The following is a 230,686-nucleotide window of genomic DNA, read 5'->3' on the forward strand; positions in this document are numbered from 1 at the left end:
AGAAATTGAGCTTTTACAAGATGCTTCGGATATATTGGTAAAACAAATAAAACCAAATTTTAAAACGCTTGGACCACGTTTTGGCAAGGATATGAAGTTGATAGCCAATACTATACGTGGATTTTTAGCGGAGGATATTAAAAATATCGAGCAAAACGGAAGTTTAGACATTGAAATTAACGGAAAAAACATTACTTTAGAACTTGATGATGTAGAAATTACATCTCAAGATATCGAAGGATGGCTTGTTGCAAATGAAGGTGCGCTAACTGTAGCTTTAGATGTTACAATCACAGAAGAACTGCGTAGAGAAGGTATTGCACGTGAGCTCGTAAACCGTATTCAAAATTTACGTAAAGATTCTGGTTTTGAGGTGACTGATCGTATAGATGTACAACTGCAAAATGATACCCATATCGCAGCAGCAATCGCTTCAAACAAAGATTATATTAAGTCAGAGACATTAACCGAAGAATTACAATTAATGGATAATTTAAACAATGGTATAGACATTGTTTTTGATGAGGTAAAGACCAAATTATTCATTCAAAAACATTAAAAACTATGGCAACAGATACAAAAAACAGATATTCAGATAAAGATTTAGAAGAATTCAGAGTTTTAATTCAAGATAAAATCGATAAGGCAGAGCACGATTTAGAATTGATTAAAAGTGCCTATATGAACGATCATAATAATGGTACGGATGATACCTCCCCAACATTTAAGGCATTTGAAGAAGGTAGTGAAACGATGAGTAAAGAAGCTAATTCAGCTTTGGCAATACGTCAAGAAAAGTTTATACGAGATTTAAAGAACGCCATCATTAGAATTGAAAATAAAACGTATGGTGTTTGCCGTGTAACGGGTAAGCTAATTAACAAAGAGCGTTTAAAATTAGTACCTCATGCAACGCTTAGTATCGAAGCTAAAAACATGCAGAAATAAGTAAAAGCTCAATTTTAGAGTATTGTATGTATAAAACCAAAAGCTTTGGATTGTATTCGAAGCTTTTTTTATTATGTCGTTAAAGAAAGCCTCAATAATTATTGTCTTTATTTTACTAGTTGATCAGATTAGTAAAATTTACATTAAAACACATTTTACCCTAAATGAGGATATTACCGTGTTTTCGTGGTTTAAAATTGCTTTTGTTGAGAATGACGGTATGGCTTGGGGCACTAAATTGAGTGATTGGTTTACATTTATCTCTGATAAAACAGCGAAACTTGCTCTAACGCTTTTTAGAATTGCAGCCGTTACAGGCATTGGATTCTGGTTAGTAGATGTCGCAAAAAAGCACAAGCCTAAAATTTTAGTTTTTGCTATTTCCATAATTTTTGCAGGTGCTTTAGGTAATATCTTAGATTCTGTGTTTTACGGTGTTTTATTTAGTGATAGTCATATGCAGGTTGCTGAGTTTCTCCCTAAAGCGGGAGGTTATGCAGGCGTTTTTTATGGCAAGGTTGTAGATATGCTACATTTTCCAATTTGGAGCGGTGTTTTACCAGAATGGTTACCAATAATTGGCGGGAAATATTTCTCTTTTTTTGATCCTGTTTTTAATGTGGCAGACATAGCTATAAGCACAGGCATTGGCATCTTAATTGTGTTTAATAAGAAAGCATTTAAAGACGACTCTAAAATTGATAGACCTTTTGTGGAGTCACGCAATAGTTTAAATTAATACCTATTTCAAACGGTTTTAAAGTTTTTTTGGTTCGTTTTAAGTATTAGTTTTAATATAAAGGGTATAATATCAGTGAAAATTTATATCATAACAGTGAAAATTCTTATTTATTTAAAGATAATAAATTTTGTAAAAAAAGCAACGGAATTTCTTGAATGTTAATGTTTTAACATATATTTTTAACTTTATAAAAAGATATTGTTTTGAGAAATTTCCTATTCTTTGTTTGCTTATGTTTTTCAGTGCAACCTTCCTTTTGTCAAAGTAAAAAAGCAGATAGCTTAGCAAACTTATTATCTAGTACAGATGATTTAAAAACAAAACTCCAAATACATAAAGAAATATGTATAGCTACTTACGTTAATTACCCTAAAAGAGGATTAGAGTCTGCAAATATATTATTGAAAATTGCTAAAGAAAATGAAGACAAAAGTTACAGATTCTTTGCTAACAGGTACATAGGTGTTTTTTATATGAACCAAGCAAATTTCGATTCTGCCATATACTATTTTGATAAAAATCTAAAACTATACAATTTAAAAATTGATTACAGAGAGGCTTATACTGACTTAACCAACAAAGGAAATACATACAGATATAAAAAAGAAAGAGATAGTGCGCTTTTCTACTTAAAAAAAGCCTTACAAGTGGCTGAGGAGCATAAAATAAAAGATAAGTATACTAATATTTATAACGGAATAGCTGGCTTTTACTACTACGATAATTTACCTGAAAAGGCTATTAAGTATTATGTAAAAGCTATTGATAGTTCTATTTATGTAAATTCAAAAGCTAGATTAATTTCAGTATATAATAACATTGGTAATGTGTTTAAAGATTTAGACAATTATACCAAAGCTATAGAATATTTAGACGAAGGCTATAACCTAGCCAAACGTTTAAATCATAAACAAGGTGTAGCCGATGCTTCTTTAAATTTGGCAAACTGTTATAATTATCTCAATATAAATAATGATAGTATTCCAATATTTTTTGAAAGAAGTATTAACCTTTACAAGGCGCTAAGCGATAACATTTTTTTAATTGAAGCTTATGAAAACTATGGTAACTATCTATCCGATCAAAAACAATTTAAAAAAGCCGTAGATTTAAAGAAAAGCGCATTAGACCTGGCAAAAACTGCGGGAATGGAGGACAAGGTTTTTGGTACCTATGTAAGCTTATCTAATAGTTATAAAGATTTAGGTGATATTGAGAAAGCTCTTAAGTATACAAATTTGGCTTTAAAAGATACACTTAATCCAAAGGCTAATTTTTTTGAAAATCTATTAGACCTTTATAAAAACAAGGCCTTTTTAGAAAAGAAACGAGGAAATATAAAAACGGCTTTAAGATTTCAAGAGAAGTATTCTGAACAATTACAGAACTATAACAATACCATTAACAAGACCTCAGTAAATGAGATAGAAGCCAAATACCAAACAGAGAAGAAAGAAAAAGAACTAGCGGAGCAAAAATTAGCTACACAAAGGCAAGAGTTACTTACCCAAAAAGCTAATAGTCGTAATTGGTCATTAGGTTCAGGTATATTAGCAGCCATGGCATTTATAGTTTTAATCTATAGACGCTATAAGTCTGAACTTAGAGCAAAGCAAACAATCACCAAGCAAAAAGATGAAATTGAGAAACAAAAAATTAAAGTAGAGCGCTTGCAGAAAGAACTCCACCATCGTATGAAAAACAACCTCTCTTTCATTGACTTATTTATAAATCTGGCTAAAGGGCGATTTGAAGACCAAGCCTATCAAACTAAACTCAACGAGCTACAAAACAGAATGCGAAGTATGTTTGAAGTCCATAAACAGTTGTTCAAAAAAGACGATGTTACTTCGGTAAAGGCTAAAAGCTATATTGATACTCTGGTGAGAAATATACAAGAGGCCTATGCAAAAAGTAATATTAGTATTTCTAACCAAACTAGTGTCCATGAAACTATTTTAGCCGACACCTCCTTTCCCGTAGGTCTTATTATCAATGAGTTCGTAACTAACTCATATAAATATGCTTTTAACGATGATGACATAGGTGTGATAAATATTGCCATTAAATCTGAGGGTGAAGCCTATCATCTTCTTCTAAAAGACAATGGCAAAGGACTGCCTAAAGATTTCGATATAAATAATTTAGATTCTTTCGGAATGGATACTATCCAATTATTAACTAAGGAGTATGGAGGAGCAATAGAAATTGATGGGTCTAATGGAGTTACGATGAACATTACTTTACCCAAAACTGCTGCATAAATGAAAACTAAAGCGCATATACTTGTTGTTGAGGATAAATCACTAATTTATAAGCGCCTTAAAATGATACTTACTGCTAATTATTATTCTGTAGATGATTATGCTCCAAGTGTTAAAAAGGCCATTGGCTTAATTAATAAAAAAAGACCAGATCTAGTGCTATTAGATATTGATTTACAAGGTGACCATAATGGTATATATCTTGGTAATCTACTAAAAACTCAATACAATATTCCATTTATATACGTTACGGATTTTGACGATGACCAAACATTTTATAAAAGCTTAGAAACCAATCACAGCGATTTTATTTCAAAAAAACAGCTTCAGCTTCATGATACAGAAATTATACAAACCAAACCTCACTTGGACGAAAAACGACTTATACGGTCTATTCAGACTGCACTCAATAGTATCATTACTAATATAGATTTCACCAAAGAAGGAATTATGGGTTTAGTTAGTTATCTTGACAAAATAAGAGAAATGGACAAAAGTAGAGTTACAAGAGTACCTGTGAGTTACAAGGATATCTTGTTTTTTACCGTAAAGCCATTTATTAATGAAAATGAAGAACAAGAAACCCTACGCGCAAACTACCTATGGTTTCAAACATTGCAGAATGATTATTTTTTCTTAAAAACATCATTAAAAGATTTACAAAAAAAACTGCCTTATAATTTTATTCGTGTAAACGAGAGCTATATCGTAAATATAGAACCTAAAACCTTTACAGGGCGCATTAATGGTTCTAAACTATCTATAGGTAATAAAGAGATTATTATCAAAAATACTTATAAAGCTGAGGTAGAAAAACGATTGAAGCTATTTTATAATTAACTATGTTTAGAAGGTTTTCATTGAATTTTAAAGGATTTTCACTATAATTTTTTTGCTCTAGAAAAAGAGTTCATCTTAGAGCAATTGTTAACCTTTAAAATATGAAAATCCGAGTATTTATAATCGCTCTTGCGAGCCTTACCTATTCATTTAGTCAGACGGATCTTTTATTTCTTTCAAAAGAATCTATTTATACCTACAATGGAGACACCACTGAGGTTCTTTTTGAAGGTTATAATAGAGGAAGTAATCCTAGCGAAATGCTAACCATTGACAACCAGATTTATGGTTTAGTAGAAAACACATCGATTTCAGATGGTAATGCCATATGGAGGTTTAACCCAGCAGATTTAATTTATGAATTTGTTCTTGGTTTAGATGATACTTCTGGAACAAATAGGCCCATATCAAACATTATAAGAGGTGAAAACGGAAATTTTATTTTTGGTATTATGGAGCCAAATCTTTTCTCTGGTGGTCAATTTGCAGTAAGCATTAATCTTCAGACCTTAGAAATAATACATTTATTTAATTTAGAAAGCCATGATGTTGATGAAAATACAAAAATGCTTCATTACAATGGTAAACTCTACGGAACATCATTACTCGGCGGCGCCAATAATTTAGGGTTTTTATATGAGTTTGATTTATCTAACGGTATATTTACGGTACTCTACAGCCTCTCTGGTAACGAATTAAGATTAAACGAACTAGTCACTGGTGCCAATGGCGAACTTTATGCAGTAACTCAAATAGGGAGTTTTACATTGCCTGGTCAGGTGTTAGAAATTGATACGGAAAACTCAACCATCACTCCAGTTTTTGACTTAAGTTTTCCTGTAGAACAGGTCTACTCTAATAATGACGGATTTATTTATGGCATTTTTGAAGGAGCATCAGGATATTTTATAGATAGAATAGATCCCGTTAATAATACCCAAATAAATGTTTTTCAAAGTACAAATGGCAATAATGATAATGTATTATTACCGAAAAGGTGGGCTGTTATAGATGATTTTTCAATCCATGCATATATGCCCAATACAAATACATCAGTCCGTTTGGTTTCATTAAACTTAAACACACTGACTTCTAATGTAACCACTTTGCCAATACCAGCGTCAAAGCCAGCTTTACTAAACTCAGAACTATATACACTGGATACAGAAAATATTTTTGGCAGGATAACTAAGTTAGAACAAAGTAATACAAATACTAACGAAGTATTTGCTTTTGGAAATTATGGATTGGGCGGATCGGATATCATTATGTCATCCTCGGGTGTTTTTTACGGTGTTACAAGATTTGCAGAAAATTTTTTGATACCAGATGGTCATACGTTATTTAGCTTTGATCCTACAGCCCAAACATTTAATGTAATTGAACGGGCTAGGACCAATTTTAACAACACAAGCAATTTAGAACCAGGTCCTTTTCAAATTATAGAGCTAAATGGTGCTATCTACATATTTTGTTCCAGCTTATCACCAGGAAATTCTCTTTCTGGCGCTATTTCCAAATATAACCCTTCAAATGATCAATTGTCTTTACTACACGTCTTTCAGGGTAATAATCCCAGTTATTTTGGTTTTGGTTGGGACAATTTTGCACATGGTAATAGCATCTACGGTCTTAAATATTTTAATGGTGGAGGTAATAATACAGACAATTCTTCAATTTTTAAGTTAGATACTACCAATGATGCTATAACCGTTCTGTATGAAGGGTCTGCTCCTGCATCTATAAGAGGTGGTAAAACAACTAACTCAGGTCTGTTTTTTGAAGAAGTTTTATCAGATAACTCACGGGTAATTAAGCTTCTCGATTATACAACAAACAACATAACAACATGCTACCAGCTCAACACATCGCCTAGTACAATAATTGATAGTCAAGATATTTTTACTAACCTAAAAAATCGTATTGTAGAGCTGTCTAATGGAGATATTTATATGATTGCTACTGTTACGGATAATAATGGGCAAGGAGGTATCTTAAAGTACGATGCGGCCAACAATAGTTTTAATCTAGTTTACCAATTTAATCATGATGTAGAAGGGTTTGGCCAAACACCTTATATAATTAAGCAATATAATAATGATGATTTACAAATTTTTACGGCCAATCAAAATCCTAGCTTTGTTTCAACCAGAATACTGAGGTTTGATAGTTCTAATCTATCCAGCCCTCAACTTGTTTATGAGCGCAACGCTAATCCAAAGTTAAATACTAGTTCTTTACTAACATCAACTAATGATATAACCCTTATTAATTCATCCACAGGTTTTGATAAGGTTAATACTTTAGGCGGTTCTCTTGAAGATGCTTTTGACTTTAATGGGGCAATTCGCCTTCCTGAAGCAATACTAGATCTTACCGAATTAGATGTTGATAATCCTCAAATATCTGAAATTTATTTTTCAGAGTACGTTGAAGGAAGTGGAAACAACAAAGCCCTTGAGATTATAAATAATACAGGTGCTCCAGTTAACTTGTCTAATTATTCCATACGACTGGCATTTAATGGTAGTTCATTTGGTTCGCCACTAAGTTTTCCTGTTGGCGATATTATTTCAGATGGTAGTGCTTATGTCATTGCTAATTCTGGCTTGTCTGTTGGCTGCCAAGGAGTAGAAAATTTAGTAAATAATCCAATGACAAGTTTCAACGGAAATGACGCAATAGGTTTATTTAAAAATGGTGTATTAATAGATATTATCGGTTCGGAAGGTAATGCAAGTAATTATGCTCAAAACATAACCCTAATCAGAAATTCATCCGTTACGGGTCCAAGTACAACGTTTGATATTAATCAATGGACAAGTCTTTCCCAAGATGATTGCTCGGATTTAGGAGATCATACACTGAATGTAGATAGCTCTATTGTCGATAAAGTACTGCTTTATCCTAATCCAACTTCTGGCATGTTGCAGATTAGCACGGCTCAAAGTATTAAAAGCTTACATCTATTCGATGCCTTAGGCAAAACGCAACAAATTAAACTTTCTGATAGAAACATAGTAGATCTAAGTGCATTGGCCAAAGGCGTCTACGTTTTAGCCATTGAGACCAACACAGGTACAATCAACAAAAAAATAATAAAGCAGTAAATTTTAAATAAATGAAAAAAAGCATAAGCTCACTAGTTATAATATTCTTAGCAACTACTATCTCGATTGCACAAGACTGTAAACCAAAAGGTAGCACAAAAGATAAAGAGACCGGAGAAAAAATATCCTACTACGGAGGTAATTTGTCTGGTCAACTAAAGATAAAGGGTATTGAGTTTATCCCTTCGGTCTACCTGATAAATGACAAGAATGAAGAAATTAATTACATTCAAACACTAGTAAACTTTGGTCATATCCCTCAGAATGATTACAGTAAAAATGATGATGAATGGTTTGAGGTTGGTTCTATGTTTGAATTTACATTAGAAAATGGTGAACGATTAGTTTTTAGATCTACCATAGCGCAATTTAGGCATAATTACAAATATTCTTATACCGCTATACAAGCAGCTCCTTTAGCAGACGAAGATCTAAGGAAATTGCTAAAAAATAAAATAGCAAGCTTTACCATCTATCCATTTTTGAGCAATGAGGTATTACCACTAAGCTACGATTTACGTGGAAAAAAGGCTGAAAAACTTGCTGAGCAGTTTAATTGTTTTAATAAACAAGGCTATAAGAATACAGGGAAGCCAGCCAATTCAAGAAAAGCAGAAACCTATTTAAAATTGGCAGACAAATATGTAAAGGCAAAAAAGTATAATAAAGCGTTAGAAAACTATCAAAAATCGGATGAGGAATATGCCAACCCTTTTTCAAAGGCTAAAATCGCAATAATGAATATTTTTTTAGATCATCACAGACCTGAAAATTTTAAGGCTCTTAATGGGTATTTAGACAATGTAAAACGCTTAGAGGGCTCTCAAGAAAATTTAAAATCAATTGAAGAACTTGTTTTAATACTCATTGAGGCTAATCCAGAGATATTAGAGCTGGAGGAAGTGCTTCTTCTCGTGGCAGAATAATGAGATTTAAATAAAGACACAAATTAATTCTCAATTACTAGAAAGCTTAGTGTTTTTAATTTTTAAAATTGATAAATCTTTTGTGGAGTCACGCAATAGTCCAATTTAATATCATCTTTAGAGGCAGTAAAATCACCTCTTTCAGCCTCAAAAAATGATAAGCCAATTTTAATGGTTTCTGGTTTGCAGTTGCTTAAAAAACGGTCGTAAAACCCTTTTCCGTAGCCTATACGATTTCCAGTTTTGTCAAAAGCTAAGAGCGGAACAAAAACAACGTCTATTTGTGATGACTTAATATCAATACCATCATCTGGCTCGGGAATGTTATAATCGTTTTTTCTTATCGTGGTATTATCTGTTAAAAGAAAATGCGCCATTGAGCAATCTTCAAAATTACTTTTAGATACTACTATGTTTTTATCTTTTCCTGCCAGAATATTTAAGATGTATTCTGAGTTTACTTCTTTTTGTTCTTCAATACTCAAAAAAATATGATAAAATGATGAATCCCAAATATCGAGTTGTAATAATTGATTTGCAATAGCAAGACTGAGTTCTTCCACTTGTACAAAACTCAGTGATTTTCGCAACACTTTGTATTTTTTACGAATCTCGTGTTTTGTCATTGTTTTATCTTTGTAGAAATATGAAAAATAGCATCTCCTTGATATATAATTGGAGACTCATTTACATTAAAAATGTAACCGTTATTAGGTGCTTTTACAAAGTAGTTAAAACTGCCATAGGGATCTGTAATGTGCCCTAAAACATCTCCTTTTTTTACTTGTGTATTTACGCTTACAGTTGCCTTAAATATGCCAGAGTAATTAGCTCTTATCCATTTACTGTCTGTGATTTTGATACAGTTTTTTTTAGGTTTAGAGGCCTTAAACTTGGTGCTTAACATACCTAAGTGGTGCAATACTCGTTTAACACCATTTACACCAGTGTTTGTAACCGTATTGTCTATATGAAATGACTTACCTCCCTCAAATAATAGCATTGGAATACCAAGTTTAAAACAAGAGTTTCTGAAAGATTTTTTCAGATTTTTTGAATAGTAAATAATCGGTGCTCCAAAAACTTGTGCAAGTTCATCAAGGACAATTTCATTTTTAATAATTCTGATTTGAGCTGCATTAAAACGGTCTGCGCCACCTGTATGAAAGTCTAAAATTAAATCTGCGTGTGGCACAATCTCCGACATTAGTTTGTGTGCAACTCTACTTGCCAATGAGCCACTTTTTGCTCCAGGAAAAACACGATTTAAATCTCGACCGTCTGGGAATTCCCGATCCATATGTATAAAACCAAAAACGTTAATAACAGGAATACAAATAATAGTTCCTTTTTTGGGTTTGTTGATGCCTTTAGAAATGATTTGACGTACCACTTCAACACCATTGACTTCATCTCCGTGAATGCCAGCAGTGATTAAAACGGTTGGTCCTGTTTTTTTTGAGCGTTCAATAATAACGGGTACTTCTATGGTGTTTTGGGTATGCAGTTTTGCAACACTAAAACTAACCTTAGCGCTTTCTCCTAGTCCAACTTTTTTGCCTAAAATATGTAATACTTCCTTTTCGCTCATAAGCCCATCCTAACCTTCCTAAAGGGAAGGAACTTTTATTTCTTCTGTCCTCAAACCGTTTGCAATATTGTTCTTATTAGATTCTAAGTCAACCATTATCATTCACTAAATCTTCATATCAAAAAAATGTTTACTGTATTAAAAACATCAAAATTAATGCTATTTGTTTGCCATAAGACCTATTTGTTCAGAAATTCCCCCTTTTGGGGCAAGGGGGCTTTTATTTTCTATTCCTTTCAATAAAAGTAATAATGGCTCTTGCTATATTTTTTTGAGTGGCACCCTCAATACCCTCTAATCCAGGTGTAGAATTAACTTCCATAATTAAAGGTCCGCGAGCAGATTGTAACATGTCTACACCACAAACAGGAAGTTTTAATGCACGTGCTGCTTTAATGGCTAATTTTAATTCCTCTTCTGTTAGTCTAATTAAGTTTGCTTTACCACCTCTATGTAAATTAGATCTAAATTCGCCTTCTTTTCCTTGGCGTTTCATAGCTCCTACAACTTGCCCATCTACTATGAGAGCTCTTAAGTCAGCTCCTTTAGCTTCAGCAATAAACTCTTGCACTAATGCTCTGGCTTGCAGTCCATTAAAGGCTTCTAGTACAGACTCGGCAGCATTTTTAGTTTCGGCCAAAACAACACCAAGCCCTTGAGTACCTTCAAGCAACTTTATAATTACAGGCGGTCCACCAACATGTTCTAAAACTTCTTCAACGTCTCTAGAGTAGTTTGTAAACACTGTTTTTGGCATACCAATTCCTGCTTTAGAAAGGCGTTGAAAACTACGTAGCTTATCTCTGCTCCTTATAATGGCATCAGAGGTTACCGTTGTAAAGACATTCATCATTTCAAATTGTCTCACTACAGCACAACCATAAAACGTTACCGAGGCGCCAATGCGAGGTATTACAGCGTCTACATAATCTAGATAACGATCTTTATAGTAAATCGTAGGCTTTTCTTTTTCAATTATTATGTCGCACTTAAGCGGGTCGATTACTTCAATCTCGTGGCCTCTTTTTTCACCTTCTTCAATGAGGCGACGTGTAGAGTATAATTGCGAATTACGCGATAGAATGACAATGTTCATTAGCAGTGTGTTTAAACGATTGATTTTCTAAGTCAACATCAACTAAGAATTTTTGCTTTAGAAATTGACGACCAATTAAGACCGGAAATTTCATATCGTCTCTAGTGCTTAAAGTTAAGTTAATCTTGTAGCTTTTTCCAAAGAATATGGCGGTAGTTTTAATTTTGTAACGATTTTCTTTGTGCCCATTACTGCTTTTAACATCCGTAAAGGAGTAGTTTTCAAATATAACTTCTTTACCATTAAAGTTGGGATGTCCCTTACTTTCAAAAGTGCAATAAAGTTTACCATCCTCTTCTTTTATTTGAGAGCAATGTATGGCAGAGGTGTAAGCGCCAGTATCTATTTTTACATCAATATTGTTGAGGTGTAATTCAGGGAAATCAATTTTATCAACACGTCCCAAAATTTTTTTCATAGCTTATTTTGTTTTAAAAAAAGTGGAGCAAGATAGTCATAAAGTTCATTCAAAAAACATAAAAAAATTATCTAATTGTTACCTTTGGGTAAATGCTAAAAACAAGTCTAGATATACAGATAAAAACACTTCCTCATCAACCTGGTGTTTATCAGTATTTTGATGCTGACGAAACGTTGATTTATGTTGGTAAAGCTAAAGATTTAAAAAAGCGTGTTAGCAGCTATTTTACTAAGCATCACGATTATGGCAAAACCAGAGTCCTGGTAAAGAACATAGCATCTATAAAGCATATTGTTGTTGAGACCGAGAATGATGCCTTACTGCTCGAGAATAACCTTATAAAAAAATATCAGCCTAAGTATAATGTAATGCTTAAGGATGACAAGTCTTACCCGTGGATTTGTGTAAAGAATGAACGTTTCCCTAGGGTTTTTCCAACCCGAAGAGTGATTAAAGATGGATCAGAGTATTTTGGGCCATACACAAGTATGAAAACTGTAAAAACGCTTCTCGGTTTAATAAAAGGACTATATCAGTTAAGAACCTGTAACTACGATTTGTCTGAAGCAAAGATTGAAGCAGAAAAGTACAAAGTATGTTTAGAATATCATCTTGGCAACTGTAAGGGAGCTTGCGAGGGCAAAGAGACAGAAGAAGAGTACCACTCTAATATCACAGCAATTAGGGAGATCCTTAAAGGGAATTTTAAAGATTCTTTGCAGCAATTTAGGGTACAGATGAAACAGTATGCTAAGGCTATGCAGTTTGAAGATGCTCAAAAAATAAAAGAAAAGCTCGAAATACTAGAAAACTATCAAGCAAAATCTACCATTGTAAACCCTAAAATTAGTAACGTAGACGTATTTTCTATAGTAAGTGATGAAACCTATGCCTATATAAATTTCTTGCAGTTAAGTTACGGATCTATAATTAGGTCTCATACCTTAGAGTTAAAGAAAAAACTCCAAGAAACCGATAAAGAGCTTTTAGAGATAGCCATTACAGAAATACGGCAACGCTTCAATTCAAATTCTAAAGAAATTTTTGTGCCTTTTAAAGTCGATTTAGGTGAAGAGATTAAAGTTTCAGTCCCTAAGCTTGGTGATAAAAAGAGCCTTGTAGACTTATCGCAGCGTAATGCCAAGTATTACAGAATGGACAAATTGAAGCAAATTAAAATTGTAGATCCAGATCGCCATGCCAATAGAATTATGGCACAAATGAAAGCCGATTTACGATTATCTAAAGAGCCAAGACACATAGAATGCTTCGATAACTCAAACATACAAGGAACAAATCCGGTAGCAGCATGCGTAGTTTTTAAAAATGGAAAACCAAGTAAAAAAGACTATCGTCATTTTAATATAAAAACGGTTGAAGGTCCAGATGACTTTGCGTCCATGGAGGAGGTGGTGTATAGACGTTACAAACGTCTATTAGATGAAGATGAACCATTGCCGCAACTCATAATTATAGATGGAGGTAAAGGGCAATTATCATCGGCTTTAAAGAGTCTCGATATCTTAGGTTTAAGAGGAAAGATAGCTATTATCGGAATTGCAAAACGTTTAGAAGAATTATTTTATCCAGATGACCCAATTCCATTATATTTAGATAAAAAAAGTGAAACACTAAAAATCATTCAGCAATTACGTAACGAAGCCCACCGTTTTGGTATAGAGCATCATAGAAACAGACGTAGTAAAGGAGCCTTAAAAACAGAGCTAGAAAATATTTCTGGCGTTGGTGAGCAAACCATTGTAGATTTAATGAAGCAATTTAAAACAGTAAAACGAATTGCCAACGCCAAGCTAGATGAGTTAGAAGCTGTGGTTGGTGTGTCTCGAGCAAGCAAAGTATATAATTATTACCACAAAGAATAAGTTGAAAAATCCCCTAACATATCATTTTATTAAGTGTATTGTTGTATTCTTACTTTTATATCATTGTATTGGTCGGCTACATGCGCAAGAAACTAAAGAGCCAAAAGTAGGTTTGGTACTAAGTGGTGGAGGTGCAAAGGGGTTTGCACACATAGGAGCTCTAAAGGTTATAGATAGTTTAGGAATTAAAATAGACTACATAGCAGGTACAAGCATGGGCGCTATAATTGGAGGGCTCTACGCTACAGGTTACTCAGGGGAGCAGTTAGAGCACTTATTTAAGTCTGCAGATTTTGATAAACTAATAAACGATGAATTTCTAAGAGAAGCCAAATCTTTTTATGAACGTGAGAGTGAAGAGAAGTATGCAGTAAGTTTTCCGTTTGACCGTTTTAAGATTACGCTTCCCTCTGCCTTATCTAGAGGTCAAAATGTTTATAACCTGTTATATCAATTAATGCTTCCGGTTAACGACATAGAAGATTTCCAAGATTTGCCTATACCTTTTTTTTGTATGGCAACCGATATCGAAACTGGAGAATCATTAGTGTTAGATAGTGGTAGGTTAGCTGAAGCTGTAACAGCAAGTGGTGCACTACCTTCTATATTTCAGCCAGTTGTTATAGGTGATAAAATTCTAATAGATGGAGGTGTAACCAATAATTTTCCGGTTGAAGAATTGCGAGCAAAAGGGATGGATATTATTATAGGAGTAGATGTGCAAGATGATCTCAGAGCTAGGCAAGACTTAAAAACAGCTCCAGAAATATTACTACAGATCAATAATTTTAGAACTATAAATGCCATGAAAAGTAAAGCTTCAATGGTAGACGTGTATATAAAACCAGATATTGCTAATTTTTCGGTTCTATCTTTTGATGAAGGCGAAGATATCATTGCTAATGGCGAAGCAGCAGCACTAGAAAGTGTAGAAGTTTTAAATAAAATAAAAAAAAATCAAAATCATAGAGTAAAGCGTCCTTATTTGAAAATTGCAGATAGCATAAAAATACAATCAATAACTATAGATGGTAACGACCGCTACACAAGGTCGTACCTTTTAGGTAAATTAAAAATAAGAGGGAATGAAACGTTAAGCTATGATGCCTTTAAAAAGCGCATAAATAATCTTATTGCTACAAATAATTTTGAAACGTTTAGATATCAATTACAACCAACGGACAGCGTTAATCAATTTAAACTAGTTGGTAAAATCCAAGAGTCTGAGACAACCACATTTTTAAAATTAGGCATACACTACGATGCATTATATAAAAGTGCCATCTTAGCTAACTTAACAAAAAAAAGACTATTATTTAATAATGATATAGCTTCATTAGATATAATCCTTGGCGATAACTCAAGATTCAATTTCGATTATTTTATAGATAAAGGTTTTTACATAAGCCTTGGTGTAAAGTCTCGTTACAACCAATTTAACAAAAATATAAATCCGCAATTAGCTTTAGAAGAAGGGTCTCCGCTCTTACAAAATTTAAATAAAATCGATGTAAAACTACAAGACTTTACTACTCAAATCTATTTGCAGACACTTTTTAGAAAAGATTTTTCTCTCAGAGTTGGAGGGGAGCACAAGCGCTTAAAGATTTCTTCAGAAACGTTGTTTTCAGAAAACCAAGAAGATGATTTCATTTTCGACAACACAGATTACATAAGTCTTTTTGGAAGGTTAAAATACGATAGCTACAGTCATCCCTATTTTCCAAAAAGCGGTGCGTATTTTAACGGCGATTTTCATTGGTATGTTAATGCCTCTGATTTTAACACCGACTTTAGACCATTCTCTATAGCCAAGGCAGATCTAGGTTATGCGTTTAGCATCACCAAAAACCTTGCTTTAAGAACAGAAACAAGTGGTGGATTTAAAATAGGTGACAACTCTACAACAACTTTAGGCTTTGCACTTGGTGGGTACGCTAATAATCTTATTAATAATTTTTACAGTTTTTACGGTTACGATTACATTGATATTACTGGAGATAGTTTTGTAAAAGCTTGTTTTACTTTTGATTACGAATGGTTAAAAAACCATCATATTTTAGTTGCAGCAAATTATGCAAATGTGGAAGATCGCTTGTTTGATACTGGTAACTGGTTAACCTCACCAGATTATACGGGCTATGCACTGGGTTACTCTCTAGAAACATTTATAGGGCCTTTAGAGGCTAAGTACACCTATTCGCCAGAAACAGGTGAAGATTACTGGTTTTTTAATCTTGGTTTTTGGTTTTAATCCAATTCCTGCGAAAGCAGGATTCTCATATCTAAAATATATTTTTACAACTTATGACTAACCTTAAACATCACTATCCTTGGTAGAATAAACGTTCTACTATCACTCACCACAAAGGCATTAAACGAATTTTGTTGTTTAAAACGCACATCAAAAATATTGTTTGCTGATATTTCAAAACCCCAAGGACTGTCTTCTTTTTGATAAAACAGTGAAGCATTTGCAGTATCAAAAGTATTGGTAATACCTTGGTTTTTGTTATTATAATTATCAAAGGTATAATCGGCTTTAAAGATAAAGTCTTTTAAAAAGTCATATTCTAAAAGGGCTTCAAAACGATCGTTTTCAAATCTATTTTCAATGCTATTGGCATTATAATTGCTAAAATCTTTGGTATAGTTAAGTTCTATATTTGGTAAGTTTTTAAAGAATGTTTCAAATCCTATAGTAGACGATAAGGATTTTGAGATATTGAGATTTGTGCTATTGTTCAATATTTGAAAGAAATCATTGTAGCTAAAGTTAGAACTTAAATTATAACGAATCTTATTGATCTTTTTAGAAATACGACCATTCACATTCCAATTATGCTCTGGCTGATCAAACATGATTGCCGTATTGAACGATTCTATGCCATTTAGCTCAGTAACGTTTTTAATCGTTGTTATTCGTTTATTGAAACTGGTATTGAGGTTAAAATTAAGGTTACGGAAAAGACTAAACTTGTAATAGCTCAATGTAGCTGTATGGTAGAGTTGGTTTTCCAACTGATTATTACCTCTGAATACGTTATTAAAACTAGACAATATAAAATTGTTAGCCAGTTGGTTAACACTTGCAAAACGTGCATTGAGCCTGTATTTAAAATTTAATTTTTCGCTATTATTAAACTCTATTTTTGACGTAAACTGTGGCAGTAATAAGGTTTTTGAAAAGGATTCAGTATTACCAAACTGCTCAGTGCGCCACAAGTACCCATGATAAAAAAGAGCAGGTTTAAAGGTGGCAATGCCAATCATAAATTTATACTCTAAGCCTAAAAACGTATCTATAAAATTGTACCCAAAATTATTGCCAAAACCAGCGGAACTAAAATTGTTAATATTGCCGTCTTCCAATACCTGAACATCTCTATTAAAAAATGAATTGAACGACACATTAATACCAACACTCGTATATAAGTGGTTAAAATTATTAAGCACCCAATAATCTTTTAAGATGGCATTAAAATTATGAGATTTAGACCTTTTAGTTTGTAAAATGTTATAGGTGTCTTCATCTTCTAACGGAATCAACCCTTGTAAAATCTGTTGGTTGGTCAGCCATTCGGTAATAGGTTTGTCATTTTTAAAGTTATAGGTTGCTTCGAGTGTTGCTGTATGTGCTTTAGAGAGCTTACGACTATAGCTGATGTTTTGCTTTAGGTTTAGTGCTGTAACATCTGTTAACGTGTTTATTGTGTTGTTTTGGTTAGGGTTAATAGTGTTTATCAGTCCATTTGCATCGTTATTGGTCACTTTTACAAAAGCGTTATAAGCAAAATCTTCTGTATAATCTGGGTCGTAATCTACCGTAAACTTACCTATGGTGAAAAAATTGTTGAGGTTATTGGTTACTGTTCTATCTTCTGTAAAAGGCTCTGTGATGTTTTGGTAACTATTAAGAGTATTGCTCAGCGTTTGGGTTTTGGAGTTAGAGCTAATGACATAACCACTAAGGTCTGTACTATTGTTAACCGATTGCCTTACGTTAAATGCACCAAATTGGTTAATATTATCCGTAAAATCTTTGTTGTTGAGGTACTGCGCAAAATCGCTATTAAAGAGGCTAAAATAACTGCCAGCATCATCCAAAAGTTTACCAAAACCACCTTCAAATTCTAGGTAATCGCTAAAGCTAAAACTTTTAATGCCTTGGTTGTTAAGGTCACCAATAAAATTTACATTGGTCTTTGGGCTGTAATAAAAGAGGTTGGGATGCAATAGATACCTGTCCTCAATGCCAGCACCAGCTTCTACATCGCCAAATACAAATTTCTTTTTGTCCTCTTTTAGCAAGATATTTAGCGCCATATCCTCTGAGTCTTGCAGACCTTTTAGCATGGCAACTTCGTTGTAATTATCTAATACTTCTACCTTATCTACGGCATCTGCTGGTATGTTGTTTACAGCGAGTTTGCTGTTGCCTGTAAAGAAGGTCTTGTTTTCTACCAATACCTTGGTTACTTTTTTGCCTTGTACTTTTACGTTACCTTCTCTATCAACTTCTACACCTGGTAATTTTTTTAGGGCATCGCGCAGTTTGCGTTCCTCACCAGTAGTAAAACGGCTAACGTCGTAGGTAATGGTGTCTGTCTTTACAATTATTGGTGGTGTGTATTTTATATGTACCTCGTCGAGTTGGTCTGGGTTTTCTTCTAAAACAAAGTCTTTAATAAAATCTTGGTTCGTGGTGGTTATGCTTAGCTTTTGTGGTTTATAGCCTAGGTAACTTACTGTAAGCTCGTAAGTTTGGTATTTTACAAGCCCAAGTTTATAACTGCCATCTTGCTCTGTAATGGCAAATTTGACCTCCAAATCTTCTGCATTCGGTATGGCCAAAATATTAGCATAAGGCAATGGGTTTTGTAAGCTATCGGTTACTTTGCCTTGGACTTGGATTTGTTGAGAATAAGAAAAGAAAAAACAAAATATATTTAAAGTACAAAGGAAAAATTTTTGCATTAAGTTAAATAAAAGCTTATTGTTTAGAATAAATTTCTTTAATTTTTTTTAGATGTTCTTCTTCTGAAATTATATTCTTTGACTCTAAATGTTTAATAGTAATCGTAGAATCATTTAAAATTTTCACATTTTCTACATAAAAAGTGTGGTGAGTGTCTTTTAACTCCAGTATTAATCCAGGTAGACCATTAAATTCTTTTGGTCCATAACTAACGGGTATTTCAGGACAATACCAAGCTTCAATGATAAACTTATGTTCTTCTTTTATTCCTTGCTTTGTTTTCTCTCTAGTTGCTTTATAACAAGTGTAATCTCCAATTTTTTTTGACTCATTGATTAATTTCCAGTTGTTTACTTTTGAGGAAATAATTTTTACTAATGTATTATTACCGTATAAATCTTCTTGCCTTAAGATTATGTCTTTAGATTTTATGTAATAATATTTTCCTCTGGCTACAACATTTTTTATATAAGACATTGCCATAGGATTTAAATCTAAGTCCATAATTTCATTAATACTAAAAAGAGATTCATCATCATTAAACTCCAAGGTAAATTCTACATTCTGAGCTAGGCTATTTACTTTTTCTAAAAAATCATATAATTCTTTACTTTCTTCTCTATCATGGTCTGAAACTTTATTTGGGATATATTTATAAGTTATAACACCTGATGTTTCTTTAACAGGGTGGTATAAATCTTTTTTTGTACTATAAAGTAACGTAATAAAGATAATTATTAAATAAGAGTAATATTTCATATCGAGTGTAATATGTGTTATAAGAGATTTGGTCAGTTCAAAAACTGACCAAATTTTTTAATAGTTATTTGCCCAAATATCATCCCATGAGTAACCATAACAATGTACTGCTTCAGCAGCATTAGATAACCATGTTAATTCTGTGGCGCTCCAACCAGCACGATCGGCTTGAGTAATCATCAATTCTACTTTATCAAAACAATCAGTTTCTTCTAATTCTTTTGTGGAAGCAATACTCATTAAACTTCCAGCAAATAAAACAACAGCCAAAAGGCTAAAAATTCTTTTTTTCATTTTTCTTAATTTTAAGACCAAAGTATGGTCAGTTAACAAACATTTTTTAACGAGTATTAACGAGTTTAAAATTAACGAGAGTTGTAACGAGTAACGAGAAATAAAAACCTACGCAGGTTTTGGCTAACCATTGCTATTAACAAAACATTTCGCCTCGTTAAAACGTTATGTTAAGCTTAATAGCGTTTCAAATCTAAAAAAAAAAATAGTTAAAACATCAAAAAAATATGTAAGATTTTTCAATATTTTTTAATTACGGTTTTTCCGTAATTGTTTGGTAGATAATAGTTTAGTTTTTAACATTTTTTGATTTGTTTGTTAAGTTAGTTTTATTTAAAATTCCTAACTTTGTAACATTATGAAACCATTCTGGGAAAACTTAAAACTTCATTTACACTTCCTTATCAAAAGGAACCCAGAATGACATTTATGTCATGCTGAACTTGTTTCAGTATCTTTTCGCTTATAACTTTCAATTTTTGTAACTTTAAAACATTGTTCGTTTACATCGAATAAACGAATAAACAAATCAACAATTAAATAAAAACAAAATGCCTTTTTATCATAAATTAGGGAAAATCCCACCAAAGCGCCATACGCAGTTTAAAAAGCCAGATGGTAGTTTTTATTACGAGCAATTATTTGGTACAATTGGTTTTGATGGTATGAGCACCAACAGCTACCATGAGCAAAGACCAACGCAAGTAAAAGAAATTAGAAAACAATACAGCGTAGCACCTAAAGTTGCTAAAGCTAATAATATGCAATCGTACCGCTTTCATGGTTTTAAAGTACAACCAGAAAGTGACTACTTAGACAGTAGAAAAATAGTGTTGACCAATAGCGATTGTAACATTATATTAGCTGCACCAAAAGCATCTACACGAGACTATTTTTATAAAAACACAGATGCAGATGAACTGATATTTGTCCATAAAGGCACAGGTAAGTTGCGTACCATGTTGGGTAATTTAGACTTTAAATACGGAGATTATTTATTAGTACCAAGAGGTGTCATTTATAAACTTGACTTTGATACCGAAGATAATCGTTTGTTTATTGTAGAATCTTACAGACCAATTTACACACCAAAACGTTACCGAAACTGGTTTGGGCAATTATTAGAGCATTCGCCATTTTGTGAGCGTGATTTACGTCAGCCTCAAGAGCTAGAAACTTACAATGAGTCTGGAGATTTTCTAATAAAAATAAAAAAGCAAGACGAAATTATAGAAATGGTATACGCATCACATCCTTTTGATGTGGTAGGTTACGATGGCTATAACTATCCATATGCTTTTTCAATTCACGATTTTGAGCCTATAACTGGTCGTGTACATCAACCACCACCAGTGCATCAAACGTTTGAAACTGATGCTTTTGTGGTATGTAGTTTCGTACCACGTTTGTACGATTATCATCCGCTTGCAGTACCAGCACCATATAATCATAGCAATATAGATAGTGATGAGGTATTGTACTACGTTGATGGCGACTTTATGAGTAGAAACGATATTGCAGCAGGTCATATTTCGTTACATCCAGCAGGTATACCTCATGGTCCACATCCTGGAGCTATGGAGCGTAGTATTGGTAAGGTAAAAACAGATGAATTAGCAGTAATGGTAGACACTTTTAAACCGTTAAAGGTTACAGAAGATGCCTTAAAAATTGCCGACGAGGATTATTATAAGTCTTGGTTGGAGTAAAAGCCTATCCTTACCTTCCAAGAGGGAAGCAACTGATAATGAAAAGTAAAGCAAAGCAAGAATAATTTTTAACAAACTCTTCAGCCCAACAGAGAGAGTTCTTCCCCTTTGGGGAAGTTAGAAGGGGCTTCTTAAATTATGTCAAAAGAAATAAAAACAGTCAACTACGGATTAGAAAAAATATTTGAAGGAGCACAAGATTTCCTTCCGTTATTAGGAACAGACTATGTAGAATTCTATGTAGGTAATGCTAAACAAGCAGCGCATTTTTATAAAACTGCATTTGGCTTTCAGTCATATGCTTACAAGGGTTTAGAAACAGGAAGTAAAGACACTGTATCTTACGTTTTAAAACAAGACAAAATTAGATTGGTGCTAACTACTCCGTTAAATTCAAAACACCCAATTAACGATCATATCGTAAAACATGGAGATGGAGTAAAGGTTATAGCGCTCTGGGTAGAAGATGCCCGTAAATCTTACGAAGAAACCACAAAACGTGGTGCAAAATCTTACATGGAGCCAACAGTAGAAACTGATGAGTTCGGAGAGGTCGTAAGAGCGGGAATTTACACCTACGGAGAAACAGTACATATGTTTGTAGAGCGCAAAAACTATAACGGAGTTTTTATGCCTAAGTTCGAAAAATGGGAATCCGATTACAATCCCAAGCCTGTAGGTCTTAAATATGTGGATCATATGGTAGGCAATGTAGGTTGGGGAGAAATGAATACTTGGGTAAAATGGTACGAGGATGTTATGGGTTTTGTCAACTTTTTATCCTTTGATGATAAGCAAATTCATACCGAATACTCAGCATTAATGAGTAAAGTGATGAGTAATGGCAATGGCAGAATAAAATTCCCTATTAACGAGCCAGCTGAAGGCAAAAAACGTTCTCAGATAGAAGAATACTTAGACTTTTATGAAGGTCCAGGAGTACAACACATAGCTGTTGCCACGGACGATATCATTACAACAGTATCAGAAATGCGCAAAAGGGGAGTAGAGTTTTTGTCAATTCCACCAGAAGCGTATTATAGAGCTGTACCAGGCAGATTAGAAGAGTTTAGCCACGAATTACGAGAAGATATTGAAATTTTAAAATCTCTCGGAATTATGATAGATGCTGATGAGGAAGGCTATTTACTTCAAATTTTTACTAAACCAGTTGAAGACAGACCAACCTTGTTCTTCGAAATCATTCAACGTATGGGAGCTCGTGGTTTTGGTGCAGGTAACTTTAAGGCCTTATTTGAATCTATAGAAAGAGAACAGGCAAAAAGGGGAACACTATAAAAAAACAAAGCGCGTTTAGATCACTACTTCTAAACGCGCTAATAAAAAACCAACTCTTAAATTCATAACACAAAAAATAAATACTTCTAAATTTAATGTGTTGTGGTTTGCTCTGTCTTAGTATCGGTAATCATTAAAAATGTGAGCATCAAATCGAAGAAATAATAAATTAACCTTAGGGTTTTGCTTGTATTACAGGGTTTTAATAGATTTGGAACAGTAATTGTAATTAAGATAATTGTAACATAAAAATTACGTTACATTATTTAAATTTACAAACTAATACAGTCTATGAAGTACATACTTGCAATTTTAGTTTTTTTGGTTGGTCTTAAAGCACCCAGTACAGAACGAGATCCTGCATTTCAGTCAGGAGAATGGTTTAAGTTTAGGATGAGCTATAGCGGTTGGTTTAAGGCTGGTGAAGCAACTTTAAAAGTTGATGAAAAAAAACTTAACGGCAAAGCTGTCTATCACGTCGTTGGCAAAGGTAAAACTACAGGAGCTGTTAACCTATTTTTTAAAGTGAGAGACCGCTACGAAAGTTACTTCGATAAAGAAACTGGTGTGCCTTACAAGTTCATTAGAAAGATTGATGAGGGCGGACATACAAAAGATATAGAAATTGAGTTTAATCATGAAGAGCAAAAAGCGATTGTCAACAATAAAAAGCACAAAAAAATTAAGACTATTGCCACTGAGAAAGATGTCCAAGACATGGTGTCTATGTATTACCACCTAAGAAATAGTATAAATATAGACGACCTAGAAGTTGGCGATGAAATAAAAACCAATATGTTTTTTGATGAAGAAAACTATGGTTTTAAACTAAAATATTTAGGCAGAGAAACCATTGAAGTAGATATTAATAACTCTGATGTAAAAGTAAAGTCCTTAAAGTTTAGACCATATGTTATGGCAGGACGTGTGTTTAAAGAAGAAGAAAGTTTAACATTGTGGGTAAGTGCAGATAAGAATAAAATCCCACTAAAAATAAAGGCAGATTTAGCAGTAGGTTCGCTACGTGCCGATTTAGAAGAATTTAGAGGGTTAAAACATTCCTTCCCGATAGTTTTTGATAATTAATTTATGTCAGACCAACCAAATTACAATGAAATTTTAAAACAACTTCAAGAGAAGTATGTTAAAATAGACCAAGATACAGATGACCATTTATACGGCTTGTTATACAGCAAGCCCATTACATATTGGGATTATATACAAACAGATGCGTTGTTAAACCTTCAGATACAGCGCACCACCCTTCCAGATGAAATGGTGTTTATTGCCTATCATCAAATAAACGAGCTTATTTTTAAAATGATACTTTGGGAAATTTCTCAAGTAGCTGAAAAAGAGAATCTCGATGTCGTGTTTTTTGAAAACAAAATAATGCGTATCAGTCGTTATTTCGATATGCTTACCACGTCTTTCAATATTATGAGAGAGGGTATGGAAGTAGAGCAATACATGAAGTTTAGGTATACACTAACACCAGCTAGTGGTTTTCAAAGTGCTCAATATCGACTTATTGAGTTTGCGTCTACTGAACTGATAAATTTAATAGACTATAGATTTAGAGCAAATATCGATAGAAACACACCTTACACCCATGCCTTTGAGCATTTGTACTGGCAAGCCGCAGGAAAAGATCATAATACAGGTAAAAAATCTACACTTTTAGTTAATTTTGAAAAGCGTTATAAAGACGAGTTTCTAAGATTTATGGAACAGTATAACACCAAAAATCTTTGGACGCGCTTTAAAGAATTACCAGAAGAAGATCAAAAAGACGAAGACTTAGTAAAAGCTATGCGTCATTATGACTATACGGTTAATGTAACTTGGGTAATGGCACATTACAATGCAGCAAGACACTATATAGAAAGTGGCATAGGTGACGGTGAAGCAACTGGAGGAAGTGACTGGAAAAAATACATGCACCCTAGATATCAAAGGCGTATTTTCTTTCCAGATTTGTGGTCAGATGAAGAATTAGAAAATTGGGGAAATAATATATAATTAGCAATTAATGCGTTTAAAGGGATTAATAGTATTTACCGTCTTTACGGTATTTTTTACTACATGTAAAGATGATAACTCAGCAGAAAATTATGAAAAAGAAATCGCTGAAAAGAAACAAGAAGAAAAAATCTTTGAATTTGGTTTCGATTTAAAAAAGTTTGAATTTAAAAGAGATACCGTAAGAAAAGGCGATACTTTTGGTGTTATTTTAGAACGAAATAATATCGGTTATCCAGAGATTTTTCAAATAGCTGAAAAAGCAAAAGATACTTTTGATATTGCTACAAAACTTCAGGTTGGCAAACCCTACACTTTATTATACGATAAGGATAATGTTAATGATAGTATTCAAAAGCCTACCACCTTTATCTATCAACAGAATTTAGAAGACTATGTTGTTATAGATTTTAAAGATTCCATTCAAGCCTATACACGTACAAAACCTATTACCTATGTAGAAAAGACTGCTACAGGTGTTATAGAAAACAATATTTCAGAAACATTAGAGCATAAAGGTTTAAGCCAAGTACTAGCCTATAAAATGGCAGATGATATCTATGCTTGGACTATAGATTTTAGACGCCTCCAGCCAGGTGACAGATTTAAAGTAATCTATACAGACAAGTATATAAATGATACCATTTATGCAGGTGTGCATAACGTTAAGGCTGCGTATTTTGAGCACAATGGAGACTCTTTGTATGCGTTTCAGTTTAAAACAGATTCCATTAAAAACATTGTAGATTATTTTAATGAAGATGCAAAAAACTTAAGACGTGCCTTTTTAAAAATGCCAGTAAAGTTTGGAAGGCTTTCGTCTCGTTATAATCTAAAAAGAAGAATTGCTTATTATGGTTACAAAGTAAGACCACACAAAGGTACAGATTTTGCAGCACCTGTAGGTACACCTATTATGGCAACCGCTAATGGTACTGTTGTAGAGTCTACAAGACGTGGCGGAAATGGTAAATATGTAAAAATTAGACATAATGCCACGTATTCTACACAATATTTACACATGAAAGCCCAAAAGGTAAAAAAGGGACAATATGTTAAACAAGGCGATATTATTGGTTGGGTTGGAATGACTGGTAACACTGGTGGTCCGCATGTTTGCTACCGTTTTTGGAAAAACGGAAAACAAGTAGACCCGTTTAAAGAAAAATTACCAGAAGCAGAACCAATTTCAGATAGTTTAAAAACGAAATATCTGCAATACATTGCACCTCTAAAAGAAAGGTTAGACAATATTTTCTTTTTGGAAACAGCACCTAATAATACTGAAAGCACAATAACTGAAGATAATATTACAGACATACAATAATGGCACTCAAATCTATAAACCCAACAACTACGACATCTTGGAAGACATTACAAACGCATTTTGAAAGTATTAAGTCTACACATCTAAAAGAGCTTTTCAGGTCCAATCCTAATAGAGCTGATGAGTTTACTATAAATTGGGATGATTTTTATGTAGATTTTTCAAAAAATAGAATCACTAAAGAAACGCTTGATATTCTGGTTGACTTAGCTAATGAATTAGACTTAAAAGATGCTATTTCAAGATATTTTGAAGGAGATGTTATAAATGCTACAGAAGAAAGAGCAGTGCTACATACAGCATTAAGGGCTAAAGAAAACGCAGAAGTTTTTGTTGATGGAAAAAACGTTATACCAGAAGTTTATGAGGTTAAACGAAAGGTTAAAACGTTTACAGAAGCCGTGGTAAACGGAATTCATAAAGGATACACCGATAAAAACATCACAGATATTGTTAACATAGGTATTGGTGGTTCTGATCTTGGGCCAGCAATGGTTGTAGATTCACTTCAATATTATAAAAATCACTTAAATACACATTTCGTAAGCAATGTAGATGGAGATCATCATAAGGAAGTGATAAAAAATTTAAATCCAGAAACCACACTTTTTGTTATTGTGTCTAAAACCTTTACAACACAAGAAACCTTGTCTAATGCTGAGTCTATTAGAGCTTGGTTTTTAGAATCTTTACCAGTAGAGGCCATTTCAAAACATTTTGTAGCTGTTTCTACCAATATAGATAGTGTTAAGGCTTTTGGTATAGATCAAAACAATATCTTCCCTATGAAAGATTGGGTTGGTGGTCGTTTTTCACTATGGAGCGCTGTAGGTCTATCCATAAGTCTTGCACTTGGATATAATAATTTTGAAAGTCTCTTAAAAGGTGCTCAAAAGATGGATGAGCATTTTAAAACTACCGAATTTCATAAAAACATTCCTGTAGTATCTGCATTATTAACGGTATGGTATAACAACTTTTTTAACGCAGAAAGTGAAGCAATCATTCCTTATACACAGTATCTTAATCAGTTTGCAACCTATCTACAGCAAGGTATTATGGAGAGTAACGGAAAGTATGTAGATAGAGCAGGCGATATTGTAAATTATCAAACAGGCACTATAATTTGGGGAGAACCTGGTACAAATTCACAACACGCCTTTTTTCAATTAATACATCAAGGAACAAAGCTGATACCAGCAGATTTTATTGGTTTTATAGAATCTCTCCACGAAAATAAAGACCATCACAATAAGTTAATGTCTAATTACTTTGCCCAAACAGAAGCCTTAATGAACGGAAAATCTAGAGCAGAAGTGTTAGCAGAATTGAATGGATTAAACCTATCTGAAGAAAAAAAGCAAAAACTATTACCATTCAAAATTTTTGAAGGGAATAGACCAACAACTTCAATATTAATTAAAAAATTAACACCAGAAAGTTTAGGTAAGCTCATTGCCATGTATGAGCATAAAATCTTTGTACAAGGTATTATTTGGAATATCTATAGCTATGACCAATTTGGTGTTGAACTAGGAAAACAACTAGCCAAAACTATCCTTAAAGAATTAACGGTTAGTGCTAACGCTTCACATCACGACTCCTCGACTCAAAATTTGATTGAATTTTATAAAAAGAACCGCAAATAATTGTTAAAAAAATTACAATAAATTAATTATGCATGCATATAAATTGAAGCATGCATAATTAACGATAAGGTGTTAAATTTCTTAACATTTAGGTAATATTATAACCATTGATATATGTAATTTTGCGCCACAATTAGAAACCAATTAACTTAAATTTACATGAAAAAATTTAATCAATTTTTATTTGCAACTGTAATAATGCTCTTCACTACAGCGGCATTTGCACAAGTTACTATTACTGGTATGGTAGTAGATGGCGAGACGAGTTCACCATTACCTGGCGCCAACGTATTGGTAAAAGGCACAACAAATGGTGCAACAACAGATTTTGATGGTAATTTCTCTCTTACTGCACAATCTAATTCTGGAGAGATAGTAATTTCTTACGTAGGCTTTGGTTCAAAGACTATTAAATTTAGTGGAGACACCAATGTAGGTACAGTATCTTTATACCCTGATAACTCACTAGACGAAGTTATTGTTGTGGGATCTGGTGTTATCGATTTAGCAGAAGACAGAAAAACTCCTGTAGCTGTATCTACTATAAGAAAAACAGAAATACAAGAAAGAGCGGTTGGTAATGTTGAAGTGCCAGAGATTCTTAAAAATACACCATCTGCGTATGTTTCTAACCAAACAGGTTTTGGTGACGGAGAAATCTTTTTACGTGGTTTTGATCAAACTAATACCGCTGTACTTTTAAACGGTCAGCCTGTAAACGGTATGGAAGATGGACGTGTATATTGGTCTAACTGGGCAGGTATAGCAGATGTTGCAAATGGCGTTCAAGTACAGAGAGGTCTAGGTGCTTCAAAATTAGCTATTTCATCAGTTGGTGGTACAATTAACCTTATTATGAAGTCTTCTGAAAAATCTCAAGGAGGTTTTGTGAGATTTTTAGGAGGTAATGATAGTTACGTTAAAACAACAGCAGGCTATGACTCTGGTATCAATGATAAAGGATGGTCTTTTTCTGTATTATTAGACCACTGGCAAGCACACAGAAAGTGGGCTAGAGGAACGTATGGACAGGGTCAGACGTATTTCTTTTCAGTAGGTTATAAGCCTAATGAACAACACAATCTAAATCTATTACTAACAGGTGCTCCTCAATTACATGGACAAAGATGGTCACAGAGTCAAGAAATTATCGATGCTGACCCAAAATTTAACCAACATTGGGGTTACACAGAAGATGGTATAGAATCTGAAAGACAAAACTATTACCACAAGCCAGTATTAAACCTTAACTGGGACTGGAATATATCTGAAAAATCAGATTTATCAACTGTATTGTACGCATCATGGGGACGAGGTGGCGGAACAGGCCCTAGAGGTAACGGAAGAATCCGTACCGCTGATCCAGATGGTGACGGACCATTGTACGGCCAAATAGACTATGATGCAATCACTGCTCAAAACCAACAAATAGGTATAGGTGGCGATTATGGTGGACCTTTAGGTGCTGGTTACATTAGAAGATCTTCTGTAAACAATCACCAGTGGTACGGGTTAGTATCTAACTTCTCTACCGATCTTACTGAGCAAATTAATTTTAATGCTGGTGTTGACTTTAGATTTTACAGAGGTGATCATTTTAGACAAGTAGCAGATTTTTATGGTTTAACAGGTTGGTCTAACGATAGACCTGATGGCGCCATAGTAACAGAATCTTTTGATCCTACACCGTGGGCTGCACTTTTTGATTTTGCAGACGAAGGACAAAGAATTGACTATGATTATTCTGAGAATATAAATTATCAAGGTGTTTTTTCTCAGATAGAATATGCTAATGAAAAATTCTCAGCATTCTTTCAAGGTGCATTATCTAACCAATCTTATGTTAGAGAAGGGCGTTTCGAAGATCCAGGTGAGTCTGATAAACTAAATAAAATTGGATATAACTTAAAAGCTGGCCTTAGTTATAATATTGGTGAACAAAGCACTATTTTTGGAAATTTTGGTTTTTACTCTAGACAACCGTTCTTAGATAATATCTTTGAGAACATAAGAAGATCTAACGCAATTGTAGATAATCCTGAAGTTGATAACGAAGAAATTACTGGTATAGAATTAGGTTATGTTTTTGAAGTTGAAAACTTTAAAGCCATATTTAACTTCTACTACACAGACTGGGATAATAGAACCATATTAGGTTCAGATCAACTAGATAACGGAACACCAGATGACGATTCTGATGATATTTTTCTTAATATTTTTGATAGAGGTGTAAGACAAGTACATAAGGGTGTTGAGCTAGACTTACAGTACAGGTTAACGGACAAAATTAATCTAACAGGTTATGTGTCTTCTGGCAGTTGGGAGTTTGAAGGTGAGTCTAATGTGTCAATTTATAACTCAGATACGGGTGAATTACTAGGCACTGCAGATGGTGTTAATAGAGAAGGTGTAAAAATTTCTACGGCACCTCAGTTTACCGCAGGGTTTGGTGTTAGAGCTGAAATTATCAATGACTTAGATTTTTACGGCAATATTAACTACTATGACAGGCATTGGTTAAATGATGGAAACTCAGTTCAGACTGAAAATGTAGGAAGAATAGATCCTTTTTCTTTAACTGATATTGGTTTAACCTATAATTTTATGTTAGGTGCAAATAGATTAACTCTAACAGGTAACGTATTTAATTTATTCGACAATATCACCATTCAGAACTCTGATCGATTCGGATTGATCAATACCAATGGAAGAACATTTAATGCCAGCGTGCGTTATAGCTTCTAATAAGATAGTCTTATAATAAAAAAAGCAGCCAGTTGGCTGCTTTTTTTATTACTAAAATCTTCAGTTTAATTTTCTTTCCACTTTATGGACTCCATTAAACGTTTAATATCTTTTTTAAGATATTCTGATGCTGGATAAATAGAATCGTAATTAGGTTTGGCATAAAAGTATAGAGAACCACTAAGAAAGTGTTTTGTGCTATCTGTAACGTAAAATTGAGATTGCGAAGCAGCATCACCACCAACTTCATAAATCATACCGTAGACGCTATTTTCGGGCTTTAAAAATTCTTGTTGATATATTTCATCAGCTTTCATGGTGTGCTTTTGTGTAAGATTTTGAGCATCCCGTAGTAGGCTGTCTAGATTAACGTTGTTTACCTGTTTATAGCTTAGGTAGATAGTGGCTTTTAGAGAAGGATATTTGACATCTAACCCTTTTGCGTTTCCCGAATTTTTCTCATTAGAAGTAGTTGCTAGCAAAGCGTTTTTCTCAAAGGTAAATGGTAGGGATGAAGTTACTTTTTTGTATTTAGCATCAGGATATTCTAATCGTAAATATCCTTTGGGCTTTGGTAATGGATCGTGACCACAACCTAGCATAAAAACACTTAGTATAGGTAATATTATACGTTTCATCTATTGGTGTTAAGCAGGGTGAGTTTTATCTGTTTTATACGTTTACGTTCTAGTGCTTCTATAGTAAAAACGTAATTTTTGAAGTTTATTTTATTTCCAACTCTAGGAAAGCCACCAGATATTTCTAATACAAAACCTGCGAGGGTCTCAGCTTCACCCTTTCTACTATCAAAAACCGCTATTTCGGTTTCATCTAAAGCAATGATTTTATAAACATCCTTAAGAGGTGTCTTGCCTTCAAAACTATAGTTGTTGTCGTCTAATTTTGTATACACCAAATCTTCATCATCATATTCATCGCTAATATCGCCAACAATTTCTTCAATAATATCTTCTAGAGACACCAAACCAGATGTACCACCATATTCATCTACTACAACGGCAAGGTGTACTTTTTTAGTTTGAAACTCTACCATTAAATCATCTAGTTTTTTATTCTCTGGGACAAAGAAAGGTGCTCTTAGTAATGTCGTCCAATCAAATTTTTTCTTATTAAGGTGCGGCAATAGATCTTTTACATATAGCACACCTTTAACATGGTCTATACTTTCTTCATAAACAGGAATCCTAGAGTAGCCATTATCTACAATATCTTTTATAATGGTTTCAAAAGGCGTACTAATATTTAGTGCAAACAAGTCCATACGAGGACGCATTACTTGTTTGGTGTCTGTGTTGCCAAAAGAAACAATACCTTGCAGTAGTTTTTGCTCCTCTTGTGTGGTATCTTGGTCATTGGTGAGTTCTAAGGCTTGTGATAATTGGTCTACACTAAGATTAGAGCGTTGTTTACCAAAGCGCTCCTGTATTTTGAGTGTAGTGTACCGCATAGGAAGACTAATTGGTGAAAAAACAACATCGAGCACCTTTAAAGGTCTTGCCATAAAGGAGGCAAACTTAACACTGTTTCTGCTTGCGTATATTTTAGGAATAATTTCACCAAATAACAAAATAAGAAACGTGGCAGTTACAACTTCTAATAAAAACCTTAAGATCTGGTTAGCAATATTTTTAAAGAGTGCTTCTCCTATGTATGCAAATAATAACACAATGGCTATGTTAATAAAGTTATTGGCCACCAAAATAGTAGCAAGTAACTTTTTGGGTCGCTCTAGTAAAGAGGCAATAATTTGTATTGCCGAAGAGTTTTCTTCGATACCTTTATCTATATTAGACTTGGTTAAAGAAAAAAGCGCAACTTCGGCTCCCGAAATGAGGGCAGAACATGCTAATAATATAAAAAGTAAAATAATACTAGTTATAAATGTTGTGTTGGTAACTAATAAATTTGAAAGTAAAACCGAGGGTTCTGGGTCCAAAATAAAATTAATTTAATTAAAACGGTAAATCGTCATCCTCTTCTGTTGCAGCATTATTTTGGGCAGATTGTTGAGGTTGAGACGGTTGCTTATCGGCAGGTGATTGTCCTTGTTGCTGTTCACTTTTATTTGTTAAGAAAGTAAAATCTGTACATTGTATTTCTGTAGAGTAGCGCTCCATACCCTTATCATCAGTCCATTTTCTAGTTTTAATACGTCCTTCAATATACACTTTGTCTCCTTTTGTAAGGTACTTTTCACAAATTTCAGCAGCCTTATTTCTAACTACAATATTATGCCACTCGGTATTTGTTACGCGCTCGTTAGTTGTTTTGTTCGTATAAGTTTCGTTAGTGGCTAAAGGAAAACGGCCAACGCAGTTTTTATCATCGAAATAATGCATTTTTACCTCATCTCCTAAATGCCCAATTAGCATTACCTTGTTCAATGTTCCCGACATAATAATAGTGATTTAGCTTACAAAGTTACTTAATTTGTAGTCGCTTACTTAAAAATAAGAAAAAAATGTAATTCTTACATCTCCTCAAAATTAAAAGTATCAATAAAATCTCCAATTAGTACAGGTACAGGATAACGTTTTATATCCTTAATTGAAATAGCATTTTTTAATAACTCTTCTGTTTCAATAATCCAGAATTTTGTGTAAAGATGTTGGTGCGATAATTTATGAACTTTATCCTCTAAACTATATAGGGTGTAATCAAACTTTAGATTGTGTAAAAAAGAATCCTTTATGTTGAGCAAATGAAATTCATCAGACGATAAACTCTTGTTAGATTCTATCAGTGGAAATTGATATAAATTCTGCCATATACCTTTTGAAATTCTTTTCTCTAAAAGTGTGTTTTTACCTTTATCAATACATACAAGGAAGTTAAAAAATCTATTTTTTACTTTGGTTTTCTTCAATTTAACCGGTAAAGAATCAATTATGTTTTTCTGAAGAGCTACGCAGCTATCATTTAGAGGGCAAACCATACAATATGGATTTTTGGGTTTACATTGTGTGGCGCCAAACTCCATAATGGCTTGGTTAAACGTAGCTGGTTGTTCTTTATCAATAAGAGAAGAGGCTAGCGCTTTAAATTCTTTAATACCGTTGGTTGAGTTTATAGGAGTTTCAACTCCAAAGTAGCGCGATAAAACTCTGTAGACATTGCCGTCTACAACGGCAGCAATTTCATTAAAGGCTATAGAGGCTATGGCACTAGCCGTGTAATCACCAACACCTTTAAGTTTTAGTAAGTCTTTGTAATTATCAGGGAATTTGCCATGAAGCTTAAAGGCCACATATTTGGCTGTTGTATGGAGGTTTCTTGCCCTAGAATAATAACCTAGGCCTTGCCATAATTTTAAAACCTCTTCTTCAGAGGCATTTGCCAGATCAAAAACAGTAGGATATTGCTTAATAAAAGCATTATAATATGGTAATCCTTGCTTAACCTGCGTTTGCTGTAAAATAATTTCAGATAGCCAAATGTAATAAGGGTTTTTGGTGTTTCTCCAAGGTAAATCTCTTTTATTGTTTGAATACCAATTAGTTAATGTGTTTTTAAAATCCATAGAAATTTTAAATTCTAAAGCAAAATTAAATCTTTATTGCGTTAAATTTTAATTAATTACGTTTGAAATATTGAAATTAAATTACCTATATTTGCATCCCTTAAGATTTATAGTAACCCTAAAACTAATAACAATGACAAAAGCCGATTTAGTAGCTAAAATATCTGATAAGTTAGGCATGGAGAAAGGCGATGTGCAAGCTACGGTAGAAACTTTTATGGAAGAAGTAAAATCATCTCTAGAGAGTGGTGATAACGTATATTTAAGAGGTTTCGGAAGTTTTATAATTAAAACAAGAGCTGAAAAAACAGGTCGTAACATTTCAAAAAATACGACTATTAAAATACCAGCGCACAACATACCAGCTTTTAAGCCAGCTAAAGTATTTTTAGAAGGTGTAAAATCTAATGTTGAAGTTAACTAAAAACATTAAAAAAAATATTAATTTAAAAAAGCATTATTCATTATGCCAAGTGGTAAAAAAAGAAAAAGACACAAGGTAGCGACGCATAAGCGTAAAAAACGTAGACGCGCTAATCGTCACAAAAAGAAATAAGCTGAAAAAAGTAGTTTTTAACTACTTTTTTCAGTTTTAACAAGCGTTCTTTGATATAAAATTTAGATGCATATAATAGAGTGCATCTTCATTTGTTTGGATTATCCGATAAGTTTTATCGGAGTCCTGTGTCAAATAATTTAGTAAAATCCATCTACCTCAATGAAGAGATAGATATAAATTAACATTATGAACAAAGAATTAATCGTAAGATCGAGTTCAGATATTGTTGATTTTGCCTTATTAAAAGATGGAAAACTTATTGAATTACATAAAGACGAAGAGGATAATAATTTTGCAGTTGGTGATATTTTTATTGCCAAAATCCGTAAAGTTATGCCAGGATTAAATGCCGCATTTGTTAATGTAGGCTACGAAAAAGATGGGTTTTTACACTATCACGATCTTGGTCCAAAATTACCTTCGCTTTTAAAATTCATTAAACGTGTAAGCACAGGAAAATTAAGAGATTACAGTCTTAAAAACTTTCCGTTTGAAAAAGATTTAGACAAAAATGGCAGTATAGCCAATGCGCTTAAATCTAACCAATCCATTTTAGTACAAGTAGTAAAAGAACCAATTTCTACCAAAGGCCCTCGCATTAGTTCAGAATTGTCCATTGCTGGCAGGTATATTGTTTTGGTCCCTTTTTCTAACCGTATTTCAATTTCTCAAAAAATTGAATCACAGGAAGAAAAAGACCGATTAAAACGATTGGTAAAAAGTATTACACCTAAGGGATTTGGGGTTATTATTCGTACTGTAGCAGAAGGTAAAAAAGTTGCCGAGCTAGATAATGATTTACAGAATTTGTTGACAAGATGGACAGCAATGTGTAAAAAATTGTACAAAGCACATCATCCTACAAAAGTTTTGGGAGAAATGAACAAAGCATCCTCAATTCTTAGGGATATTTTTAATGATTCATTCTCAGGTATCGTTGTAGATGATGAAGAATTGTACATACAAGTAAAAGATTATGTGCAACAAATTGCACCAAAAAAAGAGTCAATTGTAAAGTTTCATAAAAATGGTATTCCGGTTTTTGAAAAATATGGCATAGAACGCCAGATAAAAACATCGTTTGGAAAAACCGTATCTATGGCAAAAGGGGCTTATTTAGTAATAGAACATACGGAGGCTATGCACGTCATTGATGTAAATAGCGGTAATCGTTCTAACAAAGAAAAAAGCCAAGAAGATACAGCCTTAGAAGTAAACTTGATTTCTGCAACCGAAATTGCCCGTCAATTACGCCTCCGAGATATGGGAGGAATTATTGTTATAGATTTTATAGACATGGGTAGAGCAGAAAATCGCAAAAAACTTTACAACCATCTCCGCGATGAGATGAAAGACGATAAAGCAAAACACAAAATATTGCCGCCGAGTAAGTTTGGTTTAGTGCAAATTACCAGACAGCGCGTTAGGCCAGAGCGCAATATAAAAACAAAAGAAGAAAATCCTAATCTCATAGGTGGAGACGAAATAGAAGCGCCAATTAAGGTGGTAGAACGTATAAAGCAAGACCTAGAGCGGATTATTAAGAAAGACTATAAAAAGGTAACTTTAAATGCACATCCTTTTATAGCAGCCTTTTTAACCAAAGGGTATCCATCTGTACGTACAAAGTGGTTCTTTGAACACAAAAAATGGGTAAAGATTATACCCAGAGATGCTTACACATATCTTGAATACCATTTTTTTGATAAAGATGGTAACAAAATCAAATAATATCTATTAGAAAAGCCCTTCCAGAACTTGGAAGGGCTTTTGTTTTTATAAGATTACAACGAGATATTAAAAGTAAATTTAAAAGCAATATTATCTTCAAAATTAGGAAGATGATATGCGCCATAGCGATAGGCAAAACTCAATCCAAAGCCCAGTAAGAGCCTATTAATTTCAAAACCAGATTCTGAGTATAAATGATTAAGCCTATTAAAACTTATACCTTGATGTCTATTAATACTTTTCATATCTCCTAAGGCATATCTAGATATTAGTACTAATTGTGGTTTAAAACGCTCTGAAATGTTAAAAGGTCTAAAGAAATGTTTTACCTGTAACGTTGAGAATTTGTCACTAAAAAATTCATTAAAATACATAGTTTCAAAACTATTAAGACCAGCCACAGAAAAACGCTGCAAAATAGTTTCTTTGGTAATATTGTTTGGGTACGCATGGTATAAATGCGTTAGTGGCGCTTCGCCACCTGCAATGCCTGCTACAAGTGTAATATTTGTTTTAGACTCATTACGATGGTTAAATTGTTGAATGGTTCTAAAGTCTAACTTTGTAAAATTAAAGTCACTACCAAGTACAGATTTAAAACTCTGTGTAACTTGTAATGTAAACTTTGGGTATGCATCTTCTTTTAATGTTACTTGACCAGCCTCTGACATAAACCTACTAAAGGGACTCCATTGCAAGCTAAAGGCCGCTGTACTTATATCGAAAGTATTGTAGATGTCATTATCTAAAACAAAATTATAGTTGTATGTAGGGTTTATTTTGCTTGCGGAAAACTGTGCCTCAGATAATAAATGGTGAGATATTTTGTGCTGTATTCCTATGGATTTTGTAATGTGCCTATGAAATAAATCAATGTTTAGGAGCCTGGGTTCAAAAAAAGTAAAAAACCGTTTGTCTGTTAAAAATGTAGAACTTCCGGTTTCTTTAAGGTCGTCGGTATAAGATAGATTTATCCAAGTATCAGATGCTTCGTTCACCCTAAAACCACCACCCAAACTATATTTGTAACGTTTATCCTTAAAACCATAAACGGCATAACCATTAATGCGGTAACGATCTGAAAAGTCTTTGTTTGTAATGCCTCCTAAGCCTGTCCTAAAACCTTCGTATTGATTGAATTTTATAAGATATCTTAAATCGAGATTAAAGAAGTTTACTGGTAAAAAACCATTACCTATATTTTTAAGAAATTCAGCTTTTTTTATAGAATCTCGAGCTATTTTAGTAGAATCTCCCGCCCTAGAAATAGGATTTTGAGCCGTGCTGATGGTTGCAAGACAAATAAATAAAATAGCAAGGGATTGCTTAACCATGCAAACGGATTAATATTAAAAGCTTAATAATCGATTATGCTTTTAACCTGAAAAAGATTTATTTTTCAGGCCTTTGTCTTACCAAAAACTCAATTTAACTGCGGTAATTTTTAAACGGTCATAATCTCGTTTTCTTTTACGTCAAGAATTTTGTCTATTTTTTTAACGTAAGAATCTGTAAGTTCTTGCACATCTATTTCAGCATTTTTTTGTAAATCTTCAGAAACATCAGCTTTTTTAATGTCGTTCATGGCATCTTTACGAGCATTTCTAACTCCAACTTTAGCATCTTCTGCCTCTGCTTTGGCTTGCTTAGCTAAGTCTCTACGTCTTTCTTCGGTTAATGGTGGTACGTTGATGATAATCATCTCTCCATTATTCATTGGGTTAAAGCCCAGATTGGCGAGCATAATACCACGTTCAATCTCTTGTAGCATACTTTTTTCCCATGGCTGTACTGAGATTGTTCTGCCATCTGGAGTATTTACGTTTGCTACTTGATTTAATGGTGTTTGAGAACCATAGTAATCTACCATAACACTTCCTAGCATTGCAGGACTAGCCTTGCCGGCTCTAATATTTACTAATTGTTTTTCAAGGTGCTTTATAGCGCTATCCATTGCTTCTTTTGCAGAATCTAGTATAAATTGAATGTCTTCGTTCATGATGTTAAAATTTTAGTTGTGAGTTATCAAACGCTAAGCCAAGTATTTATAGGTTCACTTCAGTTCCTATTGTCTCACCAGAAACTACTTTCAATAAGTTTCCTTTTTTATTCATATCAAACACTATTATCGGTAATTTATTTTCTTGACTGAGTGTAAAAGCCGTAGTGTCCATAACCTTTAGGCCTTTTCTAAGAACATCATCAAAGGTTATCTGGTCAAATTTAACAGCAGAACTGTCTTTTTCTGGGTCTGCAGTGTAAATGCCATCTACACGGGTTCCTTTTAAAATAACATCTGCTTCAATCTCAATGGCGCGTAAAACTGCGGCTGAGTCTGTTGTAAAATATGGGTTACCTGTGCCACCACCAAAAATAACGACTCGCCCTTTTTCTAAATGACGCATTGCTTTGCGTCTAATAAATGGCTCGGCAACTTCATTTATTTTAATAGCTGTTTGAAGTCTGGTTGGAATGCCAGTATCTTCTAATGCACTTTGCAATGCCAATCCATTAATTACTGTTGCCAACATACCCATATGGTCTCCTTGTACTCTGTCCATGCCATTGCTTGCACCTGCAACGCCTCTAAAAATATTACCACCACCAATAACAATAGCTACTTGAACACCTAAGTCGGTAATGGCTTTAATATCTTGTGCATATTCTGCTAAACGTTGAGGGTCTATTCCATATTGACGGTCTCCCATTAAGGCTTCGCCAGATAATTTGAGTAGTATTCTATTGTATTTCATTAGATGGTCTCTATTACTTTTTTTGGTCTAATGTAATGTGCCAAGTTATTAATTATTTAAAATTTAAAACAGATTTGTGGCTCATTTCATAATTATTCTGAAAGTTGAGCAAAGCTACATAATTATTAGCATCTGTAAAAGAGAAAAAAATGCCAAAAAAAAGCCCTTCTAACAATGAAAGGCTTTCTTCTACTTATAAAATTTTGAATAACTAATTATCCAACTGAAGCACGTTTAAAGCCAGTGACTTCTACGTCTCCAAATGTTTTTACGTATTCTGCAACAGTTTTCTTTTCGTCTTTAATAAACTTCTGATCTAGCAAACACTGCTCTTGGTCTAGAGTTGTGTTATCAGAAATGAAACGCTCCATTTTACCTGGTAAGATTCTGTCCCAGATTTGTTCTGGCTTACCTTCAGCTTTTAATTCCGCTTTAGCATCTTCTTCTGCTTGTGCTAAAACCTCTGGAGTTAATTGTGCCATAGAGATATACTTAGGGACATTTTTTAATGTTTTACCTAAACGTGCTAATTCTTCATTGTCTTTTTCGATAACTGCGATACGAGCCTCGGTCTCAGAAGCCACGTAAGCAGGATCAAAGTCTTTATAAGATAAAGTAGTTGCTCCCATAGAAGCTACTTGCATTGCTAAGTCTTTAACTAAAGTTTCAGCGTTATCAACTTTTGCCGATAAACCTACTAAAGCAGCAATCTTATTAATGTGAACGTACTGTCCAACAAAAGGTGCATCTAGTTTTTCAAAAGCAGTGATGTCTAACTTCTCACCGATGACACCAGTTTGCTCAACTAATTTTTCAGCAACAGTCATACCACCAAAATCAGAGGCTAAGAAATCTTCTTTAGAGTCATAGTTTAAAGCAGCATCAGCTAAATCGTTGGCTAATTTCACAAAGTTTTCGTTTTTACCTACGAAATCAGTTTCACAACCTAAAACGATGGCAACCCCAGATGTATTGTCTGCATTTATTTTGGCAACAGCAGCACCTTCAGAAGAATCTCTGTCAGCTCTTTTTTCTGCAACTTTTTGTCCTTTTTTACGTAAAACTTCAATGGCTTTATCAAAATCACCACCAGCTTCAACTAAAGCTTTTTTACAATCCATCATACCAGCACCAGTTGCTTGTCTTAGCTTGTTTACTTCTGCTGCTGTAATTTTTACAGTATTTTCCATAGTGTTTAATTTAAAAAAGTCGAGTAATTAATTTTCAACGAAGAAACGAATTAAACGACTTTTATATATTTTCTTAATGTTATTTTATTCTTCTTCTTGCGATACTGCTTTCTTGGCTTTTTTGCCTTCAGCCTTACCTTCTTTATCTGCTTTTCTATCGTTTAAACCATCTTGTATTGCAGAAGTTACAATAGATAAAACTTTATTAATAGATTTTGAAGCATCGTCGTTTGCCGGGATAACATAATCTACCTGACGTGGGTCTGAGTTAGTATCTACCATTGCAAAGATTGGGATGTTTAATTTTTGTGCTTCTTTAATAGCGATATGCTCTCTTAAGATATCTACAACAAATAATGCACCTGGTAGACGCGTCATATCAGATATAGAACCTAAGTTCTTTTCTAACTTTGCGCGTTGACGGTCTATTTGTAGTTTTTCTCTTTTTGACAATGACTCAAAGGTACCGTCTTTTTTCATACGATCTATCGAAGACATTTTCTTAACAGCTTTACGAATGGTTACAAAGTTAGTAAGCATTCCGCCTGGCCAACGCTCAGTAATGTATGGCTGGTTAACGGCACCTGCTTTTTCAGCAACGATGTCTTTAGCTTGTTTTTTAGTTGCTACAAATAAAATTTTCTTACCTGATGCAGCAATTTTACTTAATGCAGCACAAGTTTCTTCGATTTTAGCTGCTGTTTTGTAAAGGTTGATGATGTGAATCCCATTACGCTCCATATAGATATAAGGAGCCATATTTGGGTTCCATTTACGCGTTAAGTGACCGAAATGTACACCTGCGTCGAGTAGTTCTTTTACTTCTACGTTTTCCATTTTTTGTAATAGTTTACGTTCTGTTGAATTAGCAATGATTAAGTGGTTGTTTTTACTTACCTTAACCATTTAGATGCTAAACTAAATCCTGACTGTTGGGTCATGGACAACAATAACTGGTTTATAAATTGCTGCACTATACAGCGGTTTTAATAAAATTGCCAACTCGTGGCTGATTGAAGATGATTTATCTTCTCTGTCATTTCGAGCGTAGTCGAGAAATCTTTATGAGACCTATCGACTGCGCTCAAGGTGACAGCTTGGAACTTGAAAAACAAATTCCAAAAATTGTGTTGGATATTAACGTTTAGAGAACTGGAATTTCTTACGCGCTTTCTTCTGTCCGAATTTCTTACGCTCTACCATTCTTGGATCTCTTGTTAATAGACCTTCTGGCTTTAATATTGCTCTGTTTTCAGGATCTAACTCGCACATTGCACGAGATAACCCTAAACGTATAGCTTCCGCCTGGCCGGTGATACCACCTCCATATACGTTAACAGTAATATCAAAGTTGCCATCATTGTTAGTCATGGTTATAGGTTGGTTTACTTTATACTGTAAGGTAGCAGTAGTAAAGTATTCCGCCATGTCTTTTTTGTTCACCGTAATGTTACCTTTTCCTTTGGCAACGTATACACGGGCAACAGCCGTCTTTCTACGGCCAATTTTGTGAATTACTTCCATTAGTTAAATTCGTTTAAATTAATTGTTTTTGGCTTTTGAGCGTCGTGAGCGTGCTCAGCACCAGCAACAACAGTTAAGTTTCTAAAAAGAGTAGCACCTAATTTGTTTTTAGGTAACATCCCCTTTACTGACTTCTCTACCAATCTGGTTGGGTCTTTCTCAAACATTTCAGTAGCAGTCAAAGTTCTTTGACCACCTGGATAACCTGTGTGGCGGATATAACTTTTATCTGTCCACTTGTTACCAGTTAAGTTGATTTTTTCAGCGTTTACAACAATGACGTTGTCACCGCAATCAACGTGTGGCGTAAAGTTAGGCTTATGCTTACCTCTTAAAAGTTTTGCTACTTTTGAAGCTAAGCGGCCTAAAGTTTGTCCTTCAGCATCAACTAAAACCCACTCCTTATTAACGGTAGCTTTGTTAGCAGAAACTGTTTTGTAGCTTAATGTATCCACACTAATTTGATTTATTATTGTGCGCAAGGCACAAAAAGATTAAACAATGCTCTTCCAAAAAAGAGTTTGCAAATTTAGGATAAACAATTGGATTAGCAAATTCTTATTAAATGTTTTTTTGTGTTGAAAATCAGGTGTTTCAAGACGGTTGAAGAAAAACTCATTTTGCAGCGCGTTGTAACCTATCGTTTATAGATTTTCCTAAGCCATAATCTGGCAGTTGTTCTGCAATAATAATATCTAGTTGTTGTTGGTCTAATTGATGTAAAGCATCATATAATTTTGAAGCCGCTTCTTCTAGGTTTTTACCTTCGGATAGCACAATTTTAAAATGAATAGCATCATCATTCAAAGTGTCATTATAAGCTAGAAGACCAATTTTTAAACCTTTATAAGTCTTAATAGCTTCTGCTATGTTAGTAGTAAGAATGGTTTTGGTTTTTGGTGCGTAGTGACGCTCTAACATTCCTGGTGCATTAGGCGCAACTTCTTTTTGACTTCGACTACGCTCAGCCCAACTGTTTTTAACTTCAATAGTTCCTACTACAGCTTCAATAGCTTCAATAGGAGTCGAGCCCAGCCTGTATATAATAGGTTCTCCATTTTCAAAACCAATAATAGTAGATTCAATACCGCTTTTACAAGGCCCACCATCTAAAACCATTTTTATTTTATGCTTAAAATAGCTTTCTACGTGCTCAGCTTTTGTTGGGCTTACTCTATTGAAAGGATTTGCGCTGGGTGCAGCAAGTGGAAAATCTAATTTGCTTAAAAGGTCTAAAGTAAGAGGATGATTTGGAATTCTAACAGCAACTGTGTCTTTACCACTAGTAATTAAATCAGGAATTATAGATTTCTTTTTTAAAACCAAAGTTATAGGGCCAGGCCAAAAAGCTTCAGCTAATAGTTTTGCTTTTTCAGGAATCGCTTCAACAATTGTTTCCAGATAATCGATATTAGGAATGTGAACAATTAATGGATTAAAATGAGGTCGCTTTTTAGTTTCAAAAATGGCCTTTATAGCTTTTTTAGAAAAAATATTACCTGCCAAGCCATAAACCGTTTCCGTTGGTATGGCAACAAGCTCCTCATTGTTAAGAAGATCTACGGCTTTTGATATATCTGTTGATATGATGCTCATAATGTTTTTCTAAATGCAAAATTACTTCAAAAAAGAGAATCTACCGTAAGGTGTCAATCGAATTCTACACACTTATTAACTATATTTAAAACGAACGAATACATTTTCTATTTACCTTTGTGCCGTTATGCATGAAGAATTAAGACTTTCTAGTTGGTTGCCTACCACAAATAAAGAGGTGAAAATTCGCGGATGGGAATACCTAGATGTTATCCTGTTTAGCGGAGATGCCTATGTAGACCATCCAACGTTTGGTCCTGCTGTAATAGGACGCTTGTTAGAAAGTATGGGTTTACGAGTGGCTATTGTACCACAACCTAATGTTAACGACAATCTTCAGGATTTTGTTAAGTTGGGTAAGCCGCGTCTGTTTTTTGGAGTTACTGGTGGTTGTATGGATCCTATGGTTAGCAACTACAACGCCAATAAAAAACGTCGCGATAAAGATGCTTATACGCCAAATGGCGACATTGGATTTAGACCAGATTATGCCTCTACCGTTTATAGTAAGATTTTAAAAGAAAAATGGCCAGATACACCAGTTTTAATTGGTGGTATTGAAGGTTCATTACGTCGTGTAACACATTACGACTACTGGAGCGACCAATTAATGCCAACCATTTTAGAAACCTCTAAAGCAGATATGTTGGTGTATGGAATGGGAGAACAACCACTTCGTGAAATTGTACGCTTGCTAGAGCGCGGTGTACCATTTCAAAGTATTAATACTGTAAACCAAACAGCCGTTCTTATTAATGATGAAAACGACATCCCTAAGAATAAAAATTGGGAAGATGTTGAAATCGCTTCACACGAAACCTGTTTAAAAGATAAAAAAGCTTACGCATCTAACTTTAAGATTATAGAACAAGAATCAAATAAGTTAGCTGCAAGACGAATTTTCCAAAAAGTAGGTGAAAAGATGCTGATGATAAATCCGCCGTATCCTACAATGACAGAAGCTGAGATTGACGCCTCTTTCGATTTGCCTTACACGCGTTTACCACACCCAAAATACAATAAGCGTGGACCAATTCCTGCTTACGAGATGATAAAAACGTCTATAAATATTCATCGTGGATGTTTTGGTGGATGTAGTTTTTGTACCATTTCGGCGCATCAAGGCAAATTTATAGCGAGTCGTAGTAAAGAGTCCATATTAAGAGAAGTTGATAAAGTGGCTAATATGCCAGATTTTAAAGGCTATTTATCTGATATTGGTGGGCCAAGTGCGAATATGTACAAAATGAAAGGTAAAGTACAATCTATTTGCGATAAATGTGTTGCGCCAAGTTGTATTTCGCCAGTAATTTGTAGTAATTTAGATACGTCTCATAAACCGTTAACCGAATTATATAAAGCGGTTGATAGTCATCCGAAGGTTAAAAAATCATTTATCGGTTCTGGAATTAGACACGATATGTTGGTGCCAGAATTCAATAGAAACGCCGATCCAAAAGAGTTAGACGATTATACCGAAGAAGTGATGACTAAGCATGTTTCTGGTCGACTAAAAGTTGCGCCAGAACATACTAGCGATCCAGTATTGAAGTTAATGCGAAAACCATCGTTTAGTTACTTCCATAAGTTTAAAGAACGTTTTGATAAAATCAATATTAAGAATAAACTTAACTTACAATTAATTCCCTATTTTATCTCAAATCATCCAGCTTGCGAAGTTGAAGATATGGCAAATCTTGCTGCCGAAACTAAAGATATGGGCTTTCAACTAGAGCAAGTACAAGGCTTTACGCCAACACCAATGACGGTTGCGACGGTGATTTATTACAGTGGTTACCATCCGTACACACTTAAAAAAGTAAATACGCCAAAAACCAGAAAGGAAAAGGACGAACAACATCGTTTTTTCTTTTGGTATAAAGATGAAAATAAAGGTTGGATTAAAAACACGCTTAATAAATTAGGAAGACAAGATCTACTTGACGTTCTATTGCCTAAAAAAGACGAAAAATGGCGTAAAAATAAGCCAGGTAAAACTAAAAACACCTTTAACGATGCTGTGCCTTTTAACCAGCGAAAGAATAAGGCTAAATTCCGAAGTAAAAAGAATAAACGCTAACTCATAAATTTAAGATTACTTAACAATCGCTGTTAAGTCTAGGTTAATCCAAGCTCTCTTTTTGGTTTTGGTTGATAGATCTGTTAGTTTAATTGGACAATTATTAACCCAAAAAAACACAAATGATAATGGAAAATTTAGAAAAAAAGACCGTTGCAATTTTAGCAACCGATGGCTTTGAAGAAAGTGAATTAAAAGAACCTAAAAAAGCGTTGGAAGAGGCAGGATCAGATGTGCATATTGTATCTTTAAAAACTGGCGAAATCAAAGGTTGGGATAACGGAAATTGGAGTAATGCTTACAAAGTAGATAAAACTCTAGACGAAGTATCGCAGAGTAATTATAATGCTTTAATGCTGCCAGGAGGCGTCATTAATCCTGATATTTTAAGACGAAATGATAAGGCTGTAGGCTTTGTAAAATCGTTTTTTGAAAATAAGAAACCTGTTGCAGCAATTTGTCATGCACCATGGTTGTTAGCTGAAGCAGATGTTTTAAAAGGACGAAAAGTGACATCGTACAATTCTATCAAAACCGATATTGAAAATGCAGGAGCGCACTGGTTAGATGAAGAAGTTGTTGTAGACGAAGGTTTAATAACAAGTCGTTCACCTGAAGATTTACCAGCATTTAATGCTAAGTTAGTAGAAGAAGTCTATGAAGGTAAGCACGAAATGCAAACCGCATAATAGATATAATATCTTAAAATGAAAAAGCAGGATTAAATCCTGCTTTTTTTATGTCTAATGCGCTTCTAACCAGTTGTCGCCAAGACCAATTTCAACATCTAAAGGCACTGAAAGCTTAAACGCATTTTCCATTTCTGTTTTAATCAATTTTGAAACCTCATCTAGTTCTGGTTTGTAAACATCAAATACCAATTCATCATGTACTTGTAGTAGCATTTTGGTTTTGTAATCACCAGCTTCTAACTTCTCGTAAATGTTTATCATCGCCAGTTTAATGATGTCGGCAGCGCTACCTTGAATAGGTGCATTTACTGCATTTCGTTCTGCTGCGCCACGAACAACTGCGTTTCTAGAATTAATATCTTTTAAATATCTGCGTCTACCTAAAACCGTTTGTACATAACCATGATCGCGAGCAAAATCTACTTGTTTGCTGATGTAGTTTTTCAGTTTTGGATAGGTTTCATAATACGTATCGATTAGTTCTTTAGCTTCGCTACGTGATAAATCGGTTTGATTGCTTAAACCGAATGCAGAAACACCATAAATTATCCCGAAATTCACCGTTTTTGCATTGCTACGCTGCTCTCTGGTAACGTCTTCAATTTTTACATTAAACACTTTTGAAGCAGTTGATGCGTGAATGTCTTCACCATGTTTAAAGGCTTCAATCATGGTTTCTTCTTCGCTTAACGCAGCGATAATACGCAATTCAATTTGAGAATAATCGGCAGCTAATAAGGTGTAGTCTTCATTACGAGGCACGAATGCTTTTCGTACTTGACGACCACGTTCTGTACGAATAGGAATGTTCTGTAAATTAGGATTATTACTACTTAAACGACCAGTTGCAGCAACGGTTTGCATATAGTCTGTATGTACGCGACCAGTAGTTTCTTCAACTTGAAGTGGTAAGGCATCTACATACGTGCTTTTTAGTTTTGATAAACCTCTAAATTCTAGAATGTTTCTGATGATTTCATGGTCTTTTGCTAAGTAACTCAACACGTCTTCTGCGGTAGAGTATTGCCCAGTTTTGGTCTTTTTTGGCTTGTCTACCAATTTCATTTTTTCAAATAAAATAACACCTAATTGCTTTGGTGATGCAATGTTGAATTCTTCGCCAGCAGCTTCGTAAATGCTCTTTTCTAAGTTGGCAATGTCTGTATTTAATTGCTCTGATAAGCTATTTAAAAAGTCTTTGTCTAGGTTGATACCTTCCAATTCCATAGCAGCTAAAACACGTAGTAAAGGAATTTCAATCTCATCAAACAATTTTTGTGTATTGGCTTCACCTAACTCTTTTTCAAAATGTTCTTTAAGTTGAAGTGTGATATCGGCATCTTCTACAGCATATTCGGTTTGCTTGTCTAAAGGTACATCGCGCATAGATAGCTGATTTTTACCTTTTTTACCAATCAAGGTTTCAATGGAAATAGGCGAGTAGTTTAAATACGTTTCTGATAGTACATCCATGTTGTGACGCATGTCTGGATTAATTAAATAGTGCGCTAACATGGTGTCGAATAAAGGTCCTTTGACTTCAATGTTATATTTGGCTAAAACCTTGATGTCGTATTTTAAATTCTGACCAATTTTCTGAATGTTATCAGCTTCAAAAAACGGACGTAATTCTTCGATTAATTCTTGTGCTTCATCTTTATTTTCTGGAAATGGTAAATAGAAACCTTTACCAGTTTCCCAAGAAAATGCAATACCAACCAATTCTGCGGTTAACGGATTCAAACCAGTCGTTTCGGTATCAAAACACACTGAAGTTTGATTGAGCAGGTTTTTTACAAACAGTTTTGTTGCCATTCCGCTTGCAACACTTTGGTAAAAGTGGCGTGTGTTTTCGGCTGTATTCCTAACAAATTGATTGTTTTGGGAATTATCATCTTGGTTACTGAGCGAAGTCGAAGTACCAAATAATGAGAATTGTCCTGCGCCAGCAGATGCTTTTTCTTTAGTTGTTTGAGACTTCTCGACAGAGCCTGTACTGAGCGTAGTCGAAGTGCTTGAAGAGACATTTTGATTAGTCGTTGTAGTTGAATTATCGCTTTCTGAGGTAAACGTTTTAAGGAAATTATCAGTAAGACGTCTAAACTCTAATTCTTGAAAAATTTCTTTTACTTTTTCAACATCTGGATGATCTAACTCGAAATCTTTAGCGTTAAATTCCACCGGAACATCAAGCATAATTCGCGCTAGTTCTTTTGAAAGTCGACCTAGTTCGGCATTAGCTTCGACCTTTTCTTTCATTTTACCTTTTAGCTGGTCTGTGTTGGCTAAAAGTCCTTCCATACTACCAAATTGCTTAATGAATTTTTTAGCGGTTTTTTCACCAACGCCAGGTAGACCAGGAATGTTATCACTAGAGTCGCCCATCATTCCTAAAAAGTCAATCACTTGTTCTGGTCTTTCGACTTCAAATTTTTTCTGAACTTCTGGAATTCCCCAAGTTTCGTATCCACCACCAAACGATTTTGGACGATACATAAAAATATTTTCGGTCACTAATTGCGCAAAATCTTTATCTGGTGTGACCATAAAGGTTTTGTAACCTTCTTTTTCCGCTTGACGGGAAAGTGTTCCAATAACATCATCGGCTTCAAAACCTTCCTTTACCATAATTGGAATATGCATAGCTTCCAGAATGTTACAAATATGAGGAATCGCAGTGCGAATACCTTCTGGCGTCTCGTCACGGTTGGCTTTGTAAGCTTCGTACATTTCTACACGATCTACACTTCCGCCTTTATCAAAACATACCGCTAAATGGTCTGGTCTTTCGCGTTTGATAACATCTAAAAGCGAGTTCATAAAGCCCATAATGGCTGAAGTATCTTCGCCTTTAGAGTTTATTCTTGGGTTTTTTATAAAAGCATAATACCCACGAAAAATAAGCGCGTAAGCATCGACTAAAAAGAGACGTTTTTGATCTGACATTTTGAAATATGATTTGAAATATAATGTCAGCTTGAGCGCAGTCGAAAGCCTTTTGAAAACAAATTTTAGCTAATGAAAATTGGTCTCGCTGACAATTTGCAAATTACAAAACTTAAATCTTGAAATAAAAGAATGCTAAATGAAATTGAGAATAGATTTTAAAGATTCCTGCTTTCGCAGGAATGAAAAAAGAAAGCCGATCCCTACTTCGGCTTTCTTTGCTCAAAAAAATATAATTGAAGACAATCCAATTATGCTTTATATTTTATCTAATACGTTCTACCTCAAAATATGTTTTTGAAGAATTTTGGTCTATGAGTATACCACTTATTGTGCTGTACATGTATATTTCTATATATTCTAAGGCATCTAGTTGTACTATGCAATTAATTGATCTGTGTAGTATGCCATCTGGCGCATCGTACACATGTGTAAAGGTGTTTTCTTTTATTAAAGTTCCATTTTTATATACAGCAATACCATAGTTTCCTGTAAAATAGTTTGAAGTGGTAGTGTAGGTTGCATTAATACGATAATAACCGTTATTTGTGGCTCTAAACCTGTTATTTGTTGTTATATATTCACCTTGTGTATCTACAACAATAGTGCTGAATGCCATTTTTTCATAACCCGTTCCTCCATGAATGTATAAACCAGACAAGGTAGATACTGCTAATGAGAAATTATTAACATTAAAGCTAAGGTTATCAAGATTAACTGTTTGAATAGGTACACCATCATCTTCTAAGGAAATTCCTAAGTTATTACCGACTAATCCGAAAGTATCTACTTGCTGATTGTCTGTATTAACGGCAGCATCTTGAAAAGTTAGATTACCAGCACCATCTGTAGTCATCACTTGGCCGTTAGTGCCATCTATTGTTGGTAATGCATAACCTATTGTAGAAGGGTTTCCTATTTGGAGCTCACTATCAATACGTGTATTACCGCCAATGTGTAAAAGAGTTTGAGGATTACTTAAGCCAATTCCTATTCTGTCTAAACTTGCATCTACAAATAACATGTATGGTTCTGTGTCACTTTCAACACGCAAATCAGATGTAGGGAATCCATAATCATTAAAAACGACATTCCGCTCAGCTCTAAAACCATCATTGGCGAATAACTCTCCGCCATGAAAATATCCAGATAATCCTGTACCGTAGGCCCAGCCTTCTATGGCTGTTCCTGATCCTTGACTTTGCCCAACAAGGGCTTCTCCATTATCGTATGAGCTAAAAAATCCACCAATAGCGTCGGTTCCGTAGGCCGTTCCGTGTACAGCGACATTATTGGAAAGATACCCACTGAAGTAAGTATTTCCTGTTTGAAATCGAGCGGCACGACCTGCCGAGTTAATTACACTTAAAGTATAATTACTATTTAAACCTGATCCAGTGAGATAAGTACCTAGATTACTTCCTGAGTCAACATAAAGTTTATAACCATAAGAATTAATCCCACCAATAGCTATATTGCCTAGAGTGTACATGTTTTCATTAATTGAGTTTGGTAACGCACTTGTTATTTGAGTGAGCCAATCTGAATCTTTAGCAGTAATAGAAATCCACGATGTTGTGCTATTGTCCCAATAATAAAAGCCCTTTCCTGATAATGATGTGCCAGTATAAAATACCATCATCCCGTCTTGGTCTACTGTCGGGTTTACTGTTGGGAAATTATCTATCCTTGGTATTAAAATACCGTCTTCATTACTTGGTGTTGCCGTACTTGAAGCAGAAATATCTAGTCTGGCTTGAGGATCTGTATTACCTACACCAACTTGGGAAAAGATAAAGCTTGAAAAGCATAACAAAGCTAAAGTTGTAATTGTCTTCATAACAGTAGGGTGTTATAATTGTGTGATTAGAGTTTAACCTCTACATCAAAAGTGTTTCGTACATCTTTAATTATTTTATTTACATAGTATAGAATACCAAGCAAAATTTCGCAGCCTCCTAAGATAAAAGGGTTAATACTTCCAAATAATTGAATGGAGATGTGCCCAGCCAAAAAACTAGAATTGATAATTAAAAGTGACACAAGAAATGTAGAGGTTTTCATCTCACAACGATTTAATGATTAATAGCTTTCCAAAACTAGTATTGAACCCTAAAAATCGTCTTGATTATTCTTTCAAAAGCATGGAGTATTTTGTCAAAAGGAAGAAAAATGAGAAGAATCAATAATTTTATTCCTTATTAAATAACTGAAGATAAATTAGTTACGATATTCGGTTGGGCTTTGTCCAAATTCTTCTTTAAATGTCTTACTAAACCAGTTTGGATCGTTAAATCCAACTGCATAGGCAATTTCCGAAACCGATAAATCATTGTTTTTGAGCATGTTTTTGCCTTTCTTTAAACGCACCTTCCTTATAAAAACAGCTGTACTGGTATTAGAAATCGCTTTTAGTTTTCTGTAGAGTTGTGAATCACTCATTGCTAAGAAACTAGCTAGTTCGGTTGCGCCAAAATTTGAATCTTCAATATGTTGGTGAATAGCATCGACCACTGTATTTAAAAAGACCAGTTTTTTATCCAAAGGTTCTGGTTGCTCTTCTTTTTGTTCTACAATGGAGTTTACTGTATATCGTTCTTGTAACTGTTTTCGTTTAGAAATAAGCATTTGCATACGCAGTTGTAATTCCTTTTTTTGGAACGGCTTTGTTAAATAAGCATCTGCACCACTGGTTATGCCTTCCAACCGATCTTCTTGCATCGCTTTAGAGGTAAGCATAATGATTGGAATATGATTGGTATTATCGTCTGCTTGTAGTTTTTGCGTTAACTCAAAACCATCCATAACAGGCATCATTACGTCAGTAACTACAATATCTGGGATATTTTGTTTAGCAAGTTTTAAACCCTCTTTTCCATTTTTGGCAAAGGTGACCTTATAGTTTGGTTTTAAACATGACGCAACATATCTCGCCATATCAGCATTATCTTCTACGATGAGTACAGCGTTAGCGTCTTCATCTGAAATAACATCATCAATCTGAGGAACCACAGTACCAATATTGATTTGACGTTCGTCTTGGTCTACAGATCTTGCTACAGCAGTATTTGTTATTGGCAAAGTAATGGTAAAGCTGGTGCCTTTATTAACTATTGAAGCTACTTTAATTTTACCGTTAAATAATTCTACCAATTCTTTGGTAAGAGCTAATCCAATACCTGTTCCTTGAGAGACTTTATGTACAGTATTTTCAGCTTGGTAAAAGCGATCAAAGATAAAAGGCAATTGAGATTCTTCAATGCCATAACCTTGGTCAGTAACCTCGATTTGTAAGATTGTAGCTTCTTTTTTGGTAAGTCTAATATTCAATTCAGAATGTTGAGGCGAAAACTTAATACCATTAGAAATGAGGTTTGTCATTATTTGCCGAATTTTTTCAGCATCAAAATCCATTATGATTTGATTTGGCTCAGACGAAAATTTTATAGAAATGCCCTTGTCAGCAGCTATACTTTTAAAGCTATAAACTATATGAGATACAAATGCAACAATATCATTCTGAATAAGATTAACGTTAAGTTGCCCTTTTTCAAGCTTAGCTAAGTCGAGCATTTGGTTTACCAAATCTAACAGGCTGTTACTATTTTGCTCTATGGTTTCAAGTGATGTACTTACCTCATCTTTTGTGTTGAAACGCTCTTTTAAGTTGCTTAGATATCCTAAAATAATGGTAAGCGGTGTTCTAAACTCGTGAGTGATATTGGTGATGAAGCGCGATTTTAAGTCATCTAAATCTTGTAAACGTTTAGATTCTTGCCCGGCAATTTGTCGTTGCAGACTAATTTTATAAAATGCATAAACAATACCTAAAAATAAAAGCAAATAGGATAAATATGCTAAATTACTTTTGTACCAAGGTGGCGCTACGCTTATTTTTAATTCTAAGGGCGGTTTTTTCCAAAGGTCATTACGCGATTTTCCTTGAATTTGAAGGGTATAGGATTTAGAAGATAGGTTTAATAACTGAATGTTGTTTTTGCTTCCCAGATTGTTCCAGTCAGTATCATCAGGAAGCAATTTGTAAACATAATTAATGTTACTGTTGGGTCTAAAGTCTAGAGCGGCAAAGTTTAAGTTGACAGGGAAATCATCATAATTCAGATTAACTTCTTTAGCATTACTTATGGAGGTAGATAGAATTTCGGAGGTATTTGGAAGAACATACTCATCTTTGATCTTAAGACTGGTAAATTTAAGAGTTCCTTCTTTATCTAACTCTGAAATTCGATTGGGATCAAAAATATTTAGTCCGTTAATTCCACCAAAATATAGTTGTCCTGTGGTTTTAGTTTTAAATGTCGCGCCAAGATTAAATTCGGTACTCTGTACGCCGTCTTTTGGGTTATAATTGGTGAACTCTTCCGTGGTTTTATTAAATCGGAATAGCCCACCATTGGTTGATAACCACAAATTCCCAGAGTTATCTTCGTTAATGTTATAAACGAAGGTGTTGGTTAGGCCTTCACGCTTGCCATAACTTTTAAAACTATCTGATGCTTCATCGTATTTATTTAAGCCTTTTCTACTTGCAACCCAAAGCGTATTTTCAGAATCTACAAACGCACTCAGTACACCTCTTGTCGCTAAACCAGACGTTTCGTCATAGTTTTTTACCGAAATTAATTCATCGTTTTTAAAATTGAGTTTGCTTAACCCTTTCTGTGTGCTCATCCAATAATTCTCATCTTCATCTTCTACCATAGACAAGGTGAAAACTGATGCTAATTGATCAGCACTATAATTTTTGAATCGCAAATCACCTTGAGAGATGTTGCCAACAAATTTGGAAAACCCAGCATTAAATATGGTAATCCATATATTTCCCGCATGGTCTTTATAAACATTACGCATATTTTCGGCAGGAAGTTTTGAGCTGTCGTTGGCATCAATAGGACATGAAATGATGGTAGGATTTTTAATATCTAAATTCTCTAAAGGAATAATAAAAACTCCTTTATTGGTCACAAACCAAATATTATTGTCATTGTCTCTTGTTATGCCTCTAACCCTATTATGCTCTGATAAAACATTATATTTTGAAATATTCTTGTTGCTAGAAATTACTAATCCACTTGATGAACCGGTAAATAGGTAATCTTTTGTATCATAAACTGCAAAAACAGAAGGGTTGTCTAAATCAAAATTTTCGGTGGGTTGAATAAATACGTCTTGTGTTTTTACTGTGGTAATATCGAGATTGATGTTTCCAATAAATAGTAAATCATCTGATATAAAGAGCTCATTAATACCATCGGAATTTATCGTAGATGCGTCATATTTTTTATCAGCAATAAAGTGTTGACTGACTGAAAATTTATTACCATCAAAATTGGCTAGTAATAAACCGTTTGAGGTTGTGCCAAGGTAGAAAGTTTCATTATAAAATGCCAATGTATTAGTATTGTAATTTACAGTTTGATTATTTTTATGAATAGGGATTGCCTCAAAGCTGTTTATGGTATCAGAATATTTGTATATGCCTTTGTTTGTGCTAACCCAAAGTTGCCCATTAAGGGTTTGCAGGTTATTAATTTGAGCGTTTAAATCAGCGACTTTTTTATAATAGAAACCGTATTCGGAGTCGTTTTTATCGTCTAGTTTAACCTTATAAATAAAGCCTTCGTCCGTGCCTACAAAAATCATCTCATTGTAAACCGAAATACCAGTAATTTTTTTAGGAAACGCTTTCAGAGAACTATCAGAATGAAAGTTTTGAAACTCATCAATAAGAGCTAATCCATTATTATAAAAGGCAGCGACGACTTTGTCTTTATAATGAATTAAACGCGTACAATTGGTATTAGTTTCTCCCAGTTGTGAAATTGTTTCCTCATGGGTGTTATATTTAATAAGTCCATTTTGACCAGTTCCTATATAAATGCAGTCGTTCTTTGCGATAATGTCTCCAATTCTATAACCTGCAATATCAAGATTAGAATTTGTGTCTGGTTGAGGGACAAAAAAGTCCTCACCATCAAAACGAACTATACCATCAGAGGTTCCTAACCAAATAAAGCCATTGGTGTCTTTTTCTATGCAATGAATTGTTTCTTGAGGCAAACCTTCGTTTAGCCCATAATGCGAAAACCTTAGATTTTGAGCACTAGCAATTAAGCTGACTAAACATAAAAGTAGGGAGAGGTTAGTGTTACTTAATCTATGAGAATAAAAATTGGTATAATTCTTCATACAAGATTAATAGTCTCGTACAAAATAATAAATCTTTGATTTAAAAAAAAGACTTTTATTATGAGGTGAGTAGTGCAAACAAAAAAGCCGAAACATATGTCTCGGCTTTTTCAATGGTTAATAGCATATTAATTAGCAAAGCTTTACAGTTTTAACTTTGATTTGAAGACTTTTTCTATAAGCTTTAATACTTATTATTTCGTTACTTTTCTTGTGATTTAATCTTAAAACTTTTGCCTTTACTTTAGCAGATATTGTCGCTCTTGCAACTTCAGGTTTTTCAGGCTTAATAGTTTTAACAAATTCAGTCTCAACATTACTTACAACATCTTGCTGAGCAAATCCTGCTAGAGACATTGTTAAGAATGCTAATATGACTAAACCTTTTTTCATTGTTATTAAATCGTTTTGTTTTAATTTCGAAACAAAGTAACATAGGTTTGTTTGATTGTAATGAAACTTTTGGACGAAACAAGGCGATAATTAGATAACTGACATTTGTACGTTAAAAATATCGACGAAATACACAAAGTGAGCGCTTAGCCCTTTAAAAGCGTTGTTTTATGAGGTTAAAATCATTGATTTTCAGGTTAAAAAAGATACCTTACAGATATCATCGACAAACTACACTAATAGTAATTAAGTGAGTTAACACCATAAATATGAATAGCACAACGTATAACGACAATCCTTACTGCCAATTGTTTTTAAAGCAGCAAGTCCGACAACTCAAGGTAGGAACGGTACCTTACCATTACAGAATAGGGCAGTTAAAAAGACTTAAAAAAGCTATTGAGCTTACATTTAGAGACCAAATTATTGAAGCTCTACGTAAGGATTTAAACAAACCTAAATTAGAGACTGAGCTTACAGAGATTTATCCGATTATATCCGAAATTAAATTTGCTAAGTCTAATCTTGCCCATTGGATGCAAAAGCAAAAGGTAGATTCACCTTTATCAATGCTTGGTTCTAGCTCTTATTATATATATGAACCAAAAGGTGTATGTTTAATTATCTCGCCATGGAATTTTCCTTTCAACTTAACTTTTGGACCATTAGTTTCGGCCATAGCAGCAGGTAATTCTGTAATTATTAAACCGTCAGAGATGACGTCAAATTCTTCTGCTTTAATGGCAGAGATTGTGAAAATTGTCTTCCCAGAAGACGAAGTTGCGTTGGTTGAAGGGGAAGTAGAAACCTCTAATAAACTGTTGCAATTACCGTTTAACCATATCTTTTTTACAGGCTCACCAAACGTTGGTAAAATTGTGATGTCGGCTGCCGCAAAACACTTAGCTTCAGTAACACTTGAGTTGGGTGGTAAATCTCCAACCGTAATAGATAATACAGCTAATATAGACAAAGCTGCAAAACGCATTGTTTGGGGAAAGTTCTTAAATGCAGGTCAAATATGTGTGTCACCAGACTATGTATTGATAGAAGAAAGCATTAAAACAAAGTTTGTAAATGCATGTAAAAAATGGATAGAACATTATTATACCACAAACCCGACTGAATCAGATTCTTACGCTAGGATTGTAACCAAAAAACACTTTGAACGTTTACAATCGTATTTAGAAAACGCAAAAAGTTTGGACGCCAATATTGAGGTTGGTGGCGATTTTGAAGCTGATTCAAGGTATATCTCCCCAACGATAGTTTCAAATTTAAAAGAAGAGACTACTCTGCTTAAAGAAGAAATATTTGGGCCAATTTTACCTATTGTTACCTATAACAGTTTGGATGAAGCCATTGCCTATGTCAATTCCAAAGAACGACCATTGGCCTTATATATCTACAGTAAAAATAAAAGAAATATAAAGAAGATTGTTAAAAACACAAGAGCTGGTGGTACATGTATTAATCATAACGTGATTCATTATGCCAATCATAACTTGCCCTTTGGTGGTGTAAATAATAGCGGCATCGGCAAGAGTCATGGTTTTTTTGGTTTTAAAGCTTTTAGCAATCAGCGTGCGGTAGTGAAACAACATACCTTTGGAATTAATGAATTGTTGTTTCCTCCATATACCAATTTAAAGGAAAAAATAGCAAGACTTACTGTAAAGTGGTTTTAAAAAACAAAAGTCGCTCCCTACTGCGACTTTTGCTTCAATATTTTTAATCTAGTATAGATTAATAGCTCTATAAAGTTATTTAAAATGTACAACTACAATATCTTTTTTTAGTGAATGAACGCTTTTTTCTAGTCAATGCCAATAACAAAACTTAGCTAAAAAAGAAAAAGTCGCTCCCTACAGCGACTTTTTCTATTATCCGACATGGTTATAAAGTATAACCGGTCTCAAAACATAATTGTTTAATTTTTATTTCTCACTTGTTTGGCCTTTTTGAACAGAAGTACTATTAGTTTCTGTTGCATTTTCTAATGCAAGGATACGAGCTTCTAATGATTCATATTTTTTTAATTGCTGTTTTAATATTATGTTCTCAGCTTCAAGAGTTTCAATTTTCGAGTTTAGTTCTTTTATGGCCTGAACAAAAACCGCATCATAGTCACCATAAGCGGTTTGGTAAAAACCAAGATTATCCTTTGTCACCTTTCCTGGAAAAACCTGCATGAGTTCTTGAGCAATGAAGCCGTATTGTATATTCTTAGGACGGTCAATACCTGTTTGGTCATCATTCCACTCATAGGTTACTCCTCTTAGCGCTAAAAGTTTGTTTAGTGCATTTTCACCATCAATAGTTTTAATGTTCTTTTTTAAGCGTCGATCTGAATTAGCTAACCATGCACCAGCTACGTTTTTTGAAGCATTTCCATTCACTTCAAAATTATTCGTTGTAGGTGTTCTTCTTATACCGACTCTACCTTCTCCTGTCATTTCAATAAGGTTACTACCAGTACCAGTGCCGGAAATGTTATTATAAAAAATTGTAAACCTAGAATCAGGATGTGTGTTATCTGTTCTGCTATAGATTGTCCAGTAATTATTGGTTTCTACACTGTTTCTAAATTTTATTCTCGAACCATCATTTACCTCAGTTTCAAAAAAATTGAGATGGGCTATTCCAGCTAGTGGCTGACTGTTTTGCTGTATTTGAAATTCGCCATTGGCGCGCAAAATATTACTGTTGAAGTCACCATAAATTAAAGCATTGTTTTGATCTCCTGAAGAATTATCAATGAATAGCTTATTGCTAGCAGTGTTATTGGAGCCTGCTTGGTAACCAATATATACATTGCCAGAGCCTGTACTGTTCTCACCTGCATCGGTCCCAATAAAGGTGTTATTGCCACCTGTAATATTATTCAAGCCTGCATGTTTTCCTATGGCCACATTATTGTCACCACTGGTATTGTTTTGTAAGGCATAATACCCAAATGCCGAATTATCAAATCCTTGACTGGTTTGATACCTTAAGGTTTGGTTTCCAAAAGCAACATTTCTGTCTGCCGTAGTATTATTCTCTAAAGACTGATACCCAAAGGCGGAATTTCCAAAACCATTTGTGTTAGAGGCTAAGGCTCTGTACCCCAACGCATTGTTGCCAACTGTGTTGGTTGCTGTCGCCAATGTTTGATAACCCACAGCCACATTGCCTTCTCCAGAAGTTAGATTGGCAAGTGCACTACTTCCAAGGGCTACATTCCAATCACCAGACACGTTGGCAGAAAATGCACCAGCGCCCACACCAGTATTGTAAGAGCCAGTAGCAGAAGCATCTAAAACTGCATACCCAACGGCTGTATTATTTTGACCGTTTGAGAGATTTCTCATGGCAAAAGCACCAACACCTGTATTGCGTTCACCCGTAGCGGTTTGATTAAGTCCTACTTCTTGCCCTAAGAACACAGACTCATTAGTGTCTAAAAATTCCAAGGTATTGTTGTTGAGTCTCATGGTTTCAGTACCGCTAACTTCTACAAGTAAGGGAATTGTGCCACCATTAACATGTAGCCTTGCGCTAGGTGTGGTTTCACCTATACCCACATTACCTTGTGTATATATATTATCATTAATATCGTTTGGTATTGTTGTGCCGCCGACCTCGTACCAGTCAGAATCCTCATTAAATAAGGAGGATAGATTTACACTATTTCCATCAGTTATACTCAGAAAATTACCAGATAGTGTAAGTGTTTGGTCGTCTGTATCAGTAAATATTGAGGTAGGGTCTGTCCAAGTAGCATTACCACTATTGTCCGAAATTAAGATGTTACCTGTTGATTCATTACCATCACGATATTGAAAATCACCTACAATGTCGAGAGTAGCTGAAGGATTATCGTGTCCTATACTTAATTGTCCATCCTCATTAAGTACAAATACTTCATCAGTTGTACTTATAAATCGATTTATGTTTATCCTAATAGCCAGATCTCCACTTGTTGGAGCAGTACCACTTGCATTGCCATTGTTATAGGTGTTGCCAGTAGAGTAGTACCCATATATTTCGGGTGTTGCCCAACCATAACTCTCATCTTCAAATTCTACAGAATAGGTAAAGCTCGTTGTAATTGTAATCCCAGCTGGAAAGTTGATTCTCCTTGGAACAGGTGCTGTTGAATAGGAAACAGAAAATACGTTATTATAAATTATGGTTCCATTTCGTCGAATGATTATTCTGGTATCTTGGTTACCATTACTCGAGCCTCTGGCGAAAAAGTCAATGTAATTTAATTCGCCATCTTGGGGCGTGGTGAAAGTTTGGATCATGCCATTTTCAATTTCATTGCTGTTACCCGAAGTAGCACCTGAGATATTTGATACAATAGTAGTAGGAGCTAAAATTGTTGAATTACCTCTGGCTTCAATGACATTTTTACCGTTGGTAAAACCAATATCTAGTGTGGCATTAGGATTGGTTTGGTTTAGCCCTAAATCTCCATCTTGGTCTAATACCATTTGTTCAATGTTGTTGGTTCTAAACCTTATTGGTAGATTATTGGTTGTTCCAAAGAAATTTGTTCCGTTTATAGCATTGCCATTAAGAGACCAATCGTTTGCTGTTCCACTAACTATTTTAACCCAATTGTTAGCTGGTTCATCCCAGTAATAAAATCCTTTGCCATCTTCTCCTGTGCCTGTGTAAAATACCATCATACCATCTTGGTTAGCTGTCATGCTGAAAACTGAAGGTAGATTTGATACCCTTGGTATTAAAATACCATCTGTATTTGTTGGTGAAGTTGCATTAGACGCACTAATATCTAATTGTGCCTGAGGGTTGGTATTGCCAACACCTACTTGAGCCAACAGGCTGTGACCAATTAAAAACATGAAAATTATAAGAAATCCTATAGAAAAATTTTTAACAGGATGCTTTCTAAAGATATTATTTGAATCATTTTGGTTAGTTGTATTCATAACGTAGAGATTAATAGCCTAATAAAACTATTTTAAAATCAATACTTTATAGTGCTGTTTTTAGTAAAATGGTATTTTTTTTTAGTAAGTGCAGAAAAACCCTGAAGATGTGTTTTTGAAGGACTGTATTTAACCGGTAACTATATGCTTTTTAGCTTGCTTACTACCAAACTTTTCTGCGAAGCACTTACTGGAACGCTGTCATTTTTTAGTGTAATGGTATTTTTATCTATACTCATTATATGGTTTAGATTAACAACAAATGAGCGATGCGCTTTTACAAAATTTTCACCTTGCAACTGCTTTGAGACATGTTTTAAGGTATATGGTACTAAAAAGGTATCTGTTTGAGTTACAACATAGCAATAATTATCGTAAGCTTTGAGATAGCTTATAGTGTTTTCGTTTATGCGGTGTAATCTACCATCGTGCTTAATGGTTAAGAAGTGCTGTTGCATATCTTTATAATTATGCCAAGCTAATTCTATATTGGTTCTAAGACCAGTCTCAGTAAATGGCTTAACGATATAACCCAGAGGGTTGGTATGCTTAACACGTTCAATAGTATTTGGATCCGTTTGTGAAGATAAATAAAGGTAAGGCTTGTGCCGTTTATCGAGTTCCGTGGCTAAATCTACACCATCCTTTTCGCCTGAAAGTTGAATATCGATGAGTGTTAAGTCTGGTTTTAAACGCTCTATGTCTTTTAATGCCGTATTAAAATCTTCAGCATCACCAACGGCATAAAAACCTTGTTTGCGTAGAGCTACCTCAATGGTTGAAACTATAAGCGGCTCATCTTCAACGATGTAAATATTAAGAGATTTCAAGGTTATTTATATTTTAGAATATTAAACTAGACAAACACTAATTTACAATTATCTTTTTTTAGTGAATGCCTAGTTTTTTTTAGTGAGTGAAATGCGGATTTATAGCAAATTATATTTTTTTATGATAAGTTGAGCTTCTGTACCTTCATTAATTTTAGACATATAATTGAGCGATGCATTTAACTTTTTTGAAAGGGCTTTCATCAATGTAATACCAAATGATGTGTTTTTTACTTCGCCTTCAAATCCGTTCCCATTATCAATTACTTTTAGTTCTAGGTGGTCTTCGACTTTGTTAAAATAGATATCGATTTTACTTTTTGACGTCACTTCATCAAAAGCATGCTTTAATGTATTAACGATGAGCTCGTTTAAAATAAGACCAACAGGAGTAATAGTCTCGATGTCCAACACTAAGGGCTCAATATCTAGATTGTAAGTTATAGGCTCTGATTTAAACTGATGGCTTTCAAAAATGTCTCTTACCAAATCGTTAAAATAGTCCTTGGTATTTATACCAACAAGTTCGTCTTTGTTATAAAGTTTTTGGTGAATCAAGACCATAGAACGCACACGGTTTTCGGCTTCTTTAATGGCTATTTTAGCTTCTTTGTCTTCAACACTTTCAGACTGCAGATAAAGTAAACTCGATACAATTTGAAAACTATTTTTTACGCGATGATGGGTTTCTTTAAGCAACACATTTTTTTCATCTATAGTGGCTTCGAGGAGTTGCTTTTGTCTAGCTAGTTGTAATTTTTTCTTTCTGTTATTGTATAATAAAAAAGCTAAGGCTGAAGCGATAATAACACCTATAACTAAAAGTGTTATATACAATTGCTCTTCTTTTTCTTTTTTTTCGAGGGCTTCTTTTGTTTTTTCAGTCTGATATTTAGTTTCTAACTCATAGACGGTTTGATCACGTTGTTTTTCTTTGATTGACTCGTACATCTTTAAGTAATCATCTCTGTAGGATAAAGCAGTTTCAAAATCACCAATACTTCTGTAATAGTTAGATAGCGACATCGTCATTATACTATTGTTTCTTAAAGCTGTAGTGCTTTCTAACGATGCTTTTGCACGTTTTATAATAGGTTGCATTCCCAAAGTATCTTTTAGTGCAATTTTTGCATTGATGAGATACGTGAGGTTTTCTTCAGAATTATAGTTATCAGGATGTTGTATAGTAGCTTTCTCTAAAAAAGGTAATGCGTCTCTAAACTTTTCTTGCCTAATGTATAAATTACCCAAATTTGCATAGGTATCAAAATTTAATTCTTCTCTCGTATTTATATCAAGACTTTTTAAAAGAAGTTCTTCTGCTTCTAAGAAGTTGTTTAGAGAGGAATTAATAGTACCTAGATTGATAAGACATTTTTTTTGAAGTTCTAAATCATCCACTTCTTTTGCCTTCTCGTAAGAAATTGTATAATATTCTAATGCTTTTTCATAATTATCTGATGTGTGAAACATCACTCCAAGTGAATGATAAATTGAACTGTCATAGTCTAGATTATTTTCTTCACAGATTGCTATACCATCAAAATAAAGACTACTCGCTCTATCGTAATTACCATCTACAATTTCGTAATAGAGTCCACTTGTTTCTTTAGCAATAGCCTGACCAAGTGGGTAGTTGCTCAGTTTAGAAAAATCATAGGCTTTATTAGAATATATGAGAGCACTATCATTTTCTTCCATAATGTATTCCCAAGCCAGATCAACATGAAACTGTACCTTTTTTTCGATATTAGATGTACTCTCTATTGCGTCTCTGAGTTGGTCTTTTAGGTCGTTATTTTGAGAAATTGAAAGAAAAGGGATGAAAAGAAAAATCCAGAAAAATTTCAATTGAATAAATTTAAGAGTTAATAGCTCTTTAATTTAAGAATTTTCTGCCTCATAATAAAAATCGGATTGAATTTGCTCATTAATTCCATCTTGAAACTTGGTCATACTAAACCATTGATGTATGGAATAGCTACCAGTTTCTCCTTTTTTGTTTACTGCGATATAACCTACCTGAAAATCTTTGTAGTTACTGTTGGGTTTATTAACAATTCTACTAATGGCTTCCTCACAAGCTTCTTGAGGTGACTTACCTTGACGCATTAGTTCTACCACTAAAAAGCTACCAACAGTTTTAACCACTTCTTCACCTAAACCTGTAGCAACACAACCTCCGATGTCATTATCGATAAATAATCCCGAACCAATAATTGGCGAATCGCCAACACGACCTTGCATTTTGTAAGCCAATCCACTTGTGGTACAAGCGCCAGCAATATCTCCATTTTTGTCAATGGCTAGCATGCCTATAGTGTCGTGATTTTCAATATTAATTATCGGTTTGTATTCGCTTTTTATTTTCCAGTCTTCCCAAGCTTTTTTTGAGGTTTCCGTCAATAAATCTTCTTCTTTAAAACCTTGTGAAATGGCAAATTGTTTAGCTCCTTCGCCAGCTAACATAACATGAGGTGTGTCTTCCATTACTTTTCTGGCAACGGATACTGCGTGTGTTATACTTTGAAGATAAATGACCGAGCCACAATTTCCGTGCTTGTCCATAATACAGGCATCTAGCGTCACATTACCATCTCTGTCTGGTAAGCCGCCTTTGCCCACTGAGCTATTTTTAATGTCAGCTTCCTCAACCATACAACCTTGCTCAACGGCATCTAGAGATGTTCCTCCAGATTGTAATATTTCCATGGCTCTTGCTGTAGCATTTTTTACGTGCCAAGTGGCAATTACTAACGGTAATTTTTCTTCATCTGTTGAAACGATAGTCTCATTATTTTCTTCTTTAGATTCAGAATTATTGCAACTGGTTAATGAATTTCCAATGACTAATCCTGCACTTGTTAAAGCGGCGTTTTTTATAAAGTTTCTTCGTTTCAAAATCTAAGATTTAATATTCAACACCTTGTTTGTCTAAAACAGTCTTTGTTCTAAATGCATAAAATAATAAATACATAAAACAGACAACAGCTATCCAGTACGATGATTGAATGGTAAATACATCTGCTAGCTTCCCTTGTACAGGTGGAATTATAGCACCACCTAAAATCATCATTATTAAAAACGCTGAACCTTGTGAGGTATATTTCCCTAAACCTGCAATACTCAATGTGAAAATACAAGGCCACATTATAGAGCAAAATAACCCACCAGAAATAAAAGCGAATAAAGCCACATTACCAGAAGCAAATAAACCGATGAGCATTGCAATAATACCTAATAAACTGAAAATTTTTAAAGTTTGAACAGGTTTGTCCTTAGCTAAGAAGAAACCACCGATTTGAACGGCAATACAAATGGCAAAGAACAAAATTTCATCAGTACTAAAGCTATATTTTATGGAATTTACTAGGATGATAACACCAAAAGCAATGTAAGGTACAATGATAAGCAAGGCTTTTTTAAGACCTTTACTTGGATTAAAAACCGTAATAGCACCAACCCAACGACCAATCATTAATCCGCCCCAATATAACGAGATGTATGAACCTAGTTGAGAGTCATTCAAAACAGGCAAGCCTAAGGCATTAAGACCTGAATTTTCAAATTCTTGCTTTAAAAGTTCGCCAAGATTACTACCCACAGTAACTTCTACACCTACATAGGTGAATATAGCTAGCATACCCAAAACGAGTTGCGGATATTTCATTGCTCCCCAACCTTCAGGCTTTTTAGTTGCACTAGAATTAGCAACAATAACTGCTGCGATAACAGCTAAAAGCGCAATGAATAAAATCATTAATCTTATATGTTCAAGGTCTTCTGTAGCTTCAACATTACCAGAATAGGTGCTAAAAATATAACCGAAACATCCAACAATAACTAAGGTTAAAACAATGAGTAGGTTTCTAGCTTTATTAGCAGGCTCAAAAGCGGTTTCAGATTTTAAGGCTGGTAGTTTTTTAGAGAAATAAAATAATGCGGCAGCAGCTAAAAATAATCCTCCAACACCAAGATAAAGTTGTTGTACGGTCATTAGCGTAATTTCATTATTGGCAATCATAGATGCTAATTCGTCAGTGCTCCAACTTGCAGAACCAAAAATGACTAAACTTACCACAACAGGACCTATGGTTGTTCCGAAGGAATTAATACCACCAGCTAAATTCAAGCGATGCGAACCCGTTTCTGGGTCACCAAGTGCAATAGCAAATGGGTTGGCAGCGGTTTGTTGCAGCGAGAACCCTAAAGCCACAATAAAATACGCGATGAGCACCAAATAGAATACACCTGTTTGACCTTGTTCAGCACCTGCAGTTACAGGATACATTACAAAAGCACCAACTGCTGAAAGTAACAACCCATAAATAATACCGTTTTTGTAGCCCCAACTATTCATAATATCTTTTTTGATAGAACCAGAAAGAATAAATAATAACAAAGCACCGGTGTAATACGCACCATAAAAGGCAAAATCTACCAATTGCGACTGAAACTGGTCAATATTAAAATACGTTTTACAAAAAGGAATAAATACACTGTTGGATGCAGCAATAAATCCCCAAAAAAAGAAAACGGTGACTAAGGTTGCTAAAGCCGATTTGTTGTTTTGATTGCTCATATAATTGTTAGTTAGTTTTTTTAATTCTATTTTTCTGTCACATCGAGCATTGGTTGAAGTAAAAATATATTTTTACTGAATGCACCTTGCAGAGCAAGTCGAGATGCTAAAGATAATTAAGTATCAAAGATTTCTCGACTACACTAAAAATGACAGTTTTATTTTATTGAAATCTCATCAGCAAAAATCCAGCTTCTACCATCCATTGGGTAGCCTAAATGCCATTCTGGTAGTTCGCCTAATTTCTTTGCGATGATTTTTATGTATCTATATTTTTTTGGAACTTGTTTGAAATAAACTTCTTTAATTTCAATGTCATTTGATCTTTTAGCTGCATCAATTTTTCTTGCTTGTTTTTCAATTGGGAAAAATTGCTCTCCATCTACTGAACCCAAACAGTTCACTTCTGTTGGGTAAAAAATCCAAGCACCTTGGTCTTGCAAAAAGTTAATGGTCACAAGATTTACAGATTTTTCTTCACCCAAATCTACGGTAGCCACTAAATCTCTATTGTGGTAACCTTGCCAGCTGCCTGTTCTGTAGTTTTTAGTACTTCTAATACCATCTATAAGTGCATCATTTCCACCTGCTGAATACTGATTGGCAAATTCACTTTCAAGTGTTATACTTAGGTTTGGATCAATCTTATAAAATGGTGTGGTTAGTACAGGACTTTTCAGGGTTCCTTTTTCAGAATATAACTTCACCTTTGTGTCTTCTGTTATTGTAAAAGGCGTTTCGTAAAGTTGAAAATTTTCATCATCTATAGCATAAAATATCTTAGCATCTTTTTCCGAAGTATTTAAAATAACTTCCGTAGAATCTCTAAAAGTGATATCGCCTTTTTCAATAAATGGAGACGGTAAAATAATATGATCTGTTATTTCGGTTTTTGGCTCCTCACCATTTCGACTTCCCCAAACGGCTGGATTATCGGTCATATGAAATTCCAAATTACCACCATCCATAATGTCTTGATGAGTGATGTAGGTGTTGTTCAGTTTTTCGCCATTTAAATACACATATTCTACATACTTATTGGTATCACTTAGTTTATGCGCTGTAATGTTGAATTGTTTTCCGTTTTCCAGATTAATGGTGGCTTTGTCAAAAAGTGGTGTGCCAATAATGTATTGATTAGAACCTGGTGTTACAGAATAAAAGCCCATAGAACTCAATACGTACCACGCACTCATTTGTCCACAATCTTCATTTCCCGAAACACCATCTGGATCGTTTTTATAGAGTTCGGTTAAAATTTGATGAACTTTCTCTTGCGTTTTATGCGGCTTATTTACAAAATTATAAAGGTAAGCCATATGATGGCTCGGCTCGTTGCCGTGCGCATACTGACCAATTAAACCTGTAATATCGGACTGATGACGTCCAGAAGTTTCGCTTTTTGCCGAAAATAATTCCTCAAGTTGGGCTTCTAAAGCGTCTTTTCCGCCCAATAAATTTATGAAGCCAGAAATATCTTGTGGTACATAAAAACTGTATTGCCAAGCATTGGCTTCGGTATAATTGAAGTTAACTTCATAAGGATCGAAAGGCGAAAACCATGTATTTCTGAAACGTCCACGCATAAATTTACTACTTGGATCAAACACATTTTTGTAATACTGTGCTCGTTGAATGTAGGTTTTATAATCGTCGTCCTCGTTCATCGCTTTTGCCATCTGTGCAATCGTCCAATCGTCATAAGCATATTCTAAGGTTTTTGAAACCGATTCGCTTTCTTCATCAACAGGTATAAAACCGTATTTTTTATAGGCTTCTAACCCAAATTTATCTCGCGTTGCCGAATGTTTCATTGCTTCAAACGCTTTTTCGGTATCGTAGTCTCTAATACCTTTTAAATAGGCATCGGCAATAACAGGTACAGCGTGGTAGCCAATCATACAGTCAGTATAATTGCCTGATAAATCCCACATTGGCATTATGCCACCTTCATCATATTTTGCCAAAAATGTATTGATGAAATCATTGGTTTTGTCCTGTTCTATGATGGTGTAGAGCGGGTGAGCAGCTCTGTATGTATCCCAAAGTGAAAACACAGTGTAATAATCGAAATCTTTGGTTTGATGAACTTCTAAATCCATACCTCTATAACGGCCATCAACATCTTGATAGATATTTGGTGCAACCATCGTATGGTAAATCGCTGTGTAGAAATTGGTTTTCTTGTCAATATCATTAGATTCAACCACAATTTTTTCAAGTTGAGATTCCCAGGCTTGTTGTGCTTCTTGCTTTACGGTTTCAAAATCTTTGTTTAAAACTTCGGCTTCCAAATTTTTATAAGCACCAGCTTCATCAACAGCTGAAATTCCTGTTTTAATGAATATTGGTTCGTTGTTTGGGTTTTTAAATTGAATGATGGCTTTTTTACTTTCAAACTTATAGTTTTTAGTTACAGCTACACCTTCGCCATCATCATAAACAATGGCTTTTATTGGGTGTGAAAATTTGATATGATAGAACAAACGCTGGTCTTTTGCCCAAGCTGAAGAATGTCTGTAGCCATTAATTTCTGTGTCGTTTAGCTTGTTAATTTTATAACCCAAAAGTTTGTCTCTGTGTTCTAAATCTAAAACCACATACTGATTTTCAGCCGATGGAAACTGATATTTATGAATACCACTGCGTTTAGAAACTGTTAATTCAACATCAATATTTGTTGAGTCTAAATACACTTTATAATAACCAGGTTCAGCACTTTCATTCTCATGCGAAAAGTGAGCGCGATAACCAGATTTTCCATCAGATCCATTATTAAAATTTACTTTATTGGTTGGCATTAAAAGCACATCGCCATAATCGCTAATGCCTGTGCCGCTAAGATGCGTGTGTGAAAATCCGTAGATGTATTTGTCAGTATAATGATAACCCGAGCAGCCGTCCCAACCCTCTAAGCGCGTATCTGGACTCAGTTGCATCATGCCAAAAGGCAACGTTGCACCAGGATAGGTGTGACCGTGACCACCAGTGCCTATAAATGTGTTGACGTAGTTGGTTAACGCCTGATCTTTTTTTGCAGATTTGAGAGTATTGTTTTTATTACATCCAAAAAATAAGATTATAACAATTAAAACAGAGGTTAATTTAAACGTCATCAAAAAGATTGCTAAAATTAGAGCATCTAATATACTAAAATGCCAGACAAGATTGTCCTTTCTATTTTCAAAATGGGTTAGAGGAATTTCAATTTAAAATTTTAGATTGAAATAATGGTACTCTGTTAAATAGACCAGTGATTAAAATTCTGAAAAAAACCATTGGTCTTTACTAACCTTTTGTTAGTCGACTTAAAAATTCATTCTAGCGATTTTCATCAGATCTGTTCTTTTAAGTAGCCGAAATTTGTCCTAATTAAATCGTAGCCATGAGAAACATAATATTTATATCCTTGCTTACTTTTGTTATCTTTTTTGCCTGTAGCAAAGACATAGAAAGTGCAAAAGAGAACCACTCCGAAATAGTTGATGGTGATATTACTTCATTTAATATTCCTACAGATTTTAACTTTGATACGACTAAAGAAATAGAAATTGATGTTGAAGTTAACAGTCTAACAGATCAACCTTTGTCTGGTGTGAAGGTTAGCTTTTTTACGGAACATCCAGATTCTGGTGGAACATACTTATCTTCTGGGTTTACCAGTTCAATTGGTGTATTAAGCACTAAAATCCAAGTACCAACATATTTAGAGGATTTATTTGTTCAAGTGCATAGTGTGGGTTTTGCAAATCAAAAAAAAGAACTTATATCTCAACATATGAGTATAACTTTTGGTGGCTTGCCAGACGAAAGGTCTAATGACTATGGTAATAGAGTCTCTAATAACCCAATTTTAATCTCAGATAATTATTATTACATGGGAAGTTACAATATTGGAGGAACAAAAGGACTACCTCATTATCTTGAGTCTGAAAGTGATAATTTAAGTCAGGAGTTTTTAGACGGTGTAAAAGCGTCTCTTCCAGAAAATAAACCAGTTCCAGATTATAATCCGGAGTATCTCACATCAGGGAACGAGCTTGATGTTGTGGTAACAGACTTAAGTGATGTTTGGGTTACTTTTGTTACCGAAGGCGCAGGATACAAAAATGCCTTAGGGTACTATGTTTTTGATACAGATAATCCACCTACCAGCGCTAGTGACATAGATTCTATTTACGTTGTATTGCCAAATGCATCGTTAGCTAATTCTGGTGGTGAACTCTATGCTGGCGATAAAGTAAAACTAGGAACTTTTCAGGCAGGAAAAAGTATTTCTTGGGTGCTGTTTCAAAATGCGTGGACAGGTTCAGGCACAAACGTAAACACAACTAAATTTTACTCGCGTTCAGATTTTAATACAATAGAAAGTGATCCAACTAAACGTCAACACACAGTTCAGTTAGCAGATTTTGGAAACCAACGATTATTAAATGGTTTTGAAGACCAAACACGATCTCTAAGTAGCGATAATGATTTTAACGACTTGGTTTTTTATGTATCTGCAAATCCTTGGGAGGCTATTGAGATTGGTGGGATACCACAAGTTACACCAAGTACCGATGACGATGGTGATGGTGTTTCTAATGAAAGTGATGATTTTCCTAATGATCCACTGAGAGCTATCCAAAATACATACACAGGATCTTTGGCTTTTGAGGATCTATGGCCAGCGCAAGGAGATTATGATTTTAACGATATGGTCATTGACTATGAGATAGACCATATACTTAACGGAAATAATCTTTTGGTTAATATTGAAGCCGATTGGAATGTTAAAGCAGTTTTTGCCAGTTTTAATAATGGTTTTGGGATACAACTAAAAGAACTAATGCCCAATGATGTGGCCAGTGTTACAGGGTCTTATCTCACGAACAATAGTATTAATGTTAATGGAAATGGAACAGAGGCAAATCAAAATAAAGCAACTGTCATTTTTTTTGATAGTGTATTTGATGCTACTCAAACATCAAACAACAATATCATAAGTTCTACAATTAGTTTTACTAATCCAGTGTCACAAAACCTAACGGGTTATCCTCCTTACAACCCATTTATTTTTGTAAACGGTGATAGAAGCAAAGAAATTCACCTACCAGGCCACAAACCAACAGATCTTTTTGATGACGAATGGTTTGGGACATCGTCTGATGCTAGTGAACCAGAAAGCGATTATTACTACAAAACTTCTAACGGTTTGCCTTGGGTAATCAATATACCCGAATCATTCGACTTTCCTGATGAAGGATATCCTATAAATGAAGCCTATTATTTCTTTTCAAATTGGGCAATAAGTGGTGGTAGTTTGAATAAAGATTGGTACAAAGATCTTCCGTCTTACAGAGACACAAGCAAAATTCATTAAAAATTTAAAATTACGCTAAGTGAAGTCTCGTGTGTTTATAAAATGCTCGAGACTTCTTTATTTATAGCAGAATGCGTAAATTATATCATCGGTTTAGTGATTGCTAATTCGCTTTCTCTTTTTCTTTGCATTATGTTTACTGTTTATATGTAATTCATTTTTATTTTTCTCAAATGAACTAAAAATCATCTGGTATGAGAGCGATTAGAAAAGTCTATATAACCTATAAACAAAAACCTTTAACACTTTAATAAGATAAGTAGGTGTGGCTTATATGTAAATTTGCAACATGACACGTTGGATTATTTTTATTATTATTTATGTTTTGCTTACAGCCTACGGTTTTCAGGCTATTAAGACTGTGACAAAGCAGAGTTGGATCCATTATTTATTTTTAGGTCTTGCTTTGTTAGTGGTGGGTAATTTTATAATTCAATTTACTATTTATAGCGAAGGACGTGTGCTAAGCCCATCTAAAAGTTATGCCTTAGGGTTTCTCTTGGCTTACATGTCTATAAACTTAGTCTTAGTACCAATTCTTTTAGGTGAGGATATTATTAGAGGGTTTTATGGACTTTACGATAAGTTTATAGCAAAGCGCGAAGCTTTGTATATTCCAAGTCGTCGAAGATTTATAAGTCAAATAGGTTTAGGGTTAGCTGCAATACCATTTGCCTCGCTCTTATATGGTATGTTTAAGGGAAAGTACAACTTTAGAGTACTAAACTACACCTTGCATTTTGAAGACTTACCAGATGCATTTGATGGCTATCGATTAACCCAAATTAGTGATATACACTCAGGAAGTTTTGATAATAAAGAGAAAATTGAATATGCCATCGATTTAATTAATGAGCAACAATCTGACATTATTTTGTTTACTGGTGATATGGTAAATAATAAGGCCAGTGAAATGCTGCCATGGATAGATACCTTTAGTCGTTTAAAGGCTAAAGACGGAAAGTTTTCTGTATTAGGTAATCATGATTATGGCGATTATGTCGATTGGAAATCAAAAGCAGAAAAAATAAAAAATCTTGAAGATTTAAAAACTATACAAAAAGAAATTGGCTTTGATTTGTTGTTAAACGAACATCGTTATCTTGAAAAAAATGGAGACAAAATTGCCCTTGTAGGTGTTGAAAATTGGGGGAAAGGAGGTTTTAAAAAAGCCGGTGACTTAAAAAAGGCCTCAGCAGCAATTGATAAAGATGATTTTAAAATTTTAATGACCCACGATCCCAGTCATTGGGATATTGAAGTTGTCAACGATGCTTACCATTACCATTTAACCTTAAGCGGTCATACCCACGGTATGCAATTCGGAATTGAAATACCAGGTTGGATAAAATGGAGTCCTGCAAAGTGGCGTTACAAACAATGGGCTGGGATCTATGAAACTTTGGGGCAATACATTAATGTTAATAGAGGTTTTGGCTTTTTGGCTTATCCTGGAAGGGTTGGTATATGGCCCGAGATTACTGTTATAGAGTTTAAAAAAGGAACAAAAGAGACATAATTGCTAACAATTGTTTATTTTTATATAGTTCATAATGAACTTACTACATTTTGAATAAAAATTTTATGTAGGTTTGTATAACTCGTTTGACTAAAACAATAACATATGTCAAAATTTGGGGAATTAATAGATGTCGATATTCCGGTTCTATTAGACTTCTATACAGAAGGAAATAACCTATCTGGTGCAATGCATCCTATTCTGAGGGATGTTGCAGCGGCATTAGGCGACAAAGCCAAAGTCATTAAGATTGATGTGGATAAAAATCAAGAGCTAGCGGAGGCACTGCGAGTAAAAGGACTACCTACATTAATAATTTACAAGAATGGAGAAATGAAATGGCGCCACAGTGGTGAGCAAGATGCCAATACTCTGATTGAAATTATTCAAGAATATCTTTAGTTATTGCCTTAAATAAATAGCCTCTTTTACTATAAAATTCTAAAACTTTAGGTAAGGCATATTTTAAGTTTCTAGAGGCCTTTATGCTGTCATGAAATACAACAATACTTCCTTCTTTCGCTTTAGAGATTATGTTTTCTAAACAGGCTTCTTCACTTACAGATGCATCCCAATCGTAAGAGAGTACGTCCCATAACACAATTTTGTAGCCTAATTTTTGTAATGCCTTTGATTGCTTGCTTTTAAATTTACCGTATGGAGGCCGGAAAATATCTTCGAATGAAAATCGATGATTTTTAATTTTTGAATTGATTAAATTCTGAGTGCGTTTAACATCATCTATATAATCTTTAGTGTTTGTTTTCCAGCCTTTTAAGTGATTATATGTATGATTGCCAACACAATGACCTTGCTTTAAAATAGAGTGAAAAATATCTGGATGAGATTCAATATTCTTACCTATGCAAAAAAAAGTAGCTTTAGCATCATATTCTTGTAATGTTTGAAGTACCCAATCTGTTATTTCGGGTGTTGGGCCATCATCAAAAGTGAGATAGAGCTCTTTTTTTGTGGTATTGATATTCCAGACAAACTTTGGAAATAAGGTTTTTACAAATCCAGGTGTCTTGGCAGGAATAATCTTCATTTTAGTTATTCTTCAGGAACTATTGAATCTTTAATAGTATCGTTTATTAATGCATTAATATCAATGTCATCAATAGGTTCTTCATCTTCGCCAGAGTCCATTAATTTATTTAACAAGCTTAGATAACTGTTAAATTTTTTGGTTTCTTCTAACGCAAATTCTTTATCATTATAAATTACCAGAAGATCTACCAAGGCTCTGTAGCGTTGTACATCTAAATAAATATCATCAATAAGCCGTATTTGGTCATATTCATCTAAACCGCTGTAATACACTAAGTTTTCTTGGTAGATTTTAGCCACATCTTTATATAATGCTCTACCTTTTTCTAAGCTACCTACTTCATAATAAGCACTAATGTAAGGTTCTAATAGAGAGTGATATCCAAATTTATCTACTGGCATTTTTTCCATGGCTATATCTGCAATTTCTTCAGCTTCTTTTAACTTATCTTCGTTAATAAGTGCTTCAATTAATCTTGCTAAATTACCTCTGTAAGTAATACCATTTCTTCTTGTCTCAATATCATGATAGATATCTTCTCCGCTTCCGCCCCAATTCCATTTTTTTACCATGTTATACATAAGGTCAGGATCTACGCGACCCATATCATATGGGTTGGCTCTATCTACCGGTGTTTTTATTGGTACTAGCTTATAGCACATACCATCTAATTGTAGATAATCTTTTAGCCAAACATAGTCATCGGCTCCAAAGGCGCCACCAGTAAAATAAATCGGGCGCTCCCAGTTATTATTAGCAATAATATCTAGCATTAATAATCTATTTTTATAGATGTAGCTCCCCTCAATTTCAGCATATAGAGTATCCTCTATTTTGTTTGCATCTTTAGGTGTTACAATACCGTTTTTAAGGACTTGTTCCTTATTAACAGGTATGCTAATATGTTTTGTCGGGAAATAGTTTGAGTTTAGAAGATGTTTAGGATATGCTCTTGGATCCTCACCTTGGGCCTGTACTACATAACCAAATTTTGTTTTCGGGTCTTCATTAGATACAAAGTCCATAAAGTCTTTTATTGGAAGAGTGTCTCTAGTAATTTCTCTCTTAATAATGACATCTCTTGTACTACCTCTATATTGGTTGTGTGTTAATTGTGACGGAATAGGTTCACTTTCGTACGCTTGGCGTTTCATTTGGTCTATGTACCAGTCTGTTTGAAATAAACTCGTATTTACCACTCGTACATCTGTTCTTACACCTTCAATTTCTTGTAAGTACCATAACGGGAAAGAGTCATTATCTCCAATGGTAAATAGTATAGCATTTGGTGCGCAAGATTCTAAATACTTACGCGCCATGGCATTGGCTGTATACTTACCAGAACGGTCATGGTCGTCCCAATTATTAGCAGCTAAAACACCAGGAACAATAATTAAGCAAACCAAAGTTACAGCAGGAGCTAATAGTTTTGTTTTTACGCTAGATTTTAATAGGTCATATATGGCATAGACACCAAATCCAATCCAAATGGCAAATACATAGAAAGAACCAACTACGGAATAATCGCGTTCACGAGGCTCAAAAGGTCTAATGTTTGTGTAGAACTGTATTGCTAAACCAGTCATTAGAAAGAAAACTAAAAGCACCCAAAAGCGCTTAGCATCATTATACATTAAAAACAAAAAGCCTAATAATCCTAAAATAAGAGGTAAGAAGTAATACGTGTTTCTTGCTTTATTCTCTAAAACTTCTGTTGGTAAATTATCTTGCGATATGCCTAAATGTAGCTCATCAATAAATTTAATACCAGAAATCCAATTGCCATTAAAATCATCATATTTACCTTGAATGTCGTTTTGTCTTCCTGTGAAATTCCACATAAAATAGCGCCAGTACATGTAGCCAAACTGATATTGAAACATGTAAGCCAAATTATCACCAAATGAGGGTTTTTCCACCACTAGATATTGTTGACCATAACGTCTTAAAAACTTATCGTAGTCTTCATAGTCAACCTCACCTTTTCTTATACGCATTCTAAAATCATTAACAATTTTGTCAAAACGACGTTTTTCTTGCAATGCATAAGAACTCGCTTGTTCAGTAGCAATCTGGTCTGCTTCTGCCTCACTCAAACCTTGTCGCATAGCATCATTCATAAACACACTATACGCTTCATCAAAAGCATTTTTTTGAAGGTTTGGGTTTACCTTAAAGTCAATAAACCCAGTAAACATCATGTAGTTATCAGCATGTTCGCTACTCCACATCCTTGGTAAGATGGAAGCGTGCTCATGGTTGTAGTTTTGTTTTGTGCCTTCCCAATCATTAATAATTACGTATTTACCTGTTTTTTCATCGCGTTCGTAGTTCTTTTTGTCATCTACAAAAGGTTTGTCTTTATCAGCTCCAGAATAAATTTCAGTAAATTGCGGACCGTAGAAAAGGTGCGTCTCAGGGTATTGTTCAAGGTTGTAATACGCTAATAACTCTCTTGCATCAGACGGATCATTCTCGTTAATGATAACATTGGCATTAGCACGTATTGGTAACATCATCCACGATGAAAACCCAATAAAAATAAACATTAAACATAGTACCAAAGTATTAATATGAATCATGCCTTTTTTACGAGTGTAATTCAATCCAAAATAGAAAAGAGTAATAACCAATAAGCCTGTTATTATTGTTCCTGAATTAAACGGTAGTCCCATTGAGTTTACAAAAAACACTTCGAGATAACCAAAAAGTTTTAAAGTTGAAGGCAATAATAATTTGAAAATGAACAACAGTATAGCCGCAGAAACAACATTGGCAATTATAAAGTTTTTAATTGTAATGGTTTTATAATTCTTAAAGTAGTAAATAAGACCAATAGCAGGTATAGTTAGTAATCCCATAAAGTGAACTCCAAACGATAACCCAATTACAAATGCAATAAGAATTAACCAACGATTACCTCTTGGTTTGTGCATGTCTTGTTCCCAGCGTAATGCTAAGTAGAATAGTATGGACATAATTAAAGTTGCCATAGCATATACCTCTGTTTCAACAGCGTTGAACCAAAACGAATCCGTAAAGGTAAATGCTAAACTTCCTACAAAAGCACTGCCCAAAATAGCCATGCCTTTACCTTGATTAGAGTCTTTGTTATACTTTACAAGTTTAACCAACAACAGACTTATAGTCCAGAACATGAATAAAATGGTGAACGCGCTTGCTACAGCACTCATTAAATTCATAATCATACCAATTTGAGAAGGCTCTAGCGCAAAGATGGAAAAAAATGCACCCATCATCTGAAATAATGGTGCTCCTGGTGGATGTCCAACCTGTAATTTAGAAGATGTTAAGATGTACTCTCCTGCATCCCAAAAACTTACTGTTGGTTCTACAGTTAGCGCATAGACTGTACAGGATATTGCAAATACTAGCCATGCTAATATGTTATTCCACTTTTTAAAGTTAAAATCTGTCATTGAAAACCTTGGTTAATGATGCTGGCGAATTTACTAATTATTATAGTAATGCCTACATTTTTAAGTTAACGTTAAGTAATTTGAATTATTTTTTTACTTTTTTTTTGTCCAAGACAACTTTTGTATTAAATTTGCACCCTCAATTTAAAAGATTGGCCTATGGTGTAACTGGCAACACGTCTGGTTTTGGTCCAGAAGAGTCTAGGTTCGAGCCCTAGTAGGCCAACAAAAAATTTAATCCTTGTTCTAGTTGAATGAGGATTTTTCTTTTTGGTAACATTTATAAGGGCGAGAAGTTTATACTGAGCGTAGTCGAAGTGAGCCCTAGTAGGCCAACAGAAAAAGAGTCCTAATTACAGTAAGTGGTTAGGGCTTTTCTTTTGATAGTAAGACTATTGTAAAGCGAGAAGCCTGTGTCAAGGGCAGTCGAGGTAAGCCCTAGCGATGTACTGGGCTTGTTGAAGTAAGAGCCAACAAAAAAACTAAATCATTTCGATTAGGTTTTTTTTATTTTCAGAATATTTATTATCAATTATATCTTAAAAGTAATCACTGGTCGCTTTGCATGGTTTACTAAATCTTCACTTATGCTGCCGTTAAAAAAGTGTGCAATACCTTGCCTACCATGTGTGCTAATGCCAATAAGATCAGCATCAATCTCTGCAGAGAAATTTAAAATACCTTCTTCCACACTAGTGTCATTGTGTACATTAATGGTGTAATTTTCAAAGCTTTGTCCAGAAATAAAATCATTGATTCGAGTCCTAGATTCGTACGTTGTTATAAAATTGTTAGCCGTATTTACTAAAAGTAGATGAATTTTAGCATCAAATAACTCAGCAAACTTTATGGCTTGCTTGTAAGTTTCTCTATTATCGTTTTTAAAGTCAGAAGCAAAGACAAAATTCTTAATATCGAAACTCTGATGTTTATTTTTAATAACTAAAACAGGAACATCCGAAGAACGCACCACTTTCTCTGCATTAGAGCCAATAAACATTTCTTTCAGGCCAGATGCACCATGAGAACCCATAACAATTAAATCAATACTAAATTCTTTACAAGCATTTTTTATTTCGTTAAATGTAATATCTGCCTTAACAGTTTCGTGTACGGTTACGCCCTCTAAAAAATCACTATCCATAAGATCTTCAAATTTTTTGTGCGCTAATCGCATAAAAAACAAGGTTTCTGGTATGTCGCTTTTTACAGCACCAGGATCTATATGTTGCATAGGGATTTCCATCATGTGCAAGAGATAAATATCAGCATCGTATTTTTTAGCTAACATAGCAGCGACTTTTAAAGCATTAGTTGCTTGTTCAGAAAAATCGGTAGGGACTAGTATTCTGTTCATTATCTTCAATGATTTTGAGTTACTCTTATAAATTTACGAAAATAAATCCACTTTGTAAGGCTTTGAAAAGTTCATATAATATTATATATTTGCACCATTGTTAACGGAAAGAAAACGAGAGAGGACGAAAAGTCCTCTCTTTTTATATCAACAGATGTTTAAGGATACAGTAAAGGACTTATTAGACCAAGCACTAAATCAGCGTAAGGATTTGTTTCTTATAGATTTCGAAATTCTATCGGACAACACAATTAGAGTTGTATTAGATGGTGATAATGGCGTGTTAGTAGAAGACTGCATCTTTGTTAGTAGAGCCATAGAGCACAATCTCGATAGAGAAGAACAAGATTTTTCACTAGAGGTAACATCTAGCGGAGCAACATCGCCTTTGCAATTGCCAAGACAATACAATAAACATATTGGTAGACATCTAGAAGTAAAGACTGCTGAAGGAGTTAAACTAGAAGGTCAGCTAGCCGCTGTTAACGAAGATGGAGTAACGTTAAAGTGGAAAACAAGAGAGCCAAAGCCAGTTGGTAAGGGCAAGGTAACTGTAACAAAAGAAGTTAATATTGCTTTTGAAAACATTAAAGAAGCAAAAGTTAAAATAAAATTTTAATTCATTTCAATTATGGAAAATGTAGCGTTAATAGAGTCATTTTCAGAATTTAAGGACGATAAGTTAATTGATAGAGTGACGCTCATGGCGATTCTAGAAGATGTGTTACGTAATGCTCTAAAAAAGAAATACGGTGACGACGATAACTTTGATATTATTATAAATCCAGATAAAGGGGATTTAGAAATCTGGAGAAACCGTATCGTTGTTGCAGATGGCGAAGTAGAGGATCCAAATCAAGAAATTGCATTATCAGAAGCTCAGAAAATAGAGCCAGATTTTGAAGTTGGTGAAGACGTTGCAGAAGAAGTAAAATTGGTTGATTTAGGAAGACGTTCAATCTTAGCATTAAGACAAAATCTTATTTCTAAAATTCATGAGCACGATAATACAAATATCTACAAGCAGTTTAAAGAATTAGAAGGTGAAATTTATACCGCTGAGGTACATCACATTCGTCATAGAGCAATAATTTTGTTAGACGATGATGGTAATGAAATTATCTTACCAAAAGACAGGCAAATACCTTCAGATTTCTTCAGAAAAGGTGAGAATGTAAGAGGGATAATTGAAAGTGTTGAATTGAAAGGAAGTAAGCCAGCAATAATCATGTCTAGAACATCACCATTATTTTTAGAGAAGTTGTTTGAACAAGAAATACCTGAAGTATTCGATGGTTTAATTACGGTTAAAAAAGTAGTTCGTATACCAGGTGAAAAAGCTAAAGTAGCTGTAGATTCTTATGATGATAGAATAGATCCTGTTGGTGCTTGTGTAGGTATGAAAGGATCACGTATTCATGGTATTGTGCGTGAGCTTGGTAATGAAAACATAGATGTTATCAATTACACAAACAATATCCAGCTTTTTGTAACCAGAGCATTAAGTCCGGCAAGAGTAACATCTTTAAAACTAGACGAAGAAAACATGCGCGCAGAGGTGTTGTTAAAGCCAGAAGAAGTATCAAAAGCTATTGGTAGAGGTGGTCATAATATTCGTTTAGCTGGTCAATTAACAGGTTACGAGATAGACGTATTTAGAGAAGGTGCAGAAGAAGATGTAGAATTAAAAGAATTCTCAGATGAAATCGACGGATGGATTATTGATGAATTCAGTAAAGCTGGTTTAGATACAGCAAAAAGCATTCTAGAGCAAGACGTTGACGATTTAGTAAAGCGTACTGATTTAGAAGAAGAAACAATATTAGAAGTTATAAGAATTCTGAAGGAAGAATTTGAAGACTAATAGCAGTTTAACTTTAAAAACAATAGAAGTTAGATTGATATAAAACAGATTTAAGTATATTACAGCAATTTATGGCTCAAATTAGAATTAATAAAGTATTAAGAGAACTAAATATCTCATTAGACCGAGCAGTAGACTTTTTAGAGTCTAAAGGCATCGAAATTGAGAAAAGTCCTAATACAAAAATTTCGCAAGAGGTTTACGACACGTTGTCTGATGAATTTCAAACAGATGCATCTAAACGTGAGAAAGCTCAAGAAGTAAGTGAAGCAAAACTCAAGGAGAAAGAGAAGCTCCGTGAGCAACGCGAACGCGAAATTGAAGAAAAAGAAAAGAAAGAAGCCGCTAAAGAAACTGTAGTCAAAGCTAAAGCTGAGCTTAGTGGGCCAAAGCAAATTGGTAAAATCGATTTAGATAAGAAACCAAAAGCTAAAGAAGAGAAAAAAGAAGCGCCTAAGAAAGAAGAGCCAGTTAAGGTTGAAAAACCAAAGGTGGAAGTAGAAAAACCGAAAAAGGAAGAACCTAAAAAAGAAGAGCCAAAAAAGGTTGAGCCTAAAGTTGAGAAGAAGGAAGAAACTACAGAGCCTAGAACGGATGAAAAGTTAAAAACGCAATATCAAAAATTATCTGGTCCAACTACGACTGGTAAAAAAATAGACCTTTCTCAATTTAACAAGCCAAAAAAGAAGAAAGAAGAAAAGAAATCAGAATCTTCTAATGATGGTAATAAGCGTAAAAGACGTAGAATTAGCAAAGGCGGAAACGATAGTGGTGGAAGACCAAACTTTGATAATAGAAGAGGAGGTAAAGGAAGAGGTTCTAGACCAAAAGTAGTTAAGGAAGAGCCTAGCGAAGAAGAAGTACAAAAACAAGTTAGAGAAACTTTAGAGAAACTTCAAGGTAAGTCAAGCAAAGGTAGAGGAGCTAAAAACCGTCGTGAGAAAAGAGATCGACATAGAGAGCAATCTGAAAAAGAACTTCAGGCAGAAGCAGCAGAAAGCAAAATACTAAAGGTTACTGAGTTTGTAACCGTAAGTGAAGTTGCTACAATGATGGATGTTGGAGTAACCCAAGTTATCTCTGCGTGTATGTCTTTAGGAATGATGGTAACCATGAACCAACGTTTAGATGCCGAAACTTTATCTATTGTTGCTGAAGAGTTTGGTTACGAAGTTGAATTTGTTACCGCAGATATCGAAGAGTCTATTGAGACTCTAGAAGATGATCCAAAAGATCTAAAACCACGTGCTCCAATTGTAACAGTTATGGGGCACGTAGATCATGGTAAAACGTCCTTGTTAGATTATATACGTCAAGAAAATGTAATAGCCGGAGAGTCAGGCGGAATTACCCAGCACATTGGTGCTTACGGTGTGGAATTAGAAAACGGTCAAAAGATTGCATTCTTAGATACACCTGGTCACGAGGCCTTTACAGCAATGCGTGCTCGTGGTGCTCAGGTTACAGATATCGCTATTATCGTTGTAGCTGCAGATGATGCTATAATGCCACAAACCAAGGAAGCGATTTCTCATGCTCAAGCTGCAGGAGTACCAATTGTATTTGCGATTAACAAAATTGATAAGCCTGATGCCAACCCTGATAAAGTAAAAGAAGGATTAGCTAATATGAATTTATTGGTAGAAGATTGGGGTGGAAAAATACAATCGCACGATATCTCTGCCAAGTTTGGTACAGGTGTAAAAGAACTTTTAGAAAAAGTACTTCTTGAAGCCGAACTTTTAGAGCTACAAGCCAATCCGAACAAACCAGCCAACGGAACAGTAGTTGAAGCTTACCTAGATAAAGGTAGAGGATATGTCTCTACAATACTTGTTCAAGCGGGTACTTTAAAAGTAGGTGATTATGTCTTAGCTGGAAAGAACAGTGGTAAGGTTAAGGCTATGCACGATGAGCGTGGTAATGATATAGAAGCTGCTGGTCCATCAACACCAGTATCTATTCTCGGTTTAGATGGTGCACCTCAAGCAGGCGATAAATTTAATGTCTTTGAAGATGAGCGTGAGGCTAAACAGATTGCGGCTAAACGTACACAATTACAACGTGAACAATCCGTGAGAACCCAGCGTCATATTACACTAGATGAAATCGGAAGACGTATTGCGCTTGGTGATTTCCAAGAGTTAAATATTATTCTCAAAGGTGATGTGGATGGTTCTGTTGAAGCATTAACGGATTCTTTCCAGAAATTATCGACTGAAGAAATTCAGGTTAATATCATACACAAAGGAGTAGGTGCAATAACAGAAAGTGACGTGCTGCTCGCATCTGCTTCAGACGCGATAATCGTCGGATTTAATGTGCGTCCAGTGGGTAATGCAAGAACAATTGCGGACAAAGAAGAAATAGATATCAGAACATATTCTATCATCTATGACGCTATCAATGATCTCAAGGATGCAATGGAGGGTATGTTGTCACCAGAACTTAAAGAAGAAGTTACTGGTACAGCAGAAATAAGAGAAACTTTCAAGATTTCTAAGATTGGTACTATTGCTGGTTGTATGGTTATAAACGGTAAGATTTACAGAAATTCTGGCATTAGACTTATTAGAGATGGAGTCGTAGTTTACACAGGTGAATTAGCATCTTTAAAACGATTTAAAGACGATGTTAAAGAAGTGTCTAAAGGATACGATTGTGGTATTCAGATTAAAGGATATAATGATATTAACGAAGGTGATATCATTGAAGCATTCCAGGAGGTTGAGGTTAAGAAAAAGTTGAAATAACTCCCAACACATATTTAAACTAAAAAAGCGACTTGAAAAAGTCGCTTTTTTAATGTCTCTGTATTTTAAATATTATTATTGTTTTTCCAGCTTAGGCTGAAAAATTAAAGCATACATATATTTCTTTTTAATTGTTGCTAATGCTCTGTCAGCCTCTAGTCTGGTGGCAAAATTTCCAACCCAAACTTTGTAATTTGGTGTATTCCAAACAATCTCCACCGGCCACTCATTGTAGGAATTTAGAAAGTTGGATTTTTCGCGTTCAGCTTTATCAGGATCAACACTTTGATATACCTGAATTCTATAAATCTTACTTGTTTTTATATCTTTCTTATATTCAATGAGTTTGTCAATGTCGCTATCTTGCTCTACATTGACATCACCTTGTTGTGCACTTAGCGTAAACGACAACAATAATGTTAAAATTAAAGTGCTGTTATATTTAATATTTTTAATCATAATTAATGGTTTAAATGCAAAGTTATATTATTCAACGATATAGCCGTAAAAATGTTATTTAGAATTGGTATAAATTAGTTATTAACACTTCTCTAAGATTTCTAAAATCGACTTTATATCTTACTTTTGCCAGAGTTTCAGAAACATGACTTTTATCGTGTTTATTTGAAAAAATCGTACCAAAGTTTAGAAGATAATTCAACTAACAATATGAAATGAGCGAAAGAAGGAATTTAACTGCAAGTGAAACAAATTGTTAGCGAATTCCATCTGACCTTAAAAAAAAAATAATAATCAACAGATGAAACAGGTGATTTACCGTAATTTAACCTCTAAGATATTTAGTCTCGGTTTTATTTTATTACTTACGTTTTCAACTTCAGTGACTGCTCAAGAGGGCGACCCAGCAAACGGAAAATCTTTATTTAATGCAAACTGTGCTGCTTGTCACAAACTAGATAAGCCAATGACGGGTCCTGCACTTCGTAATGTTGAGGCTAGGTTGGCTGAAGAAGAGGGCTTAGATAGAGAATGGCTTAATGCTTGGATTCGTAATAGCTCGGCTCTAATAAAATCTGGTGATGCTTATGCTAACAAGATTTATAACGAGTGGAACAAAGTTGCAATGACGGCTTTCCCTACATTGTCAGATCAAGATATTTCTGATATTTTAGCTTACACGGCTGAGCCTCCACCTCCGCCTCCAGCACCCGTTGAAGGTGCAATTTCAGGACAGCCTGTTGAGACAGGAATTTCAAATAACTTAATTCTTGGTGCATTAGCAGTTTTATTTGCTTTGTTGGCGATGGCTCTTGTTTTGGTAAAGCGTACTCTAAATCGTTTTGCTGATGCAAAGGGAATTCAAATTCCTGTAGAGGAACAAAGAAAACCATTGTGGAAAGCGTTTATTGAAAACCAATTCTTAGTATTAGTAACAGCTGTCTTCTTCTTGCTAGCAAGTGGTTATTTTGTTTACGGATATTTAATGCAGATTGGTGTTGATCAAGGCTATGAGCCTGTGCAACCAATCCATTATTCACATAGAATACATGCTGGCGATAATGGCATTGATTGTAAATACTGTCACTCTTCGGCAAGAGTGAGTAAGCATTCAGGAATTCCATCATTGAATATTTGTATGAATTGCCATAAGGCTATTGCTGAAGTTGCGCCTGAGACGCTAGCGGAAGGAAAAGAATACGGTGTGGATTATAATGCAGAAATTCAAAAATTATACGACGCTGTTGGTTGGGATGGTACTGGTTATACAGGTGAGTCTAAACCAGTAAAATGGATTCGTATACATAATTTGCCAGACTTTGCTTATTTTAATCACTCACAGCACGTTTCTGTGGCAGGAGTAGAGTGTCAGACCTGTCATGGTCCTGTAGAAGAGATGGAGGTGATGTACCAACACTCGCCTTTAACAATGGGATGGTGTATTAATTGTCATAGAGAAACAAATGTAAAAATTAAAGACAACGGTTACTATACTAAAATTCATGAAGAATTATCGAAAAAGTATGGTGTTGATCAGTTAACTGCGGCACAAATGGGTGGATTAGAATGTGGTAAGTGTCATTATTAAATTTAATAAGAAGTAATTCAGAATTATATGTCATCAAACAAGAAATACTGGAAAAGTGTTGAAGAGCTAAACGAAAACAGCTCTATTGTTGAGACGCTACAACAAAATGAATTTGTGGAAGAGATTCCAACAGATGAGTTTTTGGGTGATAAAGAAGCGCTACAATCTTCTACAACATCGCGTCGTGATTTCTTAAAATATGTTGGGTTTAGTACGGCAGCAGCTTCATTGGCTGCGTGCGAAGGCCCTGTAATTAAATCTATTCCTTATGTAGTGCAACCAACGGAGATTATTCCAGGTGTTGCTAACTATTATGCAACAACCATAGCAGATGGATTTGATTTTACAAGTGTTTTAGTAAAAACAAGAGAAGGGCGACCAATAAAAATCGAAAACAATACGGATGCATTAACAAACGGCATGGCAAACGCCAGAGTAAATGCATCAGTCTTAGGACTGTATGATAATCTTAGAGTGAAATCTCCAATGAAAGGTGACGCCGAGATTTCATGGGATACTTTTGTTTCTGAAACAACTTCAAAGTTAAATGCATTAAGCGACGACAAGCAGATCGTACTGTTAACCGCTACCATGCCAAGTCCATCGACTAAGAAATTAGTGTCTGAGTTCGCTGAAAAGTATGGGAATGTTAAGCATGTTGTTTACGATGCTGTTTCTGAATCAGCAACTTTAGATGCCTACCAAGCTAAATATGGTAAAAGAGGGATGGCTAATTACGATTTCTCTAAAGCAAAAACCATAGTTTCTGTAGGTGCTGATTTTATTGGTGATTGGCAAGGCGGTGGCTTTGAGTCAGGCTATGCTAAAAAGCGTATTCCAGAAAATGGAAAAATGTCAAGACACATACAGTTTGAGTCTAATATGACGCTTTCTGGAGCTAATGCAGATAAACGTGTGCCTTTAACACCAAGTCAGCAAAAATTAGCTTTAGCTAAACTATATAGTTTGGTTGTTGGTGGTGCTGTGTCAGTAGATCTGCCTAAAAACATAGCAAAAGCAGTTCAATCTGCAGCAAACGAAATTTCAAAAGCAGGAAGTAATGCTGTTGTTGTTACAGGTATTCAGGATGTAAATGCACAAACAGTTGCATTAGAAATCAATGAATATTTAAACAGTAAGGCGTTTGATCCTAAAACAATAATACATACAAGACAAGGAAGTAATAAGGCAGTAATGCAATTGGTAGCTGATATGAAAGCTGGTAATGTTGGTGCTGTTATAATGAATGGTGTTAACCCAATGTATACACTTCCTAATTCTAATGATTTTGAAGAAGGATTGAAGAAAACGGAATTATCGATTTCGTTTTCGATGAAGCAAGATGAAACCGCTTCAAAGTGTAATTATATTGCGGCTTTACCTCATAACTTAGAATCTTGGGGTGATTTCGAATTAAAGTCTGGTCATTATTCAATGATGCAACCTACAATTCGTCCTTTATTTGATACAAAACAATTTCAAGAAGTGCTTTTGGCATGGAATGGAAATAGCTCATCATATAGAGATTACTTAAAATCAGTTTGGACTGCTGATATATTAAATGGATCTTCGTTTAATAAAGCTGTTCAAGATGGTTTCTTTGTGTCAACTACTTCAATAGCTACAGAGGATACTGTTGAAGCTTCAACAGAAGACACTGCTGAAGAAGTAGAAGCACTTAGTGGTAACGCAGCAAGAGCATTAGCACGTTCTGCCAAGACAAGTGGTATGGAATTATCGCTCTACACCAAAACAGGTATGGGTGATGGACAACAGGCTAACAATCCTTGGCTACAAGAATTTCCTGATCCTATTACAAGAACATCATGGGATAATTATCTAACCATTTCTAGAGCAGATGCTGAGAAACTAGGATTGGTAAATGAAAATGTTGCTAACGGTGGTTTAAATGGTAGTTATGCGAAAGTTACCGTTAACGGCGTTACTGTAGAAAATGTACCCGTATTAATTCAACCTGGTCAGGCTAAAGGCTCAGTTGGTCTTGCATTTGGTTATGGTAGAACGTCTTCAGCACTCAAAGAAGAAATGAAGACTGGTGTAAATGCCTATCCCTTATATCAAAACTTTAATACGGTACAAGAGGTAACTGTGGAGAAAGCCTCTGGTATGCATGAGTTTGCTTGTGTGCAGTTACATAATACATTGATGGGTCGTGGAGATATCATCAAGGAAACATCATTAGAAATTTTCAATACTAAAGACAAACACTATTGGAACGCTGTTCCTGAGGTGTCTTTAAACCATGTTGAAACTCCAGTAACGTCACCAGACGTAGATTTATGGGATGAATTTGACCGTTCTATTGGTCACCATTTCAACCTATCAATCGATTTAAATGCGTGTACAGGTTGTGGTGCATGTGTTATTGCATGTCATGCAGAAAATAACGTACCAGTAGTTGGTAAGTCTGAAATGAGACGTAGTAGAGATATGCACTGGTTGCGTATTGACAGATACTATTCTTCTCAAGAAACTTTTGAAGGTGATAACGATAAAAAAGATAATATTTCTGGTTTAGGTAGTTCATTAAGTGAATTTGGTGAAATGGAGAGTCCAGCAGATAATCCACAAGTAGCCTTCCAACCAGTAATGTGTCAGCATTGTAATCATGCTCCTTGTGAAACAGTTTGTCCTGTTGCAGCAACAGCGCACGGTCGCCAAGGTCAAAACCATATGGCTTATAACCGTTGTGTAGGTACAAGATATTGTGCAAATAACTGTCCTTACAAAGTACGTCGCTTTAATTGGTTCTTATACAACCAAAATGATGAGTTTGATTACTACATGAATGATGACTTAGGTCGTATGGTATTAAACCCAGACGTTACTGTTCGTTCTCGTGGTGTTATGGAAAAATGTTCTTTCTGTATACAAAAGACACAAAAAACTATTCTTGATGCTAAGAGAGAAGGACGTCCTGTTAAGGATGGCGAATTCCAAACAGCATGTTCAGCAGCTTGTGGTAATGGAGCTATGGTGTTTGGTGACATTAATGACAAAGAAAGTAAGATTTCAGAATTAAAAGAAGATAAAAGAGCGTACCATTTGTTGGAGCATGTAGGTGTAAAACCAAATGTAGTGTATCAGACCAAGGTGCGTAATACATCAGAAGCATAAATTTAAATTAAAGAATCAATTATATAATTATGGCGTCTCATTACGAAGCACCTATTAGAAGACCTTTAGTTACCGGAGAAAAATCGTATCACGATGTTACTGTAGATGTAGCAAGACCGGTAGAAGGCAAAGCAAACAAAGCTTGGTGGATAGTTTTCGGCATTTCTTTGGTTGCATTCCTTTGGGGAATAGGTTGTATTATTTATACCGTAGCAACTGGTATTGGAGTTTGGGGTCTTAACAAGACTGTAAACTGGGCTTGGGATATTACTAACTTTGTTTGGTGGGTAGGTATTGGTCACGCAGGAACTCTAATTTCTGCTGTACTGTTACTTTTCCGTCAAAAATGGAGAATGGCAATTAACCGTTCTGCAGAAGCAATGACGATCTTTTCGGTTGTTCAAGCAGGTTTGTTTCCAATTATTCATATGGGTCGTCCATGGTTGGCGTACTGGGTATTACCTATACCAAACCAATTTGGTTCATTATGGGTAAATTTTAACTCACCATTACTTTGGGATGTATTCGCAATTTCTACATATTTATCTGTTTCGTTGGTATTCTGGTGGACAGGTTTATTACCAGATTTTGCTATGATTAGAGATAGAGCTGTTAGGCCTTTCCAAAAGAAAATATATTCATTAATCAGTTTTGGTTGGTCTGGTAGAGCAAAAGATTGGCAACGTTTTGAGGAAGTATCTTTAGTGCTTGCCGGTTTGGCTACGCCATTAGTACTTTCTGTACACACTATTGTATCGTTTGACTTCGCGACTTCCGTAATTCCAGGTTGGCATACTACTATATTTCCACCCTATTTCGTTGCAGGTGCAATTTTCTCAGGATTCGCTATGGTAAATACGCTTCTTATTATTATGAGAAAAGTTTGTAATCTAGAAGATTATATCACGGTTCAGCATATTGAATTAATGAACATAGTCATTATGATTACAGGTTCTATTGTTGGTGTAGCATATATTACAGAGTTGTTTATTGCGTGGTACTCTGGTGTAGAGTATGAGCAATATGCGTTCTTAAACAGAGCAACTGGTCCTTACTGGTGGGCATATTGGGCTATGATGACGTGTAACGTTTTCTCCCCACAGTTTATGTGGTTCAAAAAATTAAGAACAAGTATTATGTTCTCATTCTTCATTTCTATTGTTGTAAATATTGGTATGTGGTTTGAGCGCTTTGTAATTATCGTTACATCATTACATAGAGATTATTTACCATCATCATGGACAATGTTCTCTCCAACATTTGTAGATATAGGAATTTTTATTGGAACAATTGGTTTTTTCTTTGTTCTATTCTTATTGTATTCACGTACATTTCCAGTAATAGCTCAAGCAGAAGTAAAAACCATTTTGAAATCCTCTGGTGAGCGTTACAAAAACATAAGAGAAAGAGGTGAAAGCTTGGTTGGAACAGGTGCTGATCCAAGAACATCTAGACCTGTTCAAGTTGTATCAGTATCATCAGAAGATCCTATTCCCGCAATAGAAAATGCAGAAATGGTAAACAATCTTCTTGGATCAATTGGTTCTTTTGATGCCACAAAAGATACAGCAGATGACCTAAAGAAAATCAACGGCGTGGGTCCTAAAATGGAAGAAGTGCTCAATAGCATAGGTATTTATACCTTCTTACAGGTAGGTAAGATGACAAAAACAGAATACGACTTGTTAGACTCAATCACAGGTTCTTTCCCAGGAAGAGCTGAGCGCGACGACTGGGCAGGGCAAGCCAAAAATTTATTAAATAACTAATATAGTATATGGAAGCTTCAAAAGTAATTCATGCTATTTATACAGATGATGATGTATTAATGTCTGCCGTAAAAAAGGTAAAGGCACAGAAACATCACATCGAAGAAATATATACACCTTTTCCGGTTCATGGACTAGATAAGGCAATGGGATTAGCCCCAACACGTATTGCTATAACATCATTTTTATATGGATGTGTTGGTTTAACAGTCGCCATTGTAATGATGAATTTTATAATGATTAAAGATTGGCCACAAGACATTGGTGGTAAACCAAGTTTTAGTTATTTAGAAAATATGCCAGCATTTGTGCCAATTATGTTTGAGCTAACCGTATTTTTTGCAGCTCACTTAATGGTAATTACGTTCTATTTAAGAAGTAGAATGTGGCCATTTAAAAAAGCTGAAAACCCTGATCCGAGAACCACAGACGATCATTTCTTAATGGAGGTTGCTATACACAATAATGAAAGCGAATTAACCTCATTATTAAAAGATACTGGCGCTGTTGAAATTAATATTGTAGATAAAGACGAAGATGCACATTAATATGAAGACATCATTTAAATATATTATAGTAATTGTTATATTGGTAAGTTTTGTGTCTTGCCAAAAGAATTCCAGACCAAACTATCAATACATGCCTAACATGTATGAGTCGGTTGGCTACGAAGCTTATCAGGAGTCCGATGCATTCGCAAACGGAATAGAAGCGCAGTTACCTGCAAATGGAACCATACCTAGAGGCGATTTTATGCCTTATGAAATTGAAGATACAAACGAAGGTTATGAAAAAGCTAAGGCAACTTTAAGAAACCCATTGGCTGATCCTATCCCTCTTGATATGGCAGATTCTATTAAGGTAGATCCAAACGTGCCTAGAGTAGATTATGCAGTGGGTGGCCCTTTATACACTATCTATTGTGTAATTTGCCACGGTGTTAAAGGTGATGGAAAGGGAAAATTGGTTGAACGCGAAAAGATATTAGGTGTTCCGAGTTATGACGATGTAGGAAGAGCTATTACCACTGGTAGTATTTATCATGTAATTTACTATGGAAAAAACACTATGGGCTCGTATGCTAACCAACTAAACGAAGAAGAGCGTTGGCAAGTTGTTGCATACGTTGAAAAACTTAAGGCAGATTTAGAAAAATAAGATTTAGATAAAGATTATATAAATGGAATATAAAATTTCAAATCGATTAAGAATGGGTGCTATTATTATGATGGTACTTGGTTTGATAGGAGTTGTATACGGTTTTATCGATTCACACAGTGTAACAGAAGCCAATATTTCCGAAATCCTAGCATCTGAACACCATGATCATGGTGATGCTCATGCAACTGATATGCACACAAGTGGACATACAAATGAAGAACATGGTGAAACTGTTGCTCATACAGATGAGCACCACAATGATGAGGCTCATGGTGGTTTAACACATCATGAGGAGCATGCTCTTCATCAAATCCATAACAGACCTTACGCGGCACTTTATGTAGGGGCGTTCTTTTTCTTTATGATTGCTTTAGGCGTACTTGCCTTCTACGCCATTCAATATGCAGCGCAAGCAGGCTGGTCACCAGTGTTATTTAGAGTAATGGAAGGTATTACGTCTTATGTTTTACCAGGTGGTTTAATTGTTTTAGCAATTGCGTTTGCAGCAGATAGTCATTTATTTGTTTGGTTGAAAGAAGGCGTTACCGAAGTTGGCCATGAGAACTACGATAAATTAGTGGCAGGTAAATCTGGTTGGTTAAATAAAACAGGTTTCTTTATCAGAGGATTAATTTTCTTAGGCGGATGGTCGCTTTATAGACATTTTTCGAGAAAATTCTCTATCGCTCAAGACAGTGCAAGTGATAACAGAAACTTTAAAAAGAATTTCAGAATCTCAGCTGCGTTCTTGGTATTCTATATTTATACAGAGTCTATGATGGCTTGGGACTGGGTAATGAGCGTAGATCCTCATTGGTTTAGTACTTTGTTCGGATGGTATGTTTTTGCTAGTATGTTTGTAAGTGGTATCACCGTAATAGCTATGATAACAATTTACTTAAAATCCAAAGGGTTATTAGAGTTTGTAAATGATAGTCATATCCATGACTTAGCCAAGTTTATGTTTGGTATCAGCATTTTCTGGACATATTTATGGTTCTCTCAATTCATGCTAATATGGTATTCTAATATTCCTGAAGAGGTAACCTATTTTGTTACCAGAATAGAACATTATAAATTACCATTTTTCGGTATGCTGGCCATGAATTTTGTGTTCCCACTATTACTGTTAATGAACAGTGATTACAAACGTATAAATTGGTTTGTAATTATGACTGGTATTGTGATATTATGTGGACATTATCTAGATGTTTTCAACTGGATTATGCCCGCAACAGTAGTAGGCAGATGGTTTATTGGTATGCCAGAAATTGGCGCTATATTATTATTTGGTGGCTTATTCTTATTGATTGTATTTACAGCTTTAGGTAAGGCATCATTATTTGCAAAAGGAAACCCATTTATGAAGGAAAGTGAACATTTCCATTATTAATATTTAAAAAAGAACAGAAATAATAATGACTGGTTTATTAACGATTATAATTGTACTCTTTGTAGCTGTTGCAATATGGCAATTGATAAAGATTTTTGACTTGGCTCAAGTAGGCGCAAGCAATACTCAAGTAGCTGATGATAAAGACAACAAATTGAATGGTTACTTAATGATGGGCTTTTTGGCCTTTATATATATCATTACTATTCTATGTTTTTGGTATTTAGGTGATTTACCATTAATGTCCAACTCAGCGTCAGAGCATGGCCCTGGTATCGATAATCTTATGGCAATCTCTATGGTGGTTATTTTTATTGTTCAAACTGTAACGCAGTTTTTACTACACTATTTCGCTTTTAAATATAAAGGTGAAAAAGGTAAAAAAGCCCTGTTTTATGCAGATAACAATACTTTAGAAGCTATATGGACGGGTATTCCTGTAATTGTTCTAGCAGGTCTAATCATCTATGGATTATTTACATGGAACGATATTATGAATGTAGACGACCAAGAGGATCCGTTAATTGTAGAACTTTATGCACAACAGTTCAACTGGAAAGCAAGATATGGTGGCGAAGACAATGTGTTGGGCAAAGCAAATGTAAGATTAATCGATTTAGACAGAGCTAACATTTTGGGTGTAGACGAAGATGATCCGAATGCTCAAGACGATGTTATTGTTACAGAACTGCATTTACCTGTAAATAGACCTGTATTATTCAAAATGCGTTCTCAAGACGTACTACATTCAGCCTATATGCCTCATTTTAGAGCGCAAATGAATTGTGTACCTGGAATGGTAACTCAATTTGGTTTCACTCCGACTGTAACAACAGCCGAAATGCGTGAAACCGAAGATATGAAAGAAAAAGTTCTAAACATTAATAAAATAAGAACTGAAAAAAGTAAGGAATTAACTGCAAACGGCGAAGAAGCCCTAGACCCTTATGAGTTTGATTACCTTTTAATTTGTAATAAAATCTGTGGTAAATCTCACTACAATATGCAGATGAAGATCATTGTAGAAACAGAAGAAGAGTATAACGCTTGGATGGCCGAGCAGACGACCTTCGCAAAATCATTGAATTAAAAAAAATTAGAAAAAGAAAATAGATTATGTCAGCAACAGTAGATACACACAATCACGACGATCACGACGTACATCATCATAAAGAAACTTTCGTGACGAAATACATTTTCAGTCAGGATCACAAAATGATTGCCAAGCAATATTTAATTACTGGAGTTATTGTTATGGGTATCATAGGTATTTTAATGTCACTAATGATACGCATGCAAATTGCATGGCCAGAGCAACCAAATGCTGTTTTTGAGGCATTATTAGGTAAGTGGGCACCTGAAGGCGTAATGGATGCAGATATTTATTTAGCATTGGTAACCATACACGGTACTTTAATGGTATTCTTTGTTTTAACAGCTGGTTTGAGTGGTACCTTTAGTAACCTTTTAATCCCCCTTCAGATTGGTGCAAGAGACATGGCATCAGGATTTTTAAATATGGTATCTTATTGGTTATTCTTCATTTCCTGTGTTGTTATGATTTTGTCCTTTTTTGTTGAAATGGGACCTGCAGCAGCTGGTTGGACAATTTATCCACCACTGAGTGCTTTACCTATGGCACAGCCAGGATCTGGTACTGGTATGACAATGTGGTTAGTGTCAATGGCCATATTTATTGCCTCATCTTTACTAGGATCGTTAAATTATATAGTTACCGTTCTTAACCTAAGAACAAAAGGTATGTCAATGACAAGACTACCGTTAACAATTTGGGCGTTTTTCATTACAGCAGTAATTGGTGTAATTTCATTTCCAGTTCTTTTGTCTGCAGCTTTACTTTTAATAATGGACAGAAGTTTTGGTACATCATTTTTCTTATCAGATATTTTCATTCAAGGTGAAGTGTTACATTACCAAGGTGGTTCACCAGTTTTATATGAGCACCTATTTTGGTTTCTAGGTCACCCAGAGGTATATATTGTCTTACTACCAGCATTAGGTATTACATCAGAGATAATTGCTACAAACTCAAGAAAACCCATTTTTGGATATAGAGCTATGATTCTCTCTATATTAGCTATAGCATTTTTATCTACAATAGTTTGGGGTCATCATATGTTTGTATCTGGTATGAATCCTTTCTTAGGTTCTGTATTTACATTCACCACGCTATTAATCGCTATACCATCTGCGGTAAAAGCGTTCAATTACATCACTACGCTCTGGAAAGGTAATCTACAAATGAATCCTGCTATGCTGTTTTCAATAGGGTTAGTATCTACATTTATAACAGGTGGTTTAACAGGTATAATTTTAGGTGATAGTGCTTTAGATATAAACGTGCACGACACCTATTTTGTTGTAGCACACTTCCACTTAGTAATGGGTATTTCAGCACTATATGGAGTATTTGCTGGTGTTTATCACTGGTTTCCCAAAATGTTTGGTCGTATGATGAATAAGAACCTTGGTTATATTCATTTCTGGATTACGGCGGTTTGTGCATACGGTGTGTTTTTCCCAATGCATTTTATTGGGATGGCCGGTTTACCAAGACGTTACTACACAAACTCTAACTTCCCATTGTTTGATGACACGGCTGATACACAAGTGGTAATTACCGTATTTGCACTAATTGCAGGTCTTGCACAGATCGTATTCTTATATAATTTTATAAGCAGTATTTTCTACGGAAAAAAAGCAGAGCAAAACCCATGGAGGTCAACAACATTAGAATGGACAACTCCTGTAGAACATATGCACGGCAACTGGCCAGGTGAAATACCGCATGTACACCGTTGGCCTTACGATTACAGTAAGCCAGGTCACGATGAAGACTTTGTGCCTCAAACAGTACCAATGAAAGAAGGTGAAGAAGAATTGCATCACTAACGTTTAGTATATTTAATATTTAAAGCCTTTCTAATTAAGAAAGGCTTTTTATTTATATTTGTTTAATATGAACGAGAATTTAAATCCATCTAGTGATAATTATTCACCAGAAGAACTCGACTTAGAAAAAAAGTTGAGACCTCTAACATTTGAGGATTTCACTGGCCAAGATCAGGTATTGGAAAATTTATTAGTTTTTGTTCAGGCTGCTAATCTAAGAGAAGAAGCACTAGATCATACACTTTTTCATGGGCCTCCCGGCTTAGGAAAAACAACCTTAGCACACATACTAGCAAATGAGCTAGGTGTAAATATAAAAGTAACCTCAGGTCCTGTTTTAGATAAACCAGGTGACCTAGCAGGTCTTCTTACAAACTTAGAGGAAAGAGATGTCTTGTTTATTGATGAAATACATCGATTAAGCCCAATTGTAGAAGAGTATTTATACTCTGCCATGGAGGATTACAAAATAGACATCATGATAGAATCTGGTCCTAACGCTAGGACAGTTCAAATTAATTTAAGCCCTTTTACTTTAGTAGGTGCTACAACACGTTCAGGGCTATTAACAGCTCCAATGAGAGCTCGTTTTGGTATCAGCAGTCGCTTACAATATTATAAAACGGACCTGCTAACCACAATAGTACAGCGAAGCTCATTTATTTTAAATGTACCAATTTCCATGGAAGCAGCTATTGAAATTGCTGGGCGAAGCCGCGGAACACCACGTATTGCCAATGCCTTATTACGTCGCGTAAGAGATTTTGCACAGATAAAGGGAAATGGCAAAATAGATATCGAAATTGCAAAGTTTGCATTAGAAGCTTTAAATGTTGATGCGCACGGTTTAGATGAAATGGATAACAAAATATTAACTACAATTATAGATAAATTTAGAGGTGGTCCTGTAGGCATTACAACCTTAGCTACCGCGGTAAGCGAAAGTGCAGAGACCATTGAAGAGGTATACGAACCCTTTTTAATACAGCAAGGTTTTATAATGCGCACACCACGTGGCCGTGAGGTAACTGAGCAAGCCTACAAACATCTTGGCAAGATTAAAGGCTCAATACAGGGAGGATTATTTTGACTTTGGCGTATTAAACTCCCTTCAGCATAACAGCATCATGCTAAACAACAAATCTAAATATACTCAACTCATAAAGACCGAAGCAAAACGCCTCGGTTTTTTGTCTTGCGGAATTAGTAGAGCTGAGTTTTTAGAGGAAGAAGCACCAAGGTTAGAATCTTGGTTAAATAAAAATATGCACGGTGAAATGCGTTATATGGAGAACCATTTCGATAAACGCTTAGACCCAACGCTACTTGTTGAAGGCTCAAAAAGTGTAGTGTCTTTACTGTTAAATTATTATCCAAACCAAGAGCAAACAGCTAATAGCTATAAGCTATCAAAATATGCCTATGGCAAAGATTATCATTTCGTCATTAAGGATAAACTCAAGTTGTTGCTGACTTTTATTCAAGAAGAAATAGGTGAAGTTTATGGACGAGCATTTGTGGATTCTGCACCAGTTTTAGATAAAGCTTGGGCTGCAAAATCTGGTTTAGGATGGATAGGAAAACATTCAAATTTATTAACCCAAAAAGTGGGTTCGTTTTATTTTATTGCTGAACTTATTATAGACCTAGAATTAGATTACGATACGCCTGTTACAGATCATTGTGGTACTTGTACAGCATGCATAGACGCCTGCCCAACCGAGGCTATAACAGAACCCTATGTTGTGGACGGAAGTAAATGCATCTCATATTTTACAATTGAATTAAAGGACAACTTACCAACAGAAATGAAAGGTAAGTTTAATGACTGGATGTTTGGCTGCGATATTTGTCAAGATGTTTGCCCATGGAATAGGTTTTCAAAATCTCACAATGAGCCCTTATTTAATGCACACCCAGATATATTGTCAATGACAAAAAAAGACTGGGATGAAATAACCGAAGATACGTTTAAAAAAGTGTTTAAGGCTTCAGCCGTAAAACGAACAAAATATTCAGGATTAAAGCGGAACATTGAATTTTTAAAAGATTAAACTTTTATGAAGGCATAGTTGTTTTAGTCAAGTATCCATTTGTGTATCTTTGTGTCTTAATTAAGATTGATTATGAGCAAACAGAGCAAGCGAATAGAAGCCTTGGTATATCATGCCAAGCCAACTCCAGGAAAGATTAAAGTTGTACCTTCAAAGAAATATGCGTCTCAACGCGATTTATCTTTAGCATATTCTCCAGGTGTTGCAGAGCCTTGCTTAGAAATAGAAAAGGACGTCAACAATGTTTACAAATACACTGCAAAAGGAAATTTAGTAGCCGTAATATCTAACGGAACAGCAGTGTTAGGCCTCGGTAATATAGGTCCAGAGGCGTCCAAGCCTGTTATGGAAGGTAAAGGATTGCTTTTTAAGATTTTTGCTGATATCGATGTTTTTGATATTGAGGTCAATACCGAAAATGTTGATGAGTTCATTGAAACGGTTAAAAATATTGCACCGACTTTTGGCGGTATAAATCTCGAAGACATTAAGGCACCTGAAGCCTTTGAAATTGAGCGCCGATTGAAGGAAGAGTTAGATATCCCTGTTATGCACGACGACCAGCATGGTACTGCAATAATTTCTGCAGCAGCACTTTTAAATGCCTTAGAACTCGCCAATAAAAATATTCAAGATGTAAAAATTGTAGTTAGTGGCGCAGGCGCTGCAGCCATTTCGTGTACGCGGTTATATAAAGCTTTCGGAGCTAAGAGCGAAAACATCGTAATGCTAGATAGTAAAGGCGTTATTAGAAAAGATAGAGGTAATCTTACATCTCAAAAAGCTGAGTTTGCAACAGATAGAAAAATAAACACTCTAGATGAGGCCATGAATAACGCAGATGTTTTTATTGGTTTATCAATGGCAGATATAGTAACTCCAGAGATGTTAAAAACAATGTCTACAAACCCAATTGTTTTTGCAATGGCAAATCCCAATCCCGAAATTAATTACGATTTAGCCATAGCAACAAGAGACGATATTATTATGGCTACTGGACGGAGTGACCATCCAAATCAAGTAAATAACGTACTAGGTTTTCCCTTTATCTTTAGAGGAGCTCTAGATGTTAGAGCGACTAAGATTAATGAAGAAATGAAGATGGCTGCCGTAAAGGCACTATCAAGATTAGCTAAAGAACCAGTACCAGAACAAGTTAACTTAGCTTACAACGAAACAAGACTAACTTTTGGTAGAGATTATATTATACCAAAACCATTTGATCCGAGATTAATTGCAGAAGTTCCGCCAGCAGTCGCCAAAGCTGCAATAGATAGCGGTGTAGCCAAAGAAACTATAGAGGATTGGGATCGTTATAAAAACACATTGTTAGAGCGACTAGGATCAGATAATAAACTAGTTCGCCAACTCTTGGGAAGAGCTCGCACTAATCCTAAACGCATTGTATTTGCAGAAGCAGATCAACTCGATGTGTTAAAAGCAGCTCAGATTGTCTACGAGGAAGGTGTTGCAGAGCCAGTACTTTTAGGGAGAAAAGATACAATTGTAGCGTTAATGTCTGAAATAGATTTTGATGCGGATATTGAAATTATCGATCCAAAATCTGATGAAGAAACCGAGCGCAAAAATCAATATGCAAAAGTCTACTGGGAAAAACGTAAGCGACAAGGTGTAACCATATATTCAGCCCAAAAAGTAATGCGCGAACGTAACTATTACGCCGCTATGATGGTTAATGTGGGTGATGCAGATGCGCTTGTAACGGGCTACTCTCGTAGTTATCCTTCTGTTGTTAAGCCAATGCTAGAACTGATTGGTATGGCAGAAGGTGTCAATAGAATTGCTACAACAAATGTTATGATGACTCAGCGTGGCCCTATGTTTTTGAGCGATACCGCTATTAATATAGATCCAGATGCCAAAGATTTGGCCAGGATTGCAAGAATGACATCTCGAGTTGCTAGAATGTTTGGCATAGAACCTGTAACGGCTATGATTTCATATTCTAACTTCGGGTCATCAGAAAATCCTAAAGCCAAAAAAGTTCAGGATGCTGTTACGTTTTTACATAAAACCTATCCAGATATGGTTGTTGATGGCGAATTACAAACAGACTTTGCGTTAAACGCAAAAATGCTTCAAGATATTTTTCCATTTTCTAAATTAGCAGGAAGAAAAGTTAATACCCTCATATTCCCTAGCTTAGATGCCGCCAACATTACTTATAAATTGCTTAAAGAACTCAATAAATCTGAATCTATCGGTCCAATTATGATGGGAATGGCAAAACCTGTTCACATACTTCAATTAGGCGCAAGTGTAGATGAAATTGTTAATATGGCAGCTATTGCCGTTATTGATGCTCAAGAGCGCGAAAAGAGACAACAAAAGCCTAACTAGTCTTACAGAGGTTTCAACCCTTGTATTGTAAATAATTTTATTACATTTGGGACTTTAACCTTTGGTAATAAATGATTACACACTTAGAGGGAAAACTAGTAGAAAAAAATCCTACCGATGTTGTAATAGATTGCAACGGAGTAGGATATTTTATTAATATATCACTTCATACATTTTCTCAAATTCCAGATAGAGAACATCTTAAGTTATATACTTATTTACAGGTTAGGGAAGACTCGCATAGCTTATATGGTTTTTTATCTAAAACAGAGCGCGAAATCTTTAAACTTTTAATTTCTGTTAGCGGTATAGGAGCTAATACAGCACGTACAATGTTGTCTTCACTAACACCAGAGCAAGTTAAAGAAGGGATAGCAAGTGGCGATGTTAGCTTAATTCAGAGCGTAAAAGGCATTGGAGCTAAAACCGCACAACGTGTTATTATAGACTTAAAAGATAAAGTGTTAAAAGTGTATGGTATAGACGAACTTTCTTTAATACCAAACAATACTAATAAAGATGAAGCGTTATCTGCTTTAGATGTTTTAGGGTTTAACAAAAAACAATCCGAAAAAGTAGTTGATAAAATCCTGAAAGCCCAACCAGAAGCCCTTGTAGAGCAAATCATTAAAGAAGCTCTTAAAAACTTATAATACAATTGAATAGAACTAACTACAATCAATTAAAATCAATCAGTTTTTATGCCTCATTAGTGTTTACGATGCTGGTGAGTATGTCTGGTTTTTCTCAAGAGCCCGAAGCGCAAGACTCTACAAAAACATCATTTGCATTTGGAAAGTTAAAAATGCCTAATCCAAATAGCATTATTTCTAAATATACCTACGATCCTATTTTAGATAGGTATGTGTACACCGAGACAATAGGAGATTTCAATATTAACTATCCATTAATACTAACACCAGAAGAATTTCAACGCCTAGTGCTCGAAGAAAAGCTTAAGGAGTATTACAAGCGCATGGCAGATGCTGCTGCAGGGCAAAAAGAAGGAAGCGAAGAAGATCAAAAAAATTTATTACCAGAGTTTTACGTTAATTCAGGTCTTTTTGAAACCATTTTTGGAGGTAACACCATAAATGTAATTCCAAGTGGTTACGCGGAGGTAGACCTAGGAGTTTTATTTTCTAGGCAAGATAATCCTGCCTTTTCACCAAGAAACCGAACCAACTTCACTTTTGATTTTGATCAAAGAATAGGATTGAGCTTACTCGGTAAAGTAGGAACAAGGCTTCAGGTAACAGCCAATTACGATACAGAAGCTACGTTCGATTTTCAACAACTCGTAAAGTTAGAGTACACACCAACCGAGGACGATATTATTAGAAAAATTGAAGTTGGTAACGTAAACATGCCTTTAAATAGTTCTTTAATAAGAGGCGCGCAAAGTCTATTTGGTGTTAAAACTGAATTGCAGTTTGGCAAAACAAGAGTTACAGCAGTTTTCTCTGAACAGCAGTCACAATCTAGATCGGTAACTGCACAAGGTGGTGGAACTTTAGAAGAGTTTGAGTTTTTTGTAAGAGATTATGACGAAAACAGACACTATTTCTTATCCCATTACTTTAGAGATAATTACGACAAAGCTTTATTACAGTACCCTTTTATAGATAATCAGGGTCTGCAAATTACCAGAGTTGAGGTATGGGTTACGAATAGAAACAATCAAACCGACAACGTAAGAAATGTTGTTGCCTTTCAGGATTTAGGAGAATCAGAACCCGAAAATATTGGTTTACAACCATTACCTGGTGGTTTTATTAATAACCCAGGTGCACTGCCAGACAATAGCAATAACGACTTTGACCCTACCAATATTGGTGGTGCAGGTTCCTTATTAACAGAGGCTGTTAGAGACATTACCAATGTAGAAGCAGGTGTTTTAGTTAACATTAACGAAGGCTTCGACTACGGTAAGCTTGAGGCAGCTCGAAAGCTTCAAGAAGGTCAAGATTATTTTCTAAATACAGAATTAGGATACATATCATTAAATCAACGTTTGTTAAATGATGAAGTTTTAGCAGTTGCATTTCAATATACAAGAGGTGGTGAAGTATTTCAGGTAGGTGAGTTTGCAAACGATGGTGTAGACGCTACACAAGTTAGTGAAGGTACAACAGGAAATCAAGTTGTAAACAACCAAAGTTTAGTTCTAAAGATGCTAAAGAGCGCTGTAACATCAGTAGAGCAGCCAATTTGGGATCTAATGATGAAAAATATCTATGATACAGGAGCCTTTCAACTGAGTCAAGAAGATTTTAGATTAAACATTTTTTATACTGAAGCCTCACCTGTAAACTACATAAGACCAGTAGAAGGTACAACATTTCCACTCTATGATAATAACACACCACTAGATCCTAATGACGATACTGAAATACAAGAAACACCATTAATAAGACTTTTCCATGTAGATCGATTAAATAGCAATAACGATCCTCAACAAGGAGGTGATGGGTTCTTTGACTACGTACCTGGTTTAACAGTTTTAACGCAAAACGGAAAAATTATTTTTACCAAGACAGAGCCATTTGGGCGTTATTTATTCGATGTTTTAGACGATGATAATAACCCAAATAATAATGCTACAGATTACGAACAAGATGTTTACACCAACCAAAATCAGGAAAAATACGTTTATGACCTGCTTTATAAATCTACAAAGACACAGGCATTAGACGAATCCGAAAAAAACAAGTTTCAAATAAAAGGACGCTTTAAGAGTAGTGGTGGAGATGGTGGTATTCCTATTGGTGCATTTAACGTGCCGAGAGGTTCCGTAAGAGTTACTGCAGGTGGTAGAGTATTAGTAGAAGGCATTGATTATACCGTAAACTATCAATTAGGTCGCGTAGAAATTTTAGATGAAGCACTAAAAGCATCAAACACTCCAATAGATGTTTCTGTAGAGAATAATGCCGTATTTGGTCAGCAAACAAGACGGTTTACAGGTGTAAACGTGGAACATCAGTTCAATGAAAATTTTGTACTAGGTGCCACGCTTTTAAACCTTAACGAAAGGCCAATCACTCAAAAGGCTAATTTTAATTCAGAGCCCATAAATAATACCATATTTGGTTTTAACGGAAACTACTCAACTGAAGTACCATTTTTAACGAGGTTGGTAAATAAACTGCCAAATATAGATACAGATGTACCATCTAATTTATCAGTTAGAGGTGAGTTTGCCTATCTTTTACCAGGTGCACCAAATGGAACAGATTTTGATGGTGAAGCTACAGCCTACATCGATGATTTTGAAGGCACCCAAGGTGCCATAGATTTGTTAAGTCCATTATCTTGGTTTTTGTCCAGTAGGCCAAAGGAATTACCAGCTAATATTAGAGGAAACGATGATAATGGAGTTGAAAATGGCTATGGTAGAGGATTCTTAAACTGGTATACTGTAGATCCTATTTTCTACAGTACACAACGTCCTGGTGGTATTACCGATGACGATGTATCTAATCTATATACAAGACGTGTTTTTATTGAAGAAATATTTCCTGAAGTAGATATTGTACAAGGGCAGACTTCTGTAATAAATACGCTAGATTTGGCGTACTACCCAAATGAAAGAGGACCTTATAATTTTGACCCCTTAGAAGCACAAGGTGCTGTTACACCAAATCAACGCTGGGCAGGTATATCTAGACAAATAACATCTACAGATTTTGAACAAGCAAATGTTGAATACATTGAGTTTTGGGTACAAGATCCATTTTTAGATAACCCTAGTAGTCAAGGAGGTAAACTTTTTATTAACCTCGGAAATATTTCTGAAGATGTTTTAAAAGATGGAAAAAAACAATACGAAAATGGACTGCCAGAAGATGGAAACATTTCAATATTAGAGCCTACAGATTATAACAGTGTAGTGCCTCAGAACCAATCCTTAATCTACACATTTGCAACAACAGGTCAAGAACGAGCCAATCAAGATGTCGGCTTAGATGGTTACGATGATGCCGAAGAGGTATCTGTATACGGTACACAGTTTGGTGAAGATCCTGCAAAAGATAATTATACTTACTATTTAAATACAGATGGTAGCATTTTTGAGCGCTACAAGCAGTATAATGGACAAGAAGGTAATACACCAGATGTGTTTACAGATACCAACAGAGGTTCTACAACACAACCAGATGTAGAGGATATTAACCGTGATAACACCATGAATACTATTGATAGTTATTACGAATATGAGATAGATATTAATCCTAACAATCTTAATATAAACAACCCTAATATATACGATACAAAAGAAAATATACCAGTAACACTTCCAAATGGGGACACACGCAGTGTTAATTGGTATCAGTTTAGAATTCCTATTAATGAGCCAACCAACGCTATTGGTGGTATATCAGATATTAGATCTGTACGTTTTGCACGTATGTATTTAAGAGATTTTACTGAAGATGTCGTATTACGTTTTGCCACTTTAGATTTGGTGAGAAGTGATTGGAGGAGATTTACTCTAGATTTAGATAACGACCCTACAAACAATAGTGCAAATGCAGAGTTTAATGTTGGTATTATCGGTGTTCAGGAAAATGATGGTAATTATGTAATTCCGCCAGGAGTAAGACGAGAAGAGCTTAATAATAACAATAATATTATTAGACAGAACGAGCAATCTTTAGTGTTAGAAGCTTGTGAATTAGAACCAGAGGATTCTAGAGGAGTGTTTAAGAATATTAATGTAGACATGCGTCAGTATAAAAAACTACGTATGTTTTTACATGCAGAAGCTCAAGACGGTCAATCACTTCAGGAAGGTGAACTCACTGCTTTTATTAGAATGGGTAACGATTTTAATCAAAATTTTTATCAAATAGAGATACCATTATTACCTTCAGATTTGGCAGATGGAAATTTATCCATAGAAGAACGCATTTGGCCAGCAGTTAACGAAATTAACATCTCGTTAGATATTCTTCAAGATATAAAATCTCAAGGAATTTTTAACCAAACACTGTCTAATGAAGATCCAACTTTTTATGATGTTATAGATGGCGTTTTAAATGAGACACCTGTAGCAGAATTTTCGCCTTTAGCTACAGGGCAACAGCGCGTGGCTATTAAGGGAAATCCAAATTTTGGCGACATAAGAGTGTTAATGGTAGGTCTTAAAAACTCTGGTATAACAGGTACACCTGCTTGTGGTGAGGTTTGGTTTAACGAGTTACGTATGTCTGATTTAGAAAACGAAGGAGGTTGGGCTGCAGTGGTAAGTATGGATTCTAATATTGCAGACTTTGCAGATGTGAGTGCTACAGGTAGACGCAGTACCATAGGATTTGGTGGTATAGAACAATCGCCTAACGAACGTAGTAGAGAAGATGTAAAACAATACGACGTTGTTACCAATGTGCAGATTGGACAATTATTACCTAAGAAATGGGGAATTCAAATTCCGTTTAATTATTCTCAAAGTGAAGAAATAATTACACCGCAGTTTGATGAGTATTATAGAGATATAGAATTACAAACGCAATTAGATAATACAACAGATCAAGATTCTATACTTAAGGTAAATGAAAATTATACCAAACGTAAGAGTATTAACTTTATTGGAGTTAGAAAACAGCGCACAGGCGAAAAGAAAGCGCGTTTTTATGATGTAGAAAACCTAACCTTTAACTATTCATACAACAAAGTAGAACATCGCGATTTTGAAATCGAAAATTCACTCGACCAAAATGTAAGAGCAGGTGTCAACTACAACTATGCCTTTGAGCCTGCAAAGATTGAGCCTTTTAAAAAGAACGACTCATTGTTTACAGGTAAATATTGGAAGATTCTCAAAGACTTTAATCTTAATTTACTGCCATCAAATATTTCGGTCAATACAGACATAAATAGACAGTTTAGCAAACAGAAGTTTAGAGAAGTAGAACTCGGAGGTGATAACATAGGTATTGAAGAATTATTTAGAAGAAACTATACGTTCGATTTTCAGTATGTTATAAATTATAACTTAACAGATGCCTTAAGTCTCAACTTTTCGGCAGCCAATACAAATATTGTAAGAAATTATTTTGTTGATAATGGACTAGAAAACACACCAAACTATGTTAATGGTCGCCAAGATCCTACGCTGAATGTATGGGACGGTTTTTTCGATTTTGGTGATCCAAATTTTCAGACACAACAACTTCAAGTCAATTATGAGTTGCCATTATATAAAATTCCTGCGTTAAGTTTTTTAAGAACAACTTATACCTACAATGGTGCTTTTCAATGGCAAAAGGGCTCTGATCTAAATGAAGGTATAGAAATTGATGGGCAGATACAAAATTTAGGACACTCCATACAAAACTCTAATACGCACAATATCAATTCTACGCTCAACATGGAAACGTTTTATAAATCCATAGGTTTAGTAAAGAAAAACAATAGGCGTGGTAGAGGAAGAAACACCAGTACAAAGGCCAAATCAAGGAGAGCAACACCAGACACCAATAAATCTCTAGAGAAGAGCGGAGGCCAACAAGACCCAAGCAAGTTAAGCACAGGCAAGAAAGCCTACAATACATTAGTTGATATTGTTACAATGGTAAAGCGTATTCAGTTTGGGTACAGTGAAACTAATGGTACATTTTTACCAGGATATTTGCCAACACCTGGATTTATAGGAACATTAAGACCAACTTGGGGTTATACATTTGGCAGCCAAAATGATATACGAAGTTTGGTAGCCAATAATGGTTGGCTCACTACATTCGATAATTTCAATGAACAATTTACATCCCTAAAAAATTCAACATTAGATTATTCTGTTAATGTAGAGCCAATGCGCGATTTAAAAATCGATTTTATAGGAAACAGAACCTATGCAGAAAACTTTACAGAAAACTTTAGAGTAGAAGATTATTTAGACGCCAACGGAAATGAAGTCCCAGTAGGTACTGGTGATGGTGTTTTAGATTATAGGTCCTTAACACCAAACACCTTTGGTAATTTCAACATATCTACAGCATTAATTAAAACAGCATTTGGTAAAAGTGATGAAAACCAATCTGATGCTTTTGATGATTTTAGAGCCAATAGATTAATTATTGCCAATCGTCTTGCGCGAGAGTTTTATGGCACAACTAACTTTGCTACAGACGCAGAAGGTTTTCCTTTAGGCTTTGGCAAAAATAGCCAACGTGTATTATTACCAGCTTTTTTATCTGCTTACCAAGGCACTGACCCAGAAAAAATAACAACAAGAGCCTTTAGAGATGTGCCAATACCAAACTGGACTCTAAAATATACAGGACTAATGAAAATTCCTTGGTTCAAAAAGAATTTTAGGCGTTTTTCTATCCAACATGGCTACAGATCTAGATATACAATTAATCAATTTAGAACTAACCTAGACTATATTGCTGGCGAAAGAGGTCTAGAGTACGATGATCAGTCTGGTGATGCGCTAAACCAGTCAGGAGATTTTAAAAACGAAACACTTTACAGCAATATTAACCTAGAAGAGCAATTCAGCCCGTTAGTTCGATTAGAGTTTGAAATGAAAAACTCCATAAAGGTGTTAGCCGAAGTTCAAAAAGACAGATTATTATCATTAAGTTTTGATAATAATTTGCTTACAGAAATTCAAGGGCAAGAGTACACCTTGGGCTTAGGGTATCGAATTAAAGATTTAAGGATTAGATCTGCGCTAGCAGGTGCAAAACAAATTGTTAAGAGCGATTTAAATATGCGTGCAGATATTTCAGTGAGAGATAATAAGACCATAATAAGATATCTAGACTTAGAGAACAATCAAATAACAGCAGGCCAAACTGTTTGGAGCGGAAAGTTTTCAGCAGATTATGCATTTAGTAAAAACCTAACGGCTATTTTCTATTTTGATTATACGTTTTCAGATTTTGCCATATCAACTTCATTTCCGCAAACCTCGTTAAGATCTGGTATTACTTTACGATACAATTTCGGAAATTAATTTTAAGAATTAGGTTTGAAAACCAGCAATTAAAAAATTACATTTGCTTCAGTAATATAAAATACAATCTAAGATGAATATTCCATCAGAATTAAAATACACCAAGGACCACGAGTGGGTAAAAATTGAAGGAGATATTGCAACAGTAGGCATAACAGATTTTGCTCAAGGAGAATTAGGAGATATCGTTTATGTAGAAGTAGAAACCGTAGATGAAACTCTCGATGCAGAAGAAGTGTTTGGCACAGTTGAGGCCGTTAAAACCGTTTCAGATTTATTTTTACCATTATCTGGCGAAATAATTGAGTTTAATGAATCATTAGAGGACGAGCCAGAAAAAGTAAACACAGATCCTTATGGAGAAGGCTGGATGATTAAGCTAAAAATATCTGATACATCCGAGGTAGAAGACTTACTATCTGCTAACGACTACAAAGCACTTATTAGTGGTTAAAAAACTTTTGTTTTTAGCTGCGCTAGTCTATACATTTGTATTGGTTGTTGCAACGTTTATAAACCTAAATGGCGTTCCTAGCTTAGGGTCATCCTTTGACGACAAGATATATCACTTTTTGGCATACGTCGTTTTAGGAGGCTTATGGATAACCTATTTTAAATCCTTTAGCAATAATAACAGACTTTGGCTCGTATTTATAGTCGTTGTTTTCTTTGGTATTTTATTAGAAGTGATACAACATAAATTAAATAAAAACAGAACCTACGACACATACGATTTGTTGGCAAATTGTTTTGGCGTGTTAGTTGGCACGTTAATTGCGGCTAGACTAGATATATTAAAGTTAAAATAAATAGAAGTTTTGCTTTTTTTCTTAATATTTAATTAAATTAGCATTTCTATAAAAGAAATCACAATATGGAACCTAAGAAGAATCCAAAATCAGATGTAAGCAGAAACAGCTCACTTTATTTTGCCGTAGGATTAACGTTAATGCTTGCCATTACATACATGGCAATAAACTATAAAACTTACGATAAAGAAGCTGTTGTAGCAGACACGCTTAATTTAGATGATGAGTTAGAAGAAGAAGTACCGATTACTGAACAAATTATTACACCTCCACCTCCACCACCTCCACCACCACCTACAATTGAAGTAATAGAAGTTGTTGAAGATGAAGTAGAAGTAGAAGAAACAGTGGTAGAATCTACAGAAACTGAAATGGAAACTGAAATTGTAGAGGTTGAAGAAGTAGAGGTTGAAGAAGTAGAAGAAGATTTAGAAGTACCTTTTCATGTTATTGAAAATGTAGCTGTTTTTCCAGGATGTGAAAATGAAAAAGGAAACGCTGCCAAGAAAGAGTGTATGAATGAAAAAGTTAACAAATTTATACAAAGAAAATTTAATACTGAATTGGCACAAGATTTAGGCTTGGCACCAGGAAAGAAAAGAATCTATTGCAGATTTAAAGTAGATAAAAACGGAAACGTTACTGCTATACAAACCCGAGGGCCGCACCCATCTTTAGAGAAAGAAGCACAGAAAGTGCTTTCTCAATTACCTAAAATGAAACCAGGTAAGCAAAGAGGTAAAGCAGTGGTGATGCCATTTTCAATCCCTATTGTATTTCAAGTGCAAGATTAAATCTAAAAGTACTTAAACGTTATATAGAAATCCCGTTCAAAATTAATTGAACGGGATTTTCTTTTTGGTATGCTTATTGTGACTTTATCATAATATTAACATTTTAAACAATACGTATTATGAAAAATTCTAAAAAGAATCTCTATACTGCTGGTCAGAGCAGTGCAGAGGTAAAAAAATCACAAAAGCATGATGCAAATTTACAAAAAAACTCGACCCTATATTTTCAAATAGGGTTGATTCTTTGTTTGTTGACCACCTATGGGCTGTTCGAAATGCAGTTTCAAGACAAAAAACTTGAAGTCGTCTTTAATGAACCACAAGAAATTGTAACCATTGATATCGTGCCAGACTTTAGGGTAGAACCTGTAAAGAAAAAACCAGAACCCAAAATTAAGCCCAGCAAAACCTTGGCTTACGAAATTACACCGATTAAAGATGACAAGCCAGTCATTGAAACTAAAGTTTTGGACTTTGAGGATCCAATTCCAATATCAGATCCTATAGATCCTAACGCCATAAAGACTATAGAAAAGCCTGTAGATCTAGAACCAATTGATTTTATTGCAGTTGAAGAAGTGCCAGTATATCCTGGTTGTGAAAAAAAGAAAACCAATGAGGATAAAAGAAAATGCATGTCTGATAAAATAAGCAAGCTTGTAAGCAAAAAATTTAACACAAACATCGCTGGCGATCATGGCATATCTGGCTTGCAAAGAATTGATACGCAGTTTACAGTAGATAAAAACGGAAATGTAACAAATATTAAAATCAGAAGCCCACATCCTGCTCTAGAAAAAGAAGCTAAGCGTGTTATTGATAAAATACCGAGTATGAAGCCTGGTTATCAACAAGATAAACCGGTTGGTGTTATTTATAATCTACCTATTAAATTTTTAGCTAGAAATTAAGAATATAGTTATAGTAGTGTAATTGTTAAAAAACCGTTATCGTGTGATAGCGGTTTTTTGTTTAAGGTTACTAAAAAAAATAAGTATCTTTCGGGCGCTAATAATTTGGTCTGTTTTATGAAGCATATTTGGCTTGTTACTGTTTTATTAATGTCTTTTTTAGGTAATTCTCAATCTATTTCAACATATGAAAAGCCACCAGTATTTAGTCAGTGCGATTCATTAAACGTAGCGCAATTAAAATCTTGTTTCAATTTTACTCTAAATAGTTTTATTTACAATAATTTTAAGATTCCAGAAATTGTTTTAGAAGAAGAGTATAAAGGCAATGTACAGGTACTATTTGAGGTTGATAAAGAAGGAGGGTTTAAAGTTATTTACGTTGATGCCATTTATGATGAATTAAAGCAAGAAAGTAAACGTGTCTTTGAAGCTCTGCCAAAAATAAAACCAGCAACCTATAATGGTAAACCAACGTTTGTTCAATATAGCCTAAGCATAGATATACCTTTGGTAAAACCTACAAAAGCGATTCTTAATGAAGAGAATGGAACTTCAAGAAGTGTTGATAAAAGCCAAAGAGATAGTTTAAGCGCAACTTTATCAGATGAGTATGATAAGGTTAACGCAAGTATTAAACCTTACGAGAAATTAGAGTACACGAGCCAATTAAATATACCTTTTACGCATTCGTATTATGCGCGATTTGATGATGAGATGAATGCCATTGGCACCAATAGTCATACCGCTGCTAAACCTTTCATTTATGCCGATGTTTCAAGATATTATGATATTAAAACGGAAAAGGAAAGCTTAACTAAAGAAACCGATAGCTGGTTTGGCAGAAAATTGTATAATGAGCACTTGGTTGAGGTACAAGGTAAAGATTATTGGTTCACTTTAGACCCGATAGTAGATCTACAGCTTGGAGGTGAGACTGAGGGTGATGATGGTACATGGAACAACACCAGAGGTGTCTTTATTCAGGCAGGATTGGGCAAACGCTTTAGCCTTTCTACCTCAATCTATGAAAGTCAGGGTAGGTTTGCAGACTATTTTAATAACTATGCAGAAAGTCTGAGGGCTTTTGGTCCAGATCCAGCTATAATTCCCGGACGAGGTATAGGAAAGCGGTTTAAAGAAAATTCTTATGATTATCCTGTGGCAGAAGCTTATCTGTCTTACACACCAGCAGATTTTTTAAATATTCAATTTGGTCATGGTAAAAACTTTATTGGTGATGGTTACCGTTCATTGTTTCAAAGCGATGTAGCGAGTCCTTATCCTTTTTTAAAGCTAAATGCCAGTTTCTGGAAAATAAAATATACAAGTACTTGGATGTGGTTAAAGGACGTAAGACCCGAGGTTGTGGTAGATGACGCCTTTTTAACTAAATACATGGCAAATCACTACCTCAGCTGGAATGTCTCTAAGCGACTAAATATTGGTTTGTTTGAGTCTGTAATGTGGGCAGATACCAACGGAAGAGGTTTTGATGTTAACTACCTTAACCCTATAATTTTCTTTAGGGCCATAGAGTTTCAAACAGGACAAGGAGCAGGAAATGCTATTTTAGGTCTAAGTGCAAAATATAAATGGAATAATAAGGTGAATCTTTATGGTCAATTTATCCTAGATGAATTTTCATTAAGTGATGTCACAGGTGGAAATAAAAGCTGGAAAAATAAGTTTGGTTTTCAGTTAGGTGCTAAATATTTCAACGCATTTAAAGTAGATAATTTATTGCTTCAGGCAGAATATAATCAAGTGCGCCCCTATACGTATTCTCACAATACTGAAATTCTAAATTATGGTCATTTTAATCAGCCCATGGCTCATCTTTGGGGCGCAAACTTTAGAGAACTAGTATTGATAGGTCGTTATAATTATAAACGTTGGTTTGCCGATACAAAGCTTATAATCGGTCAAAGAGGATTTGATTTTAATACAGATGAAGATAGTTTTGCTTACGGAGGAGACATTTATACTAACGAAAACAATCGTATTGGTGATACAGGCATAACAATCGGTCAAGGTAATAAAACCAATAGTTTTATGGCAGAGCTACAAGCAGGTTATTTGTTGAATCCAGAAACTAACCTTAAAATTTTCACTAATATTATCTACAGAGATTTTAATCCACAAGTAATCACTCCCACAACAGCAAGTTCAAATACGCTTTGGTTTAGTGTAGGGCTAAGAACAGATCTTTTTAATTGGTACAACGATTTTTAAGAAAAACCATTTATTAAAGTTTTCTATTGCGTTGGTGAAAACCTTTTTTCAAAGTATCTTTGCACACGCTAAGAATTAGACAATTAAAAATCATTGAGCAGTATAAAATCTTCGGTGTCAAAAACTTCTGTAATTACAGATTTTAAGGAAATCACTAAAATGGGATTGTCCATAAGCGTTGTATTTTCTGCAATTGCTGGGTACCTTTTAGGCGCGTACACTATTAGTTATACTACGCTCATTCTTTTAGCATTGGGCGGTTACTTTATGGTAGGTGCATCAAATGCTTATAACCAAATCATAGAACGAGACCTTGATGCTTTAATGGATAGGACTAAAAGCAGACCCATTCCTTCAGGTAGAATGTCTGTGAATACTGCTTTTATTATAGCAACTGCATTTACAGTTCTAGGTTTAATTGCACTTTATAAGATTAACCCAAAAACAGCGATGTGGGGAGCAATTTCCATCTTTTTATATACTAGTGTCTATACTCCGCTGAAAACAAAAACCCCTTTGTCTGTTTTTGTTGGTGCCTTGCCAGGAGCAATTCCATTTATGTTAGGTTGGGTAGCGGCTCGTGGAGAATTTGGTATTGAGCCCGGAACTTTATTTGCTATTCAGTTTTTTTGGCAGTTCCCTCACTTTTGGTCTATCGGTTGGTTTTTGTATGAAGACTACGAAAAAGGCGGTTTTTTTATGCTTCCAACAGGGAAGCGGGATAAAGGTACTGCTATACAGATAATTATGTATAGTGTTTGGACGGTTTTGGTATCTATAATACCTGCTTTTGGTTTTACAGGAGATTTAAAATTATCAATCGTAGGAGCATTATTAGTTTTTTTATTAGGCATGGTAATGCTAGCCTATGCCTTTAGACTTTATAAACAAAGAACAGCAAAGACAGCTAAACAATTAATGTTGTCTAGCGTATTTTATATTACCATGCTACAAATTATATACGTAGCGGATAAATTTTTGGGATAGATGGATTTAACAGAAGGAACACAACAAGAAAAAACAGCCAGATCAAAAAAAATGATGCTCTGGTTTGGGGTAGGGTCTTTAATCATGTCTTTTTCAGCATTAATTAGTGCCTTTATAGTAAGTTCTAAACAACGGAAAGATAAAGATTGGTTAAATAATTACGATCTGCCAACAGCGTTTTATGTAAGCGTTGCTATAATAGTCATAAGCAGCATAACTTTTATACTTGCTAAAAAAAAGTTAAAGCAACATAACAGACAGATGACAACCATTTGGTTATTGGCTACCTTAGTCCTAGGAATTGGCTTTATTTTTAGTCAATTAGAAGGATTTAGGCAAATTATTCAAACAGGATATAACTTTACTGGTCCTACCAGCAACATCACAATGTCTTACATTTATTTGATTGCAGTAGTACATATATTACACGTTATTGCTGGATTAATTTGTATAATTGTTGTTATTTATAATCATTTTAAACAAAAGTACAACGCCAACAATATGTTGGGATTAGAACTGGCCGCAAATTTCTGGCATTTCGTAGACCTGCTTTGGCTTGTGCTGTTTTTATTTTTATATTTTTTTAGCGATATAATTTGATTATTTTTGTCCAATCTTAAAATTTAAATAATTTATATGGATTCTACAGTAGCAAGTACTGGCACAGAAGGAAAAACTTGGGGAGGAGGAAATAAACCTCTAAAGGCAAGTTATGGTAAGATGATGATGTGGTTCTTTATCGTTTCTGATGCATTGACATTTTCTGGCTTTTTAGCAGCGTACGGCTTTTCAAGATTTAAGTTTATAAAAGAGTGGCCAATAGCAGACGAGGTATTTACCCACGTACCTTTTTTACATGGGCAAGAACTACCAATGATCTACGTTGCTTTTATGACATTTATTCTTATTATGTCTTCTGTAACTATGGTGCTGGCTGTGGATGCTGGCCATCATATGAATAAAGCTAAAGTAACCCTCTACATGTTCTTAACCATTATTGGTGGCTTAATATTTGTTGGTTCTCAAGCTTGGGAATGGGCAACATTTATTCAGGGAGATTATGGAGCCGTTCAGACAAAAGGTGGAAATATCCTACAATTTGGTGAGTATGTTACAGTAGATGGTGCAGAAAAATTCAAGAGAGTATCTATAGATGATTTTGCTGTTAGTATTCCAGACGTGCGCGAAGAGCACCAAAGAAAGAATGGTCTATGGTTTAGGGAAGAAGCTAGTCTGCCACCTTACACAGTAAACGAAATATTTCAAGGTTTAGAAGCTAATCCAAATATATTAGTCAGAACACAATTGATAAATGAAGAAGGACAAAAGACTGTTCTTTCTAGAGAAGAGTCATTGAAACAAATTAAAGAGAATGGAAGTCTTGTGGTAAAAGGAGCTAACCTTAGAGTCAATGAATATGGTACTTCACTTTTCGCTGACTTCTTTTTCTTCATTACAGGATTTCACGGATTCCACGTATTTTCGGGAGTTGTACTAAATATCATCATATTTTTTAACGTGGTATTAGGTACATACGAAAGAAGAGGTAGCTATGAAATGGTTGAAAAAGTTGGTCTTTACTGGCACTTTGTCGATTTAGTTTGGGTATTTGTATTCACCTTCTTCTACTTAGTATAAAATAGAATTAGAAAAAAATTATGGCACACGAACATAAATTAGAAATATTTAGAGGACGTTGGAAATTTAAATCTAACACACAAAAAATTTGGGGTGTACTGGCGTTTTTAACTTTTGTAACCGCAATAGAGGTTGTTCTTGGTATATACAAGCCAGAAATTTTAATGAACACTTGGATTAGCCCATTAGAAGGTGGATTCTTTGCAACAATAGGTAATATTATTTTATCACCAATTGTATACATGAAGCCTTTGAACTTAATATTCATCCTTCTTACTATCGTAAAAGCCTACTATATTACTTGGGATTTTATGCACATGCGAGACGAAGTAAAGTCGTTAAGACGCATGGTAGTCTGGACAGGTGTATTCTTAATATGTTACCTCATATTTATCTTATTACAAGAAGGAGGATATGTGTTTGAAGTTTATAATGCAGACGATGCATTGATAAAAAGAGATTTTTAAAATTCAAAATATTGAGTTAAATGATATTTAAAAGGTGGTTTTTCTAAACCACCTTTTTTATTTTTGCAATATGGAATTAAGTAGTAAAAAACGCAATATTGTCTTAAGTATTTTATTCTTTCTGCCTGTGGCATTTATACTTGTAATGTTGCTTTCTAAGGATAATTATAATCCTTTAGATATAGTTAAGGAAGGTGTTGCCGAATTGCCTGATAATAAAGATAATTTGCAGTTGAAAGACCATATTACTATACTTTCGTTCTTAGGAAAAAAACCGATGGAAAATTCCACAGCAGCTTTTAATTTAAAAGAGCTGGTCTACGACAGAAGTAAAGGGTTTAAAACGTTTCAGGTAGTAATGCTATTACCCTATGAGGCAAAAACTGAAGCAGAAGCCTTGCTTAAGGAAATCAGGTCGTATGAAGATTTACGCTTTTGGCATTTGGTTTATGCAGACGACTCAGATATTAAACGTGTGTTTAATAGCTTAAAATCTGAAGAAGCGTTGGATAATGATCTTTCCAGTAGCATGGTTTTTATTATTGACCGAGATTTAAATCAAAGAGGGCGGTTAGACGATAGAACCGAAAAAGAAATTGAAGCAAATAAGCCACTTTATAGTTTATACAGCTATGACTGTGTGGAAGTAGCTGAATTAAAAAATAAAATGGCGGCAGAGGACATGCGTGTGCTATTTAAAGAATATAGAGATAAACGTAAAGGAGACTTTGATGATTCTAATCAAAGACGAAGTAAAGATTTAAAACAAACCAATGAGTAAGAAAACCAATTATTCATACGTAGGTATTACTTTTATCATTTTAGTTTTCGGGATTATTTTTATACCAAAAATTATAAATAGAATTAGTAATAATGATATTACCAGAGATGAAAGCCGAAGTGACAACGTTTCTAAAAACCAAAACGATGTAAAAAGTGATTTGGCCTATATAAAAATCGGTAATGAGCCAAAAAAGATACCTACCTTTAGCTTTACAGATCAAAATGGAAAAACCATTACTAATGAAGATTATATGGGTAAGGTGTACGTTGTAGAGTTCTTTTTTACAACCTGCCCAACGATATGTCCGATAATGAATCGTAATTTGGTGAGTGTGCAAAATCATTTTAAAGATTTCGAAAATTTTGGAGTAGCCTCATTTACAATAAATCCAGAGGTTGATACACCAGAAGTTTTGAAAGCTTATGCCGAGGCCTACGGCATTACAAATCCTAATTGGCACTTAATGACTGGTAATGAAGATGCTATTTATAAACTAGCCAACGAAGGTTTTAATCTATACACAGCAAAAGACGAATCCGTCGAAGGAGGATTTGAACATTCAGGTAATTTTGCCTTAATAGATAAAGAAGGATATATACGTTCTAGAAGAGATAATTTTGGAAACCCTTTAATATTTTATAATGGTCTAATCTCTGAAGAGGATGGTGTTGATGATGAAGGTATTCCACAAGAAATAACAATTTTAAAAGAAGATATTGCTAAACTATTGAAAGAATAACATGAGTACTGTTAATTTAGAAAAAGAAAAAAAATACAATAAATGGATTGTTGCACTGTCCATTATAATTCCTCTCGCAGTAGCAGCGCTATTTGGTATTAATCTTCGCGAGCTAGGTTTCGATGTAGAGCCACTAACCATGCTGCCGCCAATTTATGCTGGTATTAATGGGCTAACAGCAGTAATTTTAGTTGTGGCTGTTATTGCAATAAAAAATAAAAACAGAAAATTGCACGAAAATTTAATGAAGTTTGCCATAGCGTTGTCCGTTATGTTTTTAATAATGTACGTCGCGTATCATATGACCAGCGATTCAACAAAGTTTGGAGGAGAAGGAGCCGTAAAATACATATACTACTTTATACTCATTACCCATATACTACTTTCAGTCGTTATTATACCTTTTGTATTAATAACTTACGTTAGAGCTATAACCAATAATATTGAGCGCCATAAGAAGATAGCTAAAATAACATTACCATTGTGGCTATACGTTGCTGTAACTGGAGTTATAGTTTATTTTATGATCTCACCCTATTATGCCTAAAAAATGAAGCGTAGACTACTTTTTTTAGTTGTTTCTTTTTTCTCTTTTCTTAGGGCAAATGCACAGTGTGCAATGTGCAGAGCAGTGCTAGAAAGTGGTGACGATCAATCGGCAGCAGAAGGCATTAATGATGGTATAATGTTTCTAATGGCAGTACCTTATATTTTAGTTGCAATTATTGGCTTATATGTATATAAGACCTTTAATAATTCTAAAAAGACGAAAAAAACAGATAATTAATTGTAACAAAGTACAGATATAGTAGTCTAAATCATAGTGTTTCAAAGGAAGTCTTAACAGTTTATTGGCAGAAAAGGCATTAAGATTTTCTTAAACTTGCATGTTTTAATTAGCCAGCTATGATTCAAATAAAAGATTTGCATAAATCTTACCATATGGGAAGCAATTCGCTTCACGTTTTAAAAGGAATTAATTTTGAAGTAAAAGAAGGTGAACTTGTATCCATAATGGGTTCTTCAGGATCTGGTAAATCTACGTTGTTAAATATTTTAGGAATGTTAGATGAAGCTGATAAAGGTGAATATATTCTTGATGGAGTACCAATAAAAAATCTCAACGAAAAAATAGCGGCCAAATACAGAAACGAGTTTCTGGGATTTATCTTTCAATCTTTCAACCTTATAAATTATAAAAGTGCTCTAGATAACGTGTCTATGCCTTTATATTACAAAGGCATAAAACGAAAAGAGCGCACAGAAAAGGCAATGCATTACCTCGAAAAAGTTGGTCTTGCAGAATGGTCGCATCACTTGCCAAGTGAATTATCTGGCGGACAAAAACAACGCGTTGCTATTGCTAGAGCATTGGCAAGCGAGCCAAAAGTGCTCTTGGCAGATGAGCCTACAGGTGCATTAGACACTAAAACATCTTACGAAGTTATGGATCTTATTCAAGGGATTAATGACGAAGGAAAAACAATTCTGGTTGTAACTCACGAGCATGATATAGCACAAATGACCAAACGCATTGTTAATCTTAAAGACGGTGTAATAATAGATGATAGTAAAGTAGAACAAGTTAGAGCTTCAGCAAATGTTTGATCTAGAGCGTTGGCAAGAAATATTTGAAACCCTACGAAAAAACAAACTTCGTACCTTTTTAACTGGGCTTTCGGTAGCATCAGGAATTTTTATTTTGGTTATCCTTTTAGGCTTTAGCAAAGGCATAGAAAATGGAGTAAAATCTCAGTTTGAACAAGACGCAACAAATAGAATTTCTGTTTGGACAGGAGTCACAACAAAAGGATATAAAGGATTAAATCCTGGTAGATATGTTCAACTTAAGAACTCTAGCTTTGAATCTGTAGAGCGAAAATATGACGACTATTTTGAATATCGAAGCAAGGATTATATGATTTGGGGAGGTACAGTAAGCTACAAAAATGAATCTGGTAATTACAGAATCAGAGGCACTTTACCCGATAATCAATTTATTGAGAATGCAGATATAGGTTATGGCCGCTTTATTAGTCAATTAGATTTAGTCGACAAGAAAAAAATTGCTATTATCGGTAATAAAATGAAAAAGGATCTATTCAAAGAAGAAGACCCTATCGATAAGAATATACAAATTTTTGGAGTAAATTTTAAAGTAGTCGGTGTTTTCTACGATCCAGGAGGAGACCGAGAAGAAAGTCAAGTTTATATACCTGTAACCACAGCCCAACAAGTTTTTAATGCAGGAGACAATATCAGAAATATGTCGTTTACGGTAAAGATGGCAGATAATTTTGATGAAGCCGTAGCGCAGTCTACTGCCATTGCTCAAGGTATAGAAACGCAGATAAAAGAACTTCATACAGTTGCCCCAGACGACCAAAGTGCAGTTCGTGTAAATAACACATTAGAAGAAGCTCAAAAAATATATTCCCTTATTGCAACCATACAAGCCGTTTTTTGGTTTGTGGGTATAGGAACAATTATAGCTGGTATAGTCGGTGTAGGCAACATCATGCTAATTATTGTAAAAGAGCGTACAAAAGAGATAGGTATAAGAAAAGCCCTAGGTGCTCTGCCAATGTCTATAGTGGGTATGATTTTACAAGAAGCTGTATTTGTAACCATTTTTGCAGGCTTATTTGGGTTAATTTTTGGGTTGGGCATATTAGAAGTAGTAGGCCCTCAGATAGACAGTGATTTTATAAAATATCCTCAGGTAGATTTTAATATAGCCCTAACAACAGTGTTTATATTAGTAATAGCTGGTGCTTTTGCTGGTTTTATACCTGCGTATAGAGCCGCAAAAATTAAACCCATAGTGGCATTAAGAGACGAGTAATATGTTTAGTAGAGATCGATGGAACGAAATATTAGAAGCTCTAAATGCAAATAAGTTTAGAACTATTTTAACTGCATTTGGTGTGTTTTGGGGAATCACAATCTTAGTATTGCTTTTAGCCTTAACAAATGGTCTTAAAAATGGTGTAACAGCAGACTTTGGTGATTTTGCGACCAACTCTATGTTTATGTGGACACAAGGAACCTCAAAACCATACAAAGGACTACCTAAAGGACGTTATTTTAATTATAAGCTAGACGACGTCGAAGCTATAAAGTCAGAGATTCCTAATCTTAAGTATGTCTCACCAAGAAATCAGCTTGGTGGATTTAGAGGAGCCAATAACGTTATAAGAGGAACAAAAACTGGTGCCTTCGAAATATATGGCGACTATCCTGAGTACATTAAGCAACAGCCAATGGACATTCTCCAAGGCCGTTTTTTAAGTTATTCCGATATTGATTCAAAAAGAAAAATATGCGTCATCGGAACAGGTGTTGTAAAAGGACTATATGATAAAGGAGAAGAAATATTAGGAACCTATATTAAAATTAATGGAGTTAATTTTAAGGTTGTTGGTACATTTAAAATGAGTAATAGCCAAGGAGACGATGAGCAAGATGCTAGCACTATTTATATACCATTTACAACCTTTTCGCAAGCTTTTAATAGAGGAGAAAATGTAGGTTGGATGGCCATAACAGCTGTAGACAATGTGCCAATAACTTCAATTAAGCAACAGATTTTTGATTTAATGAAATCAAGACACAAAGTGCACCCAGAAGACGATAGGGCTATTGGTCATTTTGATTTATCTGAACAGTTTGGTAGAATAAGCGGTCTGTTTTCAATATTAACGATAGTGGGTTACTTTGTAGGAGCATTGGTGTTAATGTCTGGTATCATTGGTATTAACAATATCATGCTGATTGTTGTTAAAGAGCGAACAAAAGAGATTGGTGTAAGACGTGCATTGGGTGCAACACCATGGATGATCAAAGGTCAAATTCTTCAAGAAAGTTTGGTGCTTACCATTTTATCTGGCATGTTAGGAGTATCCTTTGCAGCCTTGGTGATATGGGTTTTAAATTACATATTAGATCAAGCAGGTAATGTAGAAAATTTTGCTAATCCGAGTGTGGGAATGCAGGTTGTATTCACTGCACTTATCATACTAGTGGTTTCTGGTCTTTTAGCAGGATTAATTCCCGCTAACAGAGCAACAAAAATGAAACCAGTAGACGCATTAAGAATAGAATAAAAACGTTTATCGATAAATAAATTATATATCAATCAAAGATGAAAAGAACAACAACCGTCATCGTATTAATTTTAATAGTAGTAGTATTTGGAGTGTCCCTTTTTTACCTATGGTCAAAAAATCAAGAAGATCCAATAACCTACACTTCAGAAACTCCAACAGAACAAACTATTGTGGTTAAAACCGTAGCAACAGGTAGCATAGTTCCAAAAGAGGAGGTGTTAATAAAACCCAATATCTCTGGTGTTGTAGATGAGGTCTTTGTAGAAGCTGGCGAATATGTTAAACAAGGAGATTTAATTGCTCAAATTAGAGTAATACCTAACGTTTCTAATTTAACAAGCGCCAAAAACAATATAGCATCTAACCAAACAGCTTTGCAAACTGCTGAAATTAATTATAAAACACAAAAAGCTATATACGATCGCCAAAAAGCCTTATTTGACAAGGGTGTAATCTCTGCAAATGACTTCGATCAAGTAAATAACACCTACTTACAAGCTAAGCAACAAGTAGAGCAAGCAAGGATTAATGTTACACAATCGCGTCAAAATTATGACATTATAAAAACAGGAACAACATCTGGTTTAGGTAATATAGCGCAAACACAAGTAAGAGCAACAGTTTCTGGTATGGTGCTAGATGTGCCTGTAAAAGCTGGTAACCAAGTTATTGAGGCTAATAATTTTAATGAGGGAACATCAATTGCATCATTAGCTGATGTTACCAAAATGATTTTTGAAGGTAAGGTAGATGAAAGTGAAGTTGGGAAAATTAAAGAGGGTCTACCTTTAGAGATTACCGTGGGTGCTATTGAAAACGAAAAGTTTGACGCAGTTTTAGATTACATTGCTCCAAAGGGTGTAGCAGAAAATGGTGCTATTCAGTTTGAAATTAAAGGTAGTCTTAAAACGGTAGATTCAACATTTATAAGAGCTGGTTTAAGTGCAAATGCTTCAATCATTTTAGAAAGGGCTGAGAACGTCCTTGCTATAAAAGAAGCTTTAGTGCAATATGATAAAGATACAAAAGAACCTTATTTAGAAGTAGTTGTGGGTGACCAAGAGTTTGAAAGAAAAGATGTGGAGTTAGGAATTAGCGATGGTATTTTTGTAGAGGTTAAAAGTGGTATATCTAAAGAGGATAAGATAAAAGTTTGGAATCAGGTGCAAGGAATGCCAAAATATGCGCAACAATAATTTTAATATTTAGTGTAACACATTAGAATTTATATAGACATATAGGCATTGTGAAATTAGTCAAGATAATTTTCTACATATTTTAAGAAATTTAATGACCAATTCCATCTGTCTAAAATAAAATCAATAAAACAACAGATGAAAAAATCAATCATAGTAATACTGACGCTTTTTGTAGCTTTAGCCAATGCACAGGATAAAAAGTGGACGCTTTTAGAATGTGTTAATTATGCATTAGAGAATAACATTTCTATAAAACAAAGTGAGTTAGATACAGATTTAGCCGACATAGCAAAAAAAGACGCAATAGGTAATTTTTTACCTACATTAAACGCCAATGGTAGCTTTGGGCAAAATACGGGTGCTAACATTAACCCAGCAACAAACCAGTTTGAAAACAATACTTTTGAGTCTGCCAACGGTTCTATAAGCTCTGGTATTAACATTTTTAACGGTTTAGCTAACTGGAAAACATTACAGCGTGCTAAACTCAATCAGATTGCAACACAGTACGGTTTAGATAGAATGAAAGACGACATATCGCTCACAGTCGCAAATTCCTTTTTACAAATTCTAGCTAATAGAGAGCAATTACGTGTCTTAAAAGCCCAAAACGAGGTAACTAAGGAAAATATTAAAAACACTCAAGACTTAGTAGACGCTGGTGTATTGCCTCAAGGCGACTTGTTAGAAATACAGGCCACAAACGCGACACAAGAGCAACAAATAATCAATGCTGAAAACACTTTGTTTATTTCAAAATTAGGACTTGCACAAACACTTCAACTAAAAGATTATCTCACCTTCGATATAGCCGATGTAGATTACGGTTTGGTTGCTGCTGATATTTTAGACAGAACGCCTTCAGAAATTGCAGAAAAAGCAAAAGAAGAGGTTAATAATGTGCTAATTGCTAAAGCTAATTTAGAGGTTGCAGAGAAAGACTTAGAAATAACAAGGGCTGGTTATTTTCCTACCTTATCTGGTTTTGTTCAGTATAATACACGTTGGGCAAGTTCTCAAACCAATCCATTTACTGGCGAAGATATTCCTTTTATAGATCAATTATATCTTTTTGATGGTACTTCACTTGGGCTTCAACTTAGAATTCCCGTGTTTAATGGATTCAATGTGCGAAACAACGTTCAAAGAGGTAAAGTAGCTATAGAGCGTCAAAAATTTCAATTAGAACAAACAGAATTAGATCTAGAGTCTACAGTATACCAAGCATACAATGATGCTAAAAATTCTAAAAAGTCTTATGAGGCGGCTTTAAAAACGGAAGAGGCGCGTCGCCTCGCATTTGAGTATGCTAAGGAGCGTTATGATGTAGGGTTATCAAATTCATTCGATTTTAACCAATCGAGAGCTGCTTACGAAAATGCACAATCTGATGTGGTAAGAACAAAATACGATTACATCTTTAGACTTAAAATATTAGAATTCTATTTTGGGCTTCCGATAACCGACTTAAATTAATTTAAAAATGAGTAAAACTGTAAAAATTATCATTGGTGTATTTGTCCTATTGCTATTACTGTTAGTAGCGGGAAAATCAATGGGATGGTTTGGTAAAAAAGGAAATTTCAAAGAAGTTATAGTAAAAGAAGTTACTTTAAAAGACATCGTAGAAACCGTTTCTGCTACTGGTAAAATTCAACCAGAAGTTGAAGTTAAAATATCTTCTGAAGTCTCTGGTGAAATTTTAGAGCTGCCTTTTAAAGAGGGTCAAGAAGTAAAAAAAGGGGATTTACTAGTTAGAGTCAACCCAGATTTAATACAATCTGCGGTAAACAGAAGTCAGGCTACGTATCAAAATGTTAGAGCAAACTTAGAGCAAGCCGAAGCAACTTTAAAACAAGCCAAAGCAGACTATGACAGAAACAAATCGTTGTTTGAAAAAGGCGTAATTTCTAAAGCAGACTGGGACAGGGCAATCGCTAATTACGAAACAGCTGTTGCAGGAAGAAGTTCAGCATATTTCAGTGTGCAGAGTGCAGCAGCATCTGTAAATGAGGCTAAAGATAACCTTACCAGAACAACAATCTATGCTCCAATGAGCGGAACAATCTCCATGCTTAATGTAGAGCTTGGCGAGCGTGTGGTAGGTACACAACAAATGGCAGGTACGGAGATCTTGCGTGTTGCAAATCTTAATAATATGGAAGTTGAAGTAGATGTTAATGAAAATGATATTGTTAAAGTAAGCATTGGAGACTCCACGATTGTTGAGGTTGATGCCTACTTAAAAAAGGAATTTAAAGGTATAGTTACCGAAATCGCAAATTCAGCTGCTGGAAATTTAACAGCAGATCAAGTCACCAATTTTAAAGTTAAGGTTAGGATTCTTGAAGAGTCTTACAAAGATTTAACGGAAGGAAAACCAGAAACGTATTCTCCGTTTAGACCAGGAATGACTGCAACGGTAGATATAATCACCCAAACCAGAAAAGATGCTATTGCAGTACCAATTAGTGCAATCGTTATAAAAACAGATACAAGTTCAACTAAAAAGCCGTATGGTAAGAAAGTAGAGATTGATGACGATGGAGTTCAAAAAGAAGAAGAAAAGTTTGAGTGTGTATTTATTGATGATAATGGTAAAGCTAAGCTAAGAGTTGTAAAAACTGGTATTCAAGATGATTCTAATATTGAAATTACTTCAGGATTATCTAAAGACGATAAAATTATTACTGGTCCATATAATATGGTTTCTAAAACATTAAAGCCTGGAGATATGATTGAGGCTAAGAATAAAAAGAAATCTGATGAGCCAAAAGAAACTGGCAATGATTAATTTATGTAGTTTTGTGGCTATTCAATATAAATCAGAAATAATTTAATTATGTTAAAAAATTTATTCAGATCTGCTTTCGTGGCAGTATTAGTATTTGCATGTAGTTCAGATGATAGCGATGGAGGTGGAAGTAATTGTCCAGACTTAATAAACCAGACAGCGCAAGGAGATTTTAGGGGCGAAACTTTCGTGTCACCTGGTGGAACTTATTTATTAGCACCTGGTGGAAACAACGGCTACACTTGTACTATTTATGTAGAAAACAGAACTGGAGGGGATTGTGTGTTTCCTGTTTTTGGAAACGATGCTGATCCTCAGGACTCTATAAAGTTTCCAATAGACGATTTAAGCCTTCAGACGTATACTTTTGCTGATACTGGCGGTGATACTATTAATTTTAATAGAGTAGCTGTAGAAAATAATGTGCCAGTTACCACTGCAGAATTAGCAGTCTGTGGTACTGTAACTATTACAGAATATGATGCTGATGCAGACACTTTAACAGGAACCATTACAGCAGTTGGTCAGGATGGAAGTGAGATTAACGGTACCTTTATCTTAGACCTTTGTGTATTTTAAATATTTGAATTGGCGACTATTCTAAATATAGAAACGGCAACAACTAATTGTTCAGTCTCTCTATCTAAAGGTGGAGAGACTTTAGTTTTAAAGGAAGACAATAGTCCTGGTTACTCTCATGCAGAAACCTTGCATGTGTTTATAAAAAACGTCTTTGAAGAAGCAAAAATTAAACCATCGGATATCGATGCAGTAGCTGTTAGTAAAGGTCCTGGCTCTTATACTGGTTTGCGTATTGGAGTATCTACTGCTAAAGGACTTTGTTATGCTTTAAATAAACCGTTAATTTCAATTTCTACTTTAGAGAGTTTGGCCCATCAGGTTATAATTGTAGACGGACTTATTTTACCTATGTTAGATGCACGTCGTATGGAAGTGTATTCGGCTATTTATAACAATAATCACCAATTGATAAGAGAGATTAAAGCCGAGGTTTTAATGGAAAACAGTTATATAGATTTGTTAGAGAAAAGTAAAGTCTATTTTGTTGGGAATGGTGTAATAAAAACGCAACAGCTCATTCACCATCCTAACGCTTTTTTCATAAAGGATAAGTTGCCGTCGGCCAACGAAATGGGATTTTTGTCATACCACAAGTATAAAAAAAGCGACATCGAAGATGTCGCTTATTTTGAGCCTTATTACTTAAAGGACTTTGTTGCGATTAAAAAGAAAATTTAACCTTTCTTTTGTATTTCTACAGTATGTGGATATGGTATTTCTATACCAGCTGCATCTAAGGCTTCTTTAGCATTTTCAGTAACGTCAAAATACACATCCCAATAGTGTTCTGTTTTACACCATGGTCTTACCGCAAAATTAACTGAACTGTCAGCGAGTTCTAAAACTGTAACAGTAGGCTCAGGGTCGCTTAATACAGAAGGATGAGAATTTAATACATTCATTAAAACTTCTTTAGTTTTTTTTATGTCGGCATCATAGCCAACTCCAAAAACTAAATCAACACGTCTAGTGCCTTCTGTAGTGTAATTAACGATATTACCGTTAGAAAGTGCTCCATTAGGAATAATAATTTCTTTATTAGAAAGACCAGTAAGCTTGGTCGTAAAGATTTCTATTTCTTTTACAACACCAATTTCACCCTGCGCTTCAATAAGATCACCAATTTTAAATGGTTTAAAAATCATGATTAAAACACCACCGGCAAAATTACCAAGAGATCCTTGTAAGGCCATGCCAACAGCTAAACCAGCAGCTGCCAGCACTGCTGCAAATGACGTGGTTTCTACACCTACAGTTCCTAATACTACAAGGATTAATACAATCTTAAAAATCCAGTTAATGAGGTTGAGCAAAAACTTTTTCAAGCTATCATCATAGTTTGCTTTGGTCATGCCTTTTTTAATGCCTTTCATAACCATTTTAATTATCCAACTACCAATAATCCATATCAGAATTGCAGCTAAAATTTTTGGTGCAAAATCAACAATTAAGTCGTAACCTTTATCTATCCATTTTTGTGTTTCCATTTTTTTAATGTTTTGTTGCATAAAAAACTCGGCAGTAAACCGAGTAAATATAGAATTTTATTATGTAGTTATTTAACTTCGAATGTCAACTTTAAGTTAACTCTAAATTCGGTAACATCATCACCTTTTACGATGGCACTTTGATCTTGTACATATACCGAACGAATGTTCTTAACAGTTTTAGATGCTTCTTTCACAGCTTTTCTCGTGGCATCTTCCCAACTTTTATCTGAATTAGATAATACTTCAATTACTTTTAATACTGCCATAATATATTGTTTTTTTAGAGGTTAATACTTTTTAGAAACGGATGTATCTAAAAAGTCACATAAAGTTAACGAATTTTATTACTGGTATGAAACTTTTGAGCTGAGAATAAAGTAGTTTGTCTCTAATAAATTTCTAATAATCAGATTATAGGATTGAAGTTAAATATTCAATTATCTTTATTAGATCTACTTCGTTTTTGGGATTTAACTTTTGATCTTTCATGTAGGATTTCAGTTCTTTTTCCTTGTTAGGAAAGAACTTCAGAAACTGTTTTTTCTTTGTTGGAATTGGTTTTAATTCATTATTAATTTTTATGAAATAGACATCATCAGCCCTTTCATACCGTGCTGGTTTCTCACTACCGTAGTTAGTTGTAGCTTCTTCCTTTTCATGGTACTCAATATGTTCTTCTTTGTAGAGGCTACATTTGTCATTTTCTAATAATACTACTAGAAACCTATTAACAGTTATATTATATCTGTTTACATAACTCAATGATTTATAAGTTTTATTACTCTTAAGAAATTTAACTTCGTAAGTAACACTTGCATCTAAAGCTAGAGTTTTAGCTGTGTCAGTTTGTATTTGCATTTCATGGGTAAAAGCATTGTATCTGGCATAATAAGTTGAATCTTTAACCTGACTAATCTTAACAATCGAAAACTCGTCATTGATGTAAGGAGAGCCTTTAATGTTGGCGTCATCATTTTCATTAAATCGTTCGATTTGAGTTCTAATATCATTTAAAACCACGTTGGTAGGCCTTTGATTGTTAATTTGCTGAGCGTGAGTACAGAGGGTTAGCGTACATGTGAGCAACACATTTTTAAAGAGAACCGTAAGTGATTGCATAAACTTAGTTTAGATTAAATTTTGCAAATATCGTGCCTAAATACAAATTTAATGATCTAGCCATTTACAGCATTTACTGTAATAGAAGTGTCGTTTAACATTTCTCTTAGCATATTCTCAATGCCGTTTTTTAACGTAAAAGTTGATGACGGACAACCGCTACAAGCGCCTTGTAATAATACTTCAACTTTTTTTGTTTGTTCGTTGTAAGACCTAAATTCGATATTTCCACCATCACTTGCAACTGCAGGTTTTACATATTCCTCCAGTATATTTACTATGTTTTTAGAAGTATCATCAAGCGCCTCAAATTTCTGTTCTATTGCCGCTTCTGTTTTATTAAGTTGTTTAGGTGCATCATCATTAAGAATAGTCTTACCTTCTTCTACATATGATTTAATAAATTCTCTAAGCTGTAGTGTGATTTCCTCCCATTCTATAATATCAAACTTTGTAATGGAAATAAAGTTTTTTTCCATAAAAACATTCTTCACAAAAGGAAATTGAAACAATGCTGTTGCCAATGGAGATGGTTTAGCGTCTTCTATAGATGTAAACTCATAAATATTAGGAACTAATACTTTGTTGCAAACAAACTTTAAAACACTTGGGTTGGGAGTGCTCTCTGCATAAACAGTAACTGCTGCTTTTGGTTTTATGGCATTTTCTGTAACAATGGTGCCATCGTTAGAGAGATAGTCTTCGATTTGTTTAGCAACTTCTTCTTGAACATCGCTCCATTCTACAATATTAAAACGTTCAATAGCGATAAAGTTTGAAGCTATATATACCTTCTTAACAAATGGTAAGTAAAACAACTGCTGCGCTAAAGGAGAGTCTTTGGCGTCGTCTATATTGTTAAATTCAAAGCTATTATGATTTGTTAAAAATCTATCAGCTTCAAATTTTATTATCGCCTCATTAGAAGTTGGAACTATGGTGATTTTTGTGTTTGGCATTCTTTTTTTGTGCAAAAATATGAAATATCAACATGAAACGTTAATCCTATATATAATGTTTTGTGACTAATTTCTTAAGTCAATTCATTTAATTTGATTAAATTTCGTCCTCATTTATAAAAAATGCGCTCCTAGATTGTAATCTTTATGGGATTCTCTGTGTGTTTTTAGATGAATTTTAATAACTATGAAAAAGGTATTATTTTTAACTGCTCTGATTTTTTCAATGCTTGGGTTTTCTCAAGATCTTTCCATGCAAGATGGAACTTTCACAAGGTGCGAACCTGATAAATTTTTTGACTCTGGTGGCGAGTTTGGTAATTATGGAAATGATGAAAATTTCACTATAACTATATGTCCACCAAACCCAGATGAATTCATAATATTAGATTTTGTTAGTTTTAGTACGCAACTCAATGCAGATGTGTTAACCATATATGATGGTGATGACACTACTGCAGCCATTATAGGCACATACTCTGGTGTGGCATCACCTGGTACCATAATAGCATCGGACACCAACACATCTGGGTGTTTAACAGTGGCATTTGTTTCTAATGGCTCTGGTAATACTACAGGTTGGGAAGCGGATATTACATGTGCAGTGTCATGCCAAACCATAACACCAGAAGTTGTCAGTACTACACCAGCAGAAACCTCACCAAATGTTGTTGAGATTTTACCAGGCGACACTATTGACTTTGTTGGTGGAGCAACGTTCTCTGTCGATGGTACAAATGCAACATATTCATGGAATTTTGGTGATGGAAATACAGCTACAGGAACTAATGTGTCAAATACATACACAACTTCAGGTTCCTACACTGTAACTTTAACAGTACAAGATGACAATCCTATTGGCTGCCAAGAAACCGTTATATTTTTTGTAAATGTTTTGCAGGCCATTGTGTCTGTTAATAATAATGCATTTCCAGAATCTTCAATGTCGCTGCCAGAATTGGTAGAAAATGTTCTAGTATCTGGTGGTTGCTCGGGTGTAGATAATTTTTCTTTTCAGGTCAATGGCACACCAGGCGATTTAGGTGGAAAGAGCTATGGATATTTCACCAGAGGTGGTGCAGTTAATTTTCCGTTCGAGGAGGGTATTATAATAACATCAGGCGTGGCTGCCGAAGCCGGAAACAATGTTAATCCAACACTTGTTTCAAATAATAACGGTCAGGCAGGAGACGCAGATTTAGAAAATGCACTAGGCTTTGGAGCTGGCAGTACCAATGATGCTACTTTTGTAAAGTTTAATTTTGTTCCTACATCTAATGAGATTAGTTTTAGATACTTAATGGCTTCAGAAGAGTATGATGGTTCAACAGAATGTAACTTTGCCGACGGATTCGCGTTCTTATTACGTGAAGTAGGAACAGTAGCATATACAAACCTTGCAGTTTTACCAGATGGTACACCTGTTAACGTAACTAATATAAATAATTCTGGAAACTGTACAGATAATCCAGCTTTTTTTGAAGGGTATAACATCGGTGAAACCAATTATGGCGGAAGAACAGTCGTACTCACTGCATCAGCAACCGTTATACCAAATACAACATATGAAATAAAACTTGTTGCTGCTGATGAAGGTGATTCTATCTGGGACTCTGCTATTTTTTTAGAAGCAGGTAGTTTTAATTTAGGAGGCGATCTAGGCGATGATATTACAATTGCGGCAGGTACTGCAGAATGTGGTGGTAATGCAATAACCTTAGACACAGAAGCATCTACCGCAACGCATACGTGGTATTATTCACCAGATTCCGATAATATTAACGATGCCACCCTAATTACTGGTGAAACAGGTTCTACCATAGATATAACAGATGAAGGATACTATTTTGTTGAAGTAGAATTTGCACCAGGTTGCGAAACTTCAGATAGCATTTTGGTAGAGTTTAGACCAAGTCCTACTGCTAATGCAGCACCTAACTTATCTGTTTGTGATGCGGATGGTGTTGCAGAATTTGATCTGTCACAGAATAATAATGATATATTAGGAAGTCAAGACCCAAATGACTTTGTCATAAGCTATCACCTTACACAACAAGATGCAATTGATAATATAGGAGCGTTGCCCACTAATTATACCAATACATCCAACCCACAGACTATTTGGGTTCGTATAGCTGATGCATCAGGAGAATGCTTTGATACAACCTCTTTTCAGTTGTTGTTTACGGATTTAACCATTGGTAATTCGGTTAGCCCATTACAAGTCTGTGATGGCGATACAATTGATGGGATCGGAACCTTTACACTTACAGACAGAGACATTGAGGTCATTGGAACAAATGATCCTGATAATGTAACTGTGACTTATCATTTAGACCAAGCTGATGCAGAGAACGATGTCGCTCCTTTGGCCTCACCTTACAATAATGTTATACCAAATAACCAAACAATTTTTGCACGTTTAGAGGATAATACCAATAACGAATGTTATGCTGTTACCTCTTTAGATTTAGAAGTTTTAGGTAACCCAGTGGCAAACACGCCAATGGCCTTAGAGGTTTGTGATGACGATTTAGATGGTTTTACTGAGTTTAATTTAAGTGATCGTGATGCGGAGGTGATAGGAGCACAGACTGGAGTGGTTGTGACTTACCATTCCACGCCACAAGGAGCTATCGATGGTACGGATGTGCTTCCTATACTGTACACCAATACCGTAGCCGACACGGAAGAAGTTTACGTACGCATCGAGAACGGAGCAGGCTGCTATGATACCACGACCTTACAACTTATCGTCAACCCATTACCGGCCACTGTAGCGGTGAGCCCATATGCACTTTGCGACGAGGATAACCCAGGTGACGAGCAGGAGCTGTTCGACCTAACGAGCAAGGAAGCAGAGATACTGAACGGTCAGGTCAATGTATCGGTGAGCTATTATGCCGACCCAACCGATGCGGATCTTAACGTGAACGCCATTATAGGACCATATGCTAATACCAGTAATCCACAGACGATCTATGCTGTACTTACCAATGACAATACAGGCTGCAACAACCAGGTGACGTTCGAGCTAGAGGTTAACCCATTACCAGTCTTGGTAGATCCAACGCCATTGGAAGTTTGCGACGACGGAACACCAGACGGATTTACGGCGATAGATTTAAACGTTAAGAATGGTGAGATCAGTGGCAATAATCCAACCTATACGGTAAGTTATTATTTTGATCTGGCGGATGCAGAATCAGGGTTAAATCCCTTAGCGATACCATACACCAACGTTAGCAATCCACAGACTATTTTCGTACGCGTAGAGGACAACGCAACAGGTTGTTACGACACCACGACCATGGTATTGGAAGTACAACAGGCGCCAGTAGCCAACACCCCAACACCGTTGTATTATTGCGATCCGGACAATGATGGCTTTGGTGTATTTGATTTAACAGCAGCCGATAACGAGATTACCGGAGGGGCAGCAGGTCTAACGGTAACATATCACGAGACCTTTGCCAATGCAGACAATAATGTGGACGCTATAGACACTACAACGAGCTATAATAATATAGTTGAAGGCGCCCAATTACTCTATGCAAGAGTAGAGAGTGAAACGATTGCCACCGATTGTGCCACCATTGTAGAATTAGCGTTATTTGTAGAAGAGACCCCTCAAATTATAGTGCCGTCGGCATTAGAAGTATGTGATGATGACACAGATGGTTTTGCACAGTTTGATTTAACGAGTAAGGAAGATGAGCTGTTAAACGGTGCAGCGCCTTCAGATTACGATATAACGTATTACCAGACAGAGCTCAATGCCAACGACGCCAACAATCCAATCGCAAACCCGACCGCCTACACCAATACGATAGCAGAGATGGATGAAGTGTGGGTACGTGTAGAAGACCCAGATACCACAGGCGGTTGTTACAAGGTAACACGCTTAGAGCTCATCGTAAACCCATTACCAGTATTGGTTCAGTCAGCGCCATTGGTGTTGTGTGATGCCCTAACCTTAGGGGATGAACAAGAAGCCTTCACGCTTGAAGATGCTAATGCCGAGATACTGAACGGACAGACAGGAATCACACTGACCTATTATGAGACCCAGCAAGATGCGAATGATGCAGAAAACCCAATAGCGAGTCCATATGTCAATACAATGAATGCACAGACGATTTACGTACGAGGGGAAAATGATGTTACGGGCTGTTACAGTACGATAACCCTCACGTTACGAGTAGACCCAATACCATCACCAAGCCCAGACCCAGATCCAATCGAGGTCTGTGACGATGACAATGATGGTTTTGCGGAGTTCGATCTGGAGGTCCGTACGGTAGAGATCACCAATGGTGAGGCAGATGTGGTTATCACCTACCATGAGACTGAGGAAGAGGCCGAACAAGGGGTTAATGCCATCACAGGGTTATATACCAACATTGTAGCCAATACCCAAATGATTTATGTGCGTTCAGAAAGTACGATTACAGGGTGTTACAGTTTAACACAAAGCACATTAGAGCTCGTTGTAGTACCATCGCCAGAAGTACCGACCAATCTAGCGCCGATAGAAATCTGTGATGCTAACGCTGACGGTTTTGCACAATTTGATTTAAACCAGCAAGAAGCTGTAATTTTAGGCACACAAGACCCATCAGAGGTAGAGTTAACCTACCATGTAACAGCAGCAGATGCAACGGCAGGGAATAACCCAATAATAAACACGGGTAATTATACCAACACTGTCAACCCACAGATCATCTATGTAAGGTTATCCAACCCGAGCACAGGCTGTCAAGACACAGGTGCGTTTGAGATCATCGTGCAATTACCACCAGAGCCAGTACAGCCAACACCTTTAGAGCTGTGCGATGACCTAGATGAAGACCCAGGCGATGAGATCACCGTATTTGATTTAACAGTAAAAGACTCTGAAATCACCAACGGTAACGCAAGTTGGTCAGTAGCCTATTATGAGACCAGTGCAGATGCGCAATTGCAGACCAATGCCATAGCAGACCCAACGCAGTATACCAACACCTCGGTAAATGGACTTCCGGCGAATCCGCAGACCTTATATGTTGTAGTTACCGATACCGATACAGGATGTGTAGCCTTTACGACAATGACCATACGCGTATTGCCAAATCCAACACCAACGCCAAGCGACCAAATTCCAGACTTAGAGTTGTGTGATGATATCAATACAGGAGATGGAGTAGAAGTGTTCGATTTAACGCAAAACGAAGTATTGATTTTAAATGGTGAAAATGGGGTAACGCCAACCTACCATGAGAGTTCAGAAGATGCCTATGCAGGGGATAATGCCATAGCAGACCCAACACAGTACACCAATGTAGACATACCAGAACAGGACATTTACGTAAGAGTCACCAACAATGCAACCGGTTGTTATGCTGTAGTTAGCTTTACAATATTTGTGCACCCATTACCAGAGGTAGTGGCCGTAACGGACTTTATACAGTGCGAACTGAATACAGACGGAATAGATAATTTTGACTTAACAACAAAAGATGAAGAAGTCCTAAACGGACAAGATCCAACACGTTATATCGTCACCTACCATGAGACCTTGGCAGATGCTGAAGCAGAGATGAACGCGCTTGTAAGTCCGTACACCAACACAAGCAATCCCCAAGAGCTCTATGTAACCATTACAGACAACGTAACGGGATGTTCTATAAGTACACAGCGCTTTAATCTACAAGTAGATGAAGCAGCACAAGCCAATCCAGATATGGTAGATCTAACCTATGAGGAATGTGATGATGATATAGAGAACGATTTGGACCCAAGTAACGACAGTACACAGTTTACCTTATCAACACAAGATGCGTTTGTGTTAGACGGACAAGATCCGGCAAATTATATAGTAACTTATTATGCAACAGAAGCCGATGCTAATTTAAACGTAAACCCATTGCCAGACCTGTACGAAAATGTTGTGAACCCACAAGTGGTTTATGCAAGAGTGGATAACAATACTCAGGTCGTAATACCAATAGCCTTAGATCTAACAGCCTTAACAACGGGATTAGATTTAGACGGCGACGGTACAATAGATACCTACGACACGGATGCCGATGGTGTGTTTGATTTGATAGACGTGGACGGAGACGGACTGTCAGACGGTATCGATGCCAATGGCGACGGTCTGTTCGAGTTTGTGGATATAGATGGGGACGGCAACGGAGATCCGGTAGACCTCAACAACGATGGGGTGTTTGATAATCAGCAAGACGGATCCATATGTTACGAAGTAGCGCCACTGACACTTCAGGTAAACCCAAAGCCAAACTTCGATTTATTGGAGAGTTATATTCTATGTGTCGGCACAAACGGAACAGAGTTTTTAGATCCATTAGTATTGGACACCGAGTTGTCGGGTACCGGCTATACTTTTGAGTGGACCCTTAACGGAGAGGTCATCGCAACGGCAACAGGCCCTAGCATAATGCCAACACAGGGAGGAACCTATGGTGTTACGGTAACCGATATAGGCACCTCAATGGAGACCAACTGTGAGACCTATGATGAGACTATTGTAGTAGAAAGTGCGCCGCCAATGCTAACCGCAAACTTTGTCACACAATTTTTTGGTGAAAATAATGTTATAGAAGCAACGGTAACGGGAATAGGGGAGTATGAGTTTAGTTTAGATGGAGGTCCCTGGGAAGACGCATTAGAAGACGGAACCATACAATTTACCAATGTATCACAAGGATTACACACGGTAACGGCAAGAGATAAGACAGGTTGTGGCATTGCTACAGAGACGGTATTTGTTGTAGATTACCCCAAGTATTTTACACCAAATGGGGATGGTATACATGAAACATGGAACATAGAAGGTATTGGAAGTAATGCCAAAATTTATATATTTGACCGCTACGGGAAACTGTTAAAGCAGTTAAGCTCGACAGGTCAAGGATGGGACGGGACGTTCAACGGTAACAACATGCCATCGAGCGATTACTGGTTTACGGTAGAGTACCTAGAGCCCCTGACCAACCAAACCAAAGAGTTCAAAGCCCATTTTACCTTGAAACGTTAAAAGAAATTATGAGATTAAAAAAGTTTTGTGTAGTAGCATTTACAGCCCTGATAGCAAATATTGGTTTTGCTCAAGAAGGTGTGCCGATTTATTCAGATTATTTAACAGATAACTACTATCTAATACACCCTTCCATGGCAGGCGTTGCTAATTGTGCTAAGGTTAGGTTAACTGCAAGACAGCAATGGTTTGGCGTTGATGATGCACCTAGTTTGCAAACTCTAAGTATTAACGGTAGAGTTGGAGACACTCCTGTTGGTATTGGAGGAATTTTATTCAACGATTCTAACGGCTACCATTCTACATTAGGTGGATATGCTAGTTTTGCATATCATTTAATGTTCTCAAGAAATGAGATAGACCTTAACATGTTGTCTTTTGGTATTAACGCTGGGTTTTTACAGTATAAAGTAGATGCAAGTGAGTGGCTAGGACCTGGTGATTTATTTGATCCTTTAGCAACAAGTGCTACGGCTACTAATTTTAATATTGACGCTGGTTTTTCTTACCACTTTTTAGATTTTTATGCACATTTTACAGCTAAAAATATTTTAGAAAACGATGGTATTAATTGGAATCGTAATGGTGATCAATGGGAGTTTAGAAATTTAAGAACTTATTTGTTTTCTACTGGTTATACATTCAGTAAGTACGGAAGTGACTGGAGTTATGAACCTTCAGTAATGTATATGTATAGAGATGCTACAGAAGAGTCTTCAATAGATATTAATGCTAAGGTTTACAGAGAAATGGATTTCGGTAAAATATGGGGAGGCTTATCTTACCGACGTAGTTTAGACGGTGCTGAGTTTGTAGACGGTTCTGGTGTAAGTAGCCAAAAGTTACAGTATATTACACCTTTTATTGGTGTAGATTATAATAATTTTGTGTTTGCTTACACATATTCATACCAGGCTAATACCGTAAACTTTAATACAGGTGGTTTTCATCAAATAACTTTAGGTTACAACTTTAATTGTAAGCGAGAGAAGTTTGAGTGTAATTGTCCAGCAATTAATTAACTAAAATAAAAAAGGCTCGGTTTTTAATCGAGCCTTTTTTGTTATGTGCTATTCCCAGACGTAGTTTTTGCTTTTTGCTTGGGTTTTTATGGCATTAACCATAGCATTTTCTAATCCGTTAGTTTTATCTTCAGTATTTTTAGCGATGTATGTTTTACGTTTCACATTTAATTCTGCTATTTCTTTTTGAAGCTTTTCGCGCTCATCTCTTTTCTTTTCGACATAAAGTTTTATTTCATCTTTAGATTTGCCTTTTAATTCTTCAGGTAATTGTTTTTCATCTAAATCTTCATAGGAAAAATCAGCTTCCTTTTCTGCATCAACTAAATCCCACGAGCTATTTTTATAAAGTCTTGAACTTTTACTTACAGTTCTGCTAACAGCATTAGCTTTGTTGTAACTCATAGCATTAAGATCTTGTTCTGCCTGCGTTTCCATTTTTTGCCTTCCTAAGTATCCATAAGCGACATACGTTTTGTTTAGTTTCTCATTGAGTTCTAAAATTTTATCATCGTAAGGCGATGCTACATGTATTGTTGCTTTGTTATGGTTAATAGCCATGTAATCGCCATGAGTTAGATCTGCACCATCCTTCCAAAAACCTGAAATCCCTTGATTATAGTCTCCACAAAAAATTGTGTTAACGGTAACGTCTTTCTGATGTGCGAGTTTAGAGGCTTCTTTGTAACTAACAGTACCTTGCGTATAGGGCTCATTTCCTGCTATAAAAATTAATTTTAAGTCATCTTGATTGTCGCCCCAATTAAGTTGATCTAAAGCTGTTTTTATCACTTTACCACAGTATTCATTACCACCTTTAGTGGTTAGAGAGAAAAGCGATTTTGATATTTCGTCTAAATCATCACTAAAGGCGAGTACTTGTCTTAAATACCCTTCATCTGCATTAAGATTATCATTACCGTATTCATAAAGTGCAATTTTAAGATTAGGGTTTTGCTCTTCGCATTTGGCATAAGAAAGTTCGTTTACAATTTCCCATAATTGCGCCTTAGCTTGGTCAATTAAACCATCCATACTATTACTGGTGTCTAGTAATAATGCGACTTTAATTTCTGGTTTGTCGGTTTTTAAATTCGTTTCAATCACTGTTTGATTGATAGCGAGATCTTGCTGATTTTGTTTTGTGTTTGCATTGCAAGCAGTAAGGGATAGTATTCCCATCATTACAGCAAATGGTTTTATTATTGCTTTCATAGTTATTAATTTTTTGTGTTTAATTCTTTTACATCTATAGTGCCATTAGGCGAAATCACATAGTATTTATGGTCAATTTCGTTTTTTGTAACAGTTTGTGGCTTTTGCTCTTTAGGTTTTGGTGTGTAGAAAAGTTTTATGTTCATTCCTATTTGAACAACAGGTTCTAATATCGATGGATTTACCACAATATCATATTGCTCATAGGTAAGTGGTTGGTAATAATAAGACGTTTGCTTTTTGGCGCTGCTAACACCTTTATTGGTTTTTAAAGCTTCAAAAGAAATACTGTTATAGGCTTGGTAACTTTGGTAGAAATCTTTTGGAAAATAACAGTATTTGTCATCTGCAATTTTAACATCGTAGTTAGCCATGTCAAAGCCTAGTGTTGTATAGTATGCTTTTTTCTCTGTAATGAGTTTTAATAATTGATTTTGAAGATTTTTATAAACTTCCTGAATATTTTCAATAAAATAATCAACCTTAACTAAGTTGTAAACTTCACTTTTGGCACAAGCTTCCAGAATGCCTTCAAATTGACTGGTTTTAGTAAATTGAATATGAATATTTTGTTGTAATTCAAAGCCTTTTGGTACTTCAGTGTACGTTTTACTGAATAACTTTTTTGTGACTTCTACCTCGTACACAGGTACGAAGGAAATAACATCAATTGCAAAGTCTTTTTCGGTAATTCCGAGAGTGTTTAATCTGGTTTTGATGTTGTCTATACGCTCTTTCATGAGCGCATTAGTAGATTCAGCGGTTTCACCAATTTGAGACAAATTGAAAATAGCTGTGTACGTTGAAGCGCTCACATTTTGTAATGCTTTTACATCTATGGTAAGCACATCACTTGGATGGAGTGTTTTGTTCATCTGATGTTGAACCGTTGGGTTGTAAATGTTGGCATTTCCTGAGGTTAAAATATTTTGTCTAGAAATGTCTTGCGTAATTTGGTTGTAGTTTCCTTTGTGTTGTGCAGTTATAGAGTTAGCCCATAAAAAGAGAAGCAGAACTGCCAGATTAAATTTTTTCATTTTGAATTTATGTTTTGATTAATGAGCAGTAAAACTCTGCTGAAAAAAGAGAAATAAAAATCTAGAATGAGTAAAGGACACCAGTTAATGAGTGAAGTAAAATCTTAAATGAGTTAACCCTTATAATTTTTGGGTTGAAAGACAGTAAAATTGAAGTTACCATTTTTTGATACCAAATAAAGTATGTAAGTTAGTCCTATTAATACCTTATTTTGATAAAAACCATTAATACATATAACCTCATATTTTTAGCCCTTTTTACGCTTTTGAGTTTTGGACAAAGCAACTCTACCAAAACTAAAAGTGAAGACACTTTTTTCACGGTAAGAGGATCAGTTTATTTAAAAGATTCAAGAGAACCGATTGACAACGTAAGCATACAGGTAAATGATGGTAGATATACACGTACAGATGTTTTTGGAAAGTTTGTTGTAAAGGCAAGAGTAGGCGATGAACTTACCATAATGCACAACGATTTTGAAACCGTGCGTTACACTGTTTTAAATGATGAGCGAATTACAATATTGGTAGAAGAACAAAACAAAGGACGTTATAAAAGTATTGGATCAGATGATGTTGTAAGGCAATTTAACAAAATGATTGATTCAGCAGATGCGTACTTAAAGAAAGATGCCGCAAAAAGTATAAAGTACGTAGGTGATGCATTAAAATATAATGTTTCATTGAGACAAAGTGCAGAAGCGCACGAGCTATTAGGTGATGTTTATGTCTATTGGAAACAATACGATCTTGCTATATCTGCCTATAAAGTTAGTCTTCAGAATTTTGAAATGGCCTCGTCTAAACTGAAATTGGCAGATGCTTATACCAAGAATGAAGAGTATCAAAAAAGTATTGATACTTATAAAAGTCTTAATGAAAAGGATCTGTCTAATTACGAAAAAACGGTGTTGTACGAAGGCCTGGGTGATGCTTACTTAAAATTAAAAAACACGCAACAAGCTATAAGTTCTTATGAAAAGGGATTAGAGATTGCTAAGACGCATTTAATAGCACCAAAGGTTACCGATTTAAACTCTAAAATTGCACAAGCGTATAACGCAAAAGGTGAAGTAGAAAAAGCAAAGGGTTTCTATAACAATTCACTTAAGTTAGCAAAAAAAGAAAACAAAAAACGCGCTGTAGAAGAACAGGTAAAAGTTGCAGAATTCAATAGTTTAAATCGTGATTATGATAGTGAAATTCAAATAAGAAAAGATGTTCTGGAAACACTTGAAGACATAGAAAAAGACTCTGTTTTACCTAATGAGAGTCCATTAACATCACAAAAGCAAAATTATAAATTAGGTAATGCTTATTTGCTAAATAATGATTTGGACAATGCCATTCCATCATTTAAAAAGAGTATTGAAGAAGCTGATAAAAAGGAAGACTTGGATGTAAAAAAAGATGCGACCAGAAAACTGTCTGAAGCTTTAATTGATGCTGGTGATGCAGAAGAAGGGCTTAAATGGCTAAATGAATATAAAAACACTGTTGACGAATTGTATGCTAAGAAGGTTCAAGAAATATCCCAAGCAGCTCGTTTTAGCAGAAATATAGCAGAACAACAAAACAGAATTACATCTTTAGAAAGCGATAGAGCCTTATCCAAAAGCAAGTACGAGCTTACACAAGAGCGCAACAAACGTCAGCAGTTAATCATTTATTCTTTGCTTGGCGGATTGGTGTTGTTTCTAATCACAGGATTTTTAATGTACAAATACATAAAGCAACAACGTTTGGCAAATAATCTTTTGGCATTAAAATCTTTGAGAAGCCAGATGAATCCCCACTTTATTTTTAATGCCTTAAACTCTGTGAATAGTTTTATTGCAACTAACGATGAGCGTACAGCAAATAAATATTTGTCTGATTTTTCGCAGTTAATGCGTGCTGTTTTAGAGAATAGTGAGGAAGATTTTATTCCACTAAAAAAGGAAATCGAATTGCTTCAGCTGTACACTAAATTAGAGCATTTTAGATTTCAAGATAAGTTTGAGTATTCTATAGATGTAGACGAAAGTGTAAATGTTGAGGAATTTCAAATTCCACCAATGTTACTACAGCCTTATATCGAAAATGCAGTATGGCATGGCTTACGTTACAAAAAAGAAAAAGGACATCTAAATATTGCTATAAAACCAAAATCAAAAGACGAAATTACAATTACCATTTCAGACGACGGAATAGGTAGAACACGTTCTAAACAAATGAAGACTGAGAATCAGAAAAAGCAGAATTCTAAAGGGATGAACAACATTAAGAAGCGTGTAGCAATTTTAAACGAAATGTACAAAGACAAGGTAGATGTAACGATTGAAGATTTTCAACAATCTGAAGAAGATGCAGGTACTAAAGTTGTGGTGACTTTAAAAAAAGATTAATGCATTCTATTTTGGGTTGTCAGACTGAGCTTGTCGAAGTCATTAAGTAAGGAAGTTAAACTAAAAAAGATTCCTGCTTTCGCAGGAAGTATAACATGAAACTAAACACAATACTAGTAGAGGACGAAGAAACAAGCAGAGCTATTCTGCGAAATTATCTTAACAAATACTGCCCAAATATTTCAATTGTAGGCGAAGCTGCTAATGTAGAAGAAGCTTTGGTGCTTATAAGAAATAATGACTTGGATGTAGTTTTTCTGGATGTAGAAATGCCATATGGTAATGCGTTCGATTTATTAGATAAAGTTGGTCATATAGATTTTGAAACCATTTTTGTTACAGCTTATAATCATTATGCCATAGAGGCTTTAAATGCACATGCATCGTACTATTTAATGAAGCCGATTTCTATAGACGAACTTATAAAAGCGGTTGATTATGTCACAGAAATAAAATCGAAAGAAGAAGCACTACAAGACCAAGTGTTGGTGCCAAAAACCAATGCTGTAAATGGAAAAATAACCTTACCACAACAAGATGGTTTTGAGGTTATAGAAACAGCAGACATTATGTATTGCAAAGCTGACGATAACTACACCGAAATTTACCTAAACAACAACAAGAAAAAGCTGGTAAGCAAGACTCTAAAATATATTGAAGAAAGCCTAAAAGACGGCAACTTCGCCAGAGTGCATAAAAGTTATTTAGTTAATGTAAATGAAGTGGTAAAGTATGTAAAAGGAAAAGGGGGAAGCGTTATTCTAAGTAACGGAAAAGAAATTATGGTATCTGCATCTAAAAAGGCTGAATTGTTGGCTTATTTTAAATAATGACCTCTAAAAAACATAAAACACCATGGCCAACCAAAGCGGTTATGGAGCAGATTTATGAGCAGCATTTTTGGGGAGGAAACGATTCAGATTTCTACTCAGGAGAAGGCTCTCACAATCCTAAAATTATTCAACCTTATATTGATAGCGTAACCGATTTTTTAAAATCCCATGATAATCAACTTTCGGTTTGCGATTTGGGTTGTGGAGATTTTAATGTTGGTAAAGCCCTCGTTCCGTTTACAAAAGCTTATGTTGCTATAGATATCGTAGAAGGTTTAATAGAAAGAAACCAGCGATTATTTAAAGCAGACCATTTAACCTTTGAATGTCTGGATATTGCTAAAGATGATTTGCCAAAAGCAGATTGTGTAATTATTAGGCAAGTGCTTCAGCATTTGTCTAACCAAGAGATTCAACAAATTTTAGACAAATTAAGTGTTTATAAATATATCATACTAACAGAACATATTCCTGTTGGGGAATTTATACCCAATATTGATATTATTACTAATAGCCAAAACAGATTAAAGCACCATAGTGGAGTAGATGTGTTAGCAGAGCCTTTTAATTTAAAGGTTAAAGAATTTAAAATACTAAATGAGGTGATTTTAGATGACAATAGCCAAATCGTTACGTCGTTATTTATATTATAATATTAGATCCTGAAACGAGTTCAGGATGACATAAATTAAGAGTTTATTTCATTCAATAACCACAAATAATCTTCACGATTTTTCACAAAATCCTTATCTGAAATATCAATGATTTTTACGTTCAGCTCGGTTTGGTTTCGTAAGAAGTTGAGATAACCTGCATTTATTTTTTCAAGATAGTCGTCTTGTATTTCCTTTTCGTATTTACGACCACGCTTTTTTATGTTGGCTTGTAAACGTTCGGTATTTTGGTAGAGGTAGACGTATAAATCTGGTCTGGCAATATCTTTATAGACTTGGTAAAATAATTTTCTGTATAATCTAAACTCATCTTCGGCTAAAGTGACTTTAGAAAATATCAGTGATTTGTGTACATCGTAATCGCTTACCATAAAATCTTTAAAGAGATCTAACTGCGATAAATCGTCACTAATTTGCTGGTAACGATCTGCCAAAAAAGACATTTCTAGCGTAAAAGCATAACGCTCTGGCTCTTTATAAAATTTTGGTAAAAACGGATTGTCAGCAAAACGTTCTAATATCAATTTAGCATTAAAATCTTGTGCTAATTTGTTTGATAAACTGGTTTTGCCTGCACCAATATTACCTTCAATAGCTATAAAATTATAGTTGCCAAAATTAAAAAGCTTCATTGGGTTTTTAAGCCAAATTTTTATAGGTTCAATTTCAGAGTTGTCATCACATTCTTCAGATAAATCCGATACTTTCTTGTTTAAAGTAGGATGTTCTATGTCTTTAGCGATATCACAAAGTGGTTGTAAAACAAATCTACGTTTATGTAGATGAGGATGTGGAATTTCTAAAGTAGTGTCTTTAAAGGTTTCATCTCCATAAAACAAAATATCTAAATCAATCTCACGAGACTCATAAGTGTCAGACTTTTTGGTAGTTCTGCCTAAATCAGCTTCAATTTGCTTAAGGATTCGTAGTAGTTTTTTAGGTTTTAATTCGGTTTCAATCTTAATACAAGCATTATAGAAATTATCACCTTCAAAACCTAAGGCAGGAGTTTCATAGACTTTAGAAATTTTACGGATTGTACCAACCCTTTCAAAAATAGCATCAATGGACAGTTGCAAGTGTTCTAACTTATTACCTTTGTTACTTCCTAATGCTATGTAAACCTTTTTGCTTGCCGTCATGCGATTAGCAAAATAACTAAAACAAAAATTAATAGGTTATCTTTACTGCAACAATTTATTAACCATTTTTAATGTCATTAAAAGACAAACTTTTAGCCCAACGCATCTACCTTTTACTCGGAAGTCTTTTCATAACCTCTTTGGTAGTGTCTAACCTTATTTTTCAGAAGTTTTTTTATTGGTATCCTGTAGATGTTGAAGTTTTTGGTAGCAAATTGTTCGAAATTTCGGTAGGTATCCTGCCTTATCCAATTACATTTTTAATTACTGATTTAATTAGTGAGATTTATGGTAAGAAGCGAGCCAATGATGTTGTTGTGGCAGGCATTTTTGCGTCCTTATTCTCGGTTGGTGTTATTTTGGCGGCAGACAGTGTGCCAGCATTAGATAATTCGCCATTAAATGATGAAACTTTTAAATTTGTATTTAGCAAAACCATTATAGCAGTTGGTTCTAGCATGTTTGCGTACTTGTTTGCTCAATTTGTAGATATTAGAATTTACCACTTTTGGAAAAACCTCACAAAAGGAAAACACCTCTGGTTGCGTAACAATTTTTCTACTTGGATTTCCCAGTTTGTAGATACATTATCGATAATAAGTTTGTTGTGCTATTTTGAAGTTTTGCCATGGTCTAGCTTCAAAGGATTATTGATTAGTGGATTTTTGTTTAAAGTCTTAGTGGCATTTTTTGACACTCCATTCTTGTATTTGGGAGTGTACCTTTTTAGAAAACGATTTAAACTCAAGGTTAACGAAGAGATTGATCTCACCTAACTGTTATTAAATCATTAAAGTCTTGCTAAAGTTTCTTAAAAGTACAACTATTCTCCACAACTTTGCGTATTATAAATAAAGCTATACACTATAACCATGAAGAAATTTTTAAAGATTGTCGGAATCATTTTACTAATATTTATTGCCGTTCTTATTGCAGTACCATTTGTTTTAGAGTCTAAAATAGATGCGATTGTGCAGAATTATGCGGATGAAAATTTAGATGCAGATTTAAGTTTTGATGATGTTAGTTTAAGCCTAATTTCTAGTTTTCCTAGTGCAGAAGTTAGTGTAGAGAATCTTAAAATTGTAAATAGAGCACCTTTTAAGGATGAAACGTTGGCAACAGCAAAAGCCTTGTCTTTTGAAATGTCAATAGGCGAATTGTTTAAAGGTTCTGACGAACCGTTGGTGGTTAATGAAATTATAGCAGATGAATTGTTATTAACCCTAAAAACTAATAAAAACGGAACTACAAATTATGATATTGTAAAACAAGATGAAGATGCTTCAGCAGCACCCGATTCTGAAGAACAATCTTCTGGTTTTAGCTTTGATATTCAAAACTATGAACTGAACAATAGTGCTTTTACTTATATAGATGAGGGTACTAATACCAAGTTGTATGCTACCGAAATTAATCATAACGGTAAAGGTATTTTTTCTGGTGAAGTCTCAGAGTTAGATACTAAAACCGAAGCAAAAATTAGCATGTCCATAGATAGCACGCAATATTTGAGTAATAATAGTATAAAATTAGATGCTTTAATCGGAATGGATTTGGAGCAAAACAAATACACCTTCAAAGAAAATAAAGGCTTTATTAATGCATTGCCATTAGAGTTTGAAGGGTTTGTGCAAATTGTAGAAGAAGGGCAGCAGATTGATATTACATTTAAAAATCCAGAATCATCATTTAAAGACTTTTTAGCGGTAATACCAGAAGCTTATGCCAAGAATATTGAAAACGTAGAGACCACAGGGAATTTCACGGTTAATGGTGTTATAAAAGGTTTAGTGTCTGAAGAAACTATACCAACATTAGACATTAATATAGAGTCTGATGACGCATCATTTAAATATCCAGATTTACCAAAAAGCGTTAGGAATATTATGATTAATGCATCGGTAAAGAATACAACAGGAAATGCTGATGACACCTATGTAGACTTAAATCAGTTAGATTTTAAGATAGATGAAGATGTGTTTAAGTCTGAAGCTCACATAAAAAACCTTACAGGCAATATGTTGGTGAGTGCTAACTTAGATGGAGTTTTAAATTTGGCTAATATAACCAAAGCATATCCTGTAGAATTAGAAAATCAGTTAAGTGGTATTTTAAAAGGAAAACTCAACACCTCTTTTGATATGGAGGCTATTGAAACCAATGCCTATCAGCGTATCAAAAACAACGGAAGTGTGTCTATATCAGATTTTGTGTTTTCTTCTGAAGACATTGTAAATCCTATTCAAATAAATAAAGCCAACCTTACTTTTAAGCCAGGGACAGTAAACCTCAATAATTTTGATGCACAAACAGGTACAAGCGATTTTTCGGCAACAGGTACTATTAATAACCTACTTGGGTTTTTATTGAGTGACAAGAAGCTTCAAGGAAGTTTTAATGTAAATTCTAATATGTTTGCAATTTCAGACTTTATGGTAGAAGATGAATCTGCTTCAGAAACATCAAATAAAACAACTTCAGATTCAGAATCGCTTAAGATTCCAGACTTTTTAGATTGCACCATTACGGCAAATGCTAAGACAGTTATTTATGATAATTTAAATTTAAAAAACGTCAAAGGACAACTATCTATCAAAGACCAGAATGCCAATTTAAGTAATATGACTACAGATGTATTCAATGGTCAGTTAGGTATTTCTGGTAATGTAAATACTAAAGAAGCGAAGCCAAAATTTGATATGAAATTGGCCATGCAGCAATTTGATATTTCACAATCATTCAAAGATTTGGAGATGCTACAGGCTTTGGCTCCAATAGCAAAAGTAGTGCAAGGAAAATTGAACTCTACTATTGATGTGAGTGGGCTTTTAGATGAAAACTTCTCACCAGATTTAGCTACAATTTCAGGTAATGCTTTGGCAGAAATATTGACTTCTAATGTAGATGTTAGTAAAAGTCCTTTGCTGTCTGGTTTAGATAGCAAGTTAGATTTTATAGACTTTAATCAGCTTCAAAAAGATATAAAAACTAAACTGAGTTTTAAAAACGGACAAGTGAGCGTAAAACCATTTACGTTAAAATATAAGGATATACCAATTGAGGTTTCGGGTTCGCATAGTTTTACTAATACAATGAATTATAATGCGGTATTGCAAGTACCAGCCAAATATTTGGGTAGCGATGTTAATCGCTTAATTGGCCAAATTAATGATGGTGAGGTTAATAAAATCTCAATACCTGTTACAGCAAATATTGGAGGTACATTTTCTAGCCCAGCAATTACAACAGATCTAACAAGTGGTGTTTCTAATTTAACTAAACAGTTAGTAGAAATTCAAAAGCAAAAATTGATTGGTAAGGGTAAGGATAAAATCAACGATCTTCTAGGTAATGTTTTAGGTGGAAATAATAGCACAAAAACAGATTCAACCACTGTTAAAACAGATAGCACTAAGAAAGATCCTAAGGATGCCATAAAAGAAGGTGTTGGAAATGTATTAGGAAATATTTTAGGTGGAAAAAAGAACAAAAAAGACAAAAAGGCTCCGGATTCTACAAAAAAGAACTGATTTTAAGTAAAAACTACTTTTTTGTGATTAGTTTCTGTTAATTATTCCTCAAAATGCTTGTTTATCTAGATTATTTGATTATAATATAGGTTCACAAAATTTTAGAAAACTACATGAGGCAACTTAAGATTACCAAACAGGTAACTAACAGAGAAGACAAATCCCTAGACAAATATTTACAAGACATAAGTAAAATACCTTTAATTACGGCAGATGAAGAGGTAGAGTTAGCGCAACGTATAAAAAAAGGAGACCAAGATGCCCTAGATAAGTTAACGACCGCCAACCTAAGATTTGTGGTTTCGGTTGCAAAACAATATCAAAATCAAGGATTAAAACTTCCAGATTTAATTAATGAAGGTAATGCAGGTTTAGTAAAAGCGGCAAAACGTTTTGATGAAACCAGAGGTTTTAAGTTTATTTCTTATGCTGTTTGGTGGATAAGACAAGCTATACTTCAAGCTTTAGCTGAGCAATCTCGTATTGTACGTTTACCATTAAATAAGATTGGTACTATAAATAAAATAAACAAAACTTTTTCGCACTTAGAACAAATACATCAGAGACCACCAAATGCCGAAGAAATAGCAAGAGAGTTAGATATAAGTACGCGAGAGGTAAAACAATCTATGAAAAATTCTGGACGTCATTTATCTATGGATGCACCGCTAAAAGAGGGAGAAACCTTTAGTCTTTATGATGTTGTAAGCGAGAATGAATCTCCAAGGCCAGATAAAAATCTAATGCGTGCATCCTTAAATACAGAGATAGAGCGAGCACTAGAAACCTTAACCCAAAAGGAGAGTGATGTTATTCGTCTTAACTTTGGTATTGGAAACCAGCCACCAATGACTTTAGAAGAAATAGGTAGCATTTACGACCTTACTCGAGAGCGCGTAAGACAAATAAGAGAAAAAGGAATTAGACGATTGCGACATGCTAGCAAGAGCAAGATTTTAAAGACATACTTGGGCTGATACCATTGGTTTTTTTGCTTAAAAAAACAACTAAAAGCTTAATTTAGAAAGGTAAAGATGAATTTGTTGATTATTGAAGGAAATAATTTTTTATTTTAAAATAGTTAGCCTATATTTGCCGACCATTTGCAAGAATTAGATAATAAAAACTAGCGATAGATGATTAAAATAGAAATCAAAGAAGGAGAGAATATAGAAAGAGCTCTTAAGCGTTATAAGCGTAAGCACAGAAATGTACAGATAATGCAAAACTTAAGAGAGTCTCGTTATTTCACTAAACCATCTGTTAAGAGAAGAAGAGAGATTCAAAAAGCAGAATATATTCAAAGTTTAAGAGACGCAGAAAACATCTAAGTCTCTAGCTTTTTATTTTTAAAATATTAAAAGAGCAACAATAATTTGTTGCTCTTTTTTGTATTTAGGTATTTTCATTAGGTTTTATTACAGATTTAATACCGAGTACTAGGTAAATGCTCAAAGCCAATAAAACGAAAAATGCTTTTAATTTATCATAAGTACTCATTTGACTATAATCAAAGTTTGGGCCAATAACATTGTATATAATAACGGCTATTAAAAATATTGATAAAAGGATGTACGGTATTTTAATTTTTGTTTTCATCGTGTAAAGCCTTAATTACCACCAATTCATACAATCTCCAAATTCATATACTGCTATACCAGCACCAACCCAGCCCATATATCTCACTAAAACCCTTTTGAGGAATTTTCTAGCTGCACCACCACTCATGCCATTTACCCCATTAGATATTAATTCACCTAAAGCAGTAATTCCTAAAGCTTGCATTGCGCAATCAAAAACTTCACTTTTATGAGTAGCAATATTCAACGTTTTACTTGAATTGTACATTTCACCAGTTAGTAAACTAACACCATCAGTATCAACTAATTCAATTCCTTCATTAGCAGCAGTTTCTATTCTTAAAATTCCCATGCCAGCCAAGATGATACTAGAATGATCTAACGAACCAAATTCAGATATAATTTAACTTTCAGTTATACCATAAGACTTAATTAAATTAATGCTTGCTAATAAAGTACCTTGTAAGTCTTCTTCTTTTATACTGTTGAAATCGGGATTACTATGATTAAAGCCGTCACCAAATTTTTTAGCTTCTGAAACTAATTCGTTCATTTCTAGATTAATCCCTTTTTCTAAGTTTCTCATGTTTTCGTCTGATTCAGTATTTTCAGTTGTACAAGAAGCTATTAAAACACATGTTATAAAAAATAAAAAAATGTTCTGAGAAACAGAATTTGATTTAAAAAATTTAAATTTCATTATAAAACAGTTTTAAAAGTTAATATGAAACTAAAAATATATTTTTTAAAAAATTTCATCATAATATTTTAGGTATAGTTTATACCTTTTCAATACATTAGACAGAAAAGTTAAAATAATGATTGGGTGGAAAATTAAAAAAACGAGAGAACTTAGGGGATATTCTCAGGAGTATCTAGCTAATGAATTAGGTATTAGTCAAAAAACTTATAGTAATATTGAGACCAATCAAGCAAAAGTTGATTATAATCGTTTAGAGGAAATATCAAAAATATTAAAAATTAGTTTGGTAGAACTTCTTTCTTTTGATGAAAAAAATGCTCTGAATTTCTTTAATGGCAATACTAGTTTCGAATATGAAAGAAAAGCATATCAAAAACATATTGAACAATTGGAAAAAGAAAATGAATTTTTAAGGCAGCAATTAGATAAATTTATTAAATAACATCATCATCTTCGTTTTCTTTATAATGAGGAATAATAATCTTGAAATATTTGATTTAGATTTAGAAGTTCAAAAAGAGCAACAATAATTTGTTGCTCTTTTTTCGTTGTATATAGTCATAGACTATCTAAATTTTTCGTTTTCTGCTCTAACTTCTATTGGTTCAATTGGACGGTCTTCATAAAAATGCTCAAAAGTTTTGTCTGTAGAGTAATTGTCTTTCAATACTTTATATACCATAACAACAACTAAAATTTGGCCTATAACCGTAAGATAGAATACCCAATTAAAAGGGAAATCCATAGCGCACATTATTGTGATGGTAATTAAAAGCATCGTAGTAATTGCAATGTAAATAAATGGTGACTGCTTCATCTTTTTTGTTTAAATTTAAGAATAAAAACTTAAACAAAAATAATTTTAACGCAATACTAACACTCTGTTTTACAGAACGCTTAAGTTTACTACAAGGCCTTCGTTAGCCCTTATGTTAAATACAGTATTGTCTTCAAAAATGAGGTATTGTCCTTTGATACCAACAAGTTTTCCTGTATAAATAACCTGCTTTTGTATATTTAAACTCTTAGGTTTTTCAGGGTAGTGTTCTACCGGAAAATTAAGATGGGTCTCAGTATTATTTTCTATAAAGTAATCTTTAACCTCATCGGGAATGTAGGTCTTTAAACGCTGTCTCCATTCAGTTAAATCTTCATCCGCATTATCATTTCTAAGCATTTTTCGCCAATTGGTTTTATCTGCGACATGCTCTTTTAAAGCGACTTCTGTAATACCAGCTAAATAGCGGTTTGGTACTTCAACAATTTCAATAGCTTCATGAGCGCCTTGGTCTATCCAACGCGTTGGGACTTGGCTTTTTCTGGTAACACCAACTTTAACATTGCTAGAGTTAGCAAGGTACACGATATGTGGTTGTAGTTGTACCTTTTTTTCGTAATCTAAATCTCTATCTTCTTTGCCTAAATGTGCTGTGCTTAGTTCAGGTCGCATTATCCAATCACCAGCAACAGGCTTGTCAAAAAAACAACTTTTACAAAAGCCTTGTCTGTAAATAGGCTTGTCTAGTCCACAACTTAAACATTGATGCCCAACATGTTTAATTTCAATAGTTTTGTTAATCAGTTGATTCATATGTATAAAATCACTTTCAAACACTAAATAATATTGAATGGGTTCTATAAATTCAGTCTGCATTTTAGTGAGGACACCTGTATAAATCATAAAAGAATTTTATTATTTTTAGCCATTAAGCCTTTTTAAGAATATTCTTGTAAAAGCTTTAAATTTATTTAAATGAAAAAAATCTCGCTTGGCGAGTAAAGATAACCAATCCATGCCAATTCCTATTGTAAATTCTATTGCTTCGTGGTTTTTAAAAAAACGATTTCATCAAATTGATTTGTTTTTAAAATACCCAAACGAAGTACAAAACGAATTGCTTTTTAGTCTGTTAAAGTTTGCTAAGGATACAGAGATTGGTAAGACCTATGATTTTGCATCTATAAAAACCTATAAGGAGTTTAACGAGCGTTTACCTATAGTGAGTTATGAAGATGTTCAGCCTATGATAGAGCGTTCTCGTCAAGGGGAACAAAATATTTTTTGGCCCAGGCCAATAAAATGGTTTGCAAAATCTAGCGGAACGACTAGTTCTAAAAGTAAATTTATTCCTGTAAGTACAGAATCTTTGGAAGATTGCCATTATGCAGCCAGCAAAGACTTGTTGTGTATGTATCTTAACAACAACGAAAACGCACAGCTTTTTACTGGTAAAAGTCTTCGCTTAGGTGGAAGCAAGGAGCTTTATAAAGAAAATGGAACTGTGTTTGGGGATTTAAGTGCTATTCTTATAGATAATATGCCATTTTGGGCAGAGTTTAGTAGTACGCCAAGCAGTAAGGTGTCCTTAATGAGTGAGTGGGAATCTAAGATGCAAGCTATTGTAGAGGAAACCATAGAAGAAAATGTAACGAGTTTAGCTGGTGTACCATCATGGATGTTAGTACTATTAAATAACGTATTGGATAAGACAGGAAAGGATAATCTTTTTGATATTTGGCCAAACCTCGAAGTATACTTTCATGGTGGAGTCAGTTTCAATCCGTACATAGAACAGTATAGAGCCATATTGCCCAAAAAGGAATTTAAGTACTATGAAATCTACAATGCTTCTGAAGGGTTCTTTGCCTTACAAGACCAGAACTATTCAGGCGATTTGTTGTTAATGTTGGATTATGGTATTTTTTACGAGTTCATTCCCATGGACACTTACGGTACAAAAGATCAAAAAGTCATTCCGCTTAGCGATGTAGAATTAGGAAAAAATTACGCTGTTGTTATCACAACAAATGCAGGTCTTTGGCGCTACCAAATAGGCGATACCATTAGATTTGTGAGTTTAAAACCACACCGAATTAAAGTATCTGGTAGAACTAAACACCACATTAACGCCTTTGGTGAAGAACTTATCATTGAAAACGCAGAAGATGCTCTAAAGAAGGTTTGCAAAAAAACTGCAGCTGAGATTGTAGATTATACGGCAGCACCAATTTTTATGAAAGGCAAAGAAAAAGGTGCACACGAGTGGATTATTGAGTTTAAAACACCTCCAACAAACATGTCTTATTTTGAAGAGTTGTTTGATAATGCACTAAAGGCGCTCAACTCTGACTATGAAGCCAAGCGCTATAATAATATGACCTTAAATAAACCAAAAATTCATTGTGCAAGGACCAATCTTTTCTACGATTGGTTAAAGCAAAACAACAAGCTCGGTGGGCAACATAAAGTACCGCGTTTATCAAATTCTAGAGATTATATTGAAGAACTACTAGGTTTAAACAACACTTAATCGTCTGTTATTTCATCGAAGAAATTGGAATAATTAGAATTGTTGTCGAAAAAATGACAAGACTCGTCTAAAATAAAGAGTCAAAATCCAATCCACAATTTTATAATACTAATTTGGTAGTGTAATTAATCCATAATCCCTACATTATGAAAACTACACTGCTTTTGCTAGTAACAGCACTAATGTTTTGTACACACCTTTCATTTAGTACAACAGATCCTGAAAAAAAGAAAGCCGATAAAGCCAACAAAACGGGCTATGCCTATGCTGTAAATATTTCAAAAATTAATTCAAAATATTCTGAAATTGCATGTACCACCTTTAGAAAAAAGTTGGTTATAGTGTCTTCTAAAAAAATTGGAGCACTTGGTAATGGCGTAGATCCAATTACCAACGAGCCGTATACAGATCTATTTTGTACAGACATTAAGGCCTACGGCGAGTTATCCCAACCGTTATTGTTTAGCCGTATATTAAATACAAAAGATAATGAAGGACAGGTGGCCTTTTCCCCAGATGAGCATACTATTTACTATACAAGAAGCCAGCGAAATAACTCATTAAATTATAAGTTATATAAAGCAGAATTAGAAAAGGACTCCTACGGTAAGTGGATTAATGAAATGGAATTGGCTGTTAGTAGTGCTGATTATTCAGTTGAAAATCCTCATGTTTCAAAAGATGGTAAATTTTTATATTTCTCATCTAACATGCAAGGTGGTTTTGGAGGCTTCGATATCTATAAAGCTAAGATTTATGAAGATGGTAGCCTCGGCACACCAGAAAATTTAGGACGAACTATCAACACTTCAGAGGACGAAAAGTATCCTCACACAGCTAAAAACGGCTCGGAACTGTTCTTTTCATCAAAAGGGCATAACAGTTTTGGTGGTTACGATATCTTTTTATCTACAGTGGCTGATTCTAACTATACGTTACCAAGAAATTTAGGTTATTCGGTAAATTCAGAGAAAGATGAAATAGCCTTTGTCTTTATAGATGAAAGAAAGGGTGTTTTTTCATCAAATAAGGACAATAAGAATAATGCCTTTAATTTGTACAGATTTCAATCTAGAGCTGTGTATAATGAGCTCAATGGAATAGTTATTTCTGAAGAGGATAAAATTCTACCTCATTCTACAGTAATTCTTTTAGATAGCGAAGGAAATGAAGTTGAAAGACAAATAACAAACAAAGATGCTACGTATAACTTTAGAATAAAGCCATATTTAGATTACCAGATTAAAGTTTTTAAAGAAGGTTACAAAGATTATACATTGAGTTTTGCATCAGAAGAAAAAGAGCTTAATGCTATACTAAGATTGCTTGAAAAATAAATTTAGTATCGCAAGTGTTTTTTAACGACAAAAAGCGCACTAAAATTTCACTCAACGAGATTAAAAATAACTTTAACCAAAAAAAGGTTTGAACTTAAAGGGTAATACTATATTAGCAGTAAATAAATGTGCTATTTATTAAAAACCCTAACTATTATATAACATATTGTCAGCAATATTTATTAATCAATCCTAACAATAAAAAAACCACAATTTTAGTAATTGTGGTTTCTTTTTTTATTATCCTTTCTTTATAATTAAGAAGTTGCTTTTAACTTCTTTAAAGTAGATTTACTTAATCTATCTTCGGCAAAGGCCTTGGTTACATTTAATTTTATTTCATCAGAACCAAGTAAATCAAATATGGCTTCTGTTAAGATTTCCTCAAAGAGTTAACGTAAACACCAAGTTATCAAATAAATGTTAAAATTATGCAAATACGTATAACTACGCATAAAAGGGCACAAACCAATCCTTAACTTCATTAGTAATAAAAACCAAATCATATTAGCTATGAAAAAAATAAAAACACCATTGTCATTCCGAGCCTGTCGAGGAATCTCTTTATTCTTCTCAATTTTACTATTAAGCACCACAAGCTGCAACAACGATGACGATAACAGCTCTAATGACCCAATAGACCAACTGCCACCGCCAACACAGACTGGTGAGAATACTATAGGTTACTTATTTAATGGAATTCCTGTATCAATTACTAACTCAAGTGAGATAGGTGCTTTTTATCAACAACTTCAATTACAAATTGGTGCTGATTTTGATGATGACAATGAAAGTTTATCCATAAGCTTATTGGCTAACGGCCCATTGATTATCGATACTGAATACTCACTTATAAACAATTCATTTGTTGTCTATTGGGTGACTCCGTAAATTGTTTCTATGATATAGATGATACCTATCAAGGCTCAATGATTATTACATATTTCGATGATATTAACTATATAATCTCAGGAACATTTGAATTTTCTACGGTTACAGATGATTGCGAAATAATAAACATAACAGAAGGACGATTTGACGTTCAATATGCACCATAACATTTTTTAATTACTAATCTTAAAACAATTATTTATGAAAAAACTACTCGTTTTTACAGGGCTTTGTATTGCCTTTTTTCAAGGTCATACGCAAAACACTGATTACTATGATAGAATGGAACACATCTTTGGTAATATCGATAAAACTAAAGTCACCACAGGCTTTCTTAAAGAATTTGGGATTCGCTTTAACAACGTGGAAGCTTACGATGGCGTTATCGATACAGATAATCTGGTAGACCAAACACAATGGCAATCGTTGTATGGTTCGCTCTATACCATGCGTGTGGGTACGGTAGCCCAAAATATGACGGCACCCAATGTGGTATTCGATAATCTTGAGACCCAACAAGATAATGCCACAGAAGATGTGCTTTTGGCAGCACTTTATTACAATTACCAACAGTATAAAACTAATGCCGTAAGCAATGGCGATGTTACGGTAAGCAATGACCAAATATTTGATGTCGCTGGTCGCAACCCTTACGATAGTAAAACTGTTTTTGGTGTAGCACCGCTTAACAAACAGTTGCAAGGCGATACCTTTACCTTTAAATTGCCCAGCGGACTTATTTATACTAACACTAGTTTGTCTTTAAGCCAAGTACAGGTAAATTTTGATGATGGTAATGGCTACCAAATTTGTCACTCAAACCAAGCTATTTATACTGTGAATAATCTATGAACAGGTGTTCCTGTAACTTGGTCCGTGTCGCCATCTGGCGGATTTACAATGACAACAAATGGAAATAGTGCCACATTAACGCCAAACGGAAACTTTAGTGGTACTGCTATTTTAACTGCGACTATCACTACAGATTGCGGAAATTTTGATGTGTCTAAAAATTTTCAATCTGGTGCCCAGCGTCCAATATATTATGACCTTAATGGTGAGGAACAGGCCTCATTTTCTTTTTGTACCACATATTATGATAACATCAACTTTACAACACCATTTAGTGCATTAGAATGGGAATGGAACCAAGTATCTGGCAATTTTAATATGTTGGTAACAAATAATCAAGCACAGTTTTATAGTCATTTTCCAACCTCAGGCATTGTTACTGTAAGAGCAAGAGATAATTGTGGTTGGAGTGTGCCTACGTTTTTGGTTATTAATTTTTCTAATTGCTCTGGCGGTGGAGGTTTTGGTACATTTAGAATGGCACAAAATCCAGTGAATGGTGGACAATTAACTGTAGTAGAACAAGACCCTAACAACAGTAATGCGAAAAGTCAAGGTGGTAAAAAACCTAACAATACACAAACTAAAACATCTGGAGCGGAGCTTCACAATGTTAATTTTGAGCTTTATGATTTTACTGGTTTATTGCAAGCTAGCTGGTCGGAACAACGAGATACACAAAATTGGGATTACAGTTTTGATGTCTCTCAATACGAGAACGGTCACTATTTTATAAGGATTAGTTGCGGAGATATATCAGAGATGTATCAAATAGTAATTGACAATTAAAAAAACAAAAGGAGAATTGGTAAAAAAGCCCTTTAGAATTTATAATTCAAAGGGCTTTAATGATGTTGTCTTTAAGAAACTGCCTTAAGCTTCTTTAAAGTAGACTTATTGAGTCTATCTTCAGCATAAGCCTTAGTTACATTAAGTTTAGATTCTCCTGAGCCAGGTAAATCAAACATGGCTTCGGTTAATATCTCTTCGCAAAGCGAACGTAAACCACGAGCACCAAGTTTATATTCAATAGCTTTTTCTACGATATAGTCTAAAGCTCCATCAGTGATTGTAAAATCTACCTCATCCATGGCAAACAACTTTTTGTATTGTTTTATAATGGCGTTTTTAGGCTCTGTTAAAATTGCTCTAAGTGTATTAGCATCTAATGGATCCATATGCGTTAACACAGGTAAACGACCAATAATTTCAGGGATTAATCCAAAATCTTTTAAATCTTTTGGGATTATATATTGAAGGATATTGTCATCGTCTACATTATCATCTTTTATAGAGCTATAACCAATGGCTTGCATGTTTAGTCGTTTGGTAATTACACGCTCTATGCCATCAAAAGCACCACCTGCAATAAATAAAATATGCTCTGTATTCACTTCTATAAACTTTTGGTCAGGATGCTTACGACCACCTTTTGGCGGAACATTAACAACAGTACCTTCTAATAATTTTAGAAGTGCTTGCTGTACGCCTTCACCAGATACATCTCTTGTTATTGATGGATTATCACTTTTGCGAGCAATTTTATCAATTTCATCTATAAAAACGATACCACGTTGTGCTTTCTCTAGATTGTAGTCAGCTGCTTGTAGTAATCGCGTTAAAATGCTTTCTACATCTTCACCGACATAACCAGCTTCTGTTAATACAGTTGCATCAACAATAGCCAGCGGTACATTAAGCATACGAGCCACGGTTTTTGCCATTAAAGTTTTACCTGTACCAGTTTGGCCTACCATAATGATATTACTTTTTTGTATTTCTATATCATCATCAGAAGGAGGTTGTAACAAACGTTTATAATGGTTGTAAACAGCTACGGACATAACACGTTTGGTATATTCTTGCCCAATAATATACTCATCTAAAAAAGCCTTAATCTCTTTGGGCTTTCTTAGCATGAGTTCGGCACTAAGCTCTGAGTTTCCTGTTTGCTTAGATTCTTCTATAACAATACCATGAGCTTGTTCTATACATCGATCACAGATATGTGCATCTAAACCTGCAATTAATAAGTTGGTTTCTGGCTTTTTCCTACCACAAAACGAACACTCTAATTCTTCCTTTGCCATAATTTTGTTCTAATTTAGGGGTTTAGTCGTAAGTGGTTAGGTTTACTTGCGTTCTAAAACTTCATCAATCATTCCGTATTCTAAAGCTTCATTAGATCGCATCCAATAATCTCTGTCAGAATCTGTTTCTACTTGTTGGTAAGATTTGCCAGAATGGTTAGCAATGATGTTGTATAATTCTTCTTTTACTCTTAAGGTTTCCTTAACTGCAATTTCCATATCCTTAACTTGTCCTTGGGTGCCACTCATTGGTTGGTGAATCATTACACGAGAGTGTTTTAATGCGGAGCGTTTTCCTTTTTCGCCAGCACACAATAAAACAGCAGCCATTGAGGCAGCTATGCCAGTACAAATTGTCGCCACATCTGGTTTTACAAACTGCATGGTATCATAAATACCTAAACCTGCATAAACAGAACCACCTGGCGAATTAATATATATTTGAATATCTTTTGAGGCATCTACACTTTGTAAAAAGAGGAGCTGCGCTTGTATAATATTAGCTACCTGATCATTTACACCAGTGCCTAAGAAAATAATACGATCCATCATAAGGCGCGAAAATACATCCATGGCAACCGCATTCATTTGCCGTTCTTCAATAATATTTGGTGTAAGGTTGGTAGGGTACATGCTGGTTATGATTTTGTCATAATGAGCACTATTAATCCCTTGATCTTTTATTGCAAACTTTTCAAATTCTTTTCCGTAATTCATTATTTTTTTAATTTGTTTTTGTTTTAAAAAGAAGGCGTAAAAACGGTTAAGTTCTACGCCTTAAAGATACTAATTTATTTTAGCTTCCTACTTTTGCAGTAATCACAATTTTTGCTCTTAGGGTGTACTCTTAAGAATGTTATACTTAACTGTAGAATTCTTTAACAAAATCATCATAAGTGATGTCCTTTGTTTTTATATTGGCTTCGGCCTTATATAGGTTTAAAAGTTTTTGGCTCATTAATTGTTCTGATAGACGCTTAACCTCATCTTGGTTAGACATGATGCGCGCTGCTATATCTTCTAATTCTTTTTCTGAAGGGTTTAATTGACCAAATTGTGCCATTTGACCTTTAATCATTTCCATTGCATACGACTTTAATTCTTCAAACTGTACTTGTAAGTTATGATCTGCAATTAATTTTCCTTCTATAAGTTGGTAGCGCATGCTTTTTTCAGACTTTTCATATTCTTCTTTAGCCTCTTCTTCTGTCATTGGCTCCTCACCAGCTGTTTGCATCCATTTTTGAAGGAATTCTACAGGTAAATCAAACTTTGTGCTGTCTAATAAGTACTCTGTAACGTCGTTTAGTAATTTTTGATCTCCTTGTTGCTTAAATTGCTTTTCAGAATCTTCTTTAATTTTATCTTTTAGTTCTGTTACAGAGCTTACTGTTTTGGGTCCAAAAAGCTTGTCGAATAAGTCTTGGTCTAAGTCTGCAAGTTCTCTTTCGTTAATTTCAGAAACTTCGAAGTTTACTTTAGTATCTAATCCGTGGGCATCATCATGAGATACTTTTAAGAAGGTCATTAAATCGTGATCGTCATTAAAAAGACCTTTTGTTTTTAATTCAATTACATCGCCAACTTTAGCTCCAATAAATTTCTTTGGGTTTGTTTTTCCTTTTAACTTATCTAGAGTAATGGTTGCAACATTCTCGATACCTTCTTCTTCGTTAGCGAATTTACCAGTAATTTCAGAGTCTTTAGTTACTTCGGCTTGAGATACTAATTTACCGTATTGCTTTTGGATGTGCTCAACTTGGTTATTAATCATCTTCTCGTCTGCAACAATGTTGTAATGGGTAATGGCTTTTTTGCCTTTAAGCTTAACATCAAAATCTGGTGCTAAGCCTAATTCAAACTCAAAAGAAAAAGCATCTGCATCCCAGTCTAAGTCGTCTTGTGGTTTTGGTAATGGGTTACCTAAAACGTCTAACTTTTCTTCAACCAAGTACTTTCCTATAGCATCTTGAAGTAATTTGTTTACCTCGTCAACTAATACAGCTTTACCGTATTGTTTTTTAACCAAGCTCATAGGAACGTGGCCTTTTCTAAAACCAGGGATATTTGCAGACTTGCGGTAATCTGATAAGATTTTTTCAACTTTATCGCTGTAATCTTCTTTTGCGATATCTACTTTTACAACTGCATTTAATGCGTCGATGTTTTCTCTTGTAATATTCATTATGCTTAGTAACTAAAATTGGGCTGCAAAAATACAACATTTTTCACAACCCTACAATAGTTTAAACGATTGACTTTTAGTCGGTTTTTTGCTCTTTAATAAGAGTGTGTAAGATAGATTGCAGAATGGATAATAGAATGCTAAAAAGTAAGGCTGTCCAAAAACTATTTACGGCAAATCCGTCAATTAATTTATCTGCCAAAAGAATTATTAATGCGTTAATGACCAAGAGAAATAACCCTAAGGTTAAAATGGTAACTGGTAAAGTGAATATTACTAAAATTGGTTTAACAAAAAGGTTAAGAATAGCCAATACAAGAGCAACGATAATTGCGCCAACATATCCGTTAACAGTGACACCGCTAAGGAGGTGTGCAATTATAAAAACAGCAAGGGCGTTTAATAATAGTCTTATTAAAAAAATCATATCATTAAGTTTTTAGTTCATTTAATATAAGAAATTAATGACAGCATCATAAAAATCTTCTGGATTTTCTGCATGCAGCCAATGACCAGCATTAGATATGGATACAATTGTAGAATATGGAAAATGACGATGAATAATAGCTTCATCTTGTTCTCCAATATATTCAGAGCGGTCCCCTTTTAGAAATAAGGTGTCTTTATTAAAGGTAGCATGTGTTGGCAATGCCTCTCCCACTTCTGAAACCTTTGCTTTTAAAACCGGTAAATTAATTCTTAAGGCCAGTTGTCCTTTTTCTACCCAGTATAAATTTTTAAGCAGAAACATACGAGTGCCAGCGTCTTTTACAAAATTGCTTAACGCCTTATCTGCTGCGCCTCGACTTTTAATTTCAGAAAAGTCTAAACTACTTAGGCCTTCTAAAATAGTGTCATGGTGAATGGGATAATAACGAGGAGAAATATCTGCAACTATAAGTTTACTTACTAGTTCAGGAAATAAAGTAGCAAAGCGCATGGCTGTTTTTCCTCCCATAGAATGGCCTAGTAAAACGATGTTGTTGAGGTTGTGTTCTTCACAATATGCCTTTAAATCTTCAGCCATCAATTCATAATCAAAATCTTCAGAATGAAAGCTACGACCATGGTTGCGCTGATCTACCAAATGAACTTGGTAGTTAGATTCTGAAAACTGTTTGGCTAGCGTTTTCCAGTTGTCTCCCATGCCTAAAAAGCCATGCAGAATTACAAATGGTTTCCCTTTGCCTATAATGTTAGAATGTAAAATCATTTTAGTTTGTCTAAATACATTGTAATAACATTTTTTGCGCCTAAATATAGGCTTTCAGAAATAAGTGCATGTCCTATAGAAACCTCTAAAAGGCCTGTGATATTTTCTTTAAAATATTTAATGTTGTCGAGCGATAAATCGTGGCCAGCATTTATACCAAGTCCCAGTGTATTTGCCAAACCAGCACATTCCATATAGGGTTTTATACCTTCTTTATTACCTATGCTAAATTGATGAGCGTAAGATTCCGTGTAGAGTTCAATCCTTTCCGTACCTGTTTCTTTGGCACCTTCAATTTGATGTAAATCTGGATCTACAAATATTGAAGTCCTAATGCCATTGTTTTTAAACTCTTTAATAACATCTATTAAAAAATCTTTGTGTTTTATGGTGTCCCAGCCAGCATTAGACGTTATGGCATCTTCGGCATCTGGCACTAAAGTTACTTGAGTCGGTTTAACTTTTAAAACCATATCAATAAATTTAGGAATGGGATTGCCTTCTATATTAAATTCGGTAGTTACAATAGGCTTTAAATCGTATACGTCTTGGTAACGAATATGTCGTTCATCTGGTCTTGGGTGAACGGTTATGCCTTCGGCACCAAATCGTTGCGCATCTTTTGCAAATTGTACCACATTTGGTGTGTCTCCACCACGACTATTTCTTAGTGTTGCAATCTTATTAATGTTAACACTTAACTTTGTCATTTTCGTAATTTTTAAGCTACAAAAATACAGAACTCATCTTGGGTTTTTGTTGTTATTTTTGATTAATTTGCAAGATATTCAAACTAAAAACATGCAATTACAAGATTTTGTTATAAATGATATAAAACCACTTAATATCACTGATAAAATTGGTGATTTGCAAATGCTGTTTAATCAGCTAACATATTCACATGTGCCAATTCAAAATCAAGGTGTATATCTCGGTTGTATTTCAGAAACTGATGTACATTGTTTTGATAGTGCCGTGGCAATAAGTGATTGTAGTCATACTATAGAAGGGTTCTTTGTGAGATCTACAACAAATTGGCTCGATGTGCTTGAGGCGTTTGCTCAAAATGATTCTAACATTATGCCTGTTTTAGGTGAAAAAAACACATACTTGGGCTACTACGAGCTCAATGACATTATTCACCTTTTTAATGAAACACCTTTTTTTGCTGAACCTGGTGGTATACTTATTGTAGAAAAGGGAATCCATGATTATTCGTTTAGTGAAATAAGTCAGATTGTTGAGTCTAATGATGCAAAACTGCTTGGCGCATTTATATCTAAAATGAGTTCAGATTTAGTTCAAATTACCTTAAAAATCGGTAACTCGAGTCTTAACGATGTTATACAAACCTTTAGGCGCTATAGCTACAATATTATCTCAGGACACGAAGAAGATTCTTACATAGAGAGCTTAAAAGAGCGCTCAGAATATCTTGACAAATACCTAAACATGTAATGATGAAAATTGCAATCTATGGCCAGAATTATACTAAAGATTCAACACAGAGAGCATTCGAAATCTTAGTTGAGGTTTTATTAAAGCACGATGTTAAAATTTTAGTGGAACTAGGTTTTTTAAGTCAGCAGTCCTCAAAACTTCAGAGTAATTCTCAAATAAATACGTTTTCAGAATTAGATAAAAGTTATGATTTACTTATAAGTATAGGTGGCGACGGTACCATATTAAGAGCCATAACCTATGTAAGGGATTTGGGTATTCCTATTGTAGGTATAAACACAGGGAGGTTAGGTTTTTTAGCTACTGTACAAACAGACGAAATAGAGACTGCACTTGCCGAAATTTTTAATGGAGACTATAAAATATCTGAGCGTACCTTGTTAAGTGTTACTACCCAGCCAGAGAATGCTAGTATTGGTGAAACTAACTTTGCCCTCAATGAGATAGCCTTAAGTAGAAAGAATACCACATCTATGATTACTGTAGAAACACATCTTGATGGTGAGTATTTAACGTCGTACTGGGCAGACGGCCTAATATTGGCTACTCCAACAGGTTCAACCGGTTATTCTCTTAGTTGTGGTGGTCCTGTTATAACACCAGAGGCCAACAATTTTGCATTAACACCAATTGCGCCTCATAATTTAAGTGCAAGGCCTTTAATAATACCAGACAAAACAACGGTTAGTTTTAGAGTTGAAGGTAGGGAAGATCATTTTCTAATGTCTTTAGATTCTAGAATAGTTACACTGCCAAATACAACTACAGTAACTATAGAAAAAGCAAGCTTTGGGATTAAGATGGTTGAGCGTTTAGAGGAAACCTTTTTAGATACCCTAAGAAAAAAGTTACTTTGGGGCGAAGATAGACGCAATTAAGATCTTGTTTAGTACAATAAAAGCTTGTAAATACTGTTTATCTCTAAGACAATTTGTGTCAAGTTGTTATAGGCTAATCATAATTATTATATTTGCAAACTTTGAAAAATTTATGAGGTATTTATTCCTAATTATTACAAGCATAATTTTTACACAAAATACTAATGCTCAAATTTATGAAGTTGGTGTATTTGCTGGTGGTAGTAATTTTATTGGCGATGTAGGTGCCACTAACTATATTTCTCCAAACCAGGTTGCTATAGGTGGTATTTTTAAGTGGAATAGAAGCCCAAGACATTCATACAGAGTATCTGTAATATTTTCAGATTTAGAAGGTGTTGATGGTAAATCAGATGATCCTAGAAGAGTTCAAAGAGGATATAAGTTTAATACAAGTATTATAGAAATATCGGCTGGTATGGAGTTTACATTTTGGGATTTTGATTTACATACCACTGGGATAAAAGGAACACCCTATTTATACACAGGTATCTCCATGGCTAACCATGAGAATTATTTTTTTACTCAAGACGGTCAATATACATCAGAAGATACTAGGAGCTGGGCGTACGGTATACCCATGGTTTTAGGCTATAAAACTAATATTAGCAATCATTTGGTATTGGCAGCCGAAATAGGTGCTAGGTATACGTTTTCTGATGAGCTAGACGGAAGCGTACCTGACAGTGAGCTTAGAGAACAGCTAAGCTTTGGTAATACAAATAGCAACGATTGGTATGTGTTTTCAGGAATTACCTTAACTTACACCTTTGGTAGAAGACCTTGCTATTGCAATTTTTAAGATGAGTTTAAAAGACAAAGTAAATAAAGAAAAACTTCCTAACCATGTAGCGATTATCATGGATGGCAATGGTCGGTGGGCAAAGCAACAAGGCCTAATGCGCGTTATAGGTCATGAAAATGGAACTAAAGCAGTGAGGCAAACTGTAGAAGCAAGTGCTGAGTTGGGTATAAAGAATCTAACACTTTATGCTTTCTCTACAGAAAATTGGAACCGACCAAAACTAGAAGTACAAACCCTTATGAAGCTTTTGGTAAAATCATTAAAAAAAGAAATAAACACGCTGCAAGACAACAATATTAAACTATCAGCCATAGGGTGCCTTCAAGATTTACCAAAAAAGGCACATCAAGAGCTACTCGATGTTATAGAAAAAACAAAAAACAATACAAATATGACATTAACTCTAGCGCTAAGCTATGGTTCTCGCGAAGAAATTGTTAATGTTATTAAGGAATTATCTATTAAAGTTAAAAATAATATAATTTCTTCTGAAAGTATTGATGAATCAATTATAAATAAGCATCTTTACACGCAAAATTTACCAGATGTAGACTTGTTAATTCGTACTAGCGGAGAACAACGAATCAGTAATTTTTTACTGTGGCAAATTGCCTATGCTGAATTATATTTTACAGATATTTTATGGCCAGATTTTAACAAAGACCATTTGTACAATGCGCTTATAAATTATCAAAACAGAGAACGAAGATTTGGAAAAACAAGCGAACAACTTACCCCATAAAAAAGTATCAATGTCCCTTGCTAAATTAATTGGTGTTGTATTATTTTTTACAATGCCTTTTTTGGGTATCGCACAAGCCCAGGAAGGTGCCAAGTATTTAATTAAAGAAATTACGGTTACAGGAAATACAAACTTTAGTCCGCAAACTATAATTGCATACTCTAAGCTTAGAAAAGATGAAGAGATTCAAGTCGGAGGAGAAAAAATAGCAAATGCAGTAAAGACCTTATGGAAATCTAATCTATTCAGCAACATAGATATTTTTGTTACAGATATAGACGGAAAGACAGCTAATTTAGAAATCCGTCTTATGGATTTGCCAGAGCTAAAGGATTTAACCATAGAAGGTGTTAAAAAAGGTAAAAAAGATGAGATTATTACCGAAAATAAGCTGCAATCAGGTGTTAAGGTCACAGAAAATCTTATTGCAACTACCAGAAATTATTTAACCAACAAGTACAAGAAAAAGGGATTTTTAAATGCGAAGGTTAACATTCAAACATCAGAAGTTATAGATTCTGTTGAGAAAGAGCGTGTTAACATGAGGATTAAGATAGATAGAGGTCAGAAAGTGAAAATTAAAGACATCAATTTTATTGGTAACGAAAAACTCTCAGACAAAAAACTTAGAAAGGCTATGAAAAATACCAAGCGTAAAAGTCTTAGCCCATTAAGAATATTTAAACGTTCAAAATATATAGAAGAAGATTTTAGAGAAGACTTAACGAGTATTGTTGATAGTTACAAAGAGAAAGGGTATAGAGATGCCAGAATTATTTCAGACTCGCTCATCTACAACAATGACAAAACCGTAAGCTTAGATATTAAAGTAGAAGAGGGTGAAAAATATACTTTTGGTAAAATTGATTTTGTAGGAAACACCGTTTACAGCGATAGACAATTAGCACTTCTTTTAGGAATAAAAGAGGGCGACACCTATAATGGCGTAGAACTTAGAGAACGTATAGATAACCCAAACGATCCCGACGCCTTAAGTTTAGCAAACACATACCAAAATAGTGGTTATATGTTTTCAACTATAAATCCTGTTGAGGTCAGTGCAGAAGGTAATGTTATTGATATGGAAATTCGTATTTCCGAGGGCAAGCCAGCTTACTTTAATAATGTTACTGTAGTAGGAAACGATGTTACAAACGATCATGTTATATACAGAGAATTGAGAACCCGACCAGGCGAGTTGTACAGAAAATCCGAAATTATAAGAACCTTAAGAGAACTTGGGCAATTAGGTTTCTTTGATGCCCAGCAATTAGTTCCAAATATAAAAAATCCAAACCCAGTAGATGGTACCTTAGATATAGAGTACGAAGTTGCAGAGCAAGGGTCTAGCCAAATACAACTACAAGGTGGTTATGGTGGTGGTGGTTTTATAGGTACTTTAGGTTTGTCATTTAATAATTTTGCGATTAAAGATATTTTTAACAAAGACGCTTACAAACCAGTACCTAGAGGTGATGGCCAAAGTTTAGCATTGAGGCTTCAGGCTAGTCAGTTTTTTCAAACTTACAGTTTCTCGTTTAGTGAACCTTGGTTAGGTGGTAAAAAACCATTTCAGTTATCTAGTTCTATTTCTTACTCTAAACAGTTTTTGTTTAATCAACAAACTAGAAGAGCAGATAAAAGCAGAAGATTTAACATCCTTGGTTTAACGGTTGGAGTTTCAACCAGACTCAGTGAACCAGATGATTATTTTCTTTTATCGCAATCTATAAGTTATCAAAACTATGACTTAAAAAATTACAATACTGGTTTATTTACTTTCGGTGATGGTACATCCAATAACCTTTCTTACACAATAGGATTAAGTAGAAATAGTCTATTTAGTGATCCAATATTTCCAACAGGTGGTTCTAGTTTTACAGCCTCGGCTAAATTTTCTTTTCCATACTCTTTAGTCAATGGTGTAGATTATAAAGCCTTAAAAGATGAAAGAGATGCGCTAGACCCAACAGATGCAGATGATTTTGCGCGTATCGGAGAAATAGATCAAGAACGTTTTAAGTGGTTAGAATTTTACAAAATAAAATTCAGAGCAGATTGGTATACAGCTTTAACCAAAAAACTGGTTCTAAGGCCAAGTGTAGAGTTTGGTTTCTTAGGCGCTTACAACAATGACAGAGGGGTTATTCCTTTTGAGCGTTTCTTTGTGGGAGGTGATGGTTTAGGAAATTTTGCACTAGATGGTAGAGAGATTATTCAGCTTCGTGGTTATCCAAATCAATCTCTGTCAACTACAGATGGTGGCTCAATTTACAATAAATTCTCGTTAGAGTTGCGCCATGCAATAACACTTGGTGCTCAAGCTAAAATTTATGCATTAGGATTTTTAGAGGGAGGGCAGTCTGTCAATAGTTTTAAGGATTTTAACCCTTTTAATGTAAGAAGATCTGCAGGTGTAGGCCTCAGGATTTTTATGCCTGCCTTTGGATTATTGGGTATAGATTTTGGACATGCTTTCGACGATCTACCAGATGGCACATCTCCAAGAAAATGGGAAACACACTTTATAATTGGACAACAATTTTAAGTTTGGCACGATATTTTCTAAATGCTAAATACCTATTTCATTATGGTGTTAAAATTTTTAAGGATATATTTCGTTAAATTTGAAGATTAGTAACACTAAAAAATGACGGAAAGATTGATAAGCAATTTAAAATGTCTCAAAACAAAAACAATCATGATGAAATTTAAAGTTCTTTTTTTATTGGCAGTTATAGGTCTAATGAGCTTTAGTAGTAATGCACAACGTGGTGTTAGAATAGGATATATAGATACAGAATATATTTTGCAAAATGTTCCAGAGTACCAAGAAGCATCCACACAATTAGACAAAAAAGTGCTTCAATGGAAAACTGAGATCGAAAAAAAACTTAGTGACATTGAGCAAAAAAAGAAAGAACTCGAAAACGAAAGCGTACTTCTAACCAAAGAGTTGTACGATGAGCGTATGGAAGATATTTCTTTTGAAGAAGCAGAAATTTTAGACTATCAACAAAAACGTTTCGGACCAAGCGGAGACCTTATGATTCAAAAACGACAGTTAATAGAACCAATACAAGACCAAATCTTCGCAGCAGTACAGCAAATAGCAGAGACTAAGAAGTTCGATTTTATTTTCGACAAATCTGCTGATGTTGTAATGCTTTATTCCGCAGAACGATATGATATTAGCGAACAAGTTTTAAGAACTATCACTAGGACATCTAAGCGAAATCAAGCAAAAAGCAAAAAGGAGCGCAAAGAGCTAGAAGAAGAAGAGGTCGTCCCTGAGGTAAGCGAAGAGAAAGATGAAAGACAGAAAGCTTTAGAAGAACGTAAGGCTGCTAGAGAAGCTGAATTAGCAGCAAAACGTGCAGAACGCGAAAAAGCATTAGAAGCCAGAAGAGTACGGCAAGACTCTATAAGAGCTGCAAAAAAACGCGAAGCCGACGAACGAAGACAAAAAATACTAGACGCTAGAAACAAAACCGAAGATGACGAAAAAACAACAGAAAACGATAGTATATCTACGGAAGAAAATGAAGCTAAAACTATAGTAGACAAAAAGCGAGATTCTACCACAATAAAAAAGGACTCTGTAAGTGCTAAAAAGCCACTCACAGCTGCTGAAATAAAAGCCAAAGACAGAGAACGTAGGAGAAAGGAATTAGAAGAACGCAAACAAAGAATATTAGAGCAAAGAAAAAAAGCGCGCGAAGAACGCGAAAAACAACTTAAAAGAAGAGATTCTATAGCTAAGGCTAAGAAAGAAGAAGGAAACAATTAATAATTATAACACACAAATACAATTTAGAAAAAATGAAATCAAAGATTCACGAACTCACTAAAATAAATAGATTTAACGTGAGTAAACATTTAAAATCATTATTATTTGCAACAGCACTTTTTATAGGAGCAACTAGTTTTATGTCGGCTCAAAGTAAAATTGCACATATTAATAAACAAGAGTTGATTAAAGCAATGCCTGCATATGCAGCAGCTCAAGCAGAAATAGAAAAATTGGGTAAAACCTACGAAGCTCAATTTCAAGACTCATTAAAAGAGATAGATAGTAAAGTAAAGCAATACAATGCTGAAGCAGCAGCACAAACTGAAGATGAGAATTTAAAGCGTATGAAAGAAGTTGAGGGTATGAAACAGTCATTAGCACAGTACCAACAACAAATGAATCAAGACCTGAGTAAAAAAGAATACGATTTATTAAAACCTATATTAGAAGAAGCTGACAAAGCAATACAGGCAGTTGCTAAAGCTCAAGGCTTTCAGTACGTATTAGATGCTGGTATGCTAATCGTAGCAGACGGTAAAGATTTAATGGCAGATGTAAAGGCTCATTTAAAAATATAATTAGTTTTTAAAATAAATTTTGAGAAAGTCGCTTTGTTAAAAGCGACTTTCTATTTTTGTAAGTATGAGTAATTATCCAATTGGTATTTTTGATTCTGGTGTTGGTGGTACTTCCATTTTTAAGGAAATACATGCCTTGCTCCCTAATGAAAATATAATCTACTTAGCAGATAGTAAAAATGCTCCTTATGGTAATAAAACTCAAGAAGAGATTAAGAGTCTTTCAATAAAGAATACAGAGCATCTGCTGGGCAAAAATTGTAAAATCATTGTGGTTGCATGTAATACAGCGACAACCAATGCCATATCCTATTTGCGAGCTAATTATGATGTTCCATTTATTGGCATTGAGCCTGCCATAAAACCAGCTGCTTTAAATACCAAAACCAACGCAGTGGGCATTTTAGCCACAAGAGGAACACTCAGCAGTCAACTCTTTCATAAAACTTCAGATTTGTATGCTAATGGCATAAAAGTGATAGAGCAGATAGGTGAGGGTATAGTGCCATTAATTGAATCAGGTAAGTTAAATTCAAGTGAAATGAAAGATCTGTTACAACTTTATTTAGAGCCAATGCTAAAGGCTAATATAGACTACCTGGTTTTAGGTTGTACGCATTATCCTTATTTAATACCAATGTTAGAAACAATGCTTCCTGAGGATGTGAAAATCATAGATTCTGGATTGGCAGTCGCCAAGCAAACAAAAGCAGTTTTGCAATCTCAAGATTTATTGAATTTAGATGGAGCAACGCCTTCAGTAAAACTATATTCTAATAGTAACGTTGAGGTCTTAAAATCGTTAGTAGATGGCAAGTTTGAAACCTCATTTTTAGATTTTTAAAGCTTATTACTCTTCTTTAAACCAGCTAGAATATTTCACGTAGTTATTTGCAATACGGTCAATTTCTCCAGAGATTAATTCCTCACTAATATCCTTTACTTTTTTAGCAGGTAAACCTGCATAGATACTACCAGATTCTACAATTGTGTTTTTGGTTACTACAGCACCAGCGGCAATGATACTATTGCTTTCAATAACGCAGTCATCCATTACAATGCTTCCCATTCCAATAAGTACGTTGTCGTGTATTTTGCATCCATGAACAATAGCGTTATGGCCAATAGAAACGTTATTGCCAATAGTAGTTGGCGATTTTTGATATGTTGCATGGATGACAGCACCATCTTGTATATTCACTTTATTTCCAATCTTTATATAATGTACATCACCTCTAACAACGGCATTGAACCAAATACTACATTGGCTTCCCATAGTAACTTCTCCAACAATAGTTGCGTTTTCGGCAACAAAACAATCTTCAGGGATTTGCGGATGTATATTTCTAACGGGTTTAATAATTGGCATAATTATAATTTTATGAATGAATAATTTTAAATCTTCTTCAATTTGCTAAAAACATCCCAAATAACCACACCAGTACTTACTGAGATGTTTAAAGAGTGTTTTGTGCCAAATTGTGGTATTTCTATAACTTCATCACTGGCAGTTACAACATCTTGTGCCACACCTCTAACTTCATTACCAAATACGAATGCGTATTTAGTATTAGGTTGAGGTTGAAATTTATCTAACATCGTAGCATGTTCAGCCTGTTCAATGGCACAGATTTTTACACCTTCATGTTTTAAATTGGTAACAACATCTATTGTGTTTTCTGCATATTCCCAATCAACAGTTTCGGTGCTTCCTAGAGCTGTTTTGCGAATATCGTTATGTGGAGGTTGAGCTGTAATGCCACAGAGGTAAATTTTTTCAATTAAAAAAGCATCACTCGTTCTAAAAACAGATCCAATATTATTCAAACTACGAATATTATCCAAAATGATAATTATTGGTGATTTTTTAGCGTCTTTAAATTCAGAAACATCGAGACGGTCTAATTCGCTATTTTTTAATTTGCGCATGTTGAAATGTTATGTGTTTTGTAAATAACTTATGCTTAAAAGACTTCATATAGTGAGGCTATTTGGCTACATTAGCAATCTTACAATTACAGCAAAAATACACATTTCTCTTGGCTAAAAAGGCAAAAAAAGAAACACCATTAATGAAGCAGTACAATGCTATTAAAGCAAAGTATCCTGATGCATTATTGCTGTTTAGAGTTGGAGATTTTTATGAAACCTTTGGTAGTGATGCTATAAAAGCATCAAAAATACTAGATATTATCTTAACCAAACGTGGTGCAGGTAGCGATAGCGAAACTGAATTGGCTGGTTTTCCGCATCATTCCTTAAATACCTATTTACCAAAGTTGGTAAAAGCAGGTGAGCGTGTGGCAATTTGCGATCAGCTTGAAGATCCTAAACAGACCAAAAAAATTGTTAAGCGCGGAGTTACAGAATTGGTAACGCCTGGCGTAGCATTAAATGATGATATTTTACACTCTAAGTCTAATAACTTTTTGTGTGCTGTTCATTTTGATAAAACCTACATCGGAATTTCGTTTTTAGACATCTCAACAGGTGAATTTTTAACCTCTCAAGGGGATGCAGAATATATAGATAAGTTACTTCAGAATTTTAATCCTAGTGAAGTGCTTATTTCAAAAAAATGCAGAAAGTCTTTCATTGAAACGTTTGGAAATGATTTTCATAATTTTTATCTCGAAGACTGGGTGTTTCAAGCAGATTATGCCAATGAAACATTAACCAAGCATTTTAATACTAAAACTTTAAAAGGGTTTGGCGTAGAAGATTTGTATGAAGGTATTATTGCTTCAGGAGTTGTGTTGCACTATTTGAGTGAAACAAGGCATAACAAGTTAGATCATATCGCAACCATTTCCAGAATTGCTACAGACGATTATGTTTGGATGGATAAATTCACCATTAGAAATTTAGAATTATACCATTCTACCAATGCCAATGCAGTAACCTTAATTAACGTTATTGACAAAACAATTTCGGCAATGGGAGGTCGTACCTTAAAACGTTGGTTAGCCTTGCCATTAAAGCATGCCGAAAAAATAAAACAACGCCATGAGGTTGTTAAGTATTTATTGGAGCATGATGTTGCGCTTCAAAAAATGCAAGGACACATAAAGCATATTGGAGATATAGAACGTCTTATTTCTAAGATTGCAACCACTAAGGTAAGTCCACGCGAAGTGATTCAGCTTAAAAATTCTTTGGAAGCAATTGTTCCTATTAAGTCTGTTGCAGAAAGTTGTGAAAATGAAGCCTTAAAAATTATTGGAAGTAGTCTTCATAATTGCGATTTACTACGCGAAAAAATAAAGCAAACGCTAAACGAAGAAGCTCCGGTTAATGTCTTAAAAGGGAATACTATTGCTGAAGGTTTTTCAGAAGAGCTTGATGAGCTTAGAGGTTTGTCAAAGTCAGGCAAGGACTATCTAGATCAAATGTTAGAGCGCGAGTGTGAGCATACAGGCATTCCGTCATTAAAAATAGCATCAAACAATGTGTTTGGCTATTACATTGAAGTTAGAAATACGCACAAAGATAAAGTGCCGCAAGAGTGGGTGCGAAAGCAAACATTGGTAAGTGCAGAGCGTTACATTACCGAAGAGTTAAAAGAATACGAAGCAAAAATATTAGGTGCCGAAGAGCGTATTTTAGCTATAGAGCAACAGTTGTTTGCGGAGTTGGTAAGCTGGATGCATCAATTTATCGTTCAGGTACAGCAAAATGCGCAATTAGTTGGTCAGTTAGATTGCCTTTGTGGCTTTGCGAGCTTGGCAAAGAGTAATAACTATTCTTATCCTCAAATTGATGACAGTTTTGAGCTAGATATTAAGGAAGGTCGTCATCCTGTTATAGAAAAACAATTACCATTAGGTGAAGCTTATATTGCAAATGATGTTTACCTCGATAGAGAATCGCAGCAAATTATAATGATTACTGGGCCAAACATGTCTGGTAAATCGGCAATTTTAAGACAAACGGCATTAATTGTATTACTAGCACAGATAGGAAGTTTTGTACCAGCAGCACAAGCCAGAATTGGACTTGTAGATAAGATTTTTACACGAGTAGGAGCGAGCGACAATATTTCTATGGGAGAATCTACGTTTATGGTAGAAATGAATGAAACAGCATCAATTCTCAACAATATTTCAGAACGAAGTTTGGTGCTGTTAGATGAAATTGGTCGTGGTACGAGTACCTATGATGGTATTTCTATCGCTTGGGCCATAAGTGAATATTTACATGAGCATCCTGCACGACCAAAAACATTATTTGCAACACATTACCACGAACTTAATGAAATGACAGAAACCTTTAACAGGATTAAAAACTTTAATGTAGCTGTTAAAGAATTAAAAGACAATGTACTTTTTGTTAGAAAACTAATTGAAGGAGGAAGCGAACATAGTTTTGGTATTCATGTTGCTAAAATGGCTGGTATGCCACAGCAGGTTATAAGCCGTGCAAATAAAATACTTTCTAAACTTGAAAAATCCCACTCAAGTGATGAGCTGACGGATAAAGTAAGATCTTTAAAAGACGATATGCAGCTAAGCTTCTTTAACTTAGATGACCCTCTTTTAGAAGAGATTAAAGACCAAATTTTACAAACAGATATAGATACGTTAACACCTGTAGAAGCCCTAATGAAGCTCAACGAGATTAAACGAATGCTCTTAAAGAAAAAGCAAGCATAGTTACGGTGTAATTTATTTAAAAAAAGTCTTTGCATTTATAAGATTTATTTTAAATTTGCATCCGCTTTTATAACAAAACAGTTCTTTAAAAAATGCGAAAGTAGCTCAGGGGTAGAGCATCACCTTGCCAAGGTGAGGGTCGCGGGTTCAAATCCCGTCTTTCGCTCCACAATAATATATACCAATTAAAGTTACAGCCCGTAACTTGATGCTGAAGTGGTGGAATTGGTAGACACGTTGGACTTAAAATCCAATGGCCATTATGGCCGTGCGGGTTCAAGTCCCGCCTTCAGTACAAAACCTCCTTTGTTTATTGACATTGGAGGTTTTTTGTTTTTATTAGGATCTAACTAAATTCTAGAACAACTTTATGTGTTGGTTTTACAATAGGTTTACGTAGTGTACAGATAGAGAAGCTTTAGCGCTTTGCTGAGGCTTTTGTTGCATTAATTTAATGAAAATCGGATTAATTGTTACTCAAATAATAGCCGCTTTTCTTTAATTTTTTAAGAATAAACGCATTTTCTGCCCTACTGCTAAGCGGTTTTTTTTAGCGCTATACATTACTATGGCACAGGTTTAATTCTTCAAAAAATAACAAAACAAAAGTTATTATTTATTTATATTTAGAATTTTAAAAAAGTTTAAACATGAGTATGTTCTATAATTATGATTTGGGTGGTGCGAAAATTTTTATTTTCGATGAATTTTTGGTAAACCAAATCGAAGAGGGTGAAACCGTAACACCAAAAGATAACGAGATTCTACGAAAAATTATTGACAGACATTTTAGTAATAAACCTGTTATTTATATATCTAACAGACATTTTTCGTATTCGGTAGATCCTTTGACTTATTTAACTACCTCAAAAATTCATAATTTATTGGCAATAGCTATTGTTACAGATAAACCTGTAGCACGCGATAATGCTCAATTTGAAAGCAACTTTTATTCTAAACCGTTTAAGATATTTGATACGCTGAGTCAAGCTATGGAATGGGTCCACAAAGTCATTCTCGAAGAATATGAAGGTTAATTTTGCACGTATACTAATTGACAAACCAAATTGGGTAATTAACTAAAATCTTAAAAATGTAATACTTAGTTTTGACCAGACTTTATTTTGTTACGGTATGTTATTTTAATGATTACATTAACGATGAGAACAGCCGAAAAACCTTTTCCATAAATTTAACGTAAACTGGTCTGTTGTTCCATTTTACTATTTCAAGTTGTATAGATTCTTGTAAATCTTCATAAAACTGATTGGACAATTGTTGTGCAATTATAGTATCGTAAGTAATAGCATTGATTTCAAAATTAAGATCAAAACTTCTAATATCTAAATTTGCGGTACCAACTACTGCGATTTCTTGATCGCACACTAAGGTTTTTGCATGTACAAAGCCTTTATTGTACTTATATATTTTTACACCTACTTCTAATAATTCTTGATAAAATGATTGAGAGGTAACATTTACAATAAATGAATCTGAAATACCTGGCACCAATAATGTTACTTTTACACCACTTAGAGCTGCAATTTTTATGGCATTAATGAACGAACTGTTAGGTATAAAATAAGGCGTAGTAATTAAGAGTTCTTTTTTTGCTAGCAAAATGGTTTGTACAAGAGAGTACATTATATTAGGATGGTCCGAATCTGGACCGCTAGCTACAATTTGTACGAGGTCGTTTCCATATTTTTTTTCTTCTTTAACAATAGGGAAGTAGTCTTGGGAAAATGCTATATTTTGTTTTGAACAAAAATTCCAGTCTGTTAAAAAAGTAAATTGTAAGTTCAAAACGGAGGTGCCTACTATTTTTAAATGTGTATCTCTCCAAAAGAGTTTGTTTTTTGACGTGTTTATGTATTTGTCAGAAACGTTTATGCCACCCACAAAGCCTGTTGTTCCATCAATAACAATAATTTTTCTATGATTTCTGTAGTTAAGTCTATTGGCAAAATGGATGAAATTAATTTTGTAAAATGGGAAGGCTTCCACACCTGCTTTCTGTAGTTTTTTTACAAAATTAGAGCGTATATTTTTACTGCCTAGGTCATCATAAATAAATCTAACCTTCACACCTTCTTGGGCCTTGGCAATTAATAATTCTGCAATCTCGTTTCCAATGGTATCATTTTCATATATATAATATTCTATATGAATATGGTGTTTTGCGGCTTTTAGACTATCAATTATTGCAGGAAATTTATTTTCGCCATTAATATAAAGTTGAACAGTATTATTATCTGAGCTAAAACTTTTGTCTTTAAGTAGGTTCAACATCGGATAAAAATTGCCCAACGTGTCCTTATGTTTTGCTAAGACCTTTTGAGAGTGTAACTGCTTTCTTTCGTTAATTTCAGGAAAGGCTTTTTCATCTATAAGAATCTTCTTTTGGTATAATTTTTTCTTTCTATAATTTAACCCTACGCTTAGATAAAAAATAATACCTACTACAGGAAATGAAATCACTAAAAGAAGGTAGGCAAGCCCTTTGCTTGGCGTAGTGGTATTAATAATAATTCTAATGCAAACAATGAGCAGTATAAGAATGTAAATTATGAAAATGTATAAAGGCAAATGTTCTTTAATTTTAGTGAGGCTGAATTCTAAGTTAAAAAGAGAATGTTTTATCTCTATTAATTTATTTCAGATTCTATTTATAGTTGAAAATTATCTGATAGGATTCTTAAACAAGCATAGAGTGACAGTTTTTTTAGCCTTTTCAGACAGCCTTTTTATGTGTAACTTATAAATTTAATGCAGCTCTTTTTTAATAGCTGCTTCTATTTCATCTAGTTTTAACTTTACTTCAGCAGAAACTTTATTCCAATTTTTATGAAGGCTTTTCATTTTAAATGCTAAGTAAGTATTAAATATACCACTAAATAAAAATCCCATGCCTGTCCATAGTACAAGCGTCATTCCTGCTAATGCAGGATTTCCAATTAAGATAAAAGAAAACACCATTCCTAAAGCTCCAATTATCATTAAGTTTTTCCATTCGCTTAGGCCATAATGTTTTAAATCCATAGAGGTGCCAAGAGCCCAAAATGAACGAAACAATATAGCGAAACCAACATAAAGCGATAAGCTTAATATTGAAACTGCAGGATTTGAAAGCAGCATAATTCCTATTACACTGTTTATAACACCCAAAAATAGAGTCCAGTTCCAATTTTCAATTTCTTTACGATTCATAATTGAAAAGAGTATTTCTAAAACGCCATTAAACAGAAAGGAAATACTAAAAATGATACTTAAAGCCAAAAACGAATTTTCTGGATTTATAAGCGTCCAAATTCCTGTGATAATCAATGAAATACCAATAATAAGTACGAGATACCAGTATTTAACGGATTCTTTTACTTTTTTAAAAAATAGATTCATGGTTTGTGTGCAAGTTTAATTGTTCTATGGTTTGGTGACTTACTTTTCAAAAGGAAAAATAATGTTCCAGTCGTTTTTCATATTGGCAATGGTCCAATTTTTTGCCATGGCTTCGTCAAGTCCTTTGTTAAGTTCACCAATTGGTGAATCCCTATCGTAAGCCCATTCTCTTGTTTCATCTGTATGGTGTACATATAACTTAAGACTTGGATGGGTGTTAGCATCTGTATAGTGTAACATTTCTAAATCACCATCAGAATTTCCAGCCGCAAAAATGGGTTTTTTACCAATATGTCTATAAATTCCAATAGGTTTACCATCGCCTCTATCTGCTAATACCACACCAGGTAACCTTATCACAGAGGCTTTGCCATCTGTATTGTCATATTCAGCTTCAACTGTGCTACCAACAATACGGTGTGAAGGAATGCCATATGTTTCTGTTGCCCACGCGCGCATAAAATCAATATCCCCACCCGAAACGATAAAGTTTGTAAAGCCATTGGCTTCTAAATAGGTCATCAATTCAAGCATGGGTTGATAAACAACAGCATTATAGGGTTGATTAAAACGAGGGTGTTTTGCAGTGGCCATCCAAGTCTTTACGGCTGACTTAAAATCTTCCGCATCGATATTGGCATGACTCGCCATGGCTATTTTAAGAAGGCCTTCTTTTCCAGATTTTAAAACGCCCTCCATATCATCTTCTAAAACCGATTTAAAAGGTTCGGTAGTTTTCCATTCGGGATGCTCTGGTGCCAATACCTTAATTTGGTCTAATGCAAAAAATAACTGAAAATAAATAGGCTGTTCTGCCCAAAGCGTTCCATCATTGTCAAAAGTGGCAATACGGTCTTCTACAGGTACAAAGTCTTGCGTACCTTCGGTTGTTACTTTTTTCACAAAGGCTATAATCTCATCTTTTGTTTTACCGTCATTCCATGAAGGTAATGGATCTGAGATGCTGCTAGTTTCTTGTTCGGTAGTTGTAGTAGTGTTGTCTTGCTTACAACTATAGGTAAGAACAAACAAGCTTACTAATACGATAATTTGTTTTTTCATTTTTATAATTTTTATCATTGTTTTCTATAATTAGTATTTTTTAATGGTCTTTTGAATTAAGTACCGTTGGTGTTTCTAATACACTAATTCAAAATTGTTTATCCGAAGCTCGCTGCCTATGGCACCAGTGAAAAAATCGCCCAAAGCGCTAGAGGAAAACACCACTGTAATGTGTGTTGGTGTATCTTCGGCATTGCCCCAAACCTCATCATCCCTAATATTAGCATATTCAAATTGAGGTAAGGATGAATCTAGTTGTCCATAAATAATATCTACCTCTAAGTTTGTAAATGTATCTACCTGCGTGTCGCTTCTAAACCAACCTGTGCCTATTCTTTCAATAACGTCTCCTTCTCTTTTTTCCAACAACACATAAATATCGCATTGGTCTGAGCCAGGAATTACGTTTCCGTCTTCATCTTCATAAGACTCGCCAGGTATATAAGTGTAGTCTAAACGAAAGGCATTTGGTTTTCCCGAGAACGGTGTGCCAAAATCAATATTACTTCTTGGATCTGCAGGATTAGGAAAACCATCTGTAAATTTTCCAGTAAATAAGGTGGCAGCTGCCATTCTTACTAAAAGTGGTGCCGCAACACTGGTTAGATTAACAGCAAAGTCACCATTTCCTAAATCCTCTGGATTGGTATTTGCGTCGCCAGCAATGGCTAAAGCTCTATTGGCAGTGCCCCAAACCGTTGTGTCCTCACTTTCTCCTGGTTGTTGGTAATCGCTAACTGGATACCAAAGATCGAAATTGCTGTTTGGTAACTGTGGATTTGGCAAGGTAGAAACCACTGTAACCGTCCAAATGGCAGTAGTGTTGTCTTCTGCAGTTACCGTATACAGTACTGGATTTGTAAAATCTTGTGGTTCGCTAGGTAATGGTGAAATAGTAGCGAGGTTTGATATTTCTATGTTAGAAGGTACTATGTTTTCTAAATTTACACCCTCACCAATGGGAATCTCTATTAACAGTTCCTCTGCATTTATAGTAGTTGTACCATCTTGCATAGGTAGTTGAAAAGCGGTAATGGCTTTAAATGAAGACAAACCGAATTTATCCTCCTCTATGCATGAATGAAGTGTTGCTAAACTTAGAACCAGGCAGATTATAAATTTTATATGTTTCATATCTAAAAGCTATTTAAAGTAATAGGCGACTCCTAAACTTAATTCTAAAAGGTTGAGCTTTAAATCTATATTAGTGGTTTGAACTTTTTCTTGGGCATCGACATCGTTGTTCACTGTTTTTTCATCAAGTCTTGCGGAAAAACCAGCAACACCTACCGTTGTTTCTAATGCCCAATTTCGATTAAAAAATAGTACAAGGCCTGGATTTATACCCAATTGAAAATCTATAAAGTCAGTTTCTATTTTATTGACGTCGTTCATCATAAAATCGCGTTGTAAAGATTCTCCAAACGTGAAACCTAGTTGCGTTTGAACTATAATTTGAAGTCTTCCTGCCCCAATTGGTATATACTGTCTAAGGTTGGGTAAGAATGAAAAGCTTTGTTCCAACAAGTTAGACTGCACCTCCATGTCGTCTTGATCTAAAAATGTAATGACCTCCTTTGCCCTACCATATCCAGCCGAAAACCCTAAGGTTAGGTTGTCTTTTATGGCAAAACCTGCATTGGCTGTTATTGTATAATCGTATTTGTTCTGGTCTATAACCTGTCTTATCAGCTGGTTTTCGTTCTCTGCATTTCTTTGATCTAGGGAAAAATTCAAGGAACTGTAAAATCTCCCTTTATTAATTTTATAGTCAATTTCATTAAGACTAATATTATCTTGGCAATACGCCTTTGCACTAAATAGTATTGGTATGAGGTAGTACGTTAAGTTTAGTTTATACTTTTTGGTCATAATATACCTTTGAGTTCTATAATTTGTTTCTTTTTATATCTAATCATTTGATGTTTTTCTTATTAGATAATAACTCCCTGCCAATGCTATCAGAAGCACACCAATCCCTATGTATGAAATTGGATCTAAATGCAAATCTAAATCGATGATATGTCTTGCGAGACCTATCAATGCTACTAATAAAACAACCTCAGCTTTTACAGTATTCTCTTTAAGATAGATTTTTACAGTATGTAGTAATTCAATACCGATTAAGACCAACATAAAACCACCAAAAATGGTATGCAGATAGATTAAAATATTGTTTTCTTGTGTAATATTTGTATTTAATGTGTAGGTAATACCATCATAGAGTAGAATAAGAAAAACAACAGTAGAATATATGACTACGGTTAATAATGCAAATAAGAGTACAATTATTATAACGCGCTCTATGCTTGCTACGATATTTAATATTTTCGAGTTTTTCATTTTGTTTTTTCTGGTTGTTTTAATGCTAACTCACAAAAAAGATGCGTTTTATAAGAATATTCTCGAACGCAGACCAACAACAGGTATAAACGATGCATTGGGATTTAAAGCCGGATTAGCCACTAACTGAATATTTGGTGTCAGTTGCATTTGATGCGCTACTTGCCATCTGTAAAAGATTTCTGAAGTCCACTGATCGTCCAAACCAGGACCAAAAGTCGTTTCGTTTGGTTTTCCCCAATTTAGGCCAACACCCAAAACATGGCTTCCCATATAATAACCTACACCTGCGCTAACAGAGGCTTCGTAAAGACTGCCACCATCTTTGGTCCAACCACCTCTTAAAAAAGGTTCGTATTTTCCTGCAAGCATTGTTGTACCACCAGCACTGATTCCCCAACCACTTGGTGAACCGTAAAAATTACTTTCATCAATTTGCCAAAGAGTAACGTGGAAATTGTTTACAAACGCCATTTCCTTACTTTTTACGATACCCAACTCAAAGGTTTTAAAGGTTTGAAAATCGCTAAAAAACGTATCAAAACCTTTAAAAATATCAGTTGCTCTTGCATTAGCGTCCGTAATACTGGCAATGGCATACACCTTGTCGGTTAACCATGCGCTTAGCATTACACCAAGCGTACCATCTGGCAAACCACCAATAGTTGCAGAACCTACAGAGAAAGCTAAGTTGTTAAAGCTTTCCCACGGACTTGCCAATGCGTAAACGTCGGTCCAGTCCGAGCTATCTAAAAACCCTGCATAACCCACAACCCTTCCGTTTGCGAACGATTGTCTCCAATACAAGTTAGTAGTTCTAAAACCTTGGTCGCTATATAATGGGTGTAGCGATCCTGCATAACCAATTTCGAATCCTAATTGGGAAGGCGTTAATTCAGCATAACGATGTCTGTGTTCAATTTTGTAAACAATGCCACCAGTATCATTAGTGCCATGGCCTATAAGATCCCAACGGCCATAAAGTCTGGCAATACCACTTGCCGTGTGGTTGTTGTTGCCTAAACTTTCTGTAGCTCCCATGTAAAGCGAGTTATAATCGAATCCAATTTTAAAACCTGTTTTTTTATAAAAGGCTTCTTTAGCTTCAACCGCTTTATCAATAAAATCCTTTTTAATGGTAGGATTCTTATCTTCAGCATCTGCTTTAAGCTGATTGTTAGCATCCGAAGGGCTCAATAACGACGGTCTTTGGGTTTTCGTAGTATCCTGCTGCGTTTCATTTTCTTGTTGTGCATGTAATGTGTCTGTGCTCAGAGAAAAAAAGACAAGCATTGAAAACGCTAGAAGTGAAAACGCATACGATTTAGACTTTAATGGTTTCAAGATATTAGAAAAAAGTTGAAGCTTTAGCATAACATTTTAGGTTTAAAAAACAATAAAAACAGATTACAAGCCTATTGGCTTTGTAACCTGTTTAAAGTTAGAATTACTTCAAAGTATTCTTATACACTTTTCCGTCTTTCATTATAAGTTTGATGTTCTTTTCAGGATCTGTCAATAACGTAAGATCTTTCAGCGGATTTCCGTCAACTACCACGATATCTGCATAAGCACCTTCTTTTACAACACCTAAAGCGCCTTCTTGGTATGGGTGACGCTTGCCACTGCGCTCTAAAAGTTCAGCATTTAATGATGTGGCTTGTACTAAAATTTCGTAAGGTGTATAGTATTTTAAACGTGCTATAAACTCTTGTGGTTGGTAGGTGTTCATGTCTAATCCACCAACTAAATCGGTACCAAAGGCCATTTTTACACCTACTTTTTTGGCTAATCTGTAACCATTATCAGCACCTTCTTTTGCCTGTAAATATTTAGGTGCCGCAACTTCGTTCATACCAGCTTCTTCTGGTGTAGAGCTAAATGCCATAAACTGCGTTGAAAAGAATACATCTTTTTCTTTCATTAATTGGAAAGCTTCCTCTGAGGCGAACAAGCCATGTTCAACACTTCTAACACCCGCATTAATGGCGTTCATCACCGACTCGGACGTGTAGGCGTGTATAGTAGCATACGTGCCCCATTTTTCAGCTTCCTTAACAATGGCTTTTAACTCTTCAATGGTGTATTCCGTAACATCTAAGGGGTCATGAGCGCCTAAAATACTGCCACTTCCCATGATTTTAATTAGAGATGCACCAGAGCGAAGGGTTTCCCTGGTTGCTTTTTGTACTTCGGCAATACCATCGGCAATGGTGGTCCAGCCTCTGATATATGCAGGATCGATTTGACCTGCAAAATACTGTGACCAATTAATTTGTCGCGCATTAAAATCACCATGACCAGCAGATTGGGAAATCATTTTACCTGCAGCAAGAATACGAGGGCCAATAACAGCTCCTTCATCAATAGCCATTCGTAAACCAATGGTTGGGCCACCAGTATCGCGAACCGTTGTAAAACCGCGCATCAACATCTGTGTGGCATTGGTTGCTGCTTTTGCGCCCATGTAGCCTTCTGGTGAACTGTAAATAAGATAATCTACCTCACTGTGCAACGCTAAGTGCGTATGTGCATCTATAAAGCCTGGAAGTAGTGTTTTTCCGGTGACATCAATAACTTCTGCACCTTTTGGTGCCTTTAGGTTTTTACCGATTTGCTTAACCAAATTATTTTCGATTAAGATGTCGGTATCTTCCATTAATTTCTCGTTAATACCATCAAAAACTGTAGCATTAGTGATGAGTATATAGGACATTTTTTCTTTGTCTTGCCCAAAACTATTAAGACTAACAGCTAAAAGAAGTAATCCTAAAATAGCATGCTTCATTGTGTTTTTCATAATAAAATATTTTAGATGAATTAATTATTGATTTAAAGTATTCTTATAGATTTTACCATCTTTCATGATGATTTTTAAATTTTTCGCAGGATCGCTTAAAAGCTTTATATCCTCTAAAGGATTACCATCTACCACAACGATATCTGCATAAGCCCCTTCTTTTATAACGCCTAGTGCACCTTGTTGATAAGGATGACGTTTGCCGCTACGTTCAAAAAGTTCGGCATTGTTTGAAGTGGCTTGCTTTAATATTTCATAGCCTGTAAAGTATTCTGCACGTGCCAAAAACTCTAAATTTTGGGCCTTGGCAACTTCCAATCCTCCCAAAAGATCGGTACCGAACGACATTTTAACTCCTACTTTTTTAGCATTTTTATAACCGTTGGTTGCACCAGCCTTAGCCTCATTATACTTAGCAACCGACTCACCAGTCATACCAGCTTCCTCAGGTGTTGCGCTGTACGATAAAAATTGGGTTGAAAAGAAAATATCTTTCTCTTTCATTAATCGCATGGCTTCCTCAGAGGCAAATAATCCGTGTTCAATAGCTTTTACGCCAGCTTCAATAGCATTCATAACAGATTCTGAGCTGTAAGCGTGAATGGTTGCGTAGGTGCCCCATTTTTCAGCTTCCTTTACAATAGCTTTTAACTCTTCTAATGTATATTCAGTAACGTCTAGCGGATCGTGTGCGCCTGTGATACTACCGCTTCCCATAATCTTTAATTGGGTGGCACCAGCTCTTAGAATTTCGCGCGATGCTTTGATAACTTCAGATTTTCCATCTGCAACAATGGTCCAACCACGTGTGTAGGCCAAATCAGTCTGACCCGTAAAATGGTTAGATTGGTATTTCATACGTGTATCAAAATCGCCATGGCCAGCCGTTTGTGAGATAAAAGAACCACTTGGAAGAATACGTGGTCCTGGGATGGCGCCATCGTCAATGGCTTTTTTTAACCCAAATGCTGGTCCGCCAAGGTCTCTCACCGTTGTAAAACCACGCATTAGCATATTTTCGGCATTTTTTGCAGCCATAGCACCAAGGTAACCGTCTTGAGAGCTGTAAATGAGATATTCAATATTGTCATTCCACATTATATGTACGTGGCAATCCGTTAAGCCAGGAATTAAGGTTTTTCCTGCAATATCAATAACTTCTGCGTTTTTAGGTGCTTTAATATTTTTTCCGATTTGTTTGATAAGATTATCTTCGACTAAAACATCGGTGTCGGTCATTAGTTTTTCGTTTACACCATCAAAAACAGTAGCATTGGTAAACAATACAAGTGTTTTTTCTTTGTCTTGCGCATAAGTTTTAACGCTAATAAACAAAAGGGCTATTAGAATAAGCTGAAGTCTTAATTGTTTTTTCATTAGTATTTAGTTTTAATCGTTGTATGAGTTGTTTTACGTTGTTTACAGAAAAAATGTTGCGCCAATACGCAAGGTGTGTATTTCGGCCGTTAGGTTTGGATAGTAACCAATATTGGCTTTTAGTTTGTTTGGAATAATCATGTGGTTAAGGTTGAATTCGCCCGTCCACTGCTCGTTCCAATCGCCATCGGTATTTAGCATTGTAAGTATTGGGTTTACAAAGAGAAACCAACGATCGTTAAAACGGATACTCATATTAGCTTGCGCACCAAAACCCGTACTTGAGGCTTTAAGCTCGTCTGGGATAAGGTCTGTGCCTGGTTTTGTAACATGTACAGCACTTAAACCCGGAAACATTAATACTTTTTTTGAAATGGCAAAACCGTAAATAGCACCAACAGAAGCTACAAGGCTACTTGTACCCAAGCCATTTTCAAAAGAACCTGTTGGGAGTGTAACATCTACAAAAGGTGCAATGACCGAAAATTTTTCTTTAGTCATTACACGCTTCACCACTGTAAAATAGCGTAAGCGTATATCGCTGAGTCCAAATTTATTGGTAGCATCGTTGTATAAAATAGGGACTTCTGCCAGCACTAAATTATCTGGATTAAAGGTATAGATGACATTGCCTCGAAATCCGTAGAGATTAGTGCCATCTTCGCGAGTTGTATATTCAAATAAGGTATTTACTTGTGTGTAAAAATTGGTTGGGTTTGAGGCGTCAACTTGTTGCGATTGATTTGCCTGATCGTCTTGAGCTTTTATAGCTAAAACACTTAAAAATATTAAACTTAGACTTAGATAAAAATGTTTCATAAATTGATGTTTAAATGAGTTGTAGATTGCGTAATATTAAGTTATTGATATCGCTTGGTGTATGAACAGAAACGTTAATCTGTTCTAATATAGATGCTCTTATCTTAAATTCGGTATTAACGAGTTGCTCCAAAAAAATTAGAAAGCTTAGGGTTTTAAAGTCCTCGTCCAATTGCTCTAATGGCACATCCCAACTAAATTTTGATGCTCCAATATTAAAATTAGATACAAAAATATGTTGTAATACAATTTGTATTTCTTGTTGTGACATCACATTTTTTTGAATAACTGTGTGTTACAAAAGTCGATGTATAAGCTTTGTTATAAATGTTCTGTTGTTACAAAAACATGACGAGATGTTACATCTTAGAAGGAGGTTTTCCATATTTATCCTTGAAAGAACGTGAGAACTGGCTCGGTGAAGTAAAACCAATTTCGTAAGCAATTTCAGAGATATTCAGTTGCTTTTGAGATAATAGTTCTAGCCCTTTTTCTAGTCTTATGTCTTTTACAAATTCAGAAATGGACACGTTAGTTAAGGCTTTCAGTTTTCGATATAAGTGTATACGGCTTAAAGCAAAATGCTTACCTATGATATCACCGTTTAAATCGGTTTCCTGAAGGTTTTCAAGAATGTAAGCTTTGAGTTGAAGTATGAAGGCATCTTCCTTTTCAAACGTATCATCGAGACTTATTTCGTTTTGATTATATCTGTTTTGAAGGGATTGTCGTATCTCAATGAGATTTTTAACTCGGATATTAAGCTCTTTAGGATTAAAGGGTTTGGTTAAGTAATCGTCTGCACCACGTTTTAGACCTTGTAATTTGCTGTCTGTATTGGTTTTTGCGGTAAGCAAGATAATAGGAATATGTGATGTGCTAATTTCGTTTCTAACAGCCTCTACCAATTGAAAACCATTTATTTTAGGCATCATGACGTCGGATATAATAAGGTCTGGAATTGAAGATAAGGCTTTTTCTAACCCTTCTTTGCCATCTTTGGCAGTTGCGATGTTGTATGTTTTTTGCCCAAGGCATTGTGCAATATAATCACGAATATCTTCGTTGTCTTCTACCACTAAAACATCAAGTTTTTCATCAGTTTCGGTTTTTATAGAAATAGGCAGTTCATGATATTTCATTGACGGTATTAGAAACTCATTTTGATGGTTTTGGATGTAAGGTTTTAGATAGACATCAGCCAAGACAGGTAGTAAAACCCTAAAGGTAGAGCCTTTGTTAATTTTACTAGTTACAGAAATAGAACCACCTTGCAGCTCTACGAGTTCTCGGACTAATGCCAGGCCTATACCAGTACCATCGTTAGCACGTGTTGAGGACAAATCTGCTTGATAAAACCTGTTGAAAATACTATCCTTATTTTTTTCTTCTATGCCTACACCCGAGTCTATAACGTGCAGTTCTACGGCCGTTTTGCCCTGGATATTGCTCGGACTTAAAACCACTTTAATAACTCCGTTTTTTGGTGTGAACTTAAGTGCGTTTGATATTAGGTTATATGTTATTTTGTCCCATTTGTCAATATCAAAATTGATATTCCATCGAGGTTTTTTGCTTTGAAATGATAGTTGCTGTGCATTTTGTGCGGCCAAACCTTGAAATCGACCTACCAATTCGTTAGTGTGTGAAACAATATCAGCATTTACAGCTTCAATAGGCATTTGTTTACTTTCTAATTTAGTGAGATCTAATAATTGATTAATAAGCCCTAAAATGTGCTTAGCGTTATTTAGTATACCTGTGGCACGTCTTTTTAATATTGCTGCAGGTGGCGGATTATCTATTATCTGTTCTAAAGGACCAACAATTAGTGTTAGCGGTGTTCTAAATTCGTGCGTAAGATTTGCAAAGAAACGACCCTTGGCAATATCTAAGGCTTTAAGTTCTTTGGCTTGCAATTCTATGATTTGTTTATCTTTTTCAATCTGCTGTGTTCTACTTGCTACCTCTGCCTCGAGTTTAATTGTTGCCTTATTGAGTTTTATTATGCGCCATTTAAAATAAAAGTAAATACAAAGTAGAAGTATAATGAAGAAGAGGCTTATATATTGCCATTTTAGATAAAAAGGTTTGTCTACAATAATTGGAATAAGTAATTCGTTGTTGGACCAAAGATCGGAGTTGCCTTTTGCTTTTACTCTTATGGTATGGTTGCCATAGGGGAAATTGAATATAGAAATCTCATTGTCCTTAGTGTAGATCCATTGGTTATGGAAGCCCTCTATTTTATAAGCATATTGATGGTTAGATATGTACTTATAATCTAGTAGACTAACTTCGAATTTAAGTATCTGATTGTCGTAGTTTAGCTTAATTGGGTCTGTGGGTTTGGCTTTTACCGACAAGGGTTGAAACTCTTTTGCATTCTTTTTTAGTAAGCTTGCTTTTAGTAAATAAAGAGGGTTATCCTCAATTTTTTTTTCCACAAAATCTCTAGGATGAAAAGACGTTACTCCATTGACTCCACCAAAATATAATGTTCCGATGCTATCCTTAAAATGTGCATAAGCGTTGAATTCATCATTGGCTATCCCATCGCTTTCAGTGAATACTTGAGTGTCTTTACTTATTTTATCAAAACGCATTAGCCCATAATTACTGGGCAACCATAGGTTATTATAGTCATCTTCGTAGATTGCATAAATGGTATTGTTGGAGAGACCGTTTTGTGTTGTAAATGTTTCTAATGTTTCGTTATTTCTATGCCATTTAATAAGTCCTTGGCTTTTTGTAGCAAGCCAAAAAACACCATCATCATCGATGTGAAGGTGGTTTAGATTATTTGTTGGCAAACCATTTGCTGTAGAAATATGTTGGGTGATTTTTTCTAAAGTAGCATCCATTAAAAATAGCCCTTTGTTAGACACTATCCATATACCATCTGCAGTGTATAGAAACTGTTTAATTTGGCTGCCTTCAAGTTTTTTAAAGTTGGTGTAGTCTAATATGTTTTTGTCATCATCTAAATACGAGAGACCATTACCAGTACCGATCCAAAATTTTTTAGTGATGGGGTTTATGTATGGTATGTTTAAGGATTTGTAAGGTAGCTTTTCATACCGATGCCAATTTTTTGTTTTTAAATTATATCTGTAAAGAAATTTTCCAGTAGTGCCTAACCAGAGGTTTCCCTCTTGGTCACTAATAAAACCTGTTGCTATTTTATCTGGCATCACAGCACTGGACTCTACATTGGTTTTTAAATTATAAATAGCGAACTTATTATAACCACTAATAAACAAGGAGTCTTTTTCTTTGTAAATACCTCTAATGCTATTATTGGGTTGAAAAAGATTAAAAGCGTTCTTTTTGGCTATGATTTTAAAAATACCCCTATCTGAAGTAAGCCACAAAATATTTTGGCGGTCTATAAAGTAATCATTGAATTTAATATTGGAGACATTGCCATAAGAGGTTATTGGTGTTTTGGTATTTAATTTTTCAAAACCGCTTTTAAATAAGGTGTCGTTTTGAAAAAAAACTGTTTCGGTGTCATTGAACTCTATAAGTTGAAAATTGTTTTTAAAACCTTTGTCTAATCGCGTAAGCGTATCATCTTTTACCTCCCAATATTCTTTTTCTAATTTGGAGTTATAACCTATTGCCACCAAGTGAGGCCTTGTGGTTAGTATTTTTTTGAAAAAGAAATCTCTCTTGTTAAGGCTAAATGTTTTTAAAATATTTCCCTTGTCATCTATTTTAATGATCTTGGTATTGTAGTAAGCAATCCAATAGAACCCTTGCGCATCCACTTCGCAATGTACAGGACGGTTTTTGAATTCTGGGAGTTTAAAAATTTGTTTAAACGTACCATCATATTTGTAAATGACTCCATCTCTTGTAGTTAAAAAAATAACATTGTGCTTATTTTTAGATGGGTTCAACGAAAAGATAGAGTTAGATTTAATTAAACCATTAGAAACCGATTCTAAAGAGTAAATAGAATCGGTTTCGGTATCTAATATTCCGCTTTTTAATGTGGCTGCATAAGCAATATCCTCACAATACCAAATGCGATTTTTTTGGTCTAATGCTATTGAAAGTTTTGCGTTTTCATTAATATTAAAAAAAGAGAGATTGTAATTTTTAAACCCATAACCATCGTACCTTACAAGGCTTCCGATGGTGCTTATCCAGATAAAGTTATTCTGGTCTTGCACAATATCAAATGTATTGTTGTTAGGTAAACCGTCCTTGAGACTAATGGATTGTAGCTCGTAAATTGTGTTTTGAGCAGCACCTCTAAAGAGACTAAAAAAGATGAGCGGAATACATATTATTTGTAAATATTTAATCATATAACATAAAGAATGCACCTTTAAAAAAACAAGATAAACAGGTTTGTTGCTAAAATAATGTAATATATTGACTACGAAAAGATATTATATGCTTTAGAGAATTTTAAATATTTATGAGCCAGTTATTTGTAGGTGTTTTGGCTTTATTTTAAAGCCAAAACACCGCGAGACGTTAAAATCAAATTTGGTTTATTATAGCTCACCATGCAAGCATAAGGCAAAAGCCTAGATAAGATAATAGCCTTTTGATATTAACAACTAGTTAGAGCAGTAGGTTTGGTAGAGAACACAATCTTTTGGTTAAAAATAAATCCTCAATACAGCATTAGTGGTTAGCCCTAATGAAAGTCTTATAAATTTTTCAACTTGGTTACTATCATTTATTCTGAAGAAATTATTAATTAAATTTTTTCGATTAGAAATATTCCAAATAGATGCTCCTAACTCTGATCTAAACGTGTTATTGATTTTGAACTTAAATAATGCAGAGGCATCAATTCTAAGATAGTCAGCTAATCTATCATTATTTGCATGGTCAAAATTAACAGTGTTGTCTATTATTTCATTGTTGGCAAGAGGTACTGATGTTGGTTGTCCGGTTCTGTAATTAATCCCAGCAGAAATATTCCAATTTTTATTGCTGTAGGTTGTTCCAAATGTAAGAGAATGGGTAATGTCAAAATTACTTGGAAACTCAATTTCATCTAACATTTTAAAAGTATAAGTATTGTTTATATAAGAGTAACTAAGCCACGTATTAAAATGCTTGATGTTTTTGCGAAGTAAAAGCTCTAGTCCATAAGCTGTATAACTTCCTTTTTCTCTTGTAAACTCGTATTTTGTGGTGAAACTTTGACTTTGTGTTGTTATACCATCAACTTCTTTATAAAATCCTTTAGCATCTAATAACCAATTATTGTTTTTATAGGTTACGCCAAAAGAGGCTTGTTTGCTCTGTATAATAGGTATACTGTCGTTCTCGGTAAGTTGCCAACGTCTTCTCTCAATACCTAAAAAGTCATTCTGAAAGTTTATAATCTGAGAGGTACTTTGGTGCTTAAACTCGCCTTGAGCCTCAATTTGAATATGTTGGTTAATTGCCGTTCTAATGCTCAGCCTAGGTTCAATAATTAGTTTACTGAATTGTGCTAAAAAATTTCCTCTTATACCACCTCTAATAGAAACGGTATTACTTTGGTTTTTAAACCAAGCTTGCCCAAATATGGCATGCTCGTGGAGTACTTCTTCATCGCGTCTAACAAAACGAGGGAGATCGATATCATTTAAGTTTATGACTTCTGTTTCTGTAAATTGATAGCCAAGGTTATAAGCCAAGTTGTTGTGCTCAAGACGATTATTTAGCTTAATACTTGTTTCTGACACGCTGTTTTCTTGTAAAAAACGTTGCTGCTCCAATATATTAGCGTTTACTGCATTTAATTTATAATCTGTATTGTAAATGTTGATATCGGAACTTAGCTTATCGTTCCATAACCTTTTATAATTTAAGCCAAAAGCAGTACTTGTTTGAGACGCGCTACTTTGGCGTGCTTGATTGCTATTATTGATTACAGCATTTTCGTCAAAACTTAAATTATTATTGATAAGAATAAAATTTAAACGAAGATAATCTTTATCACTTGGTTGGTATAACCATCGTAAAGCGGCATCATGAAAGTCGAAATCTCTGTCAGAATTAGTGACATTATCTACATTGGTTTCAGCTTCGGTTTCTTGGGTTATTCTGTCAAAATAAACCTCATAAGTGGGTGTTCTAACTAAGTCATCTAAAGATTTTCTAGACGCTAGTTGAAGAGATGATTTACGCCCAATAGGAATATTTGAAAAGAGTTCTGCATTTAAAAAATTAATACCAAAAACGCCATTAAATTTTGAGTCTATCTGATCTTCTGTTTTTATAAGCAGTGTGCCAGAAACACCATCAGTTAATGCCACGTCAGAGCCGTTGTTGATAATACTAGCCTTTTGCGTCATTAGTGGATTAAAACTAGAAATTAAACCAAAAAAGTGACCTGTTTGATACATTTTTATATCATCCCAAAGCATAAGGGTTTGGTCGTGAGAACCACCTCTTATATTAATGTTAGATACCGTTTCATCAATACTTAAAATACCTGGAAGCGCTTGTACGGTCTGTAAGACGTCAGATTCTATTAAGCCAGGTAAAAGGCTAAATCTTTTATAGTCTATCGAGGTAGTCCAATCCTGTCTTTTATTAATACCTTTTACAAGATAGGTTTCAATAAGTACAGGTGCAATAATTTCTTCTTGCATCAAAAGAGTTATAGTTGCGCAGTCCTCTAGATTAAAAAATGAAGCTTCTCGCTCAATAGTTTGAAAGCCTAGGTGTCTTATGGTGAGTAGTTCATTTTTAGATTTCAACTCAATTTCAAAATAACCGTTTTCATCAGATATAGTATAAGCAGATTTACCATAAATAGTTACATTCTCAATTGCTAATTGGGTTTCTGAGTCTGTTATAAAACCACATATTGACAAGGTTTTAGAGATGGTATAGACATAATTACTTACCTTTTCAAAAACCAAATTAGTTTGTTCCTCTAATTTTTTAAGTTTTTTTGAAATACTTAACTCTTTAGGTAATGGTACAACAACGATGTCTTTTAACAAGCTGCTCTCATAGTTAAATGTTACAGAGTGCTGCTTGGTTATTTTTTCTAAAACTGTAGATATTGAGATGTTTTGTAATTCTGTTTGTCCTTTTAAATTCAGACTATAGGATATGTACAAAATAAAACAGAATATATAAATTTTAGTTCTACTCATTCCTTGTAATGACCACTTTATTATTTTCAATAGTATAGGTCAGACCAAGAGGTTTGGCGATAGATTTTAGGGCCTTATCCAGATTACCATGTTCAAAAGCTCCTGTAAAATTAGCATTGAAATTAGTAGGATATTGAACGTTAATATCAAAATGTGTTTCGAGTTCTTTGACTACTTTGGTTAGGTCGGCATTTTCAAAAACACTCATGTTTTTTAGCCAATAAGGTTCTGTTACAGCAATTTTTGACTTTAAGCCTTTACTTTGCGCTAGACGGAACTCTGTTCCTGCAGCTAGCTTAACATTTTTGTCATTGTATGTAACCTGCACAAGACCCTCGTAGCAGGTGACTTTAAAAATATTGTCTCGCGAGATGACATTAAATTCCGTTCCTAGAACGCTCACTGTACCATTAGAAGTATTAACATCAAAACGACGCCCTTTCTCAACATCAAAAAAGGCTTCGCCATTGAGCTGTAAAACTCTATTTTTATTCCAATTATTCTCGTTAAAAGCCAATACTGATAATTCATTTAGCTCTACAATTGAGTTGTCTGGCAGCGTTACTGTTGTACTCTCGTTAGCCAAAGTTTTTATTTCCGTTTCTTGACTAAAGAAAAATGTAAAATATAGACCTAGTGCAACAATAACCACACTTGCTACTTTTATAAATGGATTGAACCAATCAATTTTTCTAACGGGAGTTTTGTGTTTTTTGTAGCGTTGGTTAAAACTATTAAAATCACTTATTTCTGAGTGGTTTGAAGCTTTAAAATGCTTAGCATAGTCTACAATATAAGTGCTAAAATCAGCGTCATCTAGTTGCTGAAAGGCTTCTTTTTCAGCCGTAGAGAGCTCATTTTTTAACCATTTTTTTATTAATTCATCCTTCGTCATAAGATGTTCTATTTATTATATAACAACCTTCTATGTGTTTCTCCCGATTATTTTTTTCTAAAGGCTTCAAGTTTGTCTTTCAGAATATTAAAAGCACTATAAATTCTATACTCTACAACCTTTTGAGTAATATTTAGCATTTGAGCAATTTCTTTATGGGTTTTACCTTCTACCTTACTTAATAAAAAAGCAACACGTTGTTCTTCTGTTAGTGACTCTAAAACATTTTTGTACTGCTCTGCAAATTGTTCTTTTTCTAAAATAAATTCTGGAGTTTCATAAGTATAATTTTTAGAACTTTCTCGTTGGTGTTTTAGAACCACTTTTTGGTATTTTAGTTCATTAAGGACCAAGTTATTTGCAACGGTGAATAAAAAAGATTTTGCCTTAGAAAGACTTACTGTTTTACAGTTATCCCATAGCTTTATAAAGGCTTCTTGAGCTTTATCATCTACATTAATTTTAGAACCAAATTTGTAATATAAAAAGTTGTGTAAATCTTGCCCTAAACTCTTATATATACGTTCAAAAACGGTTTCCTCGCAAATATCTTCAGGTATATTTTTACGCACGTCATCTATTTTAATCTAAAAATAGTATATTTTTTTTGAGGTATATATAAATGTAAAATAGCTTAAGTTGTTTCTGTTAAAAAAAATTCACTTTAAGAAAGTATAGATAATAGCTTGTAAAACCTAGATACAAGCGCATTTAACGATACAGCAGAAAAGAAAAACTAATTTTTTTTCAGGAGAATTAGAAATCTAGTTGTTATATAAATAAACCGTGAAAGATTTTCACCATGAATAATAATTAAAACTAATAACGATGAAAGCGCAACTAAAACTAATTTATTTTTTAACAAGCATGGTCTTCTTATTAACAACAGCATCGTGCAGAACGGAAGAAGACCTGAGTATTGACCCACCAGTAGAAGAAACATTACAGCCCAATTCACAAACAGCCATATTAATGAAAAATGTTGTAACCAATGATGGGTCTTCAGACAATATTATTGATAACGCAAGTTGTCTCAGTATAGAGTTTCCGGTAACAGTAACAGTAAATGGTACAACACTTCAAATAGATGATGAAGATGATTTGGATGATATTGAAGCTATTTTCGATGAGTTTGACGACGACGATGACTCTATTGTAATCTCTTACCCAATAACAATCGTACTTTCAGATTTTACAACAGTAGAAATTAATTCTGATGATGAATTAGAGGACTTTGTTGAAGATTGTTTTGAGGATAATTTTGACGACGATGATATTGAGTGTATAGATTTTCAATACCCAATTACGGCATCTGCTTTTAATGAAAACAACGAACAGATTCTTTCTTTTACCATTAACAATGATTTTGAGATGTACAATTTTATTGATGATCTAGAAGATTATGCTGCCGTTACCATAGATTTCCCTATTACCGTGATATTAGCAGACGGAACAACACAAATCGTAAATAATATTCAAGAATTAGCTATGGTTATTGATGATGCAGATGATTCTTGTGATGAGGACGATGACAATGATTACAATGATGACGATTGTGATAATTGTACCACGGATTTAGTTACAGATTTTATAACCCAATGTGCCGATTGGTACATCGACGAATTAGAAAGAAATGATAACGACTTAGAAGATAATTACGAAGACTATTTCTTTACTTTTAATACAGATAGCACCCTCGTTGTAACTTGGGATAGTGGATCACAGACCCAAAGTGGCACGTGGAGTGCAACAGGCTCTGGTAACAATATTATTTTTGAGATTGATATCCCAGGATTTAATGACATTAATGATGCTTGGATTCTTCATGAAATTGAAAACGACGACGACGATAATGAGCTAGAGTTTGAACTTAGGACTGGGGATGACGACGAGTTAGAATTTAAAAATGACAACTGTATTTAATTAAATATAACTAAAACAACATATTATGAAAAATATTTTTAATCTTGGATTCATTGTAATGCTCAGTCTTACGCTCTTATCTAGTATGTGCTCAAGTGACGACGATGACGGAACACCTACCAATAGCCAGCAAATTGCAGCAATAGAAGATGACATGCAGTCTGGAACATGGACAATTACAAACTTTGTAGACTCTGGGCAGAATGAAACATCAGATTTTAATGGTTACGGTTTTACCTTTAACGCTAATGGCTCTTTAGTAGCAACAAATGGTACAAATACAATTACTGGCACATGGTCTGTAGCTGATGATGATAGTAGTGATGACGACAGCAGTAGTAGCGACATAGATTTCAACATCTTTTTCCCTGTACCAGAAACCAGTGATTTTGAAGATTTAAATGACGACTGGGATGTTGTAACAGCAACTTCTACAAGAATTGAATTAATAGATATAAGTGGTGGAAATGGAGACACAGATTTACTGACTTTTGAGAAAAACTAAGTTTTAAAAAAACAATTAATCCCTTAATTGTTGATTAACAGCAGACCAACCATGAATCTCGTGGTTGGTTTTTTAATTTTATTGAAGTTAGACGCCAACGTCAGAGTTTACCTATTAGTCTTTTATGGTTGATTTTAAACTTTTAATCGATAATTAGACTGTAGATCATTTTAGAACATAATTTTTTACTATTTTATAGCTAGAAAGAGTATTATCATAAAAACTTCTACACTTTAGAAATATGGTAGCTTGCTCTTGTCCTCAATTTTCTGCATGTTGTTCTTTGGCGCTCTGTAGGTTGTTATGGTTAATGTAATCAGCCAAACATTGTTATGTTATGAAATTAGGTCTTATCTATTGGTTTTTACCAGTGTTTTTATCAATCTTATGTAATAATTACTATCCTATTGACACTACACCAGAGCTTAGTTATGACGCCACAAGATGCAGAGCTGCAGGGTCAGACATTTATAGAGGCTTTGTGCCTCAAGGGCAATTACGCTTGTCTTTATATGAAGACAGTGCCTTGGCAAACAGCGCATCTCCGTCAGATGGTTTCTTAATTTTTTTTGATTCCGAGGGCAACAATGATATAGATATATATGACGCTCTTGATATCCCCAATTTAGACGAGAATTTTTCAACTAATAATAACGGTTTATTATTTAGTATTGAGAGTAGGGCGACACCTTTAGACGAAGAAGAAATTCAATTAGAGGTCAACACCTATAGAAATTCTAATTACACAATAGTAGCAGAGGGTATTTCCATGCAATGTGCAACGGCTTTTTTACTAGATACTTATTTAAACATATCTACCGAAATCCCTCAAAGTGGATCGGTTAATTACAGCTATTCCATAAATTTGGGCGTACCTGCTTCTTTGGCAAACGATCGTTTTAAGTTAGTATTTTCTGCAAATCCTTTACAACTTATCTGGGATGGCTCAGTGTCTAACAATTGGAATGATCCATATAATTGGATACCAAATCAAGTGCCTGGACCATGTTCAGAAGTGACTCTTTTAGATGCAGAACAATCGCCTTTAATATCAGGCGATATTATTATTTCAGCATTAAGCATTTATGGTGGACAAAATTTAACAGTGCCCAATGGTACTAGTCTCAGTATAATAGGGGATTTAAACATGTATTCTGAGTCAGACTCCTATTCTGGTATAATAGTAAAAGGTACTATTGCTGTACAAGGAACAACTAAATACCATAGGTACACAAATTCAGAATTAAATAATAGAGATTTAATTTCACCTCCTCTATCTGGTCAGAGTTGGTTTTCTTTTTTAACCGAAGACAATAATCATAACTCAGAGATACTATTTAATAATGGTGCTTTACCACCAAATACCGTCTATTTGTTTGGCCCTTTTGAAAAAGGTAATGTAGACGACTACGTGGTTTATAACCACAATGTAACAGAAACCTTATTCTCTAGTCGTGGTTACAGGGTTGCAACCAATACTCCCGCATTACAAGGTAATGGTGAAGCTTTAGTTTTTACAGGATCTATTTTAACAGAACCTATTAATGTAACTATTGAGAATGATTTTACAGGCGATTTTCCGCAATGGAATCTTATTGGTAATCCCTATGCCTCTTATATAGATATAGATGCTTTTTTAAACCACGTAGGGTCTGTTTCGGGAGTGACTAATCTTAGTTTGTTAGATGAGAGCACTGCTGCCATCTATGGTTACGACGCAAATGACGCAGACCAATCAGGGAGTAATTGGACTATTGCAAATTTACTTGAAGGGCCAGCGCTGATTGCACCAGGCCAAGGTTTTTTTGTGTCATCAAAACTACCGTCAGCAACCTTAGAGTTTACTCCTAACATGCAGGTTGAAGGTAATTCTGATGATTTTATTGTTGGTAGAACATTGGGTAACAACGATTTTATAAAATTAAGGCTAAGTACCATTGCTCATAGTTGCTTTACATCACTTTACTTCCATGACAGTGCAAGTTTGGGTTTAGATGTAGGATATGATGCGTCTATTTTTGGTGGAGTTTTGTCTGATTTAGCATTATATTCCCATTTGATAGAGGATAATGAAGGTAGGCCAATGGCAATACAAGCCGTTAATTCAGAAGATATTTCAAATGTTATTATCCCTTTAGGAGTAACTGCTAGTAAAGACCTAGAATTAAGGTTTAGTATTGATGACTTTTCTGTGTCTGATACAGTTAATGTATACCTTGAGGATGTAGTAACCAACACAATGACATTACTAAATAATACAGATTATGTATTGTTACCTCAAATTAACATTTCGGGTACTGGGCGCTTCTTCTTAAGAATTACAGAAAGTGTGTTATCAAGCAGTCCAAGTAATTTAGGCACTTTAAGTATTTTTTTAAATAGTAGTACTAATGAATTAGTGATAAAGGGTCTAATACAAGAAAAAACCAAATTAACAATATATGACCTTCAAGGTAGATTAATACAATCTTTAAAGCTTAACTTGTATGCAACAAAGAATCTTATAAATCTCTCATCGCTTAGTAAAGGCGTTTATGTTGTAGAGTTTAGCAGCAAAACAAAGGTAAGATCAAAGAAAGTTGTTATTAACTAAGTCATTATTTAAATCTAATATTTGGCTTTATTCTTTAATTTTCATTCAAGCATCTCTTAGAACTTACTTTTAATACCTCTACATGATTCTCAAAATCCTTTTATTTACTTATATTAGTACCTTAACATTGATGTTGTGTTGAGTTTTTTTGATATGCAGCATGATTATTGATAATACAATAATGTTTACCAGAAAAGTCCTCTTACTTGTTTTTATAATATCACCCATTATTTATGGTCAAGAGATACCTCCGATACAAATTTTTACTACCCAAGATTACAACGCGGAAGATCAGAATTGGGATATTTCTCAAGGTAGTGATGGTGTAATTTATTTTGCAAATAATAAGGGTTTGCTCAGGTATAACGGCGCAAGATGGGAGCTGTTTCCCACCCCAAACCAGTCTATTTTGAGATCTGTTAATATTATCAATTCTAAAATCTACACTGGGAGTTATATGGATTTTGGTTATTGGGAAAAAGATAGTTACGGAGGGCTCACATATACATCTTTAACAAATAGCCACGGCATACAACCGAAAGAAGATGAGCAATTTTGGGATATTATTGAGGTAGATGGTTATATATTATTTCAATCATTAGACAGAATATACATATACAATATTAAAACCAAAGATTTTAAAATTATTGACTCTAAAGAGCGAATAAATAAAATTTTTAAAGTAGGTGAATCAATATACTTTCAAAAAAAGGGTAAGGGTATTTACGAAATTATAAATGGGGAGGAAAAACGTTTTCTCGCATCAGAAAGGTTTTTAAACAATGAAATTGTTAACATATATAAAGTAGGTGAAGGTTTATTGTTGGTAACTAAAGAAAATGGTGTTTACCACTACAAAGACAATGAGGTTTTTGCATGGAAAAATAAGGGAAATGATGTAATTAAGAATTTGAGTGTCTACAGCAGTATTCAGCTCAATGACGGAAGTTTTATTTTTGGTACTATTTCAGAGGGTATCTTGCACATGGATGCCACTGGCAGAAGAATTTTAAAAATAAATCAGTCTGGAGGATTAAGTAATAATACGGTTTTATCTGCTCTAGAAGATAGTCAAGGTAATTTGTGGTTGGGGCTAGATAATGGTATTAATTGTGTAAATCTTAATTCGCCATACAGGGTTTATAAGGATAAACAAGGTATTTTAGGAACAATCTACACGTCTATTAAAGTTGGTGATATAATGTATTTAGGAACCAACCAAGGTCTTTTTTATAAAGATTTAAACAACGATTCCAGATTTAGTTTTGTTAAAAAGACTAAAGGACAAGTCTGGAGTTTAAAATATATAAAGGGCACACTGTTTTGTGGGCACGATAAAGGCACCTTTGTTATAGAAAATAATGAAGCAGAACTTCTAAATGGTGAAATAGGATCCTGGGTTTTAAATGAGATCAAAGACAAGCCCAATTTAATTTTACAAGGTGGTTATGAAGGATTAAGTGTTTTAGAGTTTAAAAATGGAACATGGTCATTTAAAAATAAAATCAGTGGTTTTGATATGTCTTCTCGTTACATAGAGTTTGTTAGTCCAGATGAGCTAATAATAAATCATGAGTATAAAGGTGTTTATAAAGTCATATTAGATTCTAATTATAGTAAGGTTTTAGACTTTAAAAAACTAGATATAGAAGAAGGTCCAAAATCCAGTATTACGAGCTATCAGGGCCAAATACTCTATTGTAATAAGAACGGTATTTATAAATATAACGAACAAACAACAGCGTTTACAAAGAATAATGAATTGAGCGAGCTTATAGAGGGCGAGAATTATCTTTCGGGCAAATTAGTTTACGAAAAAAGCAATAATAGATTATGGCTATTTAATAAAAACAGCATCCTTTACATAGAGCCAGGAACACTCTCAGAGAAACCTAAGGTTAATAACCTTCCTATTTCTCACGAGCTTAGAAATAGCAAAGTCGGGTACGAAAACATACTAAATATAGAAAAGGATAAGTATTTAATAGGAGCCAATGATGGTTATCTGGTAGTTAACTTAAGAAAACTCAACTTAGACTCAAAAAAAGTTGCAATAAACAGTATTTCTTTCAGTTCTTTACATAATGAGTCCGTTAATTTAGACGTCAATCAACCTGCAGCATTAGAGAACAAAAACAACAGTATCCTCTTTAAATACAATGTAACAGATTTTAATAAGTTCTCAAATACTAAATACAAATATAGACTTGTTGGTATATATGATTATTGGAGTCAGTGGTCTACAAAATCAGAAGTTCATTTTGAAAATCTACCACACGGAGACTATACTTTTGAAGTAAAAGCACAACTTGGCGGAATAGAGTCTAGCAATACAGCGGCTTACAGTTTTATTATTGAGAAACCTTGGTATTTAAAGCCTATGGCAATTGCTACCTATATTGTTTTTGCATTATTACTTCTTTTTCTAATTCAATACTTTAATAGTAGATATTATAAGAGGCAAAAACAAAAACTATTAGAAAAGAAACAGAGAGAATTAGAACTAGAACAATTAGAAAACCAAAGACAACTCATACAGTTTAAAAATCAGAATTTACAATTAGATATTGAGAATAAAAATAGAGAACTGGGTACTGCAACGATGAATTTAGTAAAGCGAAATGAGCTATTAAACAACATAAAAGAAGAACTCTCTAAAAGCAAGTCACTAAACGATGTAAAAAACGTAATAAAACTAATTAACACTAATCTCAATAATACAAGTGACTGGAAATTGTTTGAAGAAGCTTTCAATAACGTCGATAAAGACTTTATGAAAAAAATAAAATCACTACATCCATCAATAACACCAAACGATTTAAGATTATGTGCCTATTTAAGGCTAAACCTCTCATCTAAAGAAATAGCACCCTTGTTAAACATCTCTCATAAAAGCGTAGAGGTTAAACGATATCGTTTGCGTAAAAAAATAGGATTGGACCACGAGCAAAGTCTTACAGACTATATTTTAGACTTATAAAGAGACGAAACCTCTTGTTTTAACCTATACATTACCTATACATTCAATAATTTTTAAACCACAAGTAGTGGTTGTAGTAATTTTACACAACCACTGAAAACACCTTATTTGATTGTGTTTTAACATCATATTCTCATTTTTTTATACTGTTTAATAAAATGTATGTTTTTTGTATAGCCTTTTTTTGAGATTTTCGCAAATTTTTATTATAAGTTGCAGATACTATTCAACTAGGATATTGTTTAACTGTCTTTTTCAGAACAATCCTTTAATATTAAGGTTAACTATGATAAACAAGCTTTTAAGATTATTTGTGGTGCTCACATTCACAAACATCGCTTTTGCACAATCAGACTTCGTGTCGGTTGAAAGTAATTCAGAAGGTCAAAGATTAATGGTAAATGGGAAACCATTTATTATTAATGGGATGAATTGGGATTACGTACCAATAGGTACTAATGTTGTCGATGCAGAATTCTATAAAAAATCAGACGATATTATTAAAGCAGGCCTCGATGCAGAAATGGCACTTTTGCAAAACATGAACGTCAATGTTATAAGGCAATATACTGGTGTACCAGCAAAATGGATAAGATACATTTACGAAAACTATGGCATTTACACAATGTTAAACGATTCATTTGGACGATATGGACTCACTATCGATGGTGTATGGACTCCAATTACAGACTATAAAGACAAACGCACAAAGGAACTATTGCTATCAGAAATAACAAATATGGTAACCGAATATAAAAATACTCCAGGTATTTTAATGTATCTCATCGGTAACGAAAACAACTATGGTCTCTTTTGGCAAGGTGCAGAAACTGAAGACTTTCCAGACGGTGAAGAAAAAATTAATGCGGTAGGACAACTCAGAGGAAGGCCAATGTACCAATTAATGAATGAGGCCGCAAAAGCCATGAAGGACATAGATCCAAATCACCCTGTTGCCATCTGCAATGGTGATCTTTTGTTTTTAGACATAATAGCCGAAGAATGCCCAGATGTAGATATATACGGTACTAACATGTATAGAGGCGAATCTTTTGGAGATGCTTTTGAGCGCGTAAAAAACGAATATGGAAAGCCCATAATGTTCACAGAATTTGGTTCGGATGCTTTTAATGCTATTGAAAATCGTGAAGACCAAAAGATGCAAGCTTACTACATGAAATCAAATTGGAAAGAAATTTATGAAAATGCGGCAGGTTTAGGTAAAGCAAATAATTCCTTAGGAGGTTTTACATTTCAGTTTTCTGACGGCTGGTGGAAAGCTGGTTTCGATGACCGAAAAGATGCAGACACGCATCAAACAGAATCCACATGGAATGCTGGTGGTTATAAGTGGGATGAAGCCTATCCTGGCGCCAATAACATGAATGAGGAGTGGTTTGGTATTTGTGCAAAAGGACCAACAAATGAAAGAGGCTTGTACACCCTTTATCCCAGAGCAGCATACTACGCTTTAAAAGATGCACATAGTTTAGATCCTTATGCAGAAGGAGTAACTCTAGAGTTTATAGATAATTATTTTAATAATATAAATTTAATGGATGCTGTGCTAAGAGCAAGAGGTGATAAAGCTGCTCTTGGTGGAAATGAGTCAGAAAAAATAAGGCTAAGCCGTTTAACAGCACAGTTTACAACCTTTAACACTGGCGGAAGTTTAATAACCACTCCAGAAACGGCAGATCAATCACAAAATACATTTCCAAACCAATTAGGTTTTGACCACATGCAATCTTATTTTGTTGGTATAGAAGGTAAACCTAATGCAAGTATGAGAGTAGAAGCCACATTCAATATTCTTGGTAATGTAGCTGATAACCCGATTAATGAGATTTTTTATGAAAATGTAAATAGACCTTATACCATACAAGACCCAAACACGGGAGAAAATGTTACCGTAACAGATAACAATAGGGTTAGACTGTATCAGGCAGAGTTTGAATGGAATCATAAAGATTTCGACTTAAGAGGGTTTTATCGTACGGGTCACTATCACTGGGCTTATGAAGGGGATTTCTTTAATCTTTATCCAGAAGCAAATTATGGTCCAAATTTAGATATTTACAATGGAGAGATCCTAGGCGTAGAAATAGATGCTAAAGGAGAATTAGAAGGTCTTAAGGCTGCATTTGGCCCTCAATTATGGTGGGGAGCAAACCCAACAGCTTTATTAAAATACCAACGCAGTTTCGGAAAATGGGACATAACTGGTATTTATCACAGAGATTTAAACACAGATTTAGAGTTTGATGAAAGTGGCCGTCGTGTACTCGATGCAAATCAAGTTCGAAGTGGTATTATACCACCATGGCCTACAGAAAGAGCAACACTAGTTGTGGAGCGCGAAGTTGGTAAGTTTAACATTACTGTTGGTGGTATCTGGGGAGGCAACCCACTAAACGGTAGTACATTTCAAGATATAAACGACAATAACCAAGTAGTTGAAGACCAAATTAAAAGTAGCGATAATTGGGGAGGTAAAGCTAAAATTATGTATCAAGGTGGACGCTTTAACTGGTACGGACAAGCCTCTTACATGGGTGTAGTGGCCAATGGTGGGGCAGATCAAACACAAACTTTTACAGGTTGGAGGTTAAGAGATAGTGGCAGTGGTAACATGGTTAATGCTTTAACAGGATTCACGTACTCAGTTGGTGATTTTCAAATAGCACCAAATTTTATGTACCAAGAGCCATTAGTAGATCCTATTCCAAATAACTTTGGTGGTCCGGCTAGACTACGCAATTTCATAGACGATCCATTCGCCGTAAGAAATGGAAATAGAGAAATGTTTGGTTCTGAAATTTTACTCACGTACGACCCTACACCAGGTACATGGATGTATCAATGGGATAACGATAGAGCTGAAGACGCAAAGTTTGCCATGAATTTAGGTTTTGTGTATCGTCGCTTACCGACCACAATGGATGCTCACATCGGGTTTCTTGCCGATCGTACTTTTTTTGCTTTTCCAAATTCAGCACCTGCAGAGGATCTTTGGGAAATACACTCAAGAATGGTGTCTAAATTAAGTCCAGATCTCGGTATTATTGGTAACTTATATTACGGTAATGGACAGGGTAACGGCGATTCAGACCGAACCATTACGCGTTTTGGCGCAGATATTAGAGCCATATACAAAAAAAACATGCTTCAAGCTCACGTAAAAGTTAATGATTGGGGACCGTTTGACTACCACAGAGATTTTAACCTTACATTTCCTCTGCAATTAATGTTAGATTTATCGACATCATTGGGTAAACCAGATTGGTTTATATTACCTAGTACAACAATCGGAATAAGAGGAACATGGAGGTCTTTAAATGAATTTTCTCCAAGATACTCGCCGTTAGCAACTCCTCAAAATTCTACTAATCCCAATGCACCTCCAATTCTAAGTCCAACAGGATTCCCAAATGGTTCAGAATGGGAAATACGAACGTATGTACACATCAATATAGGAAAATAAAAAGCCAGAGAAATGACACAGATTAAACAAATACAAACTAAAGTATTTTGCTTATTAGGCCTAGTAGCTATTTCATTGTTAGGCTGTGAGCGAGATTTACCAGCCGATGCACCGTTAGCAACTTTTCCAAATACTGCTGATATTTTTACAGACACACCTGTGGGTCTAACAGACGAATTTTTTGAATCTTTTGACCCAGCTATAGGTGCTAATACTTCTGGCTTTGGAACAGATGATGTCATAGCTTACGAAGGAACGAGTTCAATTCGTATTGATGTACCTTCACCAACTGATCCTGACGGAAATTTTATAGGTGGAATTTTTAGAGACCGAGGTGAAGGAAGAAATCTTACACAATACGATGCCCTAACATTCTGGGCTAAAGGAACGGTTAATGGTACGGTAGAAGTTGGTTTTGGAACTGACTTTGAACTAAACAGATTTGCAACAACACGAAGTATTGAAATGACCACAGGATGGAAAAAGTATGTTGTTCCTATACCAGAGGCTTCTAAGTTAGTTCAAGAAAGAGGAATGTTTTTGTTTGCAGCAGGTGGTTTTGATATACAGGGCGATGGCCCTAATGGAAATGAAGTAGCTTGGACTTTTTGGATAGATGAACTGCGCTTTGAAACTTTAGGTACCAATTTAGTAGTCAATACTGAAATATTTAACGGTCAAGACGTAGTAGTCCAGGCATTTACAGGCTCTAATATAGCTGTTACAGGTTTAGCCCAAACTGTAAATCTTGGAACCGGTGAAAATGTAAGTATTAATGTTGCGCCAGCATATTTTAATTTTATCAACTCAAATCCATCCGTTGCTACGATTGATGAGTTAGGAATGGTTTCAGTTGTAGGTAGCTCAGGAACAACAAATATTACTGCAATTTTAGGCAATACTCAAGCAAATGGCTCTTTAGAGGTTACATCAAACGGTCAATTTCCAAGTGCGCCTATACCAACCAGAGCTTCAGAAAACGTGATATCTCTTTTTAGCGATGCATATTTAAATGTACCTGTGAGGCACTACAATGGTTTTTTTGAACCTTTTCAAACCACCCAAGGTGGTGCTGGTGCAGATCCTAATAATGTAGATATTCAAGGAACACTACCAGATGGGTCTGTAGACAACATTATTAACTACACACAATTAAACTTTGTAAGTATTGGTACATACGAAACAGTGCAGTTGGTAGACGCGAGTTCGGCTACGCATTTGCACATAGATATTAACGTTAGAGAAACCATAGACCCTTCTGATTTTATAAGGCTAGAATTAGAAAGTGGGACATTCACAGGATCAACGGCCAATGGGAGTTTTCTTCTTAATGCAGCAGCATTGAGTAATGTAAATAGTGATGGTTGGGCAAGTATAGATGTTCCGTTGGCAAGTTTTTCTGGTTCAGTCGACTTTTCAAATCTAGGACAATTGTTCTTTATATCTGATGCTACAATATCAGATATCTGGGTAGATAATATCTACTATTATAATGAGTAATTACAATACCATTTAAATTGAAAATATTATGGATTTAAAATTTTTAAACAAAACAAGTTTTTACGCAATAGGAGTATTGCTAACAACTAGTTTTTTAGGATGTGATTTGGATGAAACACAAGAGGTTGCAACACTGAATAACTTAGTTTGGGAGGATAATTTTGACGTGGACGGCACACCAGATGCATCTAAATGGATATTCGAAATTGGTGATGGAACAGCACAAGGAATTCCTGGCTGGGGAAATAATGAGCTTCAATATTATACAGACAGACCAGAAAATGTAAGTGTTGAAAACGGAGTTTTACAAATAACCGCAAGACAAGAGCCATTTGCTGGTTCTAGCTACACATCGGCTAGGTTAATAACCAAAGGACTATTTCAGCAAAAGTATGGTCGTTTTGAAGCAAGAATAAAATTACCTACAGGGCAAGGTTTATGGCCTGCTTTTTGGCTACTTGGCGACGATAGCAATGGTGATATTTGGCCTCAAATTGGCGAAATAGACATCATGGAATATCTAGGCGACCAACCAACTCAAGTATTCGGTACCATCCATGGACCACAATTCTCAGGAGCAGAATCTATTTCTAAAGATTATGTTTTAGAAAACGACCGTTTCGATGCAGGTTTTCACATTTTTGGGATAGAATGGTCACCAAATAAAATCAATTTTTATGTAGATGATAAATTGTACCAAACCTTAACACCTAGAGATGTTGATGAAAAAACTAATGGAGAGGGAGAATGGGTCTTTAATGACCGTCCGTTTTACATGATTTTAAACGTTGCAGTAGGCGGAAATTTACCTGGTCCGCCAAACGCCGAGACAATGTTCCCTCAAAGTATGTATGTAGATTACGTTAGAGTTTATAACTAAAATCAAAAGAAAATGAACACATTTAATTTAAGGATTTCTAAATTACTCTTAGTGGTATTTGCATTTACGACCCTAGCCTGTGAAGATAACGAAAGTGGTGTAGAATTAATTGGCTTAGAAGCAAGATTTACAACCGAGCTTAATCTAAGAACCGTTAGTTTTAATAATATTTCTAATGATGCAACAAGCTATTTATGGGACTTTGGTGATGGCACAAGTTCTATACTTTTAAATCCGATAAAGACTTACCAAAATGGTACTTATACTGTATCTCTAACGGCATTTAATGATAATGGAGACGCGGACGTATTTGAAAAAACATTGATTATAGATGTTGCAATCTGTGACGATGAAATGGCTGAAAATATTGATCCTGCAAACGGTAATATAAATTGGACATTTTTATCAACAGATAGTACTGCCACCTTTGATGCATTCGGAAACATAGGTGGCTCAATTGTAGCTAATCCATATTTTGAAAACGACACTAATACAAGTTGTAATGTGTACAAGTACGAGAAAATTAGTGGATGCGAAACTTGGTCTGGTGTAGGAGTTGAACTAAATACAGCATTAGACTTTTCGGTCTCAAATGCTGATAAAGTGTTTAAAATGAAGGTTTTTGCAGAAAATCAACTCACTGAGGTAACCTTACGGTTAGAAAGGTTGCCATTTCCAAATACTGAGCCCTCGCACGATCGTGTCGCAACTATAACCCAATTAGGGCAATGGCAAGAGCTCACTTTTGATTTTTCTGATGTAAACACCGGAACATATAAAAGTATGATCATCTATTTTGAAAGAAACGCACCATGTGATGGTGACGTATATTATTTTGATGATATCCTTCAGCAGTAATTTTATAATAACACCCAAAAATTACGGCTTTAATTTTTTTGATTAAAGCCGTAGTTATAAATCAATTTTTACTACCACAGTAATTGTATAACCGTTTTTTAATGGTAATGACTTCGAAACTAACAAACAGTATTTTAGAAAACAATAACATTTCACTTTCAAAAGTGATAATACATAATAAGCCATATTTTAAAATTTCCAATAGCGACCAAATGCGTCCATTTTTTATGAGCATTGTAAGCGACTCTAACCACTGGATGTTTATATCAAGCAATGGAGGTTTAACTGCCGGAAGAAAGAATTCTGAATACGCATTATTCCCTTATTATTCAGATGATAAAATAACAGAGTCTTCTGAAATTACTGGGCCTAAAATAATTCTTCAAGTCACTAAAAATGAAAATAGATTTATATGGGAACCTTTTTCTATAAGATTCCAAGATAAGTATACTATAAGAAGAAACTTATACAAAAGCATTTATGGTAATGCCATAATTTTTGAAGAAGAAAATCTTGATTTAAATCTTACTTACAGGTACGAATGGTGTTCTAGTAACATCTATGGTTTTGTAAAAAAATCAACTTTAACAAATAATGCTGAGCAATCTGTTAGTATAGCGTTTGTAGACGGAATTCAAAATGTAATGCCTTATGGTGTTAGTAGTGCTTTACAGAATGCAAGCAGTAACTTAGTAGATGCATATAAGAGAACCGAGTTAGTAGAAGAGTCTGGAATTGGAATATTTGCATTAAGTGCTATTATAGTTGATAAAGCAGAGCCAAGTGAAGCGCTTAAGGCTAATGTTGCTTGGTCCTTGGGTATTGATAACCCTAAGTATTTACTGTCTTCTTTACAGTTAGATGAATTTAGAAAATTCGGTAAGGTTAGACAAGAAATCGATGTTAAGGCTGAAAAAGGTGCTTACTTTGTTAACACAGCAATACAGCTAAACCCAAAAGCATCTAACGATTGGGTTATTGTTGCTAATGTTAATCAAGATGCGTCAGATATTGTTGCAATTTCAAATCAAATAAAAACTGATAGCCAGCTTTTAAATAAGGTTGAAGCGGATATTCAACTAGGTACAAAAAAATTAATAAAGCTTAATGCAGTATCAGATGGCTTACAATTAACATCGGATAATTTTAGAGATACCAGACATTTTTCTAATACACTTTTCAATATAATGCGTGGTGGTATTTTCGATGATGGTTACACTATCGAAAAATGGGATTTTAAAAACTATTTAAAGAATGCCAACAAAGATGTCAGTCGTAATTGTGAGCAATTGCTACAAGATTTGCCTGAAACATTTTCTTTACAAACATTAAGAAAATTTGCAAACTGGAATGACGATAAGGATTTTAAGAGGCTAGCCTTAGAATACTTACCACTAAAATTTAGTAGAAGACATGGTGATCCAAGTAGACCTTGGAATAAATTCTCTATAAATACACGAAGCGAAGTAGATGGTTCTAAAATCTTAGACTATGAAGGTAACTGGAGAGATATTTTTCAAAACTGGGAAGCCCTCGCTTTTTCTTATCCAGAGTTTATAGAGAATATGATTTTTAAGTTCTTAAATGCTACCACGTTTGATGGGTATAACCCTTATCGAGTAACTAAGGGTGGCTTTGATTGGGAAACCATTGAGCCAGATGACCCTTGGTCTTACATAGGGTATTGGGGAGATCATCAAATCATATATTTATTGAAGTTTCTTGAGTTTATAGAAGACTATAATCCAGGGAAATTAGAGAGTTTCTTCTCTCAAGATATTTTTGTCTATGCTAATGTACCTTATAGGATTAAAGCGCATCAAGATATTTTAAATAATCCAAAGGATACTATAGAGTTTGATGAAGATTCTGATAAGGAAATACGATTAAAAAGAGAAAGGATTGGTGCAGATGGAGCTTTGTTACAATACTCTAACGGAAAAGTTGTTAGAGCTAATTTTATAGAAAAGATTTTAGCAACAACTTTAGCTAAACTTTCCAACTTTATACCAGAAGGCGGTATATGGATGAATACACAAAGGCCAGAATGGAACGACGCCAACAATGCATTAGTTGGCAATGGTGTTTCTATGGTTACACTTTATTATCTCAGACGATTTTTAAAGTTTTTTGAAGGTGTTTTTCAAAATACTTCTATAGATGAAGTTGAAGTTTCTTCAGAGATTTCTGAATTTTTCAATGCTGTAAAATCTGCATTTAAGCAAAACGAATCCATTTTAAATAATGAGATTGACGATGCTACAAGGAAACAATTATTAGACTTACTAGGTATAGCAGGTAGTAATTTCAGGGAACATATCTACAATAACGCTTTCTCTGGTGATAAACTAAAAGTAAGTCTAAATGATATTTTAGATTTTACTCAGTCTGCGATTAAACACCTTGAACATTCAATAAGAGCTAACAAAAGAGAAGATAATCTTTACCATGCATACAACTTAATGACAGTTGAGGATACTACTTCTGTATCCATATCTTGTTTAGATGAAATGTTAGAAGGACAGGTTGCTGTATTAAGTTCTGGATATTTGAGTTCTCAAGAAAATCTAGACGTTTTAGATGGTCTTAAGCAGAGTAAGCTATTTAGAGAAGATCAGTATAGCTATATACTGTACCCTTACAAAAATCTAAAGGGTTTCATGGATAGAAATACGATTCCTTCTAATTCAGTGCATAGTTCTAAACTGTTACAAACATTAGTGTCTGAAGGTAATACGCAAATTCTTAAAAAAGACAGAAATGGTGATTACCATTTTAACGGGAATTTCAAAAATGCAAATGATGTAGAACAGGCTTTAGAAAATCTTAGTGAGACTGCTCATTTAGAATTAGCTAAATCAGAAAAGCATAAAGTGCTTCAAATTTTTGAAGATGTTTTTAATCACAAGGCATTTACAGGTCGTTCAGGTACGTTTTATGGTTATGAAGGCCTAGGTTCTATTTATTGGCATATGGTTTCAAAATTGCAATTAGCAGTAATGGAAGTTTGTCAAAAAGCCATTGCAGAAAATGAATCACCAGAAGTGATAGGTCGACTACTAGAGCATTACTACGAAATTAATGAAGGTATTGGAGTACATAAGTCACCAGAGTTATATGGTGCTTTCCCAACCGATCCTTATTCGCATACACCAGCAGGTAAAGGTGCCCAACAACCAGGAATGACAGGACAAGTAAAAGAAGATATTCTCAGTCGATTTGGCGAACTAGGTGTTTTTATGAATGACGGATTACTCGTTTTTAATCCTTGTATGCTTAGAAAAGATGAATTTTTAAATGAAGCGCAAGTATTCAATTATATTAATGTAGATGGTGAAGCATCTGCATTAAAAGTTGATGCCAACCAGTTGGTATTTACCTATTGCCAAGTGCCAGTGGTATATAGTATTTCAAATGAATACAAAACCACTATATCATTTAAGGATGGTTCACAGCAAATCTTCGACCAAGTGGAACTGGATAAGGAAACGAGTGAGAAAGTGTTCAGTCGTTCAGGAGATGTAGTATCTATAACGGTTCATATAAAAGAAGATCATTTAAAATAAAAAGGAACAATCATGAATAAAGGAAAACTAATAGTATATGTTTTATCTATAATATTCATGATGTCTTGTAAAAATGAAAATAAGGAAGCGTCTTTAACTCAAATTAAAACAAAAGTGACAGCAAAAGATATATTAGGAAATCCAGAGTATCTGGCTATTTCTTATGGAGGCTATAGAGAAAAGACCAGAGATAGCCAACCTACAATTGCAGAATTAAAAGAAGATTTAAAAATTCTATCTGCAATGGGTGTTAAGTTGCTCAGAACATATAATGTTCAGCCAAAATTACCTCATGCATCAAATGTTTTAAAGGCTATTTCAGAACTAAAAACTGAAGATGAAAATTTTGAGATGTACGTTATGCTTGGTGCTTGGATTGACTGTCTAAATGCATGGACAGATAAAGAGCCAAATCATAATATAGAAAGTCCAAATAATGCTGGTGAAATTAAAAGAGCTGTGGCACTAGCAAATCAATATCCAGACATTGTAAAAATAATAGCTGTTGGCAATGAAGCTATGGTAAAATGGGCAACCTCTTACTACGTACAGCCAGAAGTTATCTTAAAATGGGTAAAACATCTTCAGGACCTAAAAAAACAAGAAAAATTACCTAAAGATCTTTGGATAACTAGCTCAGATGATTTTGCATCCTGGGGAGGTGGTGAAGATAAGTATCATGTAGAGGATTTAAATGAATTGATAAAGTCAGTAGATTTTATCTCCATGCATACCTATCCTTATCACAATACCCACTATAACCCAGAGTTTTGGGGAGTGCCAGAAGCACATACCAATATGCCAGATACAACTAAAATAGAAATGGCTATGGAACGTGCTTTGAAATTTGCTCAAAAGCAATACGACAGTGTTACCAATTACATGAAAAGCTTAGGTGTAAATAAACCAATTCATATAGGTGAGACAGGTTGGGCTACAACATCTACAGGACATTATGGTCCTAATGGTTCAAAAGCAACAGACGAATATAAACAAGGTTTGTATTATAAATTAATGCGAAGATGGACCAAAAGCGCTGGTATTTCTTGTTTTTATTTTGAAGCTTTTAACGAGCAATGGAAAGATGCCCACAACCCAAATGGATCAGAAAATCATTTTGGATTATTTACAATAGACGGAAAAGCCAAATATCCAATTTGGGATTTAGTTGACAAGGGAATTTTTGATGGATTAACAAGGAATGGTAATACAATAACGAAGACGTACAATGGCGATAAGAAAGCACTTTTTAAAGATGTTTTAGTGCCGCCATCTGAAGAAGAAATAATGGCAAATAGGTAACAATGAAACATCCATGATTAACATTAAATCTCATATCGAAAATGATAATAAGATGTTCCATAGCCTGCACTGAGCGCAGTCGAAGTGTGACCATTGAAAAACAACAAATATTTACACATGAAAGCGTTAAGAATTAGTGTTTATTGTCTTTTAATAGCAGCTATGAGTTGTAATACCCAACCAGAAGAGTTAAAAGTTGAGGTTTTGGAAACTTCAGCAAGTGGAAACCAATTAACTAAAGTTGAGCCTTTGGCTGTAGATGAGGAAGTTGATGCAATGCATGTAATAAGAATTCTGCCAGATCAAAGATTTCAAACTATTACAGGATTTGGAGGAGCATTTACAGAGTCGTCAGCATATTTGCTCAATAAATTGAGTCCAAAAAATAGAGATCTTATTTTAAAAGCTTATTTCAGTCAAGAAGGCGCAAACTATTCATTATGTAGAACACATATGAACTCTTGTGATTTTTCATTAGGCCATTATTCTTACACACCAACTGAAGATAAAGAGTTAAAAGACTTCTCTGTTAAGGAAGATATGGATGATTTAATCCCAATGATTAAAGATGCTCAAGCGATTTCTAAAGATGGGTTTAAATTGTTTGCTTCACCATGGACAGCACCACCATGGATGAAAGACAACAAAGATTGGGTAGGTGGTAAGTTATTGCCAGAGTATTACCCAAGTTGGGCACTGTTCTTTTCAAAATATATAGAAGCCTATAAAGACCAAGGTATAGAGCTTTGGGGTTTTACTGTAGAAAATGAACCTCATGGCAACGGCAACAATTGGGAAAGTATGCACTTTACACCAGAAGAAATGACTGATTTTGTTCAGCATCATTTAGGCCCAAAATTAGAAGCTGATGGTTATGGTGATAAAATCATTTTAGGTTACGATCAGAATAGAGCAGGAATAAAAGAATGGGTAGATGTAATGTATGCAACCGAAGCGTCTTCAAAATATTATGACGGAACAGCAATTCACTGGTATGAAAGTACTTATGAGGTCTTTCCAGAAGATCTTCAATATGCCCACAATAAAGCACCAGATAAATATCTTATAGAAACCGAAGGTTGTATAGATGATGAAGTGCCTGTTTGGAAAGACGATGCTTGGTATTGGAAAAAAGAAGCGACTGATTGGGGCTGGAAATGGGCATCTGAAAAAGATAAGTATTTACACCCTAAATATGCACCAGCAAATCGCTATGCAAGAGATATTATAGGTTGTCTAAACAATTGGGTAGATGGTTGGGTAGATTGGAATATGGTTCTAAACAAGCAAGGTGGCCCAAATTGGTTTAAAAACTGGTGTATTGCTCCAGTAATTGTAGATGAGGTAAATGATGAGGTATACTTTACGCCATTGTATTACATAATGACGCACTTCAGCAAGTATATAAGGCCAGAAGCTAAGGTTTTAGGTATAGATAAAACGGATAATGACATTATGGCCACAGCAGTAGAAAATCCTGATGGCTCCGTAATTCTTGTAGTATTTAATGAAAATAATGAAGCTAAGAAATTTCACCTATGGCTCAATGGCAAAAGGACTACTATATATATAAACCGACAGGCTATTCAAACTATAGTAATGTAGAATAATTAACAAACGCATAATATTATGGCAGAAGTTAAAACAGCACCTAGAAATAAAGTGCCATTAGGGCAAAAAGCAGCTTTTGGTGCTGGTCATTTAATTAATAATTTAATACCAGGGCTTTTAGGTGTATTTGTTTTTATACTAAAAACAGAAGCTTTTGGTATGGATCCTGCTTTAGCAGGTTTAATTGTAGGAATACCTAGGTTGTTTGATGCAATTACAGATCCAGTTATGGGTTATGTCTCCGACAACACGAGTTCTAAATACGGAAGACGCAGACCTTATATTTTTATAGGCGCAATATTTACAGGAATTGTCTTTGCCATATTGTGGCAGGTTAATGAAAATAATACAGAAATGTTCAATTTTTGGTATTTGTTGATTTTTTCAATCCTGTTAATTTTTGGAAATACAATTTTCTCTACTCCATTAATTGCCTTGGGTTACGAAATGACATCAGACTACAAGGAAAGAACGCGCCTTATGAGTTTTGCTAATACAATAGGACAGCTAGCATGGATGCTTGTTCCATTTCTTTACTTATTACTTCCTAATAAAGATTTATTTAGTGACACTCCTGCTGCGGTAAGAACCATAGCTTTAATTGCTGGAGCAATTATAATTCTGTTAGGTGTACTCCCTGCTTTTTTCTGTAGAGGAATAGACTCTAGTAATATGGAAGGTAGAGAAGATATCACATTCAAAAGTGTACTCAATAGTATGGGAAAAATCTTTCAAGGAATAAAATTAGTTCTTAAGAATAAGCCATTTGTTAAATTATGTGTTGCTACATTCTTGGTTTTTAATGGTTATCAGATAGTTGCTGAATTCGGATTATTTATAATTGCGTTTTACTTATTCAATGGAGATTTTGGTGAGGCTGGCCTTTGGATGACCTTATTTCCGGCAGTTACAGCTGCGTTTACGGCTTTTATTGCCATTCCGATTATTAATTGGATGGCAAACAAATGGGGCAAAAAGAATGCTTTTATTTATGCAACAGCTATTTCGATAATTGGTTATACTTTAAAATGGTGGGGATTTGATCCAGACAATGTTTACATGATTTTCTTACCAATCCCTTTAATGGCCTTTGGTATGGGATGCTTATTTACATTAATGATGTCGATGACTGCAGATGTCTGCGACCTTGATGAACTAGAGAATGGAATGCCTCGTAAAGAAGGTACTTTTGGAGCTATCTACTGGTGGATGATTAAAGTTGGGCAAGGTATAGCTTTAGTAACATCAGGTTTTATCCTTAAGGGTTTGGGATACGATTCAGAAGCTAGTACTCAAACCGCAAGCGCAATCATGGGAATGCGTATTACAGATATTGCACTTCCTGTAATTACTGCTGCTCTGGCAATCTGGGTAATGTGGAAATATAGCCTATCAGAAGAAAGAGCAAGAGAAATTAAAGCTGAGCTTGTTGAGCGTAGAGGCGAATTATAAAAACTTACAAGAAAGAAGAACATGTCTTTAAGAAAAGAGAAATTTTTAGCGTTGGCATCTATTGATTATGAAGGAATGTCAATTGAAGACTTAAGAAAGTTGTTTAGAAAAACTCTAAAATCTGGTATGCATGGTTTGTGCTCTAGTCCTTATGAAGAAGGTCAGGAGCCTGGAGATCAATTAACAGAAAGCCAAATACGTCGCCGTTTAGAAATAATGACACCATACACTAAGTGGATACGATCGTTTTCGTGTACAGAAGGTAATGAGCTTATTCCTAAAATAGCAAAAGAGATGGGAATGAAGACTTTGGTTGGCGCATGGCTTGGTGATGATGCCGAGATAAATAAAAACGAAATAGAAGGATTAATAAAGTTAAGTAAAGAAGGAGTAGTTGATATTGCAGCCGTTGGTAATGAGGTAATGTATAGAGGAGATTTAACAGAAGAGGAATTATTAAATAAAATTCACCATGTTAAGAATGCTTTGAAAAACACAGAAATCCCTATAGGTTACGTAGATGCCTATTACGAGTTTCAGGAAAGACCAGCTATCACCGAGGCATGTGATATTATTCTTGCAAATTGCTATCCGTTTTGGGAAGGCTGTGATTTAGATTACTCTTTACTGTACATGAAAGATATGTACCAAAAAGCGCTGAGAGCAGGAAACGGTAAAAAAGTTATAATAACGGAGACAGGATGGCCTAGCGAAGGTACAAACCTGCAAGGTGCATTTCCATCAGAAGAAAATGCAATTAAGTATTTCATCAACACACAAAAATGGTCTAAAGAAGAAGGGATTGAAATCTTCTATTTCTCATCTTTTGATGAATCTTGGAAAGTCGGTGGTGAAGGAGATGTTGGAGCCTTTTGGGGTATTTGGGACAAAAATGAAAATCTTAAGTACTGCTAAGTACCTTACAAAACATAAATATAACAAAACAGAACACAACATTACCACTACAATATAGGTCTCTGCATTGACTAATAAGGGTTTTAAATGTTTATTAACCACAATGTTTACAGTATCTATAAGATGATAATTAATTATTTACTAAATCGATTTCGTTGTATGTTTTTTGTAAAGGTGGTATTTAGGAATATTCAGTATTAAAACAATAATTTTATGAAATAAGCAATTTAATGTTTTAATAATTGCTTTAAATGAATAAATAACTATAATAAATAACAATTATGAAAAAAATTACTTTTTTAATCTTTCTATTAGGTACAATTTTGGCATTCGGTCAATCCTTACCTATAGATTTTGAAGATGGCACAACTGCGCCGCAATTTCAATTTGGTAATTTAGGATTTGGAAATGTTGTAAATCCCGACCAATCTGGAATAAATACCTCAACACGAGTATTAGAAGTTAATAAACCAGACACTGCAGATTGGTTTGCAGGATTTGGGTTTGAAACACCTGGTTTGCCATTAATTAACTTAGCAAATGGTACTGCATTCACAATGAAAGTATGGGCGCCAATTGCGGGTCAAAGTATTAGATTTCAAATCCAAAATGGATTAAATATGGAGCCTACTTACAATAGAGATATCGTAATTAATACTGCAATGACATGGGTTGAAGTTACTTTTGACTTTTCTACACAGCCAGGTTTAACAGGTATGGAGCAGTATCCGGTGTTGGTAATTCAGCCAAATTACGATCCATCATGTGAAGGAGCCAGCTGCTCTACAGTTGGCACAGGCAATGGTGGTTTATGGTACATAGATGATATTGTACAAGTAGGAGCACCAGCACCTACATGTACAGACGGTGTTCAAAATGGTCAGGAGACTGGTGTCGATTGTGGCGGTCCTGATTGTCCTGCTTGCCCTCCGTCATGTACTGATGGCATCCAAAACGGAATGGAAACAGGTGTAGACTGTGGTGGTCCTGATTGTCCCGCTTGTCCAGCCCCAGATCCAACTGATGGTCCAAACAACAATGGTTCATCTGGAACAGATTTTTATATTTACAGCGAATTAAGTGGAAACCCAAATTCATCCGATTTCACTAACTTTAATTTAGTGGATTTTGCTGGTAGTGTAACAATATCACAACCAGACTTAAATGGCGATACTGTAATTAGAGCTGATAATATCGATTTCTTTGGAAGTGGTTTTGGGGAAGCTTTTAATGCAACCGGAACGTACAGCTTTGTTCATTTAAATTATTACGCAACCTCATCTACAGCTTGGAATTTCTCATTGGTAGATCAGTCTTTAAGTGCTACGATTTGCTGTGGTAACCCAGAAGAACCATTCTACAGATTTGGAGTTGATGAACCTTTACAGACAGGACAATGGGTAAGCGTATTCATTCCATTATCACATTATGCAAATTTCCCAGGATTAGTAAACGGAACATGGGATGGTACAGACCTTATCCAAACGTTGGTAACTGGTAATGGAACAGTATTTATCGATAATATCTTCTTTAGTACTACAAATACTTTAGGAAATGAGGAATTTGCGAATATTGAATTCAAAGTATATCCAAATCCTACAGATGATAATTGGACTGTGGTTTCAAATAGTGTTGTTACTCAAGTTCAGATACATGATATCTTAGGAAAAGAAGTATTAACTGTAAATCCAAATGAAGCAGTGAGTTCTATTGATGCAACAAACCTTAATAAAGGGGTCTACTTTGCAACCATTACGACCAATACTGGTTCTAATACAGTAAAGTTGATCAAAAATTAATAACGATTCTAATTAATAAAAAGAAGAAAGAGTGTATTTTTACAATACACTCTTTTTCTTTAATAAAAGAATACAATCTAATGACTACCTTAAAAGAATTAGCAAAGCTCTTAAATATTTCGGTGTCCACAGTTTCAAAAGCACTGAATGATAGCCATGAAATTAGCGAAAATACTAAAAGACGTGTTAATGAGCTGGCAGTTAAGCTTAATTATAAGCCTAATCGCATTGCACAACAGTTAAAAACAAACAAAACAAAAACTATAGGTGTCATTTTACCGACAGTGACAAATCCATTTTTTGCTGAGGTCTTACACGGTATAGAAACAAGTGCTACAAAAAATAACTATGATATCATTGTATGTCTTTCGGACGAGTCTTTAAAAAAAGAACAACGCAGCTTAGAATTATTATCTAATGGAAGTGTAGACGGGTTTATAATTGCTGTGGCTAGAGAGAGTCAAGTAGAAGAAGAAGTAGAGCACATTAACACCGTTATAAGTAATAGAATACCAATATTAATGTTTGATAGAGTTGTCAACGAAATAGTGTGCGATAAAGTTATAGTCGATGATTTTAAATCTGTACATGAAGCTACCGAGTATTTAATACAAAAAGAAAATAGAAAGCATGTTGTATTGGTAAGTAATATTGAAGAATTAAGTGTAGGTAAGTTGAGAATTAAGGGTTATCAAAAAGCCATGGAGGACGCCGATTTAACGCCTAACATTTTAAAACTTAGTAAAGTTGATGATGTAGAAAAACATATATATAATTACTTAAAAGAAAATCCTAATACTGATGCTATTGTATCAATTGACCACATAACAGGTATTATTGCCATTAATATGGCAAAAAAAACAGGAAAAGCAGTTCCTGAAGATTTATCCGTTATTGGTTTTGGCTACGAACATACCCAATTATTGTCTAGTCCAAAGATTTCTATAGTACATCAAAAGGCTTATGAAATTGGTGAAATGTGTGTTAAATTACTCATTGATAATTTACAATCAGAAAACCACGAACTACAAACTATAATAGTACCGAGCAAGCTCAAGCTGGGCGGATCAACCAGATAAGACAACAAAAGCCTGATGGAATATCAGGCTTTATGTTAGTTTTAGAATGTAAAAAGGTGGTCTAGTTTCCTTTTATCTTATCGGCTGCGTCCTTACCAGCTTCTTTTACTTTGTCAACCGCATTATTAGCAGCATCTTTAGCATCATCAGCCATGTCTTCTGCACTTTCTTTAACGCTATCTACAGCATTGCTGGCAGCATCTTTAGCTTCATCCATAGCGTCACTTGCATCGTCTGCAGCGTCCTCGGCAGCATCTTTTACGTCATTAACCGCATCTCCTGCAGCGTCTGCGGCGTCATCCATGGCATCACCTGCAGCATCTGCAGCATTTTCTACAGCCTCTTCAGTTTTTTCTTTTGTTTCTCTACAAGAGTTTAACGATAAGCCTAAAAATGCAACTAGGGCTAAACTTAATACAACTTTTTTCATTTTAATAGTTTTAGTGTTAATTGTTGTTAATGCACTAAGTTAATAATTTAAATGAAATTTTAACAAAATTCCAATATTTATTAATAGCGCAACCTTATTATATACGTATCAATTCTAATATTTGGATGACTGATCCTTTATTTTTTTCTATATATTTTTTATTTATTAAGCCTTGCTTAGCTCTTAAAGATGTGTCCGAAGTGAGGTGTTTTATTGCGGAGCTAAACTCTGACGATGTTGATACAGGTGTAACACCACCAAGTTTAATTAATGCCTTTGCTTCAGGAAATTTGTCATAATTTTTACCAATAATAATTGGTATGCCAAATACTGCAGGTTCTAGTACATTGTGTAGTCCTGTAGATCCTGCAGCTCCGCCTACATAAGCTATGTCAGCATAACTGTATACTCTGCTTAAGTAGCCTATTGTATCTAGGATAAATACATTATACTCAGAAAGCTTATTGTTTTCTATTTCAGAAAAGCAAATCAATTTAACTTTAATTTGTTTTTTAAGAGAAGTGATATAACTGGCCTTAATGTTATGTGGTGCAATAATAATTTTTAGGTTGTTAAACTCTAGACTGTTTATGTAATCTATATAAAGTTTATCATCCTCTGGCCAAGTACTTCCAAAGACAATACAGAGGTTATTGTCTTTAAAGTTTTCTATAAAATCTATAGAATTATCAGCTTTTAGTTGATTAGTGACTCTATCAAAACGTGTATCTCCAGAGACGGAGACATTATTGTAGTTAATACGCTCTAGAAGTCGTTTTGAAGCTTCATTTTGAGTAAAAATATGATTAAATGCAAATAAAGCAGATTTTGTATAGCTACCATACCATTTAAAAAAACTTTGAGATTCTCTAAAAACAGCCGAAATAAGTATTGCTTTATGTTTTCTCTTTTTTAACTCTAGCAAAAAATTTGGCCATATCTCATATTTTACAAAAATGGTATAGTCTGGATTTACGATATCTAAGAAACGCTTAGCATTGGAATTAGTATCTAAGGGTAAGTAGACAACAACATCAGCAATTTTTGAATTCTTTCTTACTTCATAGCCAGAAGGTGAAAAAAAGGAAAGTACTACCTTAAAGTCTGGATGGTTTTTTACTAATTGTTCAAAAACAGGCAGACCTTGCTCGTATTCACCAAGAGAAGCACAGTGAAACCAAAATGTCTTATCATTTTCGGTTATAGAAGATTTTAAGTTTTTAAAAGTTTCTTTTCTGCCATCAACGCCTTGCTTTAGTTTAGAGTTAAATAGGGCAAGAAGTTTTATGACTAAACCTGCAAAATAAATTCCTGTTGAATAGAGTAGTCTCAATAATTTAGATTTGTGCTAAAATACATTTCTTTCAATTAATTGCATTGGCTTAGCGGTTACAATTTTGTATTTTCGCCTATAGCATTGTTAAAAATGCATTTCAGAATTTATTATAATCCTTCACGGAATGAGAAAAATACAAATGGTTGACCTTCAGAGTCAATATGCAAAAATAAAAAACGTTGTAGATCCTTCAATTCAAGAAATTTTAGAAAGTGCAGCATTTATAAATGGGCCAAAGGTTCATCAATTTCAAGAGAACTTAGAAAACTATTTGGGTGTAAAACATGTTATACCATGTGCCAACGGTACAGATGCACTACAAATTGCAATGATGGGTCTAGGTCTTAAGCCAGGTGATGAGGTAATAACCGCAGATTTTACGTTTGCGGCTACGGTAGAGGTGATTGCCTTATTACAGTTAACCCCTGTTTTAGTAGATGTAGATCCTATAACTTTTAATATAGATGTAGCTGCTATTGAGAAAGCTATTACTCCAAAAACCAAGGCTATTGTACCAGTACACTTATTTGGTTTAGCTGCAGATATGGATCCCATTATGGATTTAGCAAAAAAACATAATCTATATGTTATAGAAGACAATGCGCAAGGTATTGGTGCGTCCTACACCCACAAGGATGGTACTAAAACGAAAACGGGAGCCATCGGTGATGTTGCATCGACTTCATTTTTCCCTTCTAAAAATTTGGGGTGTTACGGAGATGGTGGTGCTATTTTTACAAACGACGATGATTTGGCTCATATTATAAGAGGTATCGTAAATCATGGTATGTATAAAAGATATCACCACGACGTTGTTGGTGTAAATTCTAGATTAGATTCTATACAAGCAGCAGTTTTGGATGCAAAATTGCCACACTTAGATAGTTATAACCAAGCAAGACGAAATGCTGCAAGAAAGTACACTGAAGCATTTAAAGATCATCCAAGCATTACCACACCATCAGGTAGAACAACCTGTGATGGTATCTGTGATACTTGCGATTGCCATGTATTTCATCAATATACATTAAATCTAAAAGATGTAGATAGAGATGCTTTAGTTGCACATTTACAACAGCATAATATACCTTGTGGTGTGTATTATCCAATTCCGCTTCACCTCCAGAAAGCGTACAAAGATGAGCGTTATAAAGAAGAAGATTTTGAAGTAACAAATCAGCTCGTTAAATCAGTAATTTCTTTACCAATGCATACAGAATTAGATGATGAACAGATTGATTTTATAACGTCTACAATTTTAAACTTTATAAACGAAAACTAAAAAATGAAAATACTTGTAACAGGTGGCTTAGGTTTTATTGGTTCGCACACAGTTGTAGAACTACAAAACGAAGGTTTTGAAGTGGTTATCATTGATAACCTCAGCAATTCTTCTATTGATGTATTAGATGGTATCACTGCAATTACTGGTGTAAAGCCGCATTTTGAAGAGCTAGACCTCAGAGTTAAGCCAGATGTTACTCAATTTTTTAAAACCCATAGTGATATTGCTGGAGTTATTCATTTTGCAGCTAATAAAGCTGTTGGTGAGAGTGTAAAAGAGCCCTTAATGTATTACGAAAATAATATTGGGACACTTGTTTATATGTTGCAAGAAGTTTCAAAATTAGATAAGCAAAACTTTATTTTTAGTTCATCATGTACTGTTTACGGTCAGGCGGATGAACTACCTATTACTGAAAATGCGCCAATAAAACCTGCAGAATCTCCTTATGGTAACACAAAACAAATTGGCGAAGAAATCATCAGAGATACGTGTAAAATAAATGATAAACTAAATAGTATAGCTTTAAGATATTTTAATCCCATAGGTGCGCATCCATCTGCAGAGATTGGAGAATTACCAATTGGTGTGCCACAAAATTTAGTGCCATATATAACGCAAACAGGTATTGGTATGCGCGAGCAATTATCAGTTTTTGGTGGCGATTATGAAACACCAGATGGTACATGTATAAGAGATTACATTCATGTTGTCGACTTAGCTAAAGCCCATGTTGTTGCATTAGAGCGATTGCTGGAAGAAAAAAATCTTTCAAATTACGAAGTCTTTAATTTAGGGACTGGAAAAGGAAGCTCAGTATTAGAAGTTATTCATTCTTTTGACAGGGTTTCAGGTAAAAGCTTAAAGTATCAAATTGTGGGTAGGCGAGAAGGTGACGTTATTGCTGCTTATGCAGACACAACAAAGGCTAATGATGTTTTAGGTTGGAAAACAGAGCTCACTTTAGATGATGCTGTGGCCTCAGCTTGGAAGTGGGAACAGAAAATAAGAAATACCTAAAACCAACAACTATGAAAACGCGACTCAGTATTTTAACATTTTTATTTGCAATTGTTTTAACAGCGCAAAACACTTATCTGCATTGTGGAAAATTAATAGATACTGAGTCTGGTAAAGTGCTTACTGAGCAAACAATTATAGTTTCAGGGAATAAAATTGTTTCGGTTAATAAGGGTTATCTAAATCTAGAAAACACTGAAGACACTCTTGTGGATTTAAAATCTAAAACCGTAATGCCTGGTCTAATAGATATGCATGTGCATATTGAAAGTGAAACCAACCCTAAATCATATCTTGAAGATTATACATTAAATGATGCTGATCTTGCTTTTAATTCTGTAAAGTATGCAGAAGTTACTCTAATGAATGGATTTACAACTGTCAGAGATTTAGGCGGTACAGGTGTTAATGTGTCTTTAAGAAATGCAATAAACGCAGGAAAAGTAAAAGGACCGAGAATTTTTACAGCAGAAAAAGCTCTGGCTACTACTGGTGGTCATGCAGATCCTACAAATGGCGCAAGTAGAGATTTAATGGGTAATCCTGGTCCTAAAGAAGGAGTAGTGAATGGAGTGGACGATGCCAAAAAAGCAGTAAGGCAGCGTTATAAAAATGGTGCAGATCTTATAAAAATAACAGCAACAGGAGGTGTGCTAAGTGTTGCAAAAAGCGGTCAGAATCCACAATTTACTGTTGAAGAAATTAAGGCTATTTGTGAAACAGCTAAAGATTACGGATTCCATGTGGCAGCCCATGCTCATGGTGATGAAGGTATGCAACGTGCCATTTTGGGTGGTGTAAAAACTATAGAGCACGGTACTCTTATGAGCTCTGAAACCATGGAGCTTATGAAAAAGCATGATGTTTACTTAGTGCCAACCATTACAGCAGGTAAATTTGTATCTGATAAAGCTAAAATATCAGGCTACTATCCAGAAGTTGTAGTTCCAAAAGCCTTAGATATAGGTCCAAAGATTCAAGATATGTTTGGCAGAGCTTATAAAGCTGGTGTTGGTATTGCTTTTGGAACGGATGCGGCAGTTTTTTATCATGGAGAAAACGGAAAGGAATTTGGTTATATGGTTGAAGCAGGAATGCCAGCAATGGAAACTATACAAAGCGCTACAATTACCAATGCAATGATTCTTAAAAAGGAAGAACAGCTTGGCCAAATAAAAGAAGGGTTTTTAGCAGATATTATTGCAGTTAACGATGATCCTACAAAAAACATCTCTACAATGGAAAATGTGGTTTTTGTAATGAAAGAAGGCATTATTTATAAAAACTAGGTAAATTATAATATTTTCGGATTATAAAACTCTTAATGAAGTAGCACATCCATTAAGAATATAATAAGTTTTTTAGTGTCTGATTTTCAATATGATAATCAGAAAAAGGCTTAACTAGGATTTAACATTTATTTCTTGGGATTGCTTCTAAGTCTTTGTTGTTTTGTATTTAATGATAATTGATTTACAATGAAATTGATAAGTATTAAGAGAGAAACAAAGCAAGAAGGGAGATTTTCAAAAAAGATGGGAGTGCTATCTACAAAAGTCACTTACATAAAAAAACAATTCTTAAGCATTCCTTACAAAACTCTTCATAAATACCGCGAAACTTATTACGGAGAGGTTAAAGACTGCGAAGATTGTCAGTTAGCACGTTAGTATAAATCTACACTGTTTTTTTTTCTTTTTTAAAAAGTCCACTGTATAATAGTATAATCATACCTGTGGTAACGGAGATGTCTGCTACATTAAAAATCCCTGTTTTAAAAATACCACCTAAGTCTATAAAAAAGAAATCTGTGACTTTACCAAATACAATGCGATCAAAAACATTGGCTATACCACCACCAACAATACAACAGAAGGCAATAAGGCTTAAGCGATCTAATTCCTTTGTTTTAATAATGTAGTATATAACATATCCTAAAACTATAGTTGGTAATATTAATAAAAAAATCACTCTCAAAGTAGGGTTCATATCACTACCCATACCAAGAAAAGCACCCTTGTTGTATACATTGGTAAGGATAAATTTATCACCAATTAATTCTATGACTTCCCTAAGTTCAATGTTTGCCCTTACATAGACCTTTGAGATTTGATCTATAGCAATATTAAAAACTATCAGAAGAACAATAAAAATGGTTCTATTCAAAACAGAAAATATTAAGCGTTAGTTTCAAAAGTAGCGGAAGATGTTATTGCTTCTCTGTTAATTTTCTTTACTAATCCTTGTAAAACTTTACCAGGACCAACTTCTGTAAAGTGTGTAGCACCATCTGCTATCATTTGTTGTACAGATTGTGTCCAACGTACAGGTGCAGTTAGCTGAGAAATTAGATTGGCTTTTATTTCATTCTCATCAGTAATAGCAGAAGCCGTTACATTTTGATAAATTGGGCAATTTGGTTTACTAAAAGTTGTGTTTTCTATAGCTGCAGCTAATTCTTCACGAGCAGGTTCCATCATGGGAGAATGGAATGCGCCACCAACAGGCAATACCAATGCACGTCTTGCACCTTCTTCTTTAAGAGCTTCACAAGCTTTGTTTACAGCTTCAACTTCACCAGAAATAACTAATTGACCAGGACAATTATAATTAGCAGCTACAACAACACCTTCTGTCATTGCACATATTTTCTCAACCACATCATCATCTAAACCTAAAACAGCGGCCATTGTACTTGGTTGTAATTCACATGCTTTTTGCATCGCTTGGGCACGTTGAGATACCAATTTTAAGCCATCCTCAAAAGTTAAAGCTCCAGCAGCTACTAATGCAGAAAACTCACCAAGTGAGTGACCTGCGACCATATCTGGTTTAAAGTTATCTCCTAAAGTTTTTGCTAAAATTACTGAGTGTAAAAATATGGCAGGTTGTGTAACTTTGGTTTGTTTTAGATCTTCAGCAGAACCTTCAAACATAATATCTGTAATAGAAAAACCGAGTATATGATTGGCTTTTTCAAAAAATTCTTGCGCTAAAGGTGAGTTTTCATAGAGGTCTAAGCCCATCCCTGAAAACTGAGCACCTTGACCTGGAAATACATATGCATTCATGTGACTAATTTTTAGTGCTGCAAAAATATGAATATTTATCTTCTCTCATAAGTAATAAAAGAAAATGCATAGTTATGGTCTTCATCAGCTTCATGAGTTTCTCTGTTAATCTCTTTCCAAATTTTTGAATCTACTTCTGGGAAATAAGTGTCTGCACCTTCAAACGTTGCGTGTACACGAGTTAGTTCTAGTTTATCAGCTATGTTTATGGATTGTTTATAGATTTCACCTCCACCAATAATAAAGGGTTGATTGTCTTTTCTTGCTGCGTCAAGAGCATCTTCAAGATTATTTACAATAATAACTCCTTCTGGTGCTTTGTAGTTGTTTTGCCTAGTAATAACAATGTGTGTACGGTTCGGCAACGGTTTTGGGAAACTTTCAAAAGTTTTGCGTCCCATAATAATATGGTGACCTGATGTGAGTTTTTTAAATCGTTTTAGATCATTACTAAGGTGCCAAATTAGGTCGTTGTCTTTTCCAATAGCATTATCTTCACCAGCAGCTACAATGATGGTTAACTCATTGGAGTTTTTTTTTTCTTCAGATTTAGTATCTGGATGCGTTTCATTATAGGCTTGTGATTGCGCAATTTTACGCTCTTCTTTTAAAAAGCCCTCTTTTAACTTATCAATGCGGTTTTGCTGTTGGCTTACTAGCTTATCTAATTGTTGTTTTTCCCAATCCTTGCCCATAAACTTATTGGTGATAAAAACATTAATAAAGTGATATACAAATAAGAACAACCAAATAAGTATGGCATATACAAACCAATTAATACCAGCTATAGTAAAATCGTTACCAATACCAAGAACGGTATTTGCCAGAATTAAGAAAACGGCACCAATAAGAAATACAACAAAATGAATGTATAAACGCTTCTTTTGTCTTATGCGTTTTTGTGCGTATTCAATGAGTTCTAATTGGTCTTTATCTATTGTTGAAACTTGTTTTTTCTTTCCAAACATAAGTCTAAAATTATCCGATAAAGATACTTCTTTTTCACTAAAACGATATCGCAATCACTATGGAATTTATTTATGCCGTGTTCGCAAACGATATCGTTGATTATCAGGTAATAAGCAGTGTTTTTTTTATTATTGATATTACAGATTTTGCCATAAATAATTATAGAGTTTATCAAAAAGTAAAGGCTATTTTATTAAATTGATAATTCTTTCATTTAAAGTGAGTTAAACCGTTCCCTCTGGTTTTTTCTTTTATATTTTTGAAGCATTATTTAAAACTATAATTATGGCAATTAAAAAGCAGTATTTAAAAAGTAAGCCAGTTTGTAAGGTAACATTTTCTGTTCCTGCAGAGGAGGCAAAAAGTGTAGCAGTTGTTGGAAGCTTTAACGAGTGGAATACTGAAGCTACAGA

The 230,686-nt window shown here is 34.7% G+C and carries 180 protein-coding genes and 3 tRNA genes (2 of these 183 cut by a window edge); 110 read left to right on the forward strand and 73 right to left on the reverse strand.

Annotated elements, in window-relative coordinates; translation table 11 throughout:
• From ileS to BWZ20_RS10240, 7 genes are all read left to right on the forward strand, one after another.
• Positions 1 to 559: the 3' portion of an isoleucine--tRNA ligase gene (ileS, locus tag BWZ20_RS10210; protein ID WP_076619675.1), read on the forward strand. 2,846 nt of this gene lie to the left of the window's left edge; only the last 559 of its 3,405 coding nucleotides appear in the window; the start codon falls outside the window, past its left edge; the stop codon is at positions 557 to 559.
• A gap of 5 nt (positions 560 to 564) precedes the next feature.
• On the forward strand, positions 565 to 948 hold the full coding sequence (locus BWZ20_RS10215; protein ID WP_076619677.1) for a TraR/DksA family transcriptional regulator: 384 nt from the start codon (positions 565 to 567) through the stop codon (positions 946 to 948).
• 73 nt (positions 949 to 1,021) lie between these two features.
• On the forward strand, positions 1,022 to 1,687 hold the full coding sequence (locus BWZ20_RS10220) for a lipoprotein signal peptidase (protein ID WP_076619679.1): 666 nt from the start codon (positions 1,022 to 1,024) through the stop codon (positions 1,685 to 1,687).
• 206 nt (positions 1,688 to 1,893) lie between these two features.
• Entirely contained in the window at positions 1,894 to 3,954 is a 2,061-nt protein-coding gene (locus BWZ20_RS10225; protein WP_157358385.1) for a histidine kinase dimerization/phosphoacceptor domain -containing protein, read from the forward strand.
• Positions 3,955 to 4,794 (forward strand): response regulator transcription factor, encoded by an 840-nt coding sequence (locus BWZ20_RS10230; protein ID WP_076619683.1) that lies wholly within the window; start codon positions 3,955 to 3,957, stop codon positions 4,792 to 4,794.
• 101 nt (positions 4,795 to 4,895) lie between these two features.
• Positions 4,896 to 7,904, forward strand: a complete 3,009-nt coding sequence (locus BWZ20_RS10235) for a lamin tail domain-containing protein (protein WP_076619685.1) — start codon at positions 4,896 to 4,898, stop codon at positions 7,902 to 7,904.
• An 11-nt stretch (positions 7,905 to 7,915) separates the two neighbouring features.
• The gene (locus tag BWZ20_RS10240) at positions 7,916 to 8,830 is read left to right on the forward strand and encodes a hypothetical protein (protein ID WP_076619687.1); all 915 of its coding nucleotides are present in this window, start codon (positions 7,916 to 7,918) and stop codon (positions 8,828 to 8,830) included.
• A gap of 62 nt (positions 8,831 to 8,892) precedes the next feature.
• Here the strand turns inward: BWZ20_RS10240 and BWZ20_RS10245 are convergent, their stop codons facing one another.
• The 4 genes from BWZ20_RS10245 to BWZ20_RS10260 all read right to left on the reverse strand — a co-directional run bounded on the left by BWZ20_RS10245 (position 8,893) and on the right by BWZ20_RS10260 (position 11,935).
• Positions 8,893 to 9,456 carry a 5-formyltetrahydrofolate cyclo-ligase gene (locus BWZ20_RS10245; RefSeq protein WP_076619689.1) on the reverse strand — a complete coding sequence of 188 codons (564 nt, stop codon included), beginning with the start codon at positions 9,454 to 9,456 and terminating at the stop codon, positions 8,893 to 8,895.
• Positions 9,453 to 10,421, reverse strand: a complete 969-nt coding sequence (locus BWZ20_RS10250; RefSeq protein ID WP_076619690.1) for a succinylglutamate desuccinylase/aspartoacylase family protein — start codon at positions 10,419 to 10,421, stop codon at positions 9,453 to 9,455. Before BWZ20_RS10250 ends, BWZ20_RS10245 begins: the two co-directional genes overlap by 4 nt.
• 220 nt (positions 10,422 to 10,641) lie before the next feature.
• Complete coding sequence (gene rimK / locus BWZ20_RS10255) at positions 10,642 to 11,517, reverse strand: 30S ribosomal protein S6--L-glutamate ligase (protein ID WP_076619692.1); 876 nt, start codon at positions 11,515 to 11,517, stop codon at positions 10,642 to 10,644.
• On the reverse strand, positions 11,492 to 11,935 hold the full coding sequence (locus BWZ20_RS10260) for an ATP-dependent zinc protease (RefSeq protein ID WP_076619694.1): 444 nt from the start codon (positions 11,933 to 11,935) through the stop codon (positions 11,492 to 11,494). The genes rimK and BWZ20_RS10260 overlap by 26 nt, the downstream gene beginning before the upstream one ends.
• A 92-nt stretch (positions 11,936 to 12,027) precedes the next feature.
• Between BWZ20_RS10260 and uvrC the strand changes: the two genes are divergently transcribed.
• Together uvrC and BWZ20_RS10270 are read left to right on the forward strand one after the other, a co-directional pair.
• Positions 12,028 to 13,821 (forward strand): excinuclease ABC subunit UvrC, encoded by a 1,794-nt coding sequence (gene uvrC, locus BWZ20_RS10265; RefSeq protein WP_076619695.1) that lies wholly within the window; start codon positions 12,028 to 12,030, stop codon positions 13,819 to 13,821.
• Between the two features lies 1 nt (position 13,822).
• Positions 13,823 to 16,075, forward strand: a complete 2,253-nt coding sequence (locus tag BWZ20_RS10270; protein WP_232217098.1) for a patatin-like phospholipase family protein — start codon at positions 13,823 to 13,825, stop codon at positions 16,073 to 16,075.
• 44 nt (positions 16,076 to 16,119) lie between these two features.
• Here the strand turns inward: BWZ20_RS10270 and BWZ20_RS10275 are convergent, their stop codons facing one another.
• From BWZ20_RS10275 to BWZ20_RS10285, 3 genes are read right to left on the reverse strand one after another with little or no spacing between them, the layout of a single operon-like run.
• Positions 16,120 to 18,798, reverse strand: coding sequence for a TonB-dependent receptor (locus tag BWZ20_RS10275; RefSeq protein ID WP_076619697.1), 2,679 nt, complete (start codon positions 18,796 to 18,798; stop codon positions 16,120 to 16,122).
• 16 nt (positions 18,799 to 18,814) lie between these two features.
• The gene (locus tag BWZ20_RS10280) at positions 18,815 to 19,558 is read right to left on the reverse strand and encodes a GLPGLI family protein (RefSeq protein WP_076619699.1); all 744 of its coding nucleotides are present in this window, start codon (positions 19,556 to 19,558) and stop codon (positions 18,815 to 18,817) included.
• Positions 19,559 to 19,615: 57 nt separating this feature from the next.
• On the reverse strand, positions 19,616 to 19,852 hold the full coding sequence (locus tag BWZ20_RS10285) for a hypothetical protein (RefSeq protein WP_076619701.1): 237 nt from the start codon (positions 19,850 to 19,852) through the stop codon (positions 19,616 to 19,618).
• A gap of 551 nt (positions 19,853 to 20,403) precedes the next feature.
• Here BWZ20_RS10285 and BWZ20_RS10290 point away from each other — a divergent pair.
• The 7 genes from BWZ20_RS10290 (at position 20,404) to BWZ20_RS10320 (ending at position 30,603) form a co-directional block, all read left to right on the forward strand.
• Positions 20,404 to 21,561, forward strand: coding sequence for a homogentisate 1,2-dioxygenase (locus BWZ20_RS10290; RefSeq protein ID WP_076619703.1), 1,158 nt, complete (start codon positions 20,404 to 20,406; stop codon positions 21,559 to 21,561).
• 138 nt (positions 21,562 to 21,699) lie between these two features.
• Positions 21,700 to 22,860 carry a 4-hydroxyphenylpyruvate dioxygenase gene (gene hppD / locus BWZ20_RS10295; RefSeq protein WP_076619705.1) on the forward strand — a complete coding sequence of 387 codons (1,161 nt, stop codon included), beginning with the start codon at positions 21,700 to 21,702 and terminating at the stop codon, positions 22,858 to 22,860.
• A gap of 291 nt (positions 22,861 to 23,151) precedes the next feature.
• Positions 23,152 to 23,946: a DUF3108 domain-containing protein gene (locus tag BWZ20_RS10300; RefSeq protein WP_076619707.1), complete on the forward strand. Its 795-nt coding sequence runs from the start codon at positions 23,152 to 23,154 to the stop codon at positions 23,944 to 23,946.
• A 3-nt stretch (positions 23,947 to 23,949) separates the two neighbouring features.
• On the forward strand, positions 23,950 to 24,882 hold the full coding sequence (locus BWZ20_RS10305) for a tryptophan 2,3-dioxygenase family protein (RefSeq protein ID WP_076619709.1): 933 nt from the start codon (positions 23,950 to 23,952) through the stop codon (positions 24,880 to 24,882).
• A gap of 10 nt (positions 24,883 to 24,892) precedes the next feature.
• A complete protein-coding gene (locus BWZ20_RS10310; RefSeq protein ID WP_076619710.1) occupies positions 24,893 to 26,209 on the forward strand; it encodes a M23 family metallopeptidase in 1,317 nt (438 codons plus the stop codon).
• Positions 26,209 to 27,858, forward strand: a complete 1,650-nt coding sequence (gene pgi, locus BWZ20_RS10315) for a glucose-6-phosphate isomerase (RefSeq protein ID WP_076619712.1) — start codon at positions 26,209 to 26,211, stop codon at positions 27,856 to 27,858. The genes BWZ20_RS10310 and pgi overlap by 1 nt, the downstream gene beginning before the upstream one ends.
• A gap of 159 nt (positions 27,859 to 28,017) precedes the next feature.
• A complete protein-coding gene (locus tag BWZ20_RS10320) occupies positions 28,018 to 30,603 on the forward strand; it encodes a TonB-dependent receptor (protein ID WP_076619714.1) in 2,586 nt (861 codons plus the stop codon).
• 65 nt (positions 30,604 to 30,668) lie between these two features.
• On the opposite strand, the gene gldD is transcribed toward BWZ20_RS10320, so the two are convergent.
• The 4 genes from gldD to mutY all read right to left on the reverse strand — a co-directional run bounded on the left by gldD (position 30,669) and on the right by mutY (position 34,144).
• A complete protein-coding gene (gene gldD / locus BWZ20_RS10325; RefSeq protein ID WP_076619716.1) occupies positions 30,669 to 31,241 on the reverse strand; it encodes a gliding motility lipoprotein GldD in 573 nt (190 codons plus the stop codon).
• Entirely contained in the window at positions 31,238 to 32,560 is a 1,323-nt protein-coding gene (locus BWZ20_RS10330) for a gliding motility-associated protein GldE (RefSeq protein ID WP_076619719.1), read from the reverse strand. The genes gldD and BWZ20_RS10330 overlap by 4 nt, the downstream gene beginning before the upstream one ends.
• A gap of 16 nt (positions 32,561 to 32,576) precedes the next feature.
• Positions 32,577 to 33,020 carry a single-stranded DNA-binding protein gene (locus BWZ20_RS10335; protein ID WP_076619723.1) on the reverse strand — a complete coding sequence of 148 codons (444 nt, stop codon included), beginning with the start codon at positions 33,018 to 33,020 and terminating at the stop codon, positions 32,577 to 32,579.
• 74 nt (positions 33,021 to 33,094) lie between these two features.
• Positions 33,095 to 34,144, reverse strand: a complete 1,050-nt coding sequence (gene mutY / locus BWZ20_RS10340) for an A/G-specific adenine glycosylase (RefSeq protein WP_076619725.1) — start codon at positions 34,142 to 34,144, stop codon at positions 33,095 to 33,097.
• A gap of 133 nt (positions 34,145 to 34,277) precedes the next feature.
• Between mutY and BWZ20_RS10345 the strand changes: the two genes are divergently transcribed.
• Positions 34,278 to 34,568 (forward strand): HU family DNA-binding protein, encoded by a 291-nt coding sequence (locus tag BWZ20_RS10345; protein ID WP_076619727.1) that lies wholly within the window; start codon positions 34,278 to 34,280, stop codon positions 34,566 to 34,568.
• A 321-nt stretch (positions 34,569 to 34,889) separates the two neighbouring features.
• Complete coding sequence (locus BWZ20_RS10350) at positions 34,890 to 36,434, forward strand: ribonuclease E/G (RefSeq protein WP_076619730.1); 1,545 nt, start codon at positions 34,890 to 34,892, stop codon at positions 36,432 to 36,434.
• A 53-nt stretch (positions 36,435 to 36,487) separates the two neighbouring features.
• Here the strand turns inward: BWZ20_RS10350 and BWZ20_RS10355 are convergent, their stop codons facing one another.
• From BWZ20_RS10355 to BWZ20_RS10390, 8 genes are all read right to left on the reverse strand, one after another.
• The gene (locus tag BWZ20_RS10355; RefSeq protein ID WP_076619732.1) at positions 36,488 to 37,768 is read right to left on the reverse strand and encodes a DUF5686 family protein; all 1,281 of its coding nucleotides are present in this window, start codon (positions 37,766 to 37,768) and stop codon (positions 36,488 to 36,490) included.
• Between the two features lie 110 nt (positions 37,769 to 37,878).
• Positions 37,879 to 38,433, reverse strand: coding sequence for a ribosome recycling factor (gene frr, locus BWZ20_RS10360; protein ID WP_076619734.1), 555 nt, complete (start codon positions 38,431 to 38,433; stop codon positions 37,879 to 37,881).
• 46 nt (positions 38,434 to 38,479) lie between these two features.
• The gene (gene pyrH, locus BWZ20_RS10365) at positions 38,480 to 39,187 is read right to left on the reverse strand and encodes a UMP kinase (RefSeq protein ID WP_076619736.1); all 708 of its coding nucleotides are present in this window, start codon (positions 39,185 to 39,187) and stop codon (positions 38,480 to 38,482) included.
• A 215-nt stretch (positions 39,188 to 39,402) separates the two neighbouring features.
• The gene (gene tsf / locus BWZ20_RS10370) at positions 39,403 to 40,377 is read right to left on the reverse strand and encodes a translation elongation factor Ts (protein ID WP_076619739.1); all 975 of its coding nucleotides are present in this window, start codon (positions 40,375 to 40,377) and stop codon (positions 39,403 to 39,405) included.
• A gap of 84 nt (positions 40,378 to 40,461) precedes the next feature.
• Positions 40,462 to 41,214: a 30S ribosomal protein S2 gene (gene rpsB, locus BWZ20_RS10375; protein ID WP_076621329.1), complete on the reverse strand. Its 753-nt coding sequence runs from the start codon at positions 41,212 to 41,214 to the stop codon at positions 40,462 to 40,464.
• A 300-nt stretch (positions 41,215 to 41,514) separates the two neighbouring features.
• A complete protein-coding gene (gene rpsI, locus BWZ20_RS10380; RefSeq protein WP_076619741.1) occupies positions 41,515 to 41,901 on the reverse strand; it encodes a 30S ribosomal protein S9 in 387 nt (128 codons plus the stop codon).
• Positions 41,901 to 42,356 (reverse strand): 50S ribosomal protein L13, encoded by a 456-nt coding sequence (rplM, locus tag BWZ20_RS10385; protein WP_076621330.1) that lies wholly within the window; start codon positions 42,354 to 42,356, stop codon positions 41,901 to 41,903. Before rplM ends, rpsI begins: the two co-directional genes overlap by 1 nt.
• Before the next feature lie 160 nt (positions 42,357 to 42,516).
• Entirely contained in the window at positions 42,517 to 43,497 is a 981-nt protein-coding gene (locus tag BWZ20_RS10390) for an L-threonylcarbamoyladenylate synthase (protein ID WP_076619743.1), read from the reverse strand.
• A gap of 127 nt (positions 43,498 to 43,624) precedes the next feature.
• Here BWZ20_RS10390 and BWZ20_RS10395 point away from each other — a divergent pair, with 127 nt between their 5' ends.
• Together BWZ20_RS10395 and BWZ20_RS10400 are read left to right on the forward strand one after the other, a co-directional pair.
• Positions 43,625 to 45,577, forward strand: a complete 1,953-nt coding sequence (locus tag BWZ20_RS10395) for a YgiQ family radical SAM protein (RefSeq protein ID WP_076619745.1) — start codon at positions 43,625 to 43,627, stop codon at positions 45,575 to 45,577.
• 128 nt (positions 45,578 to 45,705) lie between these two features.
• Positions 45,706 to 46,266 (forward strand): type 1 glutamine amidotransferase domain-containing protein, encoded by a 561-nt coding sequence (locus BWZ20_RS10400; RefSeq protein WP_076619748.1) that lies wholly within the window; start codon positions 45,706 to 45,708, stop codon positions 46,264 to 46,266.
• Positions 46,267 to 46,320: 54 nt separating this feature from the next.
• Here the strand turns inward: BWZ20_RS10400 and polA are convergent, their stop codons facing one another.
• From polA to BWZ20_RS10425, 5 genes are all read right to left on the reverse strand, one after another.
• Positions 46,321 to 49,215: a DNA polymerase I gene (polA, locus tag BWZ20_RS10405; protein WP_076619750.1), complete on the reverse strand. Its 2,895-nt coding sequence runs from the start codon at positions 49,213 to 49,215 to the stop codon at positions 46,321 to 46,323.
• A 265-nt stretch (positions 49,216 to 49,480) separates the two neighbouring features.
• Positions 49,481 to 51,055, reverse strand: a complete 1,575-nt coding sequence (locus BWZ20_RS10410; protein WP_076619753.1) for a hypothetical protein — start codon at positions 51,053 to 51,055, stop codon at positions 49,481 to 49,483.
• A 26-nt stretch (positions 51,056 to 51,081) separates the two neighbouring features.
• Positions 51,082 to 51,279, reverse strand: a complete 198-nt coding sequence (locus BWZ20_RS10415; RefSeq protein WP_076619755.1) for a hypothetical protein — start codon at positions 51,277 to 51,279, stop codon at positions 51,082 to 51,084.
• Between the two features lie 156 nt (positions 51,280 to 51,435).
• Positions 51,436 to 55,425, reverse strand: coding sequence for a response regulator (locus BWZ20_RS10420; protein ID WP_076619757.1), 3,990 nt, complete (start codon positions 55,423 to 55,425; stop codon positions 51,436 to 51,438).
• A gap of 132 nt (positions 55,426 to 55,557) precedes the next feature.
• A complete protein-coding gene (locus BWZ20_RS10425) occupies positions 55,558 to 55,818 on the reverse strand; it encodes a hypothetical protein (protein WP_076619760.1) in 261 nt (86 codons plus the stop codon).
• A 269-nt stretch (positions 55,819 to 56,087) separates the two neighbouring features.
• On the opposite strand from BWZ20_RS10425, the gene BWZ20_RS10430 reads away from it, so the two are divergent.
• A complete protein-coding gene (locus tag BWZ20_RS10430) occupies positions 56,088 to 57,506 on the forward strand; it encodes an aldehyde dehydrogenase family protein (RefSeq protein WP_076619763.1) in 1,419 nt (472 codons plus the stop codon).
• Between the two features lie 249 nt (positions 57,507 to 57,755).
• Here the strand turns inward: BWZ20_RS10430 and BWZ20_RS10435 are convergent, their stop codons facing one another.
• The 6 genes from BWZ20_RS10435 to BWZ20_RS10460 form a co-directional block, all read right to left on the reverse strand.
• On the reverse strand, positions 57,756 to 60,761 hold the full coding sequence (locus BWZ20_RS10435; protein ID WP_076619766.1) for a tail fiber domain-containing protein: 3,006 nt from the start codon (positions 60,759 to 60,761) through the stop codon (positions 57,756 to 57,758).
• 140 nt (positions 60,762 to 60,901) lie between these two features.
• The gene (locus tag BWZ20_RS10440) at positions 60,902 to 61,591 is read right to left on the reverse strand and encodes a LytR/AlgR family response regulator transcription factor (RefSeq protein ID WP_076619768.1); all 690 of its coding nucleotides are present in this window, start codon (positions 61,589 to 61,591) and stop codon (positions 60,902 to 60,904) included.
• 99 nt (positions 61,592 to 61,690) lie between these two features.
• A complete protein-coding gene (locus BWZ20_RS10445; RefSeq protein WP_076619770.1) occupies positions 61,691 to 63,442 on the reverse strand; it encodes a histidine kinase dimerization/phosphoacceptor domain -containing protein in 1,752 nt (583 codons plus the stop codon).
• Between the two features lie 33 nt (positions 63,443 to 63,475).
• A complete protein-coding gene (locus BWZ20_RS10450; protein WP_076619772.1) occupies positions 63,476 to 64,492 on the reverse strand; it encodes an isoaspartyl peptidase/L-asparaginase family protein in 1,017 nt (338 codons plus the stop codon).
• A 10-nt stretch (positions 64,493 to 64,502) separates the two neighbouring features.
• Positions 64,503 to 66,173 (reverse strand): MFS transporter, encoded by a 1,671-nt coding sequence (locus tag BWZ20_RS10455; protein WP_076619773.1) that lies wholly within the window; start codon positions 66,171 to 66,173, stop codon positions 64,503 to 64,505.
• A gap of 158 nt (positions 66,174 to 66,331) precedes the next feature.
• Positions 66,332 to 69,289 (reverse strand): GH92 family glycosyl hydrolase, encoded by a 2,958-nt coding sequence (locus tag BWZ20_RS10460; protein ID WP_076619775.1) that lies wholly within the window; start codon positions 69,287 to 69,289, stop codon positions 66,332 to 66,334.
• Between the two features lie 269 nt (positions 69,290 to 69,558).
• On the opposite strand from BWZ20_RS10460, the gene BWZ20_RS10465 reads away from it, so the two are divergent.
• The 3 genes from BWZ20_RS10465 (at position 69,559) to BWZ20_RS10475 (ending at position 73,459) form a co-directional block, all read left to right on the forward strand.
• Positions 69,559 to 71,538 carry an LruC domain-containing protein gene (locus BWZ20_RS10465; protein ID WP_076619777.1) on the forward strand — a complete coding sequence of 660 codons (1,980 nt, stop codon included), beginning with the start codon at positions 69,559 to 69,561 and terminating at the stop codon, positions 71,536 to 71,538.
• 289 nt (positions 71,539 to 71,827) lie between these two features.
• Positions 71,828 to 73,057, forward strand: coding sequence for a metallophosphoesterase (locus tag BWZ20_RS10470; protein WP_076619786.1), 1,230 nt, complete (start codon positions 71,828 to 71,830; stop codon positions 73,055 to 73,057).
• A gap of 105 nt (positions 73,058 to 73,162) precedes the next feature.
• Positions 73,163 to 73,459, forward strand: a complete 297-nt coding sequence (locus BWZ20_RS10475) for a thioredoxin family protein (protein ID WP_076619789.1) — start codon at positions 73,163 to 73,165, stop codon at positions 73,457 to 73,459.
• Here the strand turns inward: BWZ20_RS10475 and BWZ20_RS10480 are convergent.
• A complete protein-coding gene (locus tag BWZ20_RS10480) occupies positions 73,440 to 74,105 on the reverse strand; it encodes a polysaccharide deacetylase family protein (protein ID WP_076619792.1) in 666 nt (221 codons plus the stop codon). The two genes, BWZ20_RS10475 and BWZ20_RS10480, sit on opposite strands and share 20 nt — an antisense overlap.
• 5 nt (positions 74,106 to 74,110) lie before the next feature.
• A complete protein-coding gene (locus BWZ20_RS10485) occupies positions 74,111 to 77,548 on the reverse strand; it encodes a DUF2723 domain-containing protein (RefSeq protein WP_076619794.1) in 3,438 nt (1,145 codons plus the stop codon).
• Between the two features lie 153 nt (positions 77,549 to 77,701).
• Between BWZ20_RS10485 and BWZ20_RS10490 the strand changes: the two genes are divergently transcribed.
• A tRNA-Gln gene (locus BWZ20_RS10490) sits at positions 77,702 to 77,774 on the forward strand.
• A gap of 306 nt (positions 77,775 to 78,080) precedes the next feature.
• Here BWZ20_RS10490 and BWZ20_RS10495 read toward each other — a convergent pair.
• Positions 78,081 to 78,905, reverse strand: coding sequence for a universal stress protein (locus BWZ20_RS10495; RefSeq protein WP_076619796.1), 825 nt, complete (start codon positions 78,903 to 78,905; stop codon positions 78,081 to 78,083).
• 154 nt (positions 78,906 to 79,059) lie between these two features.
• On the opposite strand from BWZ20_RS10495, the gene rimP reads away from it, so the two are divergent.
• The 3 genes from rimP to infB all read left to right on the forward strand — a co-directional run bounded on the left by rimP (position 79,060) and on the right by infB (position 83,522).
• Positions 79,060 to 79,524 carry a ribosome assembly cofactor RimP gene (gene rimP, locus BWZ20_RS10500; RefSeq protein WP_076619798.1) on the forward strand — a complete coding sequence of 155 codons (465 nt, stop codon included), beginning with the start codon at positions 79,060 to 79,062 and terminating at the stop codon, positions 79,522 to 79,524.
• Between the two features lie 12 nt (positions 79,525 to 79,536).
• Entirely contained in the window at positions 79,537 to 80,769 is a 1,233-nt protein-coding gene (nusA, locus tag BWZ20_RS10505; RefSeq protein ID WP_076619800.1) for a transcription termination factor NusA, read from the forward strand.
• Positions 80,770 to 80,840: 71 nt separating this feature from the next.
• Positions 80,841 to 83,522 (forward strand): translation initiation factor IF-2, encoded by a 2,682-nt coding sequence (gene infB / locus BWZ20_RS10510; protein WP_076619802.1) that lies wholly within the window; start codon positions 80,841 to 80,843, stop codon positions 83,520 to 83,522.
• Between the two features lie 75 nt (positions 83,523 to 83,597).
• Here infB and BWZ20_RS10515 read toward each other — a convergent pair whose 3' ends face one another.
• Complete coding sequence (locus tag BWZ20_RS10515) at positions 83,598 to 83,981, reverse strand: SPOR domain-containing protein (RefSeq protein WP_076619804.1); 384 nt, start codon at positions 83,979 to 83,981, stop codon at positions 83,598 to 83,600.
• Between the two features lie 301 nt (positions 83,982 to 84,282).
• Here BWZ20_RS10515 and BWZ20_RS10520 point away from each other — a divergent pair, with 301 nt between their 5' ends.
• The 34 genes from BWZ20_RS10520 (at position 84,283) to tsaB (ending at position 127,050) form a co-directional block, all read left to right on the forward strand.
• The gene (locus BWZ20_RS10520; RefSeq protein ID WP_076619806.1) at positions 84,283 to 85,569 is read left to right on the forward strand and encodes a c-type cytochrome; all 1,287 of its coding nucleotides are present in this window, start codon (positions 84,283 to 84,285) and stop codon (positions 85,567 to 85,569) included.
• 27 nt (positions 85,570 to 85,596) lie between these two features.
• Positions 85,597 to 88,707: a TAT-variant-translocated molybdopterin oxidoreductase gene (locus BWZ20_RS10525; protein WP_076619808.1), complete on the forward strand. Its 3,111-nt coding sequence runs from the start codon at positions 85,597 to 85,599 to the stop codon at positions 88,705 to 88,707.
• Positions 88,708 to 88,736: 29 nt separating this feature from the next.
• The gene (nrfD, locus tag BWZ20_RS10530) at positions 88,737 to 90,476 is read left to right on the forward strand and encodes an NrfD/PsrC family molybdoenzyme membrane anchor subunit (protein ID WP_076619810.1); all 1,740 of its coding nucleotides are present in this window, start codon (positions 88,737 to 88,739) and stop codon (positions 90,474 to 90,476) included.
• 8 nt (positions 90,477 to 90,484) lie between these two features.
• Entirely contained in the window at positions 90,485 to 91,024 is a 540-nt protein-coding gene (locus BWZ20_RS10535; protein ID WP_076619812.1) for a DUF3341 domain-containing protein, read from the forward strand.
• 1 nt (position 91,025) lies between these two features.
• Positions 91,026 to 91,634 (forward strand): c-type cytochrome, encoded by a 609-nt coding sequence (locus tag BWZ20_RS10540; protein ID WP_076621331.1) that lies wholly within the window; start codon positions 91,026 to 91,028, stop codon positions 91,632 to 91,634.
• Between the two features lie 22 nt (positions 91,635 to 91,656).
• Entirely contained in the window at positions 91,657 to 93,030 is a 1,374-nt protein-coding gene (locus BWZ20_RS10545; protein ID WP_076619814.1) for a quinol:cytochrome C oxidoreductase, read from the forward strand.
• 25 nt (positions 93,031 to 93,055) lie between these two features.
• Positions 93,056 to 94,120, forward strand: coding sequence for a cytochrome c oxidase subunit II (locus tag BWZ20_RS10550; protein WP_076619816.1), 1,065 nt, complete (start codon positions 93,056 to 93,058; stop codon positions 94,118 to 94,120).
• A 26-nt stretch (positions 94,121 to 94,146) separates the two neighbouring features.
• On the forward strand, positions 94,147 to 95,943 hold the full coding sequence (locus tag BWZ20_RS10555) for a cbb3-type cytochrome c oxidase subunit I (protein ID WP_076619818.1): 1,797 nt from the start codon (positions 94,147 to 94,149) through the stop codon (positions 95,941 to 95,943).
• Positions 95,944 to 96,010: 67 nt separating this feature from the next.
• A complete protein-coding gene (gene ruvB / locus BWZ20_RS10560) occupies positions 96,011 to 97,033 on the forward strand; it encodes a Holliday junction branch migration DNA helicase RuvB (protein WP_076619820.1) in 1,023 nt (340 codons plus the stop codon).
• Between the two features lie 37 nt (positions 97,034 to 97,070).
• Positions 97,071 to 97,997: a tRNA epoxyqueuosine(34) reductase QueG gene (gene queG, locus BWZ20_RS10565; RefSeq protein ID WP_076619821.1), complete on the forward strand. Its 927-nt coding sequence runs from the start codon at positions 97,071 to 97,073 to the stop codon at positions 97,995 to 97,997.
• 72 nt (positions 97,998 to 98,069) lie between these two features.
• Positions 98,070 to 100,358 carry an NADP-dependent malic enzyme gene (locus BWZ20_RS10570; protein ID WP_076619823.1) on the forward strand — a complete coding sequence of 763 codons (2,289 nt, stop codon included), beginning with the start codon at positions 98,070 to 98,072 and terminating at the stop codon, positions 100,356 to 100,358.
• Positions 100,359 to 100,429: 71 nt separating this feature from the next.
• Positions 100,430 to 101,011, forward strand: a complete 582-nt coding sequence (gene ruvA / locus BWZ20_RS10575; RefSeq protein ID WP_076619825.1) for a Holliday junction branch migration protein RuvA — start codon at positions 100,430 to 100,432, stop codon at positions 101,009 to 101,011.
• A gap of 5 nt (positions 101,012 to 101,016) precedes the next feature.
• Complete coding sequence (gene sprA / locus BWZ20_RS10580) at positions 101,017 to 108,324, forward strand: cell surface protein SprA (protein WP_076619827.1); 7,308 nt, start codon at positions 101,017 to 101,019, stop codon at positions 108,322 to 108,324.
• A gap of 73 nt (positions 108,325 to 108,397) precedes the next feature.
• Positions 108,398 to 108,778 (forward strand): glycine cleavage system protein GcvH, encoded by a 381-nt coding sequence (gcvH, locus tag BWZ20_RS10585; RefSeq protein WP_076619829.1) that lies wholly within the window; start codon positions 108,398 to 108,400, stop codon positions 108,776 to 108,778.
• Positions 108,771 to 109,133, forward strand: a complete 363-nt coding sequence (locus tag BWZ20_RS10590; RefSeq protein ID WP_076619831.1) for a VanZ family protein — start codon at positions 108,771 to 108,773, stop codon at positions 109,131 to 109,133. The genes gcvH and BWZ20_RS10590 overlap by 8 nt, the downstream gene beginning before the upstream one ends.
• 65 nt (positions 109,134 to 109,198) lie before the next feature.
• Positions 109,199 to 109,927 carry an energy transducer TonB gene (locus BWZ20_RS10595; protein ID WP_076619833.1) on the forward strand — a complete coding sequence of 243 codons (729 nt, stop codon included), beginning with the start codon at positions 109,199 to 109,201 and terminating at the stop codon, positions 109,925 to 109,927.
• 119 nt (positions 109,928 to 110,046) lie between these two features.
• Positions 110,047 to 110,838 (forward strand): energy transducer TonB, encoded by a 792-nt coding sequence (locus BWZ20_RS10600; RefSeq protein ID WP_076619835.1) that lies wholly within the window; start codon positions 110,047 to 110,049, stop codon positions 110,836 to 110,838.
• Positions 110,839 to 110,955: 117 nt separating this feature from the next.
• A complete protein-coding gene (locus BWZ20_RS10605; RefSeq protein ID WP_076619837.1) occupies positions 110,956 to 113,073 on the forward strand; it encodes a gliding motility protein RemB in 2,118 nt (705 codons plus the stop codon).
• A gap of 93 nt (positions 113,074 to 113,166) precedes the next feature.
• Entirely contained in the window at positions 113,167 to 114,060 is an 894-nt protein-coding gene (gene cyoE, locus BWZ20_RS10610; RefSeq protein WP_076619839.1) for a heme o synthase, read from the forward strand.
• Positions 114,061 to 114,660 (forward strand): heme-copper oxidase subunit III, encoded by a 600-nt coding sequence (locus tag BWZ20_RS10615; RefSeq protein ID WP_076619841.1) that lies wholly within the window; start codon positions 114,061 to 114,063, stop codon positions 114,658 to 114,660. It abuts the gene before it with no gap.
• Between the two features lie 36 nt (positions 114,661 to 114,696).
• Positions 114,697 to 115,698, forward strand: coding sequence for a cytochrome c oxidase subunit 3 (locus BWZ20_RS10620; protein ID WP_076619843.1), 1,002 nt, complete (start codon positions 114,697 to 114,699; stop codon positions 115,696 to 115,698).
• 20 nt (positions 115,699 to 115,718) lie between these two features.
• Positions 115,719 to 116,165, forward strand: coding sequence for a cytochrome C oxidase subunit IV family protein (locus BWZ20_RS10625; protein ID WP_076619845.1), 447 nt, complete (start codon positions 115,719 to 115,721; stop codon positions 116,163 to 116,165).
• A gap of 70 nt (positions 116,166 to 116,235) precedes the next feature.
• Positions 116,236 to 116,946 carry a hypothetical protein gene (locus tag BWZ20_RS10630; RefSeq protein WP_076619847.1) on the forward strand — a complete coding sequence of 237 codons (711 nt, stop codon included), beginning with the start codon at positions 116,236 to 116,238 and terminating at the stop codon, positions 116,944 to 116,946.
• Positions 116,939 to 117,688: an SCO family protein gene (locus BWZ20_RS10635; protein ID WP_076619849.1), complete on the forward strand. Its 750-nt coding sequence runs from the start codon at positions 116,939 to 116,941 to the stop codon at positions 117,686 to 117,688. Before BWZ20_RS10630 ends, BWZ20_RS10635 begins: the two co-directional genes overlap by 8 nt.
• A 1-nt stretch (position 117,689) precedes the next feature.
• Entirely contained in the window at positions 117,690 to 118,235 is a 546-nt protein-coding gene (locus BWZ20_RS10640) for a DUF420 domain-containing protein (RefSeq protein ID WP_076619851.1), read from the forward strand.
• Between the two features lie 3 nt (positions 118,236 to 118,238).
• Positions 118,239 to 118,475: a hypothetical protein gene (locus tag BWZ20_RS10645; RefSeq protein ID WP_076619853.1), complete on the forward strand. Its 237-nt coding sequence runs from the start codon at positions 118,239 to 118,241 to the stop codon at positions 118,473 to 118,475.
• A gap of 119 nt (positions 118,476 to 118,594) precedes the next feature.
• The gene (locus BWZ20_RS10650) at positions 118,595 to 119,296 is read left to right on the forward strand and encodes an ABC transporter ATP-binding protein (RefSeq protein WP_076619855.1); all 702 of its coding nucleotides are present in this window, start codon (positions 118,595 to 118,597) and stop codon (positions 119,294 to 119,296) included.
• On the forward strand, positions 119,289 to 120,533 hold the full coding sequence (locus tag BWZ20_RS10655) for an ABC transporter permease (RefSeq protein ID WP_076619857.1): 1,245 nt from the start codon (positions 119,289 to 119,291) through the stop codon (positions 120,531 to 120,533). Before BWZ20_RS10650 ends, BWZ20_RS10655 begins: the two co-directional genes overlap by 8 nt.
• Position 120,534: 1 nt before the next feature.
• The gene (locus BWZ20_RS10660; protein WP_076619859.1) at positions 120,535 to 121,794 is read left to right on the forward strand and encodes an ABC transporter permease; all 1,260 of its coding nucleotides are present in this window, start codon (positions 120,535 to 120,537) and stop codon (positions 121,792 to 121,794) included.
• A 38-nt stretch (positions 121,795 to 121,832) separates the two neighbouring features.
• Positions 121,833 to 122,993 (forward strand): efflux RND transporter periplasmic adaptor subunit, encoded by a 1,161-nt coding sequence (locus BWZ20_RS10665; RefSeq protein ID WP_076619861.1) that lies wholly within the window; start codon positions 121,833 to 121,835, stop codon positions 122,991 to 122,993.
• Between the two features lie 138 nt (positions 122,994 to 123,131).
• Complete coding sequence (locus BWZ20_RS10670; protein WP_076619863.1) at positions 123,132 to 124,472, forward strand: TolC family protein; 1,341 nt, start codon at positions 123,132 to 123,134, stop codon at positions 124,470 to 124,472.
• 7 nt (positions 124,473 to 124,479) lie between these two features.
• Positions 124,480 to 125,790: an efflux RND transporter periplasmic adaptor subunit gene (locus BWZ20_RS10675; RefSeq protein ID WP_076619865.1), complete on the forward strand. Its 1,311-nt coding sequence runs from the start codon at positions 124,480 to 124,482 to the stop codon at positions 125,788 to 125,790.
• 48 nt (positions 125,791 to 125,838) lie between these two features.
• The gene (locus BWZ20_RS10680; protein WP_076619867.1) at positions 125,839 to 126,369 is read left to right on the forward strand and encodes a hypothetical protein; all 531 of its coding nucleotides are present in this window, start codon (positions 125,839 to 125,841) and stop codon (positions 126,367 to 126,369) included.
• Between the two features lie 9 nt (positions 126,370 to 126,378).
• Entirely contained in the window at positions 126,379 to 127,050 is a 672-nt protein-coding gene (gene tsaB / locus BWZ20_RS10685; protein ID WP_076619869.1) for a tRNA (adenosine(37)-N6)-threonylcarbamoyltransferase complex dimerization subunit type 1 TsaB, read from the forward strand.
• Here the strand turns inward: tsaB and BWZ20_RS10690 are convergent.
• The 4 genes from BWZ20_RS10690 to BWZ20_RS10705 all read right to left on the reverse strand — a co-directional run bounded on the left by BWZ20_RS10690 (position 127,047) and on the right by BWZ20_RS10705 (position 129,940).
• Positions 127,047 to 127,859 (reverse strand): mechanosensitive ion channel family protein, encoded by an 813-nt coding sequence (locus BWZ20_RS10690; protein WP_076621332.1) that lies wholly within the window; start codon positions 127,857 to 127,859, stop codon positions 127,047 to 127,049. The two genes, tsaB and BWZ20_RS10690, sit on opposite strands and share 4 nt — an antisense overlap.
• A 68-nt stretch (positions 127,860 to 127,927) precedes the next feature.
• Complete coding sequence (locus BWZ20_RS10695; protein ID WP_076619871.1) at positions 127,928 to 128,128, reverse strand: dodecin family protein; 201 nt, start codon at positions 128,126 to 128,128, stop codon at positions 127,928 to 127,930.
• 145 nt (positions 128,129 to 128,273) lie between these two features.
• Positions 128,274 to 128,981 carry a hypothetical protein gene (locus BWZ20_RS10700; protein ID WP_076619873.1) on the reverse strand — a complete coding sequence of 236 codons (708 nt, stop codon included), beginning with the start codon at positions 128,979 to 128,981 and terminating at the stop codon, positions 128,274 to 128,276.
• Between the two features lie 56 nt (positions 128,982 to 129,037).
• Positions 129,038 to 129,940 carry a NifU family protein gene (locus BWZ20_RS10705; RefSeq protein ID WP_076619875.1) on the reverse strand — a complete coding sequence of 301 codons (903 nt, stop codon included), beginning with the start codon at positions 129,938 to 129,940 and terminating at the stop codon, positions 129,038 to 129,040.
• A 187-nt stretch (positions 129,941 to 130,127) separates the two neighbouring features.
• Here BWZ20_RS10705 and BWZ20_RS10710 point away from each other — a divergent pair, with 187 nt between their 5' ends.
• The gene (locus tag BWZ20_RS10710) at positions 130,128 to 136,979 is read left to right on the forward strand and encodes a choice-of-anchor L domain-containing protein (protein WP_076619877.1); all 6,852 of its coding nucleotides are present in this window, start codon (positions 130,128 to 130,130) and stop codon (positions 136,977 to 136,979) included.
• Positions 136,980 to 136,987: 8 nt separating this feature from the next.
• Positions 136,988 to 138,001 carry a type IX secretion system membrane protein PorP/SprF gene (locus BWZ20_RS10715; protein ID WP_076619880.1) on the forward strand — a complete coding sequence of 338 codons (1,014 nt, stop codon included), beginning with the start codon at positions 136,988 to 136,990 and terminating at the stop codon, positions 137,999 to 138,001.
• Positions 138,002 to 138,049: 48 nt separating this feature from the next.
• On the opposite strand, the gene BWZ20_RS10720 is transcribed toward BWZ20_RS10715, so the two are convergent.
• Both BWZ20_RS10720 and BWZ20_RS10725 read right to left on the reverse strand, forming a co-directional pair.
• Positions 138,050 to 139,216 (reverse strand): vWA domain-containing protein, encoded by a 1,167-nt coding sequence (locus BWZ20_RS10720; RefSeq protein ID WP_076619882.1) that lies wholly within the window; start codon positions 139,214 to 139,216, stop codon positions 138,050 to 138,052.
• A gap of 5 nt (positions 139,217 to 139,221) precedes the next feature.
• Positions 139,222 to 140,253 (reverse strand): SIMPL domain-containing protein, encoded by a 1,032-nt coding sequence (locus BWZ20_RS10725; protein WP_076619884.1) that lies wholly within the window; start codon positions 140,251 to 140,253, stop codon positions 139,222 to 139,224.
• 212 nt (positions 140,254 to 140,465) lie between these two features.
• Between BWZ20_RS10725 and BWZ20_RS10730 the strand changes: the two genes are divergently transcribed.
• The 3 genes from BWZ20_RS10730 (at position 140,466) to BWZ20_RS10740 (ending at position 144,126) form a co-directional block, all read left to right on the forward strand.
• A complete protein-coding gene (locus BWZ20_RS10730; protein ID WP_157358389.1) occupies positions 140,466 to 142,640 on the forward strand; it encodes a histidine kinase in 2,175 nt (724 codons plus the stop codon).
• 95 nt (positions 142,641 to 142,735) lie between these two features.
• Positions 142,736 to 143,470 carry a LytR/AlgR family response regulator transcription factor gene (locus BWZ20_RS10735; protein ID WP_076619886.1) on the forward strand — a complete coding sequence of 245 codons (735 nt, stop codon included), beginning with the start codon at positions 142,736 to 142,738 and terminating at the stop codon, positions 143,468 to 143,470.
• Positions 143,470 to 144,126: a class I SAM-dependent methyltransferase gene (locus BWZ20_RS10740; RefSeq protein WP_076619888.1), complete on the forward strand. Its 657-nt coding sequence runs from the start codon at positions 143,470 to 143,472 to the stop codon at positions 144,124 to 144,126. Before BWZ20_RS10735 ends, BWZ20_RS10740 begins: the two co-directional genes overlap by 1 nt.
• A gap of 35 nt (positions 144,127 to 144,161) precedes the next feature.
• Here BWZ20_RS10740 and folK read toward each other — a convergent pair whose 3' ends face one another.
• Positions 144,162 to 145,289, reverse strand: coding sequence for a 2-amino-4-hydroxy-6-hydroxymethyldihydropteridine diphosphokinase (gene folK, locus BWZ20_RS10745; RefSeq protein WP_076619890.1), 1,128 nt, complete (start codon positions 145,287 to 145,289; stop codon positions 144,162 to 144,164).
• A 71-nt stretch (positions 145,290 to 145,360) separates the two neighbouring features.
• Between folK and BWZ20_RS10750 the strand changes: the two genes are divergently transcribed.
• From BWZ20_RS10750 to rpsU, 4 genes are all read left to right on the forward strand, one after another.
• The gene (locus BWZ20_RS10750; RefSeq protein ID WP_076619892.1) at positions 145,361 to 146,065 is read left to right on the forward strand and encodes a queuosine precursor transporter; all 705 of its coding nucleotides are present in this window, start codon (positions 145,361 to 145,363) and stop codon (positions 146,063 to 146,065) included.
• Positions 146,066 to 146,161: 96 nt separating this feature from the next.
• The gene (locus BWZ20_RS10755; RefSeq protein ID WP_076619894.1) at positions 146,162 to 148,822 is read left to right on the forward strand and encodes an AsmA family protein; all 2,661 of its coding nucleotides are present in this window, start codon (positions 146,162 to 146,164) and stop codon (positions 148,820 to 148,822) included.
• A 113-nt stretch (positions 148,823 to 148,935) separates the two neighbouring features.
• Entirely contained in the window at positions 148,936 to 149,799 is an 864-nt protein-coding gene (locus BWZ20_RS10760; protein ID WP_076619896.1) for an RNA polymerase sigma factor RpoD/SigA, read from the forward strand.
• Positions 149,800 to 149,958: 159 nt separating this feature from the next.
• Positions 149,959 to 150,153, forward strand: a complete 195-nt coding sequence (gene rpsU, locus BWZ20_RS10765; RefSeq protein ID WP_076619898.1) for a 30S ribosomal protein S21 — start codon at positions 149,959 to 149,961, stop codon at positions 150,151 to 150,153.
• 283 nt (positions 150,154 to 150,436) lie between these two features.
• Here the strand turns inward: rpsU and BWZ20_RS10775 are convergent, their stop codons facing one another.
• Entirely contained in the window at positions 150,437 to 150,754 is a 318-nt protein-coding gene (locus BWZ20_RS10775; protein ID WP_076619902.1) for a hypothetical protein, read from the reverse strand.
• Between the two features lie 51 nt (positions 150,755 to 150,805).
• A complete protein-coding gene (locus BWZ20_RS15305) occupies positions 150,806 to 150,988 on the reverse strand; it encodes a hypothetical protein (protein ID WP_157358390.1) in 183 nt (60 codons plus the stop codon).
• Between the two features lie 232 nt (positions 150,989 to 151,220).
• Here BWZ20_RS15305 and BWZ20_RS10785 point away from each other — a divergent pair, with 232 nt between their 5' ends.
• Positions 151,221 to 151,547: a helix-turn-helix domain-containing protein gene (locus tag BWZ20_RS10785; protein ID WP_076619906.1), complete on the forward strand. Its 327-nt coding sequence runs from the start codon at positions 151,221 to 151,223 to the stop codon at positions 151,545 to 151,547.
• 123 nt (positions 151,548 to 151,670) lie between these two features.
• On the opposite strand, the gene BWZ20_RS10790 is transcribed toward BWZ20_RS10785, so the two are convergent.
• Entirely contained in the window at positions 151,671 to 151,922 is a 252-nt protein-coding gene (locus BWZ20_RS10790) for a DUF2101 family protein (RefSeq protein ID WP_076619907.1), read from the reverse strand.
• Between the two features lie 69 nt (positions 151,923 to 151,991).
• The gene (locus BWZ20_RS10795) at positions 151,992 to 152,786 is read right to left on the reverse strand and encodes a DUF2797 domain-containing protein (protein ID WP_076619910.1); all 795 of its coding nucleotides are present in this window, start codon (positions 152,784 to 152,786) and stop codon (positions 151,992 to 151,994) included.
• Between the two features lie 112 nt (positions 152,787 to 152,898).
• On the opposite strand from BWZ20_RS10795, the gene BWZ20_RS10800 reads away from it, so the two are divergent.
• The 6 genes from BWZ20_RS10800 to BWZ20_RS10825 all read left to right on the forward strand — a co-directional run bounded on the left by BWZ20_RS10800 (position 152,899) and on the right by BWZ20_RS10825 (position 158,285).
• Entirely contained in the window at positions 152,899 to 154,416 is a 1,518-nt protein-coding gene (locus tag BWZ20_RS10800; protein ID WP_076621334.1) for a GH3 auxin-responsive promoter family protein, read from the forward strand.
• 146 nt (positions 154,417 to 154,562) lie between these two features.
• Positions 154,563 to 155,753 carry a carboxypeptidase-like regulatory domain-containing protein gene (locus BWZ20_RS10805; RefSeq protein WP_076619912.1) on the forward strand — a complete coding sequence of 397 codons (1,191 nt, stop codon included), beginning with the start codon at positions 154,563 to 154,565 and terminating at the stop codon, positions 155,751 to 155,753.
• A gap of 513 nt (positions 155,754 to 156,266) precedes the next feature.
• Positions 156,267 to 156,644, forward strand: a complete 378-nt coding sequence (locus tag BWZ20_RS10810; protein ID WP_076619914.1) for a hypothetical protein — start codon at positions 156,267 to 156,269, stop codon at positions 156,642 to 156,644.
• Positions 156,645 to 156,682: 38 nt separating this feature from the next.
• On the forward strand, positions 156,683 to 156,811 hold the full coding sequence (locus tag BWZ20_RS15535; protein WP_262508117.1) for a hypothetical protein: 129 nt from the start codon (positions 156,683 to 156,685) through the stop codon (positions 156,809 to 156,811).
• A gap of 34 nt (positions 156,812 to 156,845) precedes the next feature.
• A complete protein-coding gene (locus BWZ20_RS10820; protein WP_076619918.1) occupies positions 156,846 to 157,496 on the forward strand; it encodes a hypothetical protein in 651 nt (216 codons plus the stop codon).
• A 48-nt stretch (positions 157,497 to 157,544) separates the two neighbouring features.
• Complete coding sequence (locus BWZ20_RS10825; RefSeq protein WP_076619920.1) at positions 157,545 to 158,285, forward strand: T9SS type A sorting domain-containing protein; 741 nt, start codon at positions 157,545 to 157,547, stop codon at positions 158,283 to 158,285.
• A 71-nt stretch (positions 158,286 to 158,356) separates the two neighbouring features.
• Here the strand turns inward: BWZ20_RS10825 and clpX are convergent, their stop codons facing one another.
• From clpX to BWZ20_RS10855, 6 genes are all read right to left on the reverse strand, one after another.
• Positions 158,357 to 159,586: an ATP-dependent Clp protease ATP-binding subunit ClpX gene (clpX, locus tag BWZ20_RS10830; protein WP_076619921.1), complete on the reverse strand. Its 1,230-nt coding sequence runs from the start codon at positions 159,584 to 159,586 to the stop codon at positions 158,357 to 158,359.
• A 42-nt stretch (positions 159,587 to 159,628) separates the two neighbouring features.
• Positions 159,629 to 160,303, reverse strand: a complete 675-nt coding sequence (locus BWZ20_RS10835; RefSeq protein WP_076619923.1) for an ATP-dependent Clp protease proteolytic subunit — start codon at positions 160,301 to 160,303, stop codon at positions 159,629 to 159,631.
• Positions 160,304 to 160,448: 145 nt separating this feature from the next.
• Complete coding sequence (gene tig / locus BWZ20_RS10840) at positions 160,449 to 161,771, reverse strand: trigger factor (protein ID WP_076619924.1); 1,323 nt, start codon at positions 161,769 to 161,771, stop codon at positions 160,449 to 160,451.
• 76 nt (positions 161,772 to 161,847) lie between these two features.
• Entirely contained in the window at positions 161,848 to 162,198 is a 351-nt protein-coding gene (locus BWZ20_RS10845) for a phage holin family protein (protein WP_076619926.1), read from the reverse strand.
• Between the two features lie 21 nt (positions 162,199 to 162,219).
• On the reverse strand, positions 162,220 to 162,984 hold the full coding sequence (locus BWZ20_RS10850) for an alpha/beta fold hydrolase (protein WP_076619927.1): 765 nt from the start codon (positions 162,982 to 162,984) through the stop codon (positions 162,220 to 162,222).
• Entirely contained in the window at positions 162,981 to 163,694 is a 714-nt protein-coding gene (locus BWZ20_RS10855) for a pyridoxine 5'-phosphate synthase (RefSeq protein WP_076619929.1), read from the reverse strand. The genes BWZ20_RS10850 and BWZ20_RS10855 overlap by 4 nt, the downstream gene beginning before the upstream one ends.
• Before the next feature lie 91 nt (positions 163,695 to 163,785).
• Between BWZ20_RS10855 and BWZ20_RS10860 the strand changes: the two genes are divergently transcribed.
• From BWZ20_RS10860 to murI, 8 genes are all read left to right on the forward strand, one after another.
• A complete protein-coding gene (locus BWZ20_RS10860; RefSeq protein WP_076621335.1) occupies positions 163,786 to 164,442 on the forward strand; it encodes a CBS domain-containing protein in 657 nt (218 codons plus the stop codon).
• A 2-nt stretch (positions 164,443 to 164,444) separates the two neighbouring features.
• Complete coding sequence (locus BWZ20_RS10865) at positions 164,445 to 165,323, forward strand: NAD kinase (RefSeq protein WP_076619931.1); 879 nt, start codon at positions 164,445 to 164,447, stop codon at positions 165,321 to 165,323.
• A gap of 112 nt (positions 165,324 to 165,435) precedes the next feature.
• Complete coding sequence (locus BWZ20_RS10870; protein WP_076619933.1) at positions 165,436 to 166,125, forward strand: DUF6089 family protein; 690 nt, start codon at positions 165,436 to 165,438, stop codon at positions 166,123 to 166,125.
• Position 166,126: 1 nt separating this feature from the next.
• On the forward strand, positions 166,127 to 166,870 hold the full coding sequence (locus tag BWZ20_RS10875) for an isoprenyl transferase (RefSeq protein WP_076619935.1): 744 nt from the start codon (positions 166,127 to 166,129) through the stop codon (positions 166,868 to 166,870).
• A gap of 10 nt (positions 166,871 to 166,880) precedes the next feature.
• Entirely contained in the window at positions 166,881 to 169,418 is a 2,538-nt protein-coding gene (gene bamA / locus BWZ20_RS10880; RefSeq protein ID WP_076619937.1) for an outer membrane protein assembly factor BamA, read from the forward strand.
• A 153-nt stretch (positions 169,419 to 169,571) separates the two neighbouring features.
• The gene (locus BWZ20_RS10885; RefSeq protein WP_317041676.1) at positions 169,572 to 170,660 is read left to right on the forward strand and encodes an OmpH family outer membrane protein; all 1,089 of its coding nucleotides are present in this window, start codon (positions 169,572 to 169,574) and stop codon (positions 170,658 to 170,660) included.
• Positions 170,661 to 170,692: 32 nt separating this feature from the next.
• Complete coding sequence (locus tag BWZ20_RS10890; protein WP_076619941.1) at positions 170,693 to 171,241, forward strand: OmpH family outer membrane protein; 549 nt, start codon at positions 170,693 to 170,695, stop codon at positions 171,239 to 171,241.
• A gap of 64 nt (positions 171,242 to 171,305) precedes the next feature.
• Entirely contained in the window at positions 171,306 to 172,085 is a 780-nt protein-coding gene (gene murI, locus BWZ20_RS10895) for a glutamate racemase (RefSeq protein WP_076619943.1), read from the forward strand.
• A gap of 6 nt (positions 172,086 to 172,091) precedes the next feature.
• On the opposite strand, the gene BWZ20_RS10900 is transcribed toward murI, so the two are convergent.
• Positions 172,092 to 172,610 (reverse strand): gamma carbonic anhydrase family protein, encoded by a 519-nt coding sequence (locus BWZ20_RS10900; protein ID WP_076619945.1) that lies wholly within the window; start codon positions 172,608 to 172,610, stop codon positions 172,092 to 172,094.
• Between the two features lie 26 nt (positions 172,611 to 172,636).
• Complete coding sequence (locus BWZ20_RS10905; protein WP_076619947.1) at positions 172,637 to 173,170, reverse strand: RNA methyltransferase; 534 nt, start codon at positions 173,168 to 173,170, stop codon at positions 172,637 to 172,639.
• Between the two features lie 110 nt (positions 173,171 to 173,280).
• Between BWZ20_RS10905 and mutS the strand changes: the two genes are divergently transcribed.
• The 4 genes from mutS to BWZ20_RS10925 all read left to right on the forward strand — a co-directional run bounded on the left by mutS (position 173,281) and on the right by BWZ20_RS10925 (position 176,930).
• On the forward strand, positions 173,281 to 175,893 hold the full coding sequence (gene mutS, locus BWZ20_RS10910; protein WP_076621336.1) for a DNA mismatch repair protein MutS: 2,613 nt from the start codon (positions 173,281 to 173,283) through the stop codon (positions 175,891 to 175,893).
• Between the two features lie 94 nt (positions 175,894 to 175,987).
• Positions 175,988 to 176,062: transfer RNA gene (locus BWZ20_RS10915), tRNA-Gly, on the forward strand.
• Between the two features lie 41 nt (positions 176,063 to 176,103).
• Positions 176,104 to 176,188, forward strand: a tRNA-Leu gene (locus BWZ20_RS10920).
• 355 nt (positions 176,189 to 176,543) lie between these two features.
• A complete protein-coding gene (locus tag BWZ20_RS10925) occupies positions 176,544 to 176,930 on the forward strand; it encodes a hypothetical protein (protein WP_076619949.1) in 387 nt (128 codons plus the stop codon).
• A gap of 112 nt (positions 176,931 to 177,042) precedes the next feature.
• Here the strand turns inward: BWZ20_RS10925 and cls are convergent, their stop codons facing one another.
• From cls to BWZ20_RS11000, 15 genes are all read right to left on the reverse strand, one after another.
• Positions 177,043 to 178,482 carry a cardiolipin synthase gene (gene cls, locus BWZ20_RS10930; RefSeq protein ID WP_232217099.1) on the reverse strand — a complete coding sequence of 480 codons (1,440 nt, stop codon included), beginning with the start codon at positions 178,480 to 178,482 and terminating at the stop codon, positions 177,043 to 177,045.
• A 177-nt stretch (positions 178,483 to 178,659) separates the two neighbouring features.
• Complete coding sequence (locus BWZ20_RS10935) at positions 178,660 to 179,292, reverse strand: HdeD family acid-resistance protein (RefSeq protein ID WP_076619953.1); 633 nt, start codon at positions 179,290 to 179,292, stop codon at positions 178,660 to 178,662.
• 39 nt (positions 179,293 to 179,331) lie between these two features.
• Positions 179,332 to 180,354 carry an HAD family hydrolase gene (locus BWZ20_RS10940; RefSeq protein ID WP_076621337.1) on the reverse strand — a complete coding sequence of 341 codons (1,023 nt, stop codon included), beginning with the start codon at positions 180,352 to 180,354 and terminating at the stop codon, positions 179,332 to 179,334.
• Between the two features lie 75 nt (positions 180,355 to 180,429).
• Positions 180,430 to 181,488: a PCMD domain-containing protein gene (locus tag BWZ20_RS10945; RefSeq protein ID WP_076619955.1), complete on the reverse strand. Its 1,059-nt coding sequence runs from the start codon at positions 181,486 to 181,488 to the stop codon at positions 180,430 to 180,432.
• Between the two features lie 9 nt (positions 181,489 to 181,497).
• On the reverse strand, positions 181,498 to 182,226 hold the full coding sequence (locus BWZ20_RS10950) for an autotransporter outer membrane beta-barrel domain-containing protein (protein ID WP_157358394.1): 729 nt from the start codon (positions 182,224 to 182,226) through the stop codon (positions 181,498 to 181,500).
• A gap of 39 nt (positions 182,227 to 182,265) precedes the next feature.
• Entirely contained in the window at positions 182,266 to 182,697 is a 432-nt protein-coding gene (locus BWZ20_RS10955) for a phosphate-starvation-inducible PsiE family protein (RefSeq protein WP_083677210.1), read from the reverse strand.
• Positions 182,698 to 182,745: 48 nt separating this feature from the next.
• Complete coding sequence (locus BWZ20_RS10960) at positions 182,746 to 184,071, reverse strand: carbohydrate porin (protein WP_076619960.1); 1,326 nt, start codon at positions 184,069 to 184,071, stop codon at positions 182,746 to 182,748.
• 73 nt (positions 184,072 to 184,144) lie between these two features.
• Positions 184,145 to 185,497, reverse strand: a complete 1,353-nt coding sequence (locus BWZ20_RS10965) for a metal-dependent hydrolase family protein (protein WP_083677211.1) — start codon at positions 185,495 to 185,497, stop codon at positions 184,145 to 184,147.
• Between the two features lie 24 nt (positions 185,498 to 185,521).
• Positions 185,522 to 186,874 carry a metal-dependent hydrolase family protein gene (locus BWZ20_RS10970; RefSeq protein ID WP_076619962.1) on the reverse strand — a complete coding sequence of 451 codons (1,353 nt, stop codon included), beginning with the start codon at positions 186,872 to 186,874 and terminating at the stop codon, positions 185,522 to 185,524.
• 42 nt (positions 186,875 to 186,916) lie between these two features.
• A complete protein-coding gene (locus BWZ20_RS10975; RefSeq protein WP_076619964.1) occupies positions 186,917 to 187,693 on the reverse strand; it encodes a hypothetical protein in 777 nt (258 codons plus the stop codon).
• 10 nt (positions 187,694 to 187,703) lie between these two features.
• On the reverse strand, positions 187,704 to 187,964 hold the full coding sequence (locus BWZ20_RS10980; protein WP_076619966.1) for a hypothetical protein: 261 nt from the start codon (positions 187,962 to 187,964) through the stop codon (positions 187,704 to 187,706).
• Positions 187,965 to 188,052: 88 nt separating this feature from the next.
• Positions 188,053 to 192,012, reverse strand: coding sequence for a response regulator (locus BWZ20_RS10985; protein WP_076619969.1), 3,960 nt, complete (start codon positions 192,010 to 192,012; stop codon positions 188,053 to 188,055).
• A gap of 300 nt (positions 192,013 to 192,312) precedes the next feature.
• The gene (locus BWZ20_RS10990; RefSeq protein ID WP_076619971.1) at positions 192,313 to 194,820 is read right to left on the reverse strand and encodes a TonB-dependent receptor; all 2,508 of its coding nucleotides are present in this window, start codon (positions 194,818 to 194,820) and stop codon (positions 192,313 to 192,315) included.
• Positions 194,813 to 195,715, reverse strand: coding sequence for a FecR family protein (locus tag BWZ20_RS10995; RefSeq protein WP_076619973.1), 903 nt, complete (start codon positions 195,713 to 195,715; stop codon positions 194,813 to 194,815). Before BWZ20_RS10995 ends, BWZ20_RS10990 begins: the two co-directional genes overlap by 8 nt.
• A gap of 47 nt (positions 195,716 to 195,762) precedes the next feature.
• Positions 195,763 to 196,287 carry an RNA polymerase sigma factor gene (locus tag BWZ20_RS11000; RefSeq protein ID WP_076619975.1) on the reverse strand — a complete coding sequence of 175 codons (525 nt, stop codon included), beginning with the start codon at positions 196,285 to 196,287 and terminating at the stop codon, positions 195,763 to 195,765.
• Positions 196,288 to 196,543: 256 nt separating this feature from the next.
• Here BWZ20_RS11000 and BWZ20_RS11005 point away from each other — a divergent pair, with 256 nt between their 5' ends.
• From BWZ20_RS11005 to BWZ20_RS11075, 15 genes are all read left to right on the forward strand, one after another.
• Complete coding sequence (locus BWZ20_RS11005) at positions 196,544 to 197,638, forward strand: hypothetical protein (protein WP_076619977.1); 1,095 nt, start codon at positions 196,544 to 196,546, stop codon at positions 197,636 to 197,638.
• 25 nt (positions 197,639 to 197,663) lie between these two features.
• On the forward strand, positions 197,664 to 198,143 hold the full coding sequence (locus tag BWZ20_RS11010) for a hypothetical protein (protein WP_232217100.1): 480 nt from the start codon (positions 197,664 to 197,666) through the stop codon (positions 198,141 to 198,143).
• Between the two features lie 337 nt (positions 198,144 to 198,480).
• Complete coding sequence (locus BWZ20_RS11015; protein ID WP_076619979.1) at positions 198,481 to 200,736, forward strand: T9SS type A sorting domain-containing protein; 2,256 nt, start codon at positions 198,481 to 198,483, stop codon at positions 200,734 to 200,736.
• Positions 200,737 to 200,917: 181 nt separating this feature from the next.
• The gene (locus tag BWZ20_RS11020) at positions 200,918 to 203,716 is read left to right on the forward strand and encodes a triple tyrosine motif-containing protein (protein WP_076621341.1); all 2,799 of its coding nucleotides are present in this window, start codon (positions 200,918 to 200,920) and stop codon (positions 203,714 to 203,716) included.
• A gap of 286 nt (positions 203,717 to 204,002) precedes the next feature.
• Entirely contained in the window at positions 204,003 to 207,200 is a 3,198-nt protein-coding gene (locus BWZ20_RS11025) for a glycoside hydrolase family 2 TIM barrel-domain containing protein (protein WP_198034950.1), read from the forward strand.
• A gap of 12 nt (positions 207,201 to 207,212) precedes the next feature.
• Entirely contained in the window at positions 207,213 to 208,700 is a 1,488-nt protein-coding gene (locus BWZ20_RS11030) for a hypothetical protein (protein WP_076619981.1), read from the forward strand.
• 28 nt (positions 208,701 to 208,728) lie between these two features.
• Entirely contained in the window at positions 208,729 to 209,580 is an 852-nt protein-coding gene (locus BWZ20_RS11035) for a family 16 glycosylhydrolase (RefSeq protein WP_076619983.1), read from the forward strand.
• 12 nt (positions 209,581 to 209,592) lie between these two features.
• Positions 209,593 to 210,438, forward strand: coding sequence for a PKD domain-containing protein (locus BWZ20_RS11040; RefSeq protein WP_076619986.1), 846 nt, complete (start codon positions 209,593 to 209,595; stop codon positions 210,436 to 210,438).
• 107 nt (positions 210,439 to 210,545) lie between these two features.
• A complete protein-coding gene (locus tag BWZ20_RS11045; protein ID WP_076621343.1) occupies positions 210,546 to 214,004 on the forward strand; it encodes a hypothetical protein in 3,459 nt (1,152 codons plus the stop codon).
• A 12-nt stretch (positions 214,005 to 214,016) separates the two neighbouring features.
• On the forward strand, positions 214,017 to 215,306 hold the full coding sequence (locus BWZ20_RS11050) for a glycosyl hydrolase family 17 protein (protein ID WP_076619988.1): 1,290 nt from the start codon (positions 214,017 to 214,019) through the stop codon (positions 215,304 to 215,306).
• Between the two features lie 117 nt (positions 215,307 to 215,423).
• Complete coding sequence (locus BWZ20_RS11055; RefSeq protein WP_076619990.1) at positions 215,424 to 216,911, forward strand: glycoside hydrolase family 30 protein; 1,488 nt, start codon at positions 215,424 to 215,426, stop codon at positions 216,909 to 216,911.
• A gap of 24 nt (positions 216,912 to 216,935) precedes the next feature.
• Positions 216,936 to 218,369 carry an MFS transporter gene (locus BWZ20_RS11060; RefSeq protein ID WP_076619992.1) on the forward strand — a complete coding sequence of 478 codons (1,434 nt, stop codon included), beginning with the start codon at positions 216,936 to 216,938 and terminating at the stop codon, positions 218,367 to 218,369.
• 21 nt (positions 218,370 to 218,390) lie between these two features.
• Positions 218,391 to 219,284, forward strand: coding sequence for a glycosyl hydrolase family 17 protein (locus tag BWZ20_RS11065; RefSeq protein WP_076619994.1), 894 nt, complete (start codon positions 218,391 to 218,393; stop codon positions 219,282 to 219,284).
• Between the two features lie 281 nt (positions 219,285 to 219,565).
• Positions 219,566 to 221,083 (forward strand): T9SS type A sorting domain-containing protein, encoded by a 1,518-nt coding sequence (locus BWZ20_RS11070; RefSeq protein WP_076619996.1) that lies wholly within the window; start codon positions 219,566 to 219,568, stop codon positions 221,081 to 221,083.
• Positions 221,084 to 221,163: 80 nt separating this feature from the next.
• Complete coding sequence (locus tag BWZ20_RS11075; protein ID WP_076619999.1) at positions 221,164 to 222,162, forward strand: LacI family DNA-binding transcriptional regulator; 999 nt, start codon at positions 221,164 to 221,166, stop codon at positions 222,160 to 222,162.
• 61 nt (positions 222,163 to 222,223) lie between these two features.
• Here the strand turns inward: BWZ20_RS11075 and BWZ20_RS11080 are convergent, their stop codons facing one another.
• Both BWZ20_RS11080 and BWZ20_RS11085 read right to left on the reverse strand, forming a co-directional pair.
• Complete coding sequence (locus BWZ20_RS11080; protein ID WP_076620002.1) at positions 222,224 to 222,592, reverse strand: hypothetical protein; 369 nt, start codon at positions 222,590 to 222,592, stop codon at positions 222,224 to 222,226.
• Between the two features lie 97 nt (positions 222,593 to 222,689).
• The gene (locus tag BWZ20_RS11085; protein WP_076620004.1) at positions 222,690 to 223,925 is read right to left on the reverse strand and encodes a 3-deoxy-D-manno-octulosonic acid transferase; all 1,236 of its coding nucleotides are present in this window, start codon (positions 223,923 to 223,925) and stop codon (positions 222,690 to 222,692) included.
• 127 nt (positions 223,926 to 224,052) lie between these two features.
• Here BWZ20_RS11085 and BWZ20_RS11090 point away from each other — a divergent pair, with 127 nt between their 5' ends.
• The 4 genes from BWZ20_RS11090 (at position 224,053) to BWZ20_RS11105 (ending at position 227,903) form a co-directional block, all read left to right on the forward strand.
• Positions 224,053 to 225,210, forward strand: a complete 1,158-nt coding sequence (locus BWZ20_RS11090) for a DegT/DnrJ/EryC1/StrS family aminotransferase (protein ID WP_076620005.1) — start codon at positions 224,053 to 224,055, stop codon at positions 225,208 to 225,210.
• A gap of 3 nt (positions 225,211 to 225,213) precedes the next feature.
• Complete coding sequence (gene galE / locus BWZ20_RS11095) at positions 225,214 to 226,233, forward strand: UDP-glucose 4-epimerase GalE (protein ID WP_076620007.1); 1,020 nt, start codon at positions 225,214 to 225,216, stop codon at positions 226,231 to 226,233.
• An 11-nt stretch (positions 226,234 to 226,244) separates the two neighbouring features.
• The gene (locus tag BWZ20_RS11100) at positions 226,245 to 227,522 is read left to right on the forward strand and encodes a metal-dependent hydrolase family protein (RefSeq protein ID WP_076621344.1); all 1,278 of its coding nucleotides are present in this window, start codon (positions 226,245 to 226,247) and stop codon (positions 227,520 to 227,522) included.
• A gap of 189 nt (positions 227,523 to 227,711) precedes the next feature.
• A complete protein-coding gene (locus BWZ20_RS11105) occupies positions 227,712 to 227,903 on the forward strand; it encodes a hypothetical protein (RefSeq protein WP_076620009.1) in 192 nt (63 codons plus the stop codon).
• 7 nt (positions 227,904 to 227,910) lie between these two features.
• Here the strand turns inward: BWZ20_RS11105 and lspA are convergent, their stop codons facing one another.
• Genes lspA through BWZ20_RS11120 form a run of 3 tightly spaced genes read right to left on the reverse strand, consistent with a single transcriptional unit; the run spans position 227,911 to position 230,272 of the window.
• Complete coding sequence (gene lspA / locus BWZ20_RS11110; RefSeq protein WP_076620010.1) at positions 227,911 to 228,399, reverse strand: signal peptidase II; 489 nt, start codon at positions 228,397 to 228,399, stop codon at positions 227,911 to 227,913.
• Positions 228,400 to 228,410: 11 nt separating this feature from the next.
• Positions 228,411 to 229,304 carry an ACP S-malonyltransferase gene (gene fabD, locus BWZ20_RS11115; RefSeq protein WP_076620012.1) on the reverse strand — a complete coding sequence of 298 codons (894 nt, stop codon included), beginning with the start codon at positions 229,302 to 229,304 and terminating at the stop codon, positions 228,411 to 228,413.
• Between the two features lie 35 nt (positions 229,305 to 229,339).
• Positions 229,340 to 230,272 (reverse strand): dihydrofolate reductase, encoded by a 933-nt coding sequence (locus tag BWZ20_RS11120; RefSeq protein WP_076620014.1) that lies wholly within the window; start codon positions 230,270 to 230,272, stop codon positions 229,340 to 229,342.
• Positions 230,273 to 230,558: 286 nt separating this feature from the next.
• Here BWZ20_RS11120 and BWZ20_RS11125 point away from each other — a divergent pair, with 286 nt between their 5' ends.
• On the forward strand, positions 230,559 to 230,686 hold the 5' portion of the coding sequence (locus tag BWZ20_RS11125; RefSeq protein WP_076620016.1) for an isoamylase early set domain-containing protein. The gene runs 169 nt beyond the window's last position; 128 of the gene's 297 nt are visible here — the first part of the coding sequence; it begins with the start codon at positions 230,559 to 230,561; its stop codon lies beyond the right edge, outside the window.

The sequence above is a fragment of the Winogradskyella sp. J14-2 genome (genome assembly GCF_001971725.1).
GTDB lineage: Bacteria > Bacteroidota > Bacteroidia > Flavobacteriales > Flavobacteriaceae > Winogradskyella.

What these genes read in the sequence shown, in the direction of transcription:
- BWZ20_RS10215 (WP_076619677.1), top strand. Translation starts at nt 565, where the DNA reads ATGGCAACAGATACAAAAAACAGATATTCAGATAAAGATTTAGAAGAA.
- BWZ20_RS10220 (WP_076619679.1), top strand. Translation starts at nt 1,022, where the DNA reads ATGTCGTTAAAGAAAGCCTCAATAATTATTGTCTTTATTTTACTAGTT.
- BWZ20_RS10230 (WP_076619683.1), top strand. Translation starts at nt 3,955, where the DNA reads ATGAAAACTAAAGCGCATATACTTGTTGTTGAGGATAAATCACTAATT.
- BWZ20_RS10235 (WP_076619685.1), top strand. Translation starts at nt 4,896, where the DNA reads ATGAAAATCCGAGTATTTATAATCGCTCTTGCGAGCCTTACCTATTCA.
- BWZ20_RS10240 (WP_076619687.1), top strand. Translation starts at nt 7,916, where the DNA reads ATGAAAAAAAGCATAAGCTCACTAGTTATAATATTCTTAGCAACTACT.
- BWZ20_RS10245 (WP_076619689.1), bottom strand. Translation starts at nt 9,456, where the DNA reads ATGACAAAACACGAGATTCGTAAAAAATACAAAGTGTTGCGAAAATCA.
- BWZ20_RS10250 (WP_076619690.1), bottom strand. Translation starts at nt 10,421, where the DNA reads ATGAGCGAAAAGGAAGTATTACATATTTTAGGCAAAAAAGTTGGACTA.
- rimK (WP_076619692.1), bottom strand. Translation starts at nt 11,517, where the DNA reads ATGAACATTGTCATTCTATCGCGTAATTCGCAATTATACTCTACACGT.
- BWZ20_RS10260 (WP_076619694.1), bottom strand. Translation starts at nt 11,935, where the DNA reads ATGAAAAAAATTTTGGGACGTGTTGATAAAATTGATTTCCCTGAATTA.
- uvrC (WP_076619695.1), top strand. Translation starts at nt 12,028, where the DNA reads ATGCTAAAAACAAGTCTAGATATACAGATAAAAACACTTCCTCATCAA.
- BWZ20_RS10275 (WP_076619697.1), bottom strand. Translation starts at nt 18,798, where the DNA reads ATGCAAAAATTTTTCCTTTGTACTTTAAATATATTTTGTTTTTTCTTT.
- BWZ20_RS10280 (WP_076619699.1), bottom strand. Translation starts at nt 19,558, where the DNA reads ATGAAATATTACTCTTATTTAATAATTATCTTTATTACGTTACTTTAT.
- BWZ20_RS10285 (WP_076619701.1), bottom strand. Translation starts at nt 19,852, where the DNA reads ATGAAAAAAAGAATTTTTAGCCTTTTGGCTGTTGTTTTATTTGCTGGA.
- BWZ20_RS10290 (WP_076619703.1), top strand. Translation starts at nt 20,404, where the DNA reads ATGCCTTTTTATCATAAATTAGGGAAAATCCCACCAAAGCGCCATACG.
- hppD (WP_076619705.1), top strand. Translation starts at nt 21,700, where the DNA reads ATGTCAAAAGAAATAAAAACAGTCAACTACGGATTAGAAAAAATATTT.
- BWZ20_RS10300 (WP_076619707.1), top strand. Translation starts at nt 23,152, where the DNA reads ATGAAGTACATACTTGCAATTTTAGTTTTTTTGGTTGGTCTTAAAGCA.
- BWZ20_RS10305 (WP_076619709.1), top strand. Translation starts at nt 23,950, where the DNA reads ATGTCAGACCAACCAAATTACAATGAAATTTTAAAACAACTTCAAGAG.
- BWZ20_RS10310 (WP_076619710.1), top strand. Translation starts at nt 24,893, where the DNA reads ATGCGTTTAAAGGGATTAATAGTATTTACCGTCTTTACGGTATTTTTT.
- pgi (WP_076619712.1), top strand. Translation starts at nt 26,209, where the DNA reads ATGGCACTCAAATCTATAAACCCAACAACTACGACATCTTGGAAGACA.
- BWZ20_RS10320 (WP_076619714.1), top strand. Translation starts at nt 28,018, where the DNA reads ATGAAAAAATTTAATCAATTTTTATTTGCAACTGTAATAATGCTCTTC.
- gldD (WP_076619716.1), bottom strand. Translation starts at nt 31,241, where the DNA reads ATGAAACGTATAATATTACCTATACTAAGTGTTTTTATGCTAGGTTGT.
- BWZ20_RS10335 (WP_076619723.1), bottom strand. Translation starts at nt 33,020, where the DNA reads ATGTCGGGAACATTGAACAAGGTAATGCTAATTGGGCATTTAGGAGAT.
- mutY (WP_076619725.1), bottom strand. Translation starts at nt 34,144, where the DNA reads ATGGATTTTAAAAACACATTAACTAATTGGTATTCAAACAATAAAAGA.
- BWZ20_RS10345 (WP_076619727.1), top strand. Translation starts at nt 34,278, where the DNA reads ATGACAAAAGCCGATTTAGTAGCTAAAATATCTGATAAGTTAGGCATG.
- BWZ20_RS10350 (WP_076619730.1), top strand. Translation starts at nt 34,890, where the DNA reads ATGAACAAAGAATTAATCGTAAGATCGAGTTCAGATATTGTTGATTTT.
- BWZ20_RS10355 (WP_076619732.1), bottom strand. Translation starts at nt 37,768, where the DNA reads ATGGTTAAGCAATCCCTTGCTATTTTATTTATTTGTCTTGCAACCATC.
- frr (WP_076619734.1), bottom strand. Translation starts at nt 38,433, where the DNA reads ATGAACGAAGACATTCAATTTATACTAGATTCTGCAAAAGAAGCAATG.
- pyrH (WP_076619736.1), bottom strand. Translation starts at nt 39,187, where the DNA reads ATGAAATACAATAGAATACTACTCAAATTATCTGGCGAAGCCTTAATG.
- tsf (WP_076619739.1), bottom strand. Translation starts at nt 40,377, where the DNA reads ATGGAAAATACTGTAAAAATTACAGCAGCAGAAGTAAACAAGCTAAGA.
- rpsB (WP_076621329.1), bottom strand. Translation starts at nt 41,214, where the DNA reads ATGGAAAACGTAGAAGTAAAAGAACTACTCGACGCAGGTGTACATTTC.
- rpsI (WP_076619741.1), bottom strand. Translation starts at nt 41,901, where the DNA reads ATGGAAGTAATTCACAAAATTGGCCGTAGAAAGACGGCTGTTGCCCGT.
- BWZ20_RS10390 (WP_076619743.1), bottom strand. Translation starts at nt 43,497, where the DNA reads ATGAGCATCATATCAACAGATATATCAAAAGCCGTAGATCTTCTTAAC.
- BWZ20_RS10395 (WP_076619745.1), top strand. Translation starts at nt 43,625, where the DNA reads ATGCATGAAGAATTAAGACTTTCTAGTTGGTTGCCTACCACAAATAAA.
- BWZ20_RS10400 (WP_076619748.1), top strand. Translation starts at nt 45,706, where the DNA reads ATGGAAAATTTAGAAAAAAAGACCGTTGCAATTTTAGCAACCGATGGC.
- polA (WP_076619750.1), bottom strand. Translation starts at nt 49,215, where the DNA reads ATGTCAGATCAAAAACGTCTCTTTTTAGTCGATGCTTACGCGCTTATT.
- BWZ20_RS10410 (WP_076619753.1), bottom strand. Translation starts at nt 51,055, where the DNA reads ATGAAGACAATTACAACTTTAGCTTTGTTATGCTTTTCAAGCTTTATC.
- BWZ20_RS10415 (WP_076619755.1), bottom strand. Translation starts at nt 51,279, where the DNA reads ATGAAAACCTCTACATTTCTTGTGTCACTTTTAATTATCAATTCTAGT.
- BWZ20_RS10420 (WP_076619757.1), bottom strand. Translation starts at nt 55,425, where the DNA reads ATGAAGAATTATACCAATTTTTATTCTCATAGATTAAGTAACACTAAC.
- BWZ20_RS10425 (WP_076619760.1), bottom strand. Translation starts at nt 55,818, where the DNA reads ATGAAAAAAGGTTTAGTCATATTAGCATTCTTAACAATGTCTCTAGCA.
- BWZ20_RS10430 (WP_076619763.1), top strand. Translation starts at nt 56,088, where the DNA reads ATGAATAGCACAACGTATAACGACAATCCTTACTGCCAATTGTTTTTA.
- BWZ20_RS10435 (WP_076619766.1), bottom strand. Translation starts at nt 60,761, where the DNA reads ATGAATACAACTAACCAAAATGATTCAAATAATATCTTTAGAAAGCAT.
- BWZ20_RS10455 (WP_076619773.1), bottom strand. Translation starts at nt 66,173, where the DNA reads ATGAGCAATCAAAACAACAAATCGGCTTTAGCAACCTTAGTCACCGTT.
- BWZ20_RS10460 (WP_076619775.1), bottom strand. Translation starts at nt 69,289, where the DNA reads ATGACGTTTAAATTAACCTCTGTTTTAATTGTTATAATCTTATTTTTT.
- BWZ20_RS10465 (WP_076619777.1), top strand. Translation starts at nt 69,559, where the DNA reads ATGAGAAACATAATATTTATATCCTTGCTTACTTTTGTTATCTTTTTT.
- BWZ20_RS10470 (WP_076619786.1), top strand. Translation starts at nt 71,828, where the DNA reads ATGACACGTTGGATTATTTTTATTATTATTTATGTTTTGCTTACAGCC.
- BWZ20_RS10475 (WP_076619789.1), top strand. Translation starts at nt 73,163, where the DNA reads ATGTCAAAATTTGGGGAATTAATAGATGTCGATATTCCGGTTCTATTA.
- BWZ20_RS10480 (WP_076619792.1), bottom strand. Translation starts at nt 74,105, where the DNA reads ATGAAGATTATTCCTGCCAAGACACCTGGATTTGTAAAAACCTTATTT.
- BWZ20_RS10485 (WP_076619794.1), bottom strand. Translation starts at nt 77,548, where the DNA reads ATGACAGATTTTAACTTTAAAAAGTGGAATAACATATTAGCATGGCTA.
- BWZ20_RS10495 (WP_076619796.1), bottom strand. Translation starts at nt 78,905, where the DNA reads ATGAACAGAATACTAGTCCCTACCGATTTTTCTGAACAAGCAACTAAT.
- rimP (WP_076619798.1), top strand. Translation starts at nt 79,060, where the DNA reads ATGTTTAAGGATACAGTAAAGGACTTATTAGACCAAGCACTAAATCAG.
- nusA (WP_076619800.1), top strand. Translation starts at nt 79,537, where the DNA reads ATGGAAAATGTAGCGTTAATAGAGTCATTTTCAGAATTTAAGGACGAT.
- infB (WP_076619802.1), top strand. Translation starts at nt 80,841, where the DNA reads ATGGCTCAAATTAGAATTAATAAAGTATTAAGAGAACTAAATATCTCA.
- BWZ20_RS10515 (WP_076619804.1), bottom strand. Translation starts at nt 83,981, where the DNA reads ATGATTAAAAATATTAAATATAACAGCACTTTAATTTTAACATTATTG.
- BWZ20_RS10520 (WP_076619806.1), top strand. Translation starts at nt 84,283, where the DNA reads ATGAAACAGGTGATTTACCGTAATTTAACCTCTAAGATATTTAGTCTC.
- BWZ20_RS10525 (WP_076619808.1), top strand. Translation starts at nt 85,597, where the DNA reads ATGTCATCAAACAAGAAATACTGGAAAAGTGTTGAAGAGCTAAACGAA.
- nrfD (WP_076619810.1), top strand. Translation starts at nt 88,737, where the DNA reads ATGGCGTCTCATTACGAAGCACCTATTAGAAGACCTTTAGTTACCGGA.
- BWZ20_RS10535 (WP_076619812.1), top strand. Translation starts at nt 90,485, where the DNA reads ATGGAAGCTTCAAAAGTAATTCATGCTATTTATACAGATGATGATGTA.
- BWZ20_RS10540 (WP_076621331.1), top strand. Translation starts at nt 91,026, where the DNA reads ATGAAGACATCATTTAAATATATTATAGTAATTGTTATATTGGTAAGT.
- BWZ20_RS10545 (WP_076619814.1), top strand. Translation starts at nt 91,657, where the DNA reads ATGGAATATAAAATTTCAAATCGATTAAGAATGGGTGCTATTATTATG.
- BWZ20_RS10550 (WP_076619816.1), top strand. Translation starts at nt 93,056, where the DNA reads ATGACTGGTTTATTAACGATTATAATTGTACTCTTTGTAGCTGTTGCA.
- BWZ20_RS10555 (WP_076619818.1), top strand. Translation starts at nt 94,147, where the DNA reads ATGTCAGCAACAGTAGATACACACAATCACGACGATCACGACGTACAT.
- ruvB (WP_076619820.1), top strand. Translation starts at nt 96,011, where the DNA reads ATGAACGAGAATTTAAATCCATCTAGTGATAATTATTCACCAGAAGAA.
- queG (WP_076619821.1), top strand. Translation starts at nt 97,071, where the DNA reads ATGCTAAACAACAAATCTAAATATACTCAACTCATAAAGACCGAAGCA.
- BWZ20_RS10570 (WP_076619823.1), top strand. Translation starts at nt 98,070, where the DNA reads ATGAGCAAACAGAGCAAGCGAATAGAAGCCTTGGTATATCATGCCAAG.
- ruvA (WP_076619825.1), top strand. Translation starts at nt 100,430, where the DNA reads ATGATTACACACTTAGAGGGAAAACTAGTAGAAAAAAATCCTACCGAT.
- gcvH (WP_076619829.1), top strand. Translation starts at nt 108,398, where the DNA reads ATGAATATTCCATCAGAATTAAAATACACCAAGGACCACGAGTGGGTA.
- BWZ20_RS10595 (WP_076619833.1), top strand. Translation starts at nt 109,199, where the DNA reads ATGGAACCTAAGAAGAATCCAAAATCAGATGTAAGCAGAAACAGCTCA.
- BWZ20_RS10600 (WP_076619835.1), top strand. Translation starts at nt 110,047, where the DNA reads ATGAAAAATTCTAAAAAGAATCTCTATACTGCTGGTCAGAGCAGTGCA.
- BWZ20_RS10605 (WP_076619837.1), top strand. Translation starts at nt 110,956, where the DNA reads ATGAAGCATATTTGGCTTGTTACTGTTTTATTAATGTCTTTTTTAGGT.
- BWZ20_RS10615 (WP_076619841.1), top strand. Translation starts at nt 114,061, where the DNA reads ATGGATTTAACAGAAGGAACACAACAAGAAAAAACAGCCAGATCAAAA.
- BWZ20_RS10620 (WP_076619843.1), top strand. Translation starts at nt 114,697, where the DNA reads ATGGATTCTACAGTAGCAAGTACTGGCACAGAAGGAAAAACTTGGGGA.
- BWZ20_RS10625 (WP_076619845.1), top strand. Translation starts at nt 115,719, where the DNA reads ATGGCACACGAACATAAATTAGAAATATTTAGAGGACGTTGGAAATTT.
- BWZ20_RS10630 (WP_076619847.1), top strand. Translation starts at nt 116,236, where the DNA reads ATGGAATTAAGTAGTAAAAAACGCAATATTGTCTTAAGTATTTTATTC.
- BWZ20_RS10635 (WP_076619849.1), top strand. Translation starts at nt 116,939, where the DNA reads ATGAGTAAGAAAACCAATTATTCATACGTAGGTATTACTTTTATCATT.
- BWZ20_RS10640 (WP_076619851.1), top strand. Translation starts at nt 117,690, where the DNA reads ATGAGTACTGTTAATTTAGAAAAAGAAAAAAAATACAATAAATGGATT.
- BWZ20_RS10645 (WP_076619853.1), top strand. Translation starts at nt 118,239, where the DNA reads ATGAAGCGTAGACTACTTTTTTTAGTTGTTTCTTTTTTCTCTTTTCTT.
- BWZ20_RS10650 (WP_076619855.1), top strand. Translation starts at nt 118,595, where the DNA reads ATGATTCAAATAAAAGATTTGCATAAATCTTACCATATGGGAAGCAAT.
- BWZ20_RS10655 (WP_076619857.1), top strand. Translation starts at nt 119,289, where the DNA reads ATGTTTGATCTAGAGCGTTGGCAAGAAATATTTGAAACCCTACGAAAA.
- BWZ20_RS10660 (WP_076619859.1), top strand. Translation starts at nt 120,535, where the DNA reads ATGTTTAGTAGAGATCGATGGAACGAAATATTAGAAGCTCTAAATGCA.
- BWZ20_RS10665 (WP_076619861.1), top strand. Translation starts at nt 121,833, where the DNA reads ATGAAAAGAACAACAACCGTCATCGTATTAATTTTAATAGTAGTAGTA.
- BWZ20_RS10670 (WP_076619863.1), top strand. Translation starts at nt 123,132, where the DNA reads ATGAAAAAATCAATCATAGTAATACTGACGCTTTTTGTAGCTTTAGCC.
- BWZ20_RS10675 (WP_076619865.1), top strand. Translation starts at nt 124,480, where the DNA reads ATGAGTAAAACTGTAAAAATTATCATTGGTGTATTTGTCCTATTGCTA.
- BWZ20_RS10680 (WP_076619867.1), top strand. Translation starts at nt 125,839, where the DNA reads ATGTTAAAAAATTTATTCAGATCTGCTTTCGTGGCAGTATTAGTATTT.
- BWZ20_RS10690 (WP_076621332.1), bottom strand. Translation starts at nt 127,859, where the DNA reads ATGGAAACACAAAAATGGATAGATAAAGGTTACGACTTAATTGTTGAT.
- BWZ20_RS10695 (WP_076619871.1), bottom strand. Translation starts at nt 128,128, where the DNA reads ATGGCAGTATTAAAAGTAATTGAAGTATTATCTAATTCAGATAAAAGT.
- BWZ20_RS10700 (WP_076619873.1), bottom strand. Translation starts at nt 128,981, where the DNA reads ATGCAATCACTTACGGTTCTCTTTAAAAATGTGTTGCTCACATGTACG.
- BWZ20_RS10705 (WP_076619875.1), bottom strand. Translation starts at nt 129,940, where the DNA reads ATGCCAAACACAAAAATCACCATAGTTCCAACTTCTAATGAGGCGATA.
- BWZ20_RS10710 (WP_076619877.1), top strand. Translation starts at nt 130,128, where the DNA reads ATGAAAAAGGTATTATTTTTAACTGCTCTGATTTTTTCAATGCTTGGG.
- BWZ20_RS10715 (WP_076619880.1), top strand. Translation starts at nt 136,988, where the DNA reads ATGAGATTAAAAAAGTTTTGTGTAGTAGCATTTACAGCCCTGATAGCA.
- BWZ20_RS10720 (WP_076619882.1), bottom strand. Translation starts at nt 139,216, where the DNA reads ATGAAAGCAATAATAAAACCATTTGCTGTAATGATGGGAATACTATCC.
- BWZ20_RS10725 (WP_076619884.1), bottom strand. Translation starts at nt 140,253, where the DNA reads ATGAAAAAATTTAATCTGGCAGTTCTGCTTCTCTTTTTATGGGCTAAC.
- BWZ20_RS10735 (WP_076619886.1), top strand. Translation starts at nt 142,736, where the DNA reads ATGAAACTAAACACAATACTAGTAGAGGACGAAGAAACAAGCAGAGCT.
- BWZ20_RS10740 (WP_076619888.1), top strand. Translation starts at nt 143,470, where the DNA reads ATGACCTCTAAAAAACATAAAACACCATGGCCAACCAAAGCGGTTATG.
- folK (WP_076619890.1), bottom strand. Translation starts at nt 145,289, where the DNA reads ATGACGGCAAGCAAAAAGGTTTACATAGCATTAGGAAGTAACAAAGGT.
- BWZ20_RS10750 (WP_076619892.1), top strand. Translation starts at nt 145,361, where the DNA reads ATGTCATTAAAAGACAAACTTTTAGCCCAACGCATCTACCTTTTACTC.
- BWZ20_RS10755 (WP_076619894.1), top strand. Translation starts at nt 146,162, where the DNA reads ATGAAGAAATTTTTAAAGATTGTCGGAATCATTTTACTAATATTTATT.
- BWZ20_RS10760 (WP_076619896.1), top strand. Translation starts at nt 148,936, where the DNA reads ATGAGGCAACTTAAGATTACCAAACAGGTAACTAACAGAGAAGACAAA.
- rpsU (WP_076619898.1), top strand. Translation starts at nt 149,959, where the DNA reads ATGATTAAAATAGAAATCAAAGAAGGAGAGAATATAGAAAGAGCTCTT.
- BWZ20_RS10775 (WP_076619902.1), bottom strand. Translation starts at nt 150,754, where the DNA reads ATGGGAATTTTAAGAATAGAAACTGCTGCTAATGAAGGAATTGAATTA.
- BWZ20_RS15305 (WP_157358390.1), bottom strand. Translation starts at nt 150,988, where the DNA reads ATGAGAAACTTAGAAAAAGGGATTAATCTAGAAATGAACGAATTAGTT.
- BWZ20_RS10785 (WP_076619906.1), top strand. Translation starts at nt 151,221, where the DNA reads ATGATTGGGTGGAAAATTAAAAAAACGAGAGAACTTAGGGGATATTCT.
- BWZ20_RS10790 (WP_076619907.1), bottom strand. Translation starts at nt 151,922, where the DNA reads ATGAAGCAGTCACCATTTATTTACATTGCAATTACTACGATGCTTTTA.
- BWZ20_RS10795 (WP_076619910.1), bottom strand. Translation starts at nt 152,786, where the DNA reads ATGATTTATACAGGTGTCCTCACTAAAATGCAGACTGAATTTATAGAA.
- BWZ20_RS10800 (WP_076621334.1), top strand. Translation starts at nt 152,899, where the DNA reads ATGCCAATTCCTATTGTAAATTCTATTGCTTCGTGGTTTTTAAAAAAA.
- BWZ20_RS10805 (WP_076619912.1), top strand. Translation starts at nt 154,563, where the DNA reads ATGAAAACTACACTGCTTTTGCTAGTAACAGCACTAATGTTTTGTACA.
- BWZ20_RS10810 (WP_076619914.1), top strand. Translation starts at nt 156,267, where the DNA reads ATGAAAAAAATAAAAACACCATTGTCATTCCGAGCCTGTCGAGGAATC.
- BWZ20_RS15535 (WP_262508117.1), top strand. Translation starts at nt 156,683, where the DNA reads ATGATTATTACATATTTCGATGATATTAACTATATAATCTCAGGAACA.
- BWZ20_RS10820 (WP_076619918.1), top strand. Translation starts at nt 156,846, where the DNA reads ATGAAAAAACTACTCGTTTTTACAGGGCTTTGTATTGCCTTTTTTCAA.
- BWZ20_RS10825 (WP_076619920.1), top strand. Translation starts at nt 157,545, where the DNA reads ATGACAACAAATGGAAATAGTGCCACATTAACGCCAAACGGAAACTTT.
- clpX (WP_076619921.1), bottom strand. Translation starts at nt 159,586, where the DNA reads ATGGCAAAGGAAGAATTAGAGTGTTCGTTTTGTGGTAGGAAAAAGCCA.
- BWZ20_RS10835 (WP_076619923.1), bottom strand. Translation starts at nt 160,303, where the DNA reads ATGAATTACGGAAAAGAATTTGAAAAGTTTGCAATAAAAGATCAAGGG.
- tig (WP_076619924.1), bottom strand. Translation starts at nt 161,771, where the DNA reads ATGAATATTACAAGAGAAAACATCGACGCATTAAATGCAGTTGTAAAA.
- BWZ20_RS10845 (WP_076619926.1), bottom strand. Translation starts at nt 162,198, where the DNA reads ATGATTTTTTTAATAAGACTATTATTAAACGCCCTTGCTGTTTTTATA.
- BWZ20_RS10850 (WP_076619927.1), bottom strand. Translation starts at nt 162,984, where the DNA reads ATGATTTTACATTCTAACATTATAGGCAAAGGGAAACCATTTGTAATT.
- BWZ20_RS10855 (WP_076619929.1), bottom strand. Translation starts at nt 163,694, where the DNA reads ATGACAAAGTTAAGTGTTAACATTAATAAGATTGCAACACTAAGAAAT.
- BWZ20_RS10860 (WP_076621335.1), top strand. Translation starts at nt 163,786, where the DNA reads ATGCAATTACAAGATTTTGTTATAAATGATATAAAACCACTTAATATC.
- BWZ20_RS10865 (WP_076619931.1), top strand. Translation starts at nt 164,445, where the DNA reads ATGAAAATTGCAATCTATGGCCAGAATTATACTAAAGATTCAACACAG.
- BWZ20_RS10870 (WP_076619933.1), top strand. Translation starts at nt 165,436, where the DNA reads ATGAGGTATTTATTCCTAATTATTACAAGCATAATTTTTACACAAAAT.
- BWZ20_RS10875 (WP_076619935.1), top strand. Translation starts at nt 166,127, where the DNA reads ATGAGTTTAAAAGACAAAGTAAATAAAGAAAAACTTCCTAACCATGTA.
- bamA (WP_076619937.1), top strand. Translation starts at nt 166,881, where the DNA reads ATGTCCCTTGCTAAATTAATTGGTGTTGTATTATTTTTTACAATGCCT.
- BWZ20_RS10885 (WP_317041676.1), top strand. Translation starts at nt 169,572, where the DNA reads ATGATGAAATTTAAAGTTCTTTTTTTATTGGCAGTTATAGGTCTAATG.
- BWZ20_RS10890 (WP_076619941.1), top strand. Translation starts at nt 170,693, where the DNA reads ATGAAATCAAAGATTCACGAACTCACTAAAATAAATAGATTTAACGTG.
- murI (WP_076619943.1), top strand. Translation starts at nt 171,306, where the DNA reads ATGAGTAATTATCCAATTGGTATTTTTGATTCTGGTGTTGGTGGTACT.
- BWZ20_RS10900 (WP_076619945.1), bottom strand. Translation starts at nt 172,610, where the DNA reads ATGCCAATTATTAAACCCGTTAGAAATATACATCCGCAAATCCCTGAA.
- BWZ20_RS10905 (WP_076619947.1), bottom strand. Translation starts at nt 173,170, where the DNA reads ATGCGCAAATTAAAAAATAGCGAATTAGACCGTCTCGATGTTTCTGAA.
- BWZ20_RS10925 (WP_076619949.1), top strand. Translation starts at nt 176,544, where the DNA reads ATGAGTATGTTCTATAATTATGATTTGGGTGGTGCGAAAATTTTTATT.
- BWZ20_RS10935 (WP_076619953.1), bottom strand. Translation starts at nt 179,292, where the DNA reads ATGAATCTATTTTTTAAAAAAGTAAAAGAATCCGTTAAATACTGGTAT.
- BWZ20_RS10940 (WP_076621337.1), bottom strand. Translation starts at nt 180,354, where the DNA reads ATGAAAAAACAAATTATCGTATTAGTAAGCTTGTTTGTTCTTACCTAT.
- BWZ20_RS10945 (WP_076619955.1), bottom strand. Translation starts at nt 181,488, where the DNA reads ATGAAACATATAAAATTTATAATCTGCCTGGTTCTAAGTTTAGCAACA.
- BWZ20_RS10950 (WP_157358394.1), bottom strand. Translation starts at nt 182,226, where the DNA reads ATGACCAAAAAGTATAAACTAAACTTAACGTACTACCTCATACCAATA.
- BWZ20_RS10955 (WP_083677210.1), bottom strand. Translation starts at nt 182,697, where the DNA reads ATGAAAAACTCGAAAATATTAAATATCGTAGCAAGCATAGAGCGCGTT.
- BWZ20_RS10960 (WP_076619960.1), bottom strand. Translation starts at nt 184,071, where the DNA reads ATGCTAAAGCTTCAACTTTTTTCTAATATCTTGAAACCATTAAAGTCT.
- BWZ20_RS10965 (WP_083677211.1), bottom strand. Translation starts at nt 185,497, where the DNA reads ATGAAAAACACAATGAAGCATGCTATTTTAGGATTACTTCTTTTAGCT.
- BWZ20_RS10970 (WP_076619962.1), bottom strand. Translation starts at nt 186,874, where the DNA reads ATGAAAAAACAATTAAGACTTCAGCTTATTCTAATAGCCCTTTTGTTT.
- BWZ20_RS10975 (WP_076619964.1), bottom strand. Translation starts at nt 187,693, where the DNA reads ATGAAACATTTTTATCTAAGTCTAAGTTTAATATTTTTAAGTGTTTTA.
- BWZ20_RS10980 (WP_076619966.1), bottom strand. Translation starts at nt 187,964, where the DNA reads ATGTCACAACAAGAAATACAAATTGTATTACAACATATTTTTGTATCT.
- BWZ20_RS10985 (WP_076619969.1), bottom strand. Translation starts at nt 192,012, where the DNA reads ATGATTAAATATTTACAAATAATATGTATTCCGCTCATCTTTTTTAGT.
- BWZ20_RS10990 (WP_076619971.1), bottom strand. Translation starts at nt 194,820, where the DNA reads ATGAGTAGAACTAAAATTTATATATTCTGTTTTATTTTGTACATATCC.
- BWZ20_RS10995 (WP_076619973.1), bottom strand. Translation starts at nt 195,715, where the DNA reads ATGACGAAGGATGAATTAATAAAAAAATGGTTAAAAAATGAGCTCTCT.
- BWZ20_RS11005 (WP_076619977.1), top strand. Translation starts at nt 196,544, where the DNA reads ATGAAAGCGCAACTAAAACTAATTTATTTTTTAACAAGCATGGTCTTC.
- BWZ20_RS11010 (WP_232217100.1), top strand. Translation starts at nt 197,664, where the DNA reads ATGAAAAATATTTTTAATCTTGGATTCATTGTAATGCTCAGTCTTACG.
- BWZ20_RS11015 (WP_076619979.1), top strand. Translation starts at nt 198,481, where the DNA reads ATGAAATTAGGTCTTATCTATTGGTTTTTACCAGTGTTTTTATCAATC.
- BWZ20_RS11020 (WP_076621341.1), top strand. Translation starts at nt 200,918, where the DNA reads ATGTTTACCAGAAAAGTCCTCTTACTTGTTTTTATAATATCACCCATT.
- BWZ20_RS11025 (WP_198034950.1), top strand. Translation starts at nt 204,003, where the DNA reads ATGATAAACAAGCTTTTAAGATTATTTGTGGTGCTCACATTCACAAAC.
- BWZ20_RS11030 (WP_076619981.1), top strand. Translation starts at nt 207,213, where the DNA reads ATGACACAGATTAAACAAATACAAACTAAAGTATTTTGCTTATTAGGC.
- BWZ20_RS11035 (WP_076619983.1), top strand. Translation starts at nt 208,729, where the DNA reads ATGGATTTAAAATTTTTAAACAAAACAAGTTTTTACGCAATAGGAGTA.
- BWZ20_RS11040 (WP_076619986.1), top strand. Translation starts at nt 209,593, where the DNA reads ATGAACACATTTAATTTAAGGATTTCTAAATTACTCTTAGTGGTATTT.
- BWZ20_RS11045 (WP_076621343.1), top strand. Translation starts at nt 210,546, where the DNA reads ATGACTTCGAAACTAACAAACAGTATTTTAGAAAACAATAACATTTCA.
- BWZ20_RS11050 (WP_076619988.1), top strand. Translation starts at nt 214,017, where the DNA reads ATGAATAAAGGAAAACTAATAGTATATGTTTTATCTATAATATTCATG.
- BWZ20_RS11055 (WP_076619990.1), top strand. Translation starts at nt 215,424, where the DNA reads ATGAAAGCGTTAAGAATTAGTGTTTATTGTCTTTTAATAGCAGCTATG.
- BWZ20_RS11060 (WP_076619992.1), top strand. Translation starts at nt 216,936, where the DNA reads ATGGCAGAAGTTAAAACAGCACCTAGAAATAAAGTGCCATTAGGGCAA.
- BWZ20_RS11065 (WP_076619994.1), top strand. Translation starts at nt 218,391, where the DNA reads ATGTCTTTAAGAAAAGAGAAATTTTTAGCGTTGGCATCTATTGATTAT.
- BWZ20_RS11070 (WP_076619996.1), top strand. Translation starts at nt 219,566, where the DNA reads ATGAAAAAAATTACTTTTTTAATCTTTCTATTAGGTACAATTTTGGCA.
- BWZ20_RS11075 (WP_076619999.1), top strand. Translation starts at nt 221,164, where the DNA reads ATGACTACCTTAAAAGAATTAGCAAAGCTCTTAAATATTTCGGTGTCC.
- BWZ20_RS11080 (WP_076620002.1), bottom strand. Translation starts at nt 222,592, where the DNA reads ATGAAAAAAGTTGTATTAAGTTTAGCCCTAGTTGCATTTTTAGGCTTA.
- BWZ20_RS11090 (WP_076620005.1), top strand. Translation starts at nt 224,053, where the DNA reads ATGAGAAAAATACAAATGGTTGACCTTCAGAGTCAATATGCAAAAATA.
- galE (WP_076620007.1), top strand. Translation starts at nt 225,214, where the DNA reads ATGAAAATACTTGTAACAGGTGGCTTAGGTTTTATTGGTTCGCACACA.
- BWZ20_RS11100 (WP_076621344.1), top strand. Translation starts at nt 226,245, where the DNA reads ATGAAAACGCGACTCAGTATTTTAACATTTTTATTTGCAATTGTTTTA.
- BWZ20_RS11105 (WP_076620009.1), top strand. Translation starts at nt 227,712, where the DNA reads ATGAAATTGATAAGTATTAAGAGAGAAACAAAGCAAGAAGGGAGATTT.
- fabD (WP_076620012.1), bottom strand. Translation starts at nt 229,304, where the DNA reads ATGAATGCATATGTATTTCCAGGTCAAGGTGCTCAGTTTTCAGGGATG.
- BWZ20_RS11120 (WP_076620014.1), bottom strand. Translation starts at nt 230,272, where the DNA reads ATGTTTGGAAAGAAAAAACAAGTTTCAACAATAGATAAAGACCAATTA.